Genomic DNA, 230,686 nt, shown 5'->3' on the forward strand with positions numbered 1-230,686 from the left:
AGGTCGTCCGTCGCGGTGGAGGCGAAGCCGGTGGCGACGGGCGACCAGACGGGGCCGTCGGCGGTCGTCGTCCGGGGGGCGTGGAGCCGGCGCAGCAGCTCGTGACCGGCGGTCTCGTGACCGGCGGTCACGTGGGCGCTGCGCGGGGCCTCGGTCGCCGCGGGGGCCGCCTGCGCGGCCGGGGCGAGGAGGGTCAGCGCGAGGGTCGGCACGCCGAGGGCGGCGGTCCACCGCCGGGCGCGACGGGCACGGCCGGGGGGCCGGCGGGGTGGCCCGGAGCGGGGGTGTCGGACGGGGACGAAGGGCATCGTCGCGCCTCTCGTGAGACTTGGGCGTGGCCCTCAGGTCCGGGTCGGGCAGCGGTGCACGGAGGTCCTCGACATCGGCGTCGGGACCCTCAGACCTGTCGCGCGGTGCGTCCGGCTCGCCTCTGAAACCGGTTCCCGAAACGTAGCCGAGGAGGGTGCCTTCGTCAATAGTTCAGCGGGCGTGTCCAATGCTCAGGTCATCGCGAGCTGCACGTCGCCGCAGGTCAGGAGGGCTCGTCGCGGCGGCTCCGGGCGGCGGCGGCGTGCCAGAACACCAGGAACCGCGTCCCCGGCCGACGCTGCGGCCGGGGACGCGGTGCGGTCACGGCGGCTCAGACCGCCGCGCGCGCCGCCTCGAGCCGGGCGGTGGCGAGCTCCGCGACGTCGGCGGCGTCCGTGGCCCCGAGCCGCCGGTCGACCACGACCGCGACGACGCCGACGTCGAGCGACGTCCCGGCCGCGACCCGGCGGACCTCGTCCCACGCGAGCGCGGGCCCGACGCCGACGTAGTCGCCGACCCGGGCGAACCACGGGTCCGGCTTCTCGGCGGTCTGGACGAGGAGCAGCGTCGTCCAGGCCTCGCCGTCGCGGCGACGGACCGCGACCCACGGCGCCGTCGACCCGTGGACGGCCTCGCCGATGTTCCCCTCGGGGTCGATCGCGTCGGCGTCGGCGCCCGACGGCAGCCGCCAGAACAGGCCGCCGTACCCGGCGCCCGGTCGGCCGTTCGTCGCGGGGCTGCCGATGGTGACGTCCCGGCCACGGGCGTGCAGGACGCCGTCCCAGCGCAGCGCCCACGCGTCGACCTCGGGCATCGCGACGGCCGTGAGCAGGCGCTTCTCGGTGAGCTGCTGCTCGCCGTGCTCGTCGAGCCAGTGCACGTCCTGGCGCAGGGTCGCGCCGGCGTCCTGGACGGACGCCCCGGCGACCTGCTGGCGACCGTGGTTGGCGAGCAGCGTCGACCCCTGGTCGCGCACGAACGTGCGGCCGCCCCAGTGCGTCGTGCCGTCGACGTCCGCCACGGCCGTCGAGACGCCGTAGTGGTGCCGGTGGTCGACCGGGCTGACGACCGTCATGGGGACGCCCTGGAGGGAGTGCACGGGGTGCAGGTACGGCCGAGGGCTGTGCACGCCCGGCAGGTCGGTCCCGCGCGAGCACCGGGCCAGCACGCTGCCGTCGCCGGCGTCCAGCACCCAGCCGTCGTCCGCCGCGCTCCACAGCGGGCGGACCGCGGCGGGGGACGTGATGGCCCGTCCCGCGCGGTTGGTCGACGACACGGCCAGCCGGCGGTTCGGCGGCACCTGCCCCGTGCTGCCGCGCAGCGTGATCGCGGGCGTCACGACGTCCCCGTCGGCGTCCACGCCGAGCGGCGGCGCACCGGCTCCCCGGGTCATCCGGTCGTGCAGGAGCTGCCAGGCGCGGCGGCCCAGCTCGGCCTGCGGGACGGCCGCCGTCGTCAGCGGGGGTGCGGCGTACCGGGAGAGCTCGACGTCGTCGAAGCCCGTCACGGAGATGTCGCCCGGCACGGCGACGCCGGTCTCCCCGAGCCGGGCGAGGAGCCCGAGCGCGACGAGGTCGTTGTACGCGACGACGCCCGTCGCGCCGGTCGCCAGGACGGCGTCGGCGCAGCGGTAGCCCTCGTCGACGGTGGAGCCGACCGGCACGGTGGACACGCGCAGCCCGGGGAACCGTTCCCGGGCCTCGGCGAGCGTCGCGCGCCGCTCGGCGTCCGACGCGCTCGACGGCGGGCCGGCCGCGTACACGAGGTCACGGTGGCCGAGCGCGACGAGGTGGTCGACCATGCCGCGCACGCCGCTGGCGTGGTCGACGCGCACCGTCGGGACGCCCGCGCCCGGCAGGTGCCGGTTGATGAGCACGACGGGCTCGACCTGGGGGAGCAGCTCGCGCAACGCCTTCTCCGTCCCGCGGGGGGCCGCGAGGATCAGGGCGTCGCAGCGCTGCCGCGCCTCCAGGGCGACGGCCGACTCGTCGAGCGCGGCCTCCACGGTCTCCGCGACGAGCACGCGGTAGTCGTACCCGGCCGCGGCCGACATCGCCCCGCGCAGGATCTTCTGGAACAGCGGGTTGCCGAGGTCGGGGACGACGAGGGCGACCGTGTTCGTGCGACCCAGCGACAGGCTGCGGGCGAGCCTGCTGGGCCGGTACTCCAGGCGTTCGGCGGCCTCGCGGACCCGGCGCACGACGTCGGGGGACACCGTGTCGTGCCCGTTCATCACGCGGGAGACCGAGGCGCGGGACACCCCGGCGGCGGCGGCGACCTCGTCGATGGTCGGTCCGCCGGTGGCCCGTGGCATCAGGCGTCCTTCCCGGCCACCGTGACGCGCACGGGGCCGAAGTCCGCGCCGTCTGCGCCGGTCGCGGGCGTGCCGGCCGGCGCGCAGGCGAACAGGCCGACCTCGGCGCCGATCCAGTGGCCGACGACGGCCTGCCAACCGGGGGCGAGGGCCGTGGGTTCGGCGTCCTTCCCGGAGCCTGCCGGGTCGGCCCGCCAGGACCACGTGACGACGCCGTCGGCGTCGACGTCGGCCCGCAGCTCGACGGTGTCCGTCGCGACCTCGTGCCGCGCGACCGTCGTCTCGCCGTCGTCGGGGGTCCAGGTGCGCTGCACGACGGCGGTGCCGGCGGGCGTGCGCTCCAGGCCGAGCCAGGCGTACTCCCGGCCGAGCACGACGACGCCCGCGCGGGTGCCCTCGGTGTCGCCGGTCAGCGTGACGGTGGTCGTCCAGGTGCTGGGCCGCCCCGGGATCTGCTGGCAGAGCACCGCACCCTGCTCACGCAGGTTGCCGAGCGGCGACGGCTGCGCGGTCAGGCGGAGCGTGCCGTCGCCGGGGGCGTCGTGCCAGCCCGGCTGCGGGTTGGCCTGCCAGTGCCAGCGCGGTGCCAGCCCCGGGGTCGCGAAGTCGTCGGAACGCGACGGCTCGGCGTGCTCGCCGGCGCCGGTGGGCGTCGGGTGGGTCAGGACGGGCTGCCCGCGGCCGACGCGCGGGGCGCCGGTCGTGTCCCGGGGCTCGCCGTCGAGGTCGGCGCCGAGGCGCGGCCAGCCGTCGTCGTCCCAGCGCATCGGCTGGAGGTGCACGACCCGGCCGAACCGGCCCCGGTCCTGGAAGTGCAGGAACCAGTCGGTGCCGTCCGGGGTGTCGACCCAGGCACCCTGGTGCGGGCCGTTGACGTCCGTGGAGCCCTGCTCGAGCACGACGCGGTGCTCGTAGGGACCCCACACGCTGCGGGAGCGGAACGCGGTCTGCCAGCCGGTCGCCACCCCGCCGGCCGGCGCGAAGATCCAGTACCAGCCGTCACGCTGGTAGAGCTTGGGGCCCTCCAGCGTGCCGAAACCGGGCAGCGCGTCCCCGTCGACGACGGTGCGGGCGGGGCCGACGACGGTGCGCAGGTCGGCGTCGACCTCGACGACCGTCAGCCGGTTCTTCACCCCTGCGCGGCTCTTCGCCCAGCCGTGCACGAGGTAGGTGCGGCCGTCCTCGTCCCACAGCGGGCAGGGGTCGATGAGACCGCGGCCCGGCAGCAGGCACCACGGCTCGGACCAGGGACCGCGCGGGTCCTCCGCGGTGAGGACGAAGATGCCGTGGTCGGGGTCGGGGTAGACGATGACGAACCGGCCGTCGTGGTGGCGCAGGCTCGGGGCCCACACGCCGGAGCCGTGACGGGGGAGCGCGTAGTGCGCGGCCGGCGGGACGTGGGGCAGGGCGTTGGCCACGTGCTCCCAGGCCACGAGGTCGCGCGAGTGCAGCACCGGGAGCCCGGGCGCGCGGTTGAAGCTCGACGCGATCATCCAGTAGTCGTCGCCCACGCGGATCGCGTCGGGGTCCGGCCAGTCGGCGTCGAGGATCGGGTTGGGGTACGTGGTCATGAGGCCTTCCGTCACGTCGTCGGGACTTCCGACGGGCAACAGATGAGAAACCGGTTACGCCGTCGTGCCCGAATCGTAGCAAGGACGGCATCACACGAGTTTCACGCCCGCCGCACGACGGGCGCGCCCCGGCTGGGAGGCCTCAGAGGTCGAGCGGGTCCAGCCGCGGCGCGGGCAGCGGCAACGGCTCCTCGAGCGTCTCGACGTCCGCCGCCTCCGGCGCGAGCAGCCGCGTCACCGCCGCGTCGAGGTTCGCCCGGATCGCCGCCTCCAGGCCGTCGGCGTCCCGCGCCTCCAGGCGCTCCACGATGCCCGCGTGGGACTCGGCCGAGTCCCGGCGGACCGCGTACTCCTCGGCCACGGTGAAGCTCGCGATGCGGACCTCGACGATGAGGGTCGTCATCCAGCGCAGCAGCCACGGGTTGGCGCTCGCCGCCACCAGCGCCCAGTGCACGTTGAGGTCGGCGTCACCGATCCGCAGGGCGTCGCGGGTGGTGTCGGCGGCGACGAGGGCGTCGTGGGCGGCGCGGACCTCGGCGACCTGGGCGTCGGTGGCGTGGGCGACGGCGAGCCGCCCCGCGGTCACCTCGACCGTCGTGCGGGCGGCGTACAGCGGGCGCACGCGGTCGGCGCCGATCGTGCGGACCGACAGCCCGCGGCCCGGGGTGGCGACGACGAGCCCCTCGGCCACCAGGCGCTGGGCCGCCTCGCGGAAGGGCCCGCGGCTGACGCCCAGCTGGCCTGCCATCTCGACCTCGCGGATCGGGCTGCCGACGCGCAGCGCCCCCGAGAAGATCGCGTTGCGCAGCTCGCGGGTGATGAGGTCGACGGTCGACGGGCGGGTCACCGGCGACAGTGCCGGTGCGCCGCCGAGCGGGGGCGTCGTGGGCATGGAGCTCCTTCCAGGTCACGACCTGACAACGATCGTGGGGTGCGGCGGTGGCGCGCGGACCGACCCGCACCCCTGCATTCTCGCGTGTCAGGCGGGTGTCTCACGCCGTCCGAGACGATTGTAGACAATCAAACATGCGGACACACGGATTGTCGGATCGTCAGAATCTCGTTACCGTGGCGGACCGTCCGCACACCCAGCCCGCCGGACGCCCGGCGGGCCACGGAAGGAGACCCCCGTGCCGTCCACCCGGACCACGAACCGCCGCCGCGTGCTCACCGCGACCGGCTCCGTCCTCGCCCTCGCCGCGCTCACCGCCTGCACGTCCGTCGACGAGAACGGCGCCCCCGAGGGTGGCGAGTCCACGCTCGCCCAGCTCCAGGACGCCGGCGAGATCAACGTCGGCTTCTTCGGCGAGGTCCCCTACTCCTACGAGGAGGGTGGCGAGCTCACCGGCGCGACCATCGAGCTCGGCCGCGCCATCTACGGCGAGCTCGGCATCGACACCGTCTCCGGCACCCAGGTCGAGTGGAACGCACTCATCCCCGGCGTCCAGGCCGACCGGTTCGACGCCGTCAGCGCCGGGATGTCGATCCTCCCGGAGCGCTGCGAGCAGGCCGCGTTCGCCGAGCCCACGATCATGTACACCACGGCGTTCCTCGTCCCCGAGGGCAACCCGCAGGGCCTCACCGACTGGCAGTCGGTCGAGGGTGGCGACGTCACGCTCGCCGTCACCCAGGGCGCCATCGAGGCCGGCTACGCCGAGGAGACCGACGTCGACGCCATGGAGGTCCCCGACCGCCAGGCGGGCCTCGACGCCGTCGTCTCCGGCCGCGCCGACGCCTACGCCCTCACCGGCATCTCCCTGCGCTCCCTCGCCGAGGGTACCGACGCCCCGGTCGAGGCCACCGACGCCTTCATCGCCACCATCAACGGCGAGCCGCAGATCGGTGCCGGCGCCGAGGTGTTCCGTTCGGGCGACACCGAGCTCCTCGAGGCCTACAACGAGCAGCTCGCCCCGATCGTCGCCGACGAGGCCGCCTGGCTCGAGATCATGGAGCCCTTCGGCTTCAGCGCGGCCGAGATGCCGCCGGAGGGCCTGACCTCCGAGGCGCTCTGCGACCCCGACCAGGACCTCTCGGACCTCGCCGACGAGCTGGGGATGGACTACTGACGGCATGTCCGACGACATCCAGGAGCTGATCGAGAGGCTGCCCGATCTCGGCAGCAGCATTCTCGTCACACTGCAGATGACGGTCGGCGGGGCGCTCCTCGCGATGCTCGTCGCCGTCGTCCTCGGATTCGGCTCCCGCACCCGGTCGCTCTGGGTGCGCGGGCCGTCCCGCATCGTCGTGGAGTTCTTCCGCGGCACCTCGCTGGTGGTCCAGATCTTCTGGATCTTCTACGTGCTGCCGGTCTTCGGCTTCAAGATGGAGGCGCTCGCCGTCGCCGTCGTCGCGCTCGGCCTCAACTACGGCGCCTACGCGTCGGAGGTCGTGCGAGGGTCGATCGCGTCCGTGCCGCAGGGGCAGTGGGAGGCCTGCACCGCGCTGAACATGGGCTGGTTCCACAAGATCCGGCGCGTGATCTTCCCGCAGGCCTGGGCGCTGATGATCCCGCTGCTGGCCAACCTGCTCATCCAGCTCGTCAAGGGGTCTGCGCTGGCGTACTACATCACTCTCCACGACGTGAACTTCTGGACGGTCGAGCTGCGCAAGGCCACGAGCGACACGCTCTTCAGTTACGGCGCGGGCCTCGTCGTCTACTTCGTCATCGCGTACCTGCTGACCTGGGGCATGAACCTGCTCGAGGAGCGGGCGAAGCGCCGCCTCGGTCGGGGCACCCGCCCGTCGTTGCGTGAGACGTTCGGGCTCCGGCCCGCGTCGAGCCCGCGGCTGGCCAACCTCCCGACGGCACCGAACGGCGGGGGAGGGGGTGCGGCATGAACGACTCCATCTGGGACTGGGAACGCGCCTGGGAGGTGCTGCCCGACCTGCTCGACGGACTGGTCATCACCATCCTGGCCACCGTCGTCGGCATGGTGATCGCCTCGATCCTGGGTCTGTTCATCGCCCTGGCGATGCGCACGTCGACCCGGTGGATCCGAGGCCCTCTGCGACTCGTCGTCGACTTCATCCGGATGACGCCGCTGCTCGTCCAGCTCGTGTTCGTCTACCTGCTGTCGCCGCCGGAGGTCCCCGCGCTCGTCATCGGGTGCGGCGTGCTCGGGGTGCACTACGCGACCTACATGTCCGAGGTCTACCGGGCCGGCATCGAAGCGGTGCCCCCGGGGCAGTGGGAGGCGGCCACCGCGCTGAACATGGCGCGCGGCCGCACCTGGCGGGCCGTGATCCTGCCGCAGGCGGTCCGCAACACGCTGCCCGGCCTGGGCAACTACGCCATCTCCATGTTCAAGGAGACACCGTTCCTCTTCGCCATCGGCATCGTCGAGATGTACACGCAGGCGCAGAGCTTCGGGGCCAACACGTTCTCGTACATCGAGCCGCTGACGATGGTGGGGCTGCTCTTCCTCATCATCAGCTACCCGACGTCGCTGCTCGTGCGCAGGATGGAGATCCGTCTTGCCTGAACCGACCATCTCCCCAGGGAGCCAGACCATGACCACACCCTCGGACGGCACGCCTGCCATCGAGTTCCGCGACGTCACCAAGCGGTTCGGCGACAACACCGTCCTGGACGGGTTGAACTTCACCGTGCCGCAGGGGCAGCGCATCACGCTGATCGGTCCCTCGGGCTCCGGCAAGACGACGATCCTGCGGCTCCTCATGACCCTGGAGGAGCTCAGCGGTGGCCTCATCCTCATCGACGGGGACCCGTACACGCACGAGTACAAGGGCGACAAGTGGGTCTCCGTCCCCGAGAAGCGTCGCCGTGTGGTGCGCAACCGGGTGGGGATGGTGTTCCAGCAGTTCAACCTGTTCCCCAACATGACCGTGCTGGAGAACATCATCGAGTCGCCGGTGCACGTGCTGCGCAAGTCCAAGGACGAGGCGATCGCCGACGCCGAGCGGCTGCTGGAGAAGGTCGGGATGACCGACAAGCGGGACTTCCGCACCAACCAGCTCTCCGGCGGTCAGCAGCAGCGCGTGGCCATCGCCCGCGCGCTGGCGATGGACCCGGAGATCCTGCTGCTCGACGAGGTCACCTCGGCCCTCGACCCGGAGATCGTCGCGGACGTGCTCGGCGTGCTCAAGGAGATCGCCGACACCACCGACATCACCATGCTGCTGGTCACGCACGAGATGCAGTTCGCCCGCGAGGTGTCGGACCGCGTCCTGATGTTCGACCAGGGTCAGATCGTCGAGGAGGCCGACCCCGAGACGATGTTCACCAACCCGTCCCACGAGCGGACCCAGGAGTTCCTCAAGGCCGTCCTCGGCTGAGCTCCCGGGCCGGGCCGGGCACGTCGCGGTCCGGACGGTGTCCCGTACGACGAAGGGCGGCCCCCACGGGGGCCGCCCTTCGTCGTGCCCGGCGCCCGGTGTCAGCGGGACGCGGACTGCGCGAGCTCGGCCGCGGCGAGCAGGATGCAGGTCGCGACGCCGTCCATCGCGGCCTCGACCTCCGCCAGCGGCGGCATCGACGGCGCGAGGCGGATGTTCCGGTCCGCCGGGTCCTGGCCGTAGGGGAACGTCGCACCCGCCGGGGTCAGCGCGATGCCGGCCTCCTTCGCGAGCTGGACGACGCGCGCCGCCGTGCCCGGCACGACGTCGACCGACACGAAGTAGCCGCCCTGCGGGTCCGTCCAGGTGGCCACGCCCGCGTCGCCGAGACGCTCGGCGAGGATCCGCGTCACGGCGGAGAACTTCGGCGCGAGGATCTGCCGGTGGGCGTCCATGTGGGCGCGCACGCCCGCCGCGTCGCCGAAGAACAGCGCGTGGCGGAGCTGGTTGACCTTGTCCGGGCCGATCGACCGGAACGACAGGTGCTCCTTGAACCAGGCGATGTTGGCCGGCGACGACGCGAGGAACGAGACGCCCGCCCCCGCGAACGTGATCTTCGACGTGGAGGCGAACATGACGACGCGGTCCGGGTTCCCGGCCTGGGCGGCGAGCTCGATCGCGTTCGCCGTCTTCGTCGCGTGCTCGGTCAGGTGGTGCACCGCGTACGCGTTGTCCCAGAGGATGCGGAAGTCCGGTGCGGCCGCCGGCATCGACGCCAGCCGGCGCGCGACCGCCTCGGACACGACCGCGCCGTCCGGGTTCGCGTACGTCGGCACGACCCACAGGCCCTTGACGGACGGGTCGTGGGCGACCAGTGCCGCCACCGCCTCGGCGTCCGGGCCGTCCGGCGTCATGGGGACGGTCACCATCCGGATGCCCAGCTCCTCGCAGATCGCGAAGTGCCGGTCGTAGCCCGGCACCGGGCAGACGAACGTGATCGGCCCCTGCTGGGACCAGGGGCCCTCCCCGCCGGGGACGCCGAACAGCAGCGCCTGCACGAGGGTGTCCCACATGAGACGCAGCGACGCGTTGTCCTGCGCGAGGAGCTGGGCCGTCGGCACGCCGAGGAGCTCGGCGAAGATCTCGCGCAGCTCCGGCAGGCCGTCCAGCCCGCCGTAGTTGCGCACGTCCGTGCCGCCGGCGGTGTGCACGCCCTCGCCGGGCAGCGCCAGCAGCGGCTCCGACAGGTCGAGCTGTTCGGCGGACGGCTTGCCCCGCGTCAGGTCCAGACGCAGGTCACGGGCCTGGAGGGCGGTGTAGAGCTCGCGCAGCTCGGGCAGGCGGGCGGCGAGCGCGGGGTCGACGGCGGCATCGGTCGCAGGTGAGGTGCTCACGACCCCGAGACTACGCGCCCCGCCGTGCCGCCGTCGTCGTCGACCACGCACAGGGACACGCGCCCGCGACGTGCCGGAACCTCAACCCTCGATCGTGTCCGCGCGGTGCTCCACCAGCCAGGGGAAGTGCTCCGGCGGCGGCCCGAACGCCGTCCGTGACTGCCCGACCACCCCGTGGCCCAGCGCGCGCCCGCCCGCGAACCCGACGACCGCGCCCACCCCGAACGGGATCATGCGCCCGAGGGCCAGGGTGCCGTACTTCGCCGCGTACTTGCGCAGGAACTTGTGCGCCAGGACCTTGTTCACCCGCCGGATGCTCGACTGCGGCATGGACGTCAGCAGCACCTTGCCCCACGCGACCTGCGACCCGGCCGCCGCGCGCTCGACGTCCCGCGCGCCGGAGTCGCCGAGCACGGACGCGAGCAGCAGCGCCCGCCGCCGTCCGACGTCGTCGATCTCGATGCCGTGGACGTCCGCGACGGCGAGGGAGAACGCCGCCGACGACGCGAAGAACGTCGCGACGTCGCTCGTGGTGAGGACCGCGGCGGCCGTCGTGCCGACCGCGGGAGCGGCGGCCGCCGCCCCGACGGCACCACCCGTCGTCGACACGAGCGTCAGGTACTCCTTCTCCAGGATCTGGATGATCCGTGCCGGGCCGGCCTCCGGGTTGCGGCGGCGCAGGGAGTCGACGTGCTTGTGGATCGCCGCCGACGGGATCGTCACGGACTTGTCGAGCAGCGCGTCCAGCAGCGGCGTCGGCCGGTACCGGGTCCAGGACTCGACCTCCTGGCCCGACGCCTCGGCGGCGTCCGGGCCCTGCTCGGGGGCGCCCGTGCCCCGGGCGTCGCGGGATTGCCTCATGCCCGCGACACTACCCGCCGGCGCCGACGGCCTCCTCGCGTGACGCCTGCGCCAGCCGTCCGACCAGGTCGTCCGGGATCGGTCGGCGCGGCGTGAAGGTGATGCCGGTCTTCGTCGACCGGAGGCCGGCGGCCGCGATCTCCTCGGCGTGCCCGGCGACGGCGCCCGGGAGCACGTACAGCCCGCACTGCTTGCTGAACGCCGCATAGCTCGCGACGACCGTGCCGTCGATGCTGAACCCCGGCATGTCGTACGCCACGATCTCGTCCGCCTCCGGCAGGGCGCGCGACAGCAGGGTGCGCAGCCGCTCCAGCGAGGGCCGGAAGGCCTCGGGCGCCGCGGCGACGTAGGCGTCGTGGTCGGTCGGCCTCGTCATGGGGTGATCACGCTCCGGCGCCGTCGGACAGGTCGCGGGCGAGGCGGCGCAGCGAGACGTGCAGCAGCAGCCGCAGGACGACGCCGACCGCCAGGGCGTTGAGGCGCCGCGGCCACGGACCCGCCAGGTACGCCTCCTCCCACCACACGACCCGGCAACGGCCCGCGTCCACCGGGACGACGTCGAACCCGGCGTCGCCCCGCAGGAAGGGGCCGTCCTTGCGCACCCGCGTGCGGCCCACGCCGTCCGGGCCTGCCGGCGGCTCCACGGCCGTCACCGTCATCCGGTCCGGGAAGCCGCGGCCGGTACGGCGGGCGAACGGACCCGTCACCATCGTGAACGGCTCCCCGACGCGGGGCGCCGCGGCGTGCTCGCTCGCGATCACCGTCATCGGGATCCACCGCGGGTGCGTGCGCGGGTCCGCCACGCACGCGAACGCCGTCGCCGCGTCCGTCGCCACGAGCCGGGACGCCTCCACGCGGTACGGGGCCGCCGTCATCGGACCGCTCGGTCCTCGGACCCGGCGCCGGACGCGTCGTCGGCCGGCTGCTCGAACGTCGCCGGCGGCACCAGCGCGCCCGCCTTGAGCGTGCGCCCCACCGTGCACGCCCGGTCGATCGACCGCTGCGCCAGCAGCAGCGTCTTGTTGCGGGACTGCTCGTCGAGGCTCGACAGGTCGATCTCGAACTTCTCCGTCAGGACCGGGTAGAGGTCCTGCTCCATGTCCTTCGGGTCCTCCACACGGATCGTGACCCGGTAGTCGTCGCCGAGCACGCGCGAGAACTTCGTGTCGCTCGACATGCCCGCGCACGCCGCGAGCGCGATCTTCAGCAGCTCGCCGGGCGTGAACACCGCGCCGGAGGACGCCGGCCCGATCTCGACGCTCGCGCCCCGCGCGGTGTACCCGCGGTACGTGCGCGTGCCGGTGCGCTCCACCCACAGCGGGTCCGTCGGCGTGGGGGTCACGGCAGGGGCGTCGTCGGCGGTCAGCTTCTCGTCGGTCATGCCCCGATCCTCGCACCGACGTCGGACCCGGCGCGACGGCGTCCGTCACACCGCCGCCCCCGCGCGAGCATGCGGTGACGGTGCCACGATCGGGGGATGAGCGCACGCGACCGGTCCGACGTCGGGAGCGGCAAGATCCTGCCCGAGGAGCTGAGCGCCGCCGGACACCCCGCGGACCCCGAGCCCGAGATCCACCCCGAGCGGCACTGGGTGACCGGACCGGACGTCGCCGCGGCCGAGCGGCGCACCCAGCCCGCCGGGACCGGCGCCGGGGAGCACGCCCCCGTCGAGAGCGGGGCGCACTTTCGCGGGGCACCCGACGACGCGGTGGCCGAGCCCGTGGAGATGAGGCGTCCGCCGCGGCACGGCGCGGGGGAGCGCTGACTCGCGCCGGGCTGTGCTGACTGGCGCCGTCGTGCGCTGACTGGCGCCGGCGTGCGCTGACTCGCGACGGGCTGTGCTGACTCGCGCCATCGTGTGCTGGCTCGACGGTCAGCGGTCCAGGAGGGCGTGGGTGCGCTCGACCGCGGCGGCACGGTGCGCGCGGGACGTCCAGGCGCGGGCGTCGGCCGAGGTCGGGACGAGCTGGAGGTGCGCGGCGGCGTCGCGCAGGGACAGCGCGTCGAGGGTCGTGCGGCCGACGCGCACCGTCCCCGTGGCGACGGGCGCGGGCAGGGTCACCCACCAGCGGGGCGCGTCGTCGCCGCGCACCCACAGCTCGACCCGGTCGGGCAGGAACGCGTAGACGACGTGCTCGCGGTCCGAGGTGTCCGGCGGCAGGCCGCGCGTCCCGGCGCGCAGCGAGCGCGCCTCCGCGGTGAGCGCCGCCGTCGGGCGCCCCACCACCAGCGGGACCCCGGGCCGCAGGTGCTCCACCCGCCGCACCTGCCCCCGCACCCGCGCCGCCACCACGCCGGACCAGGTGAGCACGGCCAGCGCCGCGACCACCAGGAGCACGCCGACGAGGGCGAGCACCCCCGGGTCGCCGAGCCGCCTGCCGATCAGCCCCGCGTACAGCAGCACGATCAGGACGCTCACGGTGGCGGCGAGGGCGCCGGTCGTCACGAGGGGGCGGGACCGCATGGCGCCACCGTAGCGTCGGACGCGCCTCGTAGGATCGTCGCCATGAGTGCAACCCCGGCCGCGGTCGTCCCGACGCCCTACGAGGACCTCCTGCGTGACGTGCTGGAGCACGGCACGCACAAGGACGACCGGACGGGGACGGGCACGACCAGCGTGTTCGGTCGGCAGATCCGCTACGACCTCTCCCAGGGGTTCCCGCTGATCACCACCAAGCGGGTGCACCTCCGCTCCATCGCGTACGAGCTGCTGTGGTTCCTGCGCGGCGACTCGAACGTTCGCTGGCTGCAGGAGCGCGGCGTGAGCATCTGGGACGAGTGGGCGGACGCCGACGGCGAGCTCGGCCCCGTGTACGGGGTCCAGTGGCGGTCGTGGCCGACGCCGGACGGCCGGCACGTGGACCAGATCGCCCAGGTGATCGAGCAGATCCGCACGAACCCGGACTCGCGCCGGCACGTCGTGTCCGCGTGGAACGTCGCGGAGATCTCCAACATGGCGCTGCCGCCGTGCCACCTGCTGTTCCAGTTCTACGTGGCGGACGGCCGGCTGAGCTGCCAGCTCTACCAGCGGTCGGCCGACCTCTTCCTCGGGGTGCCGTTCAACATCGCGTCCTACGCGCTGCTCACGCACATGGTGGCCGCGCAGACCGGCCTCGAGGTGGGCGACTTCGTGTGGACGGGCGGCGACTGCCACGTCTACGACAACCACCTGGAGCAGGTGCGCACCCAGCTCACCCGGGAACCGCTCCCGTACCCGACGCTCCGCCTGGCGCCGCGGGACTCGATCTTCGACCACGAGCTCGAGGACGTCGAGGTGCTCGGGTACGAGCACCACCCCGCGATCAAGGCGCCCGTCGCCGTATGAGGGACGGGACGTCGGTCGGGCTGATCTGGGCGCAGGCGCGCGACGCGCAGGGGCGGCCCGTCATCGGGGCGGCGGGCGCGATCCCGTGGCACGTCCCGGAGGACTTCGCGCACTTCCGCCGCACCACCTCCGGGCACCCGGTGGTGATGGGGCGTCTCACCTGGGAGTCCCTGCCGCCACGCTTCCGCCCGCTGCCGGGCCGCACCAACGTGGTCGTGAGCCGCAGCGGGCGGCCCGTGGACGGCGCCCTGGTCGCGTCGACGGTCGCCGAGGCGCTGGACGTCGCCGCGGCGGCGCCGGGCGGCGACGAGGTCTGGGTGATCGGCGGCGGGCAGGTCTACGCCGCCGCGCTGGCGCTCGCGGACCGCTGCGTCGTCACGGAGGTCGACACCGTCGTCGACGGGGACGCTTTCGCCCCGGTGCTCGACCCTGACGCCTGGGGACCGGTCGGCGACGTCGGCGACGACTGGTCCGCGTCCTCGGGCACGGCCAGGTTCCGCGTCCGGACGCACGGGCGCCGCTGACCTGCGGCGACGCCCTGTCGCGGCGTGGGACGGCCGCCGTCGGCGGGCTGCCCGGGGCTTCGCCGGGCGCGGATTGTGCCTGGTCGAGGGCCGACTTGGCAAGCGTTTGCCCATCGCGCGAATCGTGCTGTACCTTCACCTGAAACCGGTTACCGGGCGCTGGCGCTCGGAACCACGAACGGCTCGAGGACGAGCACGGAAGGGCGCACCGATGGTGGTTGTGACGGACGCAGGAGCCGCGCGATGAGCGCGACGACGGCATCGAAGGCGGCGGCGGCAGCGGCCACCGGAACCCCGGTGCGCGCGAGCCTCCCCGGAGGCGGCACCCCCAGGAAGCGGACCAGCGCGCTGCTCAAGCACCGCACGCTGTACCTCATGGCGGTCCCCGGGATCCTCTACTTCCTGGTGTTCAAGTACGCCCCCATGGGCGGCCTGGTCATCGCCTTCCAGGACTACCTGCCGTTCCTCGGCATCGCCGACAGCCCCTGGGTGGGTTTCGAGCACTTCGTGCGCTTCTTCACCGAGGACACGTTCTTCCTGCTGCTGCGCAACACCATCATCATCTCGCTGCTGATGCTGGTGTTCGCGTTCCCGGTGCCGATCATCCTGGCGCTGCTGCTCAACGAGGTCCGCACCCGGTCCTTCCAGCGCACCATCCAGTCGGTGATCTACCTGCCGCACTTCCTGTCCTGGGTCATCGTCGTCTCGATCTTCTACGTGATGCTCTCCACCGACGGCGGCAGCATCAACAACCTCATCGTCGCGGCCGGCTTCGACCCCGTCCCGTTCCTCACGGACCCCGACTGGCTGCGGCCGATGTACATCATGCAGGAGATCTGGAAGGGCGCCGGCTGGGGCACCATCGTCTACCTCGCGGCCATGACCGCGGTCGACACCCAGCTCTACGAGGCCGCTGAGCTCGACGGCGCCAACCGGCTGCGCCAGACCTGGCACATCACCCTGCCGGCGATCCGCCCCACCATCATCGTCATGTTCATCCTGGCGATCGGCGACTTCCTCGAGCTCGGGTTCGAGCACATGTACCTCGTGCTGAACTCCCTCAACCGCGAGGTCGGCGAGATCTTCGACACCTACGTGTACACCGCGGGCATCCAGAACGGCCAGCTCAGCTACGCCTCCGCCGTCGGCCTCTTCAAGGGCCTCGTCGGTCTCGTGCTCGTGGTCATGGCCAACAAGATGGCCAAGCGCTTCGGCGAGGAGGGCGTCTACTGACGCCCCCGGCGTCAGGACGACGGCACCACGATGTTCTCCTTCGAAGGATTCGTCCGGATCAACACGGCCGCCACCGCCGTGTACCGCCTCGCGTACCTCAACCTCCTGTGGGTCGCGACGACGGTGCTCGGCCTCGGGGTGGTCGGGTTCGGGCCCGCGTCGTACGCGCTCGCCGCGTACCTGGACCGCTGGGTGCGGCACGGCGAGACCCCGCCGCCCGCCCGGACGTTCTGGCGGTCCGTGCGTGAGCGGACGTGGCACACGATCCTCGTCGGCTGGATCCTGCTCGGCGCCGGCGCGATCGTCGTCACCAACGTCCTGCGCTCCCCGGACGGTACCGTGCGCGCGCTCAACGTCGTCGCGCTCGTCGTCCTCGTGGTGGTCGCCGCCTACGTGTTCCCCGTGATGGCCGCGACCGACATCACGTCGGTCCCGCGCCAGCTCGGTGCCGCGCTGCTGCTCGGCTTCGGCTCCCTGCACTGGACCGTGCTCGGCGGGACCGTCGTCGCGGTCACCACGTGGCTGCTGTGGAGCTTCGCCACCCCGCTGCTGCTGCTCTTCGGGGCCGGCGTCCCGGCGCTCGTCGTCGCGCTGGTCACCCGCATCGTCTTTCGACCCCTGGTGGAGAGCCCGGCGCTGCCGGGCCGCACCATGCACCACCCCCTCGACACGCCTGTGACGGAGCAGGCGTCATGAAAGGAGCAAGGTCCATGAGGAGAGGCACTTTCGCCAAGGGCGCCGCGTCGGCCGCGGTCGTCGCGCTGGCGCTCACCGCGTGCAGCGGAGGCACGGATGAGACCGGTGAGGGCGAGGCCTCCACCGAGCCGATCACCTGGATGGCGATGCTGCACACGCCGACCACCCCCGAGCCGGACGGTGTCATCGAGACCGCCCTCGAGGAGCACACCGGCGAGAAGTTCGAGATGCAGTGGGTCCCGGACGCCTCGAAGGAGGAGAAGATGAACGCGGCCCTCGCCTCCGGCGCGCTGGCCGACATCGTCTCCCTCACCCAGGTCGACAGCTCCACGACCCGCCAGGCGATGTCGTCGGGCATGTTCTGGGACGTCGAGCCGTACCTCGCCGACTACCCGAACCTGTCGCAGATCGACCCGCAGACGCTCGAGTCCGCGCGCATCGACGGCAAGCTCTACGGCGTGCCCTTCCAGAAGGTCAAGGCGCGCTACGGCGTCATCGTCCGCCAGGACTGGCTGGACAACCTCGGCCTGGAGACCCCGCACACGATCGAGGACCTCACCGAGGTCGCGAAGGCGTTCACCACGGACGACCCGGACGGCAACGGCAAGGACGACACGACGGGCTTCATCGACCGTCTCGAGAGCTTCAAGGTCGGCTTCCGCTCCCTCGCCGGCTACTTCGGCGCCGGGCAGACCTTCCAGGTGGCCGACGACGGCCAGGTCGTGCCGGCGTTCGCCACCGACGAGTACAAGGAAGCCATGGAGTGGTACCGCTCCGTCTACGAGGCGGGCGCGGTCAACCAGGAGTTCGTGACCGTCCAGAAGCAGAACCAGCAGGACGCGATCGCCCAGGGCAAGGGCGGCATCGTCGTCACCGGCCTGTTCGAGGCGAAGAACTACATGGCCCTCGCCGAGAGCGCCGACCCGGAGACCCCGATGGCGTGGGCCCTGGTCAACGACATGACCTACGGTGACGTCGAGCGTCGCATCCTCACCGACACCAACGGTGGCATGGGCGGCTGGCTCGCCTTCCCGAAGTCCGAGGTCGAGTCCGAGGCCGACCTCCAGCGCATGCTCGGGTTCGTCGACAAGCTGATCGACGAGGAGGCGTTCGGCCTCATGACCAACGGCATCGAGGGCACGCACTACGAGACGGACGCCGACGGCGTCGTCAGCATCACCGACACCACCGCGTGGGAGCAGCAGGTCCAGCCCTACTCGTCCTCGCGCCCGTCGGAGAAGGTCGTCACCTACAAGTCGTCCGTCCCGTACGTCGACGAGGGCAACGAGCTCATGCTCGAGAACGAGGAGTACGCCGTCGTCAACCCGGCGCAGTCCCTCACGTCCGAGGCGTACAACCGCCAGTGGTCGACGATCGAGCAGAAGATCAACGACGCCTACAACCAGTACATCACCGGCGCGATCGAGATGGCCGACTACGAGGCCGCCATCGAGGAGGTCCGTGGCCAGGGTCTCGACGACATCATCGCCGAGTACACCGCCGCGTACGCCGAGGTGAACGGCTGACGGTGACCCGTCGCTGACACGGCGGGGGGTGCGTCCCCACGGGCGCACCCCCCGCACCCGGCGGCCCGGCCGCCGCGAACCCCCTGACCCCGCAGGACCTGGAGACACCCGTGCAGAACGCCACCGTCGAGATCGCCCCCGGCGACGCCGTCGAGGTCGGGACGGCCCGCTGGCAGTCCGCGATCGACGCCGCAGCCCGCGCCGGCGGCGGGACCGTCGTCGTCCCCGCCGGGACGCACCACACGGGCTCCCTGCGCCTGCGCTCGAACGTCGAGCTCCACCTCGAGGCCGGCGCCGTCCTGCGGTTCGTGCCCGACCCCGCGCTCTACCCGCCCGTCGAGGCGCGGTGGGAGGGCGCGCCGGAGACCATCCACCAGCCGTGCCTGTACGCCCGTGGCGAGACCAACGTGTCCATCACGGGCCTCGGCACCATCGACGGTCAGGGCGCCCCCTGGTGGGACACGTTCCGGAACCGTCGTGACGAGCTCGCGCACCCGCGCCCCACCCTCGTCGGCCTGCACGAGTGCGAGCGGGTCACGATCCGCGACGTCACCCTGCGCAACTCGCCGAGCTGGACGGTGCACCCGCTGCTCTGCGAGAACGTCACCATCACCAACCTCGTCATCGTCAACCCCGCCGACTCGCCCAACACCGACGGCATCGACCCCGAGTCGTGCCGCAACGTGCGGATCAGCGACTGCCACATCGACGTCGGCGACGACTGCATCGCCATCAAGGCCGGCACCGAGCGCTCCCCGGAGCGCGTGCCCTGCGAGAACATCACCATCACCAACTGCACGATGGTGCACGGGCACGGCGGCGTCGTCATGGGCAGCGAGATGTCCGGCGGGGTGCGCAACGTCGTCATCAGCAACTGCGTGTTCGAGGGCACCGACCGCGGCATCCGGTTCAAGGCCCGGCGTGGTCGCGGCGGCGTCGTCGAGGACGTCCGCGTCACCAACGTGATCATGCGCGGCGTCATGTGCCCGTTCGTGGTCAACCCCTTCTACTTCTGCGGCCCGGACGGCAAGCTGCCGCACGTCGGAGACCGCAACCCGCACCCCGTGGGCGACGACACCCCGGTGTTCCGCCGCATCCACCTCGCGCACATCACCGCGCGCGACGTGCACGCGTCCGCCGGCCACCTGTTCGGCCTGCCCGAGGCGCCGCTGACCGACCTCACCCTCGACGACGTCACCGTCTCGTTCGCCGCGGACCCCGTGCCCGGGCAGCCCGCCATGGCCGCCTGGGTCGACGACGTCACCCGGCAGGGCTTCCGCCTCGGGCACGTCGCGGACTCGTCGATCGTGCGGGTGCGCGTCGAGGGTCACGACGGTGCGGCCTTCCAGGTCGAGGACAGCCCCACGCTGCGGATCACCGACTCGACGGGCTCCGAGGCGTGAGCACGGCCGTGCGTCCCCGCCCCGCTGCGACCGCCGACGAGGCGGCGCGCCCCGTGCGCCGCACCGTCGAGGTGTGGTCCGCGGCCGTAGGCATGGCGCTCACCACCGTGCTGGCCGGCGGGTTCGCCCTCGTCGTCAACCGGACGGACGAGCAGACGTTCGCCGACGCCCTGCTGCCCGCGATGCGCGGGGCCGGGCTGGTCGCGGACACGGTCGCCCTGGAGGACGCCTTCACCGGGGCGCGCACGCTGGCCGCCTGGTTCGGCTTCACCGTCGTCGCCGTGCTGCTGCTCGGCACGATCGGCATCTTCCTCGCCCGCCGTCGCCCGCGACGCCGCAGCACCGGCTGGTGGTTCCTCGCGGCCGGGCTGGTCTGCCTGGTCGGCAGCCAGCTCGTCCTCTACCCCGTCGCCTTCCTGTTCTTCGTCAGCGCGGGGCTGTTCGCCCTGCGCAAGCCAGACCTCGGGAGTACCCCATGAGCAAGTCCACCGCCGCGCCGACGTCGTCCCGGCAGGCCAAGCAGGCCGGAGCACGCCGCCAGACCACGGGCATGCGGGTGTTCCAGGTCGTCAACGGGATCGTGCTGGTCACGTTCGCACTGATCTGCGTGCTGCCGTTCCTCAACGTGCTCGGCAGCTCCTTCGCCACCCCCGGCGAGCTCGCGACGCGGTCGTTCATCATCGTCCCGTACGAGTTCACGCTCGACGCCTACAAGTACATCCTGTCGACGTCGACGATCTTCCGGGCGATGGGCGTCTCGCTGTTCGTCACCATCGTCGGCACGTTCGTCAGCCTGCTGCTCACCGCGCTCATGGCGTACGCGCTGTCCAAGCGCTACCTGCGCGGTCGCCGCGTCATCAACTTCCTCGTGGTGTTCACGATGCTGTTCAGCGGCGGCATGATCCCCACGTTCATCGTGGTGCAGAGCCTCGGCCTCATCGACTCGCTGTGGGCGCTGATCCTGCCCGTGGCGATCAACGCGTTCAACTTCGTCATCATGCGCAGCTTCTTCCAGGCGATCCCGGACTCCCTGGAGGAGGCGGCCCGCATCGACGGCTGCTCCGACCTGGGCACGTTCTTCCGGATCGTCCTGCCGCTGTCGCTCGCGTCGATCGCCACGATCGGCCTGTTCTACGCCGTCGGCTACTGGAACACGTACCAGAACGCCATCCTGTACATCAACGACTCCACGAAGTGGCCGATCCAGGTGCTGCTGCGCCAGATCGTCATCGTCGCGTCCGGCATGAACGCCGACGCCTCCGCGGTGGACGTGGTGCCGCCCGCGCAGTCCGTGAAGATGGCCGTCATCGTCGTCGCGACCCTGCCGATGCTGCTGGTCTACCCGTTCATCCAGCGCTACTTCGTCAAGGGTGCGCTCATCGGCTCCGTCAAGGGCTGACCCCTCCCGCCGAGCGTCTCTGAAAGTGGTCCATGGAAGCCCCACGGACCACTTTCGGAGACGCTCGGCGCGGTGCTGGGGGACTACGCCGGGACGTACGTCGCGTCGACCTGCCAGCCGGCGGGGAGGCCCTCGCCGAAGCCCTGCGAGGCCACGGTGAGCAGGCCGTCGTCCGTCAGGACGAGGCGCAGCCGGACCGACGCGAGCTCGTCGCCGAGCACGGCGCAGCGCAGGTCCAGCGTCCCGGGGCCCGACCAGCCCGCGGTGACGACCGCCCGCGCGCCCTCGATGGTGGCCTGCGTCGGGGCCGTCACGTCGAACGTGAGCACCCAGCCGCCGGCGGCCGACACGGTGCCGCCGGTCGGGCCGACGTCGAGCACGACGTCCGCCGGGGCGTCCGGGACGTCGGTGGTCCAGCGGCCGACGACGGCACGCGCGTGCGCGGGGTCGTGCCGCGGGGCCGGCCAGGCCAGGTCGGACGGCGACCCGGTGCGGACGGTCTGACGCGACGACCACCACCGCGGCACCACGTCCTGCAGGAGTGCGTCGATCAGCCGCTGGTCGCCCGCCGGGCACGGCTGGGTGTCCGCCGTGACCACCACCAGCAGCCCGCGCCCCGGGTCACCCCACGCGAGCTGCCCGCCGAGCCCGAACATCAGCCAGCCGCCCTGTGCGGGAAGCCACGTCTGGAACCCGTACGCCTGCCGCAGCTCCGACCCCCACGACTGCTGACGGGTGTCCGCCTGCGAGGCGGTCATGGCCTCGACGAAGGCGGCCGGGACCAGGGAGCGGCCGTCGTGCGTGCCGCCGTCGAGCACCACCTGGGCGATGCGGCGCAGGTCGCGGGCGCTGCACACGAGCCCGGAGCCGCCCTGGCTCCAGCCGTCCGGGCCGGGCAGCACCCGCACCTCCCCGACCCCGAGGGGATCGAGCAGCCGCGGCCGCAGGAAGTCCACGAGCGAGCCACCCGTGACCCGCTCGACCAGCGCGGCGAGCACGTACGACCCGCTCGTGTCGTACGTGAAGACCGTCCCCGGGCGGTGCGTCGGCGGCACGCGGAACCACGACTCCAGCCAGGGGCCGTCGTAGCGCTTGTACGTCGTGGCGCGGTGCGGGCCGCGCATGGCGAGCAGGTCGTGGACGGTCGTCGCCGCCAGCCACGGGTGGACGGGATGCTCGCCGACCTGGTCGGGGAAGAACCGCACGACCGGGTCGTCGAGGCGGAGCAGGCCGTCGTCGGCGAGCAGACCCACGGCCAGCGCCGTCAGCGACTTCGACACCGAGTACAGGCGGTGCGGGGTGTCCAGGGTCAGGGGTGCGCACGCGGCGGACTCCACGACCTCGCCGTCCACCAGCACCTCGACGGTGTGCAGCGCGACGTCCAGGGCGCGGGCCCGCTCGGCGAGCAGGTCGGTCAGCGACGGGGGAGTCGTCATCGGGCGGTCACCGCCGCGTCGGCGCGGACCGCGTCGTCGGACGGCGGGGCGGCCGGGTCGAGCACGCCCAGGTCGCGCAGCGCCGCCACGACGATCCCGGCGACGGCACGGGCGCCGTCCGCGGACAGGTGCGTGTCGTCCCGCTCGCCGTCCGGGTAGCCGGGCCACCGCCCGGGCTCCAGCCACAGGAACGACGCCTTGCTGCCCTCGACGCCCTGCGACTGCCACAGCGCGCGGGTGGCGCGGGTCAGGTCGACGAGCGGCACCCCCTCGGTCTCGGCCAGACGGCGCACCACCTGCGGGTACGCGCCGTGCGTCGAGACCGCGCGGTCGCCGTCGAACCGGCGGCGCTCCACCGACGTCACCAGCACGGGGTGCGCGCCCCGGGCGCGGGCGCCGGCGAGCACCCGCCGCAGGTGCGCCGGGTAGGCGCGGTGGGGGTCGGCGTGGCGCTCGTCGTCCTTCGCGTCGTTGTGGCCGAACCCGACCAGGACGACGTCGCCCGGTCGCACCTGCTCCAGCGCGGCGGTGAGGTGGCCGCTCGCGATCAGGCTGGTGGTGCTCATCCCGGACACCGCGTGGTTGGCGACCTCCCGGCCGCTCAGCTCCGCGAGGACCTGCGCCCAGCCGGTCCGCGGGGCGCGGTCCGGGGTGTAGTCGCTCGCGGTGGAGTCGGAGAGCACGTGCAGGCGGCCCCGCGGCGGGGGAGCGGGCGACCAGCCGGTCAGGTGCTCGTCGGGGTCGACGCCGGCGGGCAGCGGCAGGTCGTGCTCGGCCGACGCCGCCGCACCGCCCGGTGCGAGCACCGTGCCGGACTCGCCGAACCGCGCGTCCGTGCGCCACGAGTAGCCGCCCATGTCCGCCCAGCGGTCCGCCGCGACGTGCGGCCCCACCGTGCAGTCCACGAACAGCGCCTGCCCGGCCGCCTCCGGGCGCCCGCCCGGGTGCCACGGTCGTGCCAGCCGCACCGAGCCCGGCTCGACGTCGTCGTCCGCCGTGAACCGCACGCCGCGGAACAGGAACCCGCGCGGGTTCTCCAGCACGGTGCTCGGGGCCGCGACGTACCCGGCACCGCACGAGCGGACCTCGCCGCCCTCGATCAGCGCCGTCGCCCGGCCGTACACGAAGTCGACGTCGCCCACGACCAGGCAGTCGCGCACCAGGACGTGGCTGACATGCGCGAACGACCGCGAGTCCAGCAGCAGCGTGTCCTGGCGGCCCAGCAGCCGGCAGCCCTCCACCACGATCCGCGTGCCGCGCGTGCGCAGCGCGAGGGCCTGCTGGTCCGGCACGTCGGTGCCGCGCCGCTTGTCGTACGTGTTGCGGATGGTCAGGTGGCGCAGCGTGACGTCGTCGGCGTCCACGGTGAACGTGGCGCACTCCTGGACCACCGGCATGCCCGTGGCGCCGAGGTCGCCCTGGCGCAGGTCGCTCGTCACGACCACGTCGGCGGGGTCGCCGGTGAGGGACCGGATCAGCAGGGGTGCGCGTCGCGGCGCGACGACGACCTGCTCCGGGTAGACGCCGGGATGGACGACGATCTCGGTGACGTCGGGGTCGGCCAGCGCCAGACCGAGGGTGGGGACGAGGTCGGCGTCGTCGCCGACGTGCACGGTGCGGGACATGGGTCGAGGCTAGTAAGCGGTTTCCGGTGGCGTCCAACCGGTCGGCACGTGCTGCGGTCCGGTCGGTGGTGGGTGGCCGCGCGTCGTCGCGTTCACGGGCCCCAGGGGGCCCTCCACTTCGGGACGGACGACGACGCGCGGCCACCCACCACCGTCCTTGCGGTGGCATCGCCGAGTCAGCGCACGGTGGCGCGAGTCAGCGTGGAACTCGACCAGTCAGCGCACGGTGACCCGTGACTACCAGGCGGCGTTGCGGGCCATCTCCAGCGCGATCTCCTGCCACCACTGGCCGGCGGGCGGCCCGCCGTTGCAGGACCCGTCGGACTCGCCGGGCAGCTTCACCCACAGCAGGGCGTCCAGACCGTCCGCACCGCCGACGACGCCCGGCCGTTCGCCGAGGGCCCGCCCGCGCGGGTTGCACCACTCGCCGTTGGAACCGTTGCCGTTGCGGGAGGTGTCGACGACGAACCGGGCGCCTCCCGTGAGCGCGGAGATCTGCTGGCCGTACGCCCGTTCGCCCGCGGTGGGACGGTAGTTCGACGTGTTGAGGGCGAAGCCGACGGCATGCTCGAACCCGACCTGGTTGAGGCGGTTCGCGGCCTCGGACGCGCTGAGCCAGCCGGAGTGCCCGGCGTCGATGTACACGCGGCCACCGGCCTCGGTGAGGACCCGTGCGGCGTACCTGAGATAGCCGACGCGGTCACCCTGCCCGCTGCAGTCGCCGAGCTGGGCGAGGGCGTCGGGCTCGAGGACGATGGACGGGCTGCCCTGGATCCCGTCGGCGACGGTGTCGATCCAGCGGGCGTACTCGCTCTCGGCGACCCCGCCCCCGGAGTGGCTGCCGCAGTCGCGGCCGGGGATGGCGTAGACCGCGAGGACCGGGGTCGCGCCCGCGGCGACGGCTCGGCCCGTGTAGTCGGCCACGGCGGCGCGCTCCTCCTCGGCGCTGTTCCAGTTGCCCACCCAGTACGCCTGCGGCGTCAGGGCGATCTTCTCCAGCAGGGCCTTGTCGGTGCCGCTCGCCTGCTCCCAGGCGGCGTAGCCCTGCGTGCCCGGGTCGACGTAGAACGGGCCGTCCGGTGCCGGCGTCGGGCTGGGCTCGGGGCTCGGCTCCTCGCTCGGGTCGGGGTCGGGGTCGGGGTCGGGCGTGGGCGTGGGGGACGGCGTCGGCCCCGACACGTCCCCGGTGCAGTCCACGCCGTCGAGCGCGAAGTCCGTCGGCACCGGGTTGCTGCCGCCCCAGGTGCCGATGAAACCGAAGCTCGTCGCGGCGTCGGCCCCGAGCTGCGCGTTCCATGCGACCCCCGAGGCGCGCACCGTGCTGCCGCTCTGCGTCACCGTGGCGTTCCACGCCTGGGTGACCTGCTGCCCGGACGTCGTCGTCCAGGTGAGCTCCCACGTGGGCAGGGCGTCGCCCAGGTTGGTGACCGTGACGTCACCCTGGAAGCCGCCCTGCCACTGCGACGTCACCCGGTAGTCGACGCTGCATCCCGCGGCAGCTGCCGCACTGGTCGCGGCGACCACACCGGCCGCCCCGGTGGTGCCGAGCGCGAGGGTGGCGGCGAGGGCCGTCCAGCGGGTTCGTCGTCGTACCTGCTGCATGTCGTGCTCCGATCCGAAGGGGACAGACGGAGCCACGCTAGGAGAGGGCTCGGCAGCGCCCAAGGACCTAAACGATTCGGTCGGGCCGCCGCCGCTGCGCTGGCTCGCGCGGCTGTGCGCTGACTCAGGCCCCGGTCGTGCCCCGGAGACGACGACGCGGCCGGCCCAGGTGGGCCGGCCGCGTCGCGGAGGCGAGGAACAGCCCGCGGACGGGCCGCCGCGGCTCAGACGAGGTCGCGCACCGCCGCGTACTGCTCGCGCACGACGGGCCGCGGGTCGGCGTCGAGCGTCGAGTCGACGGCGGTCGCCCAGTCCGGCGCGTCCGCCGCCGGGTCCCCGGCCGCGGCGAGCACCCACGCGGCCTGGCGCGCGGCGCCGTCGGCGACGTACTCCCCGGGCTCGGGCACGGTGATGGGCACGCCGAACACCTGCGTGGCCACCTCCTGCACGGCGGCCGACCGGGCGGCGCCCCCGATGAGCATGACCCGCTCCACCGGCACGCCCTGGGCGCGCAGCGCGTCCAGCCCGTCCGCGAGACCGCACAGCATCCCCTCGACATAGGCGCGGGCGAGGTGCTCGCGCGTGGAGTTCGCCAGCCGGATGCCGTGCAGGGTTCCGGTCGCGTCGGGGCGGTTGGGGGTCCGCTCGCCCTCCAGGTAGGGGACGAGCACCAGGCCGTCGGCGCCGGGCGGGGCAGCCTGCGCGAGACGTGCCAGCTCGACGACGTCGACGTCGAGCAGGGTGCGGGCGGCGTCGAGCACACGGGCCGCGTTGAGGGTGACGGCGAGCATGAGGGCGTTGCCGGTCGCGTCCGCGAAGCCGTTGATCGCGCCCGAGCCGTCTGCCGTCCGCGTCGGCGCGACGGCCGACACGACGCCCGACGTCCCCAGGGAGATCGCGATGTCGCCCGGCTCCATGCCGAGACCCAGCGCAGCCCCCGCGTTGTCGCCGGCACCCGGCCCGATCAGCGCGCCGCCGTCGACCTCGGCGCCCGCCACCGACGGGTGCGCCGTCCCGCCGGACTCCGCGGGACCGAGCACGCGCGGCAGCACGACGTCGTCGCGACCCAGCGCCAGACGCAGCAGGTCGCGGCGGTACTCGCCCGCGCCGTCGGCGCCCTGCGCGTCGTAGTAGCCGGTGCCCGACGCGTCCGAACGGTCCGTGACCAGCGCGTCGAGGTCAGGCCCGAGCGGCGAGGAGTCCGCCGGGCCGTAGCCGGCGATCCGCCACGTCAGCCAGTCGTGGGGGAGCGCCACCGCCGCGACCCGGGTCGCGTTCTCCGGCTCGGCGTCACGCAGCCAACGCAGCTTCGTGACCGTCAGCGACGCCACCAGCACCGAACCCGTCGCGTCGGCCCACGCCTGCGCGCCCGCCGTGCGGTCGCCGTCGCCGAGCTCGCGGATCAGGTCCTCGGCTGCCGGGGCGGACCGGGTGTCGTTCCACAGCAGGGCGTCACGGATCACGCGGCCCTCGGCGTCGAGCGCCACCAGGCCGTGCTGCTGGCCGCCGACGGCGATCGCGGCGACGTCGTCCAGGCCGCCCGCCGCGCGCGCGGCCTCGCCGAACGCCGTCCACCAGTGGTCCGGGTGGATCTCCGTGCCGTCCGGGTGCTTGGCCGCACCCGAGCGCACCAGCGCGCCCGTCGCGGCGTCACGGACGACGATCTTGCAGGACTGCGTGGACGTGTCCACGCCTGCCACGAGGGGCATCTTCGCTCCAGGAGTAGTCAGAGGGTGATGCGCCGAGATCGACCCGTGCGGACCGAGATCGACCTTCAGAAGGTCGATCTCGGTCCGCACGGGTCGATCTCGGCAGGGGGACGCCTCAGCCTGTTCTCATGATCGGCCGAGGCTGCGGTTCCGCGGCTGGCGAGTGCTCGTTGCCGGAGGTCGGGATCGTCCTGCGCTCGCAAGCTCGCTCCGGACGCTCCCTCGGCCCTCAGCCCTCACCAGCCGCTGCACCTCCGCCTCAGCCGATGAGGTGGCGGAGCGCGAGCTGGTGCAGGCGCACCAGGCCGTAGTCGCGCTCGGCGACGGCGTCGGCGTCGATGTCCACCGTCGGGTCGGCGAGGAAGGCGTCGAAGGACTCGTCGGCGCCGAGGGTCGGCTCGGCGAGCTCGACGATGCCGGCGTGCTCGAACGCGGCCTGGACCTCGGCGTCCTCGCGGTACGCCTTGGCCTTCGCGGCGAGCATGTCGTAGGTCTCCATGTTCGCCTTGGCGGACTCCCACACGCCGTCGAGGTACTCGGTGCGCGACGGCTTGTAGTCGAAGTGGCGCGGGCCCTCGTAGCGGGGGCCGCCGTTCGGGAAGCCGTTCTCCAGCAGGTCGACGGTGAAGAACGCGCTGAGCAGGTCGCCGTGGCCGAACACGAGGTCCTGGTCGTAGCGCGGGCCGTGCTGACCGTTGAGGTCGATGTGGAACAGCTTGCCGCAGTACAGCGCGAGCGCGAGGCCGTGCGTGTAGTTGAGGCCCGCCATCTGCTCGTGGCCCGTCTCCGGGTTGAGGCCCACGATGTCGCCGTTGTCGAGGGTGTTGATCAGGGCGATGGCGTGGCCGATGGTCGGCAGGAAGATGTCGCCGCGGGGCTCGTTCGGCTTCGGCTCGAGGCCGATGCGCAGGTCGTAGCCCTTGTCCTTGATGTAGGCGGCGACGGTGTCGATGCCCTCGGCGTAGCGGGCGTGCGCGGCGTGCAGGTCCTTCGAGTTGTCGTACTCGGTGCCCTCGCGGCCGCCCCACATGACGAACGTGGAGGCGCCCATCTCGGCGGCGTTGTCGACGCTGCGCAGGACCTTCTTCAGGCCGAAGCGGCGCACGTCGCGGTTGTTCGACGTGAACGCGCCGTCCTTGAAGATCGGGTGCGAGAACGTGTTGGTGGTGACCATCTCGCAGACGAGGCCGGACTCCTGGGAGGCCTTCTTGACCGCGTCGATGCCGGCCTGGCGCTCGGCCTCGGTGGCGCCGAACTCGAACACGTCGTTGTCGTGGTACGTGAAGCCCCACGCGCCGAGCTCGGCGAGCTTGTGGATGGACTCGGCGGGGTCGAGCGCCGGGCGGGTGGCGGTGCCGAACGGGTCGTTGGCGGGCCAGCCGACGGTCCACAGGCCGAACGAGTACTTGATGTCGCTCACGGGGTCTCCTCGTCGAGTCGGTGCCGGGGCGGCAGCGGCCACGGCGTTTGTTGTACGGCTGAACTATTACCCGTCGCTCGGCTAGAGTCAAGGCGTGACCGCCGAGCCGACGACGACGCCCAGCACCTCGCCCGCGCCCGCGGACACGAGCGGTGCGGCGTCGCGCCAGCACACGCTGCGCGAACGCAACCTGCGCCTCGTGGCTCGCGCCGTCTACGACGCCGCCGCCTCCGGAGCGGCCACCACCCCACCGTCGCGCGCCGACGTCGCCGCCGCCACCGGACTCACCCGCGCCACCGTCTCGACCCTCGTCGACCGGCTCGTCGCCGCCCGCCTCGTCGCCGAGCTCGCCCCCGCCCCCGCCCAGCGCGCCGGCCGCCCCGCCGTGCCCCTCGTGCCCGCGCCGCGCACCGTCGTCGGCCTGGGCCTCGAGGTGAACGTCGACTACCTCGGCGTGCGCGTCCTCGACCTCGCGGGGGACGTCGTGGCGGAGCGCGTCGAACGGGGTGCGTTCCACGACGCCGACCCGGGGCGCACCCTCGGGAGCCTCGGGGCGCTCGCCGCCGACGCCGTCGCGCGCGTCGAGGCCGAGGGGATGCGCGTCGCCGGAGCACGGCTCGCGCTGCCCGGCCTCGTCGACGCCCGCACCGGCGAGCTCGAGGTCGCCCCCAACCTCGGCTGGTCGTCGCTGGACCCCGTGCCGCACCTCGGCCTCGACCTGCCCGTCCGCGTCGCGAACGAGGCCAAGCTCGCCGCGCTCGCCGAGCTCGCCGGCGACGTCCCCGACTCCTTCCTCTACGTCTCCGGCGACGTCGGCATCGGTGCGGCGATCGTCGTCGACCGGGCGCTGTTCCTCGCCGAGCGTGGCTGGAACGGCGAGGTCGGGCACGTCGTCGTCGACCCCGCCGGGCCCCGCTGCACGTGCGGCGCCCACGGCTGCCTCGAGCAATACGCGGGCAAGGAGGCGGTGCTGCGCGCGGCGGGCCTCGCGTCCGACGCCGCGGTCGGTGACCTGGTGACCCGCCTGCAGGGCGACGACGACGTCGCGCGCGCCGCCGTCGTCCGCGCCGGGCAGGCGCTCGGGTCCGCGCTCGCCGACTTCGTCAACCTCACCGGGGTGTCCACCGTGGTCCTCGGCGGCGTCTACACCGAACTGCTGCCGTGGCTCGCCGCCGAGGTGGACGCCGGTCTCACCGAGCGGGTGCTCGCCGCTCCGTTCGCCGCGCCGGACGTCCGCGCCGCGGGCGCCGGGAAGTTCGCCGCCCTCACCGGCGGGGCCCGTGAGGTGCTGCGGGACGTCGTCGCCGACCCGGCGTCGTGGGTCTGACCGGGGGCCGGGGTCGAGCGCGCGTCGCGGTACCGGGTACCCTGGCACCGTCCGTCGGGCGCCCCGCCCGCCGGACCGGTCGGCGGCAGCACAGCGCCGGTCCCAGCGCCTGTAGCTCAGGGGATAGAGCACCGCTCTCCTAAAGCGGGTGTCGAAGGTTCGAATCCTTTCAGGCGCACAGCGTTGTGAGATGCGCGCCCGGCACGCCGCCAGGTCACGTGGGTCACCCATGCCCGTGCGCGGCGGGTCCGACCAGCCCGAGCTCGGGTGGCGCGACGAACCCTTGACGATCCAGGCGGCGCCTGCCTCGCGGCCGAGCGGGCCTGTCCACGGGGGAGCACTGTCGGTCGTCGGCGACCAAGGGTTTGTCGTGTTGCGTTTCTCCTTCGCCAGGTGCGACAAACCCTAGTTGGTCGTGTCACTATGAGATGTGGCTGAGCGCGACAAGTCTGAGGATCTCCCGAGCGGGCGACGCGGCGGGCCCGGACGCAAGACGCGCGAAGCGATCTACGCCCAGCTCGACGACACGCTCGCCGACGTGAACCGGCGACTCGGCGGACTGCCCGCGCCCGCTGAGGCGCGAGCCATCTGGGACGAGCTGTGGGTGCACGACACGCACAACAGCACGGCGATCGAGGGCAACACCTTGGTGCTCAAGGAGGTTGAGCAACTGCTGCACGACGGCCTGGCCGTCGGTAACAAGGAGCTCAAGGACTACATGGAGGTCCGCGGCTATGCCGACGCTGCCACGTGGGTCTACGGCCATGCGTTGGACCCTGTGCACGAGGTCGGCACCGAGCTGCTCACCCTCACCGAGGTCCGGCGCCTGCACCAGATGGCGATGACCCCTGTCTGGGATGTCGCGCCGCACCCCGATGCAGGCCCGAACGAAGGGCCGGGCAGCTTCCGTGAGCACGACATCCACCCGTTCCCGGGCGGCATGCAGCCGCCGTCGTGGGCGCTGGTCGAACCCAGGCTGCGCGACTGGCTCGACAGGGTGAACGCCATCCGCGAGTCCGACGTGCACGCGATGGAGGCCGCCGCCGCGATCCACGTCGGGTTCGAGCAGGTGCACCCGTTCATCGACGGCAACGGGCGCACGGGTCGACTGCTGCTGAACCTCGTGCTGTGCCGCCTCGGCTACGCCCCAGCCATCATCCAGAACCGTGAGCGGCCCAAGTATCTGCGCGCGTTGCGTCAGGCCGACGGCGGCAACTTCGGGCCGCTGGGCGAGCAGATCGCGCGGGCCGTGCTGGACAACGTGCTGCGCTTCGTGGTCCCCGCCCTGGCTGGTCCGGCGCGCCTGGTGCCGCTGGCGTCGCTGGCCTCCCAGGGCCTGACCGTGGTGGCTCTGCGCGCGGCAGTGCAGCGTGGACGACTCAAGGCCCAGCGGACCGAGAGCGGTCAGTGGCTCTCGAGCAGGGCGTGGGTCGACGAGTACCTCGCCTCGAAGCACAAGCGCGGCGTCTGACGCTCGTCTTGTCGTGTTGCGATCTGCCGAGAGCCAGTACGACAAAGCTGCGTCGACCGAACCGTCCTGACGGTGGCGAGCGAACGACACCGTGACAGCGCCACCGTGCCACCTGGCACCACCTTGTGTTGCGGGAGTACGCTCGGCAAAAGTTCGGACGTGCGAAAATAGAGGTTCGGGGTGCGACACACATCCGGTGCGCGACGGCGCGCGACAGGTCTGCTCGGCACGGCCGCCGCGGGGGCGCTGCTCCTGGCGGCCTGCGCCGGCCCGGAGGCGCCGGGCGGCGACGACGACCGCCCCGTCGTCCTGACCACGTTCACCGTGCTGGCGGACGTCGCCGAGAACGTCGCCGGCGAGCACCTGCGCGTCGAGTCGATCACCAAGGCGGGCGCGGAGATCCACGGCTACGAACCCACGCCGCGCGACATCGCCAAGGCGACGGACGCCGACCTCATCCTCGACAACGGGCTGGGGCTGGAGGCGTGGTTCGCGCAGTTCGTCGAGTCGGTCGACGTGCCGCACGTCGTCGTCTCCGAGGGGGTGGAGGTCGTCGACATCACCGAGGACGCCTACGCCGGCAAGCCGAACCCGCACGCCTGGATGAGCCCGCTGAACGTCCAGGTGTACGTCGACACGATGGTCGACGCGTTCAGCGAGCTCGACCCTGCGCACGCCGCGGACTTCGCCGCCAACGGCGAGGCGTACCGCGCCGAGCTCCAGGACGTCCACGACGACCTCGTCGCGGCGGTCGAGACCCTCCCGGACAACGAGCGCGCCCTGGTGACGTGCGAGGGCGCGTTCTCCTACCTGGCCCGCGACGTCGGGCTCACCGAGCACTACCTGTGGGCGGTCAACGCCGAGCAGCAGGCGACGCCGCAGCAGATCGCCGCCGTCATCGAGGCGGTCGAGGCGGACGAGGTCCCGGCCGTGTTCTGCGAGTCGACGGTCTCCGACAGCGCCATGCAGCAGGTGGTGGAGGCCACGGGGGCGCGGTTCGGTGGCACGCTCTACGTCGACTCGCTGTCCGCGGCCGACGGTCCCGTGCCCACCTACCTCGACCTCGTGCGGTACGACGCCGCGACGATCGTCGCGGGCCTGACCGGGGCGGACGCATGAGCGCCGGCATCGAGGTGACGGACGTCGCGGTCCGCTACCGCGACGTCGTGGCCCTCGACGGCGTGACGCTCACGGTCCCCGCGGGGCGGGTGACCGGGCTCGTCGGCATGAACGGTTCCGGCAAGTCGACGCTGTTCAAGGCGATCACCGGCGTCGTGCGTCCCGAGCGGGGGACGGTGCGGGTCGACGGCGTCGACCCGGCGACCGCCCGGCGGCGCGGCGTCGTCGGCTACGTGCCGCAGAGCGAGGACGTCGACTGGTCGTTCCCGCTGTCGGTGCACGACGTCGTCATGACGGGCCGGTACGGGCACCAGGGGTTCACGCGGCGTGCCCGCCCGGCCGACCGTGCCGCCGTCGACGAGGCCCTCGACCGGGTGGGCCTCGGCGCGTACGCCGGGCGGCAGATCGGGCAGCTGTCCGGGGGGCAGAAGAAGCGGGCGTTCGTCGCCCGCGGGATCGCGCAGGACGCGCGCGTGCTGCTGCTCGACGAGCCCTTCGCCGGCGTCGACAAGCGGTCCGAGGCGACGATCGTCGGCCTGCTGCGCGAGCTCGCCGCCGACGGGCGCACCGTGCTCGTGTCCACCCACGACCTGCACGCCCTGCCGGACCTCGCCGACGAGGCGGTGCTGCTGCTGCACCGGGTGCTGTTCCACGGGCCGGTCGCCGACGCGCTCGTGCCGCACCGCCTCGCGGCGGCGTTCGGCCTCGACCTCGGTCCGGTCGGTGGCCCGACGACGGGGGCGGCGTCGTGAGCCCCCTCGACCTGCTGCTCGAACCGCTGCAGTACGACTTCATGGTGCGGGCGCTGGTGACCACCGTCGTCGCGGCGGTGGTGTGCGCGCTGCTGTCGTGCTGGCTGGTGCTGATCGGCTGGTCGCTCATGGGGGACGCCGTGTCGCACGCGGTGCTGCCGGGCGTGGTGCTCGCGTACGTCGTCGGCGCGCCGTTCGCGCTGGGGGCGCTGCTGTTCGGGTTCCTGGCCGTCGCGCTCATCGGTGCCATCCGGGACACGAGCCGGGTCAAGGAGGACGCCGCGATCGGCATCGTGTTCACCACGCTGTTCGCGGCGGGGCTGGTGCTGGTGTCGGTGACGCCCAGCCAGACGGACCTGGGCCACATCATCTTCGGCAACGTGCTGGGGGTCTCGACGCAGGACCTGGTGCAGGTGTCGGTGCTGGCCGCGGTGGCGCTGGCCGTGCTCGTCCTCAAACGGCGCGACCTCACCCTCTACGCCTTCGACCCGCTGCACGCGTTCGCGATCGGTCTGTCCCCGCGGTTCCTCGGCGCGCTGCTGCTCGGCCTGCTGGCGCTGACGTCGGTGGTGGCGCTGCAGGTCGTGGGCGTCGTCCTCGTCGTGGCAATGCTCATCATCCCCGGCGCGACGGCGTACCTGCTGACGGACCGGTTCGGGCGGATGCTGGTCGTCGCGCCCGTCGTGTCGGCGGCGTGCTCGGTGGTGGGGATCTACCTGTCGTACTGGCTGGACGCCGCGACCGGCGGTCTGGTGGTCGTGGTGCAGGGCGTCGTCTTCGGCCTCGTGTATCTGCTCGCGCCCCGGCACGGGCTCGTCGGACGGCTGCGCCGGCCCCCTCGACCGACGCCGGTCGAGGCCGAGCCGGCGCGGTGACGGGTCAGTCGGCCTCGGCGTGCGCGATGTGGTCGAGCTGGCGCCACACCAGCGCGAGGGTGAGGCCGGCCCCCGCGAACGCGAACCAGAACGGCGCCGTGACGCCCCAGAGCTCGGCGAGGAGGCCGCCGAGGGCGTTGCCCACGACGATCCCGCCGAACACGCCCACCATGTAGACGGACCCGACGCGTCCCTGCAGCTCGGTCGGCACGGCCCGCTGCCGCACCGTCTTCGACACGGTGCCCCACACGAACCCGTACAGGCCGAACACGAACATCAGTGCCATCGCCACCCAGCCGGTCGTGGTCAGCGCGAGGCCCAGGTGGAACAGGACCTCCAGCGTCAGGGACACCTTCATGAGGAGGGCCAGCGAGTACCGGCGTTCGAGCCGACCGTAGAGGACCGTCGCGACGAGCCCGCCGACGCCGGCCGCCGTCGTGAGCAGGCCGTAGCCCACCGGCCCCATGCCGAGGTGGTCGGTGGAGTACAGGACGAGCACGGCCCACGGCGCGGCCCACGTCAGGTTGAACGTGAAGATGACCAGGGCGAGGGTGCGCACGGGCGGGTTCCGCCAGAGCCAGCGCAGGCCGTCGGCGATGTCCCGTCGCACGTGCGTGGGCAGCTCGTCCCGCTCGACGGGAGGCAGCTGCAGGCGGCTGATCTGGACGACGGCGAGCACGCCGCACACGAGCTGCACGGCGAACGGCCAGGCCGACCCGACGGCGAACAGGGCCGCGCCGATCGGCGGGCCCGCGAGCTGGTTGGCGGTGAGGAACCCGGCCTGGAGGCGGGCGTTGCCCAGCCCGAGGTCGCGCCGGGCGACGAGCATCGGCAGGAGCGTCTGCGCGGCCGAGTCCGCGAAGACCTCCGCGACCCCCATCAGCAGCAGCGCCACCAGCACCACCGTGATGTCGACCCACCCGGTGGTGATCGCCGCGACCAGCACCGCGACGACGACGGCGCGCAGCGCGTTCGACCACATGACGAGCCGACGACGGTCCCACCGGTCGGCCATCGCCCCTGCCCAGAGACCGAAGACGAGCCACGGCAGCCGGGGGAGCAGGGCCGCGAGCGCGACCAGTGCGGCGGAGTCCGTCAGCGAGGCGACGAGGAGCGGACCCGCCGCCAGCGCGATGCCGTCCCCGACGTTGCTCGTCCAGCTCGACGCGAGCAGGTGGCGGAAGTCGCGCCCGAGGCGTGCCGGGGCGATCTTCTCCAGGAGGGTGCGCACCGGGAGAGGGTAGGTCATCGCCCGGAGCATCGAAGCGGATATGTGCGGGGACCTGCGACGATGCGCTCGAAGCACATCGCCGCGAACTGTTGACGTGGTCCACGGCACCCGGCAGACTTCCGCATGGCAGCGCGCATCGCCCGCCCCCTGCGCGATGCGCGCTGTCCCCACTCCCCGGTTGTCGCGAGCGCCGCCGCCCGCGACTGCCCCAGGATCGTCCGGCATCGGCGTGCCCCGCCCGGACCGGCCCCGCCCGCGGTCTACCGTGCCAACGTGAGAGTGCTGCGCCGATCCTCCGCCGCTGCCGCCGTCCCCGAGACGCCGGCCGAACCACCGGCCGTCCCCGACGGCCCCGAGCAGGCCGCCCCGGACGGCCAGGCTCGCGACGCCGCGCACCCCGCACCTGAGCGCCCCGCCGAGCCCGCGCCTGCTCCCACCCCGCTCGCCGACGCGATCCGCACGTGGCGCTCCGGGCTCGTCGACATGGTCGGCGGCTCCAGCCTCGCCGACGTCGGGCTCCTCGGGGAGGCCGTCGTCGACCTCTCCACCGCCCACCCGTCCGGCGTCGCCGGGCTGTTCGCCGGGCGCGCCACCCGCCTGTCCAACCTCGTGCGCGAGCCGGCCGTCTTCCCGACCGCCCGCCGTCGCGCCCGCACCGTCGTCGTCCGGGCCGCCGAGCACGCCGCCCGCTACGGCATCTCGCCCACCTACCTCGCCATCGGCGTCGCCACCTGGACCGAGCACCTCGACGCGGCCGGCGAACCCGCCACCGACCGCCGCCACGACCTCACCGCGCTCGCCGAGGTCGCCTCCTCCGCGACCACCGCCAGCGCCGCCTCCGCGGCCTCCGCCCCGGCGGCCAGCGCGACGTCGGCCACCGCCCACAGCGCCGCCTCCCCGGCGGACCCGGTCGGCACCGGGCAGCCCGAGAGCGACGCCCCCGCGGTCACGACGTCCATCCCGATCGTCAGCGTCGCCCGCCAGGAGACCCGCGCGCGCCGCACCGCACCGCCCACCGACGACGAGGTCGTCGGCACCCGCACCATCCACGCCCCGATCCTGCTGCGCCCCGTCACCCTCACGCCGCGCGGCGAGGGGGAGACCGACTACGAGCTCACCCTGGAGCCCACCGCCGAGCTCAACCCGCTGCTCGTGCGGGCCCTGCGCGCCCGCGGCGCCGACCTCGACGCGACGGCGCTCGCGGACGCCACCTTCACGGCGGCCGGCTTCGACCCGGACGACGTGCTGCACCGGGTCGCGCAGATCGCCCGCCAGCACCTCGACGACCTCCGCACCGACCAGCGGGTGCTCGTCGGGACGTTCGTGCACCCCGGGCAGGCCCTCGTCGACGACCTCGACGAGCTGACGCCGTCACTGGGACGGCACGAGCTGGTCGCCGCGCTCGCGGGCGTGGACGCCTCGCTGGCGAAGGTGGCCGCCGCCGAGCTGCCCGCGCCGCGGCGGGGGGACGCCGACCCGGCGCGCGAGCGCGGCGTCGGCGACCTCGACCCGGACCAGCGGCACGTCGTCGACGTCCTCGCGGGCGGCCAGCACGTGTTCGTCGACGCCCCCGTCGGGGCGGACGTCGCGGGGACGGTCGCTGCGGTGGTCGCGGAGGCCGCGGCGGCGGGCCGGTCGGTCCTGTACGTGACGGGTCACCGGCGCGCGGCGGACAAGCTGGCGCAGCGGCTGGACGAGCTCGGCCTGGAGGGGCTGTCGCTCGACGTGACGCCCCGGCCGACCTGGCGCGAGGACATGACGGGCCGGCTCCTCGGCGCGATGGCGACGGAGCCGGAGACGCTGGACGTCGCGGGACCGGCCGCGGTGCGCGACGCCCTCATCGGGGCGCGCGCCCAGCTCGCCGGCTACATCGACGCCCTGCACCTGCGGCGGGCCCCGTGGGGCGTGTCCGCCTACGACGCGCTCCAGGAGCTGGCGCGGCTCACGTCGGAGCGGCCGGCGCCGGCGACGACGGTCCGGCTGACGTCCGAGGTGACGCTCGCCCTGGACGGCGACCGGCGCCGGACGCTCGCCGCCGACCTGGAGCGCGCCGCCACGCTGGGCGCCTTCACGCTGCGGCCGAGCGCGACCCCCTGGTTCGGCGCGCACCTGCTGACGATGGACGAGGCGCGCGACGCCCTCGCCCGCGTCCGGCGCCTCAAGGAGGCGACGCTCCCGCAGCTGCGCCGGCAGATCGCGTACACCGGCGAGGTGACGGGCCTCGAGGCGCCGACGACGATGCGCCGGTGGGGCGAGCAGCTCACCATGCTCGCCGGGATGCGCAGCACGCTCGACGTGTTCCACCCGATGGTGTTCGAGCGGACGGCGACCGACCTCGTCCAGGCGACGGCGTCGCGCGCCTGGCGCCGGGAGCACGACGTCGAGATGGGCTGGTTCACGCGACGTCGGCTGCGCAAGCGGGCGAAGGACATGGTGCGTCCCGGGGTGCGCGTGCCCGACCTCCACGCGGCGCTCACCGACGTGTCCGCGCAGCGCGACGTGTGGGCCGAGCACTCCTCGCGCGGCGGCTGGCCGACCCTGCCCGAGGGGCTGGCGACCATCGAGGACACCTTCGAGGCGGTCCGCCACGACCTCGACGGCCTGGAGCCCGTGCTCGCCCCGACCACGCACGGCGCCCGGCTGCTCGACCTCGACCTCGACGCGCTGTCCGAGCGGCTGCACCAGCTCGCGGGCGACCCGGAGTCGCTGGAGACCCTGCCCGAGCGGACGGCGCTGCTGCGTCGCGCCCGGGACGCGGGCGTCGGCGCCCTCGTCGACGACCTCACCACGCGACGGGTCGCCGCCGAGCTGGTCGCCGCCGAGCTGGACCTCGCCTGGTGGTCGAGCGTGTTCGAGCAGATCCTCGCCGAGCAGCCGGTGCTCGCCGAGCAGGACGGCGCGGGCCTCGACGCCCTCGCCCGACGGTTCCGCGCCCTGGACGCCCGGCACCTGGAGTCCCTGTCCGCGCCGGTCCGCGTCGCGGCGCGCGCCCACCTGGGCACCGCGATGCGGGAGGACCGCGAGGGCGCCGAGGCGATGTTCGCCGAGCTCATCGAGGGCCGCATGACGTCGCTGCGCGACCTCCTCGAGTCCTACGGGGACGTCGCCCGGCGGCTGCGGCCCGTCGTCCTGGCCACCCCGACCCTGGTGCCGCACCTGCTGCCTGCGCACCGCACCGTCGACCTCGTCGTCCTCGACGCCGTGCAGCACGTGCCCACCGAGGTCGTGCTCCCCGCCATCGCGCGCGGCCGCCAGGTCGTCGTCGTCGGCGACCCGCGAGCAGCGTCCGGGAGCAGCGTCGTCGAGCTCGCCGACGTCCTCCCGCGCGTCGCGCTCCAGCCGCGGGAGAACAACCGCGACCCCGAGCTGACCCGGCTGCTGGCCCGGCACGGCTACGACGGCCTGCTGCGCCCCGCGCCCGTGCCGCGCTCCGAGGTGCTCGTGCAGCTCGACGTCGTCGACGGCAGCGGCATGCCCGACCCGGTGTCCGGCGCCGTGGAGAGCACCCGCGCCGAGGTGGAGCGCGTCATCGAGGTGTCGATCGAGCACGCCCTGACCCGCCCCGAGGAGACCCTCGGCATCGTCACCGTCACCGCCGCGCACGCAGACCGCATCCGCGAGGCGCTGCTCGCCGAGGTGCGCGCCAACCCGGCCCTCGCGCCTTTCTTCTCCGGACGCCGCGCCGAACCGGTCGTCGTCGCCGACATCACCGGCGTGGCCGGGCTCCAGCGCGACACGATCCTGCTGTCCGTCGGGTTCGGTCGCACGCCCCACGGACGCGTGCTGCACCGCTTCGGCGTGCTCGGCTCCGACGGCGGCGAGGCCATGCTGCTCGGCGCCGTCGGCGCCACCCGGCGCCGCCTGCACGTCGTGTCCTGCTTCGACGCGCAGGCCCTCGACGTCGACCGCCTGCGCGGCGGCGGCCCCCGCCTGCTGCGCGAGCTCCTCGAGCTCGCCGAGCAGCGGTCCGGCCGTGCCGACCAGGTCGAGCTCGGCAACGGCGTCGACGTCGGCCGGGTGCCCGACCGGCTCGTCACCGACCTCGGCGAACGCCTGTGGAAGCTCGGCTACCTCGTCGAGACCGACTACGGCACCGGCGACGGGGACCACGTGCCCCTCGTCGTCGGGCACCCCGACCTGCCCGGCGAGATGCTCGTGGCGGTGCTCACCGACGACGCCGCCTACGTCGCCGAACCATCGGTGCGGGTCCGCGACCGCCAGCTCGCCCAACGGCTCGAACGCCTCGGCTGGACCGTCACCCAGGTGTGGTCCGCCGCCGTGTTCCTCGACCCCGACGGCGAGGCCGACCGTGTGCGCCGCCTCGTCCAGCAGGTCCGCGACGAGCGCGTCGGCACCACCGGCGGCGTCCCCGTCCCGCCGGAGGTCGTCGTGCCCGTCCTGCCCGACGAGGGCGAGCTGGACCCCATGCCCGACGCGTCGGCCGGGACGCCCCCCGACCCCGCCGCCGACTGACCCTCGTCCCGCCGCGAGGTAGTACCGCAGGTCGTGAGGTCGTACCCCCGGGGTACGACCTCACGACCTGCGGTACTACCTCGGCATCGTCGGCCGGTGCGGGGGGTGAGGGACAATGGGGCGGTGAGCGAGCAGCAGGACCGGGAGCCCGTGCAGACGCCTGCCGGCACCGAGCCGGAGAACACGGCGGCGCGGCGCAGGCGTGGCTCGCGGCGTGTCGTGCGGCGGGGGACCGAGGCGCAGACCGTCTGGGGCGTCACGCCCGACGAGGCCGGCGGGCACGGGTCCAACGACGACCGACTGCAGCAGGACGTGCCGCCGCACTGGTGAGGTCCGGCTGGTGGTTCGGCGTGTGGTGGTTCGGCGCGTGGAGGTCCGGCGCGCGGTCGCGCTCACGGTCGCTGCGCGACCTGCGCTTCCCGTTCGACGACCGCGCGCCGGACCTCCACGCGCCGAACCGTGTCACGTGACGTCGCGCGACGAGTCGTGGTGACGAGGGTCAGGCGCGGCGGTTCTGCTCGGCGAGCAGGTCGCGGATCTCGGCGAGCAGCACGACGTTCGGCTCGGGCACCGGGGCGGGCTCCGGCTCCTTGCCGCGGGCGCGACGCTCGGCGAGCTTGTTCATCGGGAACACGATGCAGAAGTACAGGGCCGCCGCCACGAGGAGGAAGTTCAGGACGGCGTCCAGGAACAGGCCGATGCTGAAATCAGCCCCGTTGATCTTGAAAGCCCAGACCTTCGTGAGGTCCGGCTCGCCGAAGATGGCGGCGATCAGTGGGAAGAGAATCCCCTCGGTCAGGGCGCTCACCACCGTAGCGAAGGCCGCGCCGATGACGACGGCGACGGCGAGGTCGATGACGTTGCCGCGCATGATGAACGTCTTGAACCCGTCGAGCATGTTTCTCACGGTGGTGCTCCTCCTCCCGGGCCGGGCGGCCCTGCCGGGGCTGTCCCGGCGGCACCGATTCTTCGGGGCGTGCGCAGGGGATGCAACAGCGTCCCGGTCAGGGGACGAGCACGGCGACGACGGCTCCCCAGCCGGACGCGCCCGAGACGGCGGCCGCCTCGTCCGGGTCGACGGCGACCAGCGTGACGTGCTCGCCGCCGTCGGCCGCGACGCCGCCCAGCAGCCCGCCGGCGGCCTCCGCACCGGCCACGGGTCCGGGGAGCACGAGGGCGCGCCGGGCGAGGGTGCGGCCGCGGTCGTCCGCGGCGAGGAGGTCGACGCGGTCGCCGGGGGCGAGCCACGAGGACTCCACGAGGCCCACGGCGACGACGACGGTGCCACGGGGCGCCTGGCCGCCGAGCCCGCCGCCGGTGACGAGGTCGGGGTGCAGCGGCGTCCCGGCGGGCAGCCGCACGGGGGAGGACCGTCCGACGACGTCGGCGGTGTCGGTCGTCAGGGTGTGCGCGAGCCGGGCGTCGACGACGACGGTGGTCAGGTCCGCGGCGCGCAGCTCGGTCCCGGCGGGGACGGCACGGCGGGTGACGACGACGTCGGCGGTCGGCGGGGGCGGCGGCCGCAACGCCTGCACGGCGGTGGTGGCGGCGAGGCCGCAGCACAGCGCGGCGACGACGAAGCGGCCGCGCCAGGCCAGCAGGTGCAGGCGGCGGAGCAGGCGCTCGCGGGTGGGTCGGGACATGCGGGCACGTTAGGACGGCGCGCGGGCACGCCCGGTGCGCTCGAGCGCCACCGGGGGACGGCGTCGGGCTGTGGACGGCCCGACGCCCCGGAATCAGGACGCGGCGGCCTTCGAGGAACCCGACGAGCCGGAGGAACCGCCGGTCGACGACCCCCCGGACGTGGAACCGCCGGATGACGAGGCGTCCGACGACCCGGACTTCGAGCCCGACGACCCGACCGTCGACGACGACCCGGAACGGGAGTCGGTGCGGTAGAAGCCGGAACCCTTGAACGTCACGCCGACCGAGCCGAACTGCTTGCGCAGGCGGCCCGCGCACTCCGGGCAGACGGTGAGCGCGTCGTCGGTGAACGCCTGATGGATGTCGAAGGCGTGGCCGCAGTCGGCGCACCGGTAGGCGTAGGTGGGCACGGGAATCTCTCCTCGAAGGGCTGGCACTCAGATCATGCGACTGCTAATCATACGCGGGCGGTAGTCTCGCCTGCGTGTCAGCGACCCCCGCAGCGAACGAGCCCGACGAGACGCCCGACGTCGACGACACCGTGGAGGACGACGGTGCGCCCGCGCCGCGCTCCCGGTTGCGCCGCGCCGTCGCCGGTCTGGCCGTCCTCGTCGCGCTCGCGCTGGTCGCGACCGTGACGTTCGGGGTCGTCACCGTGCGCAAGCCGCTGCCCGACCACGCGGAGACGCAGCAGCTCGCGGGGCTGAGCGCCGAGGTCACCGTCGAGCGCGACGCGCAGGGCGTGCCGCAGGTCTACGCGTCCACGTCCGAGGACCTCTTCGCCGCGCAGGGCTACCTGCACGCCCAGGACCGGTTCTTCGAGATGGACTACCGCCGGCACGTGACCGCCGGGCGTCTCGCCGAGCTGGTGGGTGACGTCCCCGCCGCGATCGAGGCCGACCAGGTGGTGCGCACCCTCGGCTGGCGCCGGGTCGCCGAGGAGGAGTGGAACCTCGTCTCCCCGGAGACCCGCTCCTACCTGCAGGCGTACGCGCGCGGGGTGAACGCCTACCTGGCGGACCGGGCCCCCGACGACCTCGCGGTCGAGTACACGGTGCTCGGCACGCGCGTCGACGTCGCCGACCCCGCCCCGTGGGACCCGGTGGACTCGCTCGCCTGGCTCAAGGCGATGGCGTGGGACATGCGCGGCAACTACGACGACGAGCTCGGCCGTGCGCTGGCGTACAGCACGCTGGAGGACGTCGAGCTCGTCGAGGAGCTCTACCCCGGCTTCTCGGACGGCGGGAACACGCCGATCCTGCGCAAGCGGGACGTCAACCAGACGGTGCGCGCCGCGGGTTCGGCCGACACCGACGCCACCACGACCGGGACCGCGCTCGGCACCGCGTCGGTGGACGACGCCGTGCAGGCGACCGCCGACGTGCTCGCCGCCGTGCCGGTGCTCGTGGGCCGCGGCGACGGCGCTGGGTCGAACTCGTGGGTGGTCTCCGGCGAGCACACCGAGTCCGGGTCGCCGATCCTCGCGAACGACCCGCACATGGCGCTCGGCGCGCCGGGCGTCTGGTACCAGGTGGGCCTGCACTGCGAGCAGGTCGACGACTCGTGCCCGTTCGACGTGGCTGGCTTCTCGTTCTCCGGCTTCCCCGGCGTCGTCATCGGCCACAACGCCGACCTCGCGTGGGGCCTGACGAACATGGGCGCCGACGTGACCGACTTCTTCGTGGAACGCGTCCGTGGCGACACCTGGCTGCGGGACGCCGAGGCGGAGGAGTGGGCCGACCTCGAGCTGCGCACCGAGACGATCCGCGTCAACGGGGCCGACCCGATCGAGCTGGAGGTGCGGTCGACGGACCACGGTCCGGTGTTGTCGTCCGTGATGGACGTCGGTGCCGTCGTCGACTCCCCGACGGAGGCCGGGACGGACTTCGGCGAGTACGCCGTGTCCCTGGCCTGGACCGCCCTGGAGCCGGGCCGGACGGCGGACGCCGTGTTCGCGATGGCGACCGCCGCCGACGCCCAGGACATCCAGGCGGCGGCCGAGCTGTTCGAGGTCCCCGCGATGAACATCGTGTTCGCCACGACCGACGGCCACATCGGCTACCAGGCGCCCGGCAAGATCCCCGTGCGAGGCGTCGTCTCCGGTCCCGTCGCCTCCGACGGCACGTGGCCGCGGCCCGGCTGGGACCCGCGCTACGACTGGCAGGGCTACGTCGACCCCGAGGACATGCCGCGTGCGCTCGACCCCGAGGACGGCTTCGTGGTCGCGGCGAACCAGGCCGTGCTGCCCGGCGGCACCGGTCCGTACCTCACGCGGGACTGGGACCACGGCTTCCGCTCCGAGCGGGTGCGGACGCTGCTGACCGAGCAGATCGCCGCCGGCCGACCGTTCACGGTCGAGGACATGGAGAACTTCCAGTCCGACGACTGGTCGCCGTTCGCGGCGGTGCTCGTGCCGGTGCTGCTCGACGTCGAGGTCGAGGACGCCTACGACCGGGCCGGTCAGGAGATCCTCGCGGGGTGGGACTACCGCACCGAGACCGACTCGGCCGCCGCCGCGTACTTCAACGCCGTCTGGCGCAACCTGCTGTCGACGACCTTCTGGGACGACCTGCCCGAGGGCGCGCAGCCCACGGGCGGCTCCCGCTGGCTCGTCGTCATCAGCGACATGCTGGAACGTCCCGAGGACCCCTTCTGGGACGACCGCTCCACCCTCAACGTCGTCGAGACCCGGGACGAGGTGCTCACCCGCGCCCTGACGAGCGCGCGCCGCGACCTCACCGTCGAGATGTCCAAGGAGCCCACCGACTGGAACTGGGGCTCCCTGCACCAGCTCGCCCTGCAGCACCCCGTGCTCGGTGGCGACGACGTGCCCGCGCTGGTGCGTGACTACGTCAACCCCGACCCGGTGCCGATGCCGGGCGGCACGTCCGTCGTCAACGCGACCGGGTGGGACGCGTCGTCGGGCAGCTTCGCCGTGACGACCGGACCGGCGATGCGCATGGTCGTCGACCTCGGAGACCTCGACGCGTCCACCTGGGTGACGGTCACGGGGACGTCCGGGCACCCGGCGTCGTCGCACTACGACGACCAGCTGCCCGTCTGGGCGGCGGGGGAGAGCTTCGCGTGGCCCTTCAGCCGCGAGGCCGTCGGGGCGGCGGCCGAGGACACCACCACGCTCACCCCGTGACCGCGACGGGCGCCCGGGTCGAGGACCCGGGCGCCCGTCGGCGTCGTGCCGGCCGGTGGGGGCCGGTCACCGCTGCTCAGACCGCCGGCAGCGGCCACCAGCCCTCCGGCGTCGCCACCGCGTGCACGCCGACGTCGTGGCCCGCGACGGGCAGCGGACGCTCCGTGGCGTCGTAGTACTCCTCGGGGAAGACCATCGCGACGACGGTCGTTCCCGGTCGGGCCTGCTTGAGGGTGCGGTCGTACCAGCCGCCGCCCTGCCCGAGCCGGGCGCCGGTCGTGTCGACGGCGAGGGCGGGGACGATGACGACCTCCGCCTGCGTGACGGCGTCCGGGCCGAGCGTGGGGCCGCCCGGCTCGGGCGGGCGACCCGGCGCACGCTCGCTGAGGTCCTCCGGTCCGGCGTACTCCGCCCAGTCGCGCGCCAGCCCGGCGCCCAGCACCGGGAGCAGCACGCGGGCACCGCGTCCCATCAGCTGGTCGAGCAGGTGCCGGGTGCCCGGCTCTGCGGGTCTCGACGCGTACGTCGCGACGCAACCGGCCTCGGCCACGGCGGGGACGTCGGCCAGGACGTCGGCGAACGCCCGTGCGGCCTGGTCGCGCAGCCGCTGGGAACGCGTCTCGCGCAGGTGCCGGATGGCGCGGCGCAGCTCGTCCTTGGCGTCCTCCGTCTCCATCCCGCTCACGATCGGGTACGGCTGGGTGGCGGTCGGGTGCCTCGGGTCGCCGTGCATGCCCTCATTGTGGCAGGGTCCTGGCGTGGCCCCGGGGAGGGGCGGACGGGGGCGCGGTGAACGACGCGAAGAGGTGGGCGGTGACCAGGCCGTGGCCGGCGACGCTGCGTGAGGACACGCCGTCGGGCGCCGTCGTGCTGCGTCCGCTGCGCCGCCGCGACGGCGGCGCCTGGATGCGTCTGCGCGCGGCGAACGTGTCGTGGCTGGAACGCTGGGAGGCGACGTCGCCGGGCGAGAACCCCGAGTCCGCGACCTTCGGCGAGTACGTGCGGCTGCTGTCCGCGCAGGCGCGCGCGGGCGCGGCGCTGCCGTTCGTCGTCGAGCTCGACGGCGAGCTCGTCGGACAGCTCACCGTCGCGAACGTCCAGCTCGGGTCCCTGCGGTCCGGCAGCATCGGCTACTGGGTGGGGCGGCAGTACGCCGGGCGCGGGATCACCCCCACCGCCGTGGCCATGGCCACCGACTACTGCTTCGCGATCGTCGGCCTGCACCGCGTCGAGATCAACATCCGGCCCGAGAACGCGGCCAGCCTGCGCGTCGTCGAGAAGCTCGGCTTCCGCGACGAGGGCGTACGCGAGCGGTACCTGCACATCCAGGGCGACTGGCGCGACCACCGCACGTTCGCGCTCACCGCCGAGGAGGTGCCCGGCGGGCTGCTGGCCCGCTGGCAGCAGGTGCGCGACGGGCTCTGAGCCCGGATCGGCGTCCAGGTCTTGGACACGCCGCCGCGCGGTACGTCCTGGACACCCGCGGCTCGCCTACCTTCATCGTGTGGAGACGTCACCGGCAGGACTCGCAGCCCTCGCGCTGGTCGTGCTGTGGCTCGGCTTCTGGGTGCCGCAGCAGCTGCGGAACCGGCAGGTGCTCGCCGACGCCGGGCTGGACGACCGGTTCTCCGGCGGCCTGCGGGTGCTCACGATGGCGGACGGGACGGACAGGAGGCGCGGCATGACGACAGGACGTGGTGCGGACGCGCCGGCGAGCGGTGCCGTGCCGCGGGTGACCGCCGGGTCCGGCGTGCCGGGCGTGGCCCAGCAGTCGAGGGAACGGACGGCCCGGCTGGAGGTGCTGGAGCGCCGTGCCGCGCGCGCCCGCCGCCGCCTCACCCTGACCGCCCTGCTCGTGCTGCTCACCGTCGCCGCGTGGACGGTGGTCGCGCTGGGGTACCTGATGTGGCCCGTCGCGCTCGTGCCGTCCGTGCTGCTCGCCGTCGTCCTCCTCCTGGGACGGGTCGCCGTCGTCGCCGCACGCCGCTCCGACGCGCGCTGGCGGGCCGAGCGTCGTGCCCAGCGGCAGCGCGCCACCCAGGAGCGCACCCTCGCCCACGGCGGCCCCTACGCCCCGCGCAACCGCGCGCGGATCACCGGGCTCGCCGTGCACCCCTCGGACACCAGCACGCAGATGATCCCCCGCGTGCAGCCCGCGGCGACCGTCCCGTCGTCGGCGGGCCGGTCGCGCAGCACGCCCGCCGTCGCCCCCGAGGAGCCCGTCGCCCCCGAGACGGAGCCCGACCCGGTCGGCATCCCCCTCGGCACGGTCGCGGTCACCCGGCCGCTCGGCGGCGAGCCGTGGGAGCCCGTGCCCGTGCCGCTGCCCACCTACGTCACCAAGCCGCTCGCACCCCGGCCCGCCGTCCCGCTGCCACCGGAGCTCTCGCGGCCCACCGCACCCGCCCCGGCGGCGCGGGAGCAGCGTCCGGCGCCTGTGGCCCCTGAGCCCGCTCAGGAGTCCCTGGCGGGGGACGAGCCCCGGCCTCGCACCGAGACCCTCGGCCTCCCGCTCGAGCAGATCCTCGCCCGCCGCCGCGCAGCGGGCTGACCTGCGACGCACGTCACGCCGGGCCGCGCCGGGCCGATTTGGTCCCAGGCCCGGCGGGGGTGCTAATCTTGCAACCGCTCCACGGGGCTATGGCGCAGTTGGTAGCGCGTCTCGTTCGCAATGAGAAGGTCGGGGGTTCGAATCCCCCTAGCTCCACCGTGAGAAGGGCCGGGATCATCATGATCCCGGCCCTTCGTCGTTGCTGCGGCTGGTCCCGTCGGCCACCCGCTCTCGGGTGCTGGAGCACTCGGCACCGCTCAGCCGAGCACCGTGAAGGACGCGATCCCCTCGACGCTGGACACCCCGCTCGAGGTGAGACAGCCGGTGAGCGCCGGCGCGATGTAGACGATCAGGGACTGGGCTGTGCTGCCGGCGAACCTGCCGGAGGTGATCTCTCCCGTGGCGCTGACGATCGTCTGGCCGAGCGGTCGGGTGACGATGTAGGTGTTCTCGAAGGTGCTCGTGGTGTCGTCGTCCCAGTGGTAGGTGAGGCTCGAGGTGCCGCCGAGATCCCCCAGCAGGCAACCTGCCTCCACAGTGATGGGGCCGAACCCGGATGACACCGCGGTCACCTCGGCGGAACCGAGGCAGTCGTACTCGAACGAGCTGCTGACCGATGTCGGCCGGGACGTCAGGGTCAGGCCGGGGGAGTAGTGCTGGTCCGCCTCGCCCGTGCAGGTCACCACGGAGGGTTCTTCAGCCTGGGCCGACGTGGGAAGCGCAACTACTGCCAGCAGAACGAGTGCCGCACCCACTGCAGGCAGCGGAGTGCGGACGTGACGCGCGGAACGGTGACTACGTCTCATGGGAACGCTCCTGATGCCGGGTCCAGTGCGAGGCAATCGTGGCCGGGGAGGGACCCCGGCGAGAACGGGCCGGTCGGACCAGGTGGTTCGGTGCCGCACGCCGTGTCGTCCACAGAACTTCGCCATCGTATCGTCGGCGTTCGCGCACTGCGCGGCGTCAGGAACCGTCGCGCGGATCGGTCAGCCTCGTCGGTGCGAAGGTGATCTCGTCGAAGGTGACCTCGCAGCCGTCGCCGGTCGGTGACTGCACCTCGAACCCGACCTGTGGTGTCGAGCCGTGCGAGTCGAGCCCGAAGATGCGCACCATGTCCCAGGTGCGCCCGTCGTGGGAGGCGTGGAACAGGTAGATGCCGTCGACCCGGCTGATGCGCAGCCAGGCGGTCGCGCCGACGACGGTGAAGGCGTTGGCGTCGTCGGAGACCGTGCGGTTGACCACCGACACCACCGTCGGCGAGCCGTTCGGCGCGGCCTCGAAGCACAGCTTCGCCCAGTGCTGCTCGTCGTGCCAGACGAGCAGCACCCCTGCGTCGAACGTCGCCCGGAACCCGACGGTGACGCGCGCGCTGAGCTGGAAGTCGCCCTGTGGCGCCTCGCCCAGCAGGGTGGCCGCGTCGAGCTTGGCGGGCTGGTCGGGGAACGGCGGGACGAAGATGTCGGTGCCCGGCTCCGCGGAGGCCCGGACCCCGTCGGTGCCGACGATCTTCCACGGGACCCGGGACGGGACGAGCGTGAAGGGGAGCGGGGGGACGGCGAGAGCGGACATGGAACTCCTCGGCAGTGAAGGGGTCGGTGCTGGTGGGCCGGCCGCCAGCCAGGATGCCATCGGCTCGTCGCGAGGGACGACTCGGGCGGTCGGGTGGGCGTGCCCTGATGAGCGACTCAGGGCTCGGACGGCCGAGCGGGTTCGACGTGCCGCGAACCGGTGCCCCTGGCATCATTCGGAGTGATGTCAGCGCTTTCCCGTTCTCTGCACCGCGCCCTCCGTGCCGTCGTCGGCAAGCTGGTCGGGGACGACCCGCACCCGCGGTACTCCGACCTCGACGAGGCGGACGGGCTCCACCACCGGCAGGCCGCGCCGTCGGCCGGCACCCAGGAGCGCGACGACGACGCGGACGGGAACGCGAACGCCGCCTGACCCACCCGATGTCGTCGACGTCGCGGGCCCGCACCGACGCGGGCGCGTCGTCCGGCGGCGTGTGTCGGAGCGATCGGCTACATTCTCCCCAGGTCACGAGCGACCAGCGACACGCCCTCCGCGTGCTGGTCCGGCAACCGCGCCCCTCGCGCACGGTGCCCCAGGAGGAAGACCGGCCCGCCACGACCGTGGCGGGAAGAGCGAAGGGAGAACTCTCGATGTCCGACTACACCCTCGACCTCGACGGCTTCGTCGAGCCGGTCCGGCCGTCCGCCGAGACCGCGAGACTGCGACGCCACGGCATCGCCTCGACGACCGGCGACCACCTGTGCACCGCCTGCCTGGTGGGGACGTGGCCCGTCGGCATCGGCCGGCTCTCGCAGACGCTGTGCGACGGCTGCCGTGCGGTCGACACCGAGGTCGCCCGGCGGGCCAGGTTGCCGGGTGGGACGACGGCGGGGCGGTTCCCGCGGGGCACGGCGCGGTGGGGCGGGTTGCACGACGAGTCCGACCCGGACTGGGAGCCGATCCGCGAGGCGCACCGGTACCGGCGGTCGCTGCTGGAGCGGGTCTTCGTGCAGGCGCGTGCGTACGGCCTGGTGCGGCTGGTCGAGCAGGAGGCCGGGCGCCCGCCACGCGAGCTCGTCCTGGTCGGCGACCTGCGTCGGCGCGACGTCCTCGTCGCGGAGCCCGAGGCGCGCGTCGCCCGGTTCGCGCGCTGGCTGGCGGCGCTCGACCCCGCCGGTCACGACGCGCGCTCCGTCGTCCTCGCCGACGTCGTCCCGCTGGCTCGCACGCTGCGTGCTGCGGAGAAGGACGCCCGGCGCCGCCGTGCCCGGAGGGACCTGGAGCGGGTGGCGCGCGAGGCCGTCGCCGCCCCGCGTGCCGTCCTCACCGCGGTCCGGCAGGTCGTGGAGGCCGAGCGGCCGGTCCGGTGACGTGTGGCCCGGCGCCTGCCGACCACGACTGATGACGCGCGGGTGAACGACCGTGAACACTCGCCGAACAGTCGCCGCGGATGCCGATTTCGCCCGACATGTCCGGAACGGCGTCACCATACTGACGCCGTGCATGACGAGATCAGCCAGGTGGCCCGGCACCGGCAGCTCCGCGGCGGCGTGCGGCTCGCCGGGGTCGTGTCCGACCTCGCGCAACCCCTCACCGTCGTCGGGTCCTCCATGCCCGTGGGGCAGCTCGAGGTGATGTTCCGCAACCCCGAGGTGACCTGCGTCGTCGTCGAGGACGAGGAGTCCGACCGGGTCGGCATGGTGATGCGCGCCGGTCTCGCCGCCGCGCTGACCGGACGTCTCGGGTACGGGCGCGCCGTCCTGGAGCGCCGGCCTGTCGCGACGGTCACCCACTGGGAGCCGATGGTCGTGCGTCCCGACGAGGCCGTCTCCGCCGTCGCGACGCGCGCCATGGAGCGCACCGAGGAGCACCGCTACGACGACGTCCTCGTCGCCGGGCCGACGTGGGCGGGCGCGGGGACGGCCGATCTCATGCGGTCCCTCGTGGCGGCGCTCGCGGAGCGGTCCTCGGTGGACCCGCAGACCCGGCTGCCCGCCCGGGCCGCCACGTGGCACTCCCTGGGGCGGCGCTGCGAGCTCGTGCGTGGCGGCGGGACGCGGGTCGTCGTCGTCCTGCTGGACGTCGCGGGCATGTCGCGGCTCAACGCGCGGCACGGCCTGGCCACGGGCGACGCCGTCCTCACCGAGCTCGGCGCGCGGTTGCGGGACGACCTGCCGCGCGGCTGCGAGGCCGGGCGCGTCGACGGGGACCGGTTCGCCGTCCTCGCGATCCTGCCGCCCATGGACGACGTGCACGCGGCGGCGTCCGCGGACCAGCTGCGCCGGTACGTGCTCGCCCGGGTCATGGAGCCGCCCGCCCACCTCGACGCCCTGGTCTGGCCGGACCTGCGCTCGTCCGTGGTGTGGTCCGCGGAGGGTTCCGGTGACCCCGAGCGGCTCGTCCGCGAGGCCGAGGCGCGACTGGCCACCGGTGACGACCTGACCGTCCGGGCCGGGGCCGGGGAGGTCGCGAAGAGGAGCCCGGCAGGGACGCCGCCTCCGCCTCCACCCCCGCCCGCGCCGCCGACCCGGGAGGCCGACCGGTCCTTCAGCGACTCCGTGCGCGTCGAGGGGCCGCCCGCCGGCGCTCCGAGCCTGCCGTCCCGCCGGGCCCGCTGACCAGGGCATCGACCCGACGCTCCCGATGCGCAAGGATGGGTGGTGTGCGTGCACGGAACGTCCGATTCGTCCTTCCCGCCCTGCTGGTCCTCGCTCTCACCCTGAGCGGGTGCGGTCCGCAGGAGGCCCCCAACCCGACCGGTGACCCGGCGGTCGCCACGGTCGTCCGGCAGCCCGACGGCCACACGATGCTGCTGTCCGCTGAGGACCCCGCCGAGCTCGCCCTCACCGCGAGCCAGCAGGTGTTCGAGCGGTCCCCGGTCGCCGTCCTCGCCGCCCCCGGGTCCGACGACGCCGCCGTCCGCGCCATCCAGGCCGCGGCCGCCGAGTCGCTGGGTGCGCCCGCGCTGCTCGTCGGCGAGACGGTGTCCCCGCGCGGCGCTGCGGACGAGCTGCGGCGGCTCGGCGTCCAGGTCGCCGTCGTCGTCACCCCCGACGAGCCCGCCCTCGGCGCGCCGACCGCCTCCCCGTCGCCCGAGGTCGACGGCGGGGCGGACGTCCGGGAGGCTGCGGCCCTCGCCGGCGCGACCGTCGTGCCGCTGGAGGCAGAGGTCCCGCTCGGCGCGGACGCCAAGCCCCCGACCGAGCTGTCCGCCACCGACGCCGCCCGGCTGCGAGCCGACGTCGACGCCGCCCTGGCCGGCCCGGCGCACGCCCCCTCACCGTCGGCGGCGACCCTCGACGAGGTCCTCGCCCTCACCGACCCCCGGCCCGGGCAGGAGGCCGCGATCGCGACCCTCCGGGCGGCCGGCGCGGTGGACGTCCCCGTGCCGGGCGGCCGTATCGCGTCGTCGTCGCGCGTCATCGAGGCCGTCGACAACGCGCAGGCCCTCGCCGTGGTGGGGATCGGGGCGACGTTCGGCACGCCCGCCGAGTTCGCGTGGCGGGTCGCCGCGGCCGAGGCCGGGACGCGCCTGCCCACGGGGACGCAGGACCTCCTGCCCGCCCGCTACGTGACGACGTCCGCGGACTGGTGGGACGAGCCCGCCGACGTGGTCGCGCGCGCGCAGGCGGCGGCCGCCGAGCACCCGGCCGACGAGCCGGTCGTGCCGACGCTCGTCGTGCGCGTGGGCCGGAGCGACGAGTCCGACGTCGACGCCGAGCGGTCGGCGGCGCTCGAGGCGATGATCTCCCGGGCGCGGGCGGACGGCCTGTACGTCCTGCTCGAGGTGCCGCTCGGGGCAGGCTCTCCGGCGGAGGCGGTCCGGGCCTGGGAGGGGCTGCTGACCCTCGGCGGGGTGGGGGTCGCGATCCAGCCGGAGGACCGGCCGTCGGACGGGACCAACCCGCCCGGGCAGGTGGACGCGGCCGAGGTCGAGGCGCTCGTCACCTATATTGAAGGAGTGGTAACGAATAGCGGGCTGCCCCCGGCGCTGGTGGCCGTCCACCAGACCCGGCCCGACTCGGTCGTCGACCGGTCGCGCCTCGCCGACGTGGCCGCCGCGACCGACGCCGTGGAGGTCGTGCTCGTCGCCGACCGCACCGGCGCCGCCGTCACCACCGGCTGGGTCTGGGACCAGGTGACGTACGACGCCCCCGCAGGGGTCCACCTCGGATGGTCCGGACCGACCGTGCCCGGCACGCTCGACCCCGAGCTCGTCCCCACGGACCCGGCGCCGACGCTCGTCGCCGCGTCCTGACCAGGAGAACCATGCTGCCTCTCATCCCGTGGCCCACCGAGGTCCGCCCGACCTCCGCCGAGAACCTGACGCTGCCGTCCGTGCGCCTCGTGCTCCCCGACGACCTGTCCGCGACCCTGACCGGCGTCGTCGCCGAACAGCTCGCCGCCGTGCACGTCGACGTCACCGACGACGGCGTCCCGTTCACCCTCCGCCTCGACCCCGCGGCCGGCCCCGCCGGTGCCGACAGCCCCGAGCGGTACAGCCTCACCGTCACCCCCGACGGCGTCGAGGCGCTCGCGGCCGAACCCGTCGGGCTGCTGCACGCCGCCCGCACCCTGCGCCAGCTCGTCGACCGCACGGGCGGCGCGGCGACCGTGCCCGCCGTCGTCGTGCACGACGCCCCCCGCTACGCCTGGCGCGGCCTCAGCTTCGACGTCGTGCGGCACTGGTTCGGCCCCGAGGACATCCGGGCCGTCGTCGACCTCGTCGGCGCGTTCAAGCTGCGCGTGCTCCACCTGCACCTCACCGACGACCAGGGCTGGCGCCTCGAGATCCCGTCGCGGCCCGAGCTGGAGAAGGCGTCCGACAACCAGGTCGGGGGCGGTACCGCCGGGTTCCTCACCGTCGACGACTACGCCGCCCTGCAGGAGTACGCGGCCGCGCGCTTCGTGACGATCGTCCCCGAGTTCGACATGCCCGGTCACGTCAACGCCGCGACCCACGTCTACGGCGGCCTCACGAAGGACGGCGTCGCCACCGACGCCTACGACGGCATCGAGGTCGGCTTCTCGCGCCTGTTCTTCGACAACCCCGCCACCGAGCCGTTCCTGCGGGACGTCATCGGCGACATCGCGCGCATGACGCACGGCGACTGGGTGCACGTCGGCGGCGACGAGGTCCACACCATGGAGCTCGGCGAGTTCGCGCAGTTCGTCGAGCTCGCCGCCCGCATCGTCCGGGAGCACGGCAAGACCCCGATCTTCTGGCAGGAGGGCGCGCGCGGGCCCGTCGAGCCCGGCACCCTGCTGCAGTACTGGGAGCCGAAGGGCGAGGAGTTCGAGCGCTTCGTCGCGGCGGCCGCCGCCGGCGCCCGCTTCATCATGTCGCCCGGCAACCACGCCTACCTCGACATGAAGTACACCCCCGAGCACCCCCTCGGCCTGCACTGGGCCGGGTACGTCGAGCTGCGCGACTCCTACGAGTGGGAGCCCACCACCGTCATCGACGGGCTGCCGGGCGACGCCGTCGAGGGTGTCTCCGCCGCGATCTGGACCGAGACCCTCACCACCCGCGACGAGCTGTTCTCCATGCTGCTGCCGCGCCTCGGCGCCGTCGCGGAGGTCGCCTGGACGGACCCCGCGGCGAAGGACTTCGACGCCTTCGCCGCCCGCACCGCCGCTGCCGCGCCCGCCTGGCGCTCCCACGGCTGGGCGTTCCACCCGACGCCGCAGGTCGACTGGTAGTCGAGCAGCCCGGCGGTCGGCGTCCTCGGAGGCCGACCGCCGGGCCGCGCCGACGTCGAAGAGCCGGGTGGGAGGGGTGCCCCCGCCCGGTCGTCAGACCGGAAGTGGAGGGCCCCCTGGGGCCCGTGAACGCGACCGGGCGGGGACACCCCTCCCACCCGGCCACGCGGGGTCACACCCAGTTCTGGAAGCGGAACACCTGGCGCCAGTAGTCGTACGGCACCTCCATCGCGGACCAGAACGGGTAGAACGCGACCGACACGAGGGTGATCGCCGCGACCACGGCCGCGACCACCGCCAGCACGCCGCCCTTGCCCTGCCGCCACCGGCTGCGTTCCAGCGCGACCACCATCGGGTAGACGAGCGTCAGGATCACCCACGGCGTGAACACGATCGAGTAGAACGTGAAGATGGTGCGGTCGGCGAACGCGAACCACGGCAGCCAGCCCGCGACCGTCCCCGACAGCACCGCGAGCGCACGCCAGTCCCGCAGCCAGACGCCGAGCACGATCGTCGCGACGATCGCGATGGCGGCGAGGAACCACAGCAGCGGGTTGCCGAGGGCGGTCATGGCGGTCGCGCAGCCGTTCTGGACGTCCGCCCCGCAGGTGCCCTCACCGGCGGCGGTGCGCTCCCAGAAGAACGACGTCGGACGCCACTGCACGATCCAGCCCAGCGGGTGCGCCGCGTAGGCGTGCTCGGACTCGAGACCCCTGTGGAACGAGTACATCTGCGTGTGGTAGTACCACAGGCTCTCCAGCCAGTCGGGCAGCCAGGCCTTCGCGTCCGGGTTGTTCGTCGCCCAGTCGCGGTAGTAGCCGCCCGACGTCGCGATCCAGGACCACCACGACACCACGTAGGTGACCAGCGCGACGGGCACGATCTGCAGGAACGCGGGGATCGCGTCCGTCAGCAGGGAGTCCTCCGCCCAGCGGCCGATCCCTGCCCGCCGGCGCGCCGTGACGTCCCACAGCACCGTCAGCAGACCGAACACGGCCACGAAGTACAGCCCCGACCACTTCACACCGCAGGCCAGGCCGAGGGACACGCCCGCCGCCAGGCGCCACCAGCGGAAGCCCAGCGACGGGCCGTACCGGGCGACGCTGCCGCCCGCCTCCACGATCGCCGACACCCGGTCCGCGAGCCGTCGTCGTGCCTGCTCCCGGTCCAGCACCAGGCAGCCGAAGGCCACCAGCACCCAGAACATGAGGAACTGGTCCAGCAGCGCCGTGCGCGAGTGCACGATCGCCTGACCGTCGATGGCCAGCAGGAACCCGGCCACCACCCCCATGATCGAGCTGGCGAAGAGGCGCCGCGCGATCCGCACCAGCAGGAACACCGCCGCGATGCCCACGACGGCGCTCGCCAGCCGCCACGCGAACGGGTTCGTCGCGCCGCCGCCCAGCTCCATGCCGAGCCAGATCATCCACTTGCCCACCGGCGGGTGCACGACGTACGCCGCCTGGTCCAGGTACGACATCACGTCCCCGGCCTCGAACGCCGGGTTCGGGTCGTCCGGCCAGGCCCGCTCGTACCCCTCGGAGCCGAGCGTGAACGCGTCCTTGACGTAGTACGTCTCGTCGAACACCAGCGTGCCCGGCGTGCCCAGGTTCCACAGCCGCGTCACCGCTGCGATCAGCGTCACCACGACGACGCCCACCCAGCCGACGAGCTTCGACCGTGCCGAGGAGTCCATCGCCACGCGCCGTTCGCCGAGCAGCCGCACCAGCAGGGCGTGTCCCGTCGGGGTCGCACGCTCCTTCGTCACGACCGCCGTCGGCCCGCTCGGGGCAGACCGCTCCGACGACGGCGCGCTCGACGACGACCCGTGCGCCGGACCGGCCGGGGGGCTCGCGGACGACGCCGGGACGGCAGCGCCCGTTGCCGGGCGGTGCGGCGCGACCGACACGACGTCAGGGCTCGCCGGCGCCTCGGCGCTCCGCCGAGACGGCGACGACGCCGACGCGGCCGACCGTGACGGCGAGCTCGCCGACCGGGACGACCGGACCGCCGGCGTCGCCCCCGTGATCGCACGGATCGCACCCGTCACGATCGGGATGCCACGGGTGTCGGTGCGGCCGTGCACCTCGCGCCGCGTCGGGTACTGACGCGTCGGGACGGGCTCGCCGGGAACCTCCGCAGAGCGGTCGCCGGGGGCGGTTGCGTCGTCGTCAGGGGCGCTCACCCGGTCACTCTAGGGGCTCGCCGGGGCCCGTGGGACAGTTGTCCCCATGAGTCGTCCCCCCGAGTCCGGGTCCGTCGTCCTGGCCGCCACCCCCATCGGCAACACCGAGGACGCCTCGCCCCGACTCCTGCGCCTCCTCGCCGACGCCGACGTCGTCGCCGCCGAGGACACGCGCCGCCTGCACGCCCTCGCCGCCCGCCTCGACGTCACCGTCGGCGGGCGCGTCGTGTCCTACCACGAGCACAACGAGCGCGAGCGGGCCGACGACCTCCTCGACGTCGTCGACGGCGGCGGCACCGTCGTCGTCGTCACCGACGCCGGGATGCCGGCCGTGTCCGACCCCGGCTTCCGGCTCGTCGCCCGCGCCGTCGAACGCGGTCTGCCCGTCACCGCGGCCCCCGGTGCGTCCGCCGTCCTCACCGCGCTCGCCCTCTCCGGGCTGCCCACCGACCGGTTCACCTTCGACGGCTTCGTGCCCCGCAAGCCCGGCGAGCGCAGCCGGTGGCTCGGCGCGCTCGCTGCCGAGCCCCGCACGATGGTGTTCTTCGAGGCGCCGCACCGCATCGTCGACACTCTTGCCGCCATGGCGGACGCCTTCGGCCCCGACCGTGGCGCCGCCGTCTGCCGCGAGCTCACCAAGACCTACGAGGAGGTCCTGCGCGGTCCCCTCGGCGACCTCGCCGCGCAGGCGGCCGAGCGCGCCGGCGGCGACCACCCGCTGCGCGGCGAGATCTGCGTCGTCGTGGCCGGCGCCCCGCCCGCCGGGCCCCCCGCCGTCGAGGACCTCGTGCCGGACGTGCTCGAACGCGTCGCCGCGGGCGAGCGCCTGAAGACCGTCGTCGCCGAGGTCGCCGAGGCGTCCGGGGTGCCGAAGCGGGACCTCTACGCCGCCGCCCTCGCCGCCCGCTGACCCGCCGAGTCTGCGCTGGTTCCGCCCCCGGCTTCGTCGTGTGGGCTGACTCGTCAGGGGGTGGACGGCGTCAGCGTGACGCCCACGGCCGCCATCTCGGCGCGGGCCTGCTCGCCCTGCTCCGCGGAGACCGGCGCGGTCAGGTCGGTCAGCACGGTCGTGGCGAACCCGGAGTGCACGGAGTCCAGCGCGGTGTGCTTGACGCAGTGCGACTCCGCCAGCCCGACGACGTCCACCGCCGAGACGTCGGCCTCCCGCAGGACCTGGTCCAGGGACCGCCCGACGGCGTCCTCGCCGTCGAAGCCGGAGTACCCGTGGTCGTACTGGCCCTTGCGGATCGCGACGTCGGCCGCGAGGTCTGCCAGCGCCGGGTGGAGCTGGGCGTTCGGTGAGTCCGCCACCCCGTGCACGGGCCAGGAGCCCACAAAGTCCGGGTCGTCGCTGAAGTGCTCGCCCGGGTCGATGTGCCAGTCCTGGGTGGTGACGACGATCCCGTAGCGGTCGCGGTGCGCGGCGACGTACGCGGCGACGTCGGCCGCGACCTGGTTGCCGCCGTCGACGGGCAGCTCGCCGCCCTCGCAGAAGGTGGGCTGGACGTCGACGACGATGAGGGCGCGGGTGCTCATGCCTCCACTCTGCCACCGGCCGTCCCCGCTGCCCAGATCGACCAAGCGGGCGGGGGACGGCAGGCTGAGACGTCACGGCGGGGGAGGTGGCGGGCCAAGTAGGATTCGGGCCATGACCCACATCCTCTCGGCCGTGGCATGGCCCTATGCCAACGGGCCGCGGCACATCGGCCACGTCGCCGGCTTCGGCGTTCCCTCCGACGTCTTCAGCCGTCACATGCGGATGGCGGGTCACGACGTGCTGATGGTGTCGGGCACGGACGAGCACGGCACGCCGATCCTGGTCCAGGCGGAGCAGGAGGGCGTGACGCCGCAGGAGCTCGCGGACCGGTACAACCGGGTCATCGTGGAGGACCTGACGTCCCTGGGCCTGTCCTACGACCTGTTCACGCGGACGACGACGCGCAACCACTACGCGGTGGTGCAGGAGATGTTCCGCACCGTTCACCGCAACGGCTACATGGTCGAGAAGTCGACGATGGGGGCGATCTCGCCGTCGACGGGCCGCACGCTGCCGGACCGCTTCATCGAGGGCACGTGCCCGATCTGCGGCTACGACGGCGCGCGTGGTGACCAGTGCGACAACTGCGGCAACCAGCTCGACCCGATCGACCTGAAGAACCCGCGCAGCCGCATCAACGGCGAGACGCCGAAGTTCGTCGAGTCGAACCACTTCTTCCTGGACCTGCCGGCGTTCGTGGACGCGCTGTCGCTGTGGCTGGAGGGCCGCAAGGGCTGGCGCCCGAACGTGCTGAACTTCAGCCGTAACCTGCTGGACGACGTCCGCCCGCGCGCGATGACGCGCGACATCGACTGGGGCATCCCGGTGCCGCTGGAGGGCTGGGAGGACAACCCGAGCAAGCGGCTGTACGTGTGGTTCGACGCGGTCATCGGCTACCTGTCGAGCTCGATCGAGTGGGCCCGCCGACGGGACACGCCGGAGGCGTGGCGCGACTGGTGGACGAACCCCGACGCCCGGTCGTACTACTTCATGGGCAAGGACAACATCACGTTCCACTCGCAGATCTGGCCGGCGGAGCTGCTGGCCTACGACGGCGGTGGCACGAAGGGCGGGCAGCCGGGCGCGTACGGGTCGCTGCAGCTCCCGACGGAGGTCGTGTCCAGCGAGTTCCTCAACGTGGAGGGGCAGAAGTTCTCCTCCTCGCGCGGCGTCGTCATCTACGTGCGGGACATGCTGGCGCGCTACCAGCCGGACGCGTTCCGCTACTACGTGGCGGCGGCCGGGCCGGAGAGCCAGGACGTCGACTTCACCTGGGACAGCTTCCTGCGGCGCACCAACGACGAGCTCGTGGCGGGCTGGGGCAACCTGGTGAACCGCACGGCGAGCATGGTGCACAAGAACTTCGGGCAGGTCCCGACGCCGGGCGAGACGGCGGACGTCGACAAGGCGGTGCTCGCGACGACGGGCGACGCGTTCGCGAAGGTCGGCTCGCTCATCGAGGCGAACCGGCAGCGCGCCGCCATCGCGGAGGCGATGCGCGTCGTCGGCGAGGTGAACCGGTACGTGTCCGAGACCGAGCCGTGGAAGCTGAAGACGGACCCGGAGCGCCTGGCGACGGTGCTGCACACGACGACGCAGGCGGTGAGCGACTGCAACACGCTGCTGTCCCCGTTCCTGCCGCACTCGGCGCAGTCGGTGCACGAGGTGCTCGGCGGCACGGGCGAGTTCGCCCCGCAGCCGGTGATCCAGGAGGTCACGGACCTCGACGACGACTCGCGCCACTACCCGGTCATCACGGGTGGGCACGACGGCGGCTACCGGTTCCCGGCGTGGGCGTCGGTGCCGGTGGTGCCGGGCACCCAGATCGGCAAGCCGTCGCCGGTGTTCACCAAGCTCGACGACTCGATCGTCGACGAGGAGCTGGAGCGTCTGCGCGAGAAGGCCTGACGCCTCTCGACGGCCCGCCCGTGCCGGGCGGGCCACGCCCGGTCGTCCCCAGCCGAAGGAGTGTCATGGCGCGTCAGCGTGAGCGTGGGTTCCCGCCCGACCCGGAGCCGCTGCCGGTCGCGGTGGTCGACAACCACACCCACCTCGACGCGATCGCGGGCGTGCTGGACGAACGATCCCTGGGTGGCGCCCCCGTGCCGACGGTCGACGACCACCTGGCGCGGGCGGCGGCCGTGGGTGTGGACCGGGTGGTCCAGGTGGCCTGCGAGCTGCCGTCGATCGACTGGACGGACGCGCTGCTGCGCCGGGACGTCTCGGGGCGGATCCTCGGCGCGGTGGCGATCCACCCGAACGAGGCGGTGCTGCACGCGGGCGTGCGCGAGGTGGGGCCGGACGGCCTGGAGCCGGATCCGCTGGCGCACCACGCGGTGGCCCTGGACGACGCGGTGGCCCGGGTGGCGCAGGTCGCCCGCGACAACCCGCGGGTGCGGGCCGTCGGTGAGACCGGGATGGACCTCTTCCGCACCGGACCGCTGGGCGAGGTGGCGCAGCGCGAGTCGTTCCGTGCGCACGTGGCGCTCGCCAAGGAGCTGGGCCTCGCCCTGCAGATCCACGACCGGGACGCCCACCAGCAGGTGATCGACGTCCTGCTCGCCGACGGCGCCCCGGAGCGGACGGTCTTCCACTGCTACTCCGGCGACGAGGAGATGGCCGCGCTCGCCGCCGAGCACGGCTGGTACCTGTCGTTCGCCGGGCCGATCACCTACCCCCGCAACGACCACCTGCGCGCCGCGCTGCGGACGGTGCCCCTCGACCTCGTGCTGGTCGAGACCGACGCGCCCTACCTGCCGCCGCACCCGTACCGCGGGCGGCCCAGCGCGCCGTACGTCGTCGCGCACACGGTGCGGGCCGTCGCAGAGGTGCTGGAACGTCCCCTGGCGGAGGTCTGCACGGCCGTGTCGGCGACGTCCGAGCAGGTCTACGGCCCGTGGTGAGGTGCGGGCGGGCTTCCCACGGGTGCCCGGGTTCGGCTACGGTCTGGTGCCCGTGACGAGGTCCAAGGCACGACGGCGGCGGCCGGCACGGCCACGCGACGCCCTGGCGTTCGTCGGCAGCCGCGGCCCGCTCCCGCAGATCGCCCGTGGGGCGGTGCAGGGCACCGTCCTGGTGGGGGTCGCGGTCGGCGCGTTCGGCGTCGTCGACGCCCACGCGAGCGTCGACCTCGACGTCGACGGGAAGATCCGCGAGGTCGACGGCTACGGTCGCACCGTCGCGGACGTCCTCGCGTTCCACGGCATCCACCCCGGCCCCGACGACCTCGTGCAGCCCGCCCTCGACGAGCGCGCACCCCGCGACGGCGAGGTCGTGGTGCGGACCAGCCGGGACGTCACGCTCGAGATCGACGGCGAGGTCGTGACGCTGGCGACGACGGCGCACACCGTCGGCGAGCTGCTGGCCGCGCTGGGACCCCGCACGGAGGGCGCCGTGACGAGCGCGTCGCGCAGCGAGCCCCTCGGTCGTGCGCCCCTGCGGGTGTCCACCGTCAAGAAGGTGCACGTGTCCGTCGACGGGTCGGTGATCCTGCTGCGCACCACCGGGTCGACGGTCCGGGACGTGCTCGCCGAGGCGGGCATCACCCTCGGCGAGCAGGACCACACCTCCGCGCCGCTGGGCGCGGCCGCCGTCGACGACATGGTGCTCGTCGTCGGCCGCGGGGCCACCGCGCCGGACATCGTCACCGAGGTGGTGCCGTTCGAGACGGAGCGCGTCGAGTCGGACGACCTGCCCGAGGGGTACGAGTCCGTCCAGACCCCCGGGGTGCCGGGGGAGCGGGTCACGACCTACCAGGTGCGGACCCTGGACGGCGCCGAGGTGGAGCGGACGGTCGTGGACCGGTCGGTCACGGTCGAGCCGGTCACCGAGGTGGTGCTGGTCGGCACGCTCGACGTGTCCCAGGTGCAGGTCGACCCGGGCTCGGCGAAGGCGGTGGCGAGGGCGATGGCGGCGGAGCGTGGCTGGGGCGACAGCGAGTTCGTGTGCCTCGAGAGGCTGTGGACCAAGGAGTCCAACTGGCGCTGGAACGCGGAGAACACCTCCAGCGGCGCGTACGGCATCCCGCAGGCGCTGCCGGGGTCGAAGATGGCGAGCGCGGGCTCCGACTGGCGCACGAACCCGGCCACGCAGATCTCCTGGGGGCTGGACTACATCGCGGGCCGGTACGGCACGCCGTGCGCGGCGTGGAACCACTCGATGTCGGTGGGCTGGTACTGACGCAGCGCCGCCTCGGGCCGTCGCCACGCCCGGGCGGTCGCGCGCGCACCGGCGTGGTGTCGCGCGAATCTTTCCGGCATACCGCCACCTAAGCGGACGTAATTACCACTTCGACAGTTGGATGTCGATCACGATCAGGTTACGGTCTCCGGAGCCGCCGGATCGGCCTCGGGCCCGACAGCCAGTCGGGAGCCGGCGTCGTGCCCGGGCACGACCACGACTGGACCCCTGTGAACGACTCGACCGACGCGCCCGTCGACCCCCAGCAGCCCGGCCCCGAGGCCACGACCACGGTAGGCACCGGCACCACGGAGACGTCGACGCCACGCCGCCGCCGGTGGCCCCTCGTCACCCTCGTCGTCGCGCTCGGCCTCGCTCTCACCGCCGGTGTCAGCGGTGCCGTCGCCGAACAGCTCCGCAAGGACGTCACCCTCGACGTCGACGGAGCCCTCGTGCAGGTCTCCACCTACGCGGACACCGTCTCCGACGCTCTCGCCGAGGAGGGCGTCCGCGTCGGCGAGCACGACGAGGTCACGCCCGCCGCCGGGTCCGCCCTGCGGGACGGCGCCGTCGTGCAGGTCCGCTACGGCCACCAGCTCACCGTCGAGACCGACGGCGAGGCCCAGGACGTCGTCGTCGCCGCGCTCGACGCCGCCGAGGTCCTCGACGAGCTCGCCGCCCGTGACGAGCAGGTCCGGCTCCTGCCGTCGCGCTCCGACGAGCGCGCCAGCCTCCCGATCCGCCTCGACGCCGACGAGCCCGTCGCGCTCGTCGTCGGCGGCAAGGAGACGGTCGTCGCGAACGGTGCCGTGTCCCTCGACGAGCTGCTCGCCGCCGAGGGCATCACCCTCGACGCCGACGATGTCGTGCACGTCGACCGGGTCACCCCGGACGCCCCCACCGACCCGACCGTCCGCGTCGTCGTGCAGCGCGTCGAGGTCAAGAAGGTCAGCACGACCAAGAAGATCGCCTTCGACACCGTGACGAAGCAGGACGCCGACCGGTACGAGGACGAGGGCAGCTACGTCGCCACCGAGGGTCGCGCCGGCAAGCGCACCGTCGTCCACGAGGTCACCACCGTCGACGGCGAGGTCACCGCACGCGAGAAGGTGTCCTCCGAGGTCACCCGCCAGGCGCGCGACAAGGTGATCGTCGAGGGCACCAAGGAGCGCCCCGAGCCCGAGCCGGAGCCCGTCGAGGAGTCCACCTCCGGCAGCAGCGGCTCCTCCTCCTCGTCGTCGTCCTCGTCCTCCGGCTCGTCCTCGTCGGGCGGCAGCGCGCCGTCCGGTGTCTGGGCGGCCCTCGCGCAGTGCGAGTCCGGCGGCAACCCGTCGACCAACACCGGCAACGGCTACTACGGCCTCTACCAGTTCTCCCTGCCCACCTGGCAGGCGATGGGCGGCTCGGGCCTGCCGTCGGAGGCCTCCGCCTCCGAGCAGACGATGCGTGCCCAGAAGCTCCAGGCGCAGTCCGGCTGGGGCCAGTGGCCCGCCTGCGCCGCGAAGCTCGGCCTGCTGTAGTTCCACTCACGGCGGGGTGGGTTCCCCCGGACCGGTCGCGCTCACGGGCGCTGCGCGCCCTGCGCTTCCCGTCTGACGACCGGTCCGGGGGAACCCACCCCGCCTTTCGCGTCCGGTCCTGCCCGTGGGCCGGCGCCGTGGCGCCGAGTCGGCGCCGCAGGGTCGCGTCGCCAGCGGTTCACTGAGCCACGAGGTTCTGAGGGCGAGGGAACCGGGGTGTGCGGGGCCTGTGAAGGTGCCGTGCGATGCGCCCAGGTGTGACGTCCGCCCTCTTGCCTCAGGTCACGAACCGGTTACGGTCGGTTGTCTTTCGCGCGCACCGGGCACCCCTGGTGCAGTGCCGCCGGCCCGCCACGAGGCCGCCCGCAGCAACGAAACCCCTGGGAGATCCCCATGACCTCCATGCCCGAGAACGCCCCCGACCCCGTCGAGGCCACCGAGCCGCAGCCCACGACCGCGCAGACCCGCGCGGTCGCCCGCAAGCGCCGTGGACGTCGCCGCGCCCTCGTCGCCGGCACCAGCATCGGCGCGCTCGCGCTCGGCGTCGGCTCCGCCGTCGGTGTCGCGAACGCCTCCAAGACCGTCGAGCTCGACGTCGACGGCGAGACGCGCACCGTCACCACGTTCGCCGGTGACGTCCAGGGCCTCCTCGCGGAGGAGGGCGTCGAGGTCGGCGAGCGCGACGTCGTCGCCCCCGGCGTCACCGCACCCCTCGACGGCGAGTCCGACGTCGTCGTGCGCACGGGCAAGAAGCTGACCGTCGCCGTCGACGGCGACGAGCACGACGTGTGGCTCACCGCCGTCGACGCCTCCGAGGCGCTCAACCTGCTCCACCAGCGCGGCAGCGACGTCCAGCTCGTCGCGTCCCGCTCCCAGGACCGTGCCGAGCTGCCGATCGAGCTCCACGACGGCGAGCAGGTCGCCGTCGTGCACGACGGCGAGGTGGACGTCACCCACGGCTCCGACGACCTCGGCGCCGTCCTCGACACCACCGACGTGACCGTCGACGACGACGACCTCGTGTCCGTCGCGACCGCCCACGACGCCGGCGTCACCCCCGACGACCTCGCCGACCTCCCCGACGGCGCCGACGTGCCGCAGGTCGCCGTCGTCGTCGAGCGCGTCGAGGTCGAGAAGGTGAAGAAGACCCGCGCGATCGGCCACGACACCGTGACCAAGGAGAGCGCGAAGCGCTACGAGGACCTCGACCCGAAGGTGCGGACCGAGGGCAAGGACGGCGTGCGCACCGTCGTGCGCGAGGTGACCACCGTCGACGGCAAGGTCGTCTCCAGCGAGAAGGTCTCCTCGAAGGTGACGCGCGAGCCCGTCACCGAGGTGCTCGTCGAAGGCACCAAGGAGCGACCCGAGCCCGAGCCGGAGCCCGCCGCGACGACGTCCGGCGCCACCTACTCCGGGTCCAACCGGCAGATCGGTCAGCAGATGGCCGCCGCCCGCGGCTGGACAGGCAGCGAGTGGACCTGCCTGGAGTCGCTGTGGACCCGGGAGTCCGGCTGGTCGCACACCGCCGCCAACCCGTCGTCCGGCGCCTACGGCATCCCGCAGTCCCTGCCCGGCTCGAAGATGGCCACGGCCGGCTCCGACTGGCAGTCCAACCCCGCCACCCAGATCGAGTGGGGCCTCGACTACATCGCCGGCCGCTACGGCAGCCCGTGCGGCGCGTGGGCCCACTCCGAGTCGGTCGGTTGGTACTGATCGCGCACCTCGGGCGATACTGCCACCCATGACCACCACCCCTGGCGCCCTGCTCGGTCCCGCGGAGATCCGCGAGCTGGCGGGGCGCCTCGGCGTCCGGCCCACCAAGACGCTCGGGCAGAACTTCGTGCACGACGGCGGCACGGTCCGCAAGATCGTGCGCGCCGCCGGCGTGCAGCCCGGCGACCGCGTCGTCGAGGTCGGGCCCGGGCTCGGCTCCCTCACGCTCGGCCTGCTGGAGGCCGGTGCGTCCGTCGTCGCCGTCGAGATCGACCCCGTCCTCGCGGGACAGATCGACGCCACCGTGCGCAAGCACGCGCCCGACGCCGACTTCGAGGTCGTGACGGCCGACGCCCTCGACGTCACCGAGCTGCCCGGCCCCGCCCCCACGGCGCTGGTGGCGAACCTGCCGTACAACGTCGCCGTGCCCGTCCTGCTGACGTTCCTGCAGCGGTTCGACTCCCTGCGGTCGGTCCTCGTCATGGTGCAGGCCGAGGTCGCCGACCGCCTCGCCGCCGCCCCCGGGAACAAGGTGTACGGCGTGCCCTCGGCCAAGGCCGCCTGGTACGGGCAGGCCCGCCGCTCCCTCAACGTCTCCCGCCACGTCTTCTGGCCCGAGCCCAACGTCGACTCCGCGCTGGTCGCGATCGAACGGCACGACCCGCCCGTCACCACGGCGACGCGCGAGCAGGTCTTCGCCGTCGTCGACGCCGCGTTCGCCCAGCGTCGCAAGACGCTCCGTGCCGCCCTGGCGGGCCTCTTCGGGTCCCCGGCAGCCGCGGAGGAGGCGCTGCGCGCCGCCGACGTCGACCCCGGCCTGCGGGGCGAACGGCTCACCATCCACGACTTCGCGCGGATCGCCGAGCGCCGGGGGGCAACCCCTGGCACGGTGGACGCGTGACGCACCTCGCCCCTGCCCCGTCGCCGTCCGTGCGCGTCCGCGCACCGGGAAAGCTCAACCTCTCCCTGCGCGTCGGACCCGTGGACGACGACGGCTACCACCCCCTCGTCACGGTCTTCCAGGCCGTGACCCTGTGCGAGGAGGTCACCGCCACCGAGGTCCCCGAGGGCGCCGGGATCTCCGTGACCGTCACCGGCCCGCAGGCCGACCAGGTGCCGCTCGACGACACCAACCTCGCCTGGCGGGCCGCCGAGGCGCTCGCCCGGCACGTCGGCACCGACGCCGACGTCGGCCTGCACCTCGCCAAGGGCGTGCCCGTCGCCGGGGGCATGGCGGGCGGGTCCGCCGACGCCGCCGCGACGCTCGTCGCCTGCGACGCCCTGTGGGGGACCGCGCTGCCGCGCGACGATCTCGCCGACCTCGCCGCCGGCCTCGGCGCCGACGTGCCGTTCGCGCTCCTCGGGCACACCGCCATCGGCACGGGACGCGGGCACCTGCTGACCCCCGCCATGAGCCGCGGCGAGTTCCACTGGGCGCTCGCCGTCCGGGACGAAGGCCTCCCCACGCCCGCCGTCTACCGCCGGTTCGACGAGCTGACCCACGGCCAGGACCGGGCCGTCGAACCCGCCGACGACACCGCGCTCATGCAGGCCCTGCGCGCCGGCGACCCCACCGCGCTGGGCCTGGCGCTGCACAACGACCTGCAGGACGCCGCCCTCGACCTGCGCCCCGACCTCGCCCGCACCGTGGAGATCGCCCGCCACGGTGGCGCGCTCGGCGTCGTCGTGTCCGGGTCGGGACCCAGCGTCGCCGCCCTGGCCCGCTCCCGGCAGCACGCGCTGGCCATCGCCGCGACGTGGACCGCCGAGAGCGCCGCCGACTCCGTGTGGTGCACCACCGGCCCCGCCGCCGGGGCTCGCGCGCTCTGACGCGTTTCGGGTTCCGGTCGGCGGGTGTCGTGCGTCGGGTTCCGGTCGGCGGAGGGTGCCGCGCGTCGTCGCGTTCACGGGCCCCAGGGGGCCCTCCACTCCGGGCCTGACGACGACGCGCGGCACCCTCCGCCGACCTTTGCCCGTGCGGTCGGGCGCGAGTCAGCGCGAACCGCGCCGAGTCAGCGCTCAGCCCAGGTGCTTGCGGAGGAACTCGACCGTCGGGGCGAAGCGGTAGTGCTGACCGCCCTCGTGACCGTTGTACGGGTAGACGTCGATGCGCTTGTCGTCGCCCGACCACGCGTTGAACGCGGCGTACACCGTCGACGGCGGGCAGACGGCGTCCATCAGGGCGACGGAGAACAGCCCGGCGGCCCGGGCGCGCCGCGCGAAGGACACCCCGTCGAGGTAGGACAGCGTGCGCCAGACGGCGTCCTCCTGCTCCCGGTGCACGGACAGGTACTGCGTGATCTCGCCGTACGGGAACGCGTCGGTGATCTGCACCGCGCGGCGGAAGTGGCACAGGAACGGCACGTTGGGGGCCGCGGCGACGACGTCGGGCAGCAGCCCGGCGACGGCGATCGCGATGCCCCCGCCCTGGCTCGTGCCGGCCACGGCGACGCGTGCCGGGTCGACGCCGTCGACCTGCCGGACGGCGTCCACGGCGCGCACGCCGTCGGTGTACACGCGCCGGTAGTAGTGGTCGGCAGGGTCGAGGATGCCGCGCGTCATGTAGCCCGGCGACGCCGGTGCGTGCCCGACCGGATCGGCGGTGTGCCCGCCGGAGCCCCAGCCGGAGCCCTGGCCGCGGGTGTCCATGACGAGGTGCGCGAACCCGGCGGCGGCGAGCCCGAGGTGCTCGTGCGGCAGGCCGCGCCCGCCCCCGTACCCGATGGACTCGACGACGGCCGGCAGCGGGCCGTCCACGCGGGCCGGGCGGACCAGCCACGCCTTGACCGGGTGGCCGCCGAACCCGGGGAACGTGAAGTCGTCGACGGTGACCTCCGTGAGGCCCGCGTCCACGCGCTCCAGCACGGGAGCCCCGCCGAAGCCGCGCGCCTCGGCGATCGTGCCCGCCCAGAACTCGTCGAAGTCGGCCGGCTCGTCGACCTGCGGCGTGTACTGCTCGAGCTCGGCGACGGGAAGGTCGAACTGGGCCATGCGGACTCTCCTTCGGGCGGACTGCGACGTCGGACGGCGGTGCCGGCTCCGAGGTTAGCGCTCACCACGCCACCGACCACGGCACCTCCGTCGTCGAGCGTCTCTGGATGTCGGGAGTGCGGCGCGGATCCGCGACATCCAGAGACGCTCGGCAGCAGCGGGCAGCAGGATGCCGGGGCGGCGACCGCGGCGACTACCCTGAGGCGGTGGCACATCTCCTCGGCGCGGACACCATCGCGCTGTCCATCGGCACCCGCACCCTCCTCCACGACGTCTCCCTCGGCCTCGACGACGGCGACCGGGTCGGCGTCGTCGGACCCAACGGCGCCGGGAAGTCCACGCTGCTGCGGCTGCTCGCCGGCACCGCCACCCCCGACGCCGGCCGCATCACCCGGGTCGGCGGCTCCCGCCTCGGCATGCTCGACCAGCGCGACGACGTCCCCGAGGGCGCCAGCGTCCTCGACCTCGTGCACGGCGACGACGAGACCCACGAGTGGGCGTCCGACGCCCGCATCCGCGCCATCCACGCCGGGCTGCTCGCCGACCTCGACCTCGATCAGCCCGCCACCACGCTCTCCGGCGGGCAGCGGCGCCGCGTCGCGCTCGCCGGCCTGCTCGCCCAGGACCCCGACGTGCTGCTCCTCGACGAGCCCACCAACCACCTCGACGTCGAGGGCGTCGCCTGGCTGGCCGAGCACCTCAAGCAGCGCTACGGCCGACCCGGTGCGACCGGTGCGCTCGTCGTCGTCACCCACGACCGCTGGTTCCTCGACGAGGTGTGCAGCCGCATGTGGGAGGTCCGCGGCGACGGCACCGGCGCCGTCGACGGCTACGAGGGCGGCTACGCCGCCTACATCCTCGCGCGCGCGGAACGTCAACGACAGGCGGCGACCGCGGCCGAGAAGCGCGACAACCTGCTGCGCAAGGAGCTCGCCTGGCTGCGCCGCGGCGCTCCGGCCCGCACCTCCAAGCCCAAGTTCCGGCTCGACGCCGCCGCCGCGCTCATCGCCGACGAGCCGCCGCCCCGCGACCGGCTCGAGCTCACCCAGATGGCCACCAAGCGGCTCGGGAAGGACGTCCTCGACCTCGAGGACGTCACCGTCGCCGTCCCGCGCCCCGGCGGCGGGACCCGCACCCTGCTCGACGACGTCACCTGGCGTCTCGGCCCCGGCGACCGGTACGGCCTCGTCGGCGTCAACGGCGCCGGCAAGACGACGATCCTCGCCCTGCTCGCCGGACGCCGCGAACCCGACTCCGGGCGTGTGCGCCGGGGCAAGACCGTCGAGGTCGCCGAGCTCAGCCAGGAGGTCGCCGAGCTCGACGACGTCGGCCACCTCACCGCCGTGCAGGTCGTCGACGCCGAGAAGCGCACCGTCGTCGTCGACGGCAAGGAGCTCACCGCCGGGCAGCTCACCGAACGCCTCGGGTTCACCCGCGAGCGCGCCCACACCCCCGTGCGAGACCTCTCCGGTGGCGAGCGCCGCCGTCTCCAGCTCCTACGGCTGCTCGTGTCCGAGCCCAACGTGCTGCTCCTCGACGAGCCCACCAACGACCTCGACACCGACACCCTCGCCGCCGTCGAGGACCTCCTCGACGGCTGGCCGGGCACCCTCATCGTCGTCTCCCACGACCGCTACCTGCTGGAACGGGTCTGCGACCGCCAGTGGGCGCTGCTCGGCGACGGCGCGCTGCGGGACCTGCCGGGTGGGGTGGAGCAGTACCTGGAGCTCCGGCGTGCTGGCGTTGGTACGGCGGGTGGCGGGGTGTCGTCGTCGCGAGGCAACCGCTCGGCTGCTCGGTCCTCGCAGCCTCCTGCCAGGCCCAGCCAGCCTCGCCACGACGACACCCCGCCACCCGCCTCGGGTTCGGTCGTCGGCTCCGGAGGCCCCCTCGCTGCGGGCGGGGAGACGTCGGGGACGACGGCGACGGCGGCGGAGCAGCGCGCCGCGCGCAAGACGGTGCAGCGGGTCGAGCGGCAGCTCGCGAAGTTGACGGCGGAGGAGGCGACGCTGCACGACAAGATGGCCGCCGACCCGACGGACTACGAGGGCGTCGCGAAGCTCGACGCGCGGCTGCGGGATGTGCGCGCCGAGAAGGAGGACCTGGAGATGGAGTGGCTGGAGGCCGCCGAGCTCGCTGAATGATCCCGCGGCACTCAACCTTTCCGCGTCCTACGGCGTGAAGAAGGTGTGACAGCGACGACGAGCAGGCCCGACGACGTGGCCGACCCACCCAGCAGCCGCCCGGCTCCCGCGGTGACTTTCAGGGTGGTCCGCGCGGGGGCGAGCCCCGCCGACGAGTTCACCGCATTCATGCGCGAGGCCGCGCCTCAGCTCGCCCGGACCGCGTGGCTGCTGTGCGGGGACGAGCACCAGGCCGACGAGCTGGTCCAGCGCGCCCTGACGAAGACGTGGCTCAAGTGGTCGACGGCGCGTGAGCGCGACCCGCTCGCCTATGCCCGGCGAGTGCTCGCGAACCAGCGGATCGACCTGTGGCGTCGTCGACGGCGCGAGATCGTCACCGACCCGCACACCCTCCCGGAGCGTTCCGCACTCGCTGGCGGGGTCGACCAGCAGGCCGACAGGGACCAGCTGGTCCGGGCGCTCGCGACCCTCACGCCCCGGCAGCGGCGGATCGTCGTGCTGCGGCACCTCGTGGGTCTCAGCGAACGGGAGGTCGCCGACGACCTCGACGTCTCCCTCGGCACCGTGAAGTCCACGGCGTCCCGCGGCCTCGCTCAGCTGCGCTCCGTGCTTGGCGCCGCCGACTTATCCACGACCGAGGAGGAGGCCGGACGATGACCGACGACAAGACCTTCGCCCACCAGCTGCGCGCTTGCGTCGACCGGGCTGCCCCGACGATCGACGTCGACACCGAGGCTGTGCTGCCCCGGGCCCGGCGACTCCGCGCACGCCGCCGCGCCGCGGCCGGAGTCGCCTGCGTCGGGGCAGTGGCGATCGCGGCCGGCTGGGTCGCGCAGGCCCAGCCGTGGACGCCGACGACGACGGAGATCGCCCCGGCGGCGCCAACTGCCTCGTCCGTCCCTGCAGAGCCGACGCCCGTCTCGGCCCCGGACGAGACGGCGGCAGTGATCGACGTGGAGGCCGGGACCATCGCCTTGCCGATCGACGACTGGGCATGGTCCGCGGAGGACTACGCGCTGTCCCGTACGGCGGTGACGCACTACGTGGTCGGTTGCCTCCAGGAGGCCGGCTATGAGGCAGCATTCCTCGGGCCGGTGCCTCCGGACCCGGATCGCGACGCCGCCTATGGCGTCTGGCGCACCGAGGACGCGGAGACGCTCGGCTACCAGACCCTTTTCCCACCCTTGGAAGCCGAGATCGCTGACGCCGGGTCCGCTTGGGACCCGGAGTCGGTGCCACGTGGCGTGGCGCAAGGCTGTCACCAGGAGGCGCAGGACGCCGGGCTGACGTACGACGTGCTCGACTTCGAAGTTGGCGCTCACCCCGAAGCCCCGAAGCGGGGAATCGCGCAGACTCTGTCGTCCGACGCGGCCCGATCGATCCGGGCCGAATGGCGCGAATGCCTGACGAATCAGGGGGTAATCGTGCCGCAGAGCGCCGAGGCGGGAATGGTTCCGGATGGCGTGTTCGGCATGCCGGTCGAGGAGCAGATCCGGATTGCCGCGCTGGACGTCGAATGCAAGCGAGAGCTCGGCACGACCCAACGGCTCGCGGACTTGGACGCCGCGGCGCAGGCAACGTACATCGAGGAGAATCGCAGCTTCTTGGCCGACCGTCGAGCTGTGGAGGACGCCGTGCTGGACCGGGCCCGCGAGTACCTCGATGAGCACGGGGTCGAGATGCCCTGAGCGGTCACGGCCAGGCGGTCACCAGGTGCTCGACCGCGAGACGCTGTCATCGCCTCCAGCAATGTTGGATGTGATCTAACTTGGATCGCGTCGAACATTCGGTCGTCGCTTGCGACTCTCCGGGCGCACGACGGTGCCGGGCCCGGAAGGAATCGGGCCTGGCGCCGTCGTCACCATCACGGCACGCGGTAGCCGCCCGCGCGGAACAGCTCGTACCACTCGGCACGCGTGAGCGGGACGTCCGAGCCCTGGGCGGCGCCGCTGACGCGTTCCGGTGTGGTCGTGCCGAGCACCACCTGCATCTGTGCCGGGTGGCGCGTGATCCAGGCGACCGCGATCGCGATGGGCGGCACGTCGTACTTCGCCGCGAGGCGGTCGATGACGGCGTTGAGCCCCGGGTAGTCGTCCGAGCCGAGGAACACGCCGGTGAAGAACCCGGCCTGGAACGGCGACCACGCCTGCACGGTGATGTCGTGCAGGCGGCAGTAGTCGAGGATGCCGCCACCGTCGACGGTGCGCGACTGGTCCTCGCCCGCCATGTTGGCGGTCACGCCCTGCGCCACGATGGGGGCGTGCGTGATCGACAGCTGGAGCTGGTTCGCGACGATCGGCTGCCGCACCGACTTCTTCAGCAGGTCGATCTGGCGCGGCGTGTGGTTGGAGACGCCGAACGCCCGCACCTTGCCCGTCGACTCCAGGTGGTCGAACGCCCGGGCGACCTCGTCCGGCTCCACCAGCGCGTCGGGGCGGTGCAGCAGCAGCACGTCCAGGTAGTCGGTGCCCAGCGCCTCCAGCGATCCCTCGACCGAGGAGACCAGGTGGTCGTACGAGTAGTCGAAGTACGGCCCCTCGCGCACGATGCCCGCCTTGGACTGGATGGTCAGCTCGGCCCGCTGCGACGGCGTCAGCCGCATCGCCTCGGCGAACCGTCGCTCGCAGCCGTGCAGCTCTGCGCCGTAGACGTCGGCGTGGTCGACGAAGTCGATGCCGGCGTCGCGGGCGGTGCGTACGAGCTCCCGGACGGCGTCGTCGTCCATCTGTGCGATGCGCATGAGCCCGAGCACGACGTTCGGGACGTCGCGGCCCGTGGTTCCCAGGGGGACTGTTCTCATGGGTGCTCCTCGGTCAGGCCGAGAGCTCGGCGAGCTCGTCGGCGGTCAGGGTGAGCTCGGCCGCTCGGACCGAGTCGGTGATGCTGGCGGGGCGCGACGCGCCGGGGATGGGCACGACGACGGGGGCGAGCGCCAGCTCCCAGGCGAGCGCGACCTGGTGGGGGCTGACGCCGTGCCGCTCCGCGACCCGGCCGAACGCGGCGTGCGCCGACCCGAGGTCGCCGGCACGGGCGATGCCGCCGAGCGGCGACCAGGGCAGGAACGCGACGCCGAGGGCGGCGCAGTGCTCGAGCTCGGGCAGGCTGGAGCGGAACGCGGGGGAGAACTGGTTCTGCACGGACGCGAGCCGCCCGCCCAGGACCTCGTTCGCCTCGTCGATCTGCGCCACGGAGGCGTTCGAGATCCCGGCCTGCCGGATGACGCCCTCGTCGAGGAGCTCGACGAGCGCGCCGACGGACTCGGCGTAGGGGACCGCCGGGTCCGGGCGGTGGAACTGGTAGAGGCCGATCGCGTCGACCCCGAGGCGTCGGGCGGACTCCTTCGCGGCCTTCTTGAGGTGCTCGGGGCGGCCGTCCTTCGTCCACGAGCCGTCGCCGGGGCGCAGGTGCCCGCCCTTGGTGGCGACCAGCACGGCGGAGGCGTCGCCGCCCCAGGACCGCAGGGCGCGGGCGATGAGCTCCTCGTTGTGGCCGACCTCGCCGGCGTCGCGGTGGTAGGAGTCGGCGGTGTCGATCAGCGTGACGCCGGCGTCCAGGGCGGCGTGGATCGTGGCGACGGACCGGGCCTCGTCGGGCCGGCCCTCGATGGACATCGGCATGCCGCCGAGCCCGACGGCGCTGACTGCGGTCTCTGCGATGGTGCGCTGCTGCACGGTGCTCCTCGTCTCGGTCCGGGTGTCCTCTCGACCATAGGAAGGGGGAGGATGAGAAGTCCAACGAAAGATGCTCATGACATTGAGAAGCAGGAGTGATCGATGGAGCTGCGTCAGATGGAGTACGTCGTCGCCGTCGCCGAGGAGGAGCACTTCACCCGCGCCGCGGCACTGTGCGGGGTCAGCCAGTCCGGCCTGTCGGCCGCGATCCGGTCGCTGGAGAAGGAGCTGGGCGCACCGCTGTTCCAGCGTTCCACCCGCCAGGTGAGCCTGACCGACGCCGGGCGCGCCCTGCTGCCCTTCGCGCGACGGATGCTCGCCCAGGCAGCCGGCGGGCGCGACGCCGTGGTCCGCGCCAGCCGGCAGCTCTCCGGCCACCTGCGCGTCGGGTCGGAGCAGTGCCTCGGCGTGGTCGACGTCGGCTCGCTCCTCGAGCGGTTCCGGCTGCGCCACCCGCTCGTCGAGATCCGGTTCGTCCAGGCCGGGTCGCACGAGCTCGCCGCCCAGCTGCGCGCCGGGGACCTCGACGTCGGGTTCCTCGCCGCGACCGAGCACCTGGGCGGCCTGCGCCGTCTCGAGCTCGGGCGCCGCGACGTCGTCGTGCTCACGCACCCCTCCGACCCGCTCGCGGGCGCCGCGGAGGTGTCCTGGGAGGACCTCGCCGAGCGCGACTTCGTCGACTTCCGCGAGACCTGGAGCGTGCGGCGGCTCGTCGACGAGGCCTTCGCCGCGCGCCACCTGGAGCGCCGCGTGCGGATGAGCGTCGACGACGTCCACACCCTGCTCGACTTCGTCCAGCGCGGCCTCGGCATCGCGATCGTGCCGCAGCACGTGGCCGCGAAGCCGCAGGCCGCCGGGCTCACCGTGTCGGTGCTGCCGGAGCACGAACGGCCCGGGTGGGTCGTCTCGGCGGTGTCGTCGCCGACGGCCGCGCCGACCGCGGCGCGGCTGCTGGAGCTGCTCGGCGAGGCGAACCTCGAGGTCGCTACGGCCGCGTGACCGCCCCGGGGGCTACCGGTCGAGGTAGGTGGGCCGGGAGGCCGTCCACAGGGCGACGGCCATGACGACCAGCAGGGCGAGGATCACCAGCAGCGGCGCGGTCCACCCCGCCGTCGACTCGTGGATCGCGCCGAGCGCGGTCGGTGCCGCGGCGGCGCACGCGTACCCGGCGGTCTGGACGACGGCGGACCCGCGACGGGCGGCCGCGACGCTGGGGGAGCGCTGGGCGAGCAGCGTGAGGATGACGGTGAAGCTGCCGCCCTGCGCGGCGCCGGCGAGGCACACCCACAGCCACCACAGGTCGGGCGCGACGAGGAGCCCGACGGGCAGGGCGATCCACAGCGCCGACAGCGACGCGGCCACCGCCCGCGCGGGAACCCGTCCCGCCAGGGCGATCGGCACGAGGAAGGCCCCTGCGATGGCGGCGAGCTGGAACGGTGCCGCGCCGCCCCCCGCGGCGGCGGGGGCGAGGCCGACCGTGTCGCCGAGGATCGACGGCAGCCACGCCGTCATCGCGTAGTAGCCGGACGCCTGCCCGGCGAACGCGAGGGTGAGCAGGACGACGAGGCGGCGCTGGGCGGCGTGCGCGGTCCGGTCGTCCCCGGCGTCCGTCGCGGCCGACCCGGCACCCCGAGCGGCGTCGGCGGCGTCGACCTTGCGATGGTGCGCGGCGAGGCCGCGCCCGGCCGGGACCCAGAAGGCCAGCGCGAGCACGGCGAGCACGCCCCAGCCGGCCAGCGCCCACTGCCAGCCGTACGCGACGGCGAGCGGGACGGTGAGCAGGGTGGTGACGGTCGACCCGGCGTTCATGGTGGCGGCGTACGCGCCGGTGACGGACGCGGCGCGCTCGCGAAAGTCGCGCGCGATGACGACGGGCACCGCGACGTTGCCGATGGTGATGCCGACGCCGAGCACGGTGGTGCCGACCATCGCGGTCGTCACGGACCCGGTGGAACGCAGCAGGGTGCCGCCGAGGATGCCGAGCAGCCCGAGCGTGATCGCGCGTTCCGGCCCGACGCGGGCGGTGAGCGCGGACGCCGCCGGGGTGAACAGGGCGAAGCACAGCACGGGGACCGACGTGAGGAGGCCGACCCCCGCGGACGTCAGGCCGAGGGACGCCGCGACGTCGTCCACCACGGGGGGCAGGGAGGCGAGGTGTGCCCGCAGGTTGACGGCCGCGAGCAGCAGCGCCAGCAGGACGAAGCCGCCCGCGGTGCGCCTACTCATCGAACTGCGCACCGAGGGTGCGCAGCAGGGCCGCGAGGCCGGGGCGCTCGTCGGCGGGCAGGGCGGAGAGCACGCCCGCCTCGACGTCGAGCAGGTCGCTCATCGCGGCGTCGACCCGGGCCCGCCCGGACGCGGTGAGCTGGACGAGGACGCCGCGGCGGTCGTCGGGCGAGCGGTGGCGCTCCACGAGCCCGCGCTGCTCGAGCCGGTCGATGCGGTTCGTCATGGTGCCGCTGGTGACGAGGGTCTGCGCGACCAGGCGGCCGGGCGAGAGCCGGTACGGGTCGCCGGACCGGCGCAGGGCGGACAGGACGTCGAACTCCCACGTCTCGAGGTCGTGGCGGGCGAACGCGCCGCGGCGTGCGCGGTCGAGGTGGCGGGCGAGCCTGCTGATCCGGGAGAACACGGCGAGCGGCTCGACGTCGAGGTCCGGCCGTTCGTGCTGCCAGGCGGCGACGATGCGGTCGACCTCGTCCCCGGTGCTGGTGCCGGCGCTGCTGCTCACCATCCGTCCAGCCTAGCGCGAATGTCTCGACGTCAAGACTCTTGACGGCGGAAGGTCAGCCGCCGATGAGACCCGGCTTGCGCTCCATGCCCGCCAGCCCGTTCCAGGCCAGGTTCACCAGGTGCGCCGCGACGTCCGCCTTCTTCGGCTGCCGCGCGTCGAGCCAGTACTGGCCCGTCAGCGCCACCATCCCGACCAGCATCTGCGCGTACAGCGGGGCGGTGCGCGGGTCGAGGCCGTTGCGCTTGAGCTGGTCGGCCAGGATGTGCTCCACCTGGGTCGCGACGTCCCCGATGAGGGACGAGAACGTGCCGGTCGCCTGCGCCACGGGGGAGTCGCGCACCAGGATCCGGAACCCGTCCTCGGAGGACTCGATGTAGCCCAGCAGGGCCAGCGCGGTGCGCTCCACCATCGCCTTCGGGTGCCCGCCCTCGGCCAGCGCCCCCGTCAGGGCTCCGGTCAGCGCCCGCACCTCCCGGTCGACGATGACGGCGTAGAGCCCCTCCTTGCCGCCGAAGTGCTCGTAGACGACCGGCTTCGACACGCCCGCCGTCGACGCGATCTCCTCGACGCTCGTGCCCTCGAACCCCTTCGTCGCGAACAGGCCCCGGCCGACCGCGAGCAGCTGCTCGCGGCGCTGGCTCGCCGTCATCCGGGCACGGGGCGCACGCTTCGACTCGCGGGGCTCGGAAGGCATGTGCCCATTGTGCCCGTATCCGGCGCGCGCACCACGAGACGGCGACGAGGCTGTGGCCGAGGCCACTGCGCCGACCTCCCGTCCACCCGGCAGACGCACACCGTTCATCCGCACGGACCTGGCACACTGAGACCGGACGTGCGTCCGTGCGGCCGGTCGGACCCTCGGGTCGGGCCGGGGATGCCGCCGGACCGCGACCGTTCCGCCTTGGTGTAATCGGCAGCACAAGGGTTTTTGGTGCCCTTGGTCCAGGTTCGAGTCCTGGGGGCGGAGCGCGCCCGAGTACCCGACAACGAGACGGAGCACCGGTGGTTCCCACTGCCCCTGACGGCGACCAGAACCCGACCGCACCGACGACGCCGCACCCCACGGCCGTCGTCGTCCTCGCCGCAGGGCAGGGCACGCGCATGAAGTCCGCGACGCCGAAGATCCTGCACGCCGTCGGCGGTCGCACCATGCTCGGGCACGCCATGACGGCCGCCCGCGAGCTCGAGCCCGCGCACCTCGCCGTCGTGGTCCGGCACGAGCGCGACCTCGTCGCCGCCGCCGCGACCGCCCTCGACGGGTCCGCGCTCGTCGTCGACCAGGACGAGGTCCCCGGGACCGGCCGCGCCGTGCAGTGCGCCCTCGACGCCCTCGACGCCCGCGTGCACGCCGCCCGCGCGGCCGAGCTCGCGCACGTCGACGACGTCCACGACGACCACGCGGACGGCGCCGACCACCCCCTCGGCGACGGCCTCGACGGCGCCGTCGTCGTGCTCGCCGGCGACATCCCGCTGCTCGACGGCGCCACGCTGGCCGAGCTGCTGGCCGCCCACCACGCGGACGGCAACGCCGTCACGATCCTCACCACCGAGGTCGCCGACGCCACCGGCTACGGCCGCATCGTGCGCGAGCCCGGCACCGGGGACGTCGTCGGGATCGTCGAGCACCGGGACGCCACGCCCGCCCAGCTCGAGATCCGCGAGATCAACTCGTCCGTCTACGTGTTCGACGCCGCCGTGCTGCGCCGCGGTCTCGCCGGCCTCGGCACCGACAACGCGCAGGGCGAGGTCTACCTCACCGACGTCGTCGCCTCCGCCGGCGCCGAGGGCGGCCACGTGCGCGCCCTGCTCAGCGACGACCCGATGGTCGTCGAGGGCGTCAACGACCGGGTCGCGCTCGCCACCCTCGGCGCCGAGCTCAACCGCCGCGTCCTGGACGGCTGGATGCGCGCGGGCGTCACCGTCGTCGACCCCGCCACCACCTGGGTCGACGTGGACGTCGAGCTGGCCCCCGACGTCACGCTGCTGCCCGGCACCCAGCTGCACGGCGCGACCGTCGTCGCCACCGGCGCCACCATCGGCCCCGACACCACCCTGACCGACGTCGAGGTGGGGGAGGGTGCGACCGTCGTGCGCACGCACGGCTCGCTGTCCGTCGTCGGCGCCGGCGCGTCCGTCGGCCCCTTCGCCTACCTCCGCCCGAACACGGTGCTCGGCGCGAAGGGCAAGATCGGCACCTTCGTGGAGACGAAGAACGCCGAGATCGGCGAGGGCTCCAAGGTCCCGCACCTGAGCTACGTCGGCGACGCCACCATCGGCGAGGGCACCAACATCGGCGCCGCGTCCGTCACCGTCAACTACGACGGCGTCGCCAAGCACCGCACCGTCATCGGCTCCCACGCGCGCACCGGGGCCGACAACATGTTCGTCGCCCCCGTCACCGTCGGCGACGGCGCCTACACCGCGGCCGGCAGCATCATCACCCGCGACGTGCCCGCCGGCGCCCTCGGCGTGAGCCGCGCCCAGCAGAAGAACGTCGAGGGCTGGGTCGAGCGCCGCCGTCCCGCCACCCCCGCCGCCGACGCCGCCGCCCGCTCCCTCGGCACGTCGCCCGACGGTCTCGGTGCGCAGGCGAGGCGTGAGCTCGCCGAGCACAATGCCCTCACGGGGGCGATCCCCGTGGTGCCCGACGACGCGTCCGGCTCGACCGAGTCCGCCTGACCTCAGCCCCCCTGCCCCGCACCCGAGCAGCAAACCGAAGGAACCCCCGCTGATGAACACCTCGATCCCCGGCACCGGTGAGCGCACCCTCGTCCTCGCATCCGGGCGCGCGCACCCCGAGCTCGCCGAGGCCGTCGCGAAGGAGCTGGGCATCGGGCTGCTGCCCGTCTCCGCGTACGACTTCGCGAACAGCGAGACCTACGTGCGCTTCGGGGAGTCGGTCCGCGGCACCGACATCTTCCTGCTGCAGAGCCACACCGCCCCGGTGAACCAGTGGCTCATGGAGCACCTGCTCATGGTCGACGCCGCCAAGCGGGCCTCCGCCCGCTCCGTGACCGTCGTCGCGCCGTTCTACGCGTACGCGCGCCAGGACAAGAAGAGCCGCGGCCGCGAGCCCATCTCCGCCCGCCTGGTGGCCGACATGCTCCGCACCGCCGGCGCCGACCGCATCATGAGCGTCGACCTGCACACCCCGCAGATCCAGGGCTTCTTCGACGGCCCCGTCGACCACCTGTGGGCCATGCCCGTCCTGACGGACTACGTGCGCTCCCGCGTCGACCTGTCCAACGTCGCCGTCGTCTCCCCGGACGCCGGCCGCATCCGCGTCGCCGAGCAGTGGGCCGACAAGCTCGGCGGCTGCCCGCTCGCGTTCGTCCACAAGACGCGCGACGTCACGCGCCCCAACCAGGCCGTCGCCAACCGCGTGGTCGGTGACGTCGAGGGTCGCGAGTGCGTGCTCGTCGACGACCTCATCGACACCGGCGGCACCATCGCCGAGGCCGTCAACGTCATCATGTCGGCCGGCGCGAAGTCCGTGGTCGTCGCCGCCACCCACGGCGTCCTGTCCGACCCGGCCGCGCAGCGCCTCTCCGAGTGCGGCGCCAGCGAGGTCGTCGTCACCGACACCCTGCCCATCGCCACCGAGAAGCGTTTCGACGGCCTCACCGTGCTGTCCATCGCGCCGCTCATCGCCCGCGCCATCCGCGAGGTCTTCGACGACGGCTCCGTCACGTCGCTGTTCGACGGCAACTCCTGACCACGCCGTCACCCGCCCCGCGGACCGCGTACCCGGAACCCGGGTGAAGTCCGCGGGGCCCACGGGTGAAAAGCGTGCCAGGCCTTACCTCCGCCGGACCCCGCGGTGGTTCGATCAGGGCTAGGCACGTACGCGGCGATGCCCCGCCATCCAGGTGGGGCGGGACGGCGGGCGACGGAAGAGCGGGAAGCCGATGACTGGGGAATCCAACCTGCTGCGGCGCCGGCGCCGGGCCGCGGCGGGTGTCGTCGCCCTCCTGGTCGCGCTGGGCGTGGCGGGCACCGGGTCCGTGGCGGTGTCCGGTCCGGCCGTTCCGCCCGTGCAGGTCGCCAAGGCCCCGGACGGTCCCGTCGTCGGGGACGCGCCCGTCGACGCCCGGACCGTGGGCGGTGGCACCGGGCAGGACCTCGTCGTCAACTTCCCCCGGGGCGAGGGCGGACCCGAGGGCTCCTCCCACGTCGCCCGGACGCTGTGGTGGTCGTGGACCGCCCCCGCCACCGCGCCGGTCAGGTTCACCACGCACGGCAGCGAGCTCGACACGGTGCTCCGCGTGCGCGAGGGCTCGGCCGAAGGTCGGCTCGTGGCGAGCAACGACGACGAGGGCGACGTCGCCACGTCCGCGGTGACCGTCGAGGCGATCGCCGGCCAGGAGTACTCCGTCGAGGTGTCGGCGGCGGCCGACGAGGCGCCGGAGGAGTCGCTCGTCCAGCTGACCTGGGAGCCCGCACCGCAGGCCGTCGCCGAGGCCCCGCCCGCCGTCGAGCAGCAGCTGACCGTGTCGTCGATCCCCGTCGCCGGGAACACGGGCGAGAAGCCCCAGTCGAAGACCTGGTCGCACGCCGGGACCTGGTGGACCGTGCTCGCCTCGACGGCGACCACCCCGCGCGGCACCTGGGTCTGGCGGCAGGACCCGACCACGGGGAGCTGGTCGAACGTCCTGCAGGTCTCCGACCGCACCGACGTCCGGGCGGACGTCCACCCCGACGGCGACGACCTCCACGTCCTGCTGCACGGGCCCGTCTCCTCGCTCGTGTCCCTGCGCTACGACCCGGCGACCGCGGGCTACGGCACCTGGCCGGGCCGCGCCGCCGCCACGGTCGTGTCCCTGCCGCAGAGCGAGACGGCGACGCTCGACGTCGACTCCACGGGCCGTATGTGGGTGGTCTGGGACACCGACTCCGCGATCCAGGCGCGGTACGCCGACGCGCCCTACGCCACCTTCTCCGAGCCGGTGACGATCGCCAACGGAATCCAGCCGGACGACATCGGGGCCGTCCGCGCCCTGCCGGGCGGTCGGATCGGTGTGCTCTGGTCCAACCAGAGCACGCGCCGGTTCGGCTTCCGCACGCACGTCGACGGGGCGTCGCCGACGACGTGGACGGCCGACGAGGTCCCCGCGGGGTCCAGCGCGCTCAACGTCGGCGGCGGGATGGCGGACGACCACCTCAACCTGGCGGTCGCCTCCGACGGGACCCTGTACGCGGCCGTGAAGACGTCCTACGACTCGTCGTCGCAGACGGTGGTCGGGCTCCTGGTGCGCCACCCCGACGGCACGTGGGACCCGATGCGCCGGGTGGACACCCGCGGCACCCGGCCGGTCGTGCAGATCGACGAGGCGACCGGTCGGCTCCGCGTGGTCTACACGGCCAGCACGGAGCTCGACGACATCCTCGAGAAGGAGACGTCGCTCGCCGCCCCGACCTTCACCGGCCAGGCCACCACGGTCATGGACGGGCGGTGGAACAACCCCTCCGGCAGCCGGACCCAGGCCGCGGGCGCGACGCAGGTGGCCGCCGCGTCGTCGTCCGCGGCGCGGGTGGCGCGCCTGACCTGGGTCGACCCGTCGGCGCCGCAGGCCCGGGACGCCTCGTTCTCCACCCAGGTCGGCGAGCCGGTGGTCGCGACCCTGCCCGGGTCGTCGCCGGACGGCGGGCCCCTGAAGTTCGAGATCGTGCAGGCACCCGCGACCGGGCAGGTCACCGCGCTCGACCCGGCGACCGGGGCGTTCACCTACACCCCGGGGCCGGACCAGGGCATCGACTCGTTCACCTATCGGGTGGGCGCCGGCGGCGAGTGGTCGCAGCCCGGCGTCGTCACCGTCCGGGTCGGCGACGGGGACGGGCTCGTCGGGGCGTGGGACTTCGACGAGGGGACGGGGCTCGTCGCGACGGACGCCTCCGGGTGGCACGGTGACGGGCTGCTGCGCGGCGGGACGCAACGGGTCGACGGCGCCGACGGCTCGGGCGCGGTGTCGTTCGACGGTTCGACGGGCTACGTCGAGGTGCCGGACTCGCCCGTCCTCGACACGACGGAGCAGCTCACGGTCGCGGCACGGGTGCGCGTCGACACCCACCGCAGCCAGTACGTCGTGAAGAAGGCGATCCGGTCCACCGTCGACGGGTGGGCGCTCGGGCTGTCGAGCACGGGTCGGCCGTACGTCCGGCTGGCGAAGGCGACGCAGGACGACCGCTACCAGGCGGAGGCGGCGGCGTCCGTGCCCGCGGACGGCGCGACCTGGGTCCACCTGGCCGGCACGTACGACGGCTCCACGGTGCGGCTCTACGTCGACGGGGTCCTGGCGGCGTCGGTCGCCGGTCCGACGTCGGTCCCGGTCAACGACCTGCCGCTGACGATCGGCGCCGACGCGAACGGCGACCGCTCCCTCGACGGCGCGGTGGACGCGGTCCGCGTGTTCGACCGCGGGCTCGACGCCGCGGAGATCGCCGCGCTGGCCGCCGGGGGACCGGTCGACACCGGCCCGCTCGCGCTGCCCGGCGCCTGGTCGACGACCGTCGGCCAGCCGGTGTCGGGCGTCCTCGAGAGCCGGGCGACGGGCGACCCCGTGACCGCCTTCGAGGTGGTCGACCAGCCGACCGGCGGCACGCTGAGCCTGACCCCCGCCACGGGGGCGTTCACCTACGTGCCCGGCACGGTCGCGGGCTCCGACTCGTTCACGTTCCGGGTCTCGGACGGCACCACGTGGTCCGCGCCGGCGACCGTCGTCGTCTCGGTCGGCAACGCCGACGGCGTGGTCGGGGCCTGGTCGTTCGACGAGGGGAGCGGCACGGCGGCCGCCGACTCCTCCGGCTGGGGGCACGACGCACTCCTGGTCGGCGACGCGACGTGGGCCGAGGGGCGGGGCGGGACGACGGCGCTGTCGCTGTCCGGCGGCACCGGCTACGCCGTGGTCCCCGACGCCGACGCGCTCGACGTGTCGGCGGGCTTCACCGTCGGGGCGTGGGTGCGACCGGGGGCGACCCGGACCCAGTACGTCGTGAAGAAGGCGTCGCAGAACACGGTCGACGGGTACGAGCTCGGTCTGTCCAACAGCGGCGTGCCGTTCCTGCGGGTCAACCAGGCGTCCTCGGGCGACGGGTACCGGGTGAACGGGACCACCAGGCCGCCGACCAACGGCACGTGGACGAGCCTCGTCGGCACCTACGACGGGTCCAGCCTGCGGCTGTACGTCGACGGGCGGCTCGAGGGGACGGTGGCGGGCCCGTCCGGGGTGGTCGCGAACGACCTGCCCCTGGTGGTGGGTTCCGGGGCGGACGGCTTCCGCCCCATGACCGGTCGGATCGACGACGTGCGCGTCTACTCCCGCGCGCTGGGCGGCGAGGACGTCGCGGCGGTCTACGGCACGCAGCCGACACCGACGCCGACGCCCACGCCGTCTGCCAGCCCGACGCCGTCGCCGTCCGTGTCGCCGTCGCCGTCGCCGTCGCCCAGCGTGACGCCCACGCCCACGCCGACACCGACCGTCACGCCCACGCCCACGCCGACGCCGACACCCGCGCCGACGCCGAGCGTGACGCCCACGCCCACTCCGACGCCCAGCCCCACGCCGACGCCCGCACCCGGGCTGCTGCGCAGCTGGACCCTCGACGAGGGCACCGGCACCGTCGTGGCGGACGCCACCGGGACGGGCGCGCCCGGCCAGGTGCTCGGCGGTTCGACGTGGGTCGCGGGGGTCTCGGGCCAGGCGCTGCGGTTCAACGGGTCGACCGGCTATGCCCTGGTGCCGGACGCACCGGACCTCCGGCTGTCGGGACCGATGACCGTCGCGGCGTGGGTCCGCCCGGAGCGGGTGGCGACGCAGTACGTGGTGAAGAAGGCGCTCCAGGGGACGACGAACGGCTTCGAGCTCGGCCTCGCGTCGAGCGGTCGCCCGTTCCTGCGCTTCAACCACGCGTCGTCGGGTGACGGGTTCCGCCTCGACGGGTCCGCGAGCTACCCGACGGACGGGACGACGTGGACGCTCCTGGTGGGGACGTACGACGGGACGACGATGCGCTTCTACGTCGACGGGGTGCTGCAGGGTTCGCGGCCCGGCCCGTCCGCGATCGGGACGAGCTCGCTCGGGATCGGGATCGGTGCGGAGTCCGACGGGACACGGGCGGTGCGTGGGGCGGTCGACGACGTGCGTCTCTACGGCCGGGCCCTGTCCGGGGCCGAGGTGTCGACCCTGTTCACGGACCAGGCATCGTGAGCGCCGCGGCCGGCGGCACGGACGAGGACGGCGGAGGCTCCCGGGGCGCGGAGGTCACCGTCGTGGTGCCCACGTTCAACGAGGGGCCGAACGTCGACGAGCTCGTGCGCCGGCTGACGGTCGCCCTCGACGGGGTCGACGCCGAGGTGCTCTTCGTCGACGACTCGACCGACGACACCCCCGACGTCGTGCGCCGGCGGGCGGCGGTCGCCGACCTGCCGGTCCGGCTGGTCCACCGGGCGGAACCCGTCGGCGGCCTGTCGGGGGCGGTGGTCGACGGCCTGCGGGCCGCGCGGGGCGAGCTGGTCGTCGTGATGGACGGCGACCTCCAGCACCCGCCGGAGATGGTGCCGGCGCTGCTCGCCGCGGCGGCGGAGACGGGTGCCGACGTGGTGGTGGCCTCGCGCTACACCGGCAAGGGGGACGCCGGGGGGCTGGACGGGCCGTGGCGCAAGGCGGTCTCGCGGGTGTCCGGGCTGCTCGCCCGGTCGATGTTCCCCGTGCGGCTGCGCGAGGTCAGCGACCCGATGACGGGCTTCTTCGTGGTGCGGCCCGCGCGGGTCGACCTGTCGGTGCTGCGTCCGCGCGGCTTCAAGATCCTGCTGGAGCTGCTCGCCCGCCAGCGGCTGTCGGTGGTGGAGGAGCCGTTCGTGTTCGGCGAGCGGTTCGCGGGACGGTCCAAGGCGACGGTGTCGAACGGCCTGCGCTACGTCCAGCAGCTGGTGCTGCTCCGGTTCGGCCGGCTCTCGCCGTTCGCCCTCATCGGGGCGCTGGGCGCCGTGCTGAACCTTGCGATCCTGGCCGGTCTGCAGTCCGCCGGTGTGCACTACCTGCCGGCCGTCGTGGCGGCCAACGTGCTGACGATCGTCACGAACTTCTGGTTGCAGGAGCGGTTCGTGTTCGCGGACCTGCGCGACGGCGTCCACGGGTTCTGGGGCCGGTTCGGGCGGTCGTTCGCCTTCAACGGGACGGAGGCCGCGCTGCGGACGCTGCTGCTGTGGTGGATCGTCGAGCGCGCGGTCCCGCACCCGGAGATCGTGCAGGCGGCGCTGATCCTGGTGGCCTTCGTCGTGCGTTTCGTCTTCCAGGCGCAGGTCGTCTACCGGCCGCGGCGCGCGGAGCGGTCGGCGGTGGTGCCCGGCGCGCCGGGCGGGACGATCGGCGTCGAGCCGGGAGGGTCGGCGCGCGAGGGAGTCTGAGACGTCACACCTCGGGGCGTTCCGCCCCGGCGGCGCCGGCGGCTATACTCGACCGGTTGCCTCGGCGAGGGACGTCTGACGGGCACCGGTCCAGCAGGACGGTGCGCACCGCACGCTCGGTCCGTCGGACGTCCGTGATCGACTGGGCGGCTGCTGGTGCTGCACGTCAGCACCGCGGCGTCCACGGTCAGTCCGTCACACGTCCCACGCCGACGCAGCCGCCCGTCCGCCGGTCCCCGCGCGGACAGTCGACGGCTCCCTCTGGTCGTCGGCACCATCGACTTCCGCAGGAGTGATCCACGTGTCCGAGATCAAGCTCACCGCCGAGACCCGCACCGAGTTCGGCAAGGGTGCCGCCCGCCGCATCCGCCGCGCGAACAACATCCCCGCGGTCCTGTACGGCCACGGCGCGGACCCGGTCCACCTCACCCTCCCGGGCCACCAGACGATGCTCGCCGTGCGCCACACCAACGCGCTGCTCTCGCTCACCATCGGTGACCGCACCGAGCTCGCCGTCGTCAAGGACGTCCAGCGTCACCCGTGGCGTCCCGAGATCGAGCACATCGACCTGCTGCTCGTCCGCCAGGGCGAGAAGATCGCCGTCGACGTCGCCGTGCACGTCGTGGGCGAGTCCGCCCCGGGCACCATCCACCTGGTCGAGTCGCAGGTCCTGTCCGTCGAGGCTCCCGCCACGAGCATCCCCGAGTCGTTCGAGGTCTCCATCGAGGGCCGTCCGGCCGGCGACACCATCACGGCCGGCGACGTCGAGCTCCCCGAGGGCGTCACGCTGCTCACCGAGCCGGAGTACGCCGTCGTCCTCATCACCGAGCCGCGCGGCGAGGCGGCGGACGACGAGTCCGAGGCCTCGGCCGCCGAGTCCTCCTCCGAGGCCTCCGCCGAGTGATCTGACGGTCTTCGCGGAGCACCCGCAGACCCAGCGACGCCCGACGGCGGCCCCGAGCCGCCGTCGGGCGTTCTGCATGCCCGGCGCGACGCGCCCGATGGAAGGATGTGCCCATGACCGACTCCCCGTGGCTCGTCGTCGGGCTCGGCAACCCCGGCCCGAAGTACGCCGGCAACCGCCACAACGTCGGCCAGATGGTCCTCGACGTCCTCGCCGGGCGCACGGGCGCCCGGTTCGCCCGCCACCCCCGCGCGCAGGCGATGGTCGCCGAGGCGCGCCTCGGCGTGCTGCCCGGCGGCGCCCCCGGACCGCGGGTCGTGCTCGCCAAGCCGTCGACCTACATGAACACGTCCGGCGGCCCCACGGCCGGGCTCGCGCAGTACTACGGCATCGACGCCGACCACGTGCTGGTGGTGCACGACGAGGTCGACATCCCCTTCGACACCATCAAGCTGAAGACCGGTGGCGGCGAGGGCGGCCACAACGGGCTGCGCGACATCTCCAAGGCCCTCGGCACGAAGGACTACACCCGCGTGCGCGTCGGCGTCGGCCGCCCGCCGGGCCGGATGGACACCGCCGACCACGTCCTCAAGGACTTCTCGGCAGGCGAGCGCAAGGACCTGCCGATCCTCGTCGACGACGCCGCCGACGCCGTCGAGATGGTCCTGGTGGACGGGCTGCTGGCCGCCCAGGGCCGGTTCCACGCCGCGCGTCCCTGACCTGCGTCGACGCGGGAGCACGACAGGATCTCCGGCGCCCGGGGAGACAGATTCACCCGGGTGAGATGGCCCCGGGCGCCCACCTGGCGCGGGCCCGCCGATCTAGGCTGACGTGGCCGCCGCACTCGTGCGGCGTCGGGCGCAGGGAGGTCCACATTGACTGACGGTGTCGTGCTCGCCCACGACTATGCGACACAGCGGGGCGGTGCGGAACGCGTCGCGCTCCTCCTGGCCGCGGCCTTCCCGTCCTCGCCCCTGCTCACCACCCTGTACGAGCCGGCGACGACGTTCCCCGAGTTCGCCGACGTCGACGTCCGGCCCGCCGGGCTGAACCGCGTGGGCCCGCTGCGCCGGCACCATCGCGCGGCCCTGCCGTTCCTGGCCCGCGCGGTCGACTCGGTCCGGGTCGAGGCGGACGTGCTGCTCGCGAGCTCGACCGGCTGGGCGCACGGGTTCCGCGGGGCGCGACGCACGGTCGTCTACTGCCACGCCCCGGCCCGCTGGCTCTACCAGTCGGACCGCTACCTGGGTGCGCGCACGGGCGGCGGGATCGCCGACCGGGCTCGCGCGACCGTCGCCCGGGCGGCCCTCGCAGGGCTCGCGCCACGCCTGCGGGCGTGGGACCGCCGGGCGGCCGCGCGGGCGGACGTCTACCTCGCCAACTCGACGGTCACCCGGGACGCGGTCCGTGCCGCCTACGGCATCGAGGCCGAGGTCGTGCCGCCGCCGCCCTGCCTGCTGCCCGCCGGCGAGGAGACCCCGCTGCTCGGGGTGCGGCCCGGATTCCTGCTGTGCGTCGCCCGGCTGCTGCCCTACAAGAACGTCGACGTCGTCGTCGGGGCGGCCGCGCGCGCCGGCCGGCACCTGGTCGTGGTGGGGGACGGGCCGGACCGCGCCCGGCTGGAGTCTGCCGCGGCCCGGCTGGCGCCGGGCCGGGTGACGTTCACCGGCCGGGTCGCCGACGGGACGCTGCGCTGGCTCTACCGGAACGCGGACCTGCTCGTCGCGGCGTCCTACGAGGACTACGGGTTGACGCCCCTCGAGGCCGGGGCCTTCGGCACGCCGGTCGTCGCGCTCCGCGACGGCGGCTACCTCGACACCGTCGCGGAGGGGGTCAACGGGGTCTTCTTCGACCACCCGCTGGCCGACGAGGTCGCCGCGGCGATCGACGTGGCGACCGCGGCCCCGTGGGACGCCGCCGCGGTCCGTGCGCACGTCGACCGGTTCGGGGCGGACAGGTTCGTGGCGCGACTGCAGACCGTGGTCGCGGAGCAGCAGGACGTCGCGTCCTCGACGCTGGAGGGGTCCGTCGCATGACCGTGCGCGAGTTCCTCCGGACCGTGTGGTCCGGGAAGTACATCGTGGTGGCCTGCGTGCTCGTCGCCGTCGTCGGCGCCTGGCTGTACGTGGACCGCCAGGGGACCCTCCTGGAGTCGGAGGCCGTCGTCAGCCTCGGCGTCGACGGCGACGGCGAGGTCACCATCGACGCCTCCGGCGGGGACGTGACGGACCCGGAGGTGCTGGAGGCCGCGGCCGCGGCCCTCGGGGTGGACCCGGCCGACCTGCCCGAGATCTCGGGGGAGTCCGGCGAGGGCGGGGCGATCCGCGTGAGCGCGCGGTCGGCCGACCCGGAGGAGCTCCCCGAGACGGTGGACGCCGTCGCCGAGGCGTTCGCCGCGCACGTGTCCGCCCTGCGCGACCGGCAGGTCACCGAGCTGCAGGAGCAGCGCACCGGCTACGAGGAGAGCCTCAAGCCCGTGCAGGAGCGACTGTCGCGCGACCCGGAGGACCTGCTGGCCGGCGTCGAGCAGGAGACCATCGTCTCCGGGTTCGGAGGGCTGGCCAAGCAGATCGTCGAGCTGACCGCCATCACCACCCCCGCCGAGGTCACGCAGACGGCGAGCGCGCCGTCCGTGCCGGGCGTCGGGGCAGCCGCCGTGCTGCCGGTGGCCGCCCTCGCCGGCCTGGTGCTGGGTGTCGCGCTCGCCCTGGCCCGCCGCGGCCTCGACTTCCGGGTGCGCGACGCCGCCAACGCGAGCGCGCTCGCCGACGTCCCCGTCCTCGCCTCCCTGTTCGGGGTGCGCCAGGCGGACAAGACGTTCCGCCACGGCGGGGTGCTCCCGGTCTCCAGCCGCGACGCGACCCCCTTCACGGAGTCGATCCGCGAGCTGCGCACCGCGGTGGGGATGGCGTCGGCCACCCCGCAGCGCGTCGTCGTCGTCACGGCGGCGGACCCGCGCCCGCCCCGCACCTTCATCACCGCGAACCTCGCCGCGTCGTTCGCGCTCTCCGGGCTGCGGACGATCGTCGTCTCCGGCGACCTGCGGCGCTCCAACCTCGACGAGTTCCTCCCCGGGCCGGACGGTGCCGCCGACTCCGGGACGGAGCCGCGCCCCACGCTGGTGGCCAACCTGGAGCTCGTGCGCATCTACGACGACACGCTCGACCCCGCCGACTACCTGGCGACCACCCAGGTCCGCGACCTCGTGGAGTCCCTGCGCGAGCGTGCCGACGTCGTGGTGATCGACGCCCCGCCCGCGCTGGCCGCGGCGGACGCCACCATCCTCGGTCGCTACGCCGACGGCGTCGTGCTCGTCGTGTCGGCCGGCAAGACGCCGCGTGGCGTCCTGGCCGAGGCGGCGACCCGGCTGCGGATCAACAACGTGCCCCTCATGGGCGTCGCGCTCGCCGGCGTCGCGAGCGACCGCCGCAAGCTGTACGCCACGACCTACGAGGCCGAGCACCCGGCGAACAAGGTCCGCCGGCTCATCCCGCGGTCCGGGGGCCGACGAGGTCCGCGGCACCAGCCGGCCCCGGCGCCGGCCGACCCCGTCCGTGCCGGCCAGCCGCGGCGGACCCCGGCATGGCCGGCGGTCCCGGCGGCGATCCCGCCCCGGTCCTCCGAGCCGGACCCCCGCGCCGTGCCGGCCGCGGTGCAGGGCGAGCCCGCGTCCTCCGGGTCGTCGGCGCAGCAGGGCACCGGCCAGGGGTGACGCTGCGCGTCGTCGTGCTCGACCACACCGCGCAGCCCAGCGGTGCCGAGCTCGCCCTGCTCCGCGTCGTCGAGGCCATGGACCGTGGCGTGCAGGTGCACGTCGTGCTGTTCGCGCCGGGGCCCCTAGTGGACCGGCTGCGGCACGCGGGGGCGACCGTGGAGGTCGTCCCGCTGGCGGCCCGGGTCGGGGGGCGCGGCCGGCACGAGCTGGGGCCGGGCTCACCGGGAGGACTGCTGCGCTCCCTGCTCACCCTCCTGGCGGCCGTGCCGTTCGAGCTGCGGCTCGCCCGGCGGCTGCGGCGGCTGCGCCCGGACGTCGTGCACGCGACGTCCCTGAAGGCCGACCTGCTCGGGGTGCTGCCCGCGGCCAGCGCCCGGCGGCCGCTGGTGTGGCACGTGCACGACCGGGTCGCCGACGACTACCTGCCCGCGCCGGTGGTCCGGGTGCTGCGCCGCGGCGCGCGGCACCTCCCGGCGGCGGTCGTGGCGAACTCGGACGCGACGGCCGCGACGCTGCCGGGTGCGCGCGGTCTCACCGTGGTGCGCCCGGGCCTGGCGGCGGCGCAGGTCCGTGCCGCCCCGCGTCCGGAGCCCGCCGACGACGTCGTCGGGCTGGTGGGCCGGATCGGGCCGACCAAGGGGCAGCTGGAGCTCGTCCGGGCGGCCCCGGCGGTGCTGGCCGCGCACCCGGGGACCCGCTTCCGGTTCGTCGGGGCGCCGCTGTTCGGCGCCGAGGAGTACGCCCGGCAGGTGCGCTCGGAGGTCGACCGGCTCGGGCTCGCCGACGCCGTGGAGTGGACCGGGTTCGTCGACGACGTCGCCGTGGAGCTCGACGCGCTGACGGTCTGCGTCCACGCGTCGCCGGTGCCGGAGCCGTACGGGCAGGTCGTCGCCGAGGCGCTGGCGCGCGGTGTCCCGGTGGTGGCCACGCGGGCCGGCGGGGTGCCCGAGATCCTCGAGCGGGCCGGCGACGACCCGGTGGGCGTGATGGTGCCGCCGGGGGACGTCGAGGCCCTCGCCCGGGCGGTCGTCGACGTCCTGACCGACCGGGAGGCGGCCGGGCGCCGGGCCGCGGCCGGGCACGCCCGTGCGGTGGCCGAGCTGGGCGTGGACCGGACCGTGGACGGGCTGGTCAGCGTCTGGCGGCGGGTCGCAGGAGGTCGAGGGTCCCGGCCATGAGCCGGGCCTGGTCGTCCCAGGTGGGCACGGTGGGGTCCGGGCTGGTGGCCCGGTGCGAGGCGACGAGGTCGGCGACCGCCGCGGGGAAGTCCGGGGCCGCCGCGACCACGAGCGGGGCGCCGCCGGACCGGCCGGTCGCCAGCTCGCGGAACCCGGCGACGGCGGTCGCCACGACGGGCCGCCCGACCACGCGGTACTCGTAGAGCTTGATCGGGTCGAGGCTGTCCGTGAACGGGTCCACCACGTGCGGGACGAGCAGCACCGCGGCGTGCTGCAGGTAGGCGGGGACCTGGTCGAAGGGGCGGGGGCCCAGCATCACGACCCCGGCCTCGCGCAGCGCGTCCAGCCGTGCGGTGGTGAGGTCGACGACGGGGCCGACGAGGACCAGCGTGGCGGTGCCCGTGAGTCGCCGGGCGGTCGCGACGGCGACGTCGGTGTCGAACCGGTCGGGGTGCACGGTTCCCACGTACAGGGCGACCGGCCCGGCGGGGAGGTCGGCAGGGCGTGCGGCGGGGGCGAGGTACCGCTCGACGTCCACCGCGTTGGTGACGAGGACGACGTCGGGGCGTCCGGCGTCCCGACGGGCGGGCCCCTTGGTCCGGACGAGTCCGGTCGAGCACACGGTGACCTGCTCGCAGCGCCCCAGGAGGAGCTCCTCGTCCTGCCGGACCCGGTCCGCCTCGGCGGCGTCGCGGTGGGCGGCGGCCCAGTCGTCGGTGACGTCGTACAGGGCGGGCCAGGTCGTCGTCCGCAGCATCCGCGCCCCGGAGGGGTCGTTGACCCACAGCAGCGGGTCGGTCATGCCGAGCCGGCGCGCGGCGCGGAGCACGGACGCGGCGAGCCGGTCGTCGGCGCGGGGGTCGACGCGGCGGGGCAGCGGCTTGGTGGGCTCGTGCAGCCACAGGCGGGCGTCCTGGCCGACGCCCGGCAGGTCCGGTCCCGGCCGCAGCCCGCGGCCGAGCCGGGGACGGCGGCGGCGGCTCAGGGAGTGCAGCGGGTCGGCGGGCGGCTCGACGAAGAGGACCCGTTGCCCGGGCCGGTCCCGCAGCAGGCGGGCGACGAGGTGCTGGTTGCGTCGCCAGACGTCGTCCCAGGCCTCGAGCGAGATCACCACGAGGTCGGTCGGGGTCCCGCTCATGCCACCTCGACCGCCCGTCGCGCGAGGACCTCGCGGTAGACCTGCTCGGTGCCGGCCGCGTGGGCCCGCGGCGAGAAGTGCTTCTGCTGGAGACGGCGTCCCGCGACGGCGAGCTCGTCGCGGCGCGCCGGGTCGTGGGCCAGCCGGGCGAGCCGGGCCCCGGCGGCCTCGGCGTCCCCGGCGGGGAACAGCAGCTCGGGGGCGTCGAGCGCCCCGACGGTCTCGAGGTGCCCGCCCGCCGCGGACACGACGCCGGGCAGCCCCGCCGCCATCGCCTCCAGCACGCTGAGGCCCAGTCCTTCGATCCGGCAGGGCGCCAGCAGCAGCGCGGCGCGGTCCATGAGGGCGGGGACGTCGTCGCGGTGCCCCAGGAAGCGTGTCGTGGCACCCATCCCCAGCTCGGCGGCCAGGTCCCGCAGCATCTCGGTCTGCGAGCCCGCCCCGGCGAGCTCGAGGCGCCAGCCCTGCGCGGCCAGCCCGGACGCGGCGAAGGCGCGCAGGGCCACGTCGCCGTCCTTCTCGGGCTCGTGGCGCTGCACCACGAGGACGACGGCCTCGCGGTCCGCCGCGGCCGCGACCTCGGTGGGCCCGTCGGCGACGCCGGGGTGCACGACGGTCGCCGCGCCGTCGACGTGGGCGGCGACGTACCGGCTGATGGCGACCTGCGCGGCGACCTGGCGGCGGGCCACCGCGGCGACCGCGGGACCCGGGCGGCCGCTGCCCCGCGGCCCGGCGAAGTGGCGGGTGCTGACGACGGGGACCCGGCGCAGCGCCGGCCGCAGGGCCGCGGCGAGCGTCGCGGCGACCTCGGCCGCCGTCATGTGGACGTGCACGACGTCGCACCCCGGCCCCCAGGTCGCGAGGGCCCGGGCGACGTCGGCGGTGCGGCGGGCGGGCCGGTGCGCGACGTCCGGGCCGAGGACGCGTCGTACCGCGGCGGGGTCGCCCCCGACCACGAGCACCTCGTGGCCGTCGGCGGCCTGGGTGCGGGCGAGGTCGGCGACGTGCCGCTCGACGCCGGCGAAGCCGTCCGAGCGCACGGCGTGCAGGATCCTCATGCCGTGCCCTGCCGCACCGTGGTCAACTGCTCGGCGTAGCGGCGCGCGACCGCCGTCCAGGCCTGGGTCTCGGCGGCCGCCCGGGCGGCCTTGGCGACGGTGTCGCGGTCGGCGACGGCCAGTGCCGCGACGGCGTCGGCGACGGACCGCGCCGTCGGCTCCACGACCCACCCGTCGACGCCGTCGGTGACGAGGTCGGGCACGCACCCCGTGGCGGTCGCCACGACGGGCAGCCCGCAGGCGAGCGCCTCGACGACGACCAGACCGTAGGACTCGTAGGCGGTGGGCAGCACGAGCGCGTCGGCGGCATGCAGCGCGGGCCGCGGGTCGGGCTGCCTGCCGAGCAGGTGCACGCGCGCCTCGACGCCGCGGGCCCGTGCGGCCCGCCGGACACCGGCCGTCATGTCCGCCGTCCCGCCCACGACGACCAGGTGGGTGCGCGGGTCCGTGAGCGGGAGGGCGTCGAGGACGACGGGCAGGCCCTTGCGGTCGTGCTCGTGCCCGACGAAGACGAGCGCGACGTCGTCGGGGGCGAGCCCGAGGGCGGCCCGGGCCCGCGCGCGCTCCGCCTCGTCCGGGGGCCGGTACCGCTCCAGGTCGACGCCGTTGCCGATGACGGTGGTGCGGGGCGCGAGGCGCCGGTAGGTGGCGCGCAGGGCCGCGTCCTCGACGGCGGAGAGGTTGACGACCACGCGGTGCGCGCGCGAGCGGAACCGCAGGTGGTCGCGGGCCACGACGAACAGGTGCAGGGGGTTGCGGACCAGGCGGCGCAGGCTGTCGCCGCGGGCCGCCATGGCGACCTGGAGGATCCCGTGGTTGACGTAGACGTCGCCGGCCACGACGTCGTTGTGGCACAGCCCGACGACGTCCGGGCGCCGGGCGAGCAGGCGGCGGGCGAGCACCGTGCCGACGGTGGAGAACCACACGACGCGCGCCAGCAGGGCGAGCTTGCCGCGGATCCCGGGACCGGGCTCGGGCAGCCACGTGCCGTGGGCGTCGGCGAGGGTGAACCGCTCGGTGCGCAGACCGAGCGCCGTCAGCTCCTGCTCGAGGTGGTGGGCGACGGCGCCGACGCCCGTCCCGGGCCCGATCTCCGGGGCGATCTGGACGACGGTGAGCGGCCGGGCGGGGGCCGTGCCGGCGGTCATGGCGCACCTCTCTCGACGGGTTCGACGGCGGGTTCGACGGGTCTTCGCCCGCGTTGCTCCTCGGCGTAGGCGTGCGCCCCGACGGCCACCCCGATGAGCACGAAGGGCACCGAGACGACGATCGCCGACCAGAACAGGTCGAACTGGCCCTGGACGAGCCGGGTCAGGAGCACGGCGATGGCGACGTTGGCGAACCGGGACTCCATGCCCCACAGGACGATGATCGCCCCACCGAAGAGGATGACGAACCCGACCAGCCCGACGATGCCCGTGGCGGAGAGCTGTTCGATCTCGGCGTTGGGCGGCTGGAACACGTAGCCGTGCTCGCCGGTCTCCCACCAGCGCAGCCCGACGCCGACCCAGATGTTCTTCTGCCAGACCTCGAGCGCCTGGCCGTACCACTCGAGCCGCTGGTAGGCCGAGTTGAACTGGTTCTCCTCGGCGAGCTGGTCGCGCACCATCCCGGCGACGAAGACCATGGCGGGCAGCAGCCCCGCGAGGATGAGCTTGGAGCGCTTGCGGTCGGGGTCCTTGCGCAGGGTGAGGAACAGGACGCCGACGACGAGGCCGAGGAGGGCCTGGCGGGCCTGGGAGGCGAGCACGGCGAGGCTGCAGATCCAGAAGGCGGCGAGGGCGGCGTGGCGGGGCCAGCCGACCCAGTACGGCCGGGCGTAGGCCAGGACGGCCGCGAACCCGAGCAGGCAGCCGATGAGGTTCTTGTGCATGGCGATCGGCCACTCGAGGTACACGGGGCCGAAGTCGCCCTGGGCGAACTTGATCAGCGCGGCCGCGCAGGTGAGCACCGCGATGCCGACGCAGGCCAGCATGAACAGGGACAGCCCGAAGCGGGCACGGCCCGACCGCCCCACCGCCCAGCCCATGACGAGGGCGCCGCCCACCGAGAGCCAGGCGTGGAACCACTCCACGGTGTTGGCGGTGTACGGGTTGACGACCACGGTGAACAGGGTCGCGACCTGGTAGATCACGCTCAGCCACAGCAGCGAGCGCATGGTCGTGGAGTACGGGCGGACCCCGAACAGCAGGGCGAAGAAGAAGGCGCCGAACAGGACGGCGTCGCTCACGGAGATGAAGCCGCCGACACGCTGGATGACCACCAGGCCGGGCATCGCGAGGATCGGGACGGCCGCGCGCTCGATCGTCGTCGCGCCGAGCAGGACCAGGAGCGCCGCCGCGGCGACGACGTACCAGCCGTAGGGCACGGCCAGCATCCCGACGGCCAGGCTCATGACCCCCAGCGCGACGACGGCGAGGAGGATGCCCACGCTCCGTTCGACCGACCCGTCGCGCCACAGCGCCCGCAGGTCGTCCGCGGTCGGCAGGGCGAGGCCCCGCGGCCTGCCGGCGCTCACCGCACCACCCGGTCGGCGGCCTCGGCCCGCAGGGGGCCCGTGAGGTAGAGCCGGAGCCGACGCCGGGCGGCCGTGCCGGCCGCGCCGCGCAGCAGCACGCCGCGCAGCGCCGACCCGACGACCTGACCGGCCCGAGCGACCGCCCAGCCGGCCGCGCCGAAGTGCTTGCGCACGTACCGTTCCTGCGACGCGTGGAAGTGCACGTCCCGCCGGTCGCCGTCGGTGCTCGTCGCGCCGCCGAGGTGGGTGGCGCGGACGCCCGGCACCTGCCGGTGCTCCCACCCGCGACGGACCGCGCGGTACGCCCAGTCGGTCTCCTCGGCGTAGAGGAAGAAGTCCTCGTCGAAGCCCCCGACGTCCGCCAGGGCGTCCGCCCGCAGCAGCATGACCGAGCCGATGACGAAGGTGCCGCGGCCGGACCGGGCGCGGAGACGGCCGAGGCCGGCAGCCTCGAGCCACGTGCCCGCGGGGCTGGGGAACGGCCAGACCACGCGGGCGGCCCGTCCGTCGCCGTCCACCTGGGTCGGCGCCACCGACGCCGTGCGGGGACGGGCGTGCGCGGCCTGCTGCAGCGCGAGGACGTCCTCGGGGGAGACCACCGCGTCCGGGTTGAGCAGGAGCACGTCCGTCCCGGGTGTCCGGCGGTGCGCGAGGGCGTGGTTCACCCCGGCGGCGAAGCCGCCGTTGCGACCCGGGTCGAGGTAGACGGCGCCGAGCTCCGCGGCGATCTCGCGGATCCGGGGCAGGGACGAGTTGTCCACGACCGTCACCGGCAGCTTCCCGAGCAGCGGCGTGAGGGCCTGACGGACGAGGTCGGGGGTGCCGTAGGCGACGAGGACCACCTCGGGCGGCGGGACCGCCGGGGCGCCGCGCCCGCCGGGGGCGACGCCGGTCGCCGCGCCGTACAGCTCGCGGTACCGCGCGGCGACCGCGGTCCACGAGCAGGTCGCCGCACGCTCGAGCCCGGCGTCGCGCAGCTCCTCCCGCAGCCCGGGCTCGTCCAGCAGGCGCACGAGCGCGCCGCGCAGGGCGTCGGCGTCCGGCTCGACGAGCAGCCCCGCACCGCCGACGACGTCGGGCAGCGCCCCCGTCGCCGTCGCGACGACGGGCACGCCGCAGGCCATCGCCTCCACCGCGACCCGGCCGAACTGCTCGACCCAGCCGGGCGTCGTCCGCGACGGGACGGCGAGCACGTCGAGCGAACGGTAGAAGTCGGCGAGCCCGTGCGCCGCGAACGAGCCGACGAACCGCACCCGGTCGCCCAGCGTGGCCGCGAGCCGGCGCAGCCGGTCCTCGTCGGGGCCGTCGCCGGCGACGAGGAGCCGCAGCCGGGGGTCGTCCCCGACCGCCTGCAGGAGCAGGTCGACTCCCTTGTGCTCGGCCAGCCGCCCGGCGTACCCGACGGTGAGGACGTCCGGGGATTCGCGGACGCCGGGACCGGGCGAGAAGAGGTCGAGGTCGACACCGAGCGGGATCGTCGCCACCGTGCGGGCACCCCGGTCGCGCACGATGCGGCCCGCGTCGTCGTTGCACACGCTCACCGCGCCCGCCCCGCGCAGCGACCACCGCTCGAACCAGCGGAACGGCGCGGGATGACGCTTGCGGAGGTTCTGCGCCGAGTAGAGCACGTACGGGGCGGCGTCACCGCCGAGCCTGGCACGCAGCGCCCGCAGGGCGAGGATCTCCGCGGTCGCCAGCGCGAACGGCTCCTCGTGCACGTCGAGGACGTCGTGCGGACGGCCGAGGGCGCGCCAGATCGCCACCGGGTCGTACACGAAGAGCGCGGGGTGCGACCCCCAGGTCCGCACGCCCGTCACCTGCTCCCCGGGACGCGGCTCCAGCACCACCTCGCGGCCGCCCTCGTCCCAGGCCCGCGCCGAGAGCAGCACGACGTCGACGCCCGACCGGGTCAGCGCGCGCTCCCGCTCCCGCCAGGCGTCCACGACCGCGCTGTGCGACACGCGCAGGACCCTCATGGCCCTTATCCTCACCCGCCGAGGTCCTCCCCGGGCACGATCCCCCGAGGATTCACCCGGACTTTCAGCCGCCGCCGGGCCGGGGGCGCGCGAGACTCGTGCCGTGACCGAAGAACCGCTGGTGAGCGTCGTCGTCGCCACGAACCGCGGCGGCCCGTTCCTCGCCGAGGCCCTCGACTCCGCCGTGGCGCAGAGCTACCCGTCCGTCGAGGTGCTCGTCGTGGACGACGGCAGCCCCGAGCCGGACGTCGTCGCCGGCATCGTGGGCACGCGTCCCGCCGTCCGGCTCGTCCGGATAGAGCCGTCTGGCGTCTCGGCGGCGCGCAACCACGCCGTGCGGTCCACCGGCGGGGACCTGGTCGCGTTCCTCGACGACGACGACCGCTGGCACCCGGACCGGTTGCGCCGCCACGTGGACGTCATGACCCGGCGGCCGGACGCCGTCGCGTCGTACTGCGGCATGCGCACCATCGACGCCGCCGGCGAGGTCCTCGTCGGGTCCGACCAGCGCCCGGCGCCCACCCGCGCCGACGTCGTGCGGGGACCCGGCGTCATGCTGCCGAACCTCGTGGTGCGCCGGGACGCCTTCGACGCCGTCGGCGGCTTCGACCCGGGCATCCGGCAGGGGGAGGACCTCGACCTGGTGCTAGGGCTCGCCGCGCTCGGCCCCCTCGTGCTGGTGGAGGACACCCTCGTCGACTACCGGTTCCACGGCGCCAACACGACCGCCCGGCACCGGGAGCTCGCCGCCTCGCTCCGCGAGGTCCTGCGCCGGCACCGCACCCTCGCCGTCGCCGACGGGCTCGACGACGTCGTCGCCGCGTTCGACGAGCGGCTCGCCGCCAACGACCGGTTCGCCTGGTGGAGCGCCCTGCGGGCGGCCCGTGCCGGGTGGGCCGCCCGCCGGCCGGGCGCCGCCGCCGCGGAGGTCGCCTGGGCGGCGTGGTTCGCGCCGTCCGCGCCGGTGCGGCGGCTGCGGTCGCGGGGATCCGCCGGACCGTCCGCCCCCGCCGTCGAGGACAGGCGACCAGCGGGTTAATCAACGGGTGATTTGCGCTGACGAACCCTTGAACGGCAGACGCGCTGACCTATTCTCGACGGCATGATGCCTGGGACCGGTCTGCCGGCGTCGACCCGAGTGATCGACGTCGGCGCACCCGACGACACGCTCGCGCGGGCGCTCGCGGACGCCGGTATCGAGCGGTACCTCGGGCTCACCGCCGCCCGCTCCCTCGCCGCGGTCCGGGCCGAGGCCGGTGAGCGGGCCGTGCGCTACCAGCCGCTCGACGACGTGTCCGTCGTGGGGCGCTGCTCCGCCGACCTGCTCGTGCTGCGCTCCGGCTTCCAGCGCCTGGTCTGGGCACCCGACGACCTCGCCGACTTCCGCTGGGTGGCCGTGGAGCGGGAGCGCGCCGTCGCGGGCGCGGAGGTCCGTGCGGCGGTGCGGTTCGGGCTCGCCCGCGGACGGCTCCGCCGCGCCGGGCGGTGGCAGCACGGTCAGGTCGAGCTCGACGTGTTCGAGGTCGGGGAGCCAGGCCCGCGGACGCCGCGCGCCCGCACCTACTTCAACCCGGGATGGGGCGTGGAAGGGCTGGCCGCCCGCCTCGCGGACGCCGGCGTGGCCTACGCCGTGCTGCGGTGGTTCGACGCCCTGCCCGCGATGGAGCCGGGCGAGGACCTCGACGTGCTGGTCGCCGACGAGGACGTGGACGCCTTCCGGGCGCTCCTCGAGTCCGAGCCGGGGACCGTGCCGGTCGACCTGTACAGCGTCTCCGGGCTCGCCGGCTCCGACTACCAGGGGGCCGCCTACTACGCGCCCGACCTGGGCCGGGCGATGCTGGCCCGCACCGAGACGCACCGCAGCGGGATGCGCGTGCCCGCGCCCGCCGACCACCTCCGCTCGCTGGCCTACCACGCGCTGTACCACAAGGGCACCCGGTCGGGCCTCGTCTCCCGGCTCGTCGCGGACGTCGTCCCCGACCCCGAGCACGACTACCGCGTCGCCCTCGACAAGGTCGCCGCGAGCTGTGGCGTCCAGCTCCCGCCCGACATGGAGGGCATCGACGACTATCTCGCGAGCGTCGGCTGGCGTCCCCCGCTCGACGCCCTGCGCCGGCTGTCGGTGCAGAACTCCTGGCTGCGGCTCCGCCTCGGGCAGGACGTCGCCGAGGCGGGCGGCCCCCAGCTCGCGGTGTTCCTCGTGCGCGAGCGCGCCCTCGACGTCCTCACGACGGACGACGTGGTGGCCGAGCTCCGGCACCGCGGGTTCGAGCCGCTGGTCGTGCGGCCGCTGGACGCCGCGGCCCGGACGCGCGGCGCGCAGCAGCTCCGCGGCGGGAACTGGGCGGCCGGGCCCTTCCCGGTCAGCGGGGGAGGGCCCGCCCTCCTCGTCGCGGCCCTGCACTACGCCCCCGACCCGGTCTCCCCGGACCTGCGGCAGCGGTACCCGCACCTCGCGAACGAGTCGATCTACTACGCCAAGCAGGCCGTGCGCGACGCCCTCGAGGCGCGGCTCGGCCCGGACGCGATGTTCAACGCCATCCACTCCGCCGACGACGAGACGGAGGCCTGGGAGTACCTCGACGTGGTCGCCCCCGACGCGGTCGACGAGATCCAGGGTCGGCTGCGGCGCCGCATCGCACGCCAGAGCGCGGGCCCGGACGTCGTGCGGACGCTGAGCCGCGGCCGCCGCGCGCGCGTCGACGTCGTCGAGGGGCCCGGCGGAAAGGCCGTCCGCAAGACCTTCGCCCCCGTGGGGCGCGGGCACCTCGAGCGCGAGGTCGCGGCCCTGCGCGGGCTGGCCGGCCGGGTCGCCGCCGTGCCCGAGCTGCTCGACACCGGCGAGAACTGGTTCACCATCCCCTGGTACGACGACTCGCTGCGGCTGCGACCCGGCCGCCTGCTGCCGATGCGCACGCTGCGCCGGATGGTGGGCGTGCTGGAGGAGATCCACGCCGCCGGGTGGGACCTCGTCGACGCCAAGCCCGCCAACTTCGTCCACGACGCGTCCGTCGGCCTCATGGCCGTCGACTTCGAGTTCGCCTACGAACGTCCCCCGGGCGACACGACGTCGTTCGCCGACAGCCCGGCGTTCCGCAACCCGAACCGTGAGCTCTACCCCGACCTCCCGGTCGGCGACTCGACGTACGGGGTGCGCTGGCTGCCCGTCACCGGCATGCCGCGCCCCGTGCTCCTGGAGGGCTCGCCCGTGCAGCAGCACCTCGCCCGCCTGCGGTACCGGCTCCGGACCGCGACCACGCGGCCCGGGTCGCCGCTGCGGCGCACGGCCCGGTGGGCCCGTGCCACGGCGCGGACCGCCTTCCTCGGCACGACCCGGCGGCGCGCCTGGAGCGTGACCACGTGACGCAGACCGCGACCGGGACCCGGGCGGTGCCGACCCCGCCGCTGCCCACCGTGACGGTCGTGGTGCCCGTCTACGAGGACCTCGACCGGCTGCGCACCTGCCTGCGGCTCCTCGGCGAGCAGGACTACCCGGGCGACCTCGACGTCGTCGTCGCGGACAACGGGTCGAGCAGCGACCTGCGTCCGGCACTCCCGCCGGACGACGCCCGGTTCCGGCTCGTGCGGGAGGAACGTCCCGGCTCGTACGCCGCCCGGAACGCCGGCCTCGCCGTGGCGACGGGCGACGTCGTCGCGTTCACCGACGCCGACTGCCGCCCGCGGCCCGACTGGCTCACCCGGGCGGTCGCGGCGCTCCAGGGTCCGGAGGCGCCCGACGCCGTCGGCGGTCGCATCAACCTCGTCTTCCGTGACGGCGTCGGCCCGGCGACCGGGCCCGAGCTCTACGAGGCGTTGCACGACTTCGACCAGCGGTCCTACGTCGAGAACCATCGCTACGCCGCGACCGCCAACCTGGTCGTGCCGCGCCCGACGCTCGACGCCGTCGGCACCTTCGACGACTCGTTGCGTTCCGGCGGTGACCTCGACTGGGGCGGGCGGCTGCACGCCGCCGGACGGCGGATGTCCTACGCCGCGGACGCCGTCGTCGACCACCCGTCGCGCTCGTCGTGGCGCGAGCTCACGGTCAAGACGGTCCGAGTGGGTGACGGTCTGGCCTCGCTCACGGCGGGACAGTCCCTCGCCGCCGACCTTCGCTACATGGCTCAGCAGGTGTGGCACTCGCTGCGGGCCGCGGCCACGGTGCGACACCGCGACGAGCTCCCGACGGTGTCGACGCGCGTGCGCTACGTCTCGGCGTTCACCTGGACGCGCGTGGTCTGGATCGCGGTCCGCCTCCGTGCGAGGGTGGCCGCGGCGGTCTCACGCAGAACGGGGGTCCACTCATGACCACGGGCCAGGAAGCACTCCCGACCGTGACGGTGATCGTGCCGGTCTACGAGGATCTCGAGCGGCTCCGGACCTGCCTGGGACACCTCGTGGCACAGGACTACCCGGCGGAGCTCTTCGACGTCGTCGTGGTCGACAACGCGTCGTCGACCGACCTGCGCCCGGCGCTGCCGCCGCACGACGCGCGGTTCACGATGGTGCGCGAGGACAAGCGAGGCTCGTACGCCGCCCGCAACGCGGGGCTCCTGCGTGTGACAGGTGACGTCATCGCCTTCACGGACGCAGACTGCCGCCCCCGCCCGGACTGGCTGCGCCGGGCCGTGGCACACCTGTGCTCACCGGAGGCGCCCGAGGCGGTGGGCGGGGACATCCACCTGGTCTTCCGCGACGGTGACGACCCCACCACGGGGCCCGAGCTGTACGAATCGGTGCACGGGTTCGACCAGCGGCACTTCGTCGAGGTGTTCCACTTCGCGGCGACGGCCAACCTCGTCACCACGAGCAAGGTCCTCGATCTCGTGGGTCCGTTCGACTCCGACCTGCAGTCGGGTGGGGACGACGACTGGGGACACCGTCTGCGGGCGGCCGGCGGGCGGCTGGTGTTCGCGGAGGACGCCGTCGTCGATCACCCCTCCAGGCCGACCTGGTCCGAGCTGACGACCAAGTCGGTACGCGTCGCCAAGGGGATGGCAGCGCTCACCCGTGGCCAGTCGTTCCGGGCCGACCTGCGCGAGGTGCTCGGGGAGGTCCGTGCGGGGACGACGGTCTGGCTGTCCATCTGGTCGAAGGGCTGGCCGTCGACGCCCGGACGCAAGGCTCGGTACGCGGCTGCGATGTCCTGGGTCGCGCTGATCCGCTGTGGTGTGCGTGCCGGTCAGCGCGTCGCCCGCCGAGGCGGCGCGGCCACCTGAGGGACATCGTCGACCCGGGCGGAGGCGTGGCCCACGACCCAGCCCACCCGCCAGGTGAGGTTGGCGAGCCCTTCCGGGCGCCAGACCCGTGCAACTCGGCGTGCGACTCGCCGCACCCGGTCAGGTCGTTCGATGCGGGGCACCGCTGACACCTCGGCACCCGAGCCGCCGGGGACCGGCGGCGAGCCGGCCGCGTCCGCCTCGACGGCCACGAGGACCGACGGGACTGCGACGAGGGCGGCGGACACGGCGGCGTACCGGTGCTCGAGGCGTCGTGCACCTTGCCCGTAGGCGTAGGCCTGGCGGAGCACGGAGGCGAACCCGCTGCGTCGCCGGACGTGGAGCACCATCGACGGCACCCAGGTCAGTCGGTGGCCGGCGAGCTGGGCGCGGAGGCACAGGTCGTCGTCCTCCGCGGTGCGAGCACCTTCGTCGAAGCCTCCGACCGCGGTGAAGACGGCCTTGTGCATCGCCATGTTCCCGGCCCCCGCCGTCACGAGGCCGGGAAGAGACGGCCGGACGGTGAGACCGTCGAGCTGCGGGGACCAGGTCACGTGGAAGCGGGAGCTCCCTCGCAGCCGTTCCACGTCGAACCGACCGGCGACGAACTCGTGGTCCGCCAGCGCGCGGAGGACGGCGTCGACCCACCCGCTCCCGACGACGTCGTCCGCGTCACAGAACGCGATCCAGGGCGCCCGCGCGGCAGCCACCCCGATGTTGCGCGCGGCAGCGGGACCGCGCCGTGCGGAGGCATCGACGAGACGCAGCTCCGGCAGGTGCCGACGCCAGGACTCCACCAGCTCCCGGGTCGCGTCGCGAGAACCGTTGTCACAGACGAGGACTTCCCACGGCACATCGGGGCGTTGGTCGCGCAGAGCCGAGAGCTGGTCCGGCAACGTGTCCTCGGCGTCGAACGCTGCCACGACGACGCTGAGTACCGGCCCGGGAGTCATCCTCTGCCTCCCATCTCGTGCGCGAGGGCTCGGACCCGGGGGTGGTCGGTCAGGAGGGCGCTCACGGTCGAGGTCTGCATGCCGTGATCTTCGAGCCGCCCCAGCAGGTCGACGAGCACGGCCGCGCGGTCGAAGAAGGGTAGTCGCTCGCCCTGGCGGAGAGTCTCCGGGTCGGCCCGGTCGTCGTGCAGGAGGACGATCGCCCCCGGGAACATTCGTGCCCACGCCCGGTCGGCGATGTTGGCCGGCTCGTCGTGCACCCAGTCACCTGCGTCGCCGGACCACACCACGAGCTCGAGCCCCGCCCGGTGCAGTGCGCGGGCCTGGGCAGGGGTGTGCCGACCGTACGGCGGCCGATAGAGCGCGACCGCCACGCCCGCGACGTCCTCGACCACCCGGCGCGCCTCGAGCACGCTACGGGTGACCTCGGTGGTGCGCCGACCGATCAGCGAGCGATGGTCCGCCCCGTGCAGGGCGATCTCGTGCCCCTCGGCGACGGCCCTCCGCACGATCTCGGGGTGCTCCCTGGCAGGCTCGGCGAGCACGAAGAACGTGGCACGGGCCTTCGCCGCGGCGAGCACGTCGAGGAGGCGCGGCGTGTGCTCGGGATGGGGGCCGTCGTCATAGGTCAGGGCGACGACCTGCTCGTCGGTGCTGACGCAGAAGGTTCCGAGCGAACGGCTGAACGCCTCGGGGACGAACCCCCGACCGACGGCCGCGCGGTCGAGGTGACGGGGGGCGAGGGGCGGCCCGTCCAGCGCGCGCCGCCGGACGACCAGGGTTCCGGGACGACGGCTCATGAGCCACCTCGGTCCGGGAGGACCCGAGTCGTGGCGCCGCGGAGCGCCGCTCTGCCTTCGCCGACGGCGGTGCGGGTCGAGCGTCGTACCGCGCTGAGCGCCGGGCGTGCCCGCAGGACGTGTCGTGCCGTGCCCCGTGTCGCCAGGAGGAGACCGACGGAGACTCGGCGATCGGGATAGAGCGCGGTCGCCTGGGCGTACCGGGGGTGGAGGCAGGGGTCGAAGGCTCGGACGCCGGGTGACGTGACGAGGTGATGGGCCTCCCGCAGGCGACCGATCACCCCCGGGCTGCTGGCTGCAAATGACTCGTCGTAGGTGTCGGTGAGTCCGAAGCAGACGTCTCCCGCTTGCAGCACGACAGACATGAAGACGGTGGTCCCCCCTGCCCGCAGGGCGAGCACGCGGAGCATCCCCCGGCGGCCGAGCGCGCCTGTCGCCTCGCTGAACCAGGCAGAACCGTCGGAGGGGACTGTGCCGGCGCCGTCCTGGCGGCCCTTCCAGCCTCGCGAGCGCAGTTCGCGGAAGGCGTCCACCGCATCCGATGAGCCGCCGAGATCGACGAGCTCGAGCGCCCCGCCGAGCTCCTCCTCCAGACGCCGGGCGAAGCGGCGCACCTGCTTGCGGCGGCCGCTGCTGAGGTGACCGTCCACCGTCCGGTCCGGCCCGGCCAGCGCGTAGGCACGGGAGTAGCGGGAGCGTTCCTGCACGACCACGTGCCGCCGGGCGAGAGCTGGGCCGAGGAGGTCGTGCAGGGCGCCGTCGTCGGGGAGCTGGGTCAGCTCCAGGAGGGGTGGCGTCGAGGCGGTCCGGGATGACAGGTGCCGAAAGAGTGCGTCGAGCGTCCCCGGCGCGTCCTCGGCGTCGACGAACGGGGCGAGCAGCGGAGCACGCGCGTCGAGGAACCGGCTCGCGGTCGTCGCCCAGCGCAGCGGGGTGCCCGGGAACCGCTCGCGGGGTGTCAGCGGCAGGACGGCGCGCCACCTGCCATCACGCTCGACGACCACGAGGTCGGTCCGCTCGCCGCCGAACCAACGGCGGGAGGGCAGCAGGAAGTCGGGGTGCAGGAACGGGTGCGGCTCGAGCGTCCGTGTCGCCAGGTCGGCCCATCGCTCGACGTCGGTGTCCTTCACCTCGTCCAGGGAGAGGACTCGCACCTCGGTCGGCGACCCGTTCACGACACCGCTCCGCGGCCGGCCCGGGGCTCGTCGTCGGCACCGCGGCGGCGACCGGCTCGGTCGCGTGCCGCTCTGACGGCGTTCCGGGCTGCGGTGAGCGGTCCGGCGCAGGCGAGCAGGGCCCGAGAGGTGGTCCGCGTCGCGATCAGAAACCCGACGACGTCCCGACGATCGGGGTAGACACCGGTCGCGACCGCGTATCGAGGATGCATGCAGGGATCGAAGAGGCGCACGGACTCGGTCGCCTCCACGTGGTCGAGGACCAGCGCACGCCCGACGGAACCAGGGCTGTGTGCCGAGAGGTCGTCGTCGTAGGCGTCCAGCACGCCGAAGACGCCGTCCCCCGACCCGAGGCACAGCGCGCCGTAGACGAGGCGGTCCCCGGCCTCGACCAGATAGACGTGCAGCTGCTCCCTGGCGCTGAAGGCCCGGGCGACGTCCTGGATCCACTCCTCGGCGCCCGGGATGATGCGCAGCGCGGAACCACGCCGCGTCCTGTCACCCTTCCACCCGGCAGACTCCAGCTCGAGGACCCGGGTCAGCGCTGCCGGGTCACCTCCGGCGTCCCGGACGGCGAGCGGCCCGGCATCCCGTTCGATCGCGGCCGTCCAGCGCTTGAGCTTCGACCGTCGGGAGCCGCTCACCCGCGTGCGCCAGGGGTCCGGTGACGCCGTCCAGCACGCCCGCTCGAACCGGGACCGTTCGCGGACCGCGACGCCCCGGGCGGCTGCGCGCTCCCGCATCAGGGCGGCCAGCGGGCCGTCGGGCAGGAGGGTCAGCTCCAGCAGGCCGGGCACGTCCGACGACCCGGAACCGAGGTGCGTGAGGAGCGCGTCCAGGGCGGCCGTCGCGTCGCTCGCGTCGACGAGCGGTGCGCACACGGGCGCCCGCGTGCCGACGAACGGCCCGGCCGTCGTCGCGAACGGGAACGGCGTGCCGTCGAAGCGTCGGGTGGGGGACAGCGGCAGCAGGGCGAGCCAGCGGCCGTCCCGCTCGACGACGACGAGCCGCAGCCCGAACGCCGACGGGAACGGTCGCCCGGACTCGCGGGGCGGGAAGGTGCGGCGCGCCGCCAGCACGAAGTCGGGGTGCAGGAACGGGTTCGGCTCCAGGGCCCGTCCGGCCAGGTCGGCCCAGCGGGCGGCGTCGTCCGCGTCGACGTCCTCGATCGCGAGCGTTCGCGCCGTCGTCGCGGCGCGGGACGACGTCGTCGTCGTGCTCCTCATCGCATGCCTCCTCGTCAGCCCGTCAGGTGGTCGAGCGTCGCGTCGAGCCGGCGGGCGGTGCGGTCCCACGTGGACCGGGCCCCGTGGGCCGCGGCGGCCTCCTGCCTCTTGTGGAGCTCGGTGGGGTCGTCGGCCAGCGCCTCCAGCGCGGCGGCCAGCTCGTCGACGTCGCCAGGACGCACCAGCACGGCACCCGGTCCGGCGATCTCGGGGATGCCGCCCGTGCGGGACGCGACGACGGCGGCGCCGGACGCGGCGCCCTCCAGCACAGTCAGGGGGCACGGGTCCGGCCAGGTCGACGGGACCACCGCGACGTCGGCGCGGGCGAGCACCCGGGGCACCTGCGCGCGGGTCACGAACGGGTGGAACGTGATGCGGTCCCCGGCCGCCGCGGCGCGGCGGCGCAGGTCCTGCTCGTAGGCGGTCAGCGGGGCGTCCGGGGCGAAGCCCGCACCGCCGACGACGGTGAGGCGCACGTCGGGGCGGTCGAGGCGCGTTACGGCGTCGACCAGCACGTGCACCCCCTTGTCGGGGATGGTGCGGCCGATGAACACGACGTCCAGGACGCCGTCGTCGGGCCTCCGCGGTGCGGCGAAGAGGGCGGCGTCGACGCCGTTGGGCACCACGGCGACCTTGGCCGCGCCCTCGCGGGGCAGCCGGTCCGCGGTCACCTGGGCGAGGTGTTCGCTGACGCAGACGACGGCGGCCGCGTTCCCCGTGACGAGGCCGGCCTCCCGCCGGGAGTAGGAGCGCAGGAGGTCGTTGTGCGCGTAGAGGACGGGCACGTGCCGGCGCCGGTCGACCAGGGGCACGGCCTGCGGGAGGTTGTGCGCGAGGACGACGCCGGGGGTCCAGGCGGACTGCCCCGCGAGCGCCGAGCGGAGCCGCCGGCGGACGGTCGGCCGGACGCCGAGGACCCGGCCGGCGGCCGCGTCGGTGTACCGCGTGTACCGGGCGGCGGTGCCGGTCGCGGGGACGTCGTCGTACTCCAGCGTCTCGGCGCTGTCGTACCGGTCGGCGTAGGTGCCGCGGGCGACGAGCACGGCGGACCGGTCCCGCCCGGCCGCGGAGCTGATGCCGTGGACGACGCTCGGGACCGCGCTGCCCGTGGAGGGCGAGTAGTGGTCCCCGGGCGTGATGAGGTGGACGAGGCGCGCGGTCATGGCATCGTCAGATGTAGTCGGCGAACTCGCGTTCGTTCTTCTGGAAGATCAGCAGCCCCAGCACGAAGACGACGGGCGCCGTCACGGCCAGCGCGGCGATCTGCCACCCGGCCGGCGGGTCGGTGCCGAGCAGCGACCAGCGGAACGCCTCGAGGAACCACGTGACGGGGTTGATCTCGAAGACCCAGCGCAGGTGCTCGGGCACGGCGTCGACCGAGTAGGCCAGGGGGCTGCCGTACATGATGAGCTGCACCACCCAGGGGAGCACGTAGCCGACGTCGCGGTACTTGACCATGTAGGCGGCGGCGCCCAGGCCGATGCCGGTGCCCACGAGGAGGATGAGCACGACCCACACGGGCAGCAGGAGCACGGCCCAGCCCGGGTTGATCGAGAACACGAACAGCAGCACGACGGTGAGGACGAGCGCGACGAGGAAGTCGAGCAGCAGGGAGGCGAGGCTCGACAGCGGGACGAGCAGCCGGGGGAAGAAGACCTTCTGCACGAGCGCGCGGTTGCCCACCATCGACGACGAGGCCCGGTTGAGGGAGCCGCTGAAGAGGTTCCACGCCAGCATCCCCACGAGGGTGAAGATGAAGGTCGGCACGGCGCCGGTGGACAGCCCGGCGATCTCGCCGAACACGATGGTGAAGATGCCGGCGCTGACGAGCGGCTGGACGATCACCCAGGTGATGCCCAGGTACGTCTGGCGGTAGCGCACGATGACGTCCCGCTGGGCGAGCCGGACGGCCACCTCGCGGGATTGCCACACCTCGCGCCAGGCCGGCATGTTGAACCGGCCCGGCTGCGTGATGACGGTCTGGGGGACGGTCGCCTCCACGGCACTACCTCTCGTAGTCGAAGTTGACGAAGACCAGGCCGTTGGCGGTGCCGGAGGACTCCGTGAACTCGGGGTAGGGCAGGTCGGGGAGCACCTCGAACTTCCAGGCGCCCTCCCAGGCGTCGAGGACGCCGGCCTGGCACGCGTACACGTCCACGGTGTACTGGCCCGGCTTGAGCCACAGGTCGCGGATCACGAGGGAGCCGCGCTCCTCCTTCGTCGGGTCGAACCACTGGCCGACGAGCCGGGAGTCGCACTGGGCGATGACGGTGCCCTGGTCGTTGTTGACGTGCATGGACAGGAAGTAGCTGCCGATGAGGTGCTTGCTCGGCTTGGCGACGAAGTCCACGGTGATGTCGTCCGACGACTTGACGAAGACGTCCGGCATCGAGACCGACGACAGCCGGACCTGGCCGGAGCCGGGGCGGTTCTTCGCGTCGGTCTGGGCGGCGGCGAAGCTCTCGAAGCTGTTGCGGTACGCCTCGAGGGTGCCGTCGACCGTGCCGGCGTACGTGAGCGTCCCGCGGTCGAGCAGGAGCGCGGAGCTGCACAGGGCCTGGACGGTCTGGAGCTGGTGGCTGACGTACAGCACGGTGCGGCCACCGCTGGCCGCCTCGCGCATCTTCGCGATGGACCGGCGCTGGAACTCGGCGTCGCCGACGGCGAGGACCTCGTCGATGGCGAGGATCTCGGTGTCGAGGTGCGCCGCGACGGAGAAGGCGAGCCGGACGTACATCCCCGAGGAGTAGCGCTTGACGGGGGTCGCGAGGAACTTCTCGATGCCGGAGAAGTCGACGATCTCGTCGTAGCGGCGCAGGATCTCCTTGCGGGTCATCCCGAGGATGGAGCCGTTGAGGAAGATGTTCTCCTTGCCGGTGAGCTCGGGGTGGAACCCCGTGCCGACCTCGAGCAGGGAGCCCACGCGCCCGGTGATGGCGATGCGGCCCCGGCTCGGCGCCGTGACCCGGGTGAGGAGCTTGAGCAGCGTCGACTTGCCGGCGCCGTTGCGCCCGACGATGCCGAGCGCCTCGCCCTGCGGGACCTCGAAGCTGACGTCGTCGAGGGCGTCGAAGAGGGTGTACTTCGCCTTGCCGGTCGAGCGCAGCCACTGCACGGCCGCGTGGGCGGCGGTGGTGGGCCGCTCGCCCTGCGCGCCGAGGCGGTACGTCTTCCCGAGTCCTTCGACCGAGATCGCGGATGTCGCTGTCACGAGGCAACCTTCGCTCAGGGGTGTCGGGAGGTGGAAGCGGGAAGCCGGGTGAACCTGAGGTTTCACCCTCGTCCGAGGGCGTCCAGCACGCGGCGCCGCAGGCGTCCGCGGAGCCCGCCGACGAACCCGCGGGCGTCGTGCCGCAGGCCCCACGCCGCCTCGCCGGCGGCGACGCCGACGTGCCCGTGCGCGAGGGCCCACAGCATGGTCCGTCCGGCCTCGCGGGCCGCCTCGCGCCGTTCGGTCGCCAGGTGCTCCGCCAGCAGGTCGGCGGCGCGCCGGTCGCCGCGGTCGCGGGCCGCCCACGCCTGGCGGCTCAGGACGGCGTCCGCGACGTCGCGGCGCCGCCGCTGGTTGGCGACGTCGCTGCGTGTCGCGTTGCCGTCGTGGCGCCGGTACCCGACGAGCTCGTCGGGGACGCAGGCGAACGTCCCGCGCCGCAGCAGGCGCAGCGCGAGCTCCATGTCCTCCAGCATCGACATCTCCGGGCTGAACCCGCCGACGGCGAGGAGGTCCGCACGGCGGACCATGAGCGCGCCGCAGATGTGCGGGAGCCGCGCGCGGCGGGCGAGCATGTCGTCGGCCGTGGCGGGCGTCGCGGGCCACGCGGGTCCCACCCGGGCGCCGTGGGCGTCCAGGTGCCACCCGCCGCAGTAGGACGCCGGGGCGGCCGGGTCGGCGGCGAGCGCCAGGACCTGCCGGGCGAGGCGTTCCGGGTGCCAGACGTCGTCGTCGTCGAGGAACACGACCAGCTCGCCCACGGTGTGCGCGACGCCGGTGTTGCGGGACTCCGAGACGGTCGCGGACGGCGGTACGCGGACGACGTCGGCCTTGCCGACGGTCCGTTCGACGACGTCGTCCAGCCACTGCGGGTCGGGGACGCCGTTGTCGGCGATCACCAGCTCCCAGCGGTCGTGGGTCTGGGCGGCGAGCGACGTGAGAGCCTGCGCGAGGTAGGGCGAGCGCCGGTTCGTGGCGACGACGACGGCGACGGTCGGGCCGTCGCCCGGGCTGTCGGGATCGTCGGTCACGACCGCCCCCACGGCGTCGCGACGCCGTCGCGGCGGTCCTGGGCGCGGGCGCGGGCCGCGGCGGGGACGCCCGCCACCAGGCCGACGAGCTCGCAGACGGCCCGGCTGCAGATCGCCGCCGCGCCGACGACCTGGCCGCGGCGCAGCCGCTGCGCGCCCTTGCGCAGGTAGTGCCGCTGGCTGCGCAGGACCGTCACCGTGAAGTGGCGCACCACCGGCGCACGCCACCCGAGGTTGCGCACGAGCAGGACGAGGTGGTTGCGCCGGGCGTAGTAGAGGTAGCGGCGGTCGAACCGCTGGCCGCCGGTCTGGTAGGGGGCGGCGACGTGCCGGACGAGCGCCCGGGGCTGGTAGACGAGGCGCCCGCCCGCCGCGCGCACCCGGAGCGAGATGTCGGACTCCTCGCACAGGCACGTGCCCGGGTAGCTGCCCCGGATGCCGCCGATCGCCTCCAGGGCGGACCGGCGGAAGGACATGTTGGCGCCGAGCAGGTGGTGCACCTCGACGAGCCTGCCCGGGTCGGCGCCGAAGCCTCCGGTGAGCATCCCGTTCGGCAGGAACCGGCCGATCTGGCCGAGCCCGTCGGACTCCTCGCCCTCGATGCCGTTGAGCGCGCGTCCGCCGACCCCGTGCACTGTCGGGTCCGCGTAGGGCGTCACGAGCTCGTCGAGCCACGTCGGGTCGACGTAGGCGTCGTCGTCGATGAACGCGACGACGTCACCGGTGGCGACGGCCAGGCCCAGCGCCCGCGACTCCGGCATGGTGCCGGGGCCGAGGCGGTGCGGCACGAGGCGGACGTCGGGGAAGCCCTCGGCCACGACCAGTCGGGTCCGGTCGTCGGGGGAGCCGTCCACGACGATCACCTCGTGCGGGGACGTGCTCAGCTTGCCGAGGTGCTCCAGGCACTCCTGGAGGTGCTCGGGGCGGGCGTACGTGATGACGACGACGCTGACCGACGGTGCGATGGGGGCGTTCACGGCACGTCCGTCGCGGCGTCGGGCACGCGTCCCACGCGGAACCAGTCGTCGGAGCGCAGGGGGGAGGTCAGGGCGGCGAGCCGGGGCCGCCGCGAGAAGGACTCCCAGCGCTCGTACACGCCGCGGCGGGTGTACTCGGCGGCGTGCCCCGACCAGGCGAACTTGCGACGCATGATCTCCGGCGGACGCACCCAGGAGTAGTGCAGGACCGCCGCCTCGAGCGGGACGACCTCGTGCACGACGGCGGTCCGGGGGTGGTGGGGGTCGGTGTTCCAGGGGCGCAGGTCGACGCGGTACAGCGGGACGTCGGCCTGCCGGCTCAGCGTGAGGGTCGTGCCGGCCCGGACGGCGAGCGGACCGGGGAAGCTGGCCACGGGGCGGCCGAACCGGGTGCTGGACTCCAGGAAGCGGTCGGCCCCGGCGCGCGTGTAGAGCCAGCGGGCGGGGTAGTCGAGCCCGTCGGCGGCGGCCTCCTCGGTGTGGTCGAGCGCCGCGAAGAACGTCTCGGGCCGCGCCAGGACCTCGTCGGTGTCGAGCTGCACCACCCAGTCGGCGCCCTCGGACGCCTGGTCGAGGGCGACCTGGCGCTGGCGCGTGTCGTTCGTCAGCGGGTCGCGGTCGAGGTCGGCGAACGACCCCGGCGCCAGGACGCACCGGCCGTCGACGTCGAGCGCGCGGATCGCCGCCAGGCACTGCTCGACCGGCAGCGGTGTGCCCGTCCAGGAGGTCGAGGTCGCGTCGTAGGAGACGACGATGCGGTCCACGCGGTCGTAGTACGACCGGATGCTCGCGGTGAGGAAGTGCGGGTCGGCGGCCAGGACGTACGCGTGACGTCGCATCGTTCCTCCTTCCCGGGCGGCGGGTCGTCCAGCCGGACGGCGGCACGGTCGCGGGTGCCGGCTACGGAAACGCTAGCCGCAACCGTCCGGCGCGAACCGGGGCCGCCGGGTGAACCAGGGGGTGAAACCCGCGCTCACCGGGGCTCCCGGCCGGCGAGCACCGCCCGCCACACCTCGCCGTGCGCCGCCGCGCTGGCGTCCCACGTGAAGCGTTCCGCACGGGCCCGGCCGGCGCGTCGCAGCACGTCGACGCCGGTGCCGTCCAGCGCGTGGACGAGCCCGTCCGCGATCCCGCCTGCGTCGGGCTCGACGAGGATCCCCGCGTCCCCGACGACCTCCGGCAGCGCGGTGCGGTCCGCCGCGACGACGGTCGTCCCCGCGGCCATCGCCTCGAGGACGGGCAGGCCGAAGCCCTCGTGCAGCGACGGCACGACGACCACCTCGGCCGCGGCGACCAGGCCGGGCAGCAGCGCGTCGGGCAGGCGGCCGGTCTGGACGGTCCCCTCCAACGGGTCGAAGAGCCGGTGGCGGCGCTCCGACTCCGGACCGCACAGCACCAGGGAGACGTCCGGGTGGGCGGAGCGCACGGCCGGCCACGCCGCGGCGAGGGCGTCGAGGTTCTTGCGGCGCGCCGAGCCGCCCGCGTTCAGCACGAACCGGCCCCGCACCCCGATCCCGGCGAGGCCCGCCGCGTCCAGCGGCACCGCGTCGAAGAACCGGCCGTCGACGCCGTTGGGGATCGCGATGACGCGCTCCAGGCCCAGCCGCTCGGCGACGTCGTCGGCGGAGAACTGCGACGGCGCGACGACGGCGGCCGCCCGGCGCGTCTCCGCCGCCGCGTGCGGCTCCGGGGAGGCCTCGTCGTCGAAGCGCCACGCGACCGTGTCGTGCACCGTCACCACCTCGGGGCCCGGCGCCGGCGGGTGGGCGAGGCTCATCCGGTGCACCACGTCGGAACCCCGGTAGAGGAGGGCCCCCGCGGCACGTCGCACGGCCGTCGGGGCGTCGCGCAGCACCCAGGCCGGGACACGGTGCGTCCCCGGCAGCGGCGAGCGCAGCGAGCGCAGCACGGCCCGGCGGGTGACGACGTCGGCGCCGAGCACCCCGGGGGCGCGCGCGATCACCTCCTCCTCGTAGACCTGCATGCCCATCGGCGCCGGGCTCGCCGTCGTCACGAAGGTGATGGTGCCGCTCACGTGCTCTCCCGTCCCTGAGGTTCCCTATGATCCGTCAATGGCACCCGTCGTCCTCGTCTCCAGCTCGTTCCGCCCCCGCGTCGGCGGGGTCGAGGAGCACGTGCTCAACGTGGCACGGACGCTGCGGGCGCGCGGCACGGACGTCGTGGTGTGGACGGTCGACCAGGGTGACGACGTCCCGCGGCAGGTCGACGGCGTCCCGGTGCGGGTGCTGCCGTGCCCGATGCCCGCCCGGAGCGTCCGGTCGCTCGCGTCGTTCGCCCTGCGGGCCCCCGTCGCGGCGGCCCGCTGGGCGGCGGCGCTGCTGCGGGACCGGCCGCGGGTGCTGCACGTGCACTGCTTCGGGCCGAACGGCCCCTGGGCGACGGCGGCGGCGGCGCTGGCCCGCCGACCCCTGGTGCTCACCGCGCACGGCGAGACGTTCATGGACGCGCACCGGGTGTTCGACACCTCGGCGCTGCTCCGCCGTGCGCTGTCCACGGCCCTGCGCCGGGCCGACGTGGTGACCGCCTGCTCGGGCGCCGCGGCCCAGGACCTGGCCCGGTTCGGCGCCGACCCCGACGCCGTCGAGGTCGTGTTCAACGGCATCGACGCGACCGAGCCGGCCGGGGACGCACCGCCGGGGCTGCCGCGGCGGTACGTCCTCGCGCTCGGGCGGCTCGTGGAGAACAAGGGGTTCGACCTGCTGGTCGAGGCGTTCGCCGCCGCCCGGCTGCCGCAGGACGTGCACCTCGTGGTCGCCGGCACGGGACCGGCCGCGCGGACCGTCCTCGACCGGGCGGCGGCCCGCGGCGTCGCGGACCGCGTGCACCTGCCCGGACGCCTGGACCGCGGGCAGGTGGTGACCGTGACGGCCGCCGCGGTGGCCCTCGTCGTGCCGAGCCGCGTGGAGGCGTTCGGGATCGTCGTGCTGGAGGGATGGCGCGCGGGCGTGCCGGTCGTCGCGACCACCCACGGCGGTCCGCCCGAGTTCGTCGCGGACGGCGAGACCGGCCTGCTCGTCGACCCGACGGACACGGCGGCGCTCGCGGCGGCGCTCGAGACCGTCGTCGGGGACCCCGCGACGGCCGGACGGATCGGTCGTGCCGGTCGCGCCCGCCTGGCGGACTTCACGTGGGACACCGTCGTCGACCGCTACGAGGCCGGGTACCGGCGGGCGGAGTCGCGCCGCCGGAAGCCGAGGAGCCGGCGGCGCGACGGCACCTCGACGAGCCGGTAGAGGCCGTACGCCCCGGCGCTCGCCAGGAGCAGCACCCCGGCGGCGGCGACCGGCCCGGTGCCGCCCAGGACGACGAAGCCCCGCACCACCAGCTCGTGCACGAGGTAGAAGGCGTACGACACGGCGCCCGCCAGCACGAGCCACGGGTGCGCGGTCCAGCCGCGCGGGCCGTCGAGGTCGTGCGCGGCGAAGGCCGCGACGAGGAGCGCGAAGGGCACCGCGAGCCCCGCCGTCACCACCAGCGTCCCGGTGCCGAGCGTGCCCGGGGCGAGCAGCCCGGCCAGCACCACGGCACCGAGCACCAGGATCCCGCCGACCGTGGGCCCCACCCGGGGCCGCCACCCCTCCTGGACGGCCAGCGCGGCGACGATGCCCAGCACGAACTCGGGGGCACGGGTGAGGGGGAGGTGGTAGAACCACGGCGCGAGGCCGGGCCACACGAGACCGACGACGAGCGGGGCGGCCACCGCGGCGAGCGCGACGGTCGTGCGCGGCGTCGGCCGCAACGCCGTCAGGCCGCGCAGGAGGAACGGGAACGCGACGTAGAACGCGGCCTCGCAGCTCAACGACCAGGCGACGTTGTTGATCGACATCGCCGTCTCGCCCGACGGGGACCACGCCTGGACCAGCAGCAGGTCGGCGACGACCAGCCCCGGGGTGACGAGCGCGCCCACGGCCAGGCAGAACACCACGGCGGCGACGAAGGTCACCAGGTGGTTGGGGTAGATGCGGGCGAAGCGGCGCCACAGGAACCCCGCGTGCGACTGGCCGGGCCGGGCCGACCAGGTCAGGACGAAGCCCGAGAGCACGAAGAACAGGCCGACGCCGGCGTACCCGGCGTCGGTGCCGGGCACGTCGAGCACGCCCCAGAACGTCAGGTGGTACAGCAGGACGAGCAGCGCCGCCGCCGCCCGCAGCGAGGTGAGGCCGGGCAGGTCGAGCCCGGGGTGAGCTGGTGCCGTCACGACGCCTCCCGTGGTCGGAGACATTCTCCGGTGGAGCCGGACGGGCAGGTCAAGGATGAACAGCGGCCACGGGGCGGGTGAATCTTGCGCGTGCGGGCGCCACGGTGGCGTGCACCGCGGCCGCGAGGAGCAGCGCGCCCAGCGTGTCGGCCGGCCGGTGCGCGTGCCCGACGACGTTGACGACGCACGCCGCGGCCACCACCAGCGCCACCGGCAGCACCAGGGCCCGGGCGGCCGCGGGCGAGCACAGCGTCAGCAGCGCGAGGGCGAGAGCGGCCGAGACCGCGACGTGACCAGAGGGGAACGTGTTCTCCACGTAGCCGGCGTCGCCGAGGTAGGGGCGCTCCAGCACCCGCTTGAGCAGCAGGGCCACCGCGACGGTCACGCCGACGCCGACGCCGACGCGCACGACCGGCCCGGGCGCCGCCCGCCACAGCCGGACCGCGGCGGCCGCACCGCACGCGACGGCGAGGACGACGGGTATCCCCGGTCGCAGCGGGGCGACGAGCGGCTCGAGCGTGGGGTTCCACGCCTGCGCCGCGGAGAACAGGCGGATGTCGACCGTCTGGCCGGCGGCGGTGCCCACGGCGACCGCGTACAGCAGGGCGCAGGCGACGAGGAGGACGCCTGCGGTCACCCAGCGTGCAGCCAAGAACTTCACCCCTCGGGACGGACGGACTCCTCCCTAGGATGAGCGAGGCCGGGGCGAACCGGGAACCCGTCGTGGGGGTGAATCGGTGCACGGAGCTGGTGACGGTCGGCCCGGGGCGCGCGTCGTGCGGGTGCTCACGGTGCTGGCGTGGGCGCTGACCGCCCTCGTGGCCGCGGTGCTGTCGGTGCAGCGGTACCGGGCGGTCGTCGCCGACCCGAGCGCCGGGCACGACCTGGGCATCTTCGTCGACGCGGCGACGCTCGTGCGCGCCGGGACGGACCCGTACACCGCCGTCGGCTACGTCTACCCGCCGCCGCTCGCCGTCCTCCTCGCCCCGCTGGCCGACCTCGACCTGCTCGGCGCGTGGACGGTCACCTCGATCCTGGCGCTGCTCGGCGGGATCGCCGCGGTGCTGGCCACCGTCTGGTCGCGGACGACGTCGTGGGAACGTCCCCTCGTCGCGCTCCTGGCGGTGGTGACGATGCTGTGGTCGCACCCCGTCTCCTTCTCCCTGTGGCTCGGGCAGACCGACGCCCTCGTCTTCCTCGCCCTGGCGCTCGCCGCGCTGGCCGGGGTGCGCGGGCGACCCGGCGCCGCGGGCGCGGCGCTCGCCGTCGCCGCGGCCGTGAAGACCTGGCCCGCGCTGGTGGGGGTGTGGGTGCTCCGCCGGGGGGCCGTCGGCCGGCTGCGCACCGTCGTCGTCGCCGTCGCCGTGTTCGCGGGCCTCGTGGCGCTGGCGTGCATCCCCCTCGGGCCCGGGGCGGTCGGTCGGTGGGTGGACCGGACGCTGTCCATGAGCGACCAGCCGCTCGCCGCGTACTCGGTCTGGGGGGTCGGGCGCGACCTGTTCGCCGACTCCGGGGTCCTGACGCCCGTCGCCGTGGCCCCCGTCGTCGGCACGGCGATCACCGTGGTGCTCGTCGCCTGGGTCGCCACGCTGCTGGTGGTGGCCCTGCGGCGACCGGGCGACCCCGCCCTCGGCCTCTGGCACGTCGTGGGGTGCGTGCTGCTCCTGCTGCCCGTCTCGCACGTCTGGTACCTGCCGATGACCCTGCCGGTGCTGTGGGTCTGGGCGGCCCGGCGTCCCCGCGTCGACGTCGCGCGCTGGGCCGCCGTGCTCGCCGTCCTGCTCGTCTGCTGGTGGTGCGCCTTCCGCACGTGGGCGGGGGACCCGCGCGCACCGGAGACGACCGGCTACGTCGTCGTTGTGGCCGCGCAGCTCGTGGCGCTGACGGTGTCCGTGCTGGCGTCGCGGTCAGGACGCGGCCGCGAGGCGGCGAGCCTCCCGGCGTGACGCCCGGGCCTGGCGCCACGACTCGACGACGAACCGGGGGTGTCGGGTCGTCGCCCGCAGCAGGTGCCGCGCCCGTGCCGCGCCGGCCGTGGCGCGGGCCGCGTCGAACGCCTGCGCCGCGGACAGCTCCCGGCCGCGGCGGAGCCCACGGCGGGCCGCGGCGACGGTCTCGGCGTCGTGGCCGCGCCGGGCCGCGCGCAGGTGCTCGACGAGCACCCGGCGCCGCTGTCGGTAGGTGGAGTCGTAGTCCGCGGACGCCCCGCCGGCGTGGGTCCGGTACACCAGCAGCGGCACGTCGAGCGCGGCGAAGCGTGCCCCCGACCGCAGCAGCCGGAGCCAGAGGTCGAGGTCCTCGGCGCGGTCCAGGCCGGGCGCGAAGCCGCCGGCCCCGACGAGCACCGATCGGCGGACGACGACGCTGGACGTGCACACGTGGTCGCCGGCGAGCATCCGCCGGTAGGTGAGGTCGCGCGGGTAGCGCCGCTCGAACGACGAGGTGCCGCCGCCCGCGTCCTCCGTCGTCCACACGAACGCCGTGTGGCCGAGGTCGGCGCCCGTGGCGGCGAGCTGCTCGAGCTGGAGACGCAGCTTGTCGGGCTCCCACACGTCGTCGTCGTCGAGGAAGGCGACCCACTCGCCCCGGGCCTGCGCCGTCCCGGTGTTGCGGGCGGTGGAGACCCCGGCGTGCGGCTGCCGGACGACGCGGACGCGAGGGTCCAGCCCGGCGACCCAGGTGACGTCCCGGACGGAGCCGTCGTCGACGACGAGGACCTCGAGGTCCGCCTCCGACTGCGCGAGCACGGACCGGACCGCGGTGCGCAGGTCGGGGCCGGGCTCGTAGGCCGGGATCACGACGGACACCAGCACCTCCGCGGCGGAGTCGGCGCCCGCCGCGGTGCCGGCAGGTCCGTCCGCGCTCACGGGCGTGACGTTACCGGCCGCCGGGGGAGGCGGCGGGGTGAACTTCTCCGGGCGGGGCTAGGCTGGTCGGGCACGCGCGGCGCTCCGCCGACCCCCGCGGGCCCTGCCCGGTCCCCGGTCGGACGAGTTCCCGGCGCCTCGTCGTGCCCGTGCACCGTAGTCCCCCCGAAGGATCTCCATGAACCTCACCGGTATCGTCCCTGCCCTGCTCGCCGACCCCGGCGCGGCGGCCGCGCTGGAGGCCGTCCCGAGCGGGGGAGAGGTCGACGTCGTCGGCCCGAAGGGGGTGCGCGCCCCGCTGCTGGCGGCGGCCGCGCAGCAGCGCCCGCTGGTGGTGGTGACGGCGACGGGCCGGGACGCGGACGAGCTCGCGGCGAGCCTGCGCGCCTACCTGCCGGACGACCGCGCCGACGACGTCGCGGTGCTGCCGGCGTGGGAGACGCTGCCGCACGAGCGGCTGTCCCCGCGCGCGGACACGGTGGCGAAGCGGCTGGCCGTGTTCCGTCGCCTCGCGCACCCGACGGTCGGGACGAGCCAGTCGGGTCCGGTGCGGGTGCTGGTGATGCCGGTGCGTGCCCTGCTGCAGCCGGTCGTCGACGGGCTGGGCGAGCTGGTGCCGGTGGAGTTGGCCACGGGGTCGACGGCGGACCTGACGGACGTCGCGGAACGGCTGGTCGCGGCGGCGTACGCGCGGGTCGACATGGTGGAGCGGCGCGGCGAGTTCGCGGTCCGCGGCGGGATCCTCGACGTGTTCCCCCCGACGGAGGACCACCCGCTGCGCATCGAGTTCTGGGGCGACGAGGTGACGGAGATCCGCTGGTTCTCCGTGGCGGACCAGCGGTCCCTGGAGGTCGCCGACCAGGGTCTGTGGGCGCCGCCGTGCCGGGAGATCCTGCTGACGGACGCGGTGCGGCAGCGCGCGGCGGACCTGGTGACCGACCTGCCGGGCGCCACGGACATGCTCGACCGGCTGGCGGCGGGCGTCGCGGTCGAGGGCATGGAGTCCCTCGCACCGGTGCTGGTGGACCGCATGGTCCCGGTGCTGGACCTGGTGGCCGACGACGCGCTGCTCGTGCTCGACGAGCCCGAGCGGGTCCGGCGGCGCGCCCACGACCTGGTGGCCACGACCGAGGAGTTCCTCGCCGCGGCGTGGACGTCCGCGGTGGCGGGCGCGGACAGCCCGATCGACCTGTCGTCGGCGTCGTTCGCGACGTTCGCCGAGACCCGTGACGTCGCGGCCCGGCGCGGGCTGGGCTGGTGGACGCTGTCCGCGTTCTCGCTCGACGCGGCCGAGGCCGCCGGAGCCGTGCCGGAGGGTGAGACGCCGGCACCGGTCACGACGTCCGCCGACGGCACGACGATCACGGTCGCGGCCCGCGACGTGGAGTCGTACCGCGGGGACGTGGAGCGCGCCCTGGACGACGTCAAGGGACTGCAGCGGGCCGGCTGGCGGCTCGTGCTCACCACCGAGGGCCCCGGCCCGGCGCGCCGCATGGTCGAGCAGCTCGGCGCGGTGGACACCGCCGCGCGGCTGTCCACCGACCTCACCGACGCCCCCGAGGGCGGAGTGGTGCACGTCGTGCCGGCCCTGGTCGGCAAGGGTTTCGTCGCGCCGGAGCTGCGGCTCGCCGTCTTCAGCGAGGCCGACCTGACGGGCCGCCAGGGCTCCACGACCCGCGACATGCGCAAGATGCCGTCGCGGCGCCGCAACGTCGTCGACCCGCTCCAGCTCAAGGCCGGGGACTTCGTGGTGCACGAGCAGCACGGCGTGGGCCGGTTCGAGGAGATGGTGCAGCGCACCCTCGGTGCGGGCGCCAACGCGGCGACCCGCGAGTACCTCGTCATCGAGTACGCGTCCTCCAAGCGCGGGCACCCGGGCGACCGGCTGTTCGTCCCCATGGACCAGCTCGACCAGGTGACCAAGTACACCGGCGGCGAGTCGCCGTCGCTGTCCAAGATGGGCGGCGCGGACTGGAAGAACACCAAGGCCCGGGCCCGCAAGCACGTCAAGGAGATCGCGAGCGAGCTCATCCGCCTCTACTCGGCGCGCATGGCCACTGAGGGGCACGCGTTCGGCCCGGACACCCCGTGGCAGCGCGAGCTGGAGGACGCCTTCGCCTACGTCGAGACCCCGGACCAGCTCTCCACCATCGACGAGGTCAAGGCCGACATGGAGAAGTCGGTGCCCATGGACCGGCTCATCTGCGGCGACGTCGGCTACGGCAAGACGGAGATCGCGATCCGGGCGGCGTTCAAGGCGGTGCAGGACGGCAAGCAGGTCGCCGTCCTGGTCCCGACGACGCTGCTCGTCCAGCAGCACTTCGACACGTTCTCCGAGCGGTACGCAGGCTTCCCCGTCACCGTGCGGGCACTGTCCCGGTTCCAGGGCGCCAAGGAGTCCGCGGACACCATCGAGGGGCTGCGCACCGGCACGGTCGACGTCGTCATCGGCACCCACCGCCTCATCACCGGCGCGGTGCGGTTCAAGGACCTGGGCCTGGTCGTCGTCGACGAGGAGCAGCGGTTCGGCGTCGAGCACAAGGAGACGCTCAAGCAGCTGCGCACCAACGTCGACGTCCTCGCGATGTCCGCCACGCCCATCCCGCGGACCCTGGAGATGGCCGTCACCGGCATCCGCGAGATGTCGACCCTCCAGACCCCGCCCGAGGAGCGGCACCCCGTGCTCACCTACGTCGGCGCGTACGAGGAGCGGCAGATCGCGGCGTCCGTGCGGCGCGAGCTGCTGCGCGAGGGCCAGGTATTCTACATCCACAACAAGGTGGAGTCCATCGACCGCACGGCGGCCCGGCTGCGCGAGCTCGTCCCCGAGGCCCGCGTGGGCGTCGCCCACGGCAAGATGAGCGAGAGCCAGCTCGACCAGGTCATCCGCGGCTTCTGGGAGAAGGAGCTCGACGTGCTGGTCTGCACCACCATCGTCGAGACCGGCCTGGACATCTCGAACGCCAACACGCTCGTCCTGGAGCGCGCCGACACGTTCGGCCTGTCCCAGCTCCACCAGCTCCGGGGCCGCGTCGGCCGGGGCCGCGAGCGCGCCTACGCGTACTTCCTCTACCCGCCGGAGCGCCCCCTCACCGAGACCGCGCACGACCGGCTCGCCACCATGGCCGCCCACACGGACCTCGGCGCGGGCATGCAGATCGCCATGAAGGACCTCGAGATCCGTGGCGCCGGCAACCTGCTCGGTGGTGAGCAGTCCGGCCACATCGCGGGCGTCGGCTTCGACCTGTACGTCCGCATGGTCGGGGAGGCCGTGCGCGCGTACAAGGGGGAGGCCGACGCGGAGGAGCCCGAGGTCACCATCGAGCTGCCCGTCGACGCGCACCTGCCCGAGACGTACATCGCCACCGAGCGGCTGCGGCTCGAGGCGTACAAGAAGATCGCGTCGGCGCGCGACGCGGCGGCGCTCGCGGAGATCCGCGCCGAGCTGGTCGACCGGTACGGCAAGCTGCCCGACGTCACCGAGGCCCTCTTCGAGGTCGCGGAATTCCGCAACCACGCGCGCCGCGCCGGCCTGACGGACGTCACCGCGCAGGGCAAGCACATCCGGTTCGCCCCGGTCGACCTGCCCGAGTCGGCGCAGATGCGCCTCAAGCGGCTCTACCCGGGCACCATCCTCAAGCCCGCGATCCGCGCCGTGCTCGTCCCGTACCCGACGACGGCCCGCATCGGCGGCAAGCCGCTGCGCGGTGCGGCGCTGCTGGCGTGGGCGCGGCAGCTCATCGACGCCGTGGTCCTCGGGGACGTCGCGTCGGCGGCGACGGTGGGGACCGCCGCCCGCTGAGACGTCCGGCCTGCCGCCTTCTCCGGTGCTCCTGGCGGTGCCCCGGAGAGGGCGGCAGGCCCGAAATCTTTCGGTCCGCGGCCGCGACCCCGACCCATTGACATCGTTTTCGAACCGCCCCTAGCCTCGGGACCACGGGCGCTGCCATGCCCGCGCCACGGCACCGTCGCCGTCGGCGGACACCGCGCGAGGGAGCGACGATGAGGCAGAGGTTCACCAGGGGTGTCGCAGGGATCGCGGCGACCGCGCTCGCGGCGGGAGGCGCTCTGGGCGCCGTCGTCGTGGGCGCGAGCAGTGCGGCGGCGGACGACGCCGTCGTGCTGGAGAACGATTTCGACTCCGGCTACGCGCCGTGGGGACCGCGCGGGCCGGTGACGCTCGCCGTCACCGACGACGCCCGCACCGGCGCCGGCGCGCTGAGCGTCACCGGGCGCACCGGGGACTGGAACGGCCCCGCGACGTCGGTCGCAGGACTCTTCGAGCCCGGCGAGGTCTACCAGGTGGAGGCGTGGGTCAAGCTGCCCGCCGACACCCCGGCCACCAGCCTGCACTTCACCGTCCAGGAGACGTCCGCCGCGGGCGACGCCTACACGTGGGTCGGCGGCGCCGTCGACGTCACCGCGGACGACTGGGTCAAGGTCGGCGGCGCGTACACGATGCCCGACGGCCTCACCGGCGCCCAGCTCTACCTGGAGGCGGCCGCGGTGGACAGCACCCACCCGTCGTTCCTCGTCGACGACCTCGTCGTCACGGGCCAGGAGGTCGACACCGGGCTGCCCGACGGCTTCGTGCCCGGCGGTGCGGTGAACCCGACCGCCACGCCCGTCGTCGCGGCGCAGGCCGGCAGCACGGCCGACGTCCCCGTCGCGGCCCTGACGTTCGACGACGGCCCGAACCCGGGCACCACGCCCGCCCTGCTGGACCTCCTCGCCGACAACGACCTGCACGCCACGTTCTGCGTCATCGGGCAGAACGTCCAGGCCGACGGCGGGGCCGAGATCCTGCGGCGGATCGTCGCCGAGGGGCACACCCTGTGCAACCACTCCACCGGCTACGCGGACATGGGCTCCTTCACGCCGGAGCAGGCGCAGGCCGACATGCTCGCCAACCTCGAGATCATCCGGGACGCGCTCGGCGACCCGAACGCGAAGGTGCCGTTCTGGCGGGCCCCGAACGGCTCCTGGGGCGCGACGCCGCAGGTCGCCGTCGCGCTGGGCATGCAGCCGCTCGCCGTGACCAACACGATCGCCGACTGGGAGACGCAGGACGAGGCCACCCTCACGGCCAACCTGCGAGCCGCCGTCACGGACGGCGAGCTCGTGCTCGTGCACGACGGCGGCGGCGACCGCTTCGGCTCGCTCGCCGCGACGCGCACGGTCGTGGCCGAGCTGCTCGCGGACGGCTGGGAGCTCACCTTCCCGGTGGGCACCCCGCCCCGCACCGGCCCGGTGCTGGCCACCGACTTCGAGGACGGGCTGGACGGCTGGGGCCCGCGGGCCGCCGGCGAGACGGACCCGACGGTCGCGATCACCACCGACGACTCCGTCTCCGGCACGGCGTCCGCGCTGGTCACCGGGCGGGACAGCCAGGGCGACGGCATCGGCCGCGACGTCTCCGGCGTCCTCACCCCGGGCGTGCGCTACGAGGTGTCCGCGCAGGTGCGGTTCGCCGCCGGCCAGGAGCCGGACGCGGTCTGGCTGTCCCTGGCCTCCACGGCCGACGGCACCACCACCTACTCCACGCTCGCCCAGTGGGGCGACGTCACGGCCGACGGCTGGACCGAGGTCACGGCCTCCTTCCAGGCGCCCGCCGCCGACGAGTCCTTCCTGTACCTCGAGACGGACTACAACGGCAGCAACACCAGCGACCTGCTGCTCGACGACGTCGTCGTGGCCGTGCCGGAGCCCGCCGTCGTGCAGGACCTCACGCCGCTCCACGAGACCGTGCCGTTCCCCGTGGGCGTCGCCGTCGACTCCCGGGAGACGTCGGGCACGGCGGCCGAGCTGCTGCTGCGCCACTTCGACCAGATCACCGCCGAGAACCACATGAAGCCCGAGGCCTGGTACGACGACGAGGGCACGTTCCGCCCGCACCCCGAGGCCGTCGCGCTGATGGACTTCGCCGCGGCGCACGACCTCGACCTCTACGGCCACGTCCTGACGTGGCACTCCCAGACGCCCGACTGGTTCTTCACCGACGACGCGGGCGAGCCCCTCACGACGTCCCCCGAGGACCAGCAGGTCCTGCGCGACCGGCTGCGCACGCACATCTTCGCCGTCGCCGAGTGGCTGGCGACGTACGGCGAGTTCGGCGGCGACAACCCCGTCACCGCGTTCGACGTCGTCAACGAGGTCGTGTCCGACGGCGCCACCGACGACGGCCTGCGCCGCAGCGAGTGGTACCGGATCCTCGGCGAGGAGTTCATCGACCTGTCGTTCGAGTACGCCGACTCCGCGTTCAACGACGTCCACGCCGCCGAGGGCACCGACCGCCCGGTGACGTTGTTCATCAACGACTACAACACCGAGCAGGTGGACAAGCAGAACCGGTACCGGGCGCTCGTCGAGCGGCTGCTCGAGCGCGGCGTCCCCGTCGACGGCGTCGGCCACCAGTTCCACGTGTCCCTCGCCATGCCCGTCGGCGCGCTGGAGGCGGCGATCGAGCGCTTCGAGGACCTGCCCGTCACGCAGGCCGTCACCGAGCTCGACGTCACCATCGGCACCCCCGAGACGGAGGCGAACCTCGTCGAGCAGGGCTACTGGTTCCGGGACGCGTTCGCGCTGTTCCGCGACCACGCCGAGTCCCTCTTCTCCGTCACCGTGTGGGGCCTGACCGACGGGCGCTCCTGGCGCGCCGACGCCGGGGCCCCGCTCCTCTTCGACGACGCCTACCAGGCCAAGCCCGCCTACCACGGCGTCGTCGACGGCGACCTGCCCGCCCAGCAGCGCAGCGCCGACGTGTTCGCCGGCGACGTCGCGCTCGACGGCTCCGCGTCCGCGTCGCCGCAGTGGGACCGGCTCCCGCTGCACCCGGTCGCCGCGGCCGGTGAGACCGTCGCCCGGTTCCAGACCCGCTGGGCGCCCGACCACCTCACCGCCTACGTGACCGTCGACGACGAGGCCACGGACGCGGACGACGCCGTGACGTTCGAGCTCGCCGGGGCCGTCGCCACCGTCGGCCGCGACGGCGCCACCACCGGTGACGTCACCGCGGAGGTGACCGCCACCGCCACCGGGTACGACGTCGTCGCGCACCTCCCGCTCGACGCCGCCGCCGAGGGCGACACCCTCGGCCTCGACGTCCGGGTCACGGACGCCGGCGAGACCGTCGGCTGGAACAGCCCCGGCACCACCGGCACGCTGACCCTCGTCGAGGAGCTGAGCTTCACGCAGGTGGCCGAGACCGCCACGCCGCCCGTCGTGGACGGGGAGGTCGACGACGCCTGGGCGGGCGTCGGCACGGTGACGACGGCGAAGGACGTGCAGGGCAGCGACGGCGCGCAGGCGACCGTGCGCACCCTGTGGGCCGACGACACCCTCTACGTCCTGGCCCAGGTCGCCGACCCGAGCGTCGACGTCAGCGGGTCCGACCCGTGGGTGCAGGACTCCGTCGAGATCTTCCTCGACGCCGGCAACGCCAAGAACGGCTCCTACGAGGCGGACGACACCCAGATCCGCATCAGCGCCGAGAACGCCGTGTCCTTCGGCACCGGGGACCCCGACGCCCAGGCCGCGCGCCTGGAGTCCGCCACGGCGCTCACCGACGGGGGCTATCTCGTCGAGGCGTCCGTGACGCTCGCCGGTCTCGGGGGAGCGGGGACCTTCCACGGCCTCGACCTCCAGGTCAACGACGCCACCGACGGCGCGCGGACCGGCATCACCACCTGGGCCGACCCCACCGGCACCGGCTACCAGTACACCGACCGCTGGGGTGTCGCCGAGCTCGTCGCGGCCCCCGAGCCCACCGCGCCCGCCTGGGTCGCCGGGCAGGTGTACACCGCCGGGGACGAGGTCACCCACGACGGCGCGCTGTTCCGTGCCACGTGGTGGACCACCGAGACCCCCGGCGCCTCGCCGTGGGGCTCCTGGCAGGAGATCGCGGCCACCGACGACGGCACCGCCGTCTGGACCGCGTCGCGGATCTTCACCGCGGGAGACGTCGTCGAGCACGACGGCGTGACCTACGAGGCCCGGTGGTGGACCCGCAACCAGACCCCCGGCACCTCGCCGTGGGGACCCTGGGAGCAGGTCGGCTGACCTGTCCGGTCCGGCGCCCGGGTCGGTGCGGCTCCTGCCGCACGGGCCCGGGCGCCGCCCTTCCTCCGGCATCACGACGCGACGGCGGAGGAACCGCCGCGCTGTCGGCCGTGAGTCAGCGCAGACCGTGCCGAGTCAGCGTGGGTGGCCGCGAGTCAGCGCAGGTCGGCCGTGAGTCAGCGCAGCCCGTGGGGTGGGTAGCATCGCCCCTGCGTGTCGTCGAGCAGGAGGACCATGAGCCAGTCACCCGGGACCGACCCGAACGTCCCCTCGACGCAGGTGTTCGCGGCGGTGGGGCCCGCGCCCACCGAGGCGTTCGCCCCCGATGCCGGGACGGCGACGCAGGTGTTCGCCCCGGCCATGACCGCCGAGGACTCTCGCGCGACGCCGGCCGACCGGACGCAGATGCTGCCCGCGGCCGCGCCCGAGCCGACGCAGGTCGTCCCGGCGCACACGGGGGACGCGTGGCTGCCTCCCGCCTCGACCCAGGTGATCCCCGCGGGCTCGCCCGAGGCCACCCAGGTCATGGCGGCGCACACACACGCCCCGGCGTCGGCCCCGGTTCGCCGGACCCCCGTGCTGCCCACCGCCTCGGCGCCGGGCGGGCCCTACCGGCCCGCCGCTCACGCGGCCGGCACCGCCGGGACCGCGCCTTCGTCGTCGTCCATCCCGTACCGGACGCCGCCCGCGCACCAGCCGTATCCCGCGACGCGACGCGCCACACAGCCCTACCCGGCCGCATCGTCCTCGCCGCCCGCGGCACCCGCGGCGTCGTCCCCGCCGCCGGCACCGAGACCCGCGCGCCCTGCTCCGGCCGCCCCGCAGCCGGCCGCCCCGGCGCCCGCCGTCCAGCAGCCGTACCCCGCCGAGCGGCGGCGGTCCGACGGCGCCCGGCGCGGGACGGAGCCGACGGCGGTGGCGGCGATGGTCGCGGCGGTCGTCGGGTTCGTCGTGCCGCTGGTCGGGATCATCGCGATCGTGCTCGGCGGCATCGGTGCGGACCGGGCCCGACGACGCGGGACCGGCGGTCGAGGGATGGCGCGCACGGCCACGGTGCTCGGGTCGATCCAGGTCGTCGTGACCACCCTCGTCGTCCTCGGCGGGCTGCTGCTGTGGAACGCGGTCGCGGACGACCTCCGACGCGGGCTCGACCAGCTCGACGGCGTCGCCGTGCCCGAGCTCTCCCTGCCCGACCTGGCGCTCGACGGCCTCACCGGCGAGCTGTCCCTCGACGACGTCACGGACATCCTCGGCACCGTCGGGCAGGTCGGCGAGCTCGGTGACCTCGCCGAACTGTGCCAGTCCGGCGACGTCGCGGCGTGCGACGACCTCGTCGGCCAGATCCCCGAGGACCTCCTGCCCTCCTCCTGACGTGCAGCGGCACGGACGGCGCGAGTCAGTGCTGATTCGCGCCGTCGTGCGCTGATTCGCGCCGGCGTGTGCTGACTCGTCGATGAGAGTTGTCTCACAGGGATCTCACGGTGACCTCAGAACGGCTCGGCAGAGTCAGGGACGTGATCGAGCAGCAGGTTCGGTCCGGAACCAGGAGGGGATCCCCATGGCACGCTCCGCACTGTTCACGGCCGTGACGCCGGCCAAGCGTCGGGCGAAGAACGACAGCAGCGACGACTCGTCGAAGGTGAAGCGCCGTCGCCGCCGTCGCCGGAACCGTCGTCGCAACCGTCGTCGCCGCGCCCGTCGCAGCTCGAGCTGACCGAGCAGCCTGCGATGTCTGCACCGGACATCCCCGGGCGCCCCGGCCGCCGTGCGCGGCCGGGGCGCCTCGGCGCGCTCCGGCAGCGTCTGGTCGCGGCGGTCGCGCCGCGCGCGGACGACGACGGCCTGGTCGCCGAGGCACCCGCGGTCGCGTTCCGTGAGGTGCTGCGTCGGCTGCGGCCGGAGCTGTCGGGCCGTCGTCGGGTCCTGGCCCTGCTGGTGTTCCTCGCGGTGGCGGTCGCGGGCATCGGGACGGTCGAGATCTGGCTGTTCCAGCGGGTCGTCGACGACGTGCTGGTCCCCGCCGACCTCGCCCCGCTGCTGCTCCTGGCGGGCCTGTACCTGGGGCTCGCGCTGCTCAGCGGGCTGCTGAGCTGGGCGGACGAGGTGACCACGACCTGGCTGGGGGAGCACGTCACCCTGGACCTGCGGGGCCGGGTCCTCGCGCACCTGCACCGGGTGCCGTCCGACGTCGCGGACCGGCAGCGCGCCGGCGACGTCCTGACGCGGTTGACGAAGGACGTGCGCAGCATCGAGACGCTGCTGTTCAGCGCCGTCGACGGCGCGGGGGCGCTCGCCCGCGTGCTGTTCTACGGCGGAGCGATGCTGCTGCTCGACTGGCAGCTCGCCCTCGTGGCGTTCGTCGTCGCGCCCCTGTTCGGGTGGGCGTCGGAGCGGTTCGCCCGCCGGTTCAAGAAGGTCGCGAAGGAGAAGAGCCGCCGCAACGGGTCGATGACGTCGGTGGCGGAGGAGTCGCTGGCCGCGCTGAGCCTGGTGCAGGTGCACGGGCGGGAGCGCGAGGAGCAGCAACGGTTCGACCGGGAGGGGCGCGCGGTGGTCGCCGCGGAGCTGGGTGCCGCCCGTCTGCGGGCGACGTACCCGCTGGTCGTGGACCTGCTGGAGCTGGTGGGACTGCTGTCCGTCATCGGCCTGGGCGTGTGGGCGCTCGCGGACGAACGGCTGACGCTGGGCGGCCTGCTGGTGTTCCTCACCTATCTGTCGCAGCTGGTGCGCCCACTGCGCGAGCTGGGGGACCTGATGGTGTCGGTCGCCTCGGCGGTCGCGGGGGCCGAGCGGGTGCTGGAACTGCTGGACCTGCCGGCGGGGATCCCGGAGCCGGCCGACCCGGTGCACCTGGACCGGGTGACGGGCCGGATGACGGTCGAGGGGGCGTCGTTCACCTACCACGGCGCGTCGCGGGCGGCGCTGGAGGGCGTCGACCTGCGGGTGGAGCCGGGCGGACTGCTCGCGTTGGCGGGACCGAGCGGCAGCGGGAAGTCGACGCTGGTACGGCTGCTGGGCCGGTTGTCCGACGTCGACGCGGGCCGGGTGACGCTCGACGGGGTGGACGTGCGGGACCTGCCCGTGCGGACGCTGCGGGAGAACGTCACCGTGCTGCTGCAGGAGGCCCCCGTGCTGGACGCGAGCGTGCGCGACAACGTGCGGTTCTCGCGGCCCGACGCCTCCGACGACGAGGTGTGGGCGGCCCTGCGCGACGCGGGGCTGGAGCCGGTGGTACGGGCCCTGCCGGACGGCCTGGACTCCCGGCTGGGGCAGCGTGGCCGGTCGCTGAGCGGCGGGCAGCGGCAGCGGGTCGCGCTCGCCCGGGCGCTGCTGGTGGACGCCCGGGTGCTGCTGCTCGACGAGCCGACGACCGGCCTCGACGCCGACGCCGCGACCCTGCTCCTGGCGACCCTGCGGCGACTGGCGGCGGACCGCGCCGTCGTCGTCGCGACGCACGACCCGGCGGTGCTGGCCGCCGCCGACCTGGTGGTGCCCGTCCACGACGGCACCGTGACCGACCCGACCCTGGAGGTGGCCCGATGAGCGGCCCTGCTGTCCCCGGCTACCGGCTGCGCCGGCTCGTCCACCGAGGCCACTCGTTCGAGGTGTACGACGCGTGGTCCGACGAGCGGGCGTGCCCGGTCGTGGTGAAGCGTGCCCGTCCGGGCGCGGCGGCGGAGGCGGGCCGGCGGCTGCTGCGCGAGGGGCGGCTGCTGCTGTCGATGTCGCACCCGCACGTGGTGCGGGCCTACGAGGTGCCGCGCACGGAGCGGCCGACGGTGGTGCTGGAGACGTTGCCCGGCGAGACGCTGGACCACCTGTTCGCCGAGCACGGGCCGCTGGGGGTGCGGGACGTGGCGGAGATGGGTCGTCAGCTCGCGTCGGCGCTGGTGTACCTGCACGGTCGGGGGGTGGTGCACGGAGACCTCAAGCCGGCGAACGCGATCGGCTCGCAGGGGATGGCGCGGCTCATCGACCTGTCGTTGGCGGGTCGGCCCCGCCGGTGGCGGTCCAGCCGGGGGACGCCGGGCTACGTGTCGCCGGAACAGGCGCGACGCGACGTCGTCACGTCGGCGACGGACGTGTGGGGGCTGGGGCTGCTCCTGCTGGAGGCCGCCGCAGGCGACGACCCGTACCCCGTCGACGACGAGCGGTACCGGGAGGGCTGGGGCCCAGTGGCGGCGCCGGAGCCGTTGCGCCGTCGGCGCCGGGTGCCTGCCGCGCTGGGCGACCTGGTGACGGCGATGACGTCGATGGACCCGGCCGGGCGTCCGGCGATGGTCGACGTGCACCGGGAGCTGGGTCGGCTGGCGGACGCCTGACCCGTCGCGTCAGGCGTCGGGGCGGTCGCGGTGGTCGTCGTCGGGGTACGGGCCCGTCCCGAGCGCGCCGGCGATGCGCTGCTCGATCGCGGCGGTCGTGGCGTCGGGCAGCACGATGATCCCCTCGAGCTCCTTGGTCGCCCGACGGTAGGCCGACTGCCGCTCGGCGGTGGAGGCGGCCGGGTCGTCGGCGATCGCGAGCAGCTTCTTCGCCCGGTCGACGGCCCGGCGCTCGTCATCGGTCAGCGACGACGTGCGCCGGCGCCGGGCCTCGGCCTCGGCGACGTCGAACCGGGTCCGCAGCTCGCGGACGGCGTCGCGGTAGCGGTCGAGGCGACGGCGGTCGCGGAGCTCGTCGAGGTCGTCGGGGCGCAGGTCCTCGGCGTCCCGGCGGGCCCGGTGGAAGTCCACGGTGACCTGCTCGCGCATGTCGGTCATCAGCGGGTGCTCGAGGATCTTCGTGGCGTCGAGCTCGTAGTCGAGCCAGCGGCGCACCGTCTCGTCGTGGACGGCGACGGTCCGCTCGATCTCGCTCGTCAGGGCCTCCTCGGCCTCGGCGGTCGCGGCCCGGTCGGCGTACTTGATGCGGTACATCTCGATCTTGTCGCGGCGGCGTCGCTCGTCCCACCGCTGCACGCCCTTGGCCCAGCCGCCGACGACGGCGCTCAGGGGGAAGACGAGCCACCAGTAGGAGCCGAGGAAGTCCCAGAAGCCGTCCACCGGCCTCACGATAGCGGCGCCACCGCCTCCCGAGTCGAGGGAGCTCCCGGGTGCGCCGCGGGCGGGGGTGCGCCGGGCTACGGTGACCGGGTGGAGCCCACCGCGGGGTCGCTGCTGGCCGACCTGCACGCCGTCGCCGATCCGGCTGCGTTCCCGAACCGCCACTACACGGGCTCCGGCCCGGTGCTGGGCGTGCGGATGGGGACGTTGTTCGACGTCGCGAAGGGGTATGCGGCGATGCCGCTCGGCGAGGTGGGACGCCTGCTGGCCGAGCCCGCCTACGAACCCCGTCTGGCGGCGTTCTGCGTCCTCGACCTCGCCGTCCGACGCCGTGGCGTCACGCCCGACGAGCGAGCGGAGCGGTACCGCTTCTACCTGGACCACCACGACGCGATCGACGCGTGGGACATGGTCGACCGGGCGGCGCCGCGCGTCGTGGGCGAGCACCTGCGCGACCGGTCCCGCGAGCCGCTGCTCGACCTGGCGGCGTCCGCGGACCCGCTGCGCCGCCGCACCGCCATGACGGCGCCGCTCGCCTACACCCGGGGCCGGACCGATCCCGCGGCGATCGCCGACCTGCTGCGGATCGCCGAGCTCCTCCTGGACGACGCCGACCCCCTGGTGCGACGGCCCGTCGGCATCGCGCTGCGGCACGCGGGCGCGGTCGCGCCGGAGGCGGTCACGGACTTCCTGGACCGGTGCGGCCGGCGGGTCCCCGCGCGGGTGCGGCGCATGGCGCGCGACAAGATGCCGTCCTCCTGACGTGCGCTCCCGACGACCACCTGTCGAGACCTGACACGTCCGGGCGGCGTCGGGGCTACCCTGGGGGCGTCAACCTCCATCGTCGCGGGCGTCGGCCTGCCCGGGTGCGAGAGCCTCGAGCGGGGCCCCGACGGCCCGCGAGCCCCCTGTCAGAAGGAGCATCCGTGGCAAGCATCGAAGCCGTTGGCGCGCGCGAGATCCTGGACTCTCGCGGCAACCCCACCGTCGAGGTGGAGATCGCCCTCGACGACGGCACGTTCGCGCGTGCCGCGGTCCCGTCCGGCGCCTCGACCGGCGCGTTCGAGGCCGTCGAGCGTCGGGACGGCGACAAGGGCCGTTACCTGGGCAAGGGCGTCGAGGGTGCGGTCAACGCCGTCATCGACGAGATCGCCCCCGAGCTGATCGGCTACGACGCCGAGGAGCAGCGCCTCATCGACCAGGCCCTCATCGAGCTCGACGGCACCCCGAACAAGGCCAAGCTCGGCGCGAACGCCATCCTCGGCGTCTCGCTCGCCGTCGCGAAGGCCGCCGCGAAGTCGTCCGGCCTGGACCTGTTCCGCTACGTGGGCGGCCCGAACGCGCACGTCCTGCCCGTGCCGATGATGAACATCCTCAACGGCGGGTCCCACGCGGACTCCACCGTCGACTTCCAGGAGTTCATGATCGCGCCGATCGGCGCCCCCACCTTCAAGGAGGCGCTGCGCTCGGGCACCGAGGTCTACCACGCCCTCAAGGGCGTGCTGAAGGCCAAGGGCTTCTCGACGGGTCTCGGTGACGAGGGCGGCTTCGCCCCCGACCTGCCCTCGAACGTCGCCGCGCTCGACCTGATCGTCGAGGCCATCGAGAAGGCCGGGTTCACCCCGGGCTCCGACATCGCCATCGCCATGGACGTCGCCGCCACCGAGTTCTTCAAGGACGGCGCGTACCACTTCAAGAACGGCGAGGTGCACTCGACCGAGGACATGATCAAGCTCTACGAGAGCATGGTCACGAACTACCCGATCGTCTCCATCGAGGACCCGCTGTCCGAGGACGAGTGGGGCGCCTGGACGCAGTTCGTGTCCGAGGTCGGCGACAAGGTCCAGGTCGTCGGCGACGACCTGTTCGTCACCAACCCGGAGCGCCTCGCCCGCGGCATCCAGGAGAAGTCGGCGAACTCGCTGCTGGTCAAGCTCAACCAGATCGGCACCCTCACCGAGACGCTGGACGCGGTCACCCTCGCGCAGCGCAACGGCTTCACCACGATGACGTCGCACCGCTCCGGCGAGACCGAGGACACGACCATCGCCGACCTGTCGGTGGCCACCAACGCCGGTCAGATCAAGACCGGTGCCCCGGCCCGTGGCGAGCGCATCAACAAGTACAACCAGCTCCTGCGCATCGAGGAGGCCCTGGACGACGCCGGCCGTTACGCCGGTCGTTCCGCCTTCCCGCGCTTCCAGGGCTGACGCGAGTCAGCACACCGGGACGCGAGTCAGCGTGATCGGGCGCGAGTCAGCGCTCGGTCCGCCGAGTCAGCGCAGAACGCGCTGTGTCAGCGTGCACGACGACGGCCGGTCACCTTCGGGTGGCCGGCCGTCTCGTCGTCCCGCACTGACTCGCGCCGTCGTGCGCTGACTCGCGCTGTCGTGCGCTGACTCGCCGGGCGGGGTGCGGGGCGGCAGGGGGACGGTTCGGCACAATCGAGGCGTGCCGTCCCGTCGACCCTCCGCCCCGAACCCGCGCCCGTCGTCCCGGCCCGCGAGCCGCACGTCCGGGCGCCCGGGCTCGCGCGGCGGCGGCCGAACCCGGTCCACGGGAGCCTCGAAGTCGACGGCGGGGGCCGGGTCGCCGCGGTCGACGACCCCGCGCAGCACGCGCCGCCCGTCCGGCCCGGCGCGCGACGAGCGGCGGCGCAGCCGGCTGGGGCTGGTGCTCCCGGAGGTCCTCACGGTCCGCCTGCTCGTGCTCGGCGTCGTCGTCCTGCTGGCCTTCGTCCTGCTGCTGCCGACGGTGCGGGGCGCGGTGCAGCAGCAGGCGCAGATCGACCGGCTCCAGGCCGAGCTCGACGCGCACGAGTCGGAGCGTGCCGAGCTCCAGGACGAGCTCGACCGCTGGGACGACCGCTCCTACGTCATCCAGCAGGCGCGCAGCCGCCTCAACTACGTGGTGCCGGGGGACACGGTGTGGCGGGTGGTGGACGCCCAGGAGATCGAGGGCGACCCCGCGGCGGAGGCGCAGGCCGACGCGGGGCCGACGGTCGCCGCGGCCCCGACCGGTGCGCCCTGGTACGAGGGCCTGTGGGAGTCCGTGCAGGTCACCGACCGTGCCACCGTCGACCCGGACGCCGCCGCACCGGGCGCGACGCCGTCGCCGTCGTCCTCCCCGTCGTCGGACGGTGACGAGCGCGACGCCACCGACGACGCCTCGCCCGCGCCGGACGGGGGAGAATGACCCGGTGACCTCCACGCCTGCCACGGACGACCCGACCGCCGTCACCGCCCACGACCTCGAGGTGCTGGCCGAGCAGCTCGGCCGCGAGCCGCGCGGCGTCGTCGGCATCGCGGCCCGCTGCGTGTGCGGGCGACCCCTCGTGGTGCGTACCGCGCCGCGCCTGCCGGACGGCACGCCGTTCCCGACGACGTACTACCTGACCCACCCGGGCGCGGTGGCGGCGGCGTCGCGGCTGGAGGCCGACGGTGTGATGAAGGAGATGTCGGACCGGCTCACGCAGGATGAGGAGCTCGCCGCGGCCTACGGGCGCGCGCACGAGCACTACCTGGCGCGGCGTGCCGAGCTGGGAAGCGTGGAGGAGATCGAGGGCATCTCCGCGGGCGGGATGCCGACGCGCGTCAAGTGCCTGCACGTGCTCATGGGGCACGCGCTCGCCGCGGGCCCGGGCGTCAACCCGCTGGGTGACGAGGCCCTGGAGCGGGTCCGCGACCAGTGGCGTCCCGACCGCTGCTCGTGCTGAGCACCGTCCGCCCGGCGCCGTCCCCGCACGGCGCGCAGGGCGCGCGCCTGTCGGGACGTGGTGAGAGGGTGACCCGGTGATGAGCAGCACCCGCGTGGCCGCCGTCGACTGCGGCACCAACTCGATCCGACTTCTCGTGGCCGACGTGGCCCCCGACGGCACCTTGGTCGAGCTCGACCGGCGCATGGAGATCGTCCGCCTCGGCCAGGGCGTGGACCGCACGGGCGAGCTCGCCGCGGAGGCCTTGGAGCGCACCCTGGCCGCGACGCGCGAGTACGCCGAGGTCGCGTCCCGGCTGGGGGCGTCGACGGTCCGCTTCGTCGCGACCTCCGCCACCCGGGACGCCCGCAACCGCGACGAGTTCGTCGCGGGCGTGCGGGCGGCGCTCGGCGTGGAGCCGGAGGTCGTCTCGGGGCAGGAGGAGGCGCTGCTGTCGTTCCGCGGCGCCACGAGCGGGGCTGCGGCCGCGCACCCGGGCCCGTACCTCGTCGTGGACCTCGGCGGCGGCTCGACCGAGCTCGTGCTGGGGACGACGACGCCGGAGGCCGCGCTGTCGATGGACGTCGGCTCCGTGCGGCTCACCGAGCGGCACCTGCACTCCGACCCGCCGACCGAGGCTGAGGTGGCGCGCGCCCGCGCCGACGTCGACGCCGCCCTGGACGCCGCCGCGCAGGTGGTGCCGCTGGGGCGCACGGCCACGCTGGTCGGCCTCGCCGGTTCGGTGACGTCCGTCACCGCGCACGCGCTCGGCCTGCCCAGCTACCAGCGGGACAGGGTCAACGGCACGGTCCTGCCGGTGGACGACGTGCTCGCCGCCTGCGCCGACCTGCTCGGCCGCACCCGCGAGCAGCGGCTCGCGCTCGGGTTCATGCACCCGGGCCGGGCCGATGTCATCGGGGCGGGGGCCCTGGTCTGGGCGCGCGTCGTGGAGCGGGTGCGCGACGAGGTCGCCGCCGCGGGTGGTGAGCTGACGCACGTCGTGACCTCCGAGAGCGACATCCTCGACGGCATCGCGCTGTCCCTCGGTTCCTGACCGACCCGACCGATACTCGGTCGTCGCACGGTCGGCGACGGGGACGAGCGCCGGCGAGCCGAGGACGAACTGCGGGGGCGGGGAAAAGGCTCGCGGCGTACGGTCGTAGACTGTGAGCATGCCTCAGAACGATCTGTCTTCGGACAACTCTGCCCAGGGCGTGGTGGAGACGACCTCGCGTCCGCGCAAGGTGCCTCGCGTCGTGGTGCTCGGCGGCGGTTCCGTCGGCCTGTACGTGGCGCGCCGCCTGCGCAAGAAGCTCGGCAAGCGCGAGGCGGCGATCGTCGTCGTCGACCCGCGCCCGTACATGACGTACGCGCCGTTCCTGCCGGAGGCGGGTGCCGGGTCGATCGACGCCCGTGACGTCGTCGCGCCGCACCGTCTGGCCCTCAAGGGCGTCGACGTGCTCCAGGGCAAGGTCGTCGCGATCGCGCACGGTGACAAGAAGGTCACGATCTCCCCGGAGGAGGGGCCGGACTACGAGGTCTCCTACGACCACCTCGTCGTCGGCCTCGGTTCGGTGTCCCGCACGCTGCCCATCCCGGGCCTGGCGGAGAACGCGATCGGCTTCAAGAACGTGGAGGAGGCCATCGCGGTCCGCAACCACGTGCTGAACCGTCTCGACGTCGCCTCGTCCACGTGGGACGCGGCCATGCGCCGCAAGATGCTGACGTTCACGTTCGTCGGCGGCGGGTTCGCCGGGATCGAGGCGCTCGCCGAGATCGAGGACATGGCGCGCTACGCGACGCGGAACTACCCGACGATCGAGCCGAGCGACCTGCGGTTCGTCATGATCGAGGGTGCCGGGCGGATCCTGCCCGAGGTGTCGGAGCCGATGGGGCTCTGGGCGCTGGAGGAGATGAAGAAGCGCGGCATCGAGTTCCACCTCAACACGTTCCTGTCGTCGTGCGTCGACGGTCACGTCGTCACGTCCACGGGTGTGGAGTTCGACACGGAGACGATCGTGTGGACCGCCGGTGTGAAGGCGAACCCGGTCATCAAGGACGCCTCGGACCTGCCGGTGGACCGCATGGGCCGCGTCACGGTGCAGGCGACGCTCCAGGTCGCGACGGAGGACGGCGAGATCGTCCCCGACGCGTGGGCCGCGGGCGACTGCGCCGCCGTGCCGGACCTGCTGAACCCGGGCTCGTTCTGCCCGCCGAACGCCCAGCACGCGATCCGCGAGGCGAACCAGCTCGCCGACAACCTCGTCGCGACCCTCAAGGGCGAGCAGCCCGTGGAGTACAAGCACAAGAGCGTCGGCGTCGTGGCGTCGCTCGGCCTGTACAAGGGCGTGGCGGAGCTGTTCGGCTTCGTCAAGCTGAAGGGCCCGCTGGCCTGGCTGGCGCACCGCGGCTACCACGTGATGGCGATGCCGACGGGCAATCGCAAGCTCCGCATCCTCGTGGGCTGGATCGGGCAGTTCCTCATGGGCCGCGAGATCGTCTCGCTGGGTTCGCTGCACGACCCGCGCGACGAGTTCCGCAAGGCGTCCGTGCCGCCGAAGCCGGCGGGCGAGAAGGTCGAGCAGAAGGCGCAGGCGTCCGCGGCGGTCGCCGAGAAGGGCTGACCCCCTTCGCGTTCGAGGCATGACGGGCGGTCGTGCCCGGCAGACGTCCTGGCCGGTACCGTGTGGTGCCGGTGGCGGACGTCTCGCCGGGGGCGGCCGCCCGTCGCCGTCCGGTCTTCTTTCGCCCCCGTAGCCCAACTGGCAGAGGCAGCCGGCTTAAACCCGGCCCAGTCCCGGTTCGAACCCGGGCGGGGGCACGTCGTCAAGGGTCCTCTGCCGGCGCATATAGTTGCTGCAGGCAATCAAAGAGGCGTAGCCTCGGTCCGTCCCGACCGAGGAGAGAAGCACCCGTGGCCCACCACGACGAACCGCACCGCACCGCCATCTACGCCACCGCCCTGACCGCGTTCTTCGCCATCGCGGGCATCGCGATCGTCGACCCCATCCTGCCTGTCATCGGCCAGGAGATCGGCGCGAGCACGTGGCAGATCGAGCTGCTGTTCACCGCCTACGTCGCGGTGATGGCGCTCGGCATGGTCCCCGCCACCGTGGCCACAGGCCGCTTCGGGTACAAGAAGATCCTCGTGGCGGGCGTCGGGGTCGTCGCCGTCGCAGCCGTCGGGGCCGCGCTCGCCGGCGGCCTCGTCGGCCTGGCGCTGCTGCGCGGTCTGTGGGGACTGGGCAACGCGATGTTCTTCGTCACCGCGATGGTGCTGCTCGTGTCCCTGGCGAACGACCGCGGCTGGGCCGTCGAGCTGTACGAGACGTGCCTCGGCCTCGGCTTCGCGCTCGGCCCGCTGCTCGGCGGGCTCCTCGGGCAGATCTCGTGGCGGGTCCCGTTCCTCGCCTGCGGCGTCTTCATGGTCGGCGCGATGGTGCTGTCGCTCGTCAAGCTCCGCGACCCCGACGAGCGCCCGGCGCCGCTGCGCTACCGGCAGGTGTTCGCGCCGTTCCGCCGGCCCGCGTTCGTCGTGCTGTCGGTCGTCGTGGCCGCGTACAACTTCGTCTTCTTCATCGTGCTCGGCTACACGCCGATCGCGCTCGGTCTCGACGTCGTCCCGCTCGGGCTCGTGTTCACCGGCTGGGGCGTCGGCCTCGCCGTCGGCATCCTCGTCATCGGGCACCGACTCGCGCACCGCCTCGGCGCCGTGCAGACCGTCGGGGTGGCGCTCGTCGTCCTGCTCGTCGCGCTCGTCGGCCTCGCCACCTCGCCGGGGACGGTCGTCAGCGTGGTGTGGCTGGTGGTCGCCGGGCTCGCCATGGGCGTCACGAACGCCAACGTCACCGACCTCGCGCTCGGCGTCGGCGACCCGGACCGGCGCGTGACGACCGGGGCGTTCAACCTCGTCCGCTGGGGCTTCGCCGCGCCTGCGCCGGTGGTCGCCGGGCTGCTGGCGGAGAACGTCGGGCTCGCCGCACCGTTCTGGGTCGGCGCCGCCGTGCTCGTGGTGGGCGTGGCGACGATGCTCCTGCTCGGGCACCGGATCGCCGAACCGGTCGGGGAGCGGGTGCTGTGGCGACGCTGGGACGCCGCCGCGGCCGAGATCGAGGGCACTGCCGCCGAGGCCGGCGCCCCCCTCTGACGTCAACCCGCGCGGTGCCGCTCCTCGACGTCGGCCGCCGCGGCGCGCAGCGCGTCGAGGACCAGCCGGACGGCGGCACGGCGGGCGACGTCCGGCCGCAGCACGGCCGACACGTGGCGGACGGCGGGGACGCCGGTGAGCGGACGCAGCACGAGGCGGTCGCCGACGGGCGTGGTGAAGCGGGGCAGGATCGCGAGCCGGTCGCCCGCCGCGACGAGCGCCTCGACGAGCCGGTTGTCGACGATGCGCTGGCGCACGTCGAGCTGGGCGCCGGTCGCCTGCTCGATCCCGATCAGCACCGTGTCGAACGGGTAGCCGCGGGGCACCCCGATCCACGGCGACCCGGCGACCTGGTCTGCGGACACCGACCGGTGCTTGGCCAGCGGGTGGCCGGGCGACATCGCCACGTCGAGGGGTTCGTCGGCCAGGTGGACGACGGCGAGCCCGTCCGTCCCCGCGGGTCGCACGCTGGTGAGGCTGTGCGCGACGACGACGTCGTGGTCGGCGGTGAGCGCGCCGAACTCCGCCTCGGCGCGGTCGACGTCGGACAGGCGCAGGTCGACCCCGGTGCCGGCGAGCGCCGCCTCGACACCCGGCACCAGGAAGGTGGCCGCGCTCGGCAGCGCCGCGACCGCGACGGTGCCGGCGGGTGCGCCACGGAACTCGTCCCAGCGGGCCTGGACGTCGGCAAGCGCCACCTGGACCTTGACGCCCTCGGCGGCGAGCAGCCGCCCGGCGTCGGTGAGACGGATCCCGCGGCCGTGCGGCCGGACGAGCTCGGTGCCGAGCTCGCGCTGCGCGGTGCGCAGCTGCTGGGACACGGCGGACGGCGTGCGGTGGGTCGCGGCGGCGACGGCGGCGACGCTGCCGCGGTCGGCGAGCTCGCGCAGGAGCTCGAGGTGACGGACGTCCATGTAGGAATCCTACCGAGACGTGCAGAAACAGTTGCTTGTCCCTTCACCGGTGCGCCGGTGAGCATGGGGGCGTGCCCACCCGTCATCGCCTTCTCGCCGTCGTCGTCGCCCTGCTGTGGGGCCTGAACTTCCTCGCCATCGACGCCTCGCTGGCGCACTATCCGCCGATGTTCCTCGTGGCGCTGCGGTTCGCCGTCCTCGCGATCCCGACGGTGTTCCTCGTCCCGTGGCCCGGCGTGCCGGTGCGGTGGTTGATCGGCTACGGCGTCGGGTTCGGGGTGCTCCAGTTCGCGTTCCTCTACTGGGGGATGGCGGCGGGGATGCCCGCGGGCCTCGCGTCGCTGGTCCTGCAGATGTCCGGGCCGTTCACCGTCGTCCTCGGGGCCATGTTCCTGCGGGAGCGGGTCACGGGGCGGCAGGTCGCCGGGATCCTCGTCGCCGTCGCCGGGCTGACGGCGGTGGGCTGGCAGCGGGCGGAGAGCGCGGCGCTGCTGCCGTTCCTGCTCACGCTCGCCGGGGCGTTCGGCTGGGCGATCGGCAACGTCAGCAACCGGCTCGCCCAGCCCCGCAACCCGCTGCACCTGGTGCTGTGGATGTCCGTCGTGCCGCCGCTGCCCATGCTGGCGGTCTCCTGGTTCGTCGAGGGGCCCGACGCCATCCGGACGTCACTGACCACCTACGACGACCCCGCCGCCTGGTGGGCCGTCGCCGGACTGGCGTACACGGTGCTGCTCGGCACCGTCGTCGGGTCGGGGCTGTGGACGTGGCTCATGACCCGCCACCCCGCAGGCGTGGTCGCCCCGTTCTCCATGCTGGTGCCCGTGGTCGGGATGTCGTCGGCGTGGCTCGTGCTCGGCGAGGAGGTGACGCCCGGCGAGCTGGTCGGCGCGCTGCTCGTCGTCGGGGGAGTGCTCTGGGGGAGCAGGCCCGCCCGCCGGCCGTCGGCGGTCGCGACGGTCGGCGACGCCGGGCCGGACGGAGGCGCGCCGACCGGACCCGAGGGTCCGGCACGCGAGCCCGTGCCACGCAGCGCGGCCGTCTAGGGGCGCCGGCCGCCGCCGCGGTGGTGACCGTCGTCGTCGCCCTCAGGCCCCGTCGTCGAGGACGGGGAAGGCGTTGAAGTGGATCTGCACCGGCGCGGTGCCCGCGACGTTCTCCTGGCCGCGCAGCGGCGCGGTGTACACGTCGAGGAACTCGTGGAACGCCTCGATGACCGAGGCCAGCTGCTCGGGCGTCGCCCACAGCAGGGTGGTGCTGAGGGTGATGGAGTCCTTCCAGGCGAGGTAGCGGGGGTCGACGTCGGGAGCCTTGTCCACGACGTCGAGCAGGTGCCAGATCTTCGCCTGGCGGGTCTTCTCCAGCTGGGCGTTGACCATGGACTTCGCTGTTCGGGTGCCGACGTCGTCGTCGGCCTCCGGGGCGATCCGGTACCCGCCCGGGGTCTGCTCCCACCAGCGTTCGCGCGCGGTGCCCTTGCCCTCGACCTCGCGGACGAACTCGTGCCGGGCGAGCTGGCGCAGGTGGTAGCTGGTCGACCCGCTCGACTCCCCGACGAGCTCGGCCAGCCCGCTCGCCGTCAGTGATCCGTGCGTCTGCAGGAGGTCGAGGATGCGTAGCCGCAGCGGGTGGGAGAGCGCCTTGAGCCGCTCGGGGCCGAGGATCTTCGGCGGACCCTGCGTGGCCGGGGCCGCGGTGGCCTCGGGGGAGTCGGTCATGCCCTCGACCGTACTCGTCCCGAGGCTCACCGCAGGCCGAGCGGGTGGACCTGGGCGGCGTTGTCGCGGCGGTGGTCGTCGGCGGCGCGGTGCCGCGCGAGACGGGCGGCGGCGGTGCGACGTGCGCGCCGCTCGTGCCGGGCGGCCGACGCGGCCGTGAGGCGTGCCGCGGCGACGAGGAGCAGGCGGCCTGCCGCGTCGAGGGTGCGGGCGCCGGCGCCGGGCCGCGGGGCGGGCGTGGTGCGGGCGAGCGCGGGGCTGGTCAGGGCGATCACGGCGGACTCCTCGGGGCGTGGCGTGGGCTGGTGAGCACCACTGTAGAACTACAAAGAACCCTTTGCAAGAGTTTCTTTGCATGGCGGCCCCTGTCGTCGCGGGCAGCCCCGGGCCGCCCTCCGCAGATCGTCGTGGTGTCCGGGAACCGCGGGGACGTAGGCTCCGTTGTGCACCCCGTACGACTGAGCCGTCGTGCACCTCCCCCACCACCCTGGAGTGAGCGTGTTCCGCCTTGCCCGCCTGTCCCTGGCGAACCGTGCCCTGGTCGCCCTGGTCACGGTCGCGATCTTCGCCTTCGGCGCGTTGAGCCTGACCTCCCTCAAGCAGGAGCTCATCCCGTCCCTCGAGCTCCCCGCGGGCATCGTGCTGGCGACCTACCCCGGCGCCTCGCCCGAGGTCGTCGAGCAGTCCGTCACCGAACCGCTCGAGGCCGCCGCGCAGACGGTCGAGGGCATCGAGTCGATCAGCTCCACCGCCTCGACCGGCGTCTCGACCACCATGGTCGAGTTCACCTACGGCACCGACATGGACGCCGCCACCCAGCGCCTCACCACCGCCGTCACCCGGGTGCAGCAGCAGCTCCCGGAGGACGTCGAGCCGCAGGTCGTCACCGGCTCCCTCGACGACCTGCCCGTCATCCAGATCGCCGCGGCCGGCGGCGACGACCTCGCGGCCCTCGCCGACGAGATCGACACCGTCCTCGTCCCCGAGCTCGAGGAGATCGACGACGTCCGCAGCGTCGCCGTCACCGGTGGCGTCGCCGACCAGGTGCTCGTCGAGGTCGACCAGGCCGAGCTCGCCGAGCAGGGCCTCACGCTCACGCAGGTCACCGACGTCCTCGCCGACTACGGCGTCGTGCTGCCCGCCGGCACCGTCACCGAGGACGGCGCGACCTACTCCCTGCAGGCCGGCACCCGCGTCGAGAGCGTCGAGGACCTCGAGGACGTGCCGCTCGTCCCGAGCGCCGACGCCTCCACCGGCGCGCCGTCCGACGACACCGCCACCGGTGGCGCCGACGCCGGCGCGACGCCCCCCGACGGTGCCGAGGACCAGGCCGCGACCGGTGGCACCACCGGCGCGACGCCGTCCGAGGGCGGCGCCGGCACCGACGTGACCGGCCTGCCCGACGCCAACGCGCCCCCCGCCCTGCCGGAGCCCGTGCGTCTCGGCGACGTCGCCGAGATCACCGTCGAGCCCACCGAGGCCACGTCCTTCTCCCGCCTGGACGGCGAGCCGTCCCTCGGCATCGCCATCACCAAGACCCCGCAGGGCAACACCGTCGAGGTGTCGCACGCCGTGCAGGACGTCATCGCCGACAACTCCGCCGAGCTCGACGAGGCCGGCATCACCACGGCCGTCGTGTTCGACCAGGCGCCGTTCATCGAGGAGTCCATCGAGGGCCTCGCCACCGAGGGCGGCCTCGGGCTCGTCTTCGCGATCCTCATCATCCTGGTGTTCCTGCTGTCCGTGCGGGCCACGCTCGTCTCCGCGGTGTCGATCCCGCTGTCGCTCGCGACGGCCTTCCTCGTCATGCAGACGACCGGCTACACGCTGAACATCCTCACGCTCGCCGCGCTGACGATCTCCATCGGTCGCGTGGTCGACGACGCGATCGTCGTCATCGAGAACATCAAGCGGCACCTGTCGTACGGCGAGGACAAGTCGCAGGCCATCCTCACGGCCGTGCGCGAGGTCGGTGGCGCCATCGCCGCGTCCACCATCTGCACCGTCGCGGTGTTCCTGCCGCTCGGTCTCGTGTCCGGCATGACGGGCGAGCTGTTCCGCCCGTTCGCCTTCACCGTCGCCATCGCGATGCTCGCGTCGCTGCTCGTCGCGCTGACCATCGTCCCGGTGCTCGCGTACTGGTTCGTCAAGCCGCCGAAGGGCGCCGCCGAGGCGACCGACGGCGGGGCGTCCATCCGTGAGGCCGCCGAGGCCAAGGAGCGCCGCGGTCTCTGGCAGCGCGCGTACGTGCCGAGCCTCGGCGCCGCGCTGCGGCACCCGTGGATCGCCGTCCTGCTGGCCGTCGGTATCCTCGCGGGCACCCTCGCCCTGGTGCCGCGCCTCGAGACGAACTTCATCGGGGACTCCGGCCAGGACACCGTGACCGTCACCCAGACCTTCGGTGACGAGACCTCGCTCGCCGCGCAGGACGACGCCGCCCGCGAGATGGAGGAGACGATCGCCGCCGTCGACGGCGTCCGGACCGTCCAGACCACCGTCGGCACCGCCGACGCCGCCCAGGCCGCGTTCTTCGGCGGGGGCGGGGCGTCCGCGACGTTCTCGGTCACCCTCGACGAGGACGCCGACGGTGTCGCCGTGCAGGACGACGTCCGTGCCGCCGCCGAGGGGCTCGCCGACGAGGGCCCGACGACGGACGTGTCCGTCGCGGGCGGGGACTCCGGGTTCGGGTCCAGCACCATCGACCTCGTCGTCCGCGCCCACGACACGGAGGACCTCACCGCGGCGGCCGCCGCCGTGCAGGCCGCCGTGGCCGACCTCGACGGCGTCGCGGAGGTCGCCAACGACCTCGCGACCTCGCGGACCATCCTCCAGGTGCAGGTCGACCGGGAGGCCGCGGCCGAGGCCGGGCTCACCGAGACGCAAGTCGCCGGCATCGTGTCCGGCACCATGAACCCCGAGCAGACCATCGGCGAGGTCGACCTCGGCGAGGGCCCCCTCGAGGTGGTCGTCGTGTCCGGCGGGGCCCCCGCCACCGTCGCGGAGATCGAGGACATCGAGATCCCCACCGCCACGGGTCTCGTCCCGCTGACGGACGTCGCCGCCGTGGAGGAGGTCGACACCCCGGCCTCGATCAGCCGCGTCGACGGGGAGCGGTCCGCGACCGTGTCCATCACCCCGGACGCGCAGGACATCGGCACCCTGAGCACCCAGGTGACCACCGCCGTCGACGGGGTCGAGCTGCCCGCCGGCGCGTCCGTCGAGGTGGGCGGTGTCGCCGCCGACCAGGAGGAGGCGTTCGCCGACCTCGGGCTGGCCCTGCTCGCCGCGATCGCGATCGTCTACCTGATCATGGTCGCGACGTTCAAGTCGCTCGTGCAGCCGCTGCTCCTGCTCGTCTCGGTGCCGCTGTCGGTCACCGGCGCGCTGGTGGCGCTGCTCGTCACGAACACCCCGCTCGGCGTCGCCGCCCTCATCGGGGCGCTGATGCTCGTCGGCATCGTGGTGTCCAACGCCATCGTGCTCATCGACCTCATCAACCAGTACCGCCACCAGGGGCGCGGGCTCGACGAGGCCGTGCGCGAGGGCGCCCGCAAGCGTCTGCGCCCCATCGTGATGACGGCGCTCGCCACCATCGGCGCGCTCACGCCGATGGCGCTCGGCCTCACCGGCGGCGGGGCGTTCATTTCCCAGCCGCTGGCGCTGGTCGTCATCGGCGGCCTGGTGTCGTCCACCCTGCTCACGCTGCTCGTCGTGCCCGCGCTGTACGTGCTGGTCGAGGGCCGCAAGGACCGCAAGGCCGCGCGGCGCGAGAAGCGTGCGGCGAAGCGGGAGGCGCGCGCCGTCGAGCAGCGCGACCGCGAGGCCGCCCGCGAGGCCAGCCGCGCGCAGGGCTGATCACGACCGGATCGGCAGGACGTACCCGGTTCGGCAGTCGCAGCTGCCGAACCGGGTACGTCCTGCCGAACGGGCGGGGGCGCGTGACGTCGGGAACCTGACGGGGGCGTCCTGCGTTGCCTAGGATGGATTCACGGCCAGCGACCCGGCCCTGTCCCCACGACGACCCGTCGTCGGGCATCCGGACGCCGCGACCAGGAGGAGCTCATGAGCAACCCCGTGTTCTCGAACAGCAACGTGTTCGGCGAGCCCCGCCGCAACGCGCCCGGCGGTACCACCACGGCGCCGCCGCAGTACGGGCAGTACGGCCAGCAGGGTGCGCAGGCCGCGGACGCCGCGACGCTGCAGAACATGTACGAGGCACCGGCGGCCACCCCCGTCGACACCCGCCGCATGACCTACACGGACGTCATCATGAAGACGGCCGGGCAGTTCGCGCTGCTCGTCGTCATGGCGGCGGTCAGCTGGACGCTCGTGGACACCGTCCCGATGCTGTGGGTCGGCGGCATGATCGTGGGCCTCGTGCTGGGCCTGGTCAACGCGTTCAAGAAGAACCCGAGCCCGCTGCTCATCTCCCTGTACTCGATTGCACAGGGCGCGTTCCTCGGCGGCATCTCCGCCTTCTACGAGGCGCAGTTCGACGGCATCGTGCTCCAGGCCGTCCTGGCGACGTTCTCCGTGTTCGGTGTCGCGCTGGCGCTGTTCAGCTCCGGCAAGGTGCGCGTCACCCCGAAGTTCACACGCTTCCTGCTCATCGGCATGCTCGGCTACCTCGTCTTCTCGCTGCTCAACATGATCCTCGTGTGGACCGGCGTCCTCGAGGGCTGGGGCATGCGCGGCGGCACGCTGGGCATCGTCATCGGCATCGTCGCGGTCGTCCTCGCGTCGATGTCGCTCATCATGGACTTCGACTCCATCCAGCGCGGCGTCGAGGGCGGTGCCCCGGCCAAGTACGCCTGGTCCGCGGCGTTCGGTCTCATGGTCACGCTCATCTGGCTGTACCTCGAGCTTCTGCGCCTCATCGCGATCCTGCGCGGCAGCGAGTGACCCACGGCGCCTGAGCGCGCCACCCGGTCCACGACGACGGCCGGGCACCTTCCCGCGAAGGTGCCCGGCCGTCGTCGTCGTCCCGCGAGTCAGCGCAGACCGTGCCGAGTCAGCGCGGGCGGCCGCGAGTCAGCGCGGAAGCTGCCGAGTCAGCGCGGGTGGTCGCGAGTCAGCGCAGGACGACGTCAAGACACCGGACGTGACGATGAAGGACGTCGGGGGGTGCCGCGCGCCGTCGTCAAACCCGAAGTGGAGCGCCCCCTGGGGCGCGTGAACGCGACGACGCGCGGCACCCCCCGACGTCCGGACTCCCTGCGCGCGCTGACTGGCGCCGGACAGTGCTGACTCGCGACGGCATGCGCTGACTCGCGCCGGACAGTGCTGACTCGCGCCGGACACTGCTGACTCGGCTACGAGCGGTGCGGGACGCGGAACGACCGGTGGTCGGTGGGCTCGGACTCGGCGCGGATGACGTGCATGACGGCGTTGATGAGGGCCAGGTGCGTGAACGCCTGCGGGAAGTTGCCGAGGTGGCGGCCGGTGTGCGGGTCGATCTCCTCGGCGTACAGGTTGAGCGTGGACGCGAAGGACAGCAGCCGCTCGCACAGCGACCGGGCGCGGTCGATCTCGCCGATCTCGCACAGCGCGGACACGAGCCAGAAGGAGCAGATGGTGAAGGTGCCCTCCTCGCCGGACAGCCCGTCGTCGGTCTCCTCGACGCGGTAGCGCAGCACGAGGCCTTCCTCGGTGAGCTCGTCGGCGACGGCGAGCACCGTGGCGCGCACGCGTTCGTCGTCGGGCGGGAGGAACCGCAGGAGCGGCACGAGCAGCAGCGACGCGTCGAGGGCGTCGTCGCCGTAGCGCTGCGTGAACACGCCGCGCTCGTCGACACCCTTGGCGCAGATGTCGGCGTGGATCTCGTCGGCGAGCTTCTGCCACTGCTCGGCGAAGTCGGGCTCGTCGTAGAGGCGGGCGAGCCGGGCGCCGCGGTCGAGCGCCACCCAGCACATGAGCTTCGACGACGTGAAGTGCTGCGGCTCGCCCCGCACCTCCCAGATGCCGCGGTCGGGCAGGTGCCAGTGCTTGGCGGCCTCCTCGACCTGCCGCTTGAGCACGGGCCAGAGCGCCTCGGGGAGCTGTTCGCGGTTGCGGGTGTGCAGGTAGACGGAGTCGAGGACGGCGCCCCAGACGTCGTGCTGGCGCTGGTCGTAGGCGCCGTTGCCGACGCGGACGGGTCGGGCGCCCTCGTAGCCGGTGAGGTGATCGAGCTCGGACTCGGTGAGGTCTTCCTCGCCGCCGACGCCGTACATGATCTGGAGCCGCTTGTTGTCCCGGCAGGCGTCGAGGATGAAGGCGAAGAAGTCGTTCGCCTCGCGGTCCAGCCCGAGGGTGTACAGGCCCCAGAGCGCGAAGGTGGAGTCGCGGATCCAGGCGTACCGGTAGTCCCAGTTGCGTTCGCCGCCGGGGGTCTCGGGCAGCGAGGTCGTGGCGGCGGCGAGCAGGGCGCCGGTGGGGGCGTAGGTCAGGCCCTTGAGGGTGAGCGCGGACCGCTGCAGGTAGATGCGCCACGGGTGGTCGGGGAACGTGCCCTGCGTGATCCAGTCGCGCCAGTACTGCTCGGTGCGCCACATCTTCTCGACGGCCTCCGCCCACGACGACGGCGCGGGCAGGCTCGACCAGGACAGCGCGACGAAGTGGGTGTCGCCCTCCTCGAGCCGGGTGCGGGCCTGGACGCGCCGCCCTTCGAGGCCGAACCGCAGCGACGAGTCGAGCCGCAGGTCCGGGTTCGCCGGTCCGGTGCGGGCGACCATCGTCGAGTAGCCGTCTCCGACGTACTCCCAGTCCGCCTCGCCGCGCGCGTAGTCGGGCATGGGGGAGCAGGCGACCTCGAGGTCGACGGTGCCGGACACGCACTTCACGGTGCGGAGCAGCACGTGCTCGGCGTCGTGGTCGGTGGGGGTGCGCTTGTGGGTGCCGGAGCGTTCGTGGACGTCGTGCCACGGCCCCATGACCATGGCGTCCCGGACGACGAGCCAGCCGGTGGACGTCTGCCAGGTGGTCTCGAGGATGAGGGTGCCGGGCAGGTAGCGGCGGGCGACGGGGACGCGCACGCCGTGCGGTCCGACGCGGAAGTGGCCCGCGCCGCGGTCGAGGATCGCGGAGAAGATGCTGGCGGAGTCGGGCCGCGGCACGCACATCCACTCGATCGCGCCGCTCGGGGCGACCAGGGCGTTCGTCTCGCAGTCGGACAGGAAGGCGTAGTCCGCGATCGACGGGAAGGTGCTGCGTCCGTCGGGGCGGGGCGGTGCCTGGAAGTCGAGCGTCATGGGAACAGCCTGCGTCGTCCGGGCCCCTGGGCGCCAGCCGCTGACGGCGGCTTCGGCGAAGTTTCACACGCTGGTGACGTGGCGTGCCGGTGCGCGCCCGCCGGCCGGTCCCCGCGGCCCCCGGACGCCGCCGTCGGAAGAAGTTCTCGGCACGTGTCGATCCGGCGGTTTCCCGTTCGACCTGGGGGTGAGAGGGTCCGATCAGGGACCTTCACCGACGAGGGAGACGATCGTGACGAAGTACATGCTGATCATGCGCGCCACCGACGAGGGTCAGGAGGCGTTCGAGAGCTCGGGCCTCAGCTTCGACGACCTGCTCACGATGATGGGCCGCTACAACGAGGAGCTCATCCAGGCCGGGGTGCTGGTCGCGGCGGAGGGCCTCGACGACGCGTCCCAGGGCGTCGTCGTCGACTACTCGACCGAGGAGCCGACCGTCACGGACGGCCCGTACGGGGAGACGAAGGAGCTGTTCAACGGCTACTGGATCCTCGACGTCGCGTCGATCGACGAGGCCGTGGCCTGGGCGAAGAAGGCCCCGATGTCGGGCCCGGGCATCAAGGCGGAGATCCGCCGCATCCCGTCGATCGACGAGTTCCCGGCCGACAACGAGTACGTGCGCCGCGAGCGGGCCTGGCGCGAGCGCACCGGCCAGCTCTGAGCACACCCCACCCACCACCGACGCACGGACGACGAGGAGACGATCATGGCGAAGTACATGCTGATCATGCGTGGCACCGACGAGGGCAGGGCCGACTACGAGGAGATGGACTTCTCCGAGGTCATCGCCGCGATGGGCCGTTACAACGAGCAGATGATGGACGCGGGGGTGCTGTCCGCCGGCGAGGGCCTGGCGGACGCCGCCGAGGGCGCCGTCGTGGACTTCTCCGGCGAGACGCCGGTCGTCAGCGACGGCCCGTACGGGGAGACGAAGGAGCTGTTCAACGGCTTCTGGATCCTCGACGTCGCGTCGCAGGACGAGGCGCTCGAGTGGGCCAAGCGCGCCCCGCTGTCCGGGCCGGGCACCAAGCTCGAGGTGCGGCGCGTCCACGGGCCGGAGGACTTCCCGGCCGACGACGAGTGGATCGTCAAGGAGAAGCAGTGGCGGGCGGAGCTGGGCACCGAGTGAGCGGGCCCGCCGACCCGACGGACGGACCGGCGTCCGACGTCGTCCCCACCGCGGGGCACGACGCCGGACGCCGGGTCGTGGAGGCCACCTGGCGTCTCGACTCGGCGCGCATCGTGGCGGCGCTCGCCCGGTACACGGGCGACTTCGCGCTCGCGGAGGACGTCGCGTCGGAGGCGCTCGCGGAGGCGCTGGTCGCGTGGCCGCGCGACGGCGTGCCGCGGGACCCGACGGCGTGGCTCCTCACGACGGGCCGACGACGGGCGATCGACGCGTTCCGGCGCCGGTCGGGGCGTGACGAGCGGTACGCGGCCCTCGGCCGGGACCTGGCCGAGGGTGGCGCGCACGCCGGGGGGACGCCGGTCGCGGACGACGACCCGGACCTGCTGTGGGACCCGGACGTCATCGACGACGACCGGCTCGCGCTGATCTTCACGGCCTGCCACCCGGTGCTGTCCCGGGAGGCGCGGGTGGCCCTCACGCTGCGCGTGGTGGGCGGTCTGTCGAGCGACGAGATCGCCCGCGCGTTCCTCGTGCCGACGGCGACGGTGCAGGCGCGCATCACGCGCGCGAAGAAGACGCTGGCGGCGGCGCGGGTGCCGTTCGAGGTGCCGCCGGAGGCGGACCGGTCCGAGCGTCTCGGGTCGGTGCTGCAGGTGGTGTACCTGGTCTTCACCGAGGGGTCGTCGGCGACCAGCGGGGACGACTGGATGCGCGCGGACCTGGCGCGTGAGGCGGTGCGGCTGGCGCGTGTGCTGTCCCGCCTGGTGCCGCACGAGCCGGAGGCGGCGGGGCTGCTGGCCCTGCTGGAGCTGACGGCGGCGCGGTTCCCGGCGCGCACCGGGCCGGACGGCGAGCCGGTGCTGCTCGCCGACCAGGACCGCCGCCGCTGGGACGCGGGGGCGATCCGGCGCGGTCGGGCGGCCCTGCGCCGTGCCGTGGGAGCGGGGCGCGGCCTCGGCCCGTACGGGCTGCAGGCGGCCATCGCGGAGCAGCACGACGTCGCCCGGTCGGTCGCGGAGACCGACTGGGACCGGATCGTGCTGCTCTACGAGGCGCTGGGGCAGGTCGCCCCGTCGCCGGTGGTGGAGCTGAACCGGGCGGTCGCGGTGTCGATGGCGTCCGGTCCGGCGGCGGCGCTGGCACTGGTGGACGACCTCGTGGCCCGGGAGGTGCTGTCCGGCTCCTACCTGCTGCCGAGCGTTCGGGGCGAGCTGCTGGTCCAGCTCGGCCGCGCCGACGAGGCCCGGGGCGAGCTGGAGCTCGCGGCCCGGCTGTGCGGGAACGCCCGCGAGCGCGGGGTGCTGGAGCGCAAGGCGGCGGCCCTGTAGGGGTCAGGCCGCCCGCTCGACCGCCGGCACCGCGGCGTCGGGGACCGGGGCGAGCACCGTCCCGTGACGGCGCCGGGGGAGGGTGGCCACGGCGACGCCGGCCAGGGCGAGCACGCCGCCGGCGAGCGCCGCCACGGGCGGGACCTCGCCGAGCAGCGCCCAGGACAGCAGGATCGTCAGCGGCGGCACGGCGTACGTCGCGGCGGCGGTGCGGCCCGCGCTGGTCCGCTGCAGCACGTACGCCCAGGTGGTGAAGGCGACCGCGGTGGGGAAGACGCCGAGGTACACGATGCCGAGCATGGCGGACGTCCCGACGGTGGCGAGCTCGTCGACGAGGGCGGGCAGGAACGGCAGGGCGGCGACCGTCCCGGCGAGGCAGCCGAGCCAGGTCATGGTGAGCGCGTCGACGTGGGGGAGCAGTCGCTTCTGGAGGGTGGCGGGGCCCGCGTAGAGGACGGCGGCGCCGAGCCCGAGCAGGACGCCGACGACGTCGAACCGGCCCGACGACGTGGACACGGCGATGACGACGACCCCGGCGAGGGCGACGGCCATCCCGGTGACGAGCCGGCGGGGGAACCCCTCGCCGAGGAGGGTGCCGGCGAGCACCGCCACCAGCATCGGCGCGATGTTGACGAGCAGGGCGGTGGTCCCGGCGTCGAGGTGCTGCTCGGCGGCGTTCAGCACCAGGTTGTACAGACCGAACCAGGCGACGCCCCACACGGCGACGGCGGCGAGCAGGCGGCCGCGGGGGAACGGGTGCGTCGGTTCCGGGTGCGGGCCGTGCGTGGCGCGGCGGCGCAGCGTCGCGACGCCCAGCAGCACGGTGAGCGCCACGGAGCCGACGGCGATGCGGCCGAGGGTGAGCGCGCCGGGGCCGACCTCGTGCCCGACCGCGCGGATCCCCACGAACGCCGACGCCCACAGCACGACGGTGACGGTCATGGCGAGGACGGTGCGCAACGAGCTGCCTGAGGTGGTCATGGGTCGATCCTCGCCCCGCACGACACTTCAGCACCAGTCCAGGTATCTACCGCATCGTTCAGCAGCGCTGTACAGTCGAAGGGTGCTCGACGTCCACCGCCTCCGCATCTTCCGCTCCGTCGTCGCCAGCGGATCGGTCGCCGGCGCCGCCGAGAACCTCGGCTACACGCCCTCCGCGGTCAGCCAGCACGTCACCGCGCTGTCCCGGGAGACCGGCCTGACCCTGCTCGAACGCTCCGGCCGCGGCGTCCGCCCCACCGCCGCCGGGCTCGCCCTCGCCGCCCAGGCCGACCGCGTCCTCGCCCGCCTCGGCGAGGCCGAGACCGTCGTCGCCGACCTGCGCGCCGGACGCACCGGCACCCTGTCCGTCGCCTACTTCGCGTCCGTCGGCGCCGCCTGGATGCCGCGCGTCGTGCACCGCCTCACCACCGAGTTCCCCGGCGTCCGCCTCGACCTCGAGCTCAGCGAGCACATCGCCGACCGCGTCGAGGACCGCCCCGACCTCCAGGTCGTCGTCGCCTACGACGGCTACGACCCCGGGCGCGGCTTCACCGCCCACCACCTCCTCGACGACCCGTACGTCGCCGTGCTCCCCATCGGCCACCCGTTCGCCACCCGCGCCGAGATCGAGCTGGCCGAGCTCCGCACCGAACGGTGGATCGACAACGACTTCGCGCGCGGCTGGTGCCGCCGCAACCTCCTCGAGGCCTGCCACGCCGCCGGGTTCCGGCCCGCGTTCCACGTCGAGGCCCACGACTACCCGACGGCCGTCGCGTTCGTCGGCGCCGGCATCGGCATCACCGTCATGCCGCGCCTCGGCGCCGCCCACCTGCCGCCCGGCGTCGTCGCCGTCCCCGTCGTCCGCCCCACGCCCGTCCGGTCCCTCTACGCGCTCGTGCGCGACGGGCTCGCGAGCAGCCCGCCCGTGCGCGCCGCCGTCGCCGAGCTCGTCGCCCAGGGCCGTTCCGCTGCCGGCGAGATCACGTCCCCCGACCCGGTGCCCGCCCCCGTCCCCGCGTAGGCTGGACGGCGCACTGCCGCCGGGTCACCGGCGGCCCCCCGACCCCGTGAGGTACACCGTGACCACGCTCCCCACCGCCACCGGCTCCTTCGGCGACAAGCCCGTGCTGACGTTCCCCACCCCCGAGGCGCCCGCCGGCCTCCAGGTGCAGGTCCTCACCGAGGGCACCGGCCCCGTCGTCGACGCCGGCCGCACCATCGTCGTCAACTACCTCGGCCAGACGTGGGGCGGCGACATCTTCGACAACTCCTACGACCGCGGCCAGACCATCGACTTCCCGATCGGTGTCGGCGCCGTCATCGGCGGCTGGGACAAGGGCCTCGTCGGCCGCAACGTCGGCGACCGCGTCCTGCTGTCCATCCCCGCCGAGCACGGCTACGGCCAGCGCGGCGTCCCGCAGGCCGGCATCCCCGGCGGTGCCACCCTCGTGTTCGTCGTCGACGTCGTCGACGTGCACTGACCTTTCCGGGTATCGGCGGGGCAGGTCGTCCTGCGCCCGGTCGCGTTCACGGGCCCCAGGGGGCCCTCCACTTCGGGGATGACGACCGGGCGCAGGACGACCTGCCCCGCCGTCGTTCCCAGGCTCGCCTGCCGTGGTCCGCGACGTGCCCTGCCGTCGGCTCGGTCGCACAAGGCCTGGCACTGCGACCACGACGGCGAGCGGGGCCGCCCGGTCAGACCTTGCGGGAGCGGGTGACGGTGAAGCGGAGGTCCTGCGCCACGTGCTCCGTGGGGCCGACGGCGCGGTTCAGGGAGCCGCGGTAGCGCAGCGACGTGTTGTAGACGCACCACAGCTCGCCGCCCGGGCGCAGGACGCGGCCCGCCGTGGCGAACATGCGGTGCGCGGCGTCCGTGCTCAGCGCGGCGCGGTCGTGGAAGGGCGGGTTGAGGACGACGACGTCGGCGCTCGCGTCCGGCAGGTCCTCCCCGACGTCGTCGCGCGTGACGGTGACCCGCACGCCGTTCGCCCCCGCCGTCGCCACCGTCGAGGCGACGGCTGCCGCCGACCGGTCCGTCGCGACCACGCGGGCGTCCGGGTAGCGGCGCGCCAGCACGACGGAGACCAGCCCCGACCCGCAGCCCAGGTCGACGGCGTCGTGCACGCGGGCGGCGGCGGGCCAGCGGCCTGCGGTGCTGAGCAGGAACCGGGTGCCGTGGTCCAGCGTGGCGCCCGCGAACGTGCCGCCGTGCGCGACGACGTCGAGGTGCGTCGGCGCCGCCCCGCCCGCCGTGGGGGTGGCGGCGGCCAGCAGCTCGGCGTCCGTCACGCGTTCCCGCGCCGGGTACAGCGGGGCGGCCTCGCGGGCCTCCGGGCGCACCCCGGCGGCGACGAGCAGCCGCGACTTCCCGCGGGCCAGCGAGACGTGGAACCGCTCGAACCGGTCGGCGAGCACGTCGTTCATCGCGCGCGACATGTGCTTGACGCGCCCGCCCGCGAGCAGCACCACGTCGTCGGCGGCATAGCGGGCGACCGACTCGGCGATCTCGGTGAGCTCGGCGAGCGACTTCGGGAGCTGCAGCAGCACGACCCGCGCCCCGTCCAGGACGTCCCGCCCCAGCACGGGGTACAGGTGCTCGGCCCGGCCGACGGCGACGAGCGCCGCCGTCTCGTCGAGGTTGTGCAGGACGGCGGCCTCCGCGGTCACCGCGTCGGTGTGCACCCGGACGTCCGGCGCGCCCAGGGCGAGCACCCCCAGCGTCAGCGCGCCGAACCGGTCGCCCAGCACCAGGACGTCCCCGGGCGCGGTGCCCGCCACCTGCTCGGCGGCGTGGGCCAGCAGCAGCCGGTCCGTGGCGTCCACGGCCACCGGCCCGTCCGCGCGCAGACCGTCGTCGGGCCAGGGCACGAGCGCGTCGAGCAGCGTCGTGAGGTGCGGCGGGAGGGCGGGATCAGAGGTCACGGCACGACCGTAGTCTGGGCGCATGGACGAAGCCACGTCGTCGGACGCCCGCGTGACCATCACCTACTGCACGCAGTGCCGCTGGCTGATGCGGGCCGCCTGGGTCGCGCAGGAGCTCTTGCAGACGTTCCGCACCCGGCTCGGCGAGGTCGCGCTCGTCCCCGGCACGGGTGGGGTGTTCCGCGTGGAGCTCGTCTCCGCGCCCGGAGCCGAGCCCGTGCTGCTGTGGGACCGCAAGGAGCAGGGCGGGTTCCCGGAGATCCCGCCGCTCAAGAAGGCCGTGCGGGACGTCGTCGCTCCCGACCTCGCCCTGGGGCACACGGACCGCGTCGGAGGCTGATCCCCGCTTGTGGCTCGCCGTCGGGTCCGGGAGGTCCCGCCGCTCGAATGAATCGGTCGCTGCGCTCCCTCTGCTCTCGCGTCGGGACCTCCCGGACCCGACGACGAGCTGAGCGGCGAGGTCAGTCGCGGGGCTTGCGCTCCGCGGCGATCCGGTCCTCCTCGGCACGGACCTTCGCGGCGGTCGCCCGCTCCTGCACCAGCCAGGCCGGCGGCTCGTCGCGGAGCTCGTCGATCTGCTCGGTGGTCAGCGGGTCGGTGACGCCTCCGCGCGCGAGGCCTGCGATGGAGATGCCGAGACGGCCTGCGACCACGGAACGCGGGTGCGGACCGTTGCGGCGCAGGTCGGACAGCCACTGCGGCGGGTTCTCCTCGAGCTTCTCGAGCTCGGCGCGCGTGATGCCCTTGTCCTGGAACTCCGGGGGAGTGGCGGGCAGGTACACGCCGAGCCGCTTCGCCGCGTTCGTCGGCTTGAGCACCTGCTGGGAGTAGGGGGTTCCGGCCATGGGCCCAGGGTAGACGGGGCGGGCCCGTCCCGCCGACACGTAGCCTGGTCGCGTGAGCGACGACACGGTGCCCGACGGCACGCCCGACCGGACCCCGGGCGACGACTCCGACCTCGACCTGCCCGTCGAGCCGGACGACGACCGTCCGCGGTTCCGCTGGGGCTACGTGCCCGGCGCGACCCCCGGCCGGTGGGCGCGCACGTGGCGGGACCGGCTGCCCGACGTCCACCTCGAGCTGGTGCAGGTGGAGGCCGCGGACGTCGAGGGTGCGTTGCGGGCCGGGGACGTCGACGCCGCGCTCGGACGCCTGCCGGTGGACACCGACGAGTTCCACGCGATCCGGCTGTACGAGGAGGTGCCGGTCGTCGTCGTGTCGAAGGACCACCTGCTCGCCGCCACCGAGGAGGACGAGCACGTCGCGGTGTCGGATCTTGCCGACGACGTCCTGTGGGTGGCGGCCGACGACGTCCTGTTCGGCGGCGACGAGCCGCGCCCGGGGCGTGCGCCGGAGGCCTACGACGACGGGTCGGGCACGCTCGTCACGCCGGCGCCGTCGACCACCGCGGAGGCGGTGGCCTGGACGGCCAACGGGTCCGGCGTGACCGTGGTGCCGATGTCGCTGGCGCGGCTGCACCACCGCAAGGACGTGGTGCACCGGCTGCTGGACGACGCCCCGCTCGCGCCGGTGGGGCTCGTGTGGCTGCGGGACCGTGACGACGACCTGGTCGAGGAGCTGGTCGGGATCGTGCGCGGGCGCACGGCGAACAGCTCGCGCGGGCGCCGGGCCGCGGTGCCGGAGGAGTCCACGGGCAAGAAGTCGCGCGGGCGCCGCAAGGGCGGTGCGGAGCCCACCGGACAGGGCCGGTCGGGCAAGAGTGCTGGTGGCAAGGGCGGCGCGGCCCGGGGCGGTCAGAGCGGCCGCGGCGGCCCGCGGGGCAAGGGTGCCCCCGGCGGGAAGGGCGCCCAGGGCGGACGGTCCGGGGGGCGCGGGCGACGCTGACCGCGCACGACCGTCTCCGTCCGTCCTCGAGCAGGGCGTCAGGAGGGACGGACGGAGACGGTCGTGCTCACGGTCGCTGTGCGGGCGCTCAGGCGCGCAGGTGGCGCAGGGCGTGGTTGCCGAGGGCGGCGCCGGCGACGATCATGGCGGCCGCCGTCGCGAGCGCGACGACGATGCTGGGGTCGGCGAGGTTGCCGGCGAAGAGCGCCCGCAGGGCGTCCACGGCGTGCGCCATCGGGTTCGCCCTCGACAGTGCGTAGAGCCAGTCCGGGGCGACCTGCACGGGGAGCAGGGCGCCGGAGGTGACGATGAGCGGCGTATAGGCGAGGGTCAGCACGCCCCAGAAGGCGTAGGCGCTGCCCAGCGCGACGCCCGCGGCGAGCGACAGGAACGCGATCCCCACGGCGAGCGCGGTGAGGACGACGGCGGCGACGAGCGCGCCGACGACGGAGAAGCTCAGGCCGAGCGGGGTCGTCACGGCGACGATGACGAGGCCCTGCACGGCGACGGTCAGTGCCGCCCGCAACGCTCGTCCGGCCAGGATCGCCGACCGGCTGGTCGGGGTGGCGGCGATCCGTTCCAGTGCGCCGGACGCGCGTTCCTCCTGGAGGCCGGAGCCGATGAACGCGCAGGTGCCGAACGCCATGATGACGAGGATGCCGGGGGCGAACCACTGCATGGTCGACCCGGACGCCGCGTCCGGGGCGGCTCCGACCGCGGCCGCGAGCGGCGCGAACAGGAGCAGCAGGAGCAGGGGGTCGGCGAGCGACTCGACGTACGGCCAGGGGGTGCGCAACTTGGCGCGGGCGTCGCGCTCGAGGTGCGTGACGGTGTCGGTGAGGATCGTCATGGTCGTCTCCGAGGATCGGGCCTACGCGGCGTCGTCGCGCAGGCTGCGGCCGGTGAGGGTGAGGAAGACGTCGTCGAGGCTGGGCCGGCGGACGCGGGTGCCGACGAGGCGGACGTCGGCGGCGTCGAGGGCACGGACCACCTCGGGGGTGACCGCGTCGCCGTCGGGGATGCGAAAGGTCAGGCCGGTCCCGGCCGTGGCGACCTGGTGCGCTCCGGGGAGCCGTGCGGCGAGGGCGGCCGCGACCGGCACGTCGGCGGGGTCGCCGAGGTCGACGGCCACGAGGTCGCCCGAGACCTTGGCCTTGAGCTGGTCGGGTGTGCCGTCCGCGATGATCTGGCCGTGGTCGATGATGAGGACGCGGTCGGCCGCGGCGTCGGCCTCGTCGAGGTAGTGCGTGGTGAGCAGGACGGTGGTGCCGTGCTCGCGTCGTCTGCGGGCGATGTGGTCCCACAGGTTGGCGCGGCTCTGCGGGTCCAGTCCGGTGGACGGTTCGTCGAGGAACACCAGGTCCGGGTCGTGCACGAGTCCCATCGCGAGGTCGAGGCGTCGGCGCTGGCCGCCCGACAGGGCGGCGACGTCGCGGCGGCCGAGCCCGACGAGGTCGAGCTCGTCGATCAGGCGCTTCGCCCGTTCCGCCGCCTCGCGGCGGCGGATGCCGTAGAGCCGGGCGTGGGTCGTGAGCTCCTCGGCGACCCGCAGGCCGCCGAACGACCCGTTGTGCTGGCCGATGACGCCGATGACGCGACGGATCGCGCCGGGCTGGGAGGCGACGTCGAGGCCGGCGACGCGAGCCGTCCCCGAGGTGGGTGCGAGCAGCGTGGTGAGCATATTGAGCACGGTGCTCTTGCCGGCGCCGTTCGGGCCGAGCAGGGCGACGGCCTCGCCCGCCGCGACGTCGAGGTCGACGCCACGGACGGCGTGGACGGGTCCGTCCGGGGTGGCGAACGTCCGGGTCAGGGCTTCGGTGTGGATCACGACGAGCCTCCTCGAGCTCCATGAGCGTGACTTCCATTACGCGACGTAACGAAACTAAAGCGTAGGCTATCCCCATGTCAACAGGTGGAGCAGGAGAGCCCTCGCGCACCGGCAGACCGCGTGACGAGACCATCGACGCGGCGGTGCTGACCGCAGCCCTCGACGCCCTGGCCGCCGACGGCTACGGCGGCCTCTCCCTGGTCGCCGTCGCCCGGGCGGCGGGCACCTCCAAGCCGGCCCTGTACCGTCGCTGGCCCACCAAGCAGCGGCTCGTGCTCGCGGCACTCGAGCACCAGGTGCAGGCCGTCGAACCCCCGGACACGTCGTGCACGATGTGCGACCTCGCGGAGTGCCTCGGGCTGTTCGTCACCGCCTTCGAGGCGATGCCGCCCGGTGTGCTCGCGCCCCTCCTGGCCGACGGTCAGGACGGCGAGGACCTCCGCGAGGAGTTCATGACCCGGCTCTTCGACCCGCCGCGCGACGCCGTCCGGCTCACGCTGGCCCGGGCGCGCGACCGCGGCGACCTGCGGCTCGACGTCGACCTCGGCCTCACCGTCGACCTGCTGGCCTCGTTCGTCTGCTACCGCGCGATGTTCGGGCACGCACCGACGACGCCGCGCGAGATCGAGGCCGCCGTCGAGACGATCCTGCAGGGGATCGCCGCCGACTACCCGGCGCTGCTCGCCCGGGCCCAGGGCGAACCCGTCGAGGTGGGCCCCCACGAGCTGCACGCCGCGCACGCCCCGACCCGCTAGCGGGGCCGGCCGACGCTACGGCGACAGGTGCGAGCGCACGGCGTCGAGGGTGTCCGCCTCGGCGGCGGGCTTGTCGTCGCGGTAGCGCAGCACGCGGGCGAACCGCAGGGCGACGCCGCCCGGGTAGCGGGTGGAGCGCTGCACGCCGTCGAACGCGATCTCGACGACCTGCTCGGGGCGGACGCTCACGACCCAGCCGTCGTCGGCGGTCTCCAGCTCGCGGAACCGCTGCGTCTGCCAGGCGAGCATCTCGTCGGTCATCCCCTTGAACGTCTTGCCGAGCAGCACGAACCCGTCGCCGTCGCGAGCCCCGAGGTGGATGTTCGACAGCGTGCCCTCGCGACGCCCCGAGCCCCGCTCGACGGCGAGCACCACGAGGTCGAGGGTGTGCCGCGGCTTCACCTTCACCCAGGCGGCGCCGCGGCGGCCCGCCGCGTACCCGGCGGCCAGGTCCTTGACGACCAGCCCCTCGTAGCCGTCCGCGACGGCGCCGGTGAAGAACCGCGTCACCGCGTCCACGTCGTCGGTGACCAGCCGAGGCACGCGCGCGTCGGGCGGCACGACCCGGTCCAGGACGTCGAGACGCTCGCGGGTGGGCGCGTCGATGAGGTCGACGCCGTCGGCGTGCAGCACGTCGAAGAACCGGACGGTCAGCGGCACGGTGGCCGCCACCTCAGCGACATCGTGGGTGCCCGCCCGAGACGCCGTCTCCTGGAACGGGCGCGGCCGTCCGGCCTCGTCCAGCGCGAGGGCCTCGCCGTCGAGCACCGCGGCACCGACGTCGAGGGACCGGGTGAGCTCCACGATCTCGGGCAGCCGCTCGGTGATGTCGTCCAGGGACCGCGTCAGGACCCGGACGTCGTCGTCGCGCTTGTGCACCTGGACGCGGATGCCGTCGAGCTTGACGTCCGCCACGACCTGCCCGCCGCCCAGCTTCTCCACGGCCGCCGCGACGTCCGGCGCCGACGACGCGAGCATCGGCCGCACCGGTCGCCCGACCTCCAGGCCGAACGCCTCCAGGGCCGCGGCCCCGCCGGTGAGGGCGGCCCGCGCGATCGGTCCGGAGTCGGCGCTGAACATCGCCGCCCGGCGCACCAGGGCGACCGGCACGCCCGCGGCGTCCGCGACGGCGTCGAGCAGCAGGGAGTCCAGGGCGCCCTGACGCAGCTCACCCAGGACCAGCCCGCGCAGGAACCGCTGCTCGTCGGTGGTCGCCAGCCCGAACAGGTCCGCCACCGCGGTGGCCCGGGCCGTCGCGGAACCCGGCCCGGACAGCGCGGACACCGCCTCCAGGGCGTCGTCGACGTCGCGAGGTGTGAGGACGGGGTCGGTCGCCGCGGGCGGGAGGTCCGCCAGCGACCGCCAGCCCACGCCGGTACGGCGCTGGCGCAGCCGCCCGGACAGGTACGACGCGACGATCTCCACCTCGTCGCCGTCGCCCACCTCACCGGCGGCGCGCAGCGCAGCGGCGAGCTCGGCCCGCTTGGTCAGCCGGGAGCGCGTCGCGGCGACGGCGGCATGGGTGCGGACGAGCTCGGCGAGCAGCACCCCACCATCCTGACGGCGGCGGGGCTGCCGTGCCCGGCGACAGCGCGCTCGGCTACCAGACGGGCAGGGCGGCGACCGAGAGCACGGCGGCGAAGCCTGCGATCACCCCGGTGGCGAGGAGCACGCCCCCGGCGGCCGTCCCGGGAGTGGTCCCGGACGCGAGTCGGCGGTACCCGGCGAACAGCAGGACGGCCGTCGTGACCACGAGGACGATGGCGAGGATGTCGAGGCTCATGGGCGCAACGTAGTGGCTCCCGTCGTGGAGCCGTGGTGCGAGTCTCGCCCACCGGGCAGCCGACGGTTCAGAGTGCGGGGGCGTGCGCGGCGTCGTAGGTCTCGCGCGCGGCGAGGACGGCCGCGGAGTGGTCGAGGGTCCAGCGTTCGAGCGCGCGCAGGGGTTCCAGGGCGTCACGGCCGGCGTCGGTGAGGTCGTACTCGACCCGCGGCGGTACCTCGGCGTGCACGGTGCGCCTCACGAGGCCGTCGCGCTCCAGGCCGCGCAGGGTCTGGGTGAGCATCTTCTGGGAGACGCCGCCCACGCGCTGGGCCAGGGCGGTGAAGCGCTGCGGCCCGTCGGCGAGCGCGCCGACGACGAGCACGGTCCAGCGGTCGGCGACGCGGTCCAGCACGCTGCGGCTGGGGCAGTCCTTGAGGTACGGGTCGAAGGGGATCGGGGTCACGGGGCACCTCCTTGCGGTCGGGCTCGGGCAGGCCTAGGGTAGCCGACGGTAAGTCACTCTCCATCAGAGAGTGACAGTCGACGAGAGAGTGAGAAGCGCATGGCACGCATCGTGGTGATCGGCGGGACCGGGTACGCCGGGGAGCACATCGTCCGGGAGGCAGCAGGGCGCGGGCACGACGTCACCTCCCTGAGCCGGACGGCTCCCACCGACCAGGTCGACGGCGTCCGCTACACGACCGGGTCGGTGCTCGACGACGCCGACGTGGCCCGCGCGCTCGACGGCGCCGACGTCGTCGTCGCCACCGTGTCGCCGCGCGGCGACATGGAGGGCAAGGTCCGCCCGGCCTACGCGCGGCTCGCGGAGCTGGCGACCGAGCGTGACGTCCGCCTCGCCGTCGTCGGCGGTGCCGGCTCGCTGCAGGTCGCTCCCGACGGACCGCGGCTCGTCGACGGCCCGGAGTTCCCGGACGCGTACAAGGCCGAGGCGCTGGAGTTCACCGCGATCCTCGAGGACCTGCGGTCCGCCCCTGAGGGCCTGGACTGGTTCTACCTCAGCCCGCCTGCCGTCTTCGGCGCCTACGCCCCGGGCGAGCGCACCGGCACCTACCGCACCGGCGGCGACGTCCTGCTCGCCGCCGACGACGGCACCTCGGCCATCTCGGGCGCGGACTTCGCCGTCGCGCTCGTCGACGAGCTGGACCGGCCGGCGCACCGGCGTCGCCGCTTCACCGTGGCGGCCTGACCGACCCCGCTGACGGCGCGGTTCCTCCGGCGTCGGGTCCTGACGGCGGAGGAACCGCGCGGTGGCCCGTCGCGGTGGCGCGGTACCTCAGGCATGACCACGACGAAGGGCGAGGTACCGCGGCGTCGGTCGCCCCGACGCCGTGGTTCCTCGCCCTCGGGCGTCACGCGGGGTACGGCACCCCGGTGGTCGCGTGGCAGCGGTAGCCGTGCGGGTTCTTGGACGCCGACAGGTACTGCTGGTGATAGTCCTCGGCGTAGAAGAACGGCCCGGCCTCGACGGCGGGCGCCGCCTCCGTGGTGATCGGGTCGTAGCCCTTCGCGGCCAGCACCTCGCCGTAGCGGGCGGCGGTCGCCTTCACGGCCTCCTCCTGCTCCGGCGTCGTCCAGTACACCGCCGAGCGGTACTGCGTGCCGACGTCGTTGCCCTGGCGGTAGCCCTGGGTCGGGTCGTGCCGCTCCCAGAAGATCCGCAGCAGCTCCTCCTCGGACACGACGGCCGGGTCGTAGGCGACCAGCGCCGTCTCGGTGTGCCCGGTCCGCGCCGAGCAGACCTCCTCGTAGGTGGGGTTCGGCGTCGTGCCGCCCATGTAGCCGACGGCGGTGCTCACCACCCCGGGGACCTGCCAGAAGATCTCCTCGGCACCCCAGAAACAGCCCATCGCCAGGTACAGCACCCGGGTGCCGGGGGCCCAGGGGCCGGTCAGCGACGAGCCCAGCACGGTGTGCGGGCGCGGCGCGGGCAGCACGGGGGACTGGCGGCCCGGGAGCGCCTGCTCCGGGGCGACCATCGTCGTCTTGCCACTGCCGAACAGGTTCTCGAACATGATCGCTTTCCTCCTTTGACGGGTGCTCGTGGCACCCGTGATCGGCAACGCCGCACCGGCGGCTGCTGTTCCCCGCCGATGAGCTCGCGGCGCACCCGCCGTCCACCCTGCCACGAGCGTCGGCCGACGGCGCCGTCGCGGGGGCGGACAGCGTGCGGGCCGCCATGCCGGGGGTGGCATCCTTGCCCGCATGCCCGCTCCTGTCCGACACGTCCTGTTCCCCGGCCGGCACCACCTGGTGACGCGCTTCCAGACGGCGCACCTGCACCGGCTCCTCGCCGGGCAGGTGGCCGACGCGGACGGCGTCCCGGTCGAGTGCGCGCCGGACGCCGGCGTCGTCTGGGCGGTGACGTCGGCGACGCACAGCGGCACCCGCCGCAACCCGGTGCCCGCGCACCGCCGCGAGGCGATGATCGAGCGCGTCGCGACGGTCGAGGGCCTGCCGTCGCTGGTCGCGCCGGTGGCCGACGTGCCGCCGAGCCCGCGCTTCGCCCGCACGGTGCTGGCGAGCGTCGAGCTGTCGACCGGGGTCGCCGCGACGCCGGACGACACCGTCGTCGCGTGCTCGACCCCCGCCGTCGTCGCGATGTACGCCGACCTGGGGTTCCGCGTCGTCCCGGTGGAGGACGCGCCGCGTCCGGACGACGCCGACGCCGCGCCGCTGCGACCCTGGGACGTGCTCGAGCTGCTGGCCGCCGGCGACGACCGCTGGCGCGACCTCGCACACCCGGAGACCGTGGCGTACGTCGACCGCTACCGGCTGGCGGAGCAGGTCGCGCTGATCCACGCCGACCCGACGGTCTCCACGGAGGGCGACCTCACCACGACGCGCGACTACCGCACCTACACGGCGGCCTTCGACGACGCCTCGGACCGCAAGTGGGACCTGGTGGCCCCCTTCGTCGTGCCGGGCCGCGTGGTGGACCTCGGCTGCGCCGCGGGCGGGCTGCTGGAGCGCGCGGCCCGCGACCCGCGGCTCGCGGAGTCCGACCTGTACGGGGTGGACGTGTCGCGCCACCTCGTCGCGGAGGCGGAGCACCGTCGCGCGCAAGGCGTGTTCGCGAACCCGAACGTCTTCTTCGCGCAGCGCAACTTGCTGCGCTCGGCCGTGTTCCCGCCGGCCTCGGTGAGCACGACGTTCACCGTCGCCCTCACGCACGAGATCGCCAGCTACGGCGCGGGCCGGGCCGACCTGGAGCTGCTGGCCCGGCGGATCTTCGAGCACACCGCGCCGGGCGGCGTGTGGGTGTGCTCGGACGTCCTGGGGCCGGTGGAAGGGGACCGGCCGGTGCACCTCGCGCTGGACGGCACGGGCGTGGGCGCCGAGCCGACGGACCTGGGTGGCTGGTCCACGCCGGACGTCGCCGCGCACGTGGACGCGCTGTCCCCGGCGGAGCGGCTGGTGCAGTTCGCCCAGGACTTCCCGGCGCTGTCGGGCGGCGCGTGCGACGTGCGCTGGGTCGCCGACGGCGTCGCGGAGCTGTCGCTGCGGGCCGCCGCCGAGTTCGTCTACACGCGCGACTACGTCGACAGCTGGCTGTCCGAGTGCCACGAGCGGTTCTGCGACATGACGTGGCCCGACTGGGTGGCGCTGCTGGAGGGCGTCGGGTTCGAGGTCGAGCCGGTGAGCGGATCGTGGCGCAACGAGTGGCTGGTCGAGAACCGGCTGTCCGTGGGGGCCGCGCTGCGCGACGCGGTGACCGGTGACCCGGTGGACTGGCCGGACACGCACGTGACGTTCGTGGCGCGGCGCCCGCTCTGACGGGTCAGTCGAGGTCGCGCACGGCCCGGGCCTCGACGTCGGCGAGCACCTCGTCGGCGACGTGCGCGGAGACCGCTCCGTCGTTGCGGGCCCGCACGACGACGTCGCGCTCGACCTCGACGGCGTCGCGCAGCAGCGCATCGACCTCCTGCCCGAACCGGCCCTCGGCGTCGTCCCCGGCCCGGCGTGCCTCGGACAGCGCGAGCTGGGCCGTGAGGTAGCCCTCGTACTGCAGGGCGACGGCCTCGCGGACGGGGCGGGGGACGTCGTCGCGGGCGCGGACGGCGTCCAGCGCGGCGCGGGTGGCCTGCTCGCGCAGCACGGCGACCTCGGCCGCCTCGTCGGCGGTGCTGCCGACGCCGAGCCACCGCACCACGGGGGCGAGGGTGAGCCCCTGGAGCACGAGCGTGGCCAGCACCACCACGAGCCCGACGAAGACGACGGTCGACCGTTCGGGGAAGTCCTCGCCCGTGGACATCACGTGCGGCAGGGCGAGCGCCGACGCGACGGTGACGACGCCGCGCATGCCCGCCCACGACATGACGACCGTCTCCCGTCGCGTGAACGCGCCGATCCCGGCGACCTCGGCGGGCACGCCCTGGGCGCGGGCGCGGCCGGCGAGCTGCCGCTCCAGCAGCCACACGGCGGGGAAGAGCCAGACGAACCGGAGCACGACGAGCACCACGACGACGCCGATCGCGAGGGGCAGCGCGGACGACGCGACGGGGTTGTCGTCCAGCACGCTGGTCAGCTCGAACCCGATGAGGACGAACACGAGACCGGTGATGAGGTAGTCGGCGTACTCCCAGACGGAACGGCCGAGCAGCCAGCCGCCGGACGTGACCGACGCGTGCGACACGGACCGCAGCACCAGGCCGAGGGTGAGCACCGCGAGCACGCCGGACCCGTGCAGCTGCTCCGCCCCGAGGTAGGCGGCGAACGGCAGCGCGATCGTGACGGTCGTCTCGGCGGCGGGCACGTGCAGGCGGCCGAGGACGCGGTGGCCGAGCCAGCCGCCGACGAGCCCCGTCCCGACCCCGACGACGACGGCGAGGACCAGGTCGAGCCCGACCTCGCCGACCGTCACCGACCCGGCGACCACCGCGGCGACGGCCACGTGGTAGAGCACGAGGGCGGTGGCGTCGTTGAACATGCCCTCGCCCTCGAGGACGGTGACGACGCGGCCCGGCAGGCGCAGCCGCCGGGCGACGGCGGTCGCGGCGACCGGGTCGGGCGGCGACACGATCGCGCCGAGCACCCACGCGACGGCCCACGGCGCACCGGCGGCGTGCGCGAGCACCGCGACGAGCGCCGCCGACGCGATCGTCAGCCCGACGGCGGTGAGCAGGATGGGGCGCGCCTGCTCCCGGAACTCCCGCACGGTGGCGCGCTGCGTCGCCGCGAACAGCAGGGGTGGCAGCACGAGCGGCAGGACGAGCTCCGGCTCCAGCCGCAGCTCCGGGGTGCCGGGCAGCAGGGGCAGGACGATGCCGAAGAGCGTGAGGAGCACCGGCAGCGGCACGCGCACCCGGTCGGCGAGCGGCGTGAGGACGACGATCCCCGCGACGATCAGCCCCCACAGCGCGATCGTCGACATGCGTCCTCCCTGGTCCCGCGGGTTCCTGTCCGCTGGTCGGCGCCAGTCTGCCGCGCGCCGCGGCCGGGCGCGCGGGCTGGCGCCCGGGGGCACGACGTTGTCGGGGGCGGGGCCTAGCCTCGACGCATGACGACGTCGCCGCAGGACGAGCTGGTGCTCCCCGACGCCGCCGCCTGGCGGGCCTGGCTCGACGAGCACGAGGACGACTGCCCCGAGGGCGTCTGGCTGGTGCTGGCTCGCAAAGGGCGGCCCGCCCCGACGACCCTCAACCGGGCCGACGCCCTCGACGAGGCGCTGTGCAGCGGCTGGATCGACGCGCAGGCGCTGAGCCGCGACGCCGACACCTCGCTGCAGCGGTACTGCCCCCGCCGCGCCCGCAGCATCTGGTCGGTGCGCAACCGCGACATCGTCGCCCGCCTCACCGCGGAGGGACGCATGCGCCCGCGCGGCCAGGCGGAGATCGACCGGGCGAAGGCCGACGGCCGGTGGGACGCCGCCTACGCCGGCCCCGCCACCGTGCAGGTCCCCGACGAGCTCGCCGCGGCGCTCGCCGCCAGCCCGCGGGCGACCCTCGCGTGGGGGAACCTCACGTCCCAGAACCGGTTCGCGATCCTCCACCGGATCACGAACCTCAAGAGGCCGGAGTCGCGGACGCGCAACGTCGAGAAGTTCGTCGCCATGCTGGAACGGGGCGAGACGGTCCACCCGCAGCGCCGTCCCCTGCTCGAGCCGTGACGGGTCCTCCCAGGACACGCACAGGACCTGCACGGACGTCCCCGAGCGTCGCCGAGCGTCCGCCGCGCGCCGAACCTAGGGTGACCGGGTGAGCACTCCCGGAACTGCGCGACCCAGCGGCGCCGACACCGTCCCCCTCAGCGTGCGCGGAGCCGCCGCCTGGTCGTGGCGGCTGCTGCTGATCGCCGCGGGCGTCGCCGCCATCGTGTGGGTGCTCGGCCAGCTCAAGACGATCGCCGTGCCGGTCGCGATCGCCCTGCTGCTCACCATCCTGCTGGCCCCGATGCGTCGCGCGCTCGAGAACGTCCGGGTGCCACGGGGGTTGGCGACCGCACTGTCGATCCTCGGCCTCATCGCGTTCGTGACCGGCCTCGTCGTGCTGGCGGGCCAGTCCATCGTCAACGGCTTCCAGGACCTGTGGGACCAGGCCGTGGCAGGCTTCCAGGAGTTCCTCGACTGGCTGTCCTCAGGTCCGCTGGGCCTCGACACGGCCAGCCTGGACGACCTGACCCAGGAGGCGCAGGACCTCGTCGCCGGGCAGACCAGCACCCTCATCTCGGGGGCGCTCGGTGCCGCGACGACGGTCGGTCACGTGCTGGTCGGCGTCATCATCACGCTCTTCTGCACCATCTTCTTCCTCCAGGACGGGCGCACCATCTGGACGTGGGTCGTCAACCTGCTGCCCGTCGGCGCCCGGGAGCGGGTGCACCAGTCGGGTCGCCGCGGCATCGTCACGCTGTCGTCGTACGTCCGCACCCAGATCCTCGTCGCCCTCGTCGACGCGATCGGCATCGGCGTCGGCGCGGCGTTCTTCGTGCCGTCGCTCGCCGTCTCCATCGGGATCCTCGTGTTCGTCGGCTCGTTCGTCCCGATCCTCGGCGCGATCTTCACGGGCGCCATCGCGTGCGCGGTGGTGCTCGTCGCGGAGGGCTGGGTGTCGGCGCTCATCATGCTGGGCATCGTGCTGCTGGTGCAGCAGGCCGAGAGCCACATCCTGCAGCCCTTCCTCATGGGGCACGCCGTGTCCCTGCACCCCGTGGCCGTGGTCCTCGTGGTCGCGGCCGGCAGCCTCGTGGCGGGGATCATCGGCGCACTGTTCGCCGTGCCGCTCGCGGCGGTGCTCAACACCGTCATCCAGTACCTGCACGGGCACGACAAGTTCCCCGAGCTGGGCACCGACGACCACGTCCCGCTCCTGAGACGCCCCACGCGGGCCGACCTGCCCGGGACGCTGCTGTGGGTCAACCGGCCCGGCGCGTCGGCCGGTGAGGACGGCACCGCGGCGACCGCCGCGGGCCCCGGACCGACGACCGGTGGCACGGACGACACCGACCCGCCGGCGACGCGCTGACCTGCCGACCCCGGCGGGCACCGTCCCCCGCCACCCCATACTGGGGGGCGTGAACGCAGCGAATCCTCTCGACCGGGTGACCCTCGACGACGTGCGGGCCGCTGCCGAGCTGCTCGACGGCACGGTGACACGCACCCCGGTGCACCGTTTCCGGGCGCTCGCGCAGCTGGCGGGAGCCGACGTCGTCCTCAAGTGCGAGAACCTCCAGCGGGCCGGGTCCTTCAAGATCCGCGGCGCCTACACGCGCCTGTCGCGGCTCTCGCCGCAGGAGAAGCGGCTCGGCGTCATCGCGGCGTCGGCCGGGAACCACGCCCAGGGCGTGGCACTCGCCGCGCAGCAGCTCGGCATCCCCGCGGTCGTGTACATGCCGCAGGGGGCGTCCGTACCGAAGCTCGCCGCCACCCGCGGCTACGGCGCCGAGGTCCGCCAGATCGGCACCTCCGTGGACGACGCCGTCGTCGCGGCCCGCGCCGAGGCCGCCCGCACAGGCAAGGTGCTGGTCCATCCGTTCGACCACCCGGACGTCGTCGCCGGGCAGGGCACCGTCGCCCTGGAGATCCTCGAGCAGGTGCCCGACGTCGGCACGGTCGTCGTGCCGCTGGGCGGCGGAGGCCTGGTGGCGGGCATCGCGACGGTCCTCGCCGAGGCGGCACCGCACGTGAAGGTCGTCGGGGTCCAGGCGGCGTCCGCCGCGGCCTACCCGGCGTCGCTGGCCGCGGGGCACCCGGTGCCCGGCGTGCTGGGCGGCACGATGGCGGACGGCATCGCCGTCGGCACCCCGGGCGACGTGCCCTTCGAGGTGCTGCACCGGCTCGGTGTCGAGGTCCGTACCGTCACCGAGGACCAGATGTCCCGCGCGCTGCTGTACGTCGCCGAGCGCGCCAAGCTCGTGGTCGAACCGTCCGCCGCGGTCGCCGTCGCCGCCGTCATGGACGCGCCGGGAGAGCTCCCCGGCACGATCGTGCCCGTCCTGACCGGCGGGAACATCGACCCGTTGCTGCTCCAGCGCGTCGTCCAGCACGGCCTGGTCGCCGCTGGTCGCTACCTGCAGATCTCCGTGCGGCTCGACGACAAGCCGGGTGCGCTCGCCTCGCTGCTGGACACCGTCGCCGCCGCGGAGGGCAACATCGTCCGCGTCGACCACCGCCGGACCGACACCGCGCTCGAGGTGTCCGAGGTGCTGGTGACCCTGCAGCTCGAGACGAAGGGCCCGGAGCACTGCACGGCCGTCCTGGACCGGCTGCGGCGGGACGGTTACGCCGTCTCCTGAGATCTCTTCGGCCGCGGGTGTCGATCGGGGCGTCCTCCGTTCGTCGTGGTGATGACGCGACCGACCGGGCCGCGTCGGAACCGGAGGAGACGGACCATGCGATTCCTGACGACGATCCTGCGGGGAGGTCCCGCGGTGGAGCGCCACCGGCGGGCGGTGGCCGGCCGACGGTACGGTGTCGGCGACGGCATCGATGCCGCCGACGTCGTGCTGTTCGGGCCGGTCGTGTACACCCGCCCGGCGACCCGGACCCGTTGAGGAGGCCGTGATGCGCTACCTGATGCTGGTGCTCTCCACCCCGCAGGACCCGGAGCTGACGCCGCAGGACGAGGCGGGAGCCCCGTCGATCGAGGACTGGGTCGACCGCTACTACGGCGACGGCACCGCCACGGCCGGGGACCGGCTGCGTCCGCCGTCCGACGCCGTGGGCGTGCGCGTGCGCGGCGGGAAGGTGCTCGTCACCGACGGACCGTTCTCCGAGGCGAAGGAGGCGATCGGCGGCTTCGACGTCATCGAGGCCCCCGACCTGGACACGGCGATCACGGTGGCCTCCGAGCACCCGATGGCGCACGCGGGCGCGATCGAGCTGCGCCCGGTGTGGCCGTTGGACCTCGACGGCCGGGACGGGGAGGCGTGATGCGTTACCTGTTCCTGATCCACGAGCCCGACGTGCCCGACCGGGGCCCGACCCCCGACATCGAGGACTGGGTGCACCGGCACGACGCCGACGGCTCCCGCGTGCTCGGCGAGCGCCTGCGCCCGGCGGCGGACGTCCGCCGGGTGCACGTCCATGACGGCCGGACGGTGGTGACCGACGGCCCCTTCATGGAGTCCAAGGAGGTGATCGGCGGGTTCGACGTCGTCGAGGCCCCGGATCTCGCGACGGCGCTCGCCATCGCCGCGGAGCACCCGGGGGCGTGGGGTGGCTCGACGGTCGAGGTGCACCCGTTCTGGCCGACGGACGGCGACGGGTCGGCGTGACGGGCGCGGCCGGCACCGCGGTCGAGGACGCGTTCCGCTCCGAGTGGGGGCGCGTCCTCGCCGCGGTCGCGCGGTCCGCGGGCGACCTGGACCTGGCGGAGGAGGCCACCCAGGAGGCGTTCGCGACCGCCGTGCGGACGTGGGCCCGCGACGGCGTGCCCGACCGGCCGGGTGCCTGGCTCACGACGACGGCGCGCCGCCACGCGATCGACGTGCTGCGCCGTCGTCGCACCGAGCGGGAGCGCACCGGCGAGGCCGCCCGCCTCGACGAGCGGGTGCGGCCCGGGTCGGTCGGCGGACCGACGGCCGACCCGGTGCCCGCGGAGGTGGCCGGCGGCCTGGAGGACGCCGCGTGGGAGCTCGACGACCCGGACGGCGACCTGCTCCGGCTGCTGTACACGTGCTGCCATCCCGCGATCCCGCTGGAGGGCCGGGTGGCGCTCACGCTGCGGTCGCTGACGGGCATGACGACGCCGCAGGTGGCGCGCGCGTTCCTCGTGCCGGAGGCGACGATGGCGCAGCGGCTCGTGCGGGCGAAGCGACGCATCCGCGACACGGGCATCGTGTTCCGGGTGCCGCCGCCCGCGCTGCTGGCCGACCGGACGGCGGGTGTGCTGGCGGTGCTGTACGTGCTGTTCACCGAGGGCTACGACGCGTGGGCGGAGCCTGCGGACGCCGTCGAGGGGGCGGCGGAGCGTCGGGCCCTGGCGGGGGACGCCGTGCGGCTGGCCCGGCTCGTGGCGCGGCTGCTGCCCGACGAGCCGGAGGCGCGGGGGTTGCTCGCCCTGCTGCTGCTCCAGCACGCCCGGCGGGACGCGCGGACCGCGGCCGACGGCTCGGCGAGCGTCCTGGCGGAGCAGGACCGGTCGCGCTGGCGGGCCGACGAGACGGCCGAGGGGCTGGCCGTGCTCGACGACGCGCTCGCCGCGGGCCGGGCCGGCCCGTACCAGGTGCAGGCGGCGGTCGCGGCGCTGCACGCGCGGGCCGCGGGCGTCGCGGACACCGACTGGGTGGAGATCCTCGCCCTCTACGACGTGCTGGTGGCGATGACGAGCTCGCCGGTCGTCGAGCTGAACCGGGCGGTCGCCGTGGCGGAGGTGCACGGCCCGGCCGCGGCGCTGGCGGTGCTCGACGCGGTGGCCGACGTCCCGGCGCTGGCCGGGTACCACCTGCTGCCCGCCGTCCGCGCCGACCTGCTCACCCGGCTGGGCCGTCCCGCCGACGCGGCGCTCGAGCTGCGCGCCGCCCTGGCGCTCGTCGACCGGGAGGGCGACCGGCGTCTGCTGACCCGTCGGCTGGCGGACCTCGCCGCGGCCGCCACCCGCCCTCCGCGCGGGACCTGACCCAGGCCGTCGCCACCCTGGTACGCAACGAGCGTGCTGGCTTGGTACCCCAAACCACCGTTTGGGGTACCAAGCCAGCACGCTCGTTGCACGCCGGGGGGGGAGGGCCGGGCAGGGTCAGACGGTGGTGGGCTGCGGCTCGGTGAGCAGCGGGTAGACGCCGTCGGCGTCGTGCACCTCGCGCCCCGTGACGGGCGGGTTGAAGACGCACACGCACGTGATGTCGGTGCGCGGGCGCACCTTGTGCTTGTCGTGGTCGTTCAGCAGGTACAGCGTGCCGGGGGCCAGCGGGTGCACCTCGCCGGTGGCGAGGTCCTCGATCTCGCCCTCGCCGGACGTGATGAACACGGCCTCGACGTGGTTGGCGTACCAGAAGAAGCTCTCGGTGCCGGCGTACAGGGTGGTCTCGTGGACGGAGAACCCGACACCCTCCTTGGCGAGGACGATGCGCTTGGAGCGCCAGTTCTCGCTGCGGACGTCGGCGTCGGTGTCGGTGATCTCGTCGAGGGTGCGGACGATCATGGTTCCTCCTCGGTTCCGGGGGTGGGGGCGCTGCGGGTCGGGACGACGGTGGTCAGCCCAGGGCGACGGCGAACGCCTCGTCGAGGATCTTCAGACCGCGGCGCAGCTCGTCCTCGGTGATCGTCAGCGGCGGCAGGAGCTTGACGACCTCGCCGTCGGGACCCGACGTCTCCACCAGCAGGCCGCGGCGGAACGCCTCCTCGGTGACCCGCCCGGCGGTCTCGCCGTCGGGGAGCTGGAGGCCGCGGGCCAGGCCACGGCCCTTGGCGACGAGCCCGGCGTCCGGGTAGCGGGACACGACCGTGTTGAAGTGGCTCTCGACGAGGAGGCCCTTGGCGCGCACGGCGCGCTCCAGGGTGTCGTCGGACCAGTAGGTGCGGATCGCCTCGGACGCCGTCGCGAACGCGGGCGCGAAGCCGCGGAAGGTGCCGTTGTGCTCGCCGGGCTCCCACACGTCGAGCTCGGGGCGCACGAGCGCGATCGCCATCGGCAGGCCGTAGCCGGAGATCGACTTCGACAGGCAGATGATGTCGGGCACGATGCCGGCCTCCTCGAAGGAGAAGAACCCACCGGTGCGGCCGCAGCCCATCTGGATGTCGTCGAGGACGAGCAGGATGTCGTGCGCCTTGCACAGGTCGGCCAGGCTGCGCAGCCACTCGGCGCGCGCGGCGTTGATGCCGCCCTCGCCCTGGACGGTCTCGACGATGACGGCGGCCGGCTTGTTGAGGCCGCTGCCGGAGTCCTCGAGCATCCGCTGGAAGTACTGGAAGTCCGGCACGTCGCCGTTGAAGTAGTCGTCGTACGGCATGGGGGTGGCGTGCACCAGGGGGATGCCCGCGCCGCCGCGCTTCATGGAGTTGCCCGTGACGGACAGGGCGCCGAGCGTCATGCCGTGGAACGCGTTGGTGAAGTTCACGACCGACTCGCGACCGGTGATCTTGCGGGCGAGCTTGAGGGCGGCCTCGACGGCGTTCGCGCCGCCCGGGCCGGGGAACACGACCTTGTGGTCGAGGCCGCGCGGCTCGAGGATGTGCGACCGGAAGGTCTGCAGGAACTCGCGGCGCGCGGACGTCAGCATGTCGAGGGAGTGGACCATGCGGTCGTCGGCCAGGTAGTCGAGGAGGACCTTCTTCAGCACGGGGTTGTTGTGCCCGTAGTTGAGCGACCCGGCGCCCGCGAAGAAGTCGAGGTACTCGGTGCCGTCCTCGGCGAAGACGGTCGACCCCACGGCCCGGTCGAAGACCACGGGCCAGGCGCGGGAGTAGCTGCGGACCTCCGACTCGAGGGCGGTGAAGCCCATCGGGTCGGTGGCCTGGTCGTGCGTCGGGCTGGTCAAGGTTGTCACGAATGACACTCCTTCGATGGTGCGCGCCGGTGCGGTGAAGGGACGGGGCTGCGTCGTCACCTGCGCGCCGTACCGGCGCAGCCCGTGGTTCGTGGTGGTGCGTGTCAGCGTCGGACGCCGTCGACGACGAGCAGCGGCTCGGCCTCGTGGCCGTCCGGGAAGTGCTCGGCGTCGAAGCCGTCGGTCTCGGTGAGGGTGGCGCCGCGGGAGTCGGCCCAGCGGCGGAACACGCTGCGGGAGGCGGCGTTGTCGACGGTCACGGTGGTCGCGAGGGAGGTCACGGCCGGGAGGTCGTCGATGACGGCGTCGAGCAGGCGTCCGGCGACCCGGCGCCCGCGCGCCCGCTCGTCGACGGCGACCTGCCAGCAGAACCAGCGGGTCGCGTCGGCGGGCAGCACGTAGCCGGAGACGAACCCGACGACGTCGCCGTCGAGGGTGGCGACGCGGCAGGTGTCGGCGAAGTGGGTGGCCAGCAGCAGGTAGCTGTAGGACGAGTTGAGGTCGAGGCTGCCGGAGTCGCGGGCGACGCGCCACATCGCGGCACCGTCGGCGACGGTGGGGCGGCGGATCGCCAGGCGCGCGGGCTCACGCTCGACGCGCTCGGCGTCGTGGTCGTTCTCGTCGGAGGAGCGGTCACGGGGGGCTGTGTCGAAGATCGTCATACCGTCGACGACCATAGACACATGCGAGGCAATTTCTCACCCTGAACTTGACCAGATCGAGGGGGAGGGCACCGGCTTATCGCTGAAACGGTGCGGCACAGGGCGGAATCGACTCTCGTCGGCGTGTCGCGCTCTGGCGTGTCGCCCTGGGGCGGGTCCGTGGGCACCGTCGTCGGTGCCCACGGACGGGCGCGTCAGCCGTGGAACGGCTTCGCGGAGGTGATCTCCACGGGGATCTCGCGCCCGTTCGGCGCGGTGTAGCTGGCGGCGTCCCCGACCTTCTTGCCGTCGATCGCGGCACCCAGGGGGGAGGTCGGCGAGTAGACGTCGAGGTCCGTGGTGCCCGCGATCTCGCGGGAGCCCAGCAGGAACGTCATCTCGTCGCCGGCGACCAGGGCGGTGACGACCATCCCGGCCTCGACGGTGCCGTCGTCGGCAGGCGTGCCCACCTGGACGGTCCGCAGCTTCTCGGTGAGCTCGCGGATCCTGGCCTCGTTCTTCGCCTGCTCCTCGCGGGCGGCGTGGTAGCCGCCGTTCTCCTTGAGGTCGCCCTCGTCGCGGGCGGCGGCGATGCGCTCGGCGATCTCGGTACGGGCAGGGCCGGACAGGTGCTCCAGCTCCGCCTTCAACCGGTCGTGAGCCTCCTGGGTGAGCCAGGTGACGTTGTCGGCCACGGCTCTCCTTTCGTGGTGCTCGGTCATGCCCGGCGCGGGCCGCGCGCAGCCTGCCGACGGGCGTCGGCACGCGCGTCGGCTCGTGCGGGGCTGGCGTGTGAATCCCTCAGGATAACCGATGGCGGCGGGATTCCTGCCCGGTCTGCTGCCGATCGGGTGCCCGGCCAGGGGTGTCGCGACCGGTCGCGGTCAGTCGTCGACGACGTCGCAGCCCACGACCGTGGCCGTGGTCGCCTCCTCGGACGTGCCGACCGTCACCTCGTAGGCGCTGGTGCGGGTGTCGGCCGGCCCCACCTCGACGTCCAGCGTGCCGACCTGCGCGTAGCTGGGGGACAGGGCGTCGACGGTGCACACCGCGCGCGTGCCGGGCGGCATGTGCACCTGGAACGACGCGTCCACGTGCTCCGCGTCCACGACGTCGAAGCCGATGTCCTCGTACTCCACCGGCGAGGCCTGCTGCTGGACGGCCGTGTACCAGCCGACCGCGCCGACCGCCGCGGCGAGCGCCACGCCGATCGCGACCTTCCGCCCGCGCCCGGAGCCGCCGGTGGCCGGGCGGCGTGCCTTCCCGTACCGGTCGGACGGCCCGGTCGTCCCCGTCGGGGGCTGTGCCTCGCTCATGACACCATTGTGCTCGAAGCCCCGGCAGTCCCGAGCCTCCAGGAGGACATCCGTGACCGGTGAGACGCTGCGCCTCATGGCGGTCCACGCCCACCCCGACGACGAGTCGAGCAAGGGGGCCGCGACGACGGCCCGCTACGCGGCCGAGGGCGTCGAGGTGCTCGTGGTGACCTGCACCGGCGGGGAGCGGGGAGACGTCCTGAACCCGTCGTTCGCCGTCCCCGAGGGGCACGGCTTCGAGTCCCTGGAGGACAAGCGCGCGGTGCGCCGCCTGGAGATGGCGGCCGCCGCGGAGGCGCTGGGCGTGCAGCAGCGGTGGCTGGGCTTCGTGGACTCCGGCCTGCCGGAGGGCGACCCGCTGCCCCCGCTGCCGGACGGCTGCTTCGCGCTGCTGCCGCTCGAGGAGGCGACCGCGCCGCTGGTGGAGCTGGTGCGCGAGTTCCGCCCGCACGTCATGACGACCTACGACCCCTCGGGCGGCTACCCGCACCCGGACCACATCAGGTGCCACGAGGTGTCCGTCGAGGCGTACCACGCGGCGGGCGACCCCGAGCGCTACGTGGTCGAGGGCGGTGCCGCCCCGTGGGAGCCGCTCAAGCTGTACTACAACCACGGCTTCTCGATGGCGCGGCTGCGGGCCGCGCACGAGGCCATGGAGGGCGCGGGCCTGGAGTCCCCGTTCGGCGACTGGATCGAGTCCCGCACGGCCCGCGAGATCCCCGAGCGGGAGGTGACGACGCGCGTCGAGGTGGCCGACTTCTTCGACCGGCGGGACGCCGCGCTCGTCGCGCACGCCTCGCAGATCGACCCGGGCGGGTTCTTCTTCGCGGTCCCGCGCGACATCGAGGTGGACGTCTGGTCCACCGAGGAGTTCGAGCTCGCGGACTCGCGCGTGCCGACGTCGACGCCGGAGGACGACCTGTTCGCCGGTGTCCGGAAGGAGAGCTGAGTTGCCCTACGCGTTGGTCGGCCGACTGGCCGCGGCCGTGGACCCCACCCCCTCGCCGAGCCCGACGGCACGCCGCCTGGAGGACTGGCAGGTGACTCCGGGCCTGGAGGGCTTCCTGGCGACCTTCGGGGTCGCGGCAGTGGCCGTCCTGCTGTTCCTGTCGCTGACGCGGCACATGCGCAAGGCGAACGCGTACGCGCGCGAGCACGGCATCGAGGTGCCGCAGCGGCGCACCATCGGGTTCCGTGCCGACGCGGAGCCGGGGCCGGGCGCGAGCCCGACGGGACCGGACGGCGACGGCGCGGACTCGGCGGCTTCCCCGGGGCCGGACGGCGGCGGTGGTTCCGGCCGGGAGCCGCGCCCGGACGCACCGTGACCACGCGGGTCACGGTCGCGCAGGTCGCGGTCTCGGACGACCGTGCGGCCAACCGCCAGCTCGTCGCGGACGCGTTCGGCGCGGCCGCGAAGGTCGGTGCGGACCTGCTGCTCCTGCCGGAGTACGCCTCGGCGTACCACCCGCGCGGTGTCGGCGTGGAGCACGCGGAGCCGCTGGACGGGCCCTTCGTCGCCACGTTGCGGCGCCTCGCGGCGCAGCACGGCGTCGCGGTGCTGGCGGGCGTGACCCTGCCGGGCGCGGCACCCGCCGACGGGGAGCGGGCGCGGGCCGTGAACGCGGTCGTGGCGGTGGACGGCGCGGGCGACCTCGCCGGCGTGTACCGCAAGATCCACCTCTACGACGCCTTCGGCGCCCGGGAGTCGGACCGCCTCGAGCCCGGGCCGGTGGACGCCGCCCCGCTCACCCTGCGCGTGGGCGAGCTGACCTTCGGCGTCATCACCTGCTACGACCTGCGGTTCCCGGAGTCGGCGCGACGCGTCGTGGACGCCGGGGCGGACGTCCTGGTGGTGCCCGCCGCGTGGCTGGACGGGCCGGGCAAGGCGCTGCACTGGCGGACGCTGCTGTCCGCGCGGGCGATCGAGAACACGATGGTGACCATCGGCGTCGGCATGGCGGGCAAGGGCCTGACGGGCCGCTCGACCCTGGTGGGTCCCGACGGCGTCGTCGGGCTGGAGATGGACGAGACCCCGCAGTACCGCACGGTGGACCTCGACCCGGCCCCGCTGGCGGCGGTGCGGGCGGCGAACCCGTCGCTGGCGAACCGCCGCTTCACGGTGGTGCCGCGCTGAGCGTCGCGGCTCAGACGGTGAGGGTCGCGAGGTAGATCGCGACCGTGTGGCAGGCGAAGCCCACGACGGTCAGCGCGTGGAAGATCTCGTGGAACCCGAACCAGCGCGGCGACGGGTCGGGGAACTTCGTGCCGTAGACGACCGCGCCGAGGGTGTAGGCGAGCCCGCCGGTGACGACGAGCCAGACGATGGCGGGGCTCCCGTTGGCCCAGAACTGGTCGATGTAGGCGACGGCGACCCAGCCGAGCGCGACGTACACGGGGACGTAGAACCAGCGGGGCGCGTTCATCCACAGCACGCGCGTCAGCAGGCCCGCGACGGCGCCGCCCCAGACGATCCAGAGCATCGTGGTGGCGGTCTGCGGTGGCAGGAGCGCGACGGCGAGCGGCGTGTAGGTGCCCGCGATGATGAGGAAGATGTTCGAGTGGTCGAGGCGGCGCAGCACCGCGGCGACGCGGGGCGACCAGTCGCCGCGGTGGTAGACGGCGCTGGTGCCGAACAGCATGAGGGCGCTGAGCCCGAAGATGGCGGCGGCGACCTTGCCGGCGACCGGTTCGGCGAGCACGACGAGCACGATGCTGGCGGCCAGGGCGAGGGGGGTCGTGACGAGGTGGATCCAGCCGCGGAGCCGCGGCTTGAGCCTGCGGGCCTGCGCGGCGGCGGACGTGCCGACGCTCTGCACGGCCCCGGTCACCGTGTCGCGGGCCCCGGACGTGGCCCCGCGGGCGGCGGTGCCGACGTCGGCGGGGTCGGGCACGCTCGTGCGGCGCCTCCGGTCGGCGGTTCCTGCCACGGCACTCTCCTGGGTCTGCGGGGTCGGACGTAACCTACGCTTCCGTAGGTTACGGCAGCGGAGGGGGCGCGCGGACCCGATGTCGCCAGGGGCCTGTGAAGATCGTGCGACGGGTCCGCGCGGGGCGCGAGCGGCGGTCCGACGACGGCGGTGACGCCACGGCGCTGCAGGGTACCGTTGTCCCGATTCGTCCGCCCCGAGACCCCGAGGACCTCGTGCGCCTTCCCCACCCGCTGTACCGGCTCTACGAGCACCGGCTCGCGGCGTCGCTGACCGGCCCGGGCACCCCGCGGCACGTCGGCGTCATCCTCGACGGCAACCGCCGCTGGGCCCGGTCTTTCGGGGAGACGGCCGCCACCGGCCATCGCCGCGGTGCGGACAAGATCGCGGAGTTCCTCGGCTGGGCGTCGGAGCAGGGCATCGAGGTCGTCACCCTGTGGATGCTGTCGACCGACAACCTGGCGCGGCCGAAGGCGGAGCTCACCGACCTGCTCGACATCATCTCGGACGCGGTGAGCGATCTCGCCGCCACCGGCCGCTGGCGGCTGCGGGTCGTGGGCCGGCTGGACCTGCTGCCGGAGCGGCTCGGCCAGGCGCTGCGCGCCGCCGCGGCGGCCACGGGGGACGTGGACGGGCTGCAGGTGAACGTCGCCGTCGGGTACGGCGGCCGCCACGAGATCGCCGACGCCGTGCGGGCCTACCTGCGGGCGGCGGCCGACAGCGGCGCCACCCTGGCGGACCTGGCCGACAGCATCGACGTCGAGGACATCGCCGACCACCTGTACACCAAGGGCCAGCCCGACCCGGAGCTCGTCATCCGAACCTCCGGCGAGCAGCGGGTGGGCGGCTTCCTCATGTGGCAGAGTGCGCACTCTGAGCTGTACTTCTGCGAGGCGTACTGGCCGGACTTCCGTCGCGTCGACTTCCTGCGGGCGTTGCGCGACTACTCCCGGCGGGAGCGCCGGCTGGGGCGTTGACATCGGCGGGGGAGCCGGGACAGGGGGAGCGTGATGACCGCCTCGACGTCGAGCGTGCCGGGCACCGCCAAGGAGGCGGCCCGCACCTGGGAGGCGCTGTTCCGCACGCAGGTCACGCTGATGCGGCGCTTCCAGGCCGACGACGTGTGGGTCGAGCTGTCGATGCGCGAGTACGACGTGCTGTTCACCCTGTCCCGGGCCGACGACGGTGCGCTGCGCCTGCGCGACCTCAACGAGAACGTGCTGCTCGCCCAGTCGTCGCTGTCGCGGATGGTGGAGCGGCTCGAGACCCGCGGCCTGGTGACGCGGTCGGTGCCGTCGGACGACGCGCGGGGCACGCTCGTCGCGCTCACCCGGGAGGGGCGGCGCCTCCAGAAGCAGGTCGGACGCCGGCACGTGCGGGCGATGGACCAGTACGTGGGCTCCGCGCTGGACTCGGCGGAGCAGGCCGAGCTGACGCGACTGCTGGACCGGTTGCGCCGGGCACAGCCGGAGATCGCGGACTGGTCCCCGCCAGGCTGACGGCAAGCGCTATCCTCGCCGCGTGACACCGTCGACACAGCCCGCGTCCGTGACTCCCGCCGACCCTCCGCACGTGGTGGTGGCCCCCGACTCCTTCAAGGGCAGCCTGAGCGCGGCCGAGGTCGCCGCGGCGGTCCGGGAGGGCGTGCTCGCCGCGGTGCCGGGCGCCCGGGTCACCTGCCTGGCGATGGCCGACGGCGGTGAGGGGACGCTCGACGCGCTGGTCACCAGCTGGGGCGTCGACGTGCACGAGGTCGCCACGTGCGACGCCGTGGGCCGCCCCACCAGCGCTCGCTGGGCGGTGTCCCCGGACGGCCGGACCGGCGTCGTCGAGCTCGCGGAGGCGAGCGGGCTGCCCGGCGTCTCCGACGAGCCCTTGCAGGCCCTGCATGCGCACACGCGCGGCACGGGCGAGCTCGCGGCGGCCGTGCTGGACGCCGGGGTCGTGGAGGTGCTGGTCTGTCTGGGCGGGTCCGCGTCGACCGACGGCGGGTCCGGGGTGCTCGTCGGGCTCGGTGCCCGCCTGCTCGACGCCGACGGGGCGCCCGTCCCCGACGGCGGCGAGGGCCTGGCCCGGGTGGCACGGCTCGACCTCGACGGCCTGCACCCGCGAGCCCGGGAGGTGCGCTGGCGGCTCGCCGTGGACGTGACGAACCCGCTCGTGGGGGAGCTGGGCGCGGCCGCGGTCTTCGGCCCGCAGAAGGGTGCGAGCCCGGGGGACGTCGTCTTCCTCGACGAGGCGTTGACGCGCTGGGCCGCGCTGCTGGAGCGGGAGACCGGCGTGCACGTCCACGACCTGCCCGGCGCCGGGGCGGCCGGGGGGGTGCCCGCCGCCCTCGTCGCGGTGCTGGGCGCCGAGCCGGAGCCGGGTGCCGCCCTGGTCGCCGAGGCGGTCGGCCTGCCGGCGGCGGTGGCCGACGCGGCGCTCGTGGTCACCGGCGAGGGGTCCTTCGACTCCCAGTCCGTGCGCGGCAAGGTCGCCGACGGGGTGGCCCGGGTCGCGGCCGCGTCCCCGGCGCGGCCGCCGGTGGTGGTGCTGGCCGGTCAGGTGCTGCTGCCCGCCGAGCAGACCCGGGCCGCCGGCATCACGGCGGCGTTCTCCATCGCGCCCGGCCCGGTCGCCCTGGAGGACCTGCTGCCGCGCACGGCCGCACGCCTGACCGACCTGGCCGCGTCCGTGACCCGCCTGGCCCTGGCGCAGAGCTGACGGGCGTCGGTTGACGGACGGCGGGACCCGTGGGGTCGCCGCCCGCTCGATCTGACGGTCTGTGCTTTCAATGTCACGTCGGGAGCGGCGGCGATCGGTCGTGAGGCCGCGGGGGACGGGTGGATGATGGGTTCCATGCCTGCGACCCCCCGGTCACTCGACGTTGCCCCGTACGACGCGCTGCTGCTGTACTCCTTCGGCGGTCCGAACAAGCCCGAGGACGTCGTCCCGTTCCTGCGGAACGTGACGGTCGGCAAGGGCATCCCGGACGCCCGTCTGGAGGAGGTCGGCGAGCACTACTACGGGTTCGGCGGCAAGAGCCCCATCAACGAGCAGAACCTCGAGCTGAAGGCGGCGCTCGAGGCGGAGCTCGCCCGCCGCGGCATCGACCTGCCGGTCGTGTGGGGCAACCGCAACTGGGAGCCGTTCACCACCGACGCGATCGACGAGCTGGAGCGGATCGGCGCGCAGCGTGCCGTGGCGCTCGTGACGTCCGCGTACTCGTCGTACTCCGGGTGCCGGCAGTACCGCGAGGACCTCGCCGTCGTGCTCGAGAAGCGCGGCCAGCTCGACGACTCCGGCTCCACGGGTGTCGAGCTCGACAAGATCCGCTCGTACTTCAACCACCCCGGCTTCGTGCAGGCGAACCTCGACGCCGTCGCCGACGGCTTCGCGGAGCTCGTGGCGAAGGGCGGCGACCCGCGCTCGGCGCGCCTGGTGTTCGTCACCCACTCCATCCCGGACACGATGGAGGCCGCCTCGGTGGTCTCGCAGGCCACGTACTCCGCCCAGCACCTGGACGTCGCGCGCAGCGTGGTGGCAGGGCTCGCCGAGCGGCTCGGGCACGACGTCGCCTGGGACCTCGCCTACTGCTCCCGCTCGGGCCCGCCGAGCCAGCCGTGGCTCGAGCCCGACGTCAACGACCACCTCGAGGCGCTGGCCGCCGACGGCGTGACGGACGTCGTGATGGCCCCGATCGGCTTCGTCTCGGACCACATGGAGGTCGCCTACGACCTCGACACCGAGGCGATGGCCACGGCCGGCGAGCTCGGCCTCACGGCGGTGCGGGCGGGCACGGTGAGCACGCGGGAGCCGTTCGTGCGCGGCCTGGTCGACCTGCTCCTGGAGCGCGCCGCGATCGCGCGGGGCGAGGACGTCGCCGAGGCGACGGTCGGCGACCTGCCGCCGTTCCGCTCGGTGTGCGCGCCCGGCTGCTGCCTGCGCCGCGACGGCGAGCCGAGCGGCGTGCCCGCCCTGTGCGGCTCCGGCCTCTACTCCTGATCCCTGCCACCGCGCCCCGACCCGAGGAGACACGGCACCCATGAGCGACACCCACGTCCACGGCGACACGGGCCACGACGTCGACACCGCGGCGATCAACGCCGGCATCCGGTACACGATGTGGTCGGTGTTCGCGCTGACGGAGACGCTGCCCGCGGCCACCTCGGCGCGCGCCGCGATGGTCGCGGAGGCCGAGGACGCGGCCTGGGGCGGCGCCTCGGAGCGCGACGCCGCGGCGACCGAGGGCGACGTCGTCGTGCGCGGCTGGTACGACGTGGGCGGGCTGCGCGGCGACGCGGACCTCATGCTGTGGACGCACGGGCCGAGCATCGAGGCCGTGCAGGCGGCGTACCGCCGCGTCCGTGCGACGGCGCTCGGCCGGGGTCTGGAGCCGGTCTGGTCGGTGGCGGCGCTGCACCGGCCGGCGGAGTTCAACCGCGGTCACGTGCCCGCGTTCCTCGCGGGCGAGCAGCCGCGCGACTACCTGTGCGTGTACCCGTTCGTGCGGTCCTACGACTGGTACCTGCTGCCCGAGGGGGAGCGCCGCACGATGCTGCGGGACCACGGCATGGCCGCCGCGGGCTACAAGGACGTGCGGGCGAACACCGTCTCGGCGTTCGCCCTCGGGGACTACGAGTGGCTGCTGGCGTTCGAGGCGGACGAGCTGCACCGCATCGTCGACCTCATGCGGGACCTGCGCGACACCGAGGCCCGTCGCCACGTGCGCGAGGAGATCCCGTTCTTCACGGGCCCCCGCACGACGCTCGCCGCCTGGGCGGACGCGCAGCCGCTGGACTGACGCGCGCGGCGGTCCGCGTGCCGCCGCCGAGATGCTCAGCATGCTGATCTTTGTCATGCTGGACGCATGAGCGCACCGACCGGCACCTCCGCAGGACCGACCGCCGCCGACCGGGTCCGGCAGGTGGTGGTGCTCGTCGGTGCCCTCGTCGCCGTCGCCGCCGCCGCGATCGGCGCGGGGGCGTTCGGCGGGCAGCCCATCGAGCAGGCCGCGGACGGCGCGCTGTCCGCCGAGGCGACGGTCGTCGCGCCCGACAACCCGGCGTTCCGCATCTGGTCGGTCATCTACCTCGGCCTCGTCGTCACCGCCGTCGTCCAGGCCCTGCCCGGGCGCGCCGCCGACCCGCGCTGGCGGGTCACGAGCTGGTGGGTGCTCGCCTCCATGGTGCTCAACGCGCTGTGGATCGGGGTCGTGCAGGCCGGCTCGGTGTGGGGGAGCGTCGTCGTCATCGCCGTGCTGCTCGTCGTGCTCGGCATCCTCGTCGACCGCCTGGTGCGGCACGCGCGCACCCGCACCCTCGACGGCGTCGTCGTCGAGGCGACCGTCGGTCTCTACCTCGGTTGGGTGAGCGTCGCGACGCTCGCGAACGTCGCCGCCGCGCTGGCCTCCGAAGACGTCGGGGAGCTCGGCCTGGGAGCCAGCGCCTGGGGTTCCACGCTCGTCGTCGCCGGCGCCGTCGTCGCGGTCGGCGTCGCCGCGCGCACCGCCCCGCACCGCCCCGTGATCGCCGTCGCGACCGGCCTGGCCACGGGGTGGGGGCTCGCCTGGATCGCCGTGGCGCGCTTCCAGGGACCGCTGCTCGACGACACCGTCGCCTATGCCGCCGTGCTGAGCGCCGTCGTCGCGGCGGTCGTGCCCGTCGTGCTGGTGGTCGTCGCCCGACGACGTCGCTGACCGGTCAGCGGGGGAGCGTCCCGGTCACGACCAGCCCGCCCGCCCCGTCGGCAGTCGGTGGTCCCGGCGCCGCACGCTCGTCCCACGGCTCGTCCCACGGCTCGTCCTCGGCCGCACCGCGGACGACGGCGGCCGTCAGGCCCGCCGCCCGCATCACGGCGGTCGCGGCCTCGACCTGCCCGGCACCGACCTCCACGAGCAGCGACCCGCCGGGAGCGAGCCAGGGTGCGGCCTCCCCGGCGACGCGCCGCACGACGTCGAGCCCGTCGTCGCCGCCGTCGAGCGCGACCACGGGCTCGTGCTCGCGGGCCTCCGGCGGCAGCGTGCGCAGGGTGCCGGTCGGCACGTAGGGGGCGTGGCAGAGCAGCACGTCGACCCGGCCGCGCAGCCCCGGCGGCAGCGGGGCGAACAGGTCTCCGGTGTGCACGATGCCGCCCAGCGGACCCACGTTGGTCACGGCGTGCGCCGTCGCGACGGGGTCGAGGTCGCTCGCGTGCAGCTCGACGGCGGTCCCGCCTGCCCGGGCCGCCAGCAGCAGGGCGCCGCCCACCGCGCCGCACCCGCAGCACAGGTCCAGCACGACCGCGGGCACGGGCGGCGGACCGGCGGTGCCGCCGGTGGGCAGGAGGCCCGCCCCGACGTCCACCAGCAGCTCGCTGCGGCGACGCGGCACGAACACCCCCGGCCCGACGGACCAGCGCCGCCCGGCGAGCTCCGCCCAGCCGAGGACGTGCTCCAGCGGCTCGCCCGCCACCCGGCGAGCCACGAGCGCCTCCAGGGCGGCGCCGTCCACGCCGTCCGGCGCACCCGCTTCCGGGAGCCGGGCCGCGTCGAGCAGCAGCGCCGCCTCGTCCTCGGCGAACACGCAGCCCGCGGACCGCAGCCGGGCCACCAGCCCGGCGGCCACCGGGACGGCCCGCCCCGCACCGATCCCGGGGGAGGCGTCGCCGTCCGCCGCCGGACCCCGCGCGGCGCGGCTCAGGGGTACAGCCCGCGGATCTGGTGCGCCTCGGCCGTGCGCTGCACACCGATGATCAGCGCCGCCTCCCGCAGCGACAGCCCGTCGCGGCGGGCCAGCGCCGACACCGACGCGTACGCCGACGCCATGCGGCGGGCGAGCTTCTCGGCGATCTCCTGCTCCGTCCACCAGTACGCCTGGTTCGCCTGCACCCACTCGAAGTAGGACACGACGACGCCGCCCGCGTTCGCGAGCACGTCCGGCACCACCGTGACGCCCCGCGCGGCCAGGATCTCGTCGGCGGCCGTCGTGGTGGGGCCGTTCGCCCCCTCGACCACCCAGCGCGCCCGCACGGTCGGCGCCGTCGCCGCCGTCAGCACGCCCTCGACGGCGGCCGGGACCAGGACGTCGACGTCGAGGGCCAGCATGTCCTCGTTCGACACCGGGTCCGCGCCGTCGAACCCGACGACGGTCCCCGTCTCGGCGACGTGCGCCACCAGGCGTGCCACGTCCAGACCGGCGTCGTCGCGGACGCCGCCGTACTGGTCGCTGACCGCGACCACCCGGGCCCCGCGCTCGGCGAAGATCGCCGCGGCGTGCCCGCCGACCTTGCCGAAGCCCTGGATCGCGACCGTCACCGCCTCCAGCGGGACCTCCGCCTCCTTGAGCGCCGCGGCCGTGACGTGCACGATCCCCGCGCTGGTCGCCGTGCCGCGACCCAGCGACCCGCCGACCGCGAGCGGCTTGCCCGTGACGACCGCCGGGATCGTGTACCCGCGGTTCACGGAGTAGGTGTCCATGACCCACGCCATCGTGCCCGCGTCCGTGCCCATGTCCGGCGCCATGATGTCCGTGTCCGGGCCGATGACCGGCATCAGCTCGGACGTGTACCGCCGTGTCACGCGCTCCAGCTCGGCCGACGAGTGCTCCCGCGGGTCGATGCCGATGCCGCCCTTCGCGCCGCCGAACGGCAGGTCCGCGATCGCGCACTTCCAGGACATCCACATCGCCAGCGCCCGCACCTCGTCGATGTCGACGCTCGGGTGGTAGCGCAGCCCGCCCTTGCCGGGCCCGCGGGACACGTTGTGCTGCACCCGGAACCCGTGGAACAGCACCGAGGAGCCGTCGTCGCGGCGCAGCGGCACCGCCACGTGCATCTCACGGCGCGGGGTCGCGAGCATCTGGTGCAGTCCGTCGTCGTAGCCCAGGTGGGCGACCGCCGTCGCGAGCTGGTGGTGCGCCGTCGCCAGGGGCGAGGCGTCGGCCGCGGGGGCCGGGCGGGTCGACGTCGTCGTCAACGGGTCCTCCTCGGAGGTTCGGGGGCGGGTCCTGGGGTGGTGGCCCCGCCGGGTCTCGCGGTCCGTTCCGGGCCACAAGGAGAACGTACCCCCGTCCGGGCGTCGGAGGCTTGGCAGCCAGCCGCGCCGCCGGCGCCGGATCCGTACAAGACGCCCACGGCCCCGCGGGGGCACAGTGGAGGCATGAGCCTTCCTGTCCCCGAGCGCGGCACCACCACCCCTGGGGCCGCCGACACCCCCGCGCTGGTCGAGGACGCCGTCGCCCTCGCCCACGCCTGGATCGCCGCCGCCGACCGGGCCGGCGCCACCACGACCCGCGCCGACCGGCGCACCCGCGCGACCGCCGAGCGTCTCGGCGCCCTCGTCGCCGACCCCGCGGGCCTCGAGCTCGCCGTCGGGTTCGTCGACGACGTCGCCCGCCCGCAGGACGTCCGCGTCGCCGCGAAGGCGCTCGCCCGGCTCGGCGGTGACGCCGGGGCCGCGTCGTTCCTGTCGCCGGTGGACCGCACCCTGTTCAAGGTCGGCGCGGCCGTCGCCCCGACGCTGCCGTCCGTGGTCGTGCCCGCCGCCCGCGTGCGGCTGCGCCAGCTCGTCGGGCACCTCGTCGCCGACGCCGGCGCGGGCCTGGGCAAGCACCTCGCGCGCACCCGCGCCGAGGGCTACACCCTCAACGTCAACCTGCTCGGCGAGGCCGTGCTCGGCGCCGACGAGGCCGACGCCCGCCTGGGGCGCACCCTGGAGCTCGTGCGGCGCCCCGACGTCGACTACGTGTCCGTCAAGGTGTCGTCCGTGGCCGCCCAGCTCGTCACCTGGGACCTCGAGGGCTCGCGCCGCCGCGTCGTGGAGCGCCTGCTGCCGCTGTACCGGGCCGCCCGCGACCACGGCGTGTTCGTCAACCTCGACATGGAGGAGTACCGGGACCTCGCCCTGACGACCGCCGTGTTCCGCGACGTCCTCGACCGGGACGAGCTGCGCGACCTCGAGGCCGGCATCGTGCTCCAGGCATACCTGCCCGACGCCCTCGGCGCGCTCGACGAGCTCACCGCGTGGGCGCAGCAGCGTGTCGCCGCCGGCGGCGCCCGCATCAAGGTGCGGCTCGTCAAGGGCGCCAACCTCGCCATGGAGCACGTCGAGGCGGAGCTGCACGACTGGGAGGTCGCCACCTACCCCTCCAAGCCGGACGTCGACGCGAACTACGTGCGTCTGCTCGACCACCACCTCACCCCCGAGCGCACCGCCGCCGTGCGGGTCGGGGTCGCCTCCCACAACCTGTTCCACGTCGCGCTGGCGGTGCTGCTCGGCCGCGCGCGCGGCGTCAGCGAGGGCCTCGACGTCGAGATGCTCCAGGGCATGGCCCCGATCGAGGCGCGCCTCGTCAAGGGCGAGGTCGCCAAGGACGGCGGGCGCGTCGTCCTCTACACGCCCGTCGTGCGCCCCGAGGACTTCGACGTCGCCATCTCCTACCTCGTGCGCCGCCTGGAGGAGAACGCCGCCGCGGCCAACTTCCTGCACGCGTCGTTCGCGCCCCCCGCGCAGGTGCCCGGCGTCAGCGGCACCGCCATGGAGCGGCAGGAGGTCGCGTTCCGCGCGTCCGTCACCCACGGCGTCGACTACGCGCCGCAGGACGTCGCCCCGCGTCGCCGCACCCGCTTCGCACCTCACGGCGTCCCCCCGGTCGGACCCGACGCCGGGACCGGACGGACACCGGCGGACCGTCCGGGATCGCCCGCCGGGTTCCGCAACGCCGCCGACACCGATCCCGCCGTCGCCGAGCACCGGGCGTGGGCCGCGCGCCTCGTCGGCCCCGACAGCGGGTACGTGCCCGTGCAGGCCCCCGAGGTCGCCGACGTCGCCACGATCGACACGGCCGTCGCCCGCGCCGTCGAGGTGGGCCGCGCCTGGGCCGCCGTCGCGCCCGGCGACCGGGCCCGCGTCCTGCGCGACGCCGCCCGCCGGATCGAGGCACGCCGCGGCGACCTCGTGGCCGCCGCCGTGCACGAGGCGGGCAAGACCGTCGCCGAGGCCGACCCCGAGATCACCGAGGCCGTCGACTTCGCGAACTACTACGCCGCCGCCGCCGAGGCCCTCGACTCGATCGACGGTGCCGACTTCCGCCCCGACGGCGTCACCCTCGTCACCCCGCCGTGGAACTTCCCCGTCGCCATCCCCGTGGGTGGTGTCCTCGCGGCGCTCGCGGCCGGCTCGGCCGTCCTCGCCAAGCCCGCGCCGCCCACGCCGCGCTGCTACGAGCTGGTCGTCGAGCCCGTGCGCGACGCGCTCGCTGCCGCCGCCGCGTCGCTCGGCCTGGCCGACGACGTCGCCCGGGACGTCGTGCAGTACCTGCGGGTGCCCGACGGCGACCTCGGCCGGCACCTCGTCACCCACCCGGACGTGGCGCGCGTCGTCCTCACCGGCTCGATCGAGACCGCCGAGATGTTCGCCCGCTGGCGCCCCGAGCGGCCCGTCCTCGCCGAGACCTCCGGCAAGAACGCGCTGATCGTCACGCCCTCCGCCGACCTCGACCTCGCCGTCTCCGACGTCGTCCGGAGCGCCTTCGGGCACGCCGGGCAGAAGTGCTCGGCCGCGTCCCTGGTGATCCTCGTCGGCTCCGTCGGCGACCCGACCACCACGACCGGCGAGCGGTTCCGCCGCCAGCTCGTCGACGCCGTCCGCTCGCTCGCCGTCGGTCCGTCGACCTCCCTGTCGACCGTCATGGGGCCCCTCACCGAGCCCGCGACGGGCAAGCTGCACCGCGCCCTGACCGCCCTGGAACCGGGGGAGTCGTGGCTCGTGGCACCACGCCGCCTCGACGACGTCGCCGTCGACGCCGGGCTCGACCCGGACCGCCTGTGGACCCCCGGCCTGCGCGACGGCGTCGCCCCCGGCTCGTTCTTCCACCTCACGGAGGTGTTCGGACCGGTCCTCGGCATCATGCGCGCCGACACCCTCGACCAGGCGATCGACCTGGCGAACCAGGTGTCGTTCGGCCTCACCGGCGGCATCCACTCCCTCGACGCCGACGAGGTCGCGACCTGGCTCGACACCGTCGAGGTGGGGAACGCGTACGTCAACCGACACATCACGGGAGCGATCGTGCAGCGACAGTCGTTCGGCGGCTGGAAGGGATCCGCCGTCGGACCGGGCGCCAAGGCCGGCGGGCCCAACTACGTCGCCCAGCTCGGCGCCTGGGCGGACTCCGCCGACGTCCCGGCCCGCACCGGTGACCCCGAGGCGTGGCTCGCGTGGGCCGAGGCGTCCGACGCCGCCGCCTGGGCGCGCGAGTTCGGTACCGGGCACGACGAGTCCGGCCTGGCCGTCGAGGAGAACACGTTCCGCTACCGGCCCGTCGAGCAGGTGACGGTCCGCGTCGGGGACGGGGCCCTGCCCGTCGAGGTGCGCCGGGTGCTCGCCGCCGCCCGCCGGGCCGGGGTGCGCGCCGTCGTCGTGCCCGACTCCGACGCCGGCTGGGGCGTGCCCCACGAGACCCCCGTGTCGCACGAGGCGTTCGCCGCCGCCGTCGCGGCCGGCGAGATCACCGGCCGCATCCGTGTCGTGGGCGCCGCCCCCGGGCTGCGCGCCGCCGCCGTCGGTCGCACCGGCGCCGTCACCGTCCTCGACCAGCCGGTCGTCGCCGCCGGCCGGCGCGAGCTGCTGACCTTCCTGCGCGAGCAGGCCGTCAGCCGCACCCGCCACCGCTACGGCCACCTGCGCGCCTGACCCGTGGTCGCGGCGGGCAGCCGCCCGCCGCGACCGCTACAGGCGCCAGGCGTCGTCGTAGTCGGGGTGCCCGGCATACGGCATCGCCATCGACCGGAGCATCCGGTCGCCGACGTAAGCGACACCGCTGCGCTCCCGGGAACCGAGCGCCCGGTCGAGGTCGCGGTCCATGTCCAGACCGGTCGCCTCGTAGGCCAGGTCGAGCATCAGGCGCCGCGCGTTGACCTCCGCCAGGATCCGCGCGGGCCGCCAGCGCACGATGTGGTCCGCGAGCTCGTCGTAGCGCGTCGAGAACGGGGGAGAGTCCAGGCCGGTCGAGATGAGATCCGCAGCGCTGGCGACCTTCTCGTCCTCGTCGAGCCGTGCTTCGAGGAACTCGGTGATGCTCATGGTCCATGCCTCTCGTGGCTGCGACGTGCTCCGTCCAGTACCTCACGGAACCCGGGTCGACGCGCGGCCGTCGCGCCGCACGCCGACCGGACCCCGCGCCGGGCCGGACCCTGCGTGGCAGCATGGCCTGCGTGACCACAGCGTTCGTGCTCGGAGGCGGCGGGGTCCGCGGGGCCGTCCACGTCGGGATGATCCAGGCGTTGCTGGAGGCAGGGGTACGACCCGATCTCGTCGTCGGCACGTCCATCGGGGCGATCAACGGGGCCGCGCTGGCCGCGGACCCGACCCCCGCGGTGGTCGAGACGCTCCTCGGGGCGTGGTCGTCACCCGTCGCCGCGAGCGTCTACGGCGAGCCCTGGTACCGCCAGATCGGGCACCTCGCCCGGTCCCGGACGCACGTCTTCGACCCGGCGAAGCTGCGCGCCCTCGTGCAGGGCACGATCGGTGCGGACCGCACCTTCGCCGACCTCGACGTCCCCCTCGTCGTCGCGGCGGCCAGCATCGAGCGCGCCGCCGAGCACTGGTTCGACAGCGGCCCCCTCGTCGACGCGATCGTCGCGTCGGCGTCCGTCCCCGGGGCGCTGCCGCCCGCCGAGATCGACGGGGAGCACTTCCTCGACGGCGGGCTCGTGAACTCGATCCCGCTCGGCGAGGCGGTCCGACGCGGCGCCACCACCGTGTACGTGCTGCAGGTCGGACGGGTCGAGGAGCCGCTGACCGTTCCCCGCAAGCCCGCCGACGTCGCCAAGGTGGCGTTCGAGATCTCTCGCCGCCACCGGTTCTTCCGGGAGCTCGCCGACGTCCCCGACGGCGTCACCGTGCACGTGCTGCCGTCCGGCGGACCGGTGCCCGGCGACGAGAAGCTCGGGTCGTTCCGTCGCCTCGACGCCACCCGCGACCGCATCGCCCGCTCCCACGACGCGGCCCGCGCCTACCTCGCGGAGCAGCCGTGATCGCCCCGCCCCCGCGCTGGGTGCGGCGTGCCGTCCTCGCACCCCTGGTCGTCGTGCTCGCCGTCGTCATGGTGCCCACCACGCTCATGTTCGCGCTGGTCGTCGGGGCCGCGCTCACCTGGGTCCTGCCCGGCCGCCTGCGCGTCGTGCGCGTGCTGTGGATGGCGGCGTTCTACATCGTCTGGGACGCCGCGGCGCTCCTCGCCCTGCTGGGCCTGTGGATCGCGTCCGGGTTCGGCCTCGCCGCCCGGCAGCCCTGGTACCGGCGCGCCCACGTGCGGCTCGCCCGCGGGATGCTCGCCGTGTTCTTCTGGCAGGTGCGCTGGACCCTGCGGCTGCGCATCGACGTCGAGGTCGGCGCGGGCACCCTGCCCGACGTGCCGCTCGTCGTCATCAGCCGGCACGCCGGGCCCGGGGACTCGTTCATCCTCGTCGACCGGCTCCTCGACCTCGCCGGACGCGCCCCCGCCGTCGTCCTCAAGGACACCCTCCAGTGGGACCCCGCGATCGACGTCCTGCTGCACCGGCTGCCGTCCGCGTTCGTCACCCCGGTCTCCCGCCGTCCCGCCGGGCGACCCGGCGCCCGCCAGACCGTGCACCGCATCGCCGAGCACCTCACCGCCGACGACGCGCTCGTCCTGTTCCCGGAGGGCGGCAACGTCACCCCGCGCCGCCGGACCGCCCGCATCGACGCGCTGCGCGCCGCCGGGCAGCACGACCTCGCGCGCCGCGCCGCGGAGATGGGCAACGTCATGGCGCCCCACACCGGAGGGTTCTCCGCCGCCATGGAAGGGTCGCCCGGCGCGGCCGTGCTCGTCGTCGCGCACACCGGCCTCGAACGCCTCGTCACCCTCAAGGACATCTGGCGAGAGCTCCCGATGGACAAGGTCATCACCCTCGGCGGGTGGATCCACCCGCCCGGCACCCTGCCCGCCGACGACGTCGGACGCGCCGCGTGGCTGTTCGACCAGTGGGAGGTCGTGGACACCTGGATCGCCGAGCGGACGCCCGCCCCTGCCCCGTGACGGGGGCAGGTCAGGCGGAGTCCCCCTCCACGAGGCGGGGGACGAAGATCCGCGGCTCCGGGTGCACGACCTCGCCCGCGAGCATGTCGAGCAGGGTCGACGTCGCCGCGGCGACCATCTCGACCACCGGCTGCAGCACGGTCGTCAGCCGGGGCGTCGTGAGCTCGGCGCCCAGGGCGTCGAAACCGACGACCGCGACGTCGTCGGGCACGCTGCGGCCGTGGGCGCGCAGCACCTGCAGCGCACCGGTGGCCATGAGGTCGGACGCCGCGAACACGCCGTCGACGTCCGGGTGCTCCGCGAGGACCCGCTCCATCGCGGCGGCGCCGCCCTGCACGGTGAAGTCGCCGTGCGCGACGGCGTCCGTGGGCAGCCCCGCCCGCGACAGGGTGGCGCGCCAGCCGTCGAAGCGGTCGAGGGTGGCGGTCATGTCCTGCGGGCCCGTGAGGGTCGCGATCCTGCGGCAGCCGCGGTCGACGAGCCGCTGGGTGGCGACCCGCGCACCCGCCGCGTTGTCGACGTCCACGTAGTGCAGGCCCGCGCTGTCGAACGGCCGGCCCACGAACACGCCCGGCAGGGAACCCGCCCGCAGCTCGGGCTCGAGCCGGTCGTCCTTGTGGTGCGAGGCGATGATCACGCCGTCCACGTGCCCGCTGTTGAGGTAGCGGGCGATGTGGCCGGGGCGCTCGCCCGGTCGCGCCAGCAGCAGCACGAGCTGGAGGTCCGTCCCGCCGAGCCCTTCGCTGACGCCGCGGACCACTCCCGCGAGGAACGGGTCGGTGAGGATGCGGGCGTCCGGTTCCGGGACGACGAGGGCGATCGAGTCCGTCCGTCGGGTCACGAGGGACCGCGCCGCACGGTTCGGCGCGTAGCCGAGCCGCAGGATGGCGTCGTCGACGGCCTGCTGCGCCTCGGGCGACACGCGGTCGCCGCCGTTGATCGCCCGCGACGCGGTCGATCGGGAGACCCCGGCGGCGCGGGCGACGTCGTCGAGCGTCGGTGCGATGTGCTTGGTGACCACGGTCCGATTCTGCCTTCTGTCAGTCGCGGGGCGGGACGGCGTTGTCTCGGGCCACCGCGGCGTACCAGCGACCGGAGGCCTTCACCGTACGTTCCTGCGTCGCGTAGTCCACCCGGGTGAGGCCGAAACGCTTCGAGTAGCCGAGCGCCCACTCGAAGTTGTCCATGAGCGACCAGGCGAAGTACCCGCGCACGTCCGCGCCGCCGTCGAGGGCGTCCTTGACGGCGCGCAGGTGGGCGTCGACGAACGCGAGCCGGTCCTGGTCGTCCACGCTGCCGTCGTCCTGCACGACGTCCGGGTAGGCGGCGCCGTTCTCGGTGATGTACAGCGCGGTGCCCCGCGGGCCGGAGTAGTCCTCCTGGAGGCGCAGCAGCAGCCGCGTCAGGCCCTCCGGCTGCACCTCCCAGCCCATGTCGGTCGTGGGCAGGCCGCGGCTGTGCGGGTAGATGCCGTCCGGCACCGGGTTCGGGGAGCGGGTCTCCCACACGGGGCCGTCGGCGGCGGTGGTCCGCTCGCCGTCCGGGCCGGCCGTGCCCTGCGGCGCCTGCGCCGGGGGCGTGGCGGACACGGCACCACCGTTGTAGTAGTTGACGCCCAGCACGTCGATCGGCGTCGAGATGATCTCCAGGTCGCCGTCCTGGATCACGTCGGCGAACCCGAGGTGCGCGGTGTCGTCGAGGATGTCCTGCGGGTACGCGCCGCGGAAGACGGGGTCGAGGAAGATCCGGTTGAACATCGCGTCGTCCCGGCGCGCCACGTCGACGTCGGCGGGGTTCGTCGGGTCGACCGGGTCGGACACCGTGAAGTTGAGCGTCAGGCCGAGCGTGGCCTCCGGCGCCCGCTCCCGCAGCGCGTTCACGCCCAGGCCGTGCGCCAGCAGCAGGTGGTGCGCCGCCGCGAGACCCAGCTCGGGGGACTTCTTGCCCGGGGCGTGCGCACCGGAGGTGTACCCGAGGAACGCGGAGCACCACGGCTCGTTGAACGTCGTCCACACCCCGACGCGGTCGCCCAGCGCCTCGTGCATCGTCACCGCGTAGTCGGCGAACCGGTAGGCGGTGTCACGGTTCGGCCACCCGCCCCGCTCCTCCAGCGCCTGGGGGAGGTCCCAGTGGTACAGGGTGAGCCAGGGCAGGATGTCCGCCTCGAGCAGCTCGTCGACCAGCCGGGAGTAGAAGTCCAGGCCCGCCCGGTTGACGGTGCGACCGTCGGGCACGACCCGGGCCCACGACGTCGAGAACCGGTAGGAGTCCAGGTGGAGGCTCTTCAGCAGCGCCACGTCCTGCGGGTACCGGTGGTAGTGGTCGCAGGCGACCATGCCGTCGTCGCCGTTCACGACGGCACCCGGGATCCGGCAGAAGACGTCCCAGATGGAGTCCTGGCGGCCGTCCTCCGCGCCCCCGCCCTCGATCTGGAAGGCGGCGGTCGCCGCGCCCCACAGGAAGTCGGCGGGGAACTCGACCCGGCCCGAGCTGTTGGGCGTCGGGGCGAGCAGCGGCGACGACGGCACGAACGGGACGGTCGTCCCGGGCGCGGCGGTGCGCGCGCCCGAGCGGGAGGTGCTCTGCGTCATGACGTTCATCCTGTCTGGGGAGGAGGCGTCGTCCGGGCCGGCGCTGGCCCGGACGACGCGGGGGACGTGCAGGGGGTCAGCCCTTCACCGCACCGGCCATGATGCCTGCGACGAGCTGACGCCCGACGAAGGCGAACAGCACGAGCAGGGGGAGCGTCACCAGGAAGATGCCACCCATGACCAGGGAGTAGTCGACGAAGTAGTTGGCCTGCAACGACCGGACCACGAGGGGCAGGGTCGGGTTCTCGTTCGTGAGGATGATCGAGGGCCAGAAGTAGTTCGTCCACTGCTGCACGAAGGTGAACAGGCCGAGCATCGACGCGGCGGGGAGCGCCGCGGGCAGCGCGATCGACCAGAAGGTGCGGATCATGGAGGCGCCGTCGACGCGAGCCGCCTCGATGAGCTCGTAGGGCAGGGCCTCCGAGAGGTACTGCGTCATCCAGAACACGCCGAACGCGGTGACGAGGCCCGGGATGATGACGGCCTGGACCTTGCCGTACCAGCCGATGTCGCTCATGAGGATGTAGAGCGGGATGATGCCGAGCTGCGTCGGCACGGCCATCGTGGCGATGACGAACACCAGCAGGGGACCGCGGCCGCGGAACTGCAGCTTCGCGAACGAGTAGCCGGCCAGCGTGGAGAACAGCACGACCGACAACGAGCAGACGACGCCGATGAGGACGGAGTTGCCCAGCGCCTTCCAGAAGTTGATCGCGTCGGCGGTGATGACCTCCTGGAACTGGGCGAAGATGCTCGCGTCCGGGAACCACTGGGGGATCGCGTTCTGCGCGATCGACACCGGGTCGGACGAGCCCAGCAGGAGCGTGAAGTACAGCGGGAAGATCGAGACCACCAGGGCGATGCCGAGGATCAGGTAGACGATCCAGCCGGCGCGGCGGGTGGCGCTCCCCGAGGCCTTGCCCTGGGAGCGGCGGCGGGCGGCGGCACGGGCGGCGCCCTTGCCTGCGGTCTGTGCGGTGACGGCGACGGAGCTCATCGGGCGTCCTCCCCGTGGTTCTGGTCCGAGGAGCCGGACGGGCGTGCGGTCGGAGGTGCGGGCGGGGCGGCGGTCCCCGGGGCGGGGCCGGTCGCCGTGCCGACGTGCGTGGCGGGTGCCGGCGCCGAGCCGGCGGCCCGCGCCTGGCGGATCAGCTCCTGCGTCTGCCTGCGGCTGACCTTCGGGCCCTTGGCGCCCGACGTGGAGATCCGCTGCGTGATGAGGAAGTTGATCATGCCGATGACGATGATGATGAGGAACAGCAGCCAGGCGACCGCGGCCGCCCGGCCGAACGCCTTCTGGTTGCCCCATGCGACGTCGTAGAGGTAGACGACGGTCGTCATCCAGTCACGGTCCGGGCCACCGAGGCCCTGCGCGTCGAACATGCGGACCTCGTCGAAGATCTGCAGGCCGCCGATGGTCGACGTGATGACGACGAAGATGATGGTCGCGCGGATCTGGGGGACCGTCACCGAGAAGAACTGGCGGATGCGCCCGGCGCCGTCGATGACGGCGGCCTCGTAGAGCTCGCGCGGCACGGCCTGCATCGCGGCGAGGAAGATCAGCGCGTTGTAGCCGGTCCAGCGGTAGTTGACCATCGACGCGATGGCGACGTGGCTGGCGACCCGGTCGCCGTGCCACTGCACCGGGTCCATGCCGACGAGCCCGAGGATCTCGTTGATGAAGCCGTACTGGTCGGCGAAGAGGCGGCCGAAGATCATCGACACGGCCACCGGGGCGACCACGAACGGGATGAGGACGCCCATGCGCCAGAACGTGGCGGAGCGGAGGTTCTGGTCCAGCATCGCGGCGATGACGATCGCCAGCAGCACCTGCGGGACCGAGGAGAACAGGAAGATCGAGAAGGTGTTGGCCAACGACTTCCAGAACAGCGGCTGGTTGAGCACGTCGACGTAGTTCTGCAGGCCGACGAAGTCGCCCTGGCCGCCGAGCAGGTTCCAGTCGTAGACCGACACCACCGCGGTGTAGATCAGCGGGAAGAGCCCGACGACCGCGAAGAGCAGGAAGAACGGGGAGATGTAGAGGTAGGGCGAGATCTTGACGTCGAGCCGGCCGAGCCGCTGCGAGAATCCGACCCGCCTCGGCGGGCGGTCCGAACCGCCGCGCGCGTGCGCCGGCTTGCTGGGGGACAAAAGTGCCATGACTGCTTCCTGTACGTCTCTCCGCTGACGAGGGGGCACGCGTCGGGCCGGTCGCCGGGGTGGGCGACCGGCCCGACACGGTGGTTCACAGGGCGCGGTGCGACGGGTGCCTCACCGGGCCCGGGGGTGCGTCACTGGATGACGTTCGGCACCTCGGCGACGGCCTTGTCCCAGGACTCGTCCCGGTCCTCGCCGTTGAGGTCGACGCGGTTGATGGCGTTCTGGACCTCGGTCTGGATGGCGAAGTAGTTCTTGCCCTTGAACGGGTTCGACGTGATCGCCTGGGCACGCGTCGAGAAGATCTGACCGGCCGGGGCCTCGCTCATGAACTCGTTGACGAAGGCCTGGACCTCCTCCGAGCCCTGCGCCTCGACCTGCGACGGGAAGGTGCCCGCGTCGACGAAGGCCTGCGTCTGGACCTCGGGCGAGGTCAGCCACGCGGCGAGCTGCTTCGCGGCGTCGGCGTTGGCGCCGGAGGCCGGGACGGTGAGGAAGGAACCGCCCCAGTTGCCACCGCCACCGGGGAAGACGTCGGCGATGTCCCAGCCGTCGATGCCACCGGCACGCTCCTCGATCGGTCCGGTCATCCAGGCCGGGCAGAGCATGGTCGCGAAGGCGTCGTTCTGGAAGCCGGCGTCCCAGTCGGGCTGCCACTGCTCGAGGCCGGCCGACAGCTTGTCGTCGACCGACGCGGCGATGACCTGGTCGTAGAGGTCCTTGACCTCGGTGTTGGTGGCCAGGTCCTTGGGCTCACCGGTGGCCGGGTCCTCGTAGGCGGCCTCGAGCTGGTTGACCATGCCCTGGTAGGTGGCGAGGGCGCCGTCGAACCACGGCTTGCCGGAGGCCTCGACGTACTCCTTGCCGGCGTCGAAGTAGGTCTCCCAGGTGGCGGAGTCGCCGCCGATCCACTCGGCGACCTCCTCGCGCTCGGACGGGAGGCCCGCGGCCTCGAGCAGGTCGGAGCGGTAGCAGATGGCCTCGGGGCCGATGTCGGTGCCGTAGCCGATGAGCTTGCCGTCGGGCGTGGTGGCCTGGGCGACCTTCCAGTCGACCCAGCGGCCGTCGAGCTCGGCGTCGGTGAGGTCGGTGAACAGGTCGGGGAACTGCATGAGCTCGGGCAGCCAGTCGACCTCGATGGCCTCGATGTCGGCCAGGCCCTCGCCACCGGCGGCGAGCTTGGTGGTGAGGTTGGTGCGGGCGTCGCCCGACTCGGCGGCCTTGACGTGCTTCACGGTCACACCGGGGTTCTCGTCCATGTACTGCTGGAGGAGCTCGTCGGTGTAGCCGAAGTCGTTGAAGGTCGCGACGGTGAGGGTGATGTCCTCACCCTCCGCGGCCGGGCTGCCCTCGTCGGTGGGCTCCGCGTCGCTCGAGCACGCGGTGAGGACGAGGGCGAGGGATGCGATGCCGGCTGTGGCCGCGGCGACGCGGCGTGCCTGGCGGGGGCGGGTGCTGCTGAGCACGGTGACTCCCTTGTCTGGGTCGATACATGACGGACGTTCTGGGAGCGCACTCGTCGGCGACGACGTGGTAGCGCTTCCACGACCGACCACGATGTTTCCCCTGTTCGGAGGTCCGCGTCAAGCCCTCGGTGGGACGGATACCGTGACGTGATGTCAGGAAAGAGCGTCTGTGCAGGTCAGACGCTCGGTGGGAGCGCTTCCGTGACCAACATGTGACCTTGGGGTCGGCGGGCTCGCGAGCCCTCCCGTGCGCCGCGCGGCGTCAGGGACGGGCGAGCCACTCCCGGGCGGCCTGCTCCTCGGTGTCCAGCGCGCGGCGCACCGCGGTGGCCGCGGCCTCCTCGACCGCCGTCGCGAACAGCGGGACCGAGGAGCGCACGTCGAGCTCGTAGCGGTGACAGGTGCCGCCGTCCTCCGTCGCCTCGAGCAGGAGGCGCCCGGTCAGGCGCACCGGCGCGCCCGTGAACTCCACGACGACCGTGCCCGTCAGGCGGCCCGCCTGCCACGGCTCCCAGGCCTCCGTCTGGCGGACCTCCACCCGGTCGCCCACCAGGGGGCGCAGGTGCTGCGGGATCAGGTCCGTCGGCAGCGTCCGCCGCAGGGACACGGTGAAGCCCTGCGCGGGGTCGCCCGCGACGTCGACCTGGCCCGCGGTCCCCAGCTCCGGCCTGCTCGAGCGCCACCGCACGAACGCGGGGTCCGCGAGCAGGTCGGCGACCGCGGCGACCTCTGCCGCGTACGTCAGCTCCACCGTCAGGTGCACCCGCTCACCCTACCGGCAGGCCCCGGCGCGGCGCGGGCGCCCGGCCGCCTTAGGCTGTGGGACGTGTCTGCCATGAGTGACCTGATCGCCGAGCACACCGACCTTGCCGAGGGGGACGTGGAGTGGCTCCACCTCCTGGTGGGTGACTGGCAGATCGTCTCCGACCTCGCCTTCGCCGACCTCGTGCTGTGGCTGCCCACCCGCGACGGCCGGTTCGTCGCCGGCGCCCAGTGCCGCCCCAGCACCGGCGCGACCGTCCACTACGACGACGTCGTCGGCTCCTTCGCCCCCGACGGGCAGACGGGCCAGCTCGCCGCCGCGATGACGGAGGCCCGGGCCCAGCGCTCGCGCGAGCCGCGATGGTTCGGCGCGTACGCCGTGCGCGAGGAGGCGGTGCCCGTGGTCCACCGCGGCCGCGCGGTCGCCGTCGTCGCCCGGCAGACCAACCTCGGTTCCGGGCGCACGCCCAGCCGGCTCGAGCTCAACTACGTCGAGTCCGCCGACGACCTGCTCGCCATGGTCGGGCGCGGCGAGTACCCGTCGCCGAACGCCGCCACCGGTCCCCGCCGGGGCGCGCCCCGCGTCGGGGACGGACTGATCCGGCTCAACTCCGAGGGCGAGGTGCTGTACGCCAGCCCGAACGCCCTGTCGTGCTTCCACCGCCTCGGCGTCATCGGGCCGCTCGTGGGGCAGTCGCTCGTCGAGGTGACGGCCGGCATCGTCGAGCAGCAGGACACCGTCGACGAGTCCATGCCGCTGGTCGTCATGGGCCGGGCCCCGTGGCGCACCGACATCGAGGCCGGCCGGGTCGCGCTGTCCCTGCGGGCCCTGCCGCTGACGGACCACGGCCAGCGCATCGGCGCGGTGCTGCTGTGCCGGGACGTGTCCGAGCTGCGTCGTCGTGAGCGCGAGCTCATGACCAAGGACGCCACCATCCGCGAGATCCACCACCGGGTGAAGAACAACCTCGCCACCGTCGCGGCGCTGCTGCGGCTGCAGGCGCGCCGCATGGAGGTGCCCGAGGCGCGCGCCGCGCTGGAGGAGGCGATGCGCCGTGTCGCGACGATCTCCCTCGTGCACGAGTCGCTGTCGCAGAACCTCGACGAGCAGGTCGAGCTGGACGACATGCTCAAGCGGGCGCTGCGCCTGGCCGCCGACGTCGCCTCCACCCGGACGAGGGTGCGCACCGAGCAGTCGGGCTCGTTCGGCATGGTCCCCGCCCAGGACGCCACCCCGCTGGCGCTGGTCCTCACGGAGCTGGTCACCAACGCGGTCGAGCACGCCTTCCCCGACCGCGAGTCGGGGACGGTCACGATCGACGTGGGCCGGGACGGCGACTCCCTGCGGATCGTCGTGGCGGACGACGGCGAGGGCATGCCGGACGGCATCGAGCAGCTCGGTCGCAGCTCGAGCAGCGGCCTCGGCTCGCAGATCGTGCGCACGCTCGTCACCAACGAGCTGCGGGGGAGCATCGACTGGCGGCCCCGGGACGGCGGGGGCACCGAGGTGGTCGTCGAGCTGGACCTGCGCAGCGACGCGCACCGCTGACCGGGACGACGAACGCCCCCCGCGCCGGGCGCGGGGGGCGTTCGTGAGGTGTGGGTCGGCGGTCAGCCGGCGCGGCGCGCGCGAGCGGTGCGGCGCTTGAGGGCGCGGCGCTCGTCCTCGCTCATGCCGCCCCAGACGCCGGCGTCCTGGCCGGACTCCATGGCCCACTTGAGGCAGGTGTCGACGACGTCGCAGCGGCGGCACACGGCCTTGGCCTCCTCGATCTGCATGAGGGCGGGGCCGGTGTTGCCGATGGGGAAGAAGAGCTCGGGGTCCTCGTCGAGGCAGGCTGCCTTGTGGCGCCAGTCCATGTCATCTCCTCTGGTCTCGACCAGGACGTGGACGCGCGCCCGTGAGGAGATTTCTCAAGGGGGAGTCCGCCGTGTCCTGGTCCGGATGGCCCGGGTGTTCCGGGGGGTGGGATCTGCCTACCAGGGTCACACCTCGTGAACCCCGGCACAAGGGGTTACGGTCACATTTCTACCGCGTGAACCCTGAGGGATCCATCACACTGCACAGATCTCGGCGGACGACGTATCCTCGCGCCCATGCCCGAAACCGCCGTGCCCGACGCCCCGCCGACCGGTCCCGGACGCCCCCGGATCGTCGCCGCGGTCGTCGCGGTGGTCGGCCTCGAGGCCGCCTTCTTCATCGTCTTCGCCGCCGCGGTCGCGGTCGAGCTGGTGGGCGGTGGCTCGTCCAACGTGGGCGTGAGCGTCTTCGTCGTCGTCTTCTTCCTGGCGCTGGCCGTGCTCCTCGCGGGCTGCGCCCGCGCCGTGTGGCACGGCCGCCGCAGCGGCCGCGCGGTGATCATGGGCTGGCAGGTGTTCCAGGTGCTCATCGGTTTCGCCCTGCTCACGAGCGGCGCGCTCTGGGCCGTGCTCGGCGGCGTCCTGGCCGCGGTGCTCGCCGGCTTCGTCGTCGTCGCGCTCCTGACCCGGCGCGTCGTCGAGCACACCGCCGGCTGACGCCACCTGCACGGGCGTGACGCGCCCCGCAGACACGAGCGCGCCCCGTCCGGGGCGGGGCGGGCCAGGATCGGCGACCTCCCCGAGCGCGGTGCCGAGCACCTCGTCCGCACCGCGTTCACCGGGGCCGAGCACCACCCCGGTGCGGCGGCCACGGAGCTCGGCGACCGGTCCCCGGTGCGCCAGCAGCGCACCCTGCGTCGTGGTGGCCGCGACCAGCGCCACCTCCGTCAGCAGGGTGCCGAGCCGGTCCGCCTCGACGGGGCAGAGCTGGGTGAGCGCGTCGAGGTCGTCGACGACCAGCACCGGCCGCCCGCCTCGCGCCACCGGCCTGTCGTCGACCTCACCGGGCGGGCCTGCGGCGCGAGCGGGGGGTCCCGCGGCGAGCAGGTCCAGCAGGGCCCGCACGCCCGCTGCCGTCGGGTCGAACGCCTTCCCGCTCCCGGCGAGCGCGCGCAGCGCGGGGTCGCGGGCGACGACGGCCGCCAGTCGTCCGGCGCGGTCGGCGCCCGCGGCGATCGTGCGCAACGTCGTGGTGCGGCCCGACCCGCGCGGCCCCACGACGAGCGCGCCGTCCGTGACGTCCAGACCGACGGGCTCCCCGGCGTCGCCCCCGATGCCGACGACGACCCACCCTGCGCGTGGCCTCCCGCCGTCCCGGGTCGTGGCCGGCCGCGCGGCGGCCGCGAGCTCGTGGTGGGCCACGGCGTCGGGCAGCGGGCGCACCCGCACGGGCGGTGTCACCGGGTCGGCCGCCGTCGGGACGCCCACCGCGGGGAGGGGGTCCGGCAGCAGCACCTGGCACGCCCGCGGCTCACCGGCACCGAGCAGGACCGCCCGGCCGGGCGGCCCGCCCGTGCCGGCGAGGTCGGACGGCGCGCCGAGCACGGCGTCGGCGTGCCGGTCCGTGCCGAGGGCGACCAGCCGCGGACCGACCCGCGCCGCGACGCCCCCGACCGTGGCTCCGTCCGCCGTCAGGGCGAAGGCGGCGCCGCCCGCCGCGAGGGCGACGGTCAGCGGGTCCCACGGGTCGTGCGACGACATGGCCGCACGCAGCTCCTCGACGCCGTCGACGACGACGAGCACCGGCCCGGCGGGTGCGGCCGGCCGCTTGGCGACGAGCCGCAGCAGCCGGCGGGCGCGGCGCGGGTCGTCGGGCCCGGCGAGCGTGCCGAAGCCGGGGTGCCTCCGCACGGCGTCCCAGGCTCCCGCGCCGGCGGGCGGGACGAGGGCGTGCACGTGCCAGCCGCGCGCGAGGGCGGCCGTGGCGAGGGAGAGCAGCGTGGTGCTGCGCCCGGAGCGGGCGCGACCCACCACGGCCAGGTGGCCGTCGGCCGGGTCCCACCGCACGGCGACGCGCCGCTGGCGGTCGGGGTCGTCGCCGAGCGCGACCGGCAGCGCGCCCGCGACGGCGTCCTCGCCCGCGGGGAGGTCCGCGACGGTCGCCCGGCCGGGCAGCGCGGGCAACCACGGCGCGGGGCCGGGACCGAGCCCGAGGGTGCGGGCGGCGGCGACCTGGGCGGCGACGACGTCACCCACGACGTCGCGGGACGGGGCGGCGTCTGCCGCGGGCACGCCCGTCCCGTCCGGGCGGGGGATCCGGTGCCAGGCCGCCGCTCGTCGCACGACCGGACCGTCGGCCGCGGGGAGCGCCGCACGGGCGCACTGCAGCACCACTGGGGCGCCGGCCCCGACCCGCAGGACGGCCCGCCCGGGGGCGGTGACGGGGATGAGGGCGGCCGCGGCGTCCTCGACGACGTCGTGGGAGTCGGCGGCGTCCACGACGCGCAGCGCGACGCGGGCCGAGACGTTGGCGCGGACGTCGGCGCCCACGGCGCCCGCGGGCCGCTGGGTGGCGAGCACGAGGTGCACGCCCAGCGAACGGCCCTGCGCGGCCACCCGCAGCAGGCCGGGCAGGAACTCGGGCAGGTCGTCGGCGAGCGCCCGGAACTCGTCCACGACCACGACGAGGCGCGGCAGCGTGCCCGGCGGGGCGTCGGCCACGGACGCGGCCCGGTGCCCGGCCAGGACGTGCTCGCGTCGCCGCAGCTCGGCGCGCAGCCCGGCCAGGGCGCGCCCCGCGAGCCCCGGTTCGAGGTCGGTGACCTGACCGACGACGTGGGGCAGGTCGGCGCAGCGGCCGAACGACGCGCCGCCCTTGAAGTCGACGAGGGCGAGGGCGAGGTCGGCGGGGGAGTGCGTGGCGGCCAGGGCGAGCACGAGCGACTGGAGGAGCTCCGACTTGCCGGATCCGGTGGTGCCGGCGACGAGCAGGTGCGGGCCGTCGGCGACGAGGTCGAACCGCACCGGGTCGCCGCCCGCGCCGACGCCGAGCGGGACGGACCAGTCGCCGGGGCGTGCCCAGGCGCTGCGGGGGTCGGTGAGGTCGACGAGACCGGCGAGCGGGACGACGCCGGGCAGGGAGGCGGTGGCGGGATCGACGGCGTCGTCCGTCCCCGGCGGGCCGGGGGCGGCCCCGGTCCCGGACGGTGCGAGGTCGGTGGCGCGGCGACCGAGAGCGCGGGCCGCGGCGATCCGGCGGGCGGTGCGCTCGGCGCGGGCCGTCGTGACCCCGGCGAGCGGGAGGGTCTCGTCGGTGCCGTCGGTGCCGTCGGGCGCGGTGCGGCGGGCGCGGCCGTCGGCGAGCACGTGCAGGGTGGCGCGGCACCACGCCGGGGCGGGCCGGCCGCCGGTGTCCGGCAGGTGCAGGACGACGGTCGCGCCGCGCCGGACGGCGTCGTCGGCGGTGACGGCGGCCGCGTCGTCGAGGCCGTCGACGACGAGCACGTCGCCGGCGCCCGGCTCGCCGGGGCGGGTGAGCCAGCGGCACCACGACCAGGCGGGACGGTCGGGCCCGACGACGTGCACGGCGGCACCGGCGCCGGCGAGGTCCAGCACGACGGCCCGGGCCGCGGCCCGCGCGAGGTCGGCCGGGCCGGTCACGACGAGGGAGCCGTCGGGCAGGGAGCCGGGGAGCGTCGGTGCGGCGGCCGGGCCGCCGGTGTCGCGTGCGCGGCGCGCGACGGCGTCGAGGACGTCGCGCCAGGCGCCGTCGGACGCCTGGCACAGGGCCGCGAACCGGGCAGTGGTCGAACCGGGCGCGCTCCCGGGGGCCGGGGGACGCGGGTCGCCCGCGCGCCGACGGTGGCGCAGGTGCGCGACGACCTGCGGTGCGAGGGTCACCACCGCGACGAGGGAGAACAGCGCGTACAGCGGCTGGCGCAGCGCGACGGCCAGGGCCACGGACACGACGACGGGGGCGAGCCCGGCGACGGCCGTCCCGGGGCGCAGCAGCGTCGGGGGCTCCGCCGGCCCCGGCGGCGGCGTGAGGGTCGCGGCGACGTCGCCGGACCGGTGGATCGTGTAGCGGGTCCCGGCGACCTCCAGGACGTCACCGGGCGGCCAGCGGTGGGACGGGCCCCGCAGCAGCCGGCGGCGACCGGTGACGGTGACCCGCACGGTGCGCGCCCGGCGCGCCCACGGCGCGGCCACGCGGGGCCGGCCCCGGCGGCCGAGGGTGACGCGGACGTCGCCGAGGACGACGGGAGCCGTCGGACGCAGGGGGAGCAGGTCGCCCGCCGCCGCGCCGGAGGCCACCGCCACGAACCACGGGCTGCGCAGCGCCTCGAGGTCCGGGTCGGCGGCGGGCGGGCCCACCCGCAGCACGGCGCCCGGCAGGAGGGGGCGCCGTCCCGCCCGGTCGTCGTCGTGGACGGGCACGCCGTCGGCGGTCAGCGGTGCGTGCGCGAGCTCGGGACGGCGGACGAGGCGCGCGAGGCGGGGACGCAGGTCGCCGAGCCGGGCGCCGTCGGGCAGCTCGACGTCCTCGCCGGGGACGATGGTGACGCGGACGGGCATGCGGACGAGCCTGCCGCCGCGGGCCGCGCGGCGCAGGCGTCGTCCACAGGGCTGTGGACACCACGCGAGGCCGGCACCCGGGTGGGTGCCGGCCTCGCGCGACCTGCCGGGGCTACTCGGCGGCCAGCGCCTCCACCGGGGAGGCCTTCAGCGCCGTCCGGGCCGGCACCACGGAGGCCACCAGACCCGCGACGACGGCGACCAGCAGCACCAGGGCGACGTCCAGCCACGGCACGGCCAGCGCCACGTCGCCCATGATGCCGAGCGCGGCGGCCGAACCGGCCCATCCGTACACCAGGCCCAGGGCGATGCCGAGCACCGCACCGACCCCGGCGATGAGCAGGCCCTCGATCGCGAGCATCCCGCGCAGCTGGGCCTTGGACAGTCCGATCGCCCGCAGCGTCGCCGACTCCCGGCGACGCTCGATGACCGACAGCGACAGCGTGTTCGCCACGCCGATCAGGGCGATGACGACCGCGACCGCGAGCAGCCCGAGCACGATGGCCAGGAGCGTGTCGATCACCTGCTCGAAGCTGGCCCGCTCCACGGCCGCGCCGCTGACGTCGGCCACCACCCCGGAGTCGGCGACGAGGTCCTGGACCGTCGGCACCACGTCGCCCGCGGCGGACACGTCGGTGACGCCGATCCACAGGCCGGTCGCGGACGCACCCCCCGTGAGGGTGGCCACGTCCGCGGCGCTCAGCACCGCGCCCCAGGTCTCCACCGGTGCAACGACGGCGCGCAGCTCCAGGCTCTGGTCACCCAGGGTGACCGTGACCGTTGCGGGCGCGTCGGGACCGGTCGGCAGCCCCGACCAGCTCGGCAGCAGGATCGTGCCGGCGGCCAGCTCGGACAGACCGTCGTTGCGGACGACGTCCCGACCGGCTCCGGGGTCGACCCCGACGGCCTCGGGCTGGTACGGCGCGTCCTCGGCGCCGGGCCAGGAGATCTGCGGGGCGATCGTGGTCACGGGTACGGCCCGGGCGACCCCGTCGACCCCCGCGACCTCGCTGACGAGCGAGTCCGGAAGAGGCGTGGGGTTGCCCGTCGCGTCGTACTCCGCGGAGCTCACCACGACGTCGACGGGGTACTGCTCGTCGAGGGCGGACGTGAGGGACGCGCGGGCGCTCGCGGCGCCGGTCGACATCGTCGCGACGAGGGTGACGCCGATGAGCAGCGCCGTCGACGTCGCGGCGGTGCGCCGCGGGTTGCGCAGCGTGTTGGCACCGGCGAGGCGGGCCGTGGGCCCGGAGGCCCCGACGAGCCGGACGGCCGTCGAGGTGACCTTCGGCAGCCAGAACACCGCGCCGACCGCCACGCCGACGAACGACAGCGCACCGCCCGTGAACCCGGCGAGGAGGCCCGTCTCGGGCTGGTCCGCGAGACCGAGCGCGGCACCCGCGGCGAGCAGGGCGAAGCCCGTGACGGTGGCGAGCAGGGACAGCACGAGGCGGGCCTTGCCGGCGCCGCGAGCGGCGGAGGGCGCGTCGGCGGGCCGCAGCGCCGCCAGCGGGGCGACCCGGGTCGCGGCCCGGGCCGGGACGAGCGCCGACAGCACCGTGACGAGCGTGCCGACGACGACCGGCAGCACCACGGCCTGCCAGGTGAGGGAGATCGCGTCGGGCAGCGGCACCGGCACGTCCAGCGCGTGCGCGACCCAGAGGGCGCCCTGGCCGAGCACGATGCCGAGCAGCACGCCGCCGACCGACGCCATGACACCGAGGATCGTGGCCTCGGTGAGGACGCTGCGCGAGACCTGCCGCTTGTCGGCGCCGACGCAGCGCAGCAGCGCCAGCGTGCGGGTGCGCTGGGCGACCAGCACCTGGAAGGTGTTGGCGATGACCAGTCCCGCCACGAGCAGCGCGATGGCCGCGAACGTGAGCGTGAAGACGAGGAACAGGAGGTCCTGGCCGCCGGTGAATTCCGCGGTCACCCGCTCCGCCCGCTCATCGGTCGTGACGACCTCGCGTGACGCCCCCCCAGCAGCGGCGGCGACGTCCGTGCGGGCGGCCTCGACGTCCGTGCCGTCGGCGAGCGCCACGGCGAGCTCGGTCGCTGTGGCCTCGCCGCCGTTCTGGTCTGCGAGCCACTGATCGAACGTGGCGGGTGCGACGGCGGCCGCCCCGCCCGTCGTCATGTAGGCGCCCGCGGGGTCGGTGACGATCCCGACGACCGTCATCGGCCGGGTGACGGACCGGCCGCCGTCGTCGTCGGAGACCCACGTCTCGACGGCGACCGTGCCCCCGACGTCGGCACCGAGCCGCTCGGCGACGTCGGCCGGCAGCGCGATCTCGTCGTCCTGGGCGGGCAGGGTGCCGTCGGCGACCTCGAGCGGCTGCAGCGACTCGTCGACGGCCGCCACGACGGACTGGTAGACGGTCCGCGAGCCGCCCACGAGGGCGACGCCGACCTGGTCCATGACGGCGGTCGCCTCGACGTCGTCGAGGTCGGAGACCGCGTCGACCTCGGCGGCGGTCAGGGGCTCGTCGTACGTGGCGGTCACCACGAGGTCCGCGTCGGCGTAGCGGGCGGTGACGGCGTCGTACGTGGTGCGGGTGATGATCCCGGAGGCGAGCAGCGTGGCGGTGACGAACGCGGTGCCGATGAGGATGGCGACACCGGCTGCCGTGAGGCGGCCCGCGCTGGAGCGCATCTGCGCCAGCGTGATGCGCAGCATCAGGCACCCACCCTCGCGTCGTCGGCCACCGGGGTCTCCAGCGAGCGCAGGGCGTCGAGCCCGGCGAGGACGGCCTCGGGCGTCGGGTCGCTGATCTCGCCGGCGATGCGGCCGTCGGCGATGAGGACGACGCGGTCGGCGTACGCGGCGGCGGCCGGGTCGTGCGTGACCATGACGATGGTGCGGCCGAGCTCGCGCACGGAGCGGCGCAGGAAGCTCAGCACCTCGGCCCCGGAGCGGGAGTCGAGGTTGCCGGTGGGCTCGTCGGCGAACACGACCTCGGGCTGGGCGATGAGGGCGCGCGCGATGGCGACGCGCTGCTGCTGGCCGCCCGACAGCTCGCTCGGGCGGTGCGTGAGGCGCCGCTCCAGGCCGAGGGTGCGGACCAGGGTGTCGAACCACGGCCGGTCCACGGTGCCGCCGGCGAGCTCGACCGGCAGCGTGATGTTCTGCTCGGCGGTGAACATCGGCAGCAGGTTGAACTGCTGGAACACGAACCCGAGGCGGTCGCGGCGCAGCCGCGTCAGCTCCTTGTCGCCGAGCGAGGTGACGTCGGTCGAGCCGAGGAAGGCCTGCCCGCTCGTGGCGGTGTCGAGCCCCGCCAGCAGGTGCATGAGCGTCGACTTGCCGGACCCGGACGGGCCCATGATCGCCGTGAAGCGACCGGTCGCGAAGTCCACGTCGACGCCGTCGAGCGCGCGGACCTGCGCCTCTCCCGACCCGTACGTCTTGGTCAGGGTGCGGGCGCGCACGGCGGGGCTCGGGGCGCCGGCGGCGCCGTCGTCGAGGGGGACGAACACGGTGGTGTCCACGGGTGTCTCCACGGTCTGGTGCTGGTGGCCCCGCGACGGGAGCCGATGACACCACCGACGCTACGGAGGCGGGCGGGCCCGCGTCGTCGGTCCGGGGGCTGGTCCTGGAGGCGTCCAGGTCATCCTCAGGGATGACACGGACCCCGACCGGGGTCGGGGAGGTCCCTGGTCAGGACCCGGGTCGCACCAGCCCGACCTCGTAGGCGGTGACGACGGCCTGCACGCGGTCGCGCGCCCCCAGCTTGGCCAGGACGCGGCCGACGTGGGTCTTGACCGTGGCCTCCGCGACGAACAGGTCCGCCGCGATCTCGGAGTTGGAGCGGCCGCGGGCCATGAGCACCAGCACCTCCCGCTCGCGGTCCGTCAGCCCGGCGAGGGCGTCGTGCTGGGCCGGTGCGGTGGCGGCGGGCATCGCCGTGACGAGGTGCTCCAGCAGCCGGCGCGTGGTGGACGGCGCGATGACGGCGTCCCCGCGGTGGACCGTGCGGATCGCCGCCAGCATCTCCTCCGGCGGGGCGTCCTTGAGCAGGAACCCGGACGCGCCCGCACGGATGGCCTCCAGCACGTACTCGTCGAGGTCGAACGTCGTGAGCACGACCACGCGGGGCGCGTCCGGGGTCGCCGTGAGCCGTGCCGTCGCCGTGAGCCCGTCCATGGTCGGCATGCGGACGTCCATGAGGACGACGTCGACCCGGTGGTCGGCGAGCAGCCGCAGCGCCTGCGCGCCGTCCCCGGCCTCGAGGGACACCGTGAGGTCCGGCTGGGAGTCGATGACCATGCGGAAGCCCGCACGCACGAGCTGCTGGTCGTCGACGAGCGCGACGCGCACCGGGTCGGTCATGCGGGCTCCTGGGTCTCGGTGTGCTCGGCCTGCTCGGACTGGTGCGCGGCGGCGAGGGAGGCGCCGGGCAGCGGCATCGTGAACCGTACCCGCCAGCCGCCCCCGGGCCGGGGCCCGGCGGTCACGCTGCCGCCGAACATCGTGGCGCGCTCGCGCATGCCGACGAGCCCGTAGCCGGGCGTCGTGCCCCCGGCGGAGGCGCCGCGGCCGTCGTCGGAGACCTCCAGGACCACGGCGTCGGCCTCCCAGCGCACGACGACGGTGACGCGTGGGTCGGGCCCGGCATGCTTGCGGACGTTGCTCAGCGCCTCCTGGGCGACGCGGTGCAGGGTCAGTCCCGCCCCCGGGGGCAGCCGGCGGGGTGTGCCGACCCGCACGAGCGAGACTCGCGCCCCGGTGTCCTTGGCCTGGGCGACGAGACCCTCCAGGTCGGCGTCGTCGGGCTGCGGGGCGAGCGGGGCGCCGGACGCGGTGGCGTGGCCGGTCGCCTCGCGGCTCCCGGCCGACAGGGCCGGGACGTCACCCGGTGGCAGGGCGAGGGCCGCGGTGCCGCCCGGTGCCGCGCCGGCGACCTGGGGGTCGTCGCGGAGCACGCCGAGCAGGCGGCGCATGTCGGCCAGCGCTGCCCGGCCGGTCTCGGAGATGACGCCGAGCGCCCGGGTCGCGGCCGCCGGGTCCTGCTCGGCCGCGTAGCGTCCGCCGTCGGCCTGCGCGACGACGATGGACAGGGAGTGGGCCACGATGTCGTGCATCTCGCGGGCGATCCGGGCCCGCTCGGCGGCGGTGGCGATCCGGGCCTGCTGGTCGCGCTCGACCTCCAGCCGCCGGGCGCGGTCGCGCAGCGTCTCCACGGTGAGTCGCCGGTAGCGCCGGGTCAGGCCGAACGCCCACACGGCGACGGCGAGGCTGCCGAGGAACACGGTGACGGGCAGCAGGGCGAGGAACCCGAGCGTCTCGGGTGCGTCGGCGAGGCCGACGACGGTGGCCAGCAGGAGGCAACCGAGCATCGTGGAGGCGATGGCCGTGCGGTGCGCCCAGCGAGGGCCGTAGACCGTGACGGAGTACAGCGCGACCAGGACAGCGGCGTCCGCCGGCAGGAGCAGGGGGAACCCGGCGAGCAGGTGGGCGAGCGCGACGGCGTACACGGCGACGGCGGAGTGGACCGGCCGCACGCGTCGCCAGGCGAGCGGGACGACGGTGGCCAGGGACCAGAGCACGGTGGCGGGGCCCCGGTCGGAGCCGGCGAGGTCCGTGGCGGTGACCGCGACGAAGAAGGCGAACGCCGCCGTGCCCGTCGCGTCGAGCACGAACGGGTGCTGCTCGACCCACCGCACGACGCGTCCGTACCACCCCATGCGGTCACCCTAGGCAGGTGCGGTCGCCTCGCGCGTCAGTCCGTGGTGGGACGTGCGGTGCGCGCGACGTCCCACCTCAGGGTGACGAACCCGGCGTGTGGCGACGTGCGATGACCAGGGTCTGTGCCGCTAGCATGAGGGAATGACCCACGTACTGCTGGCCGAGGACGACCCGGCGATTGCCGAGCCTTTGGCAAGGGCTCTGACGCGTGAAGGTTACGACGTCGTCGTGCAAGGAACTGGTCAAGGAGCCGTTGACCACGCCGGAGACGCGGACATCGTCGTCCTGGACCTCGGGCTGCCCGACATCGACGGCCTGGACGTCGCCCGGGAGATCCGCGGACGCGGCCTCGGCACCCCGATCCTGGTCCTCACGGCCCGCGCCGACGAGGTGGACCTCGTCGTCGGCCTCGACGCCGGCGCCGACGACTACGTCACCAAGCCGTTCCGCCTGGCCGAGCTGCTCGCCCGCGTACGGGCCCTCCTGCGGCGCACCCACGGCGAGACGGTGGAGGAGGACGAGCTGCGCGCGCAGGACGTCCGCGTCGACGTCGCCGCGCACCGCGCGTTCCAGGGCGAGCGCGAGCTCCACCTGACCACCAAGGAGTTCGACCTGCTCAAGGTGCTCGTCGGCAACGCGGGCTCCGTCGTCGTGCGCGACACCCTCATGCGCGACGTCTGGGGCTCCGACCCGGTCGGCTCCACCAAGACGCTCGACATGCACGTGTCGTGGCTGCGCCGCAAGCTCGGCGACGACGCCAACGCGCCCCGCTACGTCTCCACGGTGCGCGGCCTCGGCTTCCGGTTCGAGCTCGGCCAGCAGGCCTGACGCCCGGTGCGCCGTCGCGTCCTGCTGGCGACCATCTCGGCGGTCGCCGTCGCGGTGATCCTCCTGGGGGTCCCGCTGGGCATGTTCGGCGCGCAGTACGTCGTCGCGATCGAGGAGCAGCGCGTCTCCGACCGCGTCGACTCGTTCGTGCGCACGCTCGAGCGGACCGTCGAGCGGGGCGAGCGACCCACCGACGACCAGCTCGCCCGGGCGTCCGAGGGGCGCCAGGGCGACCTGCCCGCCCTGGTCACGGTGAGCATGCCCGACGGCGAGCTGCTCACCTACGGCAGCGAGCCGCGGCAGCCCTCGATCGTCAAGGCCGCCGAGACCGACAACCGCGCCTGGGTGTCCTTCGAGGTGTCCGCGTGGGGCGTGTACGTCAAGGCGGCGCAGATCGTCGCGCTGGTCGTCGTGGCGGGTGTCGTCGCGATCGGGGCGGGCATCGCCATGGCCGTCTGGCAGGCCAACCGGCTCTCCGCACCCCTGGTGTACCTCGCCGCGTCGGCCGAGCAGCTCGGCTCGGGGCAGGTGCGGCCCACCCTCGAACCCTCCGGCGTCGAGGAGATCGACCTCGTCGCCGCCGAGCTCGCCCGCAGCGCCGACCGGCTTGCCGGACGCCTCGCGGCCGAGCGCCAGTTCGCCCAGGACGCGTCCCACCAGCTGCGCACCCCCCTCACCGCGCTGTCCATGCGGCTCGAGGAGATCATGCTCACCTCCGACGACGACGCCGTCGTCGAGGAGGCCCGCGTGTCCCTGGAGCAGGTGGAACGCCTCGTCGCCGTCGTCGACGACCTGCTGTCCACCTCGCGCCGGTCCCAGGGCGGCACCACCGAGGCCGTCGTGCTGGCCGACGTCGTGCGCCAGCAGTACGAGGAGTGGGCCGACACCTTCGCCCAGGCGGGACGGGAGCTCGTCGTCGACGTGGCCGAGGAGCACCGGGTGCTCGCCACCCCCGGCGCGCTCGCCCAGGTGATCGCGACCCTGCTGGAGAACTCCCTCAAGTACGGCGACGGGACCACGACCGTCCGCTCCCGCCCGCCGGGCGCCAAGGGCGCGCTCGCCCTGGAGGTCACCGACGAGGGCCCCGGCGTGAACGACGAGATCGCCCCCCGCGTCTTCGAGCGCGGCGCCACCACGGGCAACAGCACCGGGCTCGGACTCGCGCTCGCCCGCGACCTCGTCGCCGCCGACGGCGGACGCCTCGAGCTCGCGCAGCGCCGCCCGCCCGTGTTCCGCATCTTCCTGTCCGGGGTGCCCCGCACCCTCGACCCGCGTGTCGTGCTGCCCCCGGGCACCACCATCTCCTCGCGGGGACGCCGCCGCGGCTGGCTGCACCACAGCGACGACTGACCCGCCGCGCCCGCGACGTCAGCGGGCGCCGCGGAACACGACCTTGCGGTACATCACGTACCGGAAGACCATCCCCAGCACGAGGCCGACGCCGTTCGCGGCCACGTTGTCCGCGAGCGGCGAGTCGAGGCCGAGGACGTAGCGGGAGAACGCCAGGCAGGCCGACGAGATCACCAGCCCGCCGATGTTGACCAGGCCGAACTCGACGAGCTCCCTCCCGCGTCGCGTGGTGCGGTGGTCGGCGAACGTCCAGTACCGGTTCCCGAGCCAGGCGACGAGCGTCGAGACGGCCACGGCGATCACGTTCACCGTCACCGGCTTGTGGGAGATCACGTCGAACGGGGCGGGCCCGTGCAGCAGCAGGTTGAACACGGCCAGGTTGACCACGTAGGCCACGCCGCCGACCGTGCCGAAGCGCAGCAGCTCCACCCGCCGCCGCCACACCTCCGCGACGACGCGCACGGGCCAGGGCCGCGGGGTGACGGCGGCGTCCGGGGGCCTGTGCTCCGACATGCGGCACACCCTAGCGGGCGCACCGCGTCCACCCTCCGCGCGGTCGTCCGCGCCCGGACCACGACGACCGATGGGGACCGGCCCGGCCCGGCCCGGTATCCTCGACGTCCGTGACCTCCCCCGCAGCACCCGTGGTCGCCGTCGTCGGCGGTGGCCAGCTCGCCCGCATGATGGCCCCGGCCGCCGCCGAGCTCGGCGTCCACCTGCGCGTCCTCGTGGAGGACGCCACGACGTCCGCCGCGCAGGTCGTCGTCGACGCCCCGGTGGGCGGTGCCGCGGACGAGGCGGCCATCCGTGCGCTCGTGGCGCCTGCCGGCGGCACCGCCGCCGACGTCCTGACCTTCGAGCACGAGCACGTCCCCAACACCCTGCTCGCCGACCTCGTCGAGCACGGCACCCCCGTGCGGCCCGGCCCGCACGCGCTCGTCCAGGCGCAGGACAAGATCGTCATGCGCCGCCGCCTCACCGAGCTCGGCGCGCCGTGCCCCCGCTGGGCCGCGCTGCCGTCCGACCCGGACGCCGCGCGGGACGCCCTCGCCGCGTTCCTCGCCGACGCACCCGACGGCGCCGCCGTCGTCAAGACCGCCCGCGGCGGCTACGACGGCAAGGGCGTGCGCGTCGTCACCGCCGCGACCGACGTCGACGACTGGCTGGACGCGCACGCCGCCGGTGGCCCCGAGCTGCTCGTCGAGGCCAAGGTGCCGTTCACCCGTGAGCTCGCGGTGCTCGTCGCCCGCCGCCCGTCGGGCGAGGTGCGCACCTGGCCCGTCGTCGAGTCCGTGCAGCGCGACGGCGTGTGCGCCGAGGTGATCGCCCCGGCGCCCGACCTGGACGACGCCCTCGCCGCCGCCGCGCGCGACACCGCCGTCGCCATCGCCGAGGGCCTCGACGTCACCGGCGTCCTGGCGGTCGAGATGTTCGAGGCGCCCGGCGCCGACGGCACCCCCGAGGTGCTCGTCAACGAGCTCGCGATGCGCCCCCACAACTCCGGGCACTGGACCATCGACGGGGCCGTCACCAGCCAGTTCGAGCAGCACCTGCGCGCCGTGCTCGACCTGCCACTCGGGGCCACCGAACCCGTCGCCCGCTGGACCGTCATGGCGAACGTCCTCGGCTCCACCCTGGACCGCCTCACCGACGCGCTGCCCGCCGTCGGCGAGCGCTACCCCGAGGCCCGCGTCAACCTGTACGGCAAGGGCATCCGTGCCGGCCGCAAGCTCGGCCACGTCAACGTCAGCGGCGACGACCTCGCCGCCGTCCGTCGCCGGGCCGCCGCCGCGGCGGCACTGCTGCGCGGCGAGACGCCGCCGAACGAGGAGGACTGATGAGCGCGAACGCACCCGTCGTCGGTGTCGTCATGGGGTCGGACTCCGACTGGCCCGTCATGGAGGCCGCCGTCGACGCCCTCGACGAGCTCGGCGTCACCTCCGAGGTCGACGTCGTCTCCGCGCACCGCATGCCGGCCGAGATGATCGCGTACGGCCAGGAGGCCGCCGGTCGTGGGCTGCGCGTCCTCATCGCCGGCGCCGGGGGAGCCGCGCACCTGCCCGGCATGCTCGCCGCCGTCACGCCGCTGCCCGTCATCGGCGTCCCGGTGCCGCTCAAGCACCTCGACGGCATGGACTCGCTGCTGTCCATCGTGCAGATGCCCGCGGGCGTGCCCGTCGCGACCGTCTCCATCGGCGGCGCCCGCAACGCAGGCCTGCTCGCCGCGCAGATCCTCGGCGCGGGCACCGATGCCGAGTCCCTCGCGCTGCGCGAGCGCATGGTGACCTTCCAGGAGAACCTGCGCGACGTCGCCCACGCCAAGGGTGCGCGGCTGCGGGCTGCTCGCTCCGGAGCCTGACCTGGCCGGTCGGCGTACTCGCGGGCCGGGCGGAGACCTTCCACCCGGACCTGGACCGCCGTCAGCCGTCGAGGCCGCCGACGGTGGTGCCGGGCTCCAGGTCGCCGTCGCGGACGTCCACCCAGAAGGCGTCGGCGTCGTCGGCGAGCAGGACGGTGGAGCCGCTGCCGTCGCCGGCGTTGTAGCCGGGGTCCGCGATGGGCGGGGTGCCGGTGACGCCCTCGGGGCCCGTCGCGGAGCGGAAGGCGAGGGCGAGCTGGCCGAGGTTGAAGATCCCGGTGTCCTCGTCGACGACGAGGGCGCCCGTGCCGGCGTCGACGAGCGCGACCTGCTTGACGGGGTTGAGCAGGACGCCCGGCTGCACGACCTCCGCGGAGACCGCGGCGATGACCTGCCGCTGGCGCTCGGCGCGGCCGATGTCGCCCTGGAGGTCGGAGTAGCGCATCCGGGAGAACGCGAGCGCGGTCGCGCCGTCGGCCTCGTGGCAGCCGGCCTTCCAGTTCAGCTCGCTGCGCTTGTCCTTGACGGTCTCGTCGTAGCAGAGCTCGACGCCGCCGACGGCGTTCACGAGGTCCTCCAGGGCGCCGAAGCCGACCTCGGCGTAGTGGTCGACCGTGAGGCCCGTGAGCTGCTCGACCGACTCGACGAGCAGGGGCGGCCCGCCCCACGCGTAGGACGCGTTGATCTTGTTCATGCCCTCGCCGGGGATCTCCGCGTAGGTGTCGCGGGGGATCGAGATGAGGGCGACGGGACCGCTGCGCGGCTTGTGCAGCACCATGATCGTGTCGGTGCGGGCGCCGGACGTGTCGTCGTCGACGCCGCCCGAGCCGCGCTTGTCCGACCCGGCGAGCAGGTAGGTGGTGCCGGGGGTGCCGTCGGCGCCGGACAGGGCGTCGACGTGCTGCACCTTGCCGTTGGCCCACACCATCAGCCCGATCGGCCAGGCCAGGACGAGGACGAGCAGCGCCACGAGGACGAGCGCGGCGACGCGGCCCTTGCGGACGCGGAACCCACCCGGCCGGCCGGCGGCCGCGGCGGTGCCGCCGTTGCCGGGGTTCCGGGGAGGCGGCGGGGAGGACGGTCGCTGCGCGGGGGCTCCCTGGCGGGACCCGGCGGGCTGCTGCGCGGCGGGTCGCTGGGCCGGGGGCTGGCCGGCCGGGCGCTGCGAGGGCGGGTACGACCGGGGCGGGCGGCTCGCCGCCGCGGCCTGCCTCGACGACTGCCGCGCCCCGCCGGAGCGGTCCGCGGACGACACGGGGACCTCGCGGGACGACTGCCGCCGGACGCGGGGCTCGTGGCCGTCCAGGGGCACGGCGTCGTCGCGCCGGCCGACGCGTCCGGTCGGGCGGGGGGCGGACCCGGTGCCGCCGCCCACGGAGATCGCGTCGCCGGAGGACGACGGCCGGGAGCTGCGGCCACCGGCCGGGGTGAAGGAGGGCGGGATGCGTCGCTCGTCGCTCATGCCCGTCACCCGCAGACCGAGGTGACGTCGGCGCTCGTGAACGCCTCCTCGCCGGCGTCGCGGGTGCGCGTCGGGGTGGGCGTGGGCTCGGCAGACGTCTCGGAGGTCGGCTCGGCCGTCGGCTCGGCGGCGGCGTCCTCGGTGGGCTCGTCCGTGGCCCCGGCGGACGCCGACGCGTCGGCGTCCTTCTTCTTCTTGCTCTTCTTCTCGACGGCGATGGCGTCGCTGAGCGGACGGTCCTTGTCCATGTTCTCCCACACCTGGGCGGCCTCTTCCGTGAAGATGACGTTCGCCGGGTTCGACGGGTCGTACATGAACGGCGCCGTCATGAAGGCGATCGTGTCAGGCCGCACGCCGCGGGCGCTGTACGCGAGCCCGGCGAGTCCCGTCACGGAGGCGAAGTTGCTGCTCATCGTCAGCGAGCCGGTGACGGCGCCGAGGAACTGCAGGAGCTGCGGCGAGTCGGTGAGCAGGTTCTGGCCGAGCACGGTGCGGGCGAGGGCCGCCATGAGCTCCTGCTGGCGGCCGATGCGTCCGATGTCGGAGCCGTCGCCGAGGCCCTTGCCGGTGCGGGCGCGCGCGTACTTCAGCGCGGTCTCGCCGTCGAGGGTCTGCACGCCGGCGGACAGCACGAGGTGGTCCGCCTTGGGCGCGTCGATGTCGTTCGCGATGCACATCTCGACGCCGTCGAGCGCGTCGATCATCTTCTGGAACCCGGAGAAGTCGACGACGATGAAACCGTCCATGTAGACGTCGGTGATCTCCTCGATCGTCCGCATGGTGCACAGCGCCCCGGACTCGACGTCGCCGCCGTACATGACGCCCTGCGCGAAGGCGGCGTTGAACTTCGTGCCGTACAGCTCGGGGGTCTGCTCGCCGCCCGTGGTCGGGCAGGACGGGATGTCGACGGTGGTGTCACGGGGGATGGAGAGCAGCTCGACGCGGGACCGGTCCGCGGAGATGTGCATGATCATCGTGGTGTCCGCGCGGGCGCCCTCGGTGCCGTCGTCCGCCGCGGCGGCGTTGGCGCCCTCGCGGGAGTCCGAGCCGAGCAGCACGATGTTGATCGCCTCGCCCGCGTTCGGGTCGCTCGGCTCCGCCTTCTCGGGGCGGTCCGTCCCGAGGGCGGCCTCGGCGTCCACCGCGGAGATGTTGCCCGTCAGGGTGACCGCGGCGGTGCCGATCCCGGCCCCGACGAACACGAGGGCGGCGGTGGTGACCAGGCCGACCGCGCGCAGGACGGGCCGGCCGGTCAGCGAGCGTGCGTGCGCGGGCCCCTTGGCGGGGGCGTCGGCGGGCGCCACGTGGCGGGCGGGCGTGCGATTCACGGAGCGAGCATAGAGGGCGCGCAAGTCCGGCCTGTTGCGTACCCGCGCCGGTGACGTAGAGGTCCTGTGTCGGTCAGAGGCGCTTGCCCACCGGGAACTGCTGCTTGGTCAGCTTCACCACGACGTGGACGCGGGGCGCCGTGCCGCCGTTGAGCTGGCGGGCCCGCTTCGCGGTGACCGGTCGCAGGACGCCGTCGCGCAGCACGTACAGCTGGTCCTTGGTGCGGACCCGCAGGACGACCAGGGAGGGCCGGGAGACCTTCGAGATCTTCGAGGTGACGCCGGTGGCCCACGCCTGCTTCTGGGTCCGGGCGCGCAGCGCCCCGGAGCGGTCGACGCGCAGGAGGCCCTTCGTCGTGACGACGAAGGTCTTGCCCGGCCTCGTCACGACGCCCGTCGTCTTGGTGGTCTTGGTCATGCGGGCCATGCTGGCGCCGTCCAGGTAGCCGAAGGGGAGGCCGCGCAGGGGGGTGTTCTGCCGGATCGCGTCGCCGATGTACCCGTGCCGCAGCCCGGAGGTGACGAGGCGGGTGTTGCCGTTGTCGCGGTTGGTGACGACGACGCCGGGACGCACCACGGGGTCGCGGTACGGCAGCCGCTCGAGCGCGGTGGCGGACATGGTCACGGTCGTGGTGAGCAGCCCGGCGCGCTTCAGCGACGCGGTGTCGAACGCCTCGCGCTTGACGCCGTCCACCACCCGGAACAGCCGTCCGTCGGTGGTGCGGACCGTCTGCCGGAGGCGGCCGCCGGGCTTGAGCGCGTTCCACTGCGTGGCGGTGACGGTGGCGGCGCCGCCGCACCTCAGGCCGTAGTGCGCGGCCGTGGAGCACCAGGTGGCGTGCCGGCGCCCCGCCTCGACGAGCGCGACATCGCCGGACGGGCTCCGCACGAGCGTGCCGTCCTTGACGACGGGCCGGGGGGCCGCGTCCTGCGCGGCCTGCGCCCGGCGGCGGATCTCGCCGAGCTTCGGGTAGAGGTAGCGGCCCGGGCACGCGGTGGCCGCGACGTCACGGTGACCGAGGATGCGCGGCAACCGCTTGCCCTCGATGGTGGTGGTGCCGGTGGCCGGGACGTCGTGCAGGGCGAGCTTCCACGCCGTGAGCCGCACGACGGCCGACACGGACGCCGCCGACGGCTGGACGAGGTCGTAGTTGCCGAGCACCGACACCCCGGTGGTGTTCGTGTTGAAACCGATGGCGTGCCCGCCGATCGTCTGGCTGAGGATGCCGCCGGCGCGACCCTCCCAGACGCGGCCGAACTTGTCGACGAGGAAGTTGTAGCCGATGTCGCCCCAGTCGCGGGTGTTCGCGTGGTAGGCGTAGATGCCGCGGATGATGCCGGGCACCTGCGCCGACGAGTAGCTGTTCGTCCCGGCGGTGTGGTGGATCGTCGCGCCGCGGATCGAGCCCTGCCGGGGGCTCCAGGTCATCATCGACTCGTCGGCGCCCCAGGCGGCACGGGTCGCGATGGTCGGTGCGGTGGGCACCGCCGCGGCGACCACCGCCGCGCCGGACGGGGAGACCTCGGTCGGCGGTGCCGCCACGTCGTCGTCGGCCGCCGACGTGCCCGGGTCGACGACGGCGAGGGCGAGGTCGCGCACGACGCCCGCCGCGTCCCCGGTGACCCTCGCCTGGACCTGCGCGACGTCACCCACGAGCACCGGCTCGGTGCCGTCGAGGGTGCCGTCCGGGGAGGGTTCGGCCTGCGTCTCCTCCCAGGCCGACCAGCCGGCGTCGACCGCGGGGTCGGCGGCGGGGTCGGTGCTCGTGCGGACCTCGACGACGAGGGCCGCGGGGTCCACGTCGCCCGTCCAGGTGACGCCGACGACACCGAAGCCCACGACGGCGGCGGTCGCGACGAGCGGCTCGCCGTCGGCGGCGGCCTTGCGGGCCGCGGCGGTGGTGCGCGCCGTCGTGCCGGCGTCCTCGACGAGCTCGTCGGGGACGAACCCGGCCTCCTCGGTGCTCGGCTCGACGGGCTCCGCGGCGGGCGGGGTCACCGGGATCGCGTCGCCGGTCGCGTCCGTGGGCGGGGCCGGGACGGGGTCGTCGGTCGTCGCGACGGTGGCGGGCACCGGCCCGGGCGCCGCCTGCGCGCCCGGCGGGACCACGAGGGCGGTCGTCAGCAGGCCGACGGCGGCGGCGACGCCGACGCGTCCGGGGCGGGGGATGCGCATCACGGGGAGGACAGTACGTCGCCTCGGGCACCGACGCACCGGCGACCCGGACCTTCCCGCCAGGCGCGACATGTCGGACCGGCGAGCCCCCGGGATCCGACCGTGGGCGCCCCCAGAGTTCACCCACCAGTCACCCGCAGCCACCGGCCGCCGGGCCGAGGGGCCGCCCTAGACTCGCGGCATGCGCATCTCCGTGGTGGGTCTGGGCTATCTCGGCGCCGTGCACGCCACGAGCATGGCGAGCCTCGGCCACGACGTCGTGGGGGTCGAGGTCGACCCGGCGAAGGTCGAGGCCCTGGCGCTCGGCAAGGCGCCCTTCTACGAGCCGGGCTTCGACGAGCTGTTGACGCGGGTCCAGGCGTCGGGGCGGCTCGCGGTGGCCGCGGACCCGTCGGCGGTGGCGGGCTGTGCCGTGCACTTCGTGTGCGTGGGCACCCCGCAGCGCGCCGACTCCCTGGCCGCCGACCTGCGGTTCGTCGACGCGGCGGTGGCGTCGCTGGTGCCGCACCTGGCGCCGGGCGACGTCGTCGTGGGCAAGTCGACCGTCCCGGTGGGGACGGCGGCGCGGCTGGCGGAGCAGGTCGAGGCCGTCGGCGCCACGCTCGTGTGGAACCCGGAGTTCCTGCGCGAGGGGCACGCGGTGGACGACACCCTGCACCCGGACCGGATCGTCTACGGCGTCCCGGCGGGCGCGGCGGGTCAGCGGGCCGCCGCCGTCCTCGACGAGGTGTACGCGGCGCCGCTCGCGGACGGCGTGCCGCGGATCGTCACCGACCTCCCGACGGCCGAGCTGGTGAAGGTGGCGGCGAACTCGTTCCTCGCCACCAAGATCTCCTTCATCAACGCGATGGCCGAGCTGTGCGAGGTCGCGGGCGGCGACGTGACCCAGCTCGCCGACGCCATCGGGCACGACGTCCGGATCGGCCGCCGGTTCCTCAACGCGGGCCTCGGGTTCGGCGGTGGCTGCCTGCCGAAGGACATCCGGGCCTTCATGGCGCGGGCGGACGAGCTCGGCGCGGGGGAGGCGGTGGCGTTCCTCGCGGAGGTCGACGGCATCAACAACCGCCGCCGCCGGCGCACGGTGGAGCTCGCGGCGGAGGTCGTGGGCGGGGACCTCGCGGGGCGCCGTGTCGCCGTGCTCGGCGCCGCGTTCAAGCCGGAGAGCGACGACGTGCGGGACTCTCCCGCGCTCGACGTGGCGGAGCGCCTCGCGGCCGCCGGGGCGCTGGTCGTCGTCACGGACCCGCAGGCGGTCGGCACGGCGCGGGCCCGGGCCCCGCAGCTGACCTACACGCACGACGTCACCGAGGCGCTGGACGGGGCGGAGGCGGTGCTGGTGCTCACCGAGTGGCGGCAGTACCGCGAGCTCGACCCGGAGCAGGTGGGGCGCCTGGTGGCGCGCCGCGCGGTGCTCGACGGGCGCAACGCCCTGGACCGCGCCGCCTGGGAGTCGGCAGGCTGGACCTACCGGGCGCTCGGCAGGTCCTGAGCGTCGCCGGTGACGCGCTCGGCCGCGACCAGGCGGTCGCGGCGCGCGGCGTCGGTGTCGAGGGCGGCGGTGGTCGCGGCCGACAGGAGCACGACGGACCCGCCCCGGGCCCACACGCCGACGCACGTCGCCAGGACGTCCGCGACCGGTCGGGCGCCGTGGACGAGCTCGCGCCCGGCCGGGTCCTGCGGCACCTCGCCGACCAGCGGGGCGAGGGGCGCGGCGGCGCCGGGCGCGGGGTCGAAGCCGATGACGTCCCCGTAGGTCATGACCGCGGCCGCGGCGTCGACCGCGCCCGGGGGCAGGTCGCCGTCGAAGCGGCGGGCCAGGGCGGCGAGCGTCACCGCGACGACCTCGGCGGTCGTCCCGTTCCACCGGTCGGGCCGGGAGGTCACGACGACGTCGGCGTCGTGGCCGGGGGCGTCCGTCGTCGGGTCGACGAGCGTGAGCGTGGCCCCGCAGCGCGCGGCGGCGAGGGCCCACACGGTCTGGCGCCAGCCGACGGGCAGGTCGACGACGACGTCGGTGCCCGGTCCCGCGTCGAACTCCTCGACGAGCAGGTTGACGGTCTTGGCGACCCAGTTGACCACCACGGCGCCCGACAGCTCGACCCGCTCGCCGTCGTCCCCGTACCAGGTGAGGGCGGGACGCCCGCCCGCGGCGGCGAGTCGGTCGAGCAGGGCGGGCACGGTGGCGGGCACGGAGGTCACCGGCCAACCCTACGGGTCCGACCAGGGCGGATGTCCCGTGGTCGGACCTCAAGATCACCTCAGGTGGTTGTGAACAGGTCGTGCAGGTGGGTGACCTAGCACATTTCGGCTTGACGACCTTGAAAGACACGCGTGTAATTCCAGGTATGCAGTTACCCAACGGACGGCATGGAGGGGCACGCCATGTGGAACTTGTTCGACGGGGACCAGGGGGTCTTCCCGTCTGACGTCGGCAGCGAGCCGGAGCGCGTCGCGCCCGTCCTGCCGCTGTTCGGCCAGGCGGTCGTCGAGGACGACGACACGCTGCTCGGGTGGCAGGAGCGAGCCCTGTGCGCCCAGACCGACCCGGAGGCCTTCTTCCCGGAGAAGGGCGGGTCCACGCGCGAGGCCAAGAAGGTCTGCGCATCCTGCGAGGTCAAGGCCGAGTGCCTGGACTACGCCCTCGCGCACGACGAGCGCTTCGGGATCTGGGGCGGGCTGTCGGAGCGCGAGCGCCGCAAGCTCAAGCGGCGCGCCGTCTGACGCAGGTCCCACCACCGGGCGTCCGCGGCACGCATCATGGCGGGCAGGATGACTGCACCGCACCTGACCCGGACGCATGCCGACGGGGCCGCACCGCACGGCGCGACCCCGCAGGCCGCGCTGACCGACGGCCGCCCGCCCCGTGCGGCCGTCGCGGTCGCCGCCGTCGTCGTGACGCAGGGGCGCACCGCCTACCTGCCCGCCACGCTCGAGGCGCTGGCCGCGCAGGTCCACGCCCCCGACGACGTCGTCGTGATCGACGTGGACGCCGCCCCCTCGACCGCGGGGCACGCCGACCTCAGCCTGGGCGGCCACCGGTTCGTCGGCGCCTCCGGCTCCCGCACGCTCGGCGACGCCGTCAACCGTGCGCTCTCCGCAGGCGCGCTGGGCGACGCCGACTGGATCTGGGTCCTGCACGACGACTCCGCCCCCGCGCCGGACGCCCTCTCGCACCTGCTGCGAGCGGTGGAGCACTCCGCCGCCGTGGCCGTCGCCGGCCCCAAGCAGGTCCGGTGGGACGTCGACGAGTCCGGGCACCCGGCGGTGCCCGACCGCTCGCGCCCCGGGGTCCTCGTGGAGGTCGGCTTCACCGTCTCGCCGCTGGGACGGCGGATGACGGGCATCGACGACACGGAGATCGACCAGGGACAGCACGACGCCCGGGAGGACTGGCTCGCCGTCGGCCTGGCGGGGGCGCTCGTGCGCCGCAGCGTCTGGGAGCACCTCGGCGGCCCCGACCCCGAGGCCGGACGCTACGGCGACAGCCTCGACCTGTGCCGCCGGGCGCGGCTCGCGGGCCACCGCGTGGTGGTCGTGCCGGCCGCCGTCGTGCACCACGCGCAGGCGTCGCTGCGGGGCCTGCGCGGCCGCGGCGCGGGGCTCGGCGCGTCGGCCTACGCCCGCCGCCGCAGCCAGCTCCACGCCCGCCTCGCCGGGGTCCCGCTGCCTCTCGTGCCGGTCGCGATGGTGGCCATGGTCGTCTGGGCGCCGTTCGCCGCCGCCTACCGGCTCGCGCTCAAGCGCCCGGCCCGGGCCCGTGACGAGCTGCTCGCGCCGCTGGTGACGGTGCTGCGGGTCGTCCCGCTCGTGCGGGGCAGGCGTCGTGCGGCCGCGACCCGCACCCAGCCGCGCCGCGTGCTGCGACCCCTGCGCGCGAGCTGGCGCCGCGTCGCCGCGGAGCGGCGCGACGCCCGCCTCACCCGCGCGGAGGCGCACCGCGTCCGCCGCGGACCCACCGACCTGGAGCGCGCGGAGCTGCGCCGGCTCGCCCGTCGGCGCCGCACAGCGCTCGCGCTCGTCCTGGTGCCCGTGACGCTGCTCGCCGCCGCCGTGTTCGCGCCGTGGCAGGGCACCCTCGTCGACGGCGGACGCATCACGGGCGGGGCGCTGCTGCCCGCGCCGGGATCGATCGGGGACGCCTTCGCCGCCGCCACGTCCGGGTGGGTGCGGGACGCCCTCGGCACGGGCGCGCCCGCCGACCCGCTGCTCGCCGTCCTCACGGCGCTCGGCGTGCTCGCCGGGGGCTCGGTGCAGACCGCCGTCAACCTCCTCGTCGTGGCGGCGCTGCCCCTCGCGGCGCTCGCCGGCTGGTTCGGCGCCGGGGTCGTCACCCGGTCCGTGTGGGCGCGCGCCGCCGCAGCCCTGGTGTGGACGGCGACGCCGGGCTTCCTCGCCTCGCTGTCGTCCGGTCGCCTCGGCGCGGTGGTCGCGCACCTCGCCCTGCCCTGGGTGCTCGTCGCGACCATCCGCGCGCTGGGCACGCAGGCGCGCGACGGCGTCGGGCCCGCCCGCTTTCGCAGCGGATCCCTCGGCGCCGCGGCGGCCGCGGGGCTGCTCCTCGCCGTCGCGGTGTGCGGCGCCCCCGTCCTGCTCCCGGCCGCCGTCCTGACGTTCGCCGGGGTGCTGGTCGTCGCCCGCCGCTCGTGGCGGAGGCTCGCACTCGTCCTCGCCCCCGCCGTCGTCGTCGGGCTGCCGTTCTGGTGGCACGCTGTGGCGACCTGGTCCGACGGCGGCTGGCGGGCGCTGCTCGCCGAGCCGGGCGTGCCGCTGCCGTCCGCGGCCCCCGACGGCCTCACGCTGCTGCTCGGACAGCCCGCCCCGCCGACCGGTTGGCTCACAGGCACGGGCCTGCCCGGCCCGGTGGCCGCCGTCGGCCCCTGGCTCCTCGGCGGGGCCGTCCTGGTCCTCGCCGTCGCCGCGCTCGTCGGCGCCCGGCACGCCGCCGCCGTGCGCGGCGGGTTCCTCCTCGCCGCGGTCGGGCTGGTCGTCGCCCTGACCGGCGTCGGCACGGCCGTCGCCTCCGGGTCCACCGACGACGGCACCGCGGCCGTGGTGCACGGCTGGCCGGGAGCAGGCCTTTCCGTCCTGCTGCTGGGACTGGGCTGTGCCGCGCTGTCCGGGGTGCCCCGCCCGGGGCGCCACCCCGCGCGACGCGTCGGCGTCGGCGTCCTCGCCGCGCTCGCGCTCGCCCTGCCCGTCGGCGGGCTCGCCGTGTGGTGGACCGACGACGTGGCGCCCGACGCCGTGGGGTCGCTCACCGCGACCGGCGAGCACGCCGTCCCCGCGGTCGGCCGCCAGCTCCAGGCCGCGCCGCGCGCGGCGCGGGTCCTCCAGCTCGACCGGGAGGGCGGCGTCGTGGAGTACGCGGTGCTGCACGCCGACGGGACGAGCCTGCTCGACTCCTCGACCGTGGTGCGCGCCCGGACCGCCGGGCTCGCACCGGGACCGGAGCGCACCGACGTCGCCGCGCTCGACACCCTCGTCGCCCAGGTGTCCGCCGGGCGCAGCCCCGACCTCGCCGAGCAGCTCACGGCGCTCGGCGTGGGTGCCGTCCAGGTGCCCGCCGCGGGGGACCGAGACCTCGTGACCTCCCTCGACCTCGTGCCCGGGCTGCACCGGGTCACCGAGGGCGGGGTGCTGCTGTGGCGGGTCGGCGACGCCGACCCCGGCCCCGGCTGGGCCACCGTGCTGGACGCCCCCGACGCCGATCCGGGCCGCCCCGTCGAGGTGCTGGCCTCCGACGGCCGCGGCGTGGCGACCCGCGTCGGGGTCGGCGAGCCCGACCGGACGCTCGTGCTCGCCGAGACCGCCGGCGAGGGCTGGCGCGCCACCCTCGACGGACGCCGCCTGACCGCGCTCGACGTGGACGGGCGCCAGGCGTTCGACCTCGGCGGGACCGACGGGTACCTCGTCGTCGAGCACGCGGCCCCGTCCCGGCCGCCGTGGCTGGCCCTGACGGCGCTCGTGCTCGTCGTCGTCGCCCTGCTCGCCCTGCCCGTCGGCCGCCGGAGGACACGATGAGCCCGGCACGGCGGCGGACACCCGCGACCCGGGTCGCGCTGCGCGCCGTCAGCGGGGTCGCCGTCGTCGGTGCGCTCGCGGCGGTCGCCACCGTCGGGCACGCCGGGGTGGAGCGCTGGACCGGCGCCGAGGCGGTGGCCCTGGACGCCGGGACCCGGCAGGTCGCCGTGGACCCCGCGCCCGTGAGCCTCGTCTGCCCGCCCCCGGCGGCGCTGCCCGACGGCGCCGACGTCGGGGACGA

Annotated in this window: 199 protein-coding genes, 4 tRNA genes and 1 riboswitch (2 of these 204 cut by a window edge); of the genes, 113 read left to right on the plus strand and 90 right to left on the minus strand. The window is 74.3% G+C overall.

The window, feature by feature from the left end; translation table 11 throughout:
- The 4 genes from I598_RS15425 to I598_RS15440 all read right to left on the minus strand — a co-directional run.
- Nucleotides 1-308, minus strand: the 5' end (the start) of a protein-coding gene (locus I598_RS15425) for a pectinesterase family protein (protein ID WP_083973393.1). The gene continues 1,273 nt to the left of window position 1, outside the view; 308 of the gene's 1,581 nt are visible here — the first part of the coding sequence; it begins with the start codon at nt 306-308; its stop codon lies beyond the left edge, outside the window.
- Nucleotides 309-640: 332 nt separating this feature from the next.
- Complete coding sequence (locus I598_RS15430) at nt 641-2,623, minus strand: DUF6807 family protein (protein ID WP_068203923.1); 1,983 nt, start codon at nt 2,621-2,623, stop codon at nt 641-643.
- Nucleotides 2,623-4,194, minus strand: a complete 1,572-nt coding sequence (locus I598_RS15435; protein ID WP_068203925.1) for a glycoside hydrolase family 43 protein — start codon at nt 4,192-4,194, stop codon at nt 2,623-2,625. The genes I598_RS15430 and I598_RS15435 overlap by 1 nt, the downstream gene beginning before the upstream one ends.
- A gap of 142 nt (nt 4,195-4,336) precedes the next feature.
- Complete coding sequence (locus I598_RS15440; RefSeq protein ID WP_068203927.1) at nt 4,337-5,086, minus strand: GntR family transcriptional regulator; 750 nt, start codon at nt 5,084-5,086, stop codon at nt 4,337-4,339.
- Between the two features lie 238 nt (nt 5,087-5,324).
- On the opposite strand from I598_RS15440, the gene I598_RS15445 reads away from it, so the two are divergent.
- From I598_RS15445 to I598_RS15460, 4 genes are read left to right on the plus strand one after another with little or no spacing between them, the layout of a single operon-like run.
- Nucleotides 5,325-6,260: a transporter substrate-binding domain-containing protein gene (locus tag I598_RS15445; RefSeq protein ID WP_068203929.1), complete on the plus strand. Its 936-nt coding sequence runs from the start codon at nt 5,325-5,327 to the stop codon at nt 6,258-6,260.
- Between the two features lie 4 nt (nt 6,261-6,264).
- Nucleotides 6,265-7,032 carry an amino acid ABC transporter permease gene (locus tag I598_RS15450; RefSeq protein WP_068203932.1) on the plus strand — a complete coding sequence of 256 codons (768 nt, stop codon included), beginning with the start codon at nt 6,265-6,267 and terminating at the stop codon, nt 7,030-7,032.
- Complete coding sequence (gene ehuD, locus I598_RS15455; RefSeq protein ID WP_068203934.1) at nt 7,029-7,676, plus strand: ectoine/hydroxyectoine ABC transporter permease subunit EhuD; 648 nt, start codon at nt 7,029-7,031, stop codon at nt 7,674-7,676. Before I598_RS15450 ends, ehuD begins: the two co-directional genes overlap by 4 nt.
- A 28-nt stretch (nt 7,677-7,704) precedes the next feature.
- Complete coding sequence (locus I598_RS15460) at nt 7,705-8,490, plus strand: amino acid ABC transporter ATP-binding protein (RefSeq protein ID WP_068203935.1); 786 nt, start codon at nt 7,705-7,707, stop codon at nt 8,488-8,490.
- A 101-nt stretch (nt 8,491-8,591) separates the two neighbouring features.
- Here the strand turns inward: I598_RS15460 and I598_RS15465 are convergent, their stop codons facing one another.
- The 5 genes from I598_RS15465 to I598_RS15485 all read right to left on the minus strand — a co-directional run bounded on the left by I598_RS15465 (nt 8,592) and on the right by I598_RS15485 (nt 12,126).
- The gene (locus I598_RS15465; RefSeq protein ID WP_068203936.1) at nt 8,592-9,884 is read right to left on the minus strand and encodes an aspartate aminotransferase type Ic; all 1,293 of its coding nucleotides are present in this window, start codon (nt 9,882-9,884) and stop codon (nt 8,592-8,594) included.
- Nucleotides 9,885-9,965: 81 nt separating this feature from the next.
- Entirely contained in the window at nt 9,966-10,745 is a 780-nt protein-coding gene (locus I598_RS15470) for a hypothetical protein (RefSeq protein WP_232314189.1), read from the minus strand.
- 10 nt (nt 10,746-10,755) lie between these two features.
- Entirely contained in the window at nt 10,756-11,121 is a 366-nt protein-coding gene (locus I598_RS15475; RefSeq protein ID WP_068203938.1) for an iron chaperone, read from the minus strand.
- Between the two features lie 7 nt (nt 11,122-11,128).
- Nucleotides 11,129-11,620 (minus strand): SRPBCC family protein, encoded by a 492-nt coding sequence (locus I598_RS15480; RefSeq protein WP_068203940.1) that lies wholly within the window; start codon nt 11,618-11,620, stop codon nt 11,129-11,131.
- A complete protein-coding gene (locus I598_RS15485; protein ID WP_068203942.1) occupies nt 11,617-12,126 on the minus strand; it encodes an OsmC family protein in 510 nt (169 codons plus the stop codon). The genes I598_RS15480 and I598_RS15485 overlap by 4 nt, the downstream gene beginning before the upstream one ends.
- A 96-nt stretch (nt 12,127-12,222) precedes the next feature.
- Here I598_RS15485 and I598_RS15490 point away from each other — a divergent pair, with 96 nt between their 5' ends.
- Complete coding sequence (locus I598_RS15490) at nt 12,223-12,510, plus strand: hypothetical protein (protein WP_068203944.1); 288 nt, start codon at nt 12,223-12,225, stop codon at nt 12,508-12,510.
- Between the two features lie 108 nt (nt 12,511-12,618).
- On the opposite strand, the gene I598_RS15495 is transcribed toward I598_RS15490, so the two are convergent.
- On the minus strand, nt 12,619-13,209 hold the full coding sequence (locus I598_RS15495) for a hypothetical protein (protein WP_068203946.1): 591 nt from the start codon (nt 13,207-13,209) through the stop codon (nt 12,619-12,621).
- Between the two features lie 42 nt (nt 13,210-13,251).
- Between I598_RS15495 and I598_RS15500 the strand changes: the two genes are divergently transcribed.
- The 8 genes from I598_RS15500 (at nt 13,252) to I598_RS15535 (ending at nt 20,851) form a co-directional block, all read left to right on the plus strand.
- Nucleotides 13,252-14,070 (plus strand): thymidylate synthase, encoded by an 819-nt coding sequence (locus I598_RS15500; protein ID WP_068203947.1) that lies wholly within the window; start codon nt 13,252-13,254, stop codon nt 14,068-14,070.
- On the plus strand, nt 14,067-14,594 hold the full coding sequence (locus I598_RS15505; protein ID WP_068203948.1) for a dihydrofolate reductase: 528 nt from the start codon (nt 14,067-14,069) through the stop codon (nt 14,592-14,594). The genes I598_RS15500 and I598_RS15505 overlap by 4 nt, the downstream gene beginning before the upstream one ends.
- 243 nt (nt 14,595-14,837) lie before the next feature.
- Nucleotides 14,838-15,827: an ABC transporter permease gene (locus tag I598_RS15510; RefSeq protein WP_083973394.1), complete on the plus strand. Its 990-nt coding sequence runs from the start codon at nt 14,838-14,840 to the stop codon at nt 15,825-15,827.
- A gap of 30 nt (nt 15,828-15,857) precedes the next feature.
- The gene (locus I598_RS15515) at nt 15,858-16,523 is read left to right on the plus strand and encodes a YesL family protein (RefSeq protein WP_068203949.1); all 666 of its coding nucleotides are present in this window, start codon (nt 15,858-15,860) and stop codon (nt 16,521-16,523) included.
- A 14-nt stretch (nt 16,524-16,537) separates the two neighbouring features.
- Nucleotides 16,538-18,049 (plus strand): extracellular solute-binding protein, encoded by a 1,512-nt coding sequence (locus I598_RS15520; protein ID WP_068203951.1) that lies wholly within the window; start codon nt 16,538-16,540, stop codon nt 18,047-18,049.
- 110 nt (nt 18,050-18,159) lie between these two features.
- The gene (locus I598_RS15525) at nt 18,160-19,452 is read left to right on the plus strand and encodes a glycoside hydrolase family 28 protein (protein ID WP_068203953.1); all 1,293 of its coding nucleotides are present in this window, start codon (nt 18,160-18,162) and stop codon (nt 19,450-19,452) included.
- Entirely contained in the window at nt 19,449-19,931 is a 483-nt protein-coding gene (locus tag I598_RS15530) for a hypothetical protein (RefSeq protein ID WP_068203955.1), read from the plus strand. The genes I598_RS15525 and I598_RS15530 overlap by 4 nt, the downstream gene beginning before the upstream one ends.
- The gene (locus I598_RS15535; RefSeq protein ID WP_068203957.1) at nt 19,928-20,851 is read left to right on the plus strand and encodes a carbohydrate ABC transporter permease; all 924 of its coding nucleotides are present in this window, start codon (nt 19,928-19,930) and stop codon (nt 20,849-20,851) included. Before I598_RS15530 ends, I598_RS15535 begins: the two co-directional genes overlap by 4 nt.
- Nucleotides 20,852-20,934: 83 nt before the next feature.
- Here I598_RS15535 and I598_RS15540 read toward each other — a convergent pair whose 3' ends face one another.
- From I598_RS15540 to xylA, 5 genes are all read right to left on the minus strand, one after another.
- A complete protein-coding gene (locus tag I598_RS15540; protein WP_068203958.1) occupies nt 20,935-22,287 on the minus strand; it encodes a serine hydrolase domain-containing protein in 1,353 nt (450 codons plus the stop codon).
- Nucleotides 22,284-23,912, minus strand: a complete 1,629-nt coding sequence (locus I598_RS15545; RefSeq protein WP_068203959.1) for a pectinesterase family protein — start codon at nt 23,910-23,912, stop codon at nt 22,284-22,286. The genes I598_RS15540 and I598_RS15545 overlap by 4 nt, the downstream gene beginning before the upstream one ends.
- A 237-nt stretch (nt 23,913-24,149) precedes the next feature.
- Complete coding sequence (locus tag I598_RS15550) at nt 24,150-25,514, minus strand: glycoside hydrolase family 6 protein (protein ID WP_068203961.1); 1,365 nt, start codon at nt 25,512-25,514, stop codon at nt 24,150-24,152.
- A 224-nt stretch (nt 25,515-25,738) separates the two neighbouring features.
- Nucleotides 25,739-27,223 (minus strand): xylulokinase, encoded by a 1,485-nt coding sequence (gene xylB, locus I598_RS15555; protein WP_068203963.1) that lies wholly within the window; start codon nt 27,221-27,223, stop codon nt 25,739-25,741.
- 259 nt (nt 27,224-27,482) lie between these two features.
- On the minus strand, nt 27,483-28,643 hold the full coding sequence (gene xylA / locus I598_RS15560; protein WP_068203965.1) for a xylose isomerase: 1,161 nt from the start codon (nt 28,641-28,643) through the stop codon (nt 27,483-27,485).
- A 94-nt stretch (nt 28,644-28,737) separates the two neighbouring features.
- Between xylA and I598_RS15565 the strand changes: the two genes are divergently transcribed.
- The 6 genes from I598_RS15565 to I598_RS15595 all read left to right on the plus strand — a co-directional run bounded on the left by I598_RS15565 (nt 28,738) and on the right by I598_RS15595 (nt 34,187).
- Complete coding sequence (locus I598_RS15565; RefSeq protein ID WP_068203966.1) at nt 28,738-29,970, plus strand: ROK family transcriptional regulator; 1,233 nt, start codon at nt 28,738-28,740, stop codon at nt 29,968-29,970.
- A gap of 105 nt (nt 29,971-30,075) precedes the next feature.
- A tRNA-Arg gene (locus I598_RS15570) sits at nt 30,076-30,148 on the plus strand.
- A 252-nt stretch (nt 30,149-30,400) separates the two neighbouring features.
- Entirely contained in the window at nt 30,401-31,441 is a 1,041-nt protein-coding gene (locus I598_RS15580) for a Fic family protein (RefSeq protein ID WP_198155706.1), read from the plus strand.
- Between the two features lie 180 nt (nt 31,442-31,621).
- Nucleotides 31,622-32,560 carry a metal ABC transporter substrate-binding protein gene (locus I598_RS15585; protein WP_083973395.1) on the plus strand — a complete coding sequence of 313 codons (939 nt, stop codon included), beginning with the start codon at nt 31,622-31,624 and terminating at the stop codon, nt 32,558-32,560.
- On the plus strand, nt 32,557-33,312 hold the full coding sequence (locus tag I598_RS15590) for a metal ABC transporter ATP-binding protein (protein WP_068203970.1): 756 nt from the start codon (nt 32,557-32,559) through the stop codon (nt 33,310-33,312). Before I598_RS15585 ends, I598_RS15590 begins: the two co-directional genes overlap by 4 nt.
- Nucleotides 33,309-34,187, plus strand: a complete 879-nt coding sequence (locus I598_RS15595; protein WP_068203971.1) for a metal ABC transporter permease — start codon at nt 33,309-33,311, stop codon at nt 34,185-34,187. Before I598_RS15590 ends, I598_RS15595 begins: the two co-directional genes overlap by 4 nt.
- A 4-nt stretch (nt 34,188-34,191) precedes the next feature.
- Here I598_RS15595 and I598_RS15600 read toward each other — a convergent pair whose 3' ends face one another.
- On the minus strand, nt 34,192-35,436 hold the full coding sequence (locus tag I598_RS15600) for an MFS transporter (RefSeq protein WP_068205356.1): 1,245 nt from the start codon (nt 35,434-35,436) through the stop codon (nt 34,192-34,194).
- Nucleotides 35,437-35,691: 255 nt separating this feature from the next.
- On the opposite strand from I598_RS15600, the gene I598_RS15605 reads away from it, so the two are divergent.
- Both I598_RS15605 and I598_RS15610 read left to right on the plus strand, forming a co-directional pair.
- A complete protein-coding gene (locus I598_RS15605) occupies nt 35,692-39,891 on the plus strand; it encodes a hypothetical protein (protein ID WP_232314190.1) in 4,200 nt (1,399 codons plus the stop codon).
- A 123-nt stretch (nt 39,892-40,014) separates the two neighbouring features.
- Nucleotides 40,015-40,221, plus strand: coding sequence for a hypothetical protein (locus I598_RS15610; RefSeq protein ID WP_068203974.1), 207 nt, complete (start codon nt 40,015-40,017; stop codon nt 40,219-40,221).
- 169 nt (nt 40,222-40,390) lie between these two features.
- On the opposite strand, the gene mscL is transcribed toward I598_RS15610, so the two are convergent.
- From mscL to I598_RS15625, 3 genes are all read right to left on the minus strand, one after another.
- Complete coding sequence (gene mscL / locus I598_RS15615) at nt 40,391-40,789, minus strand: large conductance mechanosensitive channel protein MscL (protein ID WP_068203976.1); 399 nt, start codon at nt 40,787-40,789, stop codon at nt 40,391-40,393.
- Between the two features lie 106 nt (nt 40,790-40,895).
- Complete coding sequence (locus tag I598_RS15620; protein WP_068203977.1) at nt 40,896-41,534, minus strand: SAF domain-containing protein; 639 nt, start codon at nt 41,532-41,534, stop codon at nt 40,896-40,898.
- 93 nt (nt 41,535-41,627) lie between these two features.
- A complete protein-coding gene (locus I598_RS15625; RefSeq protein WP_068203979.1) occupies nt 41,628-41,945 on the minus strand; it encodes an FmdB family zinc ribbon protein in 318 nt (105 codons plus the stop codon).
- A 74-nt stretch (nt 41,946-42,019) separates the two neighbouring features.
- On the opposite strand from I598_RS15625, the gene I598_RS15630 reads away from it, so the two are divergent.
- Nucleotides 42,020-44,683: a penicillin acylase family protein gene (locus I598_RS15630; RefSeq protein WP_335583267.1), complete on the plus strand. Its 2,664-nt coding sequence runs from the start codon at nt 42,020-42,022 to the stop codon at nt 44,681-44,683.
- Between the two features lie 76 nt (nt 44,684-44,759).
- On the opposite strand, the gene I598_RS15635 is transcribed toward I598_RS15630, so the two are convergent.
- On the minus strand, nt 44,760-45,416 hold the full coding sequence (locus tag I598_RS15635) for a 5-formyltetrahydrofolate cyclo-ligase (protein WP_083973396.1): 657 nt from the start codon (nt 45,414-45,416) through the stop codon (nt 44,760-44,762).
- An 80-nt stretch (nt 45,417-45,496) separates the two neighbouring features.
- On the opposite strand from I598_RS15635, the gene I598_RS15640 reads away from it, so the two are divergent.
- The 3 genes from I598_RS15640 (at nt 45,497) to I598_RS15650 (ending at nt 47,390) form a co-directional block, all read left to right on the plus strand.
- Nucleotides 45,497-46,108, plus strand: a complete 612-nt coding sequence (locus tag I598_RS15640) for a GNAT family N-acetyltransferase (RefSeq protein ID WP_068203981.1) — start codon at nt 45,497-45,499, stop codon at nt 46,106-46,108.
- A gap of 79 nt (nt 46,109-46,187) precedes the next feature.
- A complete protein-coding gene (locus I598_RS15645) occupies nt 46,188-47,234 on the plus strand; it encodes a hypothetical protein (protein WP_068203983.1) in 1,047 nt (348 codons plus the stop codon).
- Nucleotides 47,235-47,317: 83 nt separating this feature from the next.
- Nucleotides 47,318-47,390 (plus strand) — tRNA-Ala (locus I598_RS15650).
- Nucleotides 47,391-47,491: 101 nt separating this feature from the next.
- On the opposite strand, the gene I598_RS15655 is transcribed toward I598_RS15650, so the two are convergent.
- Entirely contained in the window at nt 47,492-47,920 is a 429-nt protein-coding gene (locus tag I598_RS15655; RefSeq protein ID WP_068203985.1) for a hypothetical protein, read from the minus strand.
- Between the two features lie 277 nt (nt 47,921-48,197).
- Complete coding sequence (locus I598_RS15660; protein ID WP_068203991.1) at nt 48,198-48,803, minus strand: DUF1349 domain-containing protein; 606 nt, start codon at nt 48,801-48,803, stop codon at nt 48,198-48,200.
- Nucleotides 48,804-48,986: 183 nt separating this feature from the next.
- Here I598_RS15660 and I598_RS15665 point away from each other — a divergent pair, with 183 nt between their 5' ends.
- From I598_RS15665 to I598_RS15685, 5 genes are all read left to right on the plus strand, one after another.
- Nucleotides 48,987-49,175 carry a hypothetical protein gene (locus tag I598_RS15665; protein ID WP_068203993.1) on the plus strand — a complete coding sequence of 63 codons (189 nt, stop codon included), beginning with the start codon at nt 48,987-48,989 and terminating at the stop codon, nt 49,173-49,175.
- A 91-nt stretch (nt 49,176-49,266) separates the two neighbouring features.
- A riboswitch (SAM riboswitch) is annotated at nt 49,267-49,382 on the plus strand.
- An 11-nt stretch (nt 49,383-49,393) separates the two neighbouring features.
- Nucleotides 49,394-50,113 carry a hypothetical protein gene (locus I598_RS15670; protein ID WP_068203994.1) on the plus strand — a complete coding sequence of 240 codons (720 nt, stop codon included), beginning with the start codon at nt 49,394-49,396 and terminating at the stop codon, nt 50,111-50,113.
- A gap of 129 nt (nt 50,114-50,242) precedes the next feature.
- Nucleotides 50,243-51,361, plus strand: a complete 1,119-nt coding sequence (locus I598_RS15675) for a diguanylate cyclase domain-containing protein (RefSeq protein WP_157557268.1) — start codon at nt 50,243-50,245, stop codon at nt 51,359-51,361.
- A 44-nt stretch (nt 51,362-51,405) separates the two neighbouring features.
- Entirely contained in the window at nt 51,406-53,001 is a 1,596-nt protein-coding gene (locus I598_RS15680; protein WP_068203998.1) for a hypothetical protein, read from the plus strand.
- An 11-nt stretch (nt 53,002-53,012) separates the two neighbouring features.
- Nucleotides 53,013-54,446, plus strand: a complete 1,434-nt coding sequence (locus tag I598_RS15685; protein ID WP_068204000.1) for a family 20 glycosylhydrolase — start codon at nt 53,013-53,015, stop codon at nt 54,444-54,446.
- A gap of 172 nt (nt 54,447-54,618) precedes the next feature.
- Here the strand turns inward: I598_RS15685 and I598_RS15690 are convergent, their stop codons facing one another.
- Nucleotides 54,619-56,631: a dolichyl-phosphate-mannose--protein mannosyltransferase gene (locus tag I598_RS15690; RefSeq protein ID WP_232314191.1), complete on the minus strand. Its 2,013-nt coding sequence runs from the start codon at nt 56,629-56,631 to the stop codon at nt 54,619-54,621.
- 46 nt (nt 56,632-56,677) lie between these two features.
- Between I598_RS15690 and rsmI the strand changes: the two genes are divergently transcribed.
- Entirely contained in the window at nt 56,678-57,541 is an 864-nt protein-coding gene (gene rsmI, locus I598_RS15695; protein WP_068204002.1) for a 16S rRNA (cytidine(1402)-2'-O)-methyltransferase, read from the plus strand.
- A gap of 53 nt (nt 57,542-57,594) precedes the next feature.
- Here rsmI and I598_RS15700 read toward each other — a convergent pair whose 3' ends face one another.
- Nucleotides 57,595-58,167 (minus strand): isochorismatase family protein, encoded by a 573-nt coding sequence (locus I598_RS15700; protein WP_068204004.1) that lies wholly within the window; start codon nt 58,165-58,167, stop codon nt 57,595-57,597.
- Nucleotides 58,168-58,279: 112 nt separating this feature from the next.
- On the opposite strand from I598_RS15700, the gene metG reads away from it, so the two are divergent.
- The 7 genes from metG to I598_RS15735 all read left to right on the plus strand — a co-directional run bounded on the left by metG (nt 58,280) and on the right by I598_RS15735 (nt 67,410).
- Entirely contained in the window at nt 58,280-60,076 is a 1,797-nt protein-coding gene (gene metG, locus I598_RS15705) for a methionine--tRNA ligase (protein ID WP_068204006.1), read from the plus strand.
- Nucleotides 60,077-60,141: 65 nt separating this feature from the next.
- Entirely contained in the window at nt 60,142-61,071 is a 930-nt protein-coding gene (locus tag I598_RS15710; protein ID WP_068204008.1) for a TatD family hydrolase, read from the plus strand.
- 52 nt (nt 61,072-61,123) lie between these two features.
- Complete coding sequence (locus I598_RS15715) at nt 61,124-62,347, plus strand: aggregation-promoting factor C-terminal-like domain-containing protein (protein ID WP_232314192.1); 1,224 nt, start codon at nt 61,124-61,126, stop codon at nt 62,345-62,347.
- A 230-nt stretch (nt 62,348-62,577) separates the two neighbouring features.
- The gene (locus I598_RS18340) at nt 62,578-63,867 is read left to right on the plus strand and encodes a resuscitation-promoting factor (RefSeq protein ID WP_083973397.1); all 1,290 of its coding nucleotides are present in this window, start codon (nt 62,578-62,580) and stop codon (nt 63,865-63,867) included.
- A 393-nt stretch (nt 63,868-64,260) separates the two neighbouring features.
- A complete protein-coding gene (locus I598_RS15725) occupies nt 64,261-65,580 on the plus strand; it encodes an aggregation-promoting factor C-terminal-like domain-containing protein (RefSeq protein WP_232314193.1) in 1,320 nt (439 codons plus the stop codon).
- 28 nt (nt 65,581-65,608) lie between these two features.
- A complete protein-coding gene (gene rsmA, locus I598_RS15730) occupies nt 65,609-66,481 on the plus strand; it encodes a 16S rRNA (adenine(1518)-N(6)/adenine(1519)-N(6))-dimethyltransferase RsmA (RefSeq protein WP_068204011.1) in 873 nt (290 codons plus the stop codon).
- Nucleotides 66,478-67,410 carry a 4-(cytidine 5'-diphospho)-2-C-methyl-D-erythritol kinase gene (locus I598_RS15735; RefSeq protein ID WP_068204013.1) on the plus strand — a complete coding sequence of 311 codons (933 nt, stop codon included), beginning with the start codon at nt 66,478-66,480 and terminating at the stop codon, nt 67,408-67,410. The genes rsmA and I598_RS15735 overlap by 4 nt, the downstream gene beginning before the upstream one ends.
- A 189-nt stretch (nt 67,411-67,599) precedes the next feature.
- On the opposite strand, the gene I598_RS15740 is transcribed toward I598_RS15735, so the two are convergent.
- Entirely contained in the window at nt 67,600-68,571 is a 972-nt protein-coding gene (locus tag I598_RS15740; protein ID WP_068204014.1) for an acetylxylan esterase, read from the minus strand.
- Nucleotides 68,572-68,777: 206 nt separating this feature from the next.
- On the opposite strand from I598_RS15740, the gene I598_RS15745 reads away from it, so the two are divergent.
- From I598_RS15745 to I598_RS15755, 3 genes are all read left to right on the plus strand, one after another.
- The gene (locus tag I598_RS15745) at nt 68,778-70,715 is read left to right on the plus strand and encodes an ABC-F family ATP-binding cassette domain-containing protein (RefSeq protein ID WP_068204015.1); all 1,938 of its coding nucleotides are present in this window, start codon (nt 68,778-68,780) and stop codon (nt 70,713-70,715) included.
- Between the two features lie 111 nt (nt 70,716-70,826).
- Nucleotides 70,827-71,372, plus strand: coding sequence for a SigE family RNA polymerase sigma factor (locus I598_RS15750; RefSeq protein WP_418268499.1), 546 nt, complete (start codon nt 70,827-70,829; stop codon nt 71,370-71,372).
- Nucleotides 71,369-72,403: a hypothetical protein gene (locus I598_RS15755; RefSeq protein WP_068204018.1), complete on the plus strand. Its 1,035-nt coding sequence runs from the start codon at nt 71,369-71,371 to the stop codon at nt 72,401-72,403. The genes I598_RS15750 and I598_RS15755 overlap by 4 nt, the downstream gene beginning before the upstream one ends.
- 176 nt (nt 72,404-72,579) lie before the next feature.
- Here the strand turns inward: I598_RS15755 and I598_RS15760 are convergent, their stop codons facing one another.
- Complete coding sequence (locus I598_RS15760) at nt 72,580-73,515, minus strand: aldo/keto reductase (protein ID WP_068204019.1); 936 nt, start codon at nt 73,513-73,515, stop codon at nt 72,580-72,582.
- Between the two features lie 13 nt (nt 73,516-73,528).
- Nucleotides 73,529-74,386, minus strand: a complete 858-nt coding sequence (locus I598_RS15765; protein WP_068204021.1) for an aldo/keto reductase — start codon at nt 74,384-74,386, stop codon at nt 73,529-73,531.
- A gap of 102 nt (nt 74,387-74,488) precedes the next feature.
- Between I598_RS15765 and I598_RS15770 the strand changes: the two genes are divergently transcribed.
- Nucleotides 74,489-75,385, plus strand: a complete 897-nt coding sequence (locus I598_RS15770) for a LysR family transcriptional regulator (RefSeq protein ID WP_068204023.1) — start codon at nt 74,489-74,491, stop codon at nt 75,383-75,385.
- A 12-nt stretch (nt 75,386-75,397) separates the two neighbouring features.
- Here the strand turns inward: I598_RS15770 and I598_RS15775 are convergent, their stop codons facing one another.
- The 3 genes from I598_RS15775 to I598_RS15785 are packed head-to-tail and all read right to left on the minus strand — an operon-like array spanning nt 75,398 to nt 77,769.
- Nucleotides 75,398-76,612, minus strand: a complete 1,215-nt coding sequence (locus I598_RS15775) for an MFS transporter (protein WP_068204025.1) — start codon at nt 76,610-76,612, stop codon at nt 75,398-75,400.
- Entirely contained in the window at nt 76,605-77,120 is a 516-nt protein-coding gene (locus tag I598_RS15780; protein WP_068204027.1) for a MarR family winged helix-turn-helix transcriptional regulator, read from the minus strand. The genes I598_RS15775 and I598_RS15780 overlap by 8 nt, the downstream gene beginning before the upstream one ends.
- A gap of 52 nt (nt 77,121-77,172) precedes the next feature.
- The gene (locus I598_RS15785) at nt 77,173-77,769 is read right to left on the minus strand and encodes a TetR/AcrR family transcriptional regulator (RefSeq protein WP_068204029.1); all 597 of its coding nucleotides are present in this window, start codon (nt 77,767-77,769) and stop codon (nt 77,173-77,175) included.
- Between the two features lie 246 nt (nt 77,770-78,015).
- On the opposite strand from I598_RS15785, the gene I598_RS15790 reads away from it, so the two are divergent.
- From I598_RS15790 to I598_RS15835, 10 genes are all read left to right on the plus strand, one after another.
- Nucleotides 78,016-78,087 (plus strand) — tRNA-Gln (locus tag I598_RS15790).
- 134 nt (nt 78,088-78,221) lie between these two features.
- Nucleotides 78,222-79,799 carry a bifunctional UDP-N-acetylglucosamine diphosphorylase/glucosamine-1-phosphate N-acetyltransferase GlmU gene (gene glmU / locus I598_RS15795; RefSeq protein ID WP_068205362.1) on the plus strand — a complete coding sequence of 526 codons (1,578 nt, stop codon included), beginning with the start codon at nt 78,222-78,224 and terminating at the stop codon, nt 79,797-79,799.
- A gap of 52 nt (nt 79,800-79,851) precedes the next feature.
- Nucleotides 79,852-80,835 (plus strand): ribose-phosphate diphosphokinase, encoded by a 984-nt coding sequence (locus I598_RS15800; RefSeq protein WP_068204032.1) that lies wholly within the window; start codon nt 79,852-79,854, stop codon nt 80,833-80,835.
- 193 nt (nt 80,836-81,028) lie between these two features.
- Nucleotides 81,029-85,324 (plus strand): LamG-like jellyroll fold domain-containing protein, encoded by a 4,296-nt coding sequence (locus I598_RS15805; RefSeq protein WP_068204034.1) that lies wholly within the window; start codon nt 81,029-81,031, stop codon nt 85,322-85,324.
- Entirely contained in the window at nt 85,321-86,523 is a 1,203-nt protein-coding gene (locus tag I598_RS15810; protein WP_083973402.1) for a glycosyltransferase, read from the plus strand. Before I598_RS15805 ends, I598_RS15810 begins: the two co-directional genes overlap by 4 nt.
- Before the next feature lie 301 nt (nt 86,524-86,824).
- On the plus strand, nt 86,825-87,427 hold the full coding sequence (locus tag I598_RS15815) for a 50S ribosomal protein L25/general stress protein Ctc (protein ID WP_068205363.1): 603 nt from the start codon (nt 86,825-86,827) through the stop codon (nt 87,425-87,427).
- Nucleotides 87,428-87,540: 113 nt separating this feature from the next.
- Nucleotides 87,541-88,146 carry an aminoacyl-tRNA hydrolase gene (gene pth / locus I598_RS15820; protein ID WP_068204039.1) on the plus strand — a complete coding sequence of 202 codons (606 nt, stop codon included), beginning with the start codon at nt 87,541-87,543 and terminating at the stop codon, nt 88,144-88,146.
- 156 nt (nt 88,147-88,302) lie between these two features.
- The gene (locus I598_RS15825) at nt 88,303-89,463 is read left to right on the plus strand and encodes a glycosyltransferase (protein WP_068204041.1); all 1,161 of its coding nucleotides are present in this window, start codon (nt 88,303-88,305) and stop codon (nt 89,461-89,463) included.
- The gene (locus I598_RS17930; RefSeq protein WP_068204043.1) at nt 89,460-91,139 is read left to right on the plus strand and encodes a hypothetical protein; all 1,680 of its coding nucleotides are present in this window, start codon (nt 89,460-89,462) and stop codon (nt 91,137-91,139) included. Before I598_RS15825 ends, I598_RS17930 begins: the two co-directional genes overlap by 4 nt.
- Complete coding sequence (locus I598_RS15835; RefSeq protein WP_068204046.1) at nt 91,136-92,320, plus strand: glycosyltransferase family 4 protein; 1,185 nt, start codon at nt 91,136-91,138, stop codon at nt 92,318-92,320. The genes I598_RS17930 and I598_RS15835 overlap by 4 nt, the downstream gene beginning before the upstream one ends.
- Here the strand turns inward: I598_RS15835 and I598_RS15840 are convergent.
- Genes I598_RS15840 through I598_RS15860 form a run of 5 tightly spaced genes read right to left on the minus strand, consistent with a single transcriptional unit; the run spans nt 92,274 to nt 99,010 of the window.
- On the minus strand, nt 92,274-93,458 hold the full coding sequence (locus I598_RS15840) for a glycosyltransferase (RefSeq protein WP_068204053.1): 1,185 nt from the start codon (nt 93,456-93,458) through the stop codon (nt 92,274-92,276). The two genes, I598_RS15835 and I598_RS15840, sit on opposite strands and share 47 nt — an antisense overlap.
- A complete protein-coding gene (locus tag I598_RS15845) occupies nt 93,455-94,516 on the minus strand; it encodes a glycosyltransferase family 4 protein (protein ID WP_068204056.1) in 1,062 nt (353 codons plus the stop codon). Before I598_RS15845 ends, I598_RS15840 begins: the two co-directional genes overlap by 4 nt.
- On the minus strand, nt 94,513-95,664 hold the full coding sequence (locus I598_RS15850; RefSeq protein ID WP_068204059.1) for a glycosyltransferase family 4 protein: 1,152 nt from the start codon (nt 95,662-95,664) through the stop codon (nt 94,513-94,515). Before I598_RS15850 ends, I598_RS15845 begins: the two co-directional genes overlap by 4 nt.
- The gene (locus I598_RS15855; RefSeq protein ID WP_083973406.1) at nt 95,661-97,034 is read right to left on the minus strand and encodes an O-antigen ligase family protein; all 1,374 of its coding nucleotides are present in this window, start codon (nt 97,032-97,034) and stop codon (nt 95,661-95,663) included. Before I598_RS15855 ends, I598_RS15850 begins: the two co-directional genes overlap by 4 nt.
- Complete coding sequence (locus I598_RS15860; RefSeq protein WP_068204060.1) at nt 97,031-99,010, minus strand: glycosyltransferase; 1,980 nt, start codon at nt 99,008-99,010, stop codon at nt 97,031-97,033. Before I598_RS15860 ends, I598_RS15855 begins: the two co-directional genes overlap by 4 nt.
- Nucleotides 99,011-99,113: 103 nt before the next feature.
- On the opposite strand from I598_RS15860, the gene I598_RS15865 reads away from it, so the two are divergent.
- The 4 genes from I598_RS15865 to I598_RS15880 all read left to right on the plus strand — a co-directional run bounded on the left by I598_RS15865 (nt 99,114) and on the right by I598_RS15880 (nt 104,229).
- Complete coding sequence (locus I598_RS15865) at nt 99,114-100,049, plus strand: glycosyltransferase family 2 protein (protein ID WP_068204062.1); 936 nt, start codon at nt 99,114-99,116, stop codon at nt 100,047-100,049.
- 63 nt (nt 100,050-100,112) lie between these two features.
- Nucleotides 100,113-102,374, plus strand: a complete 2,262-nt coding sequence (locus I598_RS17935; protein WP_198155708.1) for a hypothetical protein — start codon at nt 100,113-100,115, stop codon at nt 102,372-102,374.
- Nucleotides 102,371-103,318, plus strand: coding sequence for a glycosyltransferase family 2 protein (locus I598_RS15875; protein ID WP_068204067.1), 948 nt, complete (start codon nt 102,371-102,373; stop codon nt 103,316-103,318). Before I598_RS17935 ends, I598_RS15875 begins: the two co-directional genes overlap by 4 nt.
- Complete coding sequence (locus I598_RS15880; protein ID WP_083973410.1) at nt 103,315-104,229, plus strand: glycosyltransferase family 2 protein; 915 nt, start codon at nt 103,315-103,317, stop codon at nt 104,227-104,229. Before I598_RS15875 ends, I598_RS15880 begins: the two co-directional genes overlap by 4 nt.
- Here the strand turns inward: I598_RS15880 and I598_RS15885 are convergent.
- The 11 genes from I598_RS15885 to I598_RS15935 all read right to left on the minus strand — a co-directional run bounded on the left by I598_RS15885 (nt 104,193) and on the right by I598_RS15935 (nt 115,637).
- Nucleotides 104,193-105,152 carry a glycosyltransferase family 2 protein gene (locus I598_RS15885; protein WP_068204070.1) on the minus strand — a complete coding sequence of 320 codons (960 nt, stop codon included), beginning with the start codon at nt 105,150-105,152 and terminating at the stop codon, nt 104,193-104,195. The two genes, I598_RS15880 and I598_RS15885, sit on opposite strands and share 37 nt — an antisense overlap.
- A gap of 26 nt (nt 105,153-105,178) precedes the next feature.
- Complete coding sequence (locus I598_RS15890) at nt 105,179-105,982, minus strand: polysaccharide deacetylase family protein (protein ID WP_068204072.1); 804 nt, start codon at nt 105,980-105,982, stop codon at nt 105,179-105,181.
- Nucleotides 105,979-107,157, minus strand: a complete 1,179-nt coding sequence (locus I598_RS15895) for a GNAT family N-acetyltransferase (protein WP_068204073.1) — start codon at nt 107,155-107,157, stop codon at nt 105,979-105,981. The genes I598_RS15890 and I598_RS15895 overlap by 4 nt, the downstream gene beginning before the upstream one ends.
- Nucleotides 107,154-108,383 carry a GNAT family N-acetyltransferase gene (locus tag I598_RS15900; protein ID WP_068204076.1) on the minus strand — a complete coding sequence of 410 codons (1,230 nt, stop codon included), beginning with the start codon at nt 108,381-108,383 and terminating at the stop codon, nt 107,154-107,156. Before I598_RS15900 ends, I598_RS15895 begins: the two co-directional genes overlap by 4 nt.
- A gap of 14 nt (nt 108,384-108,397) precedes the next feature.
- Entirely contained in the window at nt 108,398-109,546 is a 1,149-nt protein-coding gene (locus I598_RS15905) for a glycosyltransferase family 4 protein (RefSeq protein WP_068204078.1), read from the minus strand.
- Nucleotides 109,547-109,553: 7 nt separating this feature from the next.
- Nucleotides 109,554-110,384, minus strand: a complete 831-nt coding sequence (locus I598_RS15910) for an ABC transporter permease (protein ID WP_068204080.1) — start codon at nt 110,382-110,384, stop codon at nt 109,554-109,556.
- A 4-nt stretch (nt 110,385-110,388) separates the two neighbouring features.
- Nucleotides 110,389-111,594 (minus strand): ABC transporter ATP-binding protein, encoded by a 1,206-nt coding sequence (locus tag I598_RS15915; RefSeq protein ID WP_068204082.1) that lies wholly within the window; start codon nt 111,592-111,594, stop codon nt 110,389-110,391.
- 62 nt (nt 111,595-111,656) lie between these two features.
- Nucleotides 111,657-112,625: a glycosyltransferase family 2 protein gene (locus tag I598_RS15920; RefSeq protein WP_198155709.1), complete on the minus strand. Its 969-nt coding sequence runs from the start codon at nt 112,623-112,625 to the stop codon at nt 111,657-111,659.
- The gene (locus I598_RS17940; protein ID WP_068204085.1) at nt 112,622-113,602 is read right to left on the minus strand and encodes a glycosyltransferase family 2 protein; all 981 of its coding nucleotides are present in this window, start codon (nt 113,600-113,602) and stop codon (nt 112,622-112,624) included. Before I598_RS17940 ends, I598_RS15920 begins: the two co-directional genes overlap by 4 nt.
- Complete coding sequence (locus I598_RS17945) at nt 113,599-114,441, minus strand: hypothetical protein (protein ID WP_068204087.1); 843 nt, start codon at nt 114,439-114,441, stop codon at nt 113,599-113,601. The genes I598_RS17940 and I598_RS17945 overlap by 4 nt, the downstream gene beginning before the upstream one ends.
- A 134-nt stretch (nt 114,442-114,575) precedes the next feature.
- Entirely contained in the window at nt 114,576-115,637 is a 1,062-nt protein-coding gene (locus I598_RS15935; RefSeq protein WP_232314194.1) for a glycosyltransferase, read from the minus strand.
- 37 nt (nt 115,638-115,674) lie between these two features.
- On the opposite strand from I598_RS15935, the gene I598_RS15940 reads away from it, so the two are divergent.
- Nucleotides 115,675-116,856, plus strand: a complete 1,182-nt coding sequence (locus I598_RS15940) for a glycosyltransferase family 4 protein (RefSeq protein ID WP_068204090.1) — start codon at nt 115,675-115,677, stop codon at nt 116,854-116,856.
- Here the strand turns inward: I598_RS15940 and I598_RS15945 are convergent.
- Complete coding sequence (locus tag I598_RS15945; protein WP_198155710.1) at nt 116,772-117,821, minus strand: acyltransferase family protein; 1,050 nt, start codon at nt 117,819-117,821, stop codon at nt 116,772-116,774. The genes I598_RS15940 and I598_RS15945 overlap by 85 nt on opposite strands.
- A gap of 49 nt (nt 117,822-117,870) precedes the next feature.
- Nucleotides 117,871-118,458 (minus strand): phosphatase PAP2 family protein, encoded by a 588-nt coding sequence (locus I598_RS15950; protein ID WP_068204094.1) that lies wholly within the window; start codon nt 118,456-118,458, stop codon nt 117,871-117,873.
- A 100-nt stretch (nt 118,459-118,558) separates the two neighbouring features.
- On the opposite strand from I598_RS15950, the gene I598_RS15955 reads away from it, so the two are divergent.
- Nucleotides 118,559-119,767 (plus strand): glycosyltransferase 87 family protein, encoded by a 1,209-nt coding sequence (locus I598_RS15955; RefSeq protein WP_083973420.1) that lies wholly within the window; start codon nt 118,559-118,561, stop codon nt 119,765-119,767.
- On the opposite strand, the gene I598_RS15960 is transcribed toward I598_RS15955, so the two are convergent.
- On the minus strand, nt 119,729-120,688 hold the full coding sequence (locus tag I598_RS15960; RefSeq protein ID WP_068204098.1) for a glycosyltransferase family 2 protein: 960 nt from the start codon (nt 120,686-120,688) through the stop codon (nt 119,729-119,731). The two genes, I598_RS15955 and I598_RS15960, sit on opposite strands and share 39 nt — an antisense overlap.
- A 178-nt stretch (nt 120,689-120,866) precedes the next feature.
- On the opposite strand from I598_RS15960, the gene mfd reads away from it, so the two are divergent.
- From mfd to I598_RS15985, 6 genes are all read left to right on the plus strand, one after another.
- Nucleotides 120,867-124,490: a transcription-repair coupling factor gene (mfd, locus tag I598_RS15965; RefSeq protein WP_068204100.1), complete on the plus strand. Its 3,624-nt coding sequence runs from the start codon at nt 120,867-120,869 to the stop codon at nt 124,488-124,490.
- A 200-nt stretch (nt 124,491-124,690) separates the two neighbouring features.
- Complete coding sequence (locus tag I598_RS15970) at nt 124,691-128,746, plus strand: endo-1,4-beta-xylanase (RefSeq protein ID WP_198155711.1); 4,056 nt, start codon at nt 124,691-124,693, stop codon at nt 128,744-128,746.
- A gap of 234 nt (nt 128,747-128,980) precedes the next feature.
- The gene (locus I598_RS18305) at nt 128,981-130,117 is read left to right on the plus strand and encodes a DUF4190 domain-containing protein (RefSeq protein WP_157557271.1); all 1,137 of its coding nucleotides are present in this window, start codon (nt 128,981-128,983) and stop codon (nt 130,115-130,117) included.
- Between the two features lie 187 nt (nt 130,118-130,304).
- Nucleotides 130,305-130,460, plus strand: coding sequence for a hypothetical protein (locus I598_RS17750; protein ID WP_157557272.1), 156 nt, complete (start codon nt 130,305-130,307; stop codon nt 130,458-130,460).
- Between the two features lie 14 nt (nt 130,461-130,474).
- Nucleotides 130,475-132,289 carry an ABC transporter ATP-binding protein gene (locus I598_RS15980; RefSeq protein WP_068204106.1) on the plus strand — a complete coding sequence of 605 codons (1,815 nt, stop codon included), beginning with the start codon at nt 130,475-130,477 and terminating at the stop codon, nt 132,287-132,289.
- Nucleotides 132,286-133,068 carry a protein kinase domain-containing protein gene (locus I598_RS15985; protein WP_068204108.1) on the plus strand — a complete coding sequence of 261 codons (783 nt, stop codon included), beginning with the start codon at nt 132,286-132,288 and terminating at the stop codon, nt 133,066-133,068. Before I598_RS15980 ends, I598_RS15985 begins: the two co-directional genes overlap by 4 nt.
- A 9-nt stretch (nt 133,069-133,077) precedes the next feature.
- On the opposite strand, the gene I598_RS15990 is transcribed toward I598_RS15985, so the two are convergent.
- Nucleotides 133,078-133,788, minus strand: coding sequence for a hypothetical protein (locus I598_RS15990; protein ID WP_068204113.1), 711 nt, complete (start codon nt 133,786-133,788; stop codon nt 133,078-133,080).
- A 90-nt stretch (nt 133,789-133,878) separates the two neighbouring features.
- On the opposite strand from I598_RS15990, the gene I598_RS15995 reads away from it, so the two are divergent.
- The 8 genes from I598_RS15995 to I598_RS16030 all read left to right on the plus strand — a co-directional run bounded on the left by I598_RS15995 (nt 133,879) and on the right by I598_RS16030 (nt 141,629).
- Complete coding sequence (locus I598_RS15995; RefSeq protein ID WP_068204116.1) at nt 133,879-134,550, plus strand: DNA alkylation repair protein; 672 nt, start codon at nt 133,879-133,881, stop codon at nt 134,548-134,550.
- 164 nt (nt 134,551-134,714) lie between these two features.
- A complete protein-coding gene (gene eno / locus I598_RS16000) occupies nt 134,715-135,998 on the plus strand; it encodes a phosphopyruvate hydratase (RefSeq protein ID WP_068204118.1) in 1,284 nt (427 codons plus the stop codon).
- Nucleotides 135,999-136,239: 241 nt separating this feature from the next.
- Entirely contained in the window at nt 136,240-136,983 is a 744-nt protein-coding gene (locus I598_RS16005) for an FtsB family cell division protein (protein WP_232314196.1), read from the plus strand.
- A 4-nt stretch (nt 136,984-136,987) separates the two neighbouring features.
- Entirely contained in the window at nt 136,988-137,503 is a 516-nt protein-coding gene (locus I598_RS16010; RefSeq protein ID WP_068204120.1) for a DUF501 domain-containing protein, read from the plus strand.
- 79 nt (nt 137,504-137,582) lie between these two features.
- Nucleotides 137,583-138,536: a Ppx/GppA phosphatase family protein gene (locus I598_RS16015; protein ID WP_068204122.1), complete on the plus strand. Its 954-nt coding sequence runs from the start codon at nt 137,583-137,585 to the stop codon at nt 138,534-138,536.
- Between the two features lie 118 nt (nt 138,537-138,654).
- Nucleotides 138,655-140,106 carry an NAD(P)/FAD-dependent oxidoreductase gene (locus tag I598_RS16020; protein WP_068204124.1) on the plus strand — a complete coding sequence of 484 codons (1,452 nt, stop codon included), beginning with the start codon at nt 138,655-138,657 and terminating at the stop codon, nt 140,104-140,106.
- A gap of 123 nt (nt 140,107-140,229) precedes the next feature.
- Nucleotides 140,230-140,303, plus strand: a tRNA-Leu gene (locus I598_RS16025).
- 93 nt (nt 140,304-140,396) lie between these two features.
- Nucleotides 140,397-141,629, plus strand: a complete 1,233-nt coding sequence (locus I598_RS16030; protein WP_068204126.1) for an MFS transporter — start codon at nt 140,397-140,399, stop codon at nt 141,627-141,629.
- 2 nt (nt 141,630-141,631) lie between these two features.
- On the opposite strand, the gene I598_RS16035 is transcribed toward I598_RS16030, so the two are convergent.
- Nucleotides 141,632-142,543, minus strand: a complete 912-nt coding sequence (locus tag I598_RS16035) for a LysR family transcriptional regulator (RefSeq protein ID WP_068204129.1) — start codon at nt 142,541-142,543, stop codon at nt 141,632-141,634.
- A 71-nt stretch (nt 142,544-142,614) separates the two neighbouring features.
- Between I598_RS16035 and I598_RS16040 the strand changes: the two genes are divergently transcribed.
- Nucleotides 142,615-143,586: an EamA family transporter gene (locus tag I598_RS16040; RefSeq protein WP_083973424.1), complete on the plus strand. Its 972-nt coding sequence runs from the start codon at nt 142,615-142,617 to the stop codon at nt 143,584-143,586.
- A 42-nt stretch (nt 143,587-143,628) separates the two neighbouring features.
- Here the strand turns inward: I598_RS16040 and I598_RS17755 are convergent, their stop codons facing one another.
- Both I598_RS17755 and I598_RS17760 read right to left on the minus strand, forming a co-directional pair.
- Nucleotides 143,629-144,258 carry a winged helix-turn-helix domain-containing protein gene (locus I598_RS17755; protein WP_068204131.1) on the minus strand — a complete coding sequence of 210 codons (630 nt, stop codon included), beginning with the start codon at nt 144,256-144,258 and terminating at the stop codon, nt 143,629-143,631.
- A 26-nt stretch (nt 144,259-144,284) separates the two neighbouring features.
- Nucleotides 144,285-144,533, minus strand: a complete 249-nt coding sequence (locus I598_RS17760; RefSeq protein ID WP_068204133.1) for a hypothetical protein — start codon at nt 144,531-144,533, stop codon at nt 144,285-144,287.
- A 223-nt stretch (nt 144,534-144,756) separates the two neighbouring features.
- Here I598_RS17760 and I598_RS16055 point away from each other — a divergent pair, with 223 nt between their 5' ends.
- Nucleotides 144,757-148,113: an efflux RND transporter permease subunit gene (locus I598_RS16055; RefSeq protein WP_068205367.1), complete on the plus strand. Its 3,357-nt coding sequence runs from the start codon at nt 144,757-144,759 to the stop codon at nt 148,111-148,113.
- 207 nt (nt 148,114-148,320) lie between these two features.
- A complete protein-coding gene (locus tag I598_RS16060; protein ID WP_068204135.1) occupies nt 148,321-149,160 on the plus strand; it encodes a Bax inhibitor-1/YccA family protein in 840 nt (279 codons plus the stop codon).
- A 410-nt stretch (nt 149,161-149,570) separates the two neighbouring features.
- On the opposite strand, the gene I598_RS16065 is transcribed toward I598_RS16060, so the two are convergent.
- Nucleotides 149,571-151,487, minus strand: coding sequence for a glycoside hydrolase family 15 protein (locus I598_RS16065; protein ID WP_068204138.1), 1,917 nt, complete (start codon nt 151,485-151,487; stop codon nt 149,571-149,573).
- A 232-nt stretch (nt 151,488-151,719) separates the two neighbouring features.
- Between I598_RS16065 and I598_RS16070 the strand changes: the two genes are divergently transcribed.
- The 3 genes from I598_RS16070 to I598_RS16080 all read left to right on the plus strand — a co-directional run bounded on the left by I598_RS16070 (nt 151,720) and on the right by I598_RS16080 (nt 153,944).
- Nucleotides 151,720-152,148: a YciI family protein gene (locus I598_RS16070; protein WP_232314198.1), complete on the plus strand. Its 429-nt coding sequence runs from the start codon at nt 151,720-151,722 to the stop codon at nt 152,146-152,148.
- A 45-nt stretch (nt 152,149-152,193) separates the two neighbouring features.
- Nucleotides 152,194-152,616 carry a YciI family protein gene (locus I598_RS16075; protein ID WP_068204139.1) on the plus strand — a complete coding sequence of 141 codons (423 nt, stop codon included), beginning with the start codon at nt 152,194-152,196 and terminating at the stop codon, nt 152,614-152,616.
- 77 nt (nt 152,617-152,693) lie between these two features.
- Entirely contained in the window at nt 152,694-153,944 is a 1,251-nt protein-coding gene (locus I598_RS16080; RefSeq protein ID WP_068205369.1) for an RNA polymerase sigma factor, read from the plus strand.
- Between the two features lie 3 nt (nt 153,945-153,947).
- On the opposite strand, the gene I598_RS16085 is transcribed toward I598_RS16080, so the two are convergent.
- Complete coding sequence (locus I598_RS16085; protein ID WP_068204142.1) at nt 153,948-154,925, minus strand: DMT family transporter; 978 nt, start codon at nt 154,923-154,925, stop codon at nt 153,948-153,950.
- A gap of 82 nt (nt 154,926-155,007) precedes the next feature.
- Between I598_RS16085 and I598_RS16090 the strand changes: the two genes are divergently transcribed.
- Together I598_RS16090 and I598_RS16095 are read left to right on the plus strand one after the other, a co-directional pair.
- A complete protein-coding gene (locus tag I598_RS16090; protein WP_068204146.1) occupies nt 155,008-155,946 on the plus strand; it encodes a LysR family transcriptional regulator in 939 nt (312 codons plus the stop codon).
- 58 nt (nt 155,947-156,004) lie between these two features.
- Nucleotides 156,005-156,406 (plus strand): FKBP-type peptidyl-prolyl cis-trans isomerase, encoded by a 402-nt coding sequence (locus I598_RS16095; RefSeq protein WP_068204148.1) that lies wholly within the window; start codon nt 156,005-156,007, stop codon nt 156,404-156,406.
- A 214-nt stretch (nt 156,407-156,620) separates the two neighbouring features.
- On the opposite strand, the gene I598_RS16100 is transcribed toward I598_RS16095, so the two are convergent.
- Nucleotides 156,621-157,847 (minus strand): class I SAM-dependent methyltransferase, encoded by a 1,227-nt coding sequence (locus I598_RS16100; protein WP_232314199.1) that lies wholly within the window; start codon nt 157,845-157,847, stop codon nt 156,621-156,623.
- A gap of 22 nt (nt 157,848-157,869) precedes the next feature.
- On the opposite strand from I598_RS16100, the gene I598_RS16105 reads away from it, so the two are divergent.
- The gene (locus I598_RS16105; RefSeq protein WP_068204150.1) at nt 157,870-158,187 is read left to right on the plus strand and encodes an Rdx family protein; all 318 of its coding nucleotides are present in this window, start codon (nt 157,870-157,872) and stop codon (nt 158,185-158,187) included.
- Between the two features lie 121 nt (nt 158,188-158,308).
- Here I598_RS16105 and I598_RS16110 read toward each other — a convergent pair whose 3' ends face one another.
- A complete protein-coding gene (locus I598_RS16110) occupies nt 158,309-158,692 on the minus strand; it encodes a DUF5997 family protein (RefSeq protein WP_068205371.1) in 384 nt (127 codons plus the stop codon).
- Between the two features lie 52 nt (nt 158,693-158,744).
- Between I598_RS16110 and I598_RS16115 the strand changes: the two genes are divergently transcribed.
- The gene (locus I598_RS16115; RefSeq protein WP_232314200.1) at nt 158,745-159,692 is read left to right on the plus strand and encodes a LysR family substrate-binding domain-containing protein; all 948 of its coding nucleotides are present in this window, start codon (nt 158,745-158,747) and stop codon (nt 159,690-159,692) included.
- A gap of 88 nt (nt 159,693-159,780) precedes the next feature.
- On the opposite strand, the gene I598_RS16120 is transcribed toward I598_RS16115, so the two are convergent.
- Entirely contained in the window at nt 159,781-160,542 is a 762-nt protein-coding gene (locus I598_RS16120; protein WP_068204153.1) for an ABC transporter permease, read from the minus strand.
- 21 nt (nt 160,543-160,563) lie between these two features.
- The gene (locus I598_RS16125) at nt 160,564-161,520 is read right to left on the minus strand and encodes an ATP-binding cassette domain-containing protein (RefSeq protein ID WP_068204155.1); all 957 of its coding nucleotides are present in this window, start codon (nt 161,518-161,520) and stop codon (nt 160,564-160,566) included.
- Between the two features lie 143 nt (nt 161,521-161,663).
- Here I598_RS16125 and I598_RS16130 point away from each other — a divergent pair, with 143 nt between their 5' ends.
- Nucleotides 161,664-162,275 carry a TetR/AcrR family transcriptional regulator gene (locus I598_RS16130; RefSeq protein WP_198155712.1) on the plus strand — a complete coding sequence of 204 codons (612 nt, stop codon included), beginning with the start codon at nt 161,664-161,666 and terminating at the stop codon, nt 162,273-162,275.
- Nucleotides 162,276-162,290: 15 nt separating this feature from the next.
- On the opposite strand, the gene I598_RS16135 is transcribed toward I598_RS16130, so the two are convergent.
- The 3 genes from I598_RS16135 to I598_RS16145 all read right to left on the minus strand — a co-directional run bounded on the left by I598_RS16135 (nt 162,291) and on the right by I598_RS16145 (nt 164,503).
- The gene (locus I598_RS16135; protein ID WP_068204158.1) at nt 162,291-163,823 is read right to left on the minus strand and encodes an ATP-dependent DNA ligase; all 1,533 of its coding nucleotides are present in this window, start codon (nt 163,821-163,823) and stop codon (nt 162,291-162,293) included.
- A gap of 52 nt (nt 163,824-163,875) precedes the next feature.
- On the minus strand, nt 163,876-164,058 hold the full coding sequence (locus I598_RS16140; RefSeq protein WP_068204159.1) for a hypothetical protein: 183 nt from the start codon (nt 164,056-164,058) through the stop codon (nt 163,876-163,878).
- 67 nt (nt 164,059-164,125) lie between these two features.
- The gene (locus I598_RS16145; protein WP_068204160.1) at nt 164,126-164,503 is read right to left on the minus strand and encodes a winged helix-turn-helix transcriptional regulator; all 378 of its coding nucleotides are present in this window, start codon (nt 164,501-164,503) and stop codon (nt 164,126-164,128) included.
- Between the two features lie 99 nt (nt 164,504-164,602).
- Between I598_RS16145 and I598_RS16150 the strand changes: the two genes are divergently transcribed.
- Nucleotides 164,603-165,247 (plus strand): NAD(P)-dependent oxidoreductase, encoded by a 645-nt coding sequence (locus I598_RS16150; RefSeq protein ID WP_068204161.1) that lies wholly within the window; start codon nt 164,603-164,605, stop codon nt 165,245-165,247.
- A 163-nt stretch (nt 165,248-165,410) separates the two neighbouring features.
- On the opposite strand, the gene msrA is transcribed toward I598_RS16150, so the two are convergent.
- Entirely contained in the window at nt 165,411-166,073 is a 663-nt protein-coding gene (gene msrA, locus I598_RS16155) for a peptide-methionine (S)-S-oxide reductase MsrA (RefSeq protein ID WP_068204162.1), read from the minus strand.
- Nucleotides 166,074-166,263: 190 nt separating this feature from the next.
- Here msrA and I598_RS16160 point away from each other — a divergent pair, with 190 nt between their 5' ends.
- Nucleotides 166,264-167,835, plus strand: a complete 1,572-nt coding sequence (locus I598_RS16160) for a class I SAM-dependent methyltransferase (protein WP_068204163.1) — start codon at nt 166,264-166,266, stop codon at nt 167,833-167,835.
- A gap of 4 nt (nt 167,836-167,839) precedes the next feature.
- Here the strand turns inward: I598_RS16160 and I598_RS16165 are convergent, their stop codons facing one another.
- A complete protein-coding gene (locus I598_RS16165; protein ID WP_068204165.1) occupies nt 167,840-169,432 on the minus strand; it encodes a Na+/H+ antiporter in 1,593 nt (530 codons plus the stop codon).
- Nucleotides 169,433-169,558: 126 nt separating this feature from the next.
- Between I598_RS16165 and I598_RS16170 the strand changes: the two genes are divergently transcribed.
- The 7 genes from I598_RS16170 (at nt 169,559) to I598_RS16195 (ending at nt 175,112) form a co-directional block, all read left to right on the plus strand.
- A complete protein-coding gene (locus I598_RS16170; protein ID WP_068204166.1) occupies nt 169,559-170,167 on the plus strand; it encodes a YdeI/OmpD-associated family protein in 609 nt (202 codons plus the stop codon).
- Nucleotides 170,168-170,255: 88 nt separating this feature from the next.
- Nucleotides 170,256-171,518, plus strand: a complete 1,263-nt coding sequence (locus tag I598_RS16175) for an AI-2E family transporter (protein WP_068204168.1) — start codon at nt 170,256-170,258, stop codon at nt 171,516-171,518.
- A 49-nt stretch (nt 171,519-171,567) separates the two neighbouring features.
- A complete protein-coding gene (gene ilvA / locus I598_RS16180; RefSeq protein ID WP_068204170.1) occupies nt 171,568-172,788 on the plus strand; it encodes a threonine ammonia-lyase in 1,221 nt (406 codons plus the stop codon).
- Between the two features lie 96 nt (nt 172,789-172,884).
- Nucleotides 172,885-173,046 (plus strand): hypothetical protein, encoded by a 162-nt coding sequence (locus I598_RS17765; RefSeq protein ID WP_157557274.1) that lies wholly within the window; start codon nt 172,885-172,887, stop codon nt 173,044-173,046.
- 10 nt (nt 173,047-173,056) lie between these two features.
- On the plus strand, nt 173,057-173,425 hold the full coding sequence (locus I598_RS16185) for a YciI family protein (protein ID WP_068204172.1): 369 nt from the start codon (nt 173,057-173,059) through the stop codon (nt 173,423-173,425).
- Nucleotides 173,425-173,769, plus strand: coding sequence for a YciI family protein (locus tag I598_RS16190; RefSeq protein ID WP_068205373.1), 345 nt, complete (start codon nt 173,425-173,427; stop codon nt 173,767-173,769). Before I598_RS16185 ends, I598_RS16190 begins: the two co-directional genes overlap by 1 nt.
- Complete coding sequence (locus I598_RS16195) at nt 173,766-175,112, plus strand: RNA polymerase sigma factor (RefSeq protein WP_068204174.1); 1,347 nt, start codon at nt 173,766-173,768, stop codon at nt 175,110-175,112. Before I598_RS16190 ends, I598_RS16195 begins: the two co-directional genes overlap by 4 nt.
- Nucleotides 175,113-175,229: 117 nt before the next feature.
- On the opposite strand, the gene I598_RS16200 is transcribed toward I598_RS16195, so the two are convergent.
- From I598_RS16200 to I598_RS16220, 5 genes are all read right to left on the minus strand, one after another.
- Nucleotides 175,230-175,634 carry an ectoine synthase gene (locus tag I598_RS16200; protein ID WP_068204176.1) on the minus strand — a complete coding sequence of 135 codons (405 nt, stop codon included), beginning with the start codon at nt 175,632-175,634 and terminating at the stop codon, nt 175,230-175,232.
- Nucleotides 175,635-175,686: 52 nt separating this feature from the next.
- A complete protein-coding gene (gene ectB, locus I598_RS16205) occupies nt 175,687-176,934 on the minus strand; it encodes a diaminobutyrate--2-oxoglutarate transaminase (protein ID WP_068205374.1) in 1,248 nt (415 codons plus the stop codon).
- Nucleotides 176,935-177,083: 149 nt separating this feature from the next.
- Nucleotides 177,084-177,641, minus strand: a complete 558-nt coding sequence (ectA, locus tag I598_RS16210) for a diaminobutyrate acetyltransferase (protein ID WP_083973640.1) — start codon at nt 177,639-177,641, stop codon at nt 177,084-177,086.
- Between the two features lie 194 nt (nt 177,642-177,835).
- Nucleotides 177,836-178,342 carry a transcription elongation factor GreA gene (greA, locus tag I598_RS16215; RefSeq protein WP_068204178.1) on the minus strand — a complete coding sequence of 169 codons (507 nt, stop codon included), beginning with the start codon at nt 178,340-178,342 and terminating at the stop codon, nt 177,836-177,838.
- 162 nt (nt 178,343-178,504) lie between these two features.
- On the minus strand, nt 178,505-178,936 hold the full coding sequence (locus tag I598_RS16220) for a DUF4307 domain-containing protein (RefSeq protein WP_068204180.1): 432 nt from the start codon (nt 178,934-178,936) through the stop codon (nt 178,505-178,507).
- A 76-nt stretch (nt 178,937-179,012) separates the two neighbouring features.
- Between I598_RS16220 and mca the strand changes: the two genes are divergently transcribed.
- From mca to I598_RS16235, 3 genes are read left to right on the plus strand one after another with little or no spacing between them, the layout of a single operon-like run.
- Nucleotides 179,013-179,885: a mycothiol conjugate amidase Mca gene (gene mca, locus I598_RS16225; protein WP_068205376.1), complete on the plus strand. Its 873-nt coding sequence runs from the start codon at nt 179,013-179,015 to the stop codon at nt 179,883-179,885.
- Nucleotide 179,886: 1 nt separating this feature from the next.
- Complete coding sequence (locus tag I598_RS16230) at nt 179,887-180,261, plus strand: hypothetical protein (protein WP_068204182.1); 375 nt, start codon at nt 179,887-179,889, stop codon at nt 180,259-180,261.
- The gene (locus tag I598_RS16235) at nt 180,258-181,070 is read left to right on the plus strand and encodes a carbon-nitrogen hydrolase family protein (protein WP_068204185.1); all 813 of its coding nucleotides are present in this window, start codon (nt 180,258-180,260) and stop codon (nt 181,068-181,070) included. Before I598_RS16230 ends, I598_RS16235 begins: the two co-directional genes overlap by 4 nt.
- 10 nt (nt 181,071-181,080) lie before the next feature.
- Here I598_RS16235 and trhA read toward each other — a convergent pair whose 3' ends face one another.
- Nucleotides 181,081-181,863 (minus strand): PAQR family membrane homeostasis protein TrhA, encoded by a 783-nt coding sequence (gene trhA, locus I598_RS16240; protein WP_418268500.1) that lies wholly within the window; start codon nt 181,861-181,863, stop codon nt 181,081-181,083.
- Between the two features lie 215 nt (nt 181,864-182,078).
- On the opposite strand from trhA, the gene I598_RS16245 reads away from it, so the two are divergent.
- From I598_RS16245 to I598_RS16270, 6 genes are all read left to right on the plus strand, one after another.
- Nucleotides 182,079-182,840 (plus strand): isoprenyl transferase, encoded by a 762-nt coding sequence (locus I598_RS16245; RefSeq protein WP_068205378.1) that lies wholly within the window; start codon nt 182,079-182,081, stop codon nt 182,838-182,840.
- A 33-nt stretch (nt 182,841-182,873) separates the two neighbouring features.
- A complete protein-coding gene (locus tag I598_RS16250) occupies nt 182,874-183,362 on the plus strand; it encodes a MarR family winged helix-turn-helix transcriptional regulator (protein WP_068204187.1) in 489 nt (162 codons plus the stop codon).
- Between the two features lie 22 nt (nt 183,363-183,384).
- Nucleotides 183,385-184,569 carry a glycerate kinase gene (locus I598_RS16255; protein ID WP_232314202.1) on the plus strand — a complete coding sequence of 395 codons (1,185 nt, stop codon included), beginning with the start codon at nt 183,385-183,387 and terminating at the stop codon, nt 184,567-184,569.
- Nucleotides 184,570-184,704: 135 nt separating this feature from the next.
- Nucleotides 184,705-185,850 (plus strand): ferrochelatase, encoded by a 1,146-nt coding sequence (locus I598_RS16260; RefSeq protein ID WP_068204191.1) that lies wholly within the window; start codon nt 184,705-184,707, stop codon nt 185,848-185,850.
- A 40-nt stretch (nt 185,851-185,890) separates the two neighbouring features.
- A complete protein-coding gene (gene hemQ / locus I598_RS16265) occupies nt 185,891-186,649 on the plus strand; it encodes a hydrogen peroxide-dependent heme synthase (RefSeq protein WP_068204192.1) in 759 nt (252 codons plus the stop codon).
- 66 nt (nt 186,650-186,715) lie between these two features.
- A complete protein-coding gene (locus I598_RS16270; protein WP_068204194.1) occupies nt 186,716-187,543 on the plus strand; it encodes a hypothetical protein in 828 nt (275 codons plus the stop codon).
- A gap of 4 nt (nt 187,544-187,547) precedes the next feature.
- On the opposite strand, the gene I598_RS16275 is transcribed toward I598_RS16270, so the two are convergent.
- Both I598_RS16275 and I598_RS16280 read right to left on the minus strand, forming a co-directional pair.
- Nucleotides 187,548-188,450: a putative protein N(5)-glutamine methyltransferase gene (locus tag I598_RS16275; RefSeq protein ID WP_068204196.1), complete on the minus strand. Its 903-nt coding sequence runs from the start codon at nt 188,448-188,450 to the stop codon at nt 187,548-187,550.
- Between the two features lie 71 nt (nt 188,451-188,521).
- Entirely contained in the window at nt 188,522-189,799 is a 1,278-nt protein-coding gene (locus I598_RS16280; RefSeq protein ID WP_068204197.1) for a Glu/Leu/Phe/Val family dehydrogenase, read from the minus strand.
- A 183-nt stretch (nt 189,800-189,982) separates the two neighbouring features.
- On the opposite strand from I598_RS16280, the gene I598_RS16285 reads away from it, so the two are divergent.
- The gene (locus I598_RS16285; protein WP_068204199.1) at nt 189,983-193,516 is read left to right on the plus strand and encodes a bifunctional proline dehydrogenase/L-glutamate gamma-semialdehyde dehydrogenase; all 3,534 of its coding nucleotides are present in this window, start codon (nt 189,983-189,985) and stop codon (nt 193,514-193,516) included.
- Nucleotides 193,517-193,552: 36 nt separating this feature from the next.
- On the opposite strand, the gene I598_RS16290 is transcribed toward I598_RS16285, so the two are convergent.
- Nucleotides 193,553-193,906: a DUF6221 family protein gene (locus tag I598_RS16290; protein ID WP_068204201.1), complete on the minus strand. Its 354-nt coding sequence runs from the start codon at nt 193,904-193,906 to the stop codon at nt 193,553-193,555.
- 122 nt (nt 193,907-194,028) lie between these two features.
- Here I598_RS16290 and I598_RS16295 point away from each other — a divergent pair, with 122 nt between their 5' ends.
- Together I598_RS16295 and I598_RS16300 are read left to right on the plus strand one after the other, a co-directional pair.
- Nucleotides 194,029-194,859 (plus strand): patatin-like phospholipase family protein, encoded by an 831-nt coding sequence (locus I598_RS16295; protein WP_068205379.1) that lies wholly within the window; start codon nt 194,029-194,031, stop codon nt 194,857-194,859.
- Nucleotides 194,856-195,884, plus strand: a complete 1,029-nt coding sequence (locus I598_RS16300; protein WP_232314203.1) for a 1-acyl-sn-glycerol-3-phosphate acyltransferase — start codon at nt 194,856-194,858, stop codon at nt 195,882-195,884. Before I598_RS16295 ends, I598_RS16300 begins: the two co-directional genes overlap by 4 nt.
- A gap of 10 nt (nt 195,885-195,894) precedes the next feature.
- Here the strand turns inward: I598_RS16300 and I598_RS16305 are convergent, their stop codons facing one another.
- The 6 genes from I598_RS16305 to I598_RS16330 form a co-directional block, all read right to left on the minus strand.
- On the minus strand, nt 195,895-196,905 hold the full coding sequence (locus I598_RS16305) for a LacI family DNA-binding transcriptional regulator (RefSeq protein WP_068204204.1): 1,011 nt from the start codon (nt 196,903-196,905) through the stop codon (nt 195,895-195,897).
- 19 nt (nt 196,906-196,924) lie between these two features.
- Nucleotides 196,925-198,475 (minus strand): glycoside hydrolase family 1 protein, encoded by a 1,551-nt coding sequence (locus I598_RS16310; RefSeq protein WP_083973642.1) that lies wholly within the window; start codon nt 198,473-198,475, stop codon nt 196,925-196,927.
- Nucleotides 198,476-198,551: 76 nt separating this feature from the next.
- Nucleotides 198,552-199,472 (minus strand): carbohydrate ABC transporter permease, encoded by a 921-nt coding sequence (locus tag I598_RS16315; RefSeq protein WP_068204206.1) that lies wholly within the window; start codon nt 199,470-199,472, stop codon nt 198,552-198,554.
- Complete coding sequence (locus I598_RS16320; RefSeq protein WP_068204208.1) at nt 199,469-200,635, minus strand: carbohydrate ABC transporter permease; 1,167 nt, start codon at nt 200,633-200,635, stop codon at nt 199,469-199,471. The genes I598_RS16315 and I598_RS16320 overlap by 4 nt, the downstream gene beginning before the upstream one ends.
- Before the next feature lie 131 nt (nt 200,636-200,766).
- Nucleotides 200,767-202,098, minus strand: coding sequence for an ABC transporter substrate-binding protein (locus tag I598_RS16325; RefSeq protein WP_068204210.1), 1,332 nt, complete (start codon nt 202,096-202,098; stop codon nt 200,767-200,769).
- 262 nt (nt 202,099-202,360) lie between these two features.
- Nucleotides 202,361-202,861, minus strand: a complete 501-nt coding sequence (locus tag I598_RS16330; RefSeq protein WP_068204212.1) for a DUF2505 domain-containing protein — start codon at nt 202,859-202,861, stop codon at nt 202,361-202,363.
- A 72-nt stretch (nt 202,862-202,933) separates the two neighbouring features.
- Between I598_RS16330 and I598_RS16335 the strand changes: the two genes are divergently transcribed.
- Entirely contained in the window at nt 202,934-204,409 is a 1,476-nt protein-coding gene (locus tag I598_RS16335; protein WP_068204214.1) for a sensor histidine kinase, read from the plus strand.
- Between the two features lie 62 nt (nt 204,410-204,471).
- Here I598_RS16335 and I598_RS16340 read toward each other — a convergent pair whose 3' ends face one another.
- The 6 genes from I598_RS16340 to I598_RS18310 form a co-directional block, all read right to left on the minus strand.
- Nucleotides 204,472-204,720 (minus strand): WhiB family transcriptional regulator, encoded by a 249-nt coding sequence (locus I598_RS16340; protein WP_068204216.1) that lies wholly within the window; start codon nt 204,718-204,720, stop codon nt 204,472-204,474.
- A 195-nt stretch (nt 204,721-204,915) separates the two neighbouring features.
- A complete protein-coding gene (locus tag I598_RS16345; RefSeq protein ID WP_068204219.1) occupies nt 204,916-209,235 on the minus strand; it encodes an FtsK/SpoIIIE domain-containing protein in 4,320 nt (1,439 codons plus the stop codon).
- A gap of 112 nt (nt 209,236-209,347) precedes the next feature.
- The gene (locus I598_RS16350; RefSeq protein ID WP_068204221.1) at nt 209,348-211,912 is read right to left on the minus strand and encodes an ABC transporter permease; all 2,565 of its coding nucleotides are present in this window, start codon (nt 211,910-211,912) and stop codon (nt 209,348-209,350) included.
- On the minus strand, nt 211,912-212,724 hold the full coding sequence (locus I598_RS16355) for an ABC transporter ATP-binding protein (protein ID WP_068204223.1): 813 nt from the start codon (nt 212,722-212,724) through the stop codon (nt 211,912-211,914). The genes I598_RS16350 and I598_RS16355 overlap by 1 nt, the downstream gene beginning before the upstream one ends.
- A 169-nt stretch (nt 212,725-212,893) precedes the next feature.
- Entirely contained in the window at nt 212,894-213,565 is a 672-nt protein-coding gene (locus I598_RS16360; RefSeq protein ID WP_068204224.1) for a response regulator, read from the minus strand.
- On the minus strand, nt 213,562-214,920 hold the full coding sequence (locus I598_RS18310; protein ID WP_068204226.1) for a sensor histidine kinase: 1,359 nt from the start codon (nt 214,918-214,920) through the stop codon (nt 213,562-213,564). Before I598_RS18310 ends, I598_RS16360 begins: the two co-directional genes overlap by 4 nt.
- Before the next feature lie 142 nt (nt 214,921-215,062).
- On the opposite strand from I598_RS18310, the gene I598_RS16370 reads away from it, so the two are divergent.
- Entirely contained in the window at nt 215,063-215,749 is a 687-nt protein-coding gene (locus I598_RS16370; protein ID WP_068204228.1) for a response regulator transcription factor, read from the plus strand.
- A gap of 6 nt (nt 215,750-215,755) precedes the next feature.
- Nucleotides 215,756-217,099 (plus strand): ATP-binding protein, encoded by a 1,344-nt coding sequence (locus I598_RS16375; protein ID WP_068204230.1) that lies wholly within the window; start codon nt 215,756-215,758, stop codon nt 217,097-217,099.
- 18 nt (nt 217,100-217,117) lie between these two features.
- Here the strand turns inward: I598_RS16375 and I598_RS16380 are convergent, their stop codons facing one another.
- Nucleotides 217,118-217,612 (minus strand): GtrA family protein, encoded by a 495-nt coding sequence (locus I598_RS16380; RefSeq protein ID WP_068204232.1) that lies wholly within the window; start codon nt 217,610-217,612, stop codon nt 217,118-217,120.
- Nucleotides 217,613-217,779: 167 nt separating this feature from the next.
- Here I598_RS16380 and I598_RS16385 point away from each other — a divergent pair, with 167 nt between their 5' ends.
- Nucleotides 217,780-218,937: a 5-(carboxyamino)imidazole ribonucleotide synthase gene (locus tag I598_RS16385; protein ID WP_068205382.1), complete on the plus strand. Its 1,158-nt coding sequence runs from the start codon at nt 217,780-217,782 to the stop codon at nt 218,935-218,937.
- On the plus strand, nt 218,937-219,458 hold the full coding sequence (purE, locus tag I598_RS16390; protein WP_068204234.1) for a 5-(carboxyamino)imidazole ribonucleotide mutase: 522 nt from the start codon (nt 218,937-218,939) through the stop codon (nt 219,456-219,458). Before I598_RS16385 ends, purE begins: the two co-directional genes overlap by 1 nt.
- 61 nt (nt 219,459-219,519) lie before the next feature.
- On the opposite strand, the gene I598_RS17510 is transcribed toward purE, so the two are convergent.
- From I598_RS17510 to I598_RS16405, 3 genes are all read right to left on the minus strand, one after another.
- Nucleotides 219,520-220,920 carry an LCP family protein gene (locus I598_RS17510; protein ID WP_083973643.1) on the minus strand — a complete coding sequence of 467 codons (1,401 nt, stop codon included), beginning with the start codon at nt 220,918-220,920 and terminating at the stop codon, nt 219,520-219,522.
- A gap of 5 nt (nt 220,921-220,925) precedes the next feature.
- A complete protein-coding gene (locus tag I598_RS16400) occupies nt 220,926-222,248 on the minus strand; it encodes an LCP family glycopolymer transferase (protein WP_232314204.1) in 1,323 nt (440 codons plus the stop codon).
- Between the two features lie 73 nt (nt 222,249-222,321).
- Entirely contained in the window at nt 222,322-224,424 is a 2,103-nt protein-coding gene (locus I598_RS16405; RefSeq protein WP_068204236.1) for an N-acetylmuramoyl-L-alanine amidase, read from the minus strand.
- A gap of 181 nt (nt 224,425-224,605) precedes the next feature.
- Here I598_RS16405 and I598_RS16410 point away from each other — a divergent pair, with 181 nt between their 5' ends.
- On the plus strand, nt 224,606-225,913 hold the full coding sequence (locus I598_RS16410; RefSeq protein WP_068204238.1) for a UDP-glucose dehydrogenase family protein: 1,308 nt from the start codon (nt 224,606-224,608) through the stop codon (nt 225,911-225,913).
- Here the strand turns inward: I598_RS16410 and I598_RS16415 are convergent.
- On the minus strand, nt 225,889-226,623 hold the full coding sequence (locus I598_RS16415) for a TIGR03089 family protein (RefSeq protein ID WP_232314205.1): 735 nt from the start codon (nt 226,621-226,623) through the stop codon (nt 225,889-225,891). The genes I598_RS16410 and I598_RS16415 overlap by 25 nt on opposite strands.
- Before the next feature lie 183 nt (nt 226,624-226,806).
- On the opposite strand from I598_RS16415, the gene I598_RS16420 reads away from it, so the two are divergent.
- The 3 genes in view from I598_RS16420 to I598_RS16430 are tightly spaced (at most 48 nt apart) and all read left to right on the plus strand, a layout consistent with a single transcriptional unit that may run on beyond the window.
- Nucleotides 226,807-227,145, plus strand: a complete 339-nt coding sequence (locus I598_RS16420) for a WhiB family transcriptional regulator (RefSeq protein ID WP_068205386.1) — start codon at nt 226,807-226,809, stop codon at nt 227,143-227,145.
- 48 nt (nt 227,146-227,193) lie between these two features.
- Entirely contained in the window at nt 227,194-230,445 is a 3,252-nt protein-coding gene (locus tag I598_RS16425; RefSeq protein WP_198155714.1) for a glycosyltransferase, read from the plus strand.
- Nucleotides 230,442-230,686: the 5' portion of a DUF5719 family protein gene (locus I598_RS16430; RefSeq protein ID WP_068204242.1), read on the plus strand. It continues 1,354 nt past the right edge of the window; only the first 245 of its 1,599 coding nucleotides appear in the window; it begins with the start codon at nt 230,442-230,444; the stop codon falls past the right edge of the window. Before I598_RS16425 ends, I598_RS16430 begins: the two co-directional genes overlap by 4 nt.

The organism is Isoptericola dokdonensis DS-3 (assembly GCF_001636295.1).
GTDB lineage: Bacteria > Actinomycetota > Actinomycetes > Actinomycetales > Cellulomonadaceae > Isoptericola > Isoptericola dokdonensis.

Excerpts from the sequence above, each read along its gene's own strand:
- I598_RS16270 (WP_068204194.1), top strand. The coding sequence starts at position 186,716 with ATGAGCGCACCGACCGGCACCTCCGCAGGACCGACCGCCGCCGACCGG.
- I598_RS15490 (WP_068203944.1), top strand. The coding sequence starts at position 12,223 with ATGAGCGCACGCGACCGGTCCGACGTCGGGAGCGGCAAGATCCTGCCC.
- I598_RS15470 (WP_232314189.1), bottom strand. The coding sequence starts at position 10,745 with ATGAGGCAATCCCGCGACGCCCGGGGCACGGGCGCCCCCGAGCAGGGC.
- I598_RS15545 (WP_068203959.1), bottom strand. The coding sequence starts at position 23,912 with ATGTCCCGCACCGTGCACGTCGGCGACGACGCCGACCTCGTCCCCACC.
- I598_RS15460 (WP_068203935.1), top strand. The coding sequence starts at position 7,705 with ATGACCACACCCTCGGACGGCACGCCTGCCATCGAGTTCCGCGACGTC.
- I598_RS15685 (WP_068204000.1), top strand. The coding sequence starts at position 53,013 with ATGCTGCCTCTCATCCCGTGGCCCACCGAGGTCCGCCCGACCTCCGCC.
- I598_RS15970 (WP_198155711.1), top strand. The coding sequence starts at position 124,691 with ATGAGGCAGAGGTTCACCAGGGGTGTCGCAGGGATCGCGGCGACCGCG.
- I598_RS15660 (WP_068203991.1), bottom strand. The coding sequence starts at position 48,803 with ATGTCCGCTCTCGCCGTCCCCCCGCTCCCCTTCACGCTCGTCCCGTCC.
- I598_RS17765 (WP_157557274.1), top strand. The coding sequence starts at position 172,885 with ATGCGATTCCTGACGACGATCCTGCGGGGAGGTCCCGCGGTGGAGCGC.
- I598_RS15710 (WP_068204008.1), top strand. The coding sequence starts at position 60,142 with ATGGCGCGTCAGCGTGAGCGTGGGTTCCCGCCCGACCCGGAGCCGCTG.
- I598_RS15980 (WP_068204106.1), top strand. The coding sequence starts at position 130,475 with ATGTCTGCACCGGACATCCCCGGGCGCCCCGGCCGCCGTGCGCGGCCG.
- I598_RS16085 (WP_068204142.1), bottom strand. The coding sequence starts at position 154,925 with ATGACCACCTCAGGCAGCTCGTTGCGCACCGTCCTCGCCATGACCGTC.
- I598_RS17510 (WP_083973643.1), bottom strand. The coding sequence starts at position 220,920 with ATGAGCGACGAGCGACGCATCCCGCCCTCCTTCACCCCGGCCGGTGGC.
- I598_RS15635 (WP_083973396.1), bottom strand. The coding sequence starts at position 45,416 with ATGCACGGCGACCCGAGGCACCCGACCGCCACCCAGCCGTACCCGATC.
- I598_RS16020 (WP_068204124.1), top strand. The coding sequence starts at position 138,655 with ATGCCTCAGAACGATCTGTCTTCGGACAACTCTGCCCAGGGCGTGGTG.
- glmU (WP_068205362.1), top strand. The coding sequence starts at position 78,222 with ATGAAGTCCGCGACGCCGAAGATCCTGCACGCCGTCGGCGGTCGCACC.
- I598_RS15800 (WP_068204032.1), top strand. The coding sequence starts at position 79,852 with ATGAACACCTCGATCCCCGGCACCGGTGAGCGCACCCTCGTCCTCGCA.
- I598_RS16285 (WP_068204199.1), top strand. The coding sequence starts at position 189,983 with ATGAGCCTTCCTGTCCCCGAGCGCGGCACCACCACCCCTGGGGCCGCC.
- I598_RS16410 (WP_068204238.1), top strand. The coding sequence starts at position 224,606 with ATGCGCATCTCCGTGGTGGGTCTGGGCTATCTCGGCGCCGTGCACGCC.
- I598_RS17945 (WP_068204087.1), bottom strand. The coding sequence starts at position 114,441 with ATGCGACGTCACGCGTACGTCCTGGCCGCCGACCCGCACTTCCTCACC.
- greA (WP_068204178.1), bottom strand. The coding sequence starts at position 178,342 with ATGACCGAGCACCACGAAAGGAGAGCCGTGGCCGACAACGTCACCTGG.
- xylB (WP_068203963.1), bottom strand. The coding sequence starts at position 27,223 with ATGCCCCTCGTGGCAGGCGTGGACACGTCCACGCAGTCCTGCAAGATC.
- I598_RS15550 (WP_068203961.1), bottom strand. The coding sequence starts at position 25,514 with ATGCAGCAGGTACGACGACGAACCCGCTGGACGGCCCTCGCCGCCACC.
- I598_RS15495 (WP_068203946.1), bottom strand. The coding sequence starts at position 13,209 with ATGCGGTCCCGCCCCCTCGTGACGACCGGCGCCCTCGCCGCCACCGTG.
- purE (WP_068204234.1), top strand. The coding sequence starts at position 218,937 with ATGAGCGCGAACGCACCCGTCGTCGGTGTCGTCATGGGGTCGGACTCC.
- pth (WP_068204039.1), top strand. The coding sequence starts at position 87,541 with ATGACCGACTCCCCGTGGCTCGTCGTCGGGCTCGGCAACCCCGGCCCG.
- I598_RS15670 (WP_068203994.1), top strand. The coding sequence starts at position 49,394 with ATGTCCGACTACACCCTCGACCTCGACGGCTTCGTCGAGCCGGTCCGG.
- I598_RS18310 (WP_068204226.1), bottom strand. The coding sequence starts at position 214,920 with ATGGGGTGGTACGGACGCGTCGTGCGGTGGGTCGAGCAGCACCCGTTC.
- ectA (WP_083973640.1), bottom strand. The coding sequence starts at position 177,641 with ATGACGATCTTCGACACAGCCCCCCGTGACCGCTCCTCCGACGAGAAC.
- I598_RS16290 (WP_068204201.1), bottom strand. The coding sequence starts at position 193,906 with ATGAGCATCACCGAGTTCCTCGAAGCACGGCTCGACGAGGACGAGAAG.
- I598_RS15600 (WP_068205356.1), bottom strand. The coding sequence starts at position 35,436 with ATGACCTACCCTCTCCCGGTGCGCACCCTCCTGGAGAAGATCGCCCCG.
- I598_RS15770 (WP_068204023.1), top strand. The coding sequence starts at position 74,489 with ATGGAGCTGCGTCAGATGGAGTACGTCGTCGCCGTCGCCGAGGAGGAG.
- I598_RS16200 (WP_068204176.1), bottom strand. The coding sequence starts at position 175,634 with ATGATCGTCCGCACCCTCGACGAGATCACCGACACCGACGCCGACGTC.
- I598_RS15860 (WP_068204060.1), bottom strand. The coding sequence starts at position 99,010 with ATGAGGGTCCTGCGCGTGTCGCACAGCGCGGTCGTGGACGCCTGGCGG.
- I598_RS15480 (WP_068203940.1), bottom strand. The coding sequence starts at position 11,620 with ATGACGGCGGCCCCGTACCGCGTGGAGGCGTCCCGGCTCGTGGCGACG.
- mscL (WP_068203976.1), bottom strand. The coding sequence starts at position 40,789 with ATGCTCGACGGGTTCAAGACGTTCATCATGCGCGGCAACGTCATCGAC.
- I598_RS15740 (WP_068204014.1), bottom strand. The coding sequence starts at position 68,571 with ATGGCCCAGTTCGACCTTCCCGTCGCCGAGCTCGAGCAGTACACGCCG.
- I598_RS15890 (WP_068204072.1), bottom strand. The coding sequence starts at position 105,982 with ATGAGCCGTCGTCCCGGAACCCTGGTCGTCCGGCGGCGCGCGCTGGAC.
- metG (WP_068204006.1), top strand. The coding sequence starts at position 58,280 with ATGACCCACATCCTCTCGGCCGTGGCATGGCCCTATGCCAACGGGCCG.
- I598_RS16340 (WP_068204216.1), bottom strand. The coding sequence starts at position 204,720 with ATGGACTGGCGCCACAAGGCAGCCTGCCTCGACGAGGACCCCGAGCTC.
- I598_RS15840 (WP_068204053.1), bottom strand. The coding sequence starts at position 93,458 with ATGAGCGGGACCCCGACCGACCTCGTGGTGATCTCGCTCGAGGCCTGG.
- I598_RS15620 (WP_068203977.1), bottom strand. The coding sequence starts at position 41,534 with ATGTCCCGACCCACCCGCGAGCGCCTGCTCCGCCGCCTGCACCTGCTG.
- I598_RS16015 (WP_068204122.1), top strand. The coding sequence starts at position 137,583 with ATGAGCAGCACCCGCGTGGCCGCCGTCGACTGCGGCACCAACTCGATC.
- I598_RS16405 (WP_068204236.1), bottom strand. The coding sequence starts at position 224,424 with ATGCGCATCCCCCGCCCCGGACGCGTCGGCGTCGCCGCCGCCGTCGGC.
- I598_RS16220 (WP_068204180.1), bottom strand. The coding sequence starts at position 178,936 with ATGAGCGAGGCACAGCCCCCGACGGGGACGACCGGGCCGTCCGACCGG.
- ehuD (WP_068203934.1), top strand. The coding sequence starts at position 7,029 with ATGAACGACTCCATCTGGGACTGGGAACGCGCCTGGGAGGTGCTGCCC.
- I598_RS15845 (WP_068204056.1), bottom strand. The coding sequence starts at position 94,516 with ATGAGGATCCTGCACGCCGTGCGCTCGGACGGCTTCGCCGGCGTCGAG.
- I598_RS15515 (WP_068203949.1), top strand. The coding sequence starts at position 15,858 with ATGTTCTCCTTCGAAGGATTCGTCCGGATCAACACGGCCGCCACCGCC.
- I598_RS15520 (WP_068203951.1), top strand. The coding sequence starts at position 16,538 with ATGAGGAGAGGCACTTTCGCCAAGGGCGCCGCGTCGGCCGCGGTCGTC.
- I598_RS16320 (WP_068204208.1), bottom strand. The coding sequence starts at position 200,635 with ATGGCACTTTTGTCCCCCAGCAAGCCGGCGCACGCGCGCGGCGGTTCG.
- I598_RS16160 (WP_068204163.1), top strand. The coding sequence starts at position 166,264 with ATGCCCGCTCCTGTCCGACACGTCCTGTTCCCCGGCCGGCACCACCTG.
- I598_RS16060 (WP_068204135.1), top strand. The coding sequence starts at position 148,321 with ATGAGCAACCCCGTGTTCTCGAACAGCAACGTGTTCGGCGAGCCCCGC.
- I598_RS15780 (WP_068204027.1), bottom strand. The coding sequence starts at position 77,120 with ATGGTGAGCAGCAGCGCCGGCACCAGCACCGGGGACGAGGTCGACCGC.
- I598_RS17930 (WP_068204043.1), top strand. The coding sequence starts at position 89,460 with ATGACCGTGCGCGAGTTCCTCCGGACCGTGTGGTCCGGGAAGTACATC.
- rsmI (WP_068204002.1), top strand. The coding sequence starts at position 56,678 with ATGAGTCGTCCCCCCGAGTCCGGGTCCGTCGTCCTGGCCGCCACCCCC.
- I598_RS16335 (WP_068204214.1), top strand. The coding sequence starts at position 202,934 with ATGAGTGACCTGATCGCCGAGCACACCGACCTTGCCGAGGGGGACGTG.
- I598_RS16345 (WP_068204219.1), bottom strand. The coding sequence starts at position 209,235 with ATGCCCGTCCGCGTCACCATCGTCCCCGGCGAGGACGTCGAGCTGCCC.
- I598_RS15805 (WP_068204034.1), top strand. The coding sequence starts at position 81,029 with ATGACTGGGGAATCCAACCTGCTGCGGCGCCGGCGCCGGGCCGCGGCG.
- I598_RS16370 (WP_068204228.1), top strand. The coding sequence starts at position 215,063 with ATGACCCACGTACTGCTGGCCGAGGACGACCCGGCGATTGCCGAGCCT.
- I598_RS15755 (WP_068204018.1), top strand. The coding sequence starts at position 71,369 with ATGACCGACGACAAGACCTTCGCCCACCAGCTGCGCGCTTGCGTCGAC.
- I598_RS15590 (WP_068203970.1), top strand. The coding sequence starts at position 32,557 with ATGAGCGCCGGCATCGAGGTGACGGACGTCGCGGTCCGCTACCGCGAC.
- I598_RS15540 (WP_068203958.1), bottom strand. The coding sequence starts at position 22,287 with ATGACGACTCCCCCGTCGCTGACCGACCTGCTCGCCGAGCGGGCCCGC.
- I598_RS16185 (WP_068204172.1), top strand. The coding sequence starts at position 173,057 with ATGCGCTACCTGATGCTGGTGCTCTCCACCCCGCAGGACCCGGAGCTG.
- I598_RS16250 (WP_068204187.1), top strand. The coding sequence starts at position 182,874 with ATGACCGCCTCGACGTCGAGCGTGCCGGGCACCGCCAAGGAGGCGGCC.
- I598_RS15450 (WP_068203932.1), top strand. The coding sequence starts at position 6,265 with ATGTCCGACGACATCCAGGAGCTGATCGAGAGGCTGCCCGATCTCGGC.
- mca (WP_068205376.1), top strand. The coding sequence starts at position 179,013 with ATGGCGGTCCACGCCCACCCCGACGACGAGTCGAGCAAGGGGGCCGCG.
- I598_RS16075 (WP_068204139.1), top strand. The coding sequence starts at position 152,194 with ATGGCGAAGTACATGCTGATCATGCGTGGCACCGACGAGGGCAGGGCC.
- I598_RS16170 (WP_068204166.1), top strand. The coding sequence starts at position 169,559 with ATGACGACGTCGCCGCAGGACGAGCTGGTGCTCCCCGACGCCGCCGCC.
- I598_RS16165 (WP_068204165.1), bottom strand. The coding sequence starts at position 169,432 with ATGTCGACGATCGCGCTGTGGGGGCTGATCGTCGCGGGGATCGTCGTC.
- hemQ (WP_068204192.1), top strand. The coding sequence starts at position 185,891 with ATGAGCGACACCCACGTCCACGGCGACACGGGCCACGACGTCGACACC.
- I598_RS16260 (WP_068204191.1), top strand. The coding sequence starts at position 184,705 with ATGCCTGCGACCCCCCGGTCACTCGACGTTGCCCCGTACGACGCGCTG.
- I598_RS16315 (WP_068204206.1), bottom strand. The coding sequence starts at position 199,472 with ATGAGCTCCGTCGCCGTCACCGCACAGACCGCAGGCAAGGGCGCCGCC.
- I598_RS15435 (WP_068203925.1), bottom strand. The coding sequence starts at position 4,194 with ATGACCACGTACCCCAACCCGATCCTCGACGCCGACTGGCCGGACCCC.
- I598_RS16360 (WP_068204224.1), bottom strand. The coding sequence starts at position 213,565 with ATGACCGACCCGGTGCGCGTCGCGCTCGTCGACGACCAGCAGCTCGTG.
- msrA (WP_068204162.1), bottom strand. The coding sequence starts at position 166,073 with ATGTTCGAGAACCTGTTCGGCAGTGGCAAGACGACGATGGTCGCCCCG.
- I598_RS16295 (WP_068205379.1), top strand. The coding sequence starts at position 194,029 with ATGGCCTGCGTGACCACAGCGTTCGTGCTCGGAGGCGGCGGGGTCCGC.
- I598_RS15485 (WP_068203942.1), bottom strand. The coding sequence starts at position 12,126 with ATGACCGACGAGAAGCTGACCGCCGACGACGCCCCTGCCGTGACCCCC.
- ectB (WP_068205374.1), bottom strand. The coding sequence starts at position 176,934 with ATGGGCTTCACCGCCCTCGAGTCGGAGGTCCGCAGCTACTCCCGCGCC.
- I598_RS17755 (WP_068204131.1), bottom strand. The coding sequence starts at position 144,258 with ATGACCGACTCCCCCGAGGCCACCGCGGCCCCGGCCACGCAGGGTCCG.
- I598_RS15505 (WP_068203948.1), top strand. The coding sequence starts at position 14,067 with ATGAGGGACGGGACGTCGGTCGGGCTGATCTGGGCGCAGGCGCGCGAC.
- I598_RS16120 (WP_068204153.1), bottom strand. The coding sequence starts at position 160,542 with ATGACGATCCTCACCGACACCGTCACGCACCTCGAGCGCGACGCCCGC.
- I598_RS15905 (WP_068204078.1), bottom strand. The coding sequence starts at position 109,546 with ATGACCGCGCGCCTCGTCCACCTCATCACGCCCGGGGACCACTACTCG.
- I598_RS15665 (WP_068203993.1), top strand. The coding sequence starts at position 48,987 with ATGTCAGCGCTTTCCCGTTCTCTGCACCGCGCCCTCCGTGCCGTCGTC.
- I598_RS16035 (WP_068204129.1), bottom strand. The coding sequence starts at position 142,543 with ATGGACGTCCGTCACCTCGAGCTCCTGCGCGAGCTCGCCGACCGCGGC.
- I598_RS16150 (WP_068204161.1), top strand. The coding sequence starts at position 164,603 with ATGGCACGCATCGTGGTGATCGGCGGGACCGGGTACGCCGGGGAGCAC.
- I598_RS17935 (WP_198155708.1), top strand. The coding sequence starts at position 100,113 with ATGATGCCTGGGACCGGTCTGCCGGCGTCGACCCGAGTGATCGACGTC.
- I598_RS17750 (WP_157557272.1), top strand. The coding sequence starts at position 130,305 with ATGGCACGCTCCGCACTGTTCACGGCCGTGACGCCGGCCAAGCGTCGG.
- I598_RS15510 (WP_083973394.1), top strand. The coding sequence starts at position 14,838 with ATGAGCGCGACGACGGCATCGAAGGCGGCGGCGGCAGCGGCCACCGGA.
- mfd (WP_068204100.1), top strand. The coding sequence starts at position 120,867 with ATGAACCTCACCGGTATCGTCCCTGCCCTGCTCGCCGACCCCGGCGCG.
- I598_RS15725 (WP_232314193.1), top strand. The coding sequence starts at position 64,261 with ATGACCTCCATGCCCGAGAACGCCCCCGACCCCGTCGAGGCCACCGAG.
- I598_RS16420 (WP_068205386.1), top strand. The coding sequence starts at position 226,807 with ATGTGGAACTTGTTCGACGGGGACCAGGGGGTCTTCCCGTCTGACGTC.
- I598_RS16380 (WP_068204232.1), bottom strand. The coding sequence starts at position 217,612 with ATGTCGGAGCACAGGCCCCCGGACGCCGCCGTCACCCCGCGGCCCTGG.
- I598_RS15700 (WP_068204004.1), bottom strand. The coding sequence starts at position 58,167 with ATGAGCACCCGCGCCCTCATCGTCGTCGACGTCCAGCCCACCTTCTGC.
- I598_RS16425 (WP_198155714.1), top strand. The coding sequence starts at position 227,194 with ATGACTGCACCGCACCTGACCCGGACGCATGCCGACGGGGCCGCACCG.
- I598_RS18305 (WP_157557271.1), top strand. The coding sequence starts at position 128,981 with ATGAGCCAGTCACCCGGGACCGACCCGAACGTCCCCTCGACGCAGGTG.
- I598_RS16385 (WP_068205382.1), top strand. The coding sequence starts at position 217,780 with ATGATGGCCCCGGCCGCCGCCGAGCTCGGCGTCCACCTGCGCGTCCTC.
- I598_RS15430 (WP_068203923.1), bottom strand. The coding sequence starts at position 2,623 with ATGCCACGGGCCACCGGCGGACCGACCATCGACGAGGTCGCCGCCGCC.
- I598_RS15775 (WP_068204025.1), bottom strand. The coding sequence starts at position 76,612 with ATGAGTAGGCGCACCGCGGGCGGCTTCGTCCTGCTGGCGCTGCTGCTC.
- I598_RS15850 (WP_068204059.1), bottom strand. The coding sequence starts at position 95,664 with ATGACCGCCGGCACGGCCCCCGCCCGGCCGCTCACCGTCGTCCAGATC.
- I598_RS15940 (WP_068204090.1), top strand. The coding sequence starts at position 115,675 with ATGGCACCCGTCGTCCTCGTCTCCAGCTCGTTCCGCCCCCGCGTCGGC.
- I598_RS15880 (WP_083973410.1), top strand. The coding sequence starts at position 103,315 with ATGACCACGGGCCAGGAAGCACTCCCGACCGTGACGGTGATCGTGCCG.
- rsmA (WP_068204011.1), top strand. The coding sequence starts at position 65,609 with ATGACCACCACCCCTGGCGCCCTGCTCGGTCCCGCGGAGATCCGCGAG.
- I598_RS16190 (WP_068205373.1), top strand. The coding sequence starts at position 173,425 with ATGCGTTACCTGTTCCTGATCCACGAGCCCGACGTGCCCGACCGGGGC.
- I598_RS15785 (WP_068204029.1), bottom strand. The coding sequence starts at position 77,769 with ATGACGGCGAGCCAGCGCCGCGAGCAGCTGCTCGCGGTCGGCCGGGGC.
- I598_RS15440 (WP_068203927.1), bottom strand. The coding sequence starts at position 5,086 with ATGCCCACGACGCCCCCGCTCGGCGGCGCACCGGCACTGTCGCCGGTG.
- I598_RS15475 (WP_068203938.1), bottom strand. The coding sequence starts at position 11,121 with ATGACGAGGCCGACCGACCACGACGCCTACGTCGCCGCGGCGCCCGAG.
- I598_RS15900 (WP_068204076.1), bottom strand. The coding sequence starts at position 108,383 with ATGAGGAGCACGACGACGACGTCGTCCCGCGCCGCGACGACGGCGCGA.
- I598_RS16310 (WP_083973642.1), bottom strand. The coding sequence starts at position 198,475 with ATGACGCAGAGCACCTCCCGCTCGGGCGCGCGCACCGCCGCGCCCGGG.
- I598_RS16110 (WP_068205371.1), bottom strand. The coding sequence starts at position 158,692 with ATGGCCGGAACCCCCTACTCCCAGCAGGTGCTCAAGCCGACGAACGCG.
- I598_RS15535 (WP_068203957.1), top strand. The coding sequence starts at position 19,928 with ATGAGCAAGTCCACCGCCGCGCCGACGTCGTCCCGGCAGGCCAAGCAG.
- I598_RS16105 (WP_068204150.1), top strand. The coding sequence starts at position 157,870 with ATGGACGAAGCCACGTCGTCGGACGCCCGCGTGACCATCACCTACTGC.
- I598_RS16065 (WP_068204138.1), bottom strand. The coding sequence starts at position 151,487 with ATGACGCTCGACTTCCAGGCACCGCCCCGCCCCGACGGACGCAGCACC.
- I598_RS15760 (WP_068204019.1), bottom strand. The coding sequence starts at position 73,515 with ATGAGAACAGTCCCCCTGGGAACCACGGGCCGCGACGTCCCGAACGTC.
- I598_RS15985 (WP_068204108.1), top strand. The coding sequence starts at position 132,286 with ATGAGCGGCCCTGCTGTCCCCGGCTACCGGCTGCGCCGGCTCGTCCAC.
- I598_RS16350 (WP_068204221.1), bottom strand. The coding sequence starts at position 211,912 with ATGCTGCGCATCACGCTGGCGCAGATGCGCTCCAGCGCGGGCCGCCTC.
- I598_RS16140 (WP_068204159.1), bottom strand. The coding sequence starts at position 164,058 with ATGAGCCTCGACATCCTCGCCATCGTCCTCGTGGTCACGACGGCCGTC.
- I598_RS15500 (WP_068203947.1), top strand. The coding sequence starts at position 13,252 with ATGAGTGCAACCCCGGCCGCGGTCGTCCCGACGCCCTACGAGGACCTC.